Source organism: Haloarchaeobius amylolyticus, from assembly GCF_042678045.1.
GTDB classification, from domain to species: Archaea; Halobacteriota; Halobacteria; order Halobacteriales; family Natrialbaceae; genus Natrinema; species Natrinema amylolyticus_A.
The window spans coordinates 1-221,116 of the sequence record NZ_JBHUDI010000005.1 but is presented as its reverse complement, the minus strand read 5'-3'; the positions used below and the strand labels follow the sequence as shown (position 1 = coordinate 221,116).

Here is a 221,116-nt window from a genome sequence, read left to right as displayed (position 1 = left end):
GGCAAACGAAAGCACCGCGGCGTGAGTCGCCGCCTGCACGGTCTCCATCGCCTCGTCGTGCTCGACCGCCGTCGTTTCGAGTAACTCGTTGCCACGGGCCTCGAGCGTCGCGAGTACGCCGTCGGTCACCGGACCCGATCGATCGCGAACGACGGCGATCGAGCCGGGTGCCCGCTCGGGTGCAAACAGCGGGTGGAGGCTGGCCCGTTCGACGTCCGGCGCATGGCGATCCATTGCTTCGAGCGCGGGTCCCATCACGCCCGAGACGTCGACGATCGCTCGCTCGGCCCGCGTGGCCTGGGCGGCGATCGCCTCGGCCACGTGGGTCATCGGCACCGCGAGACAGACGACGTCGTAGGTCGTCTCCCCCTCGAGATCGGCGACAGTGCCGTCGACGGCGTCCGCCGCCGCAGCTGCGGCGTCGCCGTCGATATCGGCGAACGCGACTCGGGCGTCGACGGCGTCGCCGAACCACGTTCCCATCGACCCTGCGCCGACGATCAGTACGTCCATTGCTCGCCCCTACCTGCCGACATTGCAAAAGCCGTTCGATCGATACACACGCTCGTACGAGCACACTATCTGCCGTTGGCGCGTGCAGTACCGATTCCCGTTGCGTTGACGGAACGTCAGAATATACAAGGTATTTGAACCGAGACTGAACGTATGGACCCCGGCCAGTTACTATCCGTGTTGCTCATCGCGGGGGCCGGCTGTATCGTTCTCACGACCTACCCGTATCTGGCGACCGGGATCGCGTACCGCGACCGCGATAACGGACTGTCGTATATCCTGTTTCTCATGGGTGTTGCGGTCTGGAACGGGCTGTTCGCTGCGCAGGCGCTCGACCCACGGCCGATCGTCAAAGGATTTTTCTTCAGCATCGCGACGTTAGGTGCCGTCCTGGCCGGGCTGGGCTGGCTGCTGTTTGCCAGTACGGCGAGCAGCACGCCGTTGCTGGGCCGTCGGCGACTCGTCTATCACGCTGTTGCCCTCCTCGCCGGAATCGACATTACGCTCGCGATCACCACGCCGACACACTCGCTGTACTGGACTGCGACGTCCGAGTCGTCTGTCGCGCTTGCCTTTGCGAGTCTCGAGCCAAACGTCGGCTACTGGCTGCATACGTTCTTTCTCACCGGCCTGTTCGGGGCCGGCGCGACCCTGTTTGCCGTCGCGTGGCGGAACGGAACCGACGTCGCATACACGCGCCTCTATACTGTTGCTGGGTTCGCGACGGCCGCAGCGATCCTCGCCAGCACCCTTTTGCTTCCCGGAACCACGTCGATCGCGCCGCTGGCTGCCGGCAGTCTGACGACGATCGGCTGGATACAGGCCCAGCAGAAACGCTATCTCCGGCTCCCGCGGCCGTATCGGTGGTTGAGTAACTTGCTGCGGTGACGGCTCCGCCACCACACCCTAACAGTGACAGCCAACAGTCTACTGTAGGGGCAGGTCCAAACTGCGCCCATGACACACATTGGGATCGTCGGGGCGGGCGTCGGCGCAGCAGCCGCGACGTACGCTCTCGAGGAGACGCGCGACGACGTGACTGTGACGGTATTCGAGAAATCCGGCGGCCTCTGTGGACGGGCTGCGACCAGACGCCGCGACGAGCTCGTCTACGACTACGGCGCGAACTACGTCAAATCCGACGACGAGGGCGTCGTCGAGTTGCTGACGGAGACGCTCGATACCGAGGGGCTGGTCGATATCACTGACCCTGTATGGACGTTCGACCACACAGGCGACGTATCGCCAGGCGACGGCCGTGACGAGCACAAGTGGACCTACCGACAGGGGCTGACCCAGATCGCAAAGCGACTCTTCGCGCGCACCGACGCGACCGTCCACCGACAGACACGCGCCGAGACGATTATCCGAACCGAGGACGAGACGTGGCGACTCGAGGACGCCGCTGGAACCCAGTGGGGTCCCTTCGACGCCCTGCTGTTGAACCCGCCGGCACCACAAACTGCCGATCTGCTGCGAACGGCCGACTGGGAGAGCGACATCCGTGACGACCTCCTCTCGGCCGTCGACACCGTTCCCTATCGGACGGTCTGGACCGGCATCTTTCACTACCCGTTCGAACTCGAGCAACCCTACTACGCGCTCGTCAACGCGGACAAAGCACACGAGGTGGGCTGGGTCGGCCGCGAGGAGTGCAAACCCGGCCACGTCCCCGACGGTGAGTCGCTGCTGGTCGTCCAGGCCAACCACGAGTGGTCGGTCGACCACTACGACGAGCCACCGGCCGAGTCCCTCGAGAAACTCGCGGCGCTGACAGCCGACCTCGTCGGCGACGAGCGCCTGCGCGAGCCCGACTGGACGGATCACCAGGGCTGGCGGTACGCGCTCCCGGAGGACGGCGTCTCCCGCGACCCTCTCGAGCGCGCCGAACGCGCAGGGCTGTACTGTCTCGGCGACTGGGTCGCCGGCGAGGGTCGTATCCACGCCGCGCTCCGAAACGGCCTCGCGGTGGGCGAGCGGGTCGCCGACACTAACTGATGGTGTAGGGTGTTATAGAACGGCACTTATACCCACTTCAAGGATATTTTGATAATCACTTTCGATTGTGATCTGCTGGTCGAAGTAGAAGATACTCGCCCCCCTCAACAGTAATGTGAAAGTCGCTGTAGACGAATTTGACTGATCCATTCTGCCGTGACTCACACAGCTCATCCAACATATCTGGATCGATCGTTTCATATAGTGGAATTAACTCCCAAGGCTCACATTCCATTAGTGAGCTTACAGCATGGATTGCTGCCATACTCACAGATTCATCCTCCGGAATTTCGTATTCCACCAATAACTGTTGTTCCGTATTCTCGGGCACCATTATGGGGTTCAGTGGCTGTAACCGGATAAATACCGAGTTTGAAAGTGTAACGACGCACTGGATGATATAGTAGCCACTGAAAGTCAGTGCACACCTGATCGCACGATGGCCCTGCGTCGGTGTGTAACTCGTTTCAGTCGTTACTATCGCACACGCCAGTTCTCCATAGAAACTGGTGTAATAAACACGGTGGGACGGCTCTCTGACACCCTCAGTAGCTAGAGCGCGGCGGCCGCCTCGTCGATCACTTCGGTGTCGACGAAGACGACCACGTGATCGCCGGCCTCGACGACAGTCTCGCCTCGCGGCGTGATCAGCTCCCCGTCGCGGGTGATCGCCCCGATAACGATTCTGTCAGGCAGGTCGGCCATCGCCTCCTCGATCCGTGTCTCGAAGAGGATGCTGTCCGAATCGACCTCGATTTCGAGAACCTCGGCGCGGTCGGACTCGAGCATGGCGACGTTTTCCGTTCGGCGGGCGCGGGTAAAGCGGGTGATCTCCTCGGCGGTCACGAGACGCGGGTTGACGCCGACGTCGAGCCCGACCGTCTCGAAGAGGTCGACGTACTCGCTGGCCTCGACGACGCCGATGGTTCGCTCGACGCCGATCCGTCTCGCGAGCAGCGAGACCAGCAGGTTCCGCTCGTCGCTCTCGAGAGCGGCGACGACCAGATCGGACTCGTCGACGTGCTCACGGACGAGAAAGTCGATATCGGTCGCGTCGCTTTGCAAGACCAGTGTCCCGGGCAGGTTCTCTGCCAGTTCCCGTGCCCGTCCGGGGTCTTGCTCGATAAGTCGCGTGTCGAACCCCTCGGCGTCGAAGAGCCGGGCCGTCTGATAGCCGATATCGCCGCCACCGACGATGACGATCTCGTCGACATCCTCGAGAGAGGGTTCCGGCGTCACGGTATCCGCGAACGATCGGACGCTCTCCGCGGAGCCGATGACGACGACGGCGTCGTCGGCCCTGATGACCGTGTCACCGGCCGGAACGACGATGTCGTTGCCACGCAAGAGTGCGGCGAACGTCAGCGACTCGTAGCGGTCGGCCGCCGAGACCGTCTCGCCGGCGATGGGACTGTCCGCGAGTACCTCGAACTCGGCCATGCGGACGAGCCCGTCGGCGAAGGTTTCGGCGTCGTGAGCTCCCGGCAGACTGGCGATCCGGACGATCGTCTCGGCGGTCTGGAGGTTCGTTCCCACCATGAAATCGACGCCGAACGCACCAGCAGACTGCTCCCACGTCCGCAACAGGTTCGTCTGCTTGACCCGGGCGATCGTGAACGGATCGCCGACGGCCTTCGTCGCTCCACAGATGACGATGTTCGTCTCGTCGATGTCGGTGCTCGCGATGACCATGTCTGCGTTCTCGATGCCGGCCTCCTCGAGCGTCTCGAGGGCGGTCCCGTCACCCTGGACGGCCAGCACGTCGTGGGAGTAGGTGATCGATTCGACCCGATCGGGATCCGTGTCGACGACGACGACGTGGTGGTCGTCGTCGAGGCTGGCAGCGATGTTCGAGCCGACCTGTCCAGCACCAACGACGATTACGCGCATCGGCGGCTCACCCGCGACGATCGCGGACCCGAAACGGCGTGGCTCCGGCTCATATGTGCGCTATCGGGCGCCAGCCAGTAAGTCGGTTGGCCCTGCGTTCGAACCGTGAACGGATGCCGGCGTGCCGAGAGACGTCAGGGCATCTCGTGAATCGTCAGCTCGACGTCGCGGGGCTGTCCCTCGATGTCCGCGACCAACCGCTCGACGACGGTCTCGGCCTCGTCGAGCAGCTTTGGCTCGACCCTGTCGACGACCCAGTCCAGCGAGACGAACCGCGGCAGCGCGATCGCGTTCGTATCCGCCGAGTAGGGGTTGTAGACGGCATCGAAATAGATCCGACTGGCCGTCGGGGCGTCCGCCGGTGCTGACTCCGGCTCCGGTTCGACGCGCCACTCGCCGCGGGCATCGATGTCGTTGACCAGCCGCCACTCGAGCGAGTTCGGCGGGGTAATGTCGATCACCTTCGAGCGAGCGGTGTAGCTGAGCTTCCACCACGTCAGCGTGAGGTCGTATACCGAGCCGACGCCCCCGTCGCCGTGGATCCGGACCTCTTTCAGGTGGTCCGTGTACCGCGGATAGTCGGCGAACGAGCGCACGTGCGGGAACACCTCCTCTGGCGGTCGGTGGGCGAGCGTACTGAGGAGAATCCTGTCCACACCGCTTATATGAGCCGTTCAACCGTAAGGATTGCTATGGGTTCGATCGAGTGCCGCTCGTGCTATCGGCTCCCTCAGTCGCTCGCAGCCGACCGCACGCTTTGTTCGTCGTCTCGAAGCGCCTCGATCCGGTCCCCGATCGGTGGATGATGGGTCGCGAGGCTGTAGAGCAGTCCCGCCTCGAGGCGAACGTCGTTCGCGTCGGCCAGCGTCTCGAGGGCATCGACCATCGCCTCGCGACCGGCCGTGCTCGCCGCGTAGGTGTCCGCACGGAACTCCTGCCAGCGTGCGAGCCCGCCCAGCAAGAAGACGCGATACAGCACGTAGATACCGATAAGCGGAACGAAGTAGCCGACGACGCCGAACGTCGCCGCCAACCGGCTGAACCCGGCCTGCTGGGCGACGAGCGCCCAGGCACCAAAGACGGCAACGGTGAGCATACCGCGCTGCCAGAGGTGACGGCCCGCGACGTGGCCAAACTCGTGGGCGAGGATCGCCCGGAGTTCGTCGTCGTCGCACTCATCGAGGAGGTAGTCAGTCAGGAAGACGTATCGCAGCCCGGGGAGGGTGCCAGCGACGAGTGCGGTCGCAGTTTTGGTCGACTTTCCCTCGAGCAGGTAGATCCTGTGGGGGCTGTAGCCCGCCGCGTCACAGAGGCGCTCGACGCGCTCGCGGCGTTGCCCCTCGAGTGAGTCGTGCGTCCGCGTAAGGACGAGCAGATACGGCGAGAGGCCGAAGCTGACGAAGACGAGGACGCCGAGTGCGGCGACGAGGACGAGCCGCGAGACGCTAACGGTCGAGACGAGCGCGATGAATCCGCCGATTCCGAGCACCGCCGTGCCGACCGCGATCGTCAGGGTGGCGACCACTCGGCTGACGCGTCGCCACGTCGATGTCGTCGTCTCCCGGAGCGACCGAACCGTGGGGTACGTGCCAAGTGCCATCGACACGAGCGGGACGGCGACGATGCCCAACGTGACCAGGACGATCACCGCGAACTCGAGGACCGCGATCCCGAACAGGTCGGGTCCTGCCGCCGCGACGCGAGCAGTCGCTCGGTCTATCAGTCCGAAGGCGTATCCACCAAGCAGTGCGAGGGCCGGCAGTCCGAACCCGACCGCCTGCTGGATGCGGTTGAGGCGGTGCAGGCGGTCTTCGATCGGTGCGTCCATCGCCTCGACGCGCCGAGCGTACGCTCGAAGTCCGAGGAACGGCCCGACCGCGAGGGCGAGCACGAACGCAGCGACGGCGAGCATAGCCCGTGGGACGATAGCACTACCCAAAGTTATGCATCGCTTTCGACGCGAAACAACTTGAAACGGGTACGATCCTGCACGCAGTGTCCCAGCAGACGGCAGGCCCCGAGGCGACGCCTACCGAACCGAGTATACGGACTGCTGTCATACGGTCTGCTGTAACGATGTACCGGTGCAACCGCAGTACGGGTCGCGGTTGCACCGGAAATGACGTACAGTAGTCAGTATCAGTCAATGTCGCCGCGACCGCGAGCCGTCACTGCACACCCGATCGCACGACGGGAGCGCGATTCGACGACGACCGTCGTGAGCGGTCACCGCGGTGCGCTGTACGCGACCGCCATGCCGTTCCACCGCCGACGGCAAGCAGGTTCGAACGGGATCGTACTGTATGAATCCGCTCGCAGTTTGTTACGGTTCAGGTAGTTCAAGTATACTCCTCTGTTATAGCCGAGTATGCGTATCGCAATTCTCGCCCACGAAAAATTCCCTGACCGAGCCAAAACCGCCCTCGGTATCCTCCGCTATGCCGACCACGATGTCGTCTCGGTTCTCGATCGAACGGCCGACGGACACCGTGTCTCCGACTTCGTCCCCGACGTACAGGATGCACCGATCGTCTCCGAAATGGCTGCCATAGAGCCCGACGACGTCGATGCTCTGGTGATCGGCATCGCACCGATCGGCGGCGGCTTCGACGAGAGCTGGCGCGAGGACGTTCGGACGGCACTCGAGTACGGCTGCGACGTGATCTCGGGGCTGCATTACTTCCTCGAAGACGACGAGGAGTTTGCCCGACTGGCGGCCGAAAACGGCTGTGACATCTGGGACGTTCGCAACCCGCCCGAAGACCTCACTGTCGCCGAGGGCGTAGCCGACGAGGTCGACGCCGAGGTGATCCTCACCGTCGGTACCGACTGCTCGACCGGCAAGATGACGACGACGATGGAACTCGCCCGCGATGCCCGCGCGGCCGGCCACGACGCCGCCGTGATCCCGACCGGCCAGACGGGGATCATGATCGAGGGCTGGGGGAACCCGATCGATCGCGTCGTCAGCGACTTCACCGCGGGTGCGGTCGAGGAGATGATCACAGAGAAAGGCGACGAACACGACTATCTGTTCGTCGAGGGCCAGGGCAGCATCGTCCACCCGGCGTACTCGGCGGTTACGCTCGGCATCCTCCACGGGTCGATGGCCGACAATCTCGTGCTCTGTCACAACGCCGGCCAGGAGGCGATCCACGGCTACGAGTCGTTCGCGCTGCCGTCGATTCCGACGTACGTCGATCTCTACGAGAACGTCGCCGCTCCGGTCGCGGACAGCGAAATCGTCGCCGGTGCGCTGAACACGTCCGCCCTTGAGGACGACGAGGCGGCCCGCGACGCTGTCGACGAGTACGCCGATCGGCTCGATGCGCCCGCGACCGACGTGATCCGCTTTGGAACCGACGCTCTCCTCGACGAACTCCTATGAGCCTCGAGACCGCGTCCGAACGGCGCTCGCTGCCGCTCGAGTACCCGTTCGGCATCGCTCGCGGCACGACGACCGAATCCGAGGCCGTGTTCGTCCGAATCGAGGACGACGAGGGCAGAGTCGGTCTCGGCGCTGGCACACCGTCGGCACACTACGGCGAGACCACAGCAACCGTCGCAGCCGTCCTGCCCGACCTGCTGTCGGTCGTCGAGGATATCGGTGATCCCCACCAGCTCGAGCGGATCGAACGCCGCATGCGCGAGACGGTCCGCAAGAACCCGGCCGCCCGGACTGCAGTTAGCATCGCGCTTCACGATCTCGTTGCCAAACGACTCGAAATCCCGCTCTACCGGTACTGGGGGCTCGATCCCGACGAGACACTCGAGACGTCCTACACCATCGGGCTCGACGATACGGAGACGATGCGCGAGAAGACGGAGACGGCCGTCGAGCGCGGGTACACCACGCTGAAGGTCAAACTGGGGACCGATCGCGACCTCGAGATCGTCGAGACGATCCGGTCGGTCGCCCCCGACGTTCGGCTGTTCGTCGACGCGAACGAGGCCTGGACGCCTCGCGAGGCCGTCGCCAAGATCGAGCGGTTAGCGGACTACGACCTGGCGTTCGTCGAACAGCCCGTTCCTGCCGAAAATCCGGAGGGCCTGCAGTTCGTCTCCGAACGGTCACCGCTGCCGATCGCCGCCGACGAATCCTGTGTCACGCTCGCGGACATCCCGCGGATCGCAGACCGGTGTGACATCGCGAACCTGAAACTGATGAAATGTGGCGGCCTGCTGGAAGCCAAACGGATGATCCACGCCGCCCGCGCCCACGGCCTCGAGGTGATGTGTGGCTGTATGACCGAATCGAACGCCTCGATCGCGGCGGCCTGTCACCTCGCGCCGCTGCTCGACTACGCCGACCTCGACGGCCCGCTGCTGTTAGCCGACGATCCCGCCGACGGCGTCCCGATGCCCGACGGCCGGATCGACCTGGCCAGCCTCGAGCGTCCCGGGACTGGTGCCGTCCTCGAGTCCGTGTTCGACTGATCGGTTCGCATCGAAACCGGCAGCGTCCCACTCACAGTGACTGTCAGTACGACCGGTAACGGGGTTTCATACCGGTCGTCGGTGTGGAACCGGCCGGTATGGACGACAGTGATACCGATCTAGCCGTCTCCCGTCGGACACTATTGTACGCGTCGGCCGGGACGGCGTCGCTTTCTGCCGTCGGCAGCGTGCGAGCCGACGACAGCGGTGGTGACGGGATCGATGAGGGCATTCCGTGGCTCGACCGGAACTGTCCGGAGGCGACCGTCGAGCCCGGAATGGAGCCGTGCGAGGGAGCGAGTACGGAAGGCTGTTCGGACGACCATCCGGCGACGATCGCGCTTCGATCGGCGGTCGAGGAGTCCCTCGAGACACAGTTTCCTGACGTCGATGCGCTGATCGACGCGGGGTTCAAGCCGTACTTCGACACGCTCGAGGTCGGGGACGACAGCTGGTCACACTGGCTCAATCCGGAGTTCATCGGCGACGACGGGCTCGTGGACCCCGAACGACCCGAATCGGTTCTCGTCGACAACGACTCGTGGCGATCGATGGGCGTCATGTTCATCGCGACGCGCGGCGGAGAGCCGGTCGCGCCGCCGGCAGTGTACGGAGCGGACGATACCGAGAGCCAGTGTTCGCCCTGGCACGTTCACACCGGCCTTCCCGGGCGGTTCGCGTGGTGGTTTTATAAGCAGACGTACGATCACGACGCGGCCGACGATCTCGAGTTTCCCTGTCGAACCCCCTGTATGCTCCACGTCTGGACCGTCGACCACCCCGAGGCGGTCTACGCACACGACGCACCGCCACAGGAGGACCGCGAGTTATCGCCTGCCAGCGCCCCCGGTTTCGAGACCGACGCGGTCCCCGGCGAGGACGAACTCGAGTGGGACGTGCTGCCGAACAGTCTCGTCCCCGAACGGCGTCCCGACGAGAGCGCTCCGTTCGGACTCGATGATATCGACCTCGGGCTGTAACCGGATGCCGTTCGTACGGTCTGCTGTCCCGATGTCTCGGTGTGACCGCAGGATGGATCACGGTCCCGTGGACACTGGTTGACAGGAGTCACTATCAGTCGGCGATCGCTTCACTCGCGTCGGACTCCACCGTTGCCTCCTTGATCCAGAGGTCGCCGAACAGGTCGTCCTGCTCGAGCGTCACGCGCCCCCGATGGGCCAGAAAGAGCAATGCGAGATACGTCATCACGCGCGAGCCGCCGACCGCATCGATTTCGGCGTACAGCACCTCGTCGCGGCCCCGCTCGTAGTGGCTCTCGAGTTCGGCCCCGACGTCGTCGATGACCGCTTCGATGTCTTCCTCGTGGGTCGTGTGAGTGACGTCGTCGCTGGTCGGCTCGTCGTCGACTCGGAAGTCGTCGCCCGAGTGGTAGTTCAACTCCTGTACGCCGCGATCGTAGCCGCGGGGCGAGTCGCTCGTGTCGTAACTGCGGGATTCTTTCCACCAGCTGTCGCGTTCCGCAGTCCGGAGTTCGCGCACGAGTTCGTCCAGCGTCTCCGGCTTGCCGCGGGCGTGCTTGCGCTCGAGGCGCCGTTCCATCTCGTCCTCGAGACTCTCGACGGGATCGAACCCCGGCGGGTGGCGCTGGTCGCCCTCGGCGTCCATCGGCTCGTCGTCGGCGAAGGGTGCTTCCCACGGCGGGAGGTCTTCCTCGTCGGGCTCGTCGGCCGCGAACAACTCGTCGCTTTTCATCCGCAGGAGGACGCTCGCGTAGAACAGCGCCCGCCCCGAGGTCCGCAGGTCGACCTCGTCGATCGCCTCGAGGAACTTGTCCGTGACGCGAACGACGTCGATGTCCCACGGGTCGATCTCGCCGTCTTCTGCGAGTTGAACGAGCAGTTCGACCGGCTCGACGGTCTCCTCGTCCTCGTCGGCTTCGTCCGACTCGTCGTCGGTGAACTCGAGGACCGCGTCGTCCGTACCGTCCGCGTCGGATCGCGGCGACTCGCCGGGGCGGTCACGCTCCTCGTGACCCGTGATGTTCAGCGGAATCTCGTCGTCAGTCATCGGCCGGCACCTCGCCGCTGCTCAGGTCGATGCCGGTCACCGCACTGACGTTGTCCTGTTGCATCGTCACGCCGATCGCCCGCTCGGAGCGGTCGAGCATCGCAGAGCGATGAGAGACGACGACGAACTGGGCCTTCTCGGAGAGTTCGTCGACCATCTCGCCGATCCGCTCGGCGTTGACGGCGTCGAGGAAGGCGTCGACCTCGTCTAACGCGTAGAACGGGGCCGGGTTGTGCCGCTGAATCGCGAAGATGAACGCCAGCGCCGTCAGCGACTTCTCGCCGCCCGACATGGCATCCAGCCGCTGAATCGGCTTGTCGCCCGGCTGGGCCTTCATCGTCAGGCCGCCGTCGAACGGGTCGTCCTCGTTCTCGAGGTGCAACGTCCCCGTCCCTTCCGAAAGCTTCTCGAAGATCTCCGTGAAGTGGGCAGCGATCGCGTCGTAGGCGTCCATGAACGTTTGTTTCTTCTGGGTTTCGTACTGTTCGATCCGATCGCGAATGCCCTCTGCCTCTTCGACTAACGTCGCTTTTCCGTCCTCGAGTTCCTCGAGATCCTCGCGAACCTCGTCGTACTCGTCGATCGCGAGCATGTTGACCGGTTCCATCGCCTCCATGTCCGCGGTCAGGAGCTCGATCATCTCGAGGACGGTGTCGTGATCGGGCACGCCTTCGGGATCGTAGTCGCCGACCTCCGACTCGAGCGATTCGATCTCCCACTCGAGGTCGCTCGCGCGCTCACGGGCGTCCTCGAGTTTGCTCTCGACGGCGTTGACCCGGTCTTGCTGCTGGTCGCGGTTCGTCCGGGCCGTCGATAACTCCTCTTTGAGGTCGCTGCGCTCGGCTTTCAGCTCCGTGAGCTCGTCCTCGAGTTCCGCGACGGCCTCGCGTTTCTCGTCGAGTTCGTCGCGTTTCCCGTCGATTTTCGCCTCGTACTCCTCGATCCGATCTTCGTGCTCGGCTTTGCGATTCTGTGCGGCCTCGATGTCGTCGTGGAGGTCCTCGATGGCGTCTTCGGCGTACTCCTTCTCGAGGGAGCGTTCGTTGAGATCGCCGTCGATGTCCTGGATTCGGTCCTCGCGCTCGTCGATCTCGGCCTCGAGCGCCTCGATCTGGTCGGTCAACTCGGGAATCTTCGAATCAGCGAGCTCGGTCTCGAGGTCGTCGATCTCGACCTCGAGGTCGTCGACCGTCGCCGTCTTCGCCTCGATCTCGTCGGCGATCTCGTTCATCCGCTCGTCGACGGATTCGCGTTCCTCGCGGAGGTCCTCGAGGTCAGCTTCGAGGTCTTCGATCTCGGTCTCGATGCGCTCGCGTTTCTCGTCGAGTCCCTCGAGTTCGGCCTCGATCGATCGAACTTCGTCGGCCGCGTCGCTCTTGCGGTCGCGGGCGTCGTCGAGTCGCCCTTCGACGCCGCGGATCTCCTCGCGGAGCGAGTCGCGTTCCTCCTGCAGTTCGGTGATCTGTTTGGCGACGCGCTCGAGTTGGCCCTCGCCGCCGCCGGTAAAGGAGTACCTCGAGCCGCCGCCGGAGCCGCCGGTCATCGCGCCGCTCTTTTCGACCAGGTCGCCATCGAGCGTGACCATCCGATAGTCGCCCATGTACGAGCGGGCGGTCTCGATGTCCTCGACGACCAGCGTATCGCCGAGGACGTAGGAGAAGACGCCCGCGTATTCGCTGTCGAAATCGACCAGGTTGTACGCGAAGTCGACGACGCCCGGATCGCTCGGCGCAGTTGGAAGCCGGCGCTGGCTCATGTCCGTCAGCGGCAGGAAGGTCGCCCGACCCGCGTTGCGCGACTTGAGGTGTTCGATACACTGCTGGCCGACGACGTCGTCGTCGACGACGACGTCGGTCAGCCGGCCGCCGGCCGCGGTTTCGCAGGCGGTCGCGTACTCGCCGGGGACGGTCCCCAGCTGTGCGACCGCGCCGTGGACACCGTTGATCCCCGAGTTGAGGATCGTCGTCACTGCGCGGCCAAAGGAAGAATCACCGCTCTGGCCGGCATTGGCCTCGAGTTCGGCGTACTCCTGTTGTTTAGCCTGGATCTCGTCGTCGAGGTCGTCGAGGTCCGACTGCAGCCGGCGCTTCTCGGCTTTCAGATCGTCGACGACCTCGGCGATATTTTGGCGGTTCCGTTCGGCCTTCTCGAGTTCCCGCTCGAGGTCGCTTCGCTCGCTTTCGATCTCGGGGAGTTGTTCGCGTTTCGATTCGATCGTGTTTTCTTTCTCGCTGATGGCGTTCGAGCGTCGCCGGGCCTCGTCGAGTAAGCGATCCTGTTCGCGCTGCAGGTCGTTTTTCTCGGTCTTGGCCGCCTCGAGCTCGTCTTTGCGCTCGGCGAGGTCGGCCTTGAGCTCGTCGAACTGGGTGTCGACGGCTTCGATCTCGGCCTCGAGCTCGTCGCGTTCGGCCTCGCGCTCCTGAATCTCGCTTTTGATCGAGGCTTTCTCGAGTTTGTGCTCGCGGATCTCCGCTTCGAGGTCGTCGATCGTCTCCTGTTTGCGATCGATCTGGACGAAGGCGTCGCGGCGCGTCGATTCGGCGTCCTCGATCGCCTCCTCGCTGGCCTCGATCTTGTCCTCGAGCCGCGAGATGTCGCCTTTGAGCTCCTCGATCTCGCTTTTGATCCGGAGCTGTTCGTCCTCGCCTTTGCGTTCGATTTCGGCATTGAGGTCCTCGAGGTCTTCCTCTAGACGGACGACCTTGCCTTCGCGTTCGTCGAGTTCGCGCTGCAGGTCGCGGAGTTCGTCCGCGAGGTCGTCGACCTCGGCTTCGACCGACGCGAGTTCGTCGCGTTTCTCCTCGAGTTCGCTGGCTTTCTTGTAGCCCTCGTACTCCTCTTTTTCGCGGCGGAGCCGGCGGTAGCGCATCGCTTCCCGGCGTTCGTCTGCGAGTTGGTCGAGCCGGTCGCGTTTCTCTTCGATGCGGAGTTCGGCCTCGTCGATCCGTTCCTGGACCGTCTCGAGTTCGCCGAAGGCGTCCTCCTTTTTCGCGTCGAACTCCGCGACGCCCGCGATCTCGTCGATGATCTCCCGGCGGGCGTGGGGCGTCATGTTGATGATCTCGGTGACGTCGCCCTGCATGACGACGTTGTAGCCCTCGGGAGTGATACCGGCCTGAGCGAGCAGGTCCTGGATGTCCGAGAGGTTGACCGAGCGGTCGTTGAGATAGTAGTAGGAGTAGTAGTTGTCCTCGGTTTCCTTGACGCGCCGTCGGATGCGAATCTCGTCGACGTCGCCGACGTCCTCGCTGCCCGCGGCGTTGACGACCTGCGAGCGCTCCAAGGTGCCGTCCGAGTTGTCGAGGACGACCTCGACGGTGGCCTCGCGGGGGCCACTGGACGTATCGCCGTCCTCGTGGCCGGGATTGTAGATGAGGTCGGTCAGCTTCTCGGCGCGGATCCCGCGGGTCCGGGCCAGTCCGAGCGCAAAGAGGACGGCGTCGATGATGTTCGACTTGCCCGAGCCGTTCGGGCCGGTCACCACCGTAAAATCCTCGTAAAACGGGATCTTGGTCTTCCTCCCAAAACTCTTGAAATCGTCGAGGATGATCGCCTTGATGTACATTCTCCTTGCGCGGCCTCCGTGTCGTCGAATGCCGTCGGTCGTGGGCGCCCGTCATGGCTCCGCGCCTCGTCCCACGGCGTCGTCTGCAGTTATGCTACGATAATGTCGTCGCTACCTGAGTCTTCCGTTTCGTCACTGGAGGTGTCCGCTTCTCCCTCAGCGTCGGCCGCGGCTTCGGCGACGTCATCGGGCTCGGCTTCGGGGGTCTCGTCCCCACTGGCCGACTCTGTGTTCCGTCGCTCGGGGACGCGCGTCGGTGTGTCGGCATCGAGTTCGGCCTCGAGGACGCGGATCCGTTCTTTCGCCTCGATCAGTTCCTCCGTCAGGCCTGTTACCGTCGACTCGAGTTCCGCAACCGTCGATTCGAGTTGCTCGACACGGTTGTTCGACATATCAGCTAGGGGTCCGTCCGGCCACATAAACGTACGTCAGACACTGCTGTGATATCTTACAGGTGTGGTGGTCGGCGAGGGCCGAGGCGCTCGAGACGGAGGCGTCCTCGGGAACGCACAATCGGTCGGGTCACTGTGTGGCGTCCTCCGCAGCGGGGAGTGTAAACGAGAACGTCGACCCGGCACCGGGCTCCGACTCGACCCAGATCTCGCCGTCGTGGCGCTCGACGATCCGCTGACAGAGTGCGAGTCCGATGCCGGTGCCGGCGTGTTCCTCGCGACTGTGGAGGCGCTGGAAGACATCGAACACGCGGTCTTGCTCGTCAGGCTCGATCCCGATGCCCTCGTCGTAAATCGAGATTTTCCACTCCCGGCCGCGGCGTTCGGCGTCGACGGAGATCCGCGGTGGATCGTCGCCGCTGTACTTGATCGCGTTGCTCAGGAGGTTCTGGAACACCTGCCGTAACTGGTCCGCATCGCCCTCGATGCGGGGGAGGTCACCGGCGGCGATTTCGGCGTTCGTCTCCTCGATCCGGAACTGCAGGTCCGAGAGGACGCTCTCGAGGGCCGACTCGAGGTCGACGGGTTCGAACGGGTCGCCCTGCGTCTCGACGCGCGAATATTCCAGGAGCCCCTCGATCATGTCCTGCATCCGTTCGGCACCGTCGACGGCGAACGCGAGGAACTCCTCGCCGTCCGCGTCGAGTTCGTCAGCATAGCGGCTCTCGATGAGCTGGAGGTAACTCGAAATCATCCGCAACGGTTCTTGCAGGTCGTGGGAGGCGGCGTAGGCGAACTGTTCGAGCCGTTCGTTCGACTCCTCGAGTCGCGCGATCGTCACCTCGAGTTTCCGCTGGTACTCCTTCCGTTCGGTGATGTCGTGAGCCATCGTCACCCCGCCGAAGATGTCGCCCCGGCTGTCGGTGATCGGCACCGCATAGACCACCCACTCCCGGCCGGCGTACTCGAGTTCGACCGATCGTTCCTCGCCCGCGAGGGCGGCCCGAAGCGCCGGCTCGAGCGTGTCACTCTCCTCCTCGGGCCAGACGTCGTCGAAGTATCGCCCCTCGGCGTCCGCCGGATCGAGCGGGATCCTGTCGAATCCCTGTCCCGACACCAGCGTGTACTCGAGGTCGTGATCGAACAGGGTGACGACGCCGTTCGGGAAGTTCTCTGCGAGGGTGCGGTAGCGCTGTTCGGACTCCTCGAGTTCTCGTTCGCGTTTCTTTCGTTCCGTGATATCCCGATCCGAAACGACGATCGAGACGACGTCGCCGTCGTCGTTCGTGACGGGTCTGAAGACGCCCTTTAACGTGTACCACTCGCCGTCCGGTCGCGTGAGATCCACCTCGAAATTGACGTATTCGCCGGTAGCCGCGCGCTCGGTCCATTCCCTGACTTTAGACTGGATGTCGGTTGGTACGGGGTGTGCGTTCGTCGCGGATCGTGATCCATCGGCTCGCTCACCGTCGCCCCCCTCGCCCCACCACGGTGTCTCCCAGAACGGGTCGCCGGTCACGTCAGCGAGGTCGGCGTCGATGTAGTCCATCGCCGTTCCGTTGATGTCGAGGACCGTTCCGTCCGGCTCGAGCAGGCCGACGAGGATGTTCGGATCCTCGAAGATCGCCTCGAAGCGTCGCTCGGTGCGCTCGAGTTCCTGCTCGCGCTCCCGGCGCTCGGTCACGTCCCGGAAGTAGACCGAGATGCCGCTCTCGGAGGGATAGAGGTTCGCCTCGACCCAGAAGTCGAGCGTGTCGTAGTAGAGTTCGTAGCTGGTCGATTGCTGCGTTTCCAGCGCCGTGTGGAAGGCGTCCCGGACCTCGTCGAAGCCCCTGATATCCGGAAACACGTCCCAGAGCGTCTCGCCGAGCAGCTCCGCCTCGGAGTGCTCGAGGAGTTCCTCGGCGTGCTCGTTGACGTGGGTAAACCGGAACTCGTCGTCGACCGCGTAGAAGGCGTCGGAGATCCGGCCGAAGATGCGCTCGAGTTCGGTCTCGAGTTCCTGCTCGCGCTTCCAGCGCTCGGTCATGTCGCGGGTCACCTTCAGGTATCCCCGATGGGTGCCGTCGTCGTCCAGCACGGGCGTGATCGTGACGTTCGCCCAGAACTGGGTGCCGTCCTTGCGGACGCGCCACCCCTCGTCCTCGGTGGAGCCGGTGTCGAGTGCCTGCTCGAGATTCCGTTCGGGAACACCCGCCGCTCGGTCTTCGTCGGTGTAAAACGTCGAGAAGTGCTCGCCGATGATCTCCTCCCGGTCGTAGCCCTTGAGGGTCCGTGCGCCCTTGTTCCAGCTGACGACGCGGCCGGCCGGGTCCAGCCGGAAGATCGCGTACTCCTCGACGGCGTCGACCAGCGACTGAAACGCTTCCCTGTTCTCCTGGAGGGACGCTTCGGATTGCTTCTGATCGGAGATGTCGTAGTAGAAGTCGACCCGACCGCCGGCGAACGTCCCCGAGTCGATCGGCTTGCTCTGGTATCTGAGCCACCGGTCGTCACGGTCGTCCCCATCACCGGTGACGCGACACTCGAGCCGACCGATGGCCCGATCGTCGTCGTACGCGGTGCGGACGGTCTCGGCGAACGCGTCCGGCTCCGCGACCTGTGGTGTGATGATGTCGTCGACGACCGTATGGCCGTTCCGTCCGACGAGGGTCGCGCGATCGACGTCGAAGTAGTGGCCGATCGTCTCGTCGGCCCACGCAATGTCGTACCCTTCGTCGAGGACGACGACGCCGATGTCGGCGGTGTCGATGATGCTCCTGAGCGATTCGTGCGACGCTGTCGCCTCGAGTGGCTCCCCGCGGTGTCGCGTCTCGGGGCGAGTTCGGGCGATACCGATGGTTCCCTGCAACTCGCCGTCCGCGAGCAACGGGTTGACCTGGAGTTCGGCGGGGACCGCGTCGCCGTCGGCCGTGCGGACGGTGAGGTCGACGGTCACAGCGTCGTCGTTGCGTGTGTCGATCCGACGCTCGAGGGCGCGTTCGATCCGTTCGACGTCGGCGTTGTCGAGGACGAGCGAGACGTGTTCGCCGCGCAGCCCGTCGCACGTGTAGCCGGTAATCTCGACGAAAGCGTCGTTGATCGCGATGAACCGGCCGTCAGCGTCGAGCTGGAAGAGCAAGTCGTCGATCGCGTCGACGAGCGCCCGGTACCGATCGAGCGCGACGTCGTCGGCATCCGTCCAGAACATGCTGTTGCCGGCGTCCGCTCGAGAACTCATACTGGGTGCTAGCTACCGGGCCGGAAAAGCTTCGTGCCGGTCAGCGCAGCCGTGGTGGGTCACGTGCCCGGCGCTCGAACGCCACGAGGTGTTCTCGATGGCCGCGTCCACGGCCACTACACCACCAGCGACACGATTGTCTCCACTGTTCCGACGGACGACCGTCGCGGGCTCACCAGTCAGTCGCCGCTGGTGTCCGCCCCGCTCGAGGACACTGCCGACGAGGTGATCGAGGCGGTATTGCTCGGCCGGTCCCGCGTCACGGAGACGACGGAACGGATCGACATCGGCATTCCCGACCTACGCTGTGATTCGGATCTCGGCACGTCTCTCGACGGCAACGACCTGTTGTTTAATGGTGTCATGAATCATACCCTCGCGTGACAATGTCAGGGAACACGAGTCCGAGTCTCGAGGACATCGACGAAATCGTCCACGAACCGAGGCAGGAGTTCGTCGAATCGACAAATGTCGCCGACTTCATGGAGACGTACGGGATCGACGACTACGAGGAACTCATCGAGCGGACGACGACCGAACTCGAGGGCGAACCCGACAGCGGCCTCGAGTGGTTCTGGGACGAACTGGTCGACTACCTTGGAATCGAGTTCTACGAGGACTACGACGAGATCCGAGACGACAGCGAGGGGCCACAGTTTACCGACTGGTATCCCGGCGGCGAACTCAACGTCGCCCACAACGTGGTCGACCGCCACGCTGCCGTCGGCGAGGAACGGCGAAACACCGTCGCAACGATCTGGGAAGGCGAGGACGGCGAGGTCCGGGAGGTCACGTACCACGAACTCCATCGTCAGGCCAATCAGGTCGCGAACGCGCTCGAGGAACGCGGCATCGGGACCGGCGACACCGTCGGCCTCTACATGCCGATGGTCCCCGAAGTCGTCTCGATCCTCTATGGCTGTTTCAAGGCCGGCGCGATCGCCGTCCCGATCTTTTCGGGGTTCGGCGTCGACGCGGCCGCGACACGAATCGCGGATTCCGAGTGCTCCGTGCTGTTTACCGGCGACGGCTTCTACCGCCGCGGCGATCCTGTCTTCCTCAAGTCCACCGCCGACGAGGCGATCGCGGAAGCCGGCCACGTCGAGTCGACGATCGTGTTCGATCGACTCGGCTCGAGCGAGGCGCGTAACGAACACGAAATCCCGTGGACCGACGACCGCGACGAGTGGTGGGCCGACGCCGTCGAGATCCAGGACGACGACTACGAGACGAAGTCGCTCCCGAGCGATCAGGAGTCGATGCTGCTGTATTCCTCGGGGACGACGGGGAAACCGAAGGGGATCGTCCACACCCACGCTGGCGTGCAGGTCCAGTGTCCCAAGGAAGTCTATTTCGGGATGGATCTCAAACCCGCCGACCGCTTCTTCTGGGTCTCCGACATCGGCTGGATGATGGGGCCGTGGACGCTAATCGGGACGCACACTTTCGGCGGCACCGTCTTCATGTACGAAGGCGCGCCCGACTACCCCGAGCCCGACCGCTTCTGGGAGATGATCGACCGCCACAAACTCACCCAATTCGGCATCTCTCCGACCGCGATCCGTGCGCTGCGCAAGCATGGGGACGAGTGGCTCGAGGGGCACGACCTTTCATCGCTCCGAATCCTGGGGTCGACGGGCGAGCCGTGGGACCCCGAATCCTGGCAGTGGTTCTACGAGCACGTCGGCGGCGGCGAGTGCCCGATCATCAACATCTCCGGGGGCACCGAGATCTGTGGCTGTTTCCTGATGCCGATGCCGAGCGAACCGCTCAAACCCTGTACGCTCGGTGGTCCGGGGCTGGGGATGGACATCGATATCGTCGACAGTGCGGGCAACTCCGTCAAAGAAGCCAACGAACGCGGCTACCTCGTCGCGCGCGATTCCTGTCCCTCGATGACCAAGTCGCTGTGGTCGGGCGACGACCGCTATCTCGAGGAGTACTGGTCGACGTTCGAGGACATGTGGGATCACGGCGACTGGGCCCAGAAAGACGAAGACGGCTTCTGGTTCCTCCACGGCCGCGCCGACGACGCACTGAACGTGGCCGGGCGGAAGGTCGGCCCCGCCGAAGTCGAAGGCGCGCTCATCGATCACGTGGCTGTCAACCAGGCCGCCGCGATCGGCGCGCCCGACGAAACGACCGGCACCGCCGTCGTCACCTACGTCGTCCTCGAGGACGAGTACGAGGAAACCGACGAGTTACGCGACGAACTACGCGCACAGGTCGGCGAGGAGCTTGGTAAACCGTTCCGCCCCCGTGAGGTGCTGTTCGTCGACGCGTTCCCCAAAACGCAGTCGGGGAAGATCATCCGCCGGGCGATCCAGGCAACCTACACCGGCGAGGACTTAGGCGACATGAGCAGCATCGAGAACCCCGAAGCGCTCGAGGAACTCGAGGACGCGAGGTAGCGCCACCGACGACTCGAGACGGCACGACGAGGACGCTCTCCGGGTGGGCCACACGTTCCCATTCCGAGACCGATCTCGAGTCATTCAAAGCTCTGCTCGAGCACCTAGAGATATGACTGACGACGAATCACGCGATCACGTCGTGCCCGGCAGCGAAGAGGAGTTGTCGACGGCGGACGTTCGCGGCTACGACTTCCGCGGCGAGTTCGACTTTCGGGAACTGATCGACTCCTATGAGACGACCGGCTTCCAGGCGACCCAGCTCGCAGAAGCGATCGACATCGCAGAGCGGATGCAAGACGAAGACGCGACGATCTATCTGACCTGTACGTCGAACATTATTTCCTCGGGGCTGCGCGAGGTCGTTGCCGCGCTCGTCCGCGAGGGGTACGTCGACGTGCTGATCACGACCTCTGGCTCGCTTACCGAGGACGTCATCAAGACGGCCAAGCCGTTCAAGATGGGCAAATGGGATGTCGACGAGGCTGAACTCCGCGAGCGCGGGATCAATCGTCTTGGCAATATCTTCGTTCCCTCCGATCGGTACGTCTGGCTCGAGGAGTACCTCTATGACTTCTTCGACGACTTCTTCGCGGAGAAGAAGATCCGGACGCCGACGGCGTTCGCCCGCGAACTCGGCGAGACGCTCGAGGACGAAGACTCGGTGCTGAAACAGGCCGCCGACAACGACGTGCCGGTGTACTGTCCGGCGCTGACCGACGCCGAGGTCGGGAACTTCCTGTACTACTACCGGCAGGGGTACGACTCGGAGGTCGGCATCGAAATCTTGGACGACTACGATTCCCTGATCGAAGACGGCATGTTGGCCGACACAACGGGTCTCATCGCGGTCGGCGGCGGCGTGCCGAAACACCACGCGATTATGACGAACCTCTTCCGTGGCGGCGCCGACTACGTCGTCTACATCTCGACCGGCATGGAGGGCGACGGCTCGTTGTCGGGCGCGCCGCCGAACGAAGCCGTCTCGTGGGGCAAAATCAAAGAAGCCGAAAAGAACTACACCCAGATCGAGGCGGAGGCGACGCTCGTCTTCCCGCTGCTCGTCGCGGGCGCGTTCGACCTCTAATACACCGATACGTATTGCCGGCCGACGGCCCGACGTGACGGAGCTGACGACGGTGGGCCGTGCAAGCGGGCGAGCCCGTCCCGTTACGTTTTACCCCACCCAGCCCGAATCGAGGTCCAATGACTGCCCAGACCGTCCAGCAGGGCGACCTCGTGACCGTCATCGGGCTCGAGGTCCACGTTCAGCTGGAGACCGACACGAAGATCTTCTGTGGGTGTTCGACCGAACAGACCGACGAGCCAAACGAGAACGTCTGCCCGGTCTGTCTCGGCCTGCCGGGAGCGCTGCCGGTCCTCAACGAGGCTGCCGTCGAGGCCGCCGTCAAGATCGGCAAGGCGATCGACGCCGACATCCCCGAGGAGACCCGCTTCCACCGGAAGAACTACTACTACCCCGACCTGCCCAAGAACTTCCAGATCACCCAGTACGACGAGCCGATCTGTGCCGACGGCGAACTCGAGGTGTCCGTCGAGGGCCAACGGCGCACGATCGCGATCGAGCGTGCCCACTTGGAGGAGGACCCGGGCAGTCTGCAGCACGTCGGCGGCGGTGGCGGTATCGATTCGGCCGAGTACACCCTCGTCGACTACAACCGCGCGGGCACGCCACTGATGGAGATCGTCACGGCCCCCGACTTCCGCAGCCCCAGCGAAGTGCGAGCCTTCCTCGCGGAACTCGAGGAAGTACTCGAGTACCTGGGCGTCTTCGACGCCGAACGCGACGGCAGCCTGCGGATCGACGCTAACCTCTCGATCATCCCAGAGGAGGAGATCGACGGCGACGGCATCGACGAGATCGGCGAGGAGGCGCTGGCCGCGGCGAACCGCACGGAGGTCAAGAACATCTCGAGTCACAAGGGCGCAGAGAAGGCCCTGGCATACGAGGAGACGCGCCAGAAGAACGCCATCCAGCGCGGCCGCGCGGTCGAACAGGAGACCCGCCACTGGGACGAGTCCCGCGGGATCACGGTCTCGATGCGCTCGAAAGAAGAGGAGAAAGACTACCGCTACTTCGAGGAGGCAGACCTGCCGCCATTGCGCGTCTCGGGCTGGAAAGACGAGATCGACATCCCGGAACTGCCCTCGGCCCGCCGCGAGCGGTTCCAGGCGGAGTACGGCCTGAACGAGGAGGCCGCCTCGAAGCTTACCTCCACCAAGCAAGTCGCCGACTTCTACGAGAACGTCGCCGGCGAGTTCGACCCCGACCTCGCCGCCACGTGGGTCGCGGACAACCTGCTGGGCGAGCTCAACTACCGCGACATCGAGATTACCGAGATCGAGGGCCGGCTCGAGGAAGTCACCCGCCTCGTCGAACTCGTCGCCGAGGACGAGATCACGGCGAAAAACGCCCGCGAGACCGTCCTACGATCGATGCTCGACGACGGCCGCACGCCGGACGAGGTCGTCGCCGAAGAGGGGCTCGGCAAGACCGGCGAGGACGAGGTCCAGCAGGCCGTCGTCGAGGCGATCGACGAGAATCCCGACGCCGTCGTCGACTACGAGTCTGGCGACGACGGCGCGATCAACTTCCTCGTGGGTCAGGTCATGCAAAAGACCGGTGGCAGCGCCGATCCGGGCGACGTCAACCAGCTCCTGCGGGCCGAACTCGAGGGGTAGTCACTCGAACCGGTTCTGTAGCGTCTCGAGATCCTCCCTGGCGTGTCCACAGAGGACCTGCGCGTCGTGGCGGCGCTCGAGGTCCTTGACCGTTCGAAGACTCTCATACCAGTCGCGGTTGCTCCAGAGCAATCCTCCGCCCATCGGGTGGCCCTGCTCGTAGTTCTCGCGGGTGTAGGCCTGATCGCCCGCGAGGATCACCGTGCCGATGTCGTCGAGGTCGAGTCGCACGCCGAGCAAGCCGGGCGTGTGACCGGGAAAGTGATGCAACTCGAGGCCGTCGACGAGCTGTCGGCGGTGGCGGTGGACAATTTTCCAGTTCAGGTCGCGGTCGAAGTCGCCGGCGAGGTAGGCCACGTCACCCGCGTCGGTCTTCGCGCTGTAGTAGGCGTGCTTGAGTTCCGCTTCGTGGACGACGATTGGCGTGTCGGTGCCCTCGAACGCGTAGAGGCCGCCGGCGTGGTCGAGGTGCAGATGGCTCTGGATCACGATGTCGATGTCGTCGACCGCGTAGCCGGCGTCGGCCAGATCGTCCTCGAGCGGCCGGAGGCCGGTGTGTTCGAAGGCCGCGTAGAGGTCGGCGGGCCAGTGGCCGTTGGCGGCGTCGGGATGGGAGCCGGTATCCCAGAGGATCGTCGCCTCGGGGTGGTCGATGACGACGTTGTAGACCGGCGCGTCGTCCATGACCGTCTCGGGATTTGGCTCGTCGGCCGTTCCGAGGACGGCTCCCTCGACGATGTTGTTGCGGTCGGCGGTGATCGTCCCGCGATCGATCGGCGTGAGTGTCGCATCGACCATACTCACATCACGAGCGGTACGCGCTTATGAGTGCGGAAATATCGATGGCGTCGTTGGCCGCTCGGAGTGGCCCTGTCGCGTCTCCCGTTTCGGTTTCGCTGCCATTGCCTGCCGTGACGCTTCCTGCCGTCAGGCCGTCGTGTTCACATGGTCAGAGCTTCGACGATCGTGCTCGTCGTCGGTGTTGGATTACTGCTCGTCCCGATTCCGCCCGTGGTGACGATCCTCGGGGCTATCGTGATTCTCCTCGGGGCCACGCTCAGAATCCTGACCGATCACTGATTTACTCACAGCCGTTGCTGGGATTGCGGGCGACCGGTTCGCACACGTTGCATCGTTAGGTCCACGGTTTTATTGACTGTCGTTCAATCAGTACGTATGGCTGCATCCCCGCATGTTCTCGTCGCCGGCGGCGGCCTCGCCGGACTCGTCGCTGCCCGGCACCTCGCCGGCGGTGGTATCGATGTCACGTTGCTCGAGCGCCACGACACGGTCGGCGGCCGCGTCCGCACCGTCGAGCGCGACGGCTACCGGTTCGATCGCGGTTTTCAGGTGCTGTTTACGGCCTATCCCGCAGTGCAACGGGAACTCGATCTCGAGGCGCTCGACCTCCGCCGGTTTGCCCCCGGTGCTACTATCGCGGGCCCCGATGGCCGCACGACGCTCGCGGACCCGCTTCGGGAGCCCGGCACGATCCCGGCGACGCTGTCCAATCCAGTCGTTTCCGTCGGTGACGCACTCCGAGTCGCCCGACTCTGGTGGGACCTCCGCCGAACCGACCCGAACGCACTGCTCGAGGCGGGACCCGACGAGACGATTCGAGCGTACCTCGACGAACGCGGGTTCTCCGATCCATTCGTCGAGGAGTTCGTCGCACCCTTCTACGGCGGGATCACGCTCGATCGCTCGCTATCGACCTCGAGACGCATCTTCGAGTACACGTTCCGAACCCTCGCGGCGGGCGAGATCGCCGTCCCGGCTGCGGGAATGGGTGCGATCCCGGCCCAGCTCGCCGATCGCGTCCGCGAGGTCGGCGCCACTATCGAGACGGACGTCACCGTCGAATCAGTCGTCGCAAGCGACGGGGACTCGAGCAGCCCCGTCACGGTCGAGACCGACGGTGGGGCTCTCGAGACCGATGCGGTCGTCGTCGCAACCGATCCACCGACTGCTCGCGAGTTGACCGGTGTCGATGCGATCCCCACGGAGGCACGCGGCTGTGTCACCCAGTATTACGCGCTGCCGCCCAGTGCCGACCTCGAGACCGACCGGCGACTGCTGTTGAACGCGACCGAGCGGGGACCCAATCACGTCGTCCCACACAGCGCGGTCGCGCCGATGTACGCCCCCGACGGGACGACGCTCATCAGCGCGACCTATCTCGGTGGCGAGGGCCACGGGCCCCGCAAGGGAAGCGACGGCGAACTCGCCGACCTGACGCGACGGACGCTCGAGTCGTGGTATCCCTCCCAGGAGTTCGACGGGCTCGAGGCCCTCCATACCGAGCGCGTTCCCGTCGCCCAGTTCGCACAGCCGCCGGGCTTTCGCGAGCGGCTGCCCGACGTTCGCGATCCGGACGGGCCGGTCTATCTGGCGGGCGATTACATGCGCTGGTCGTCCATTCAGGGCGCGATGGAAAGCGGCCGGCAGGCGGCAAAGGCGGTTATCGACGATCTCTCGCGATCCCGCGGCCGGTGACGGCTGTCTCACTAACCGTTAAGTCAATGGTCGCCGTTGCTTCGGCCTGATTTCTCGCATGAAGCTGCTCGTACTCGGCGATCTCCACCTCGGCGAGGATGGGTATACAGCCCGTCCACATCCGTCGTGGGAGCGGTTCGACGCCGTCCTCATCGTCGGCGACGTCGCACACTCCCGCGTGAGCGTTACCGACGGGGAACTGCGTCGGGAAGAACTGGTCGGCCTCGAGGAAGCGAAAACGTTCGTCGAGCAGTTAGACGACCTCGAGGTCCCGGTTCTGGCGGTTCCCGGCAACCACGATCACCACTGCCACGATGCTATCGTCAGCGAGGCAACGCGGGCACGGGATTTGCATCGGTCGACGGCTGATCTCGGACCGGCCCACGCGTTCGGCGTCGGGAGCGAACTGCTCGACGACGGTCCGGAAGTCCGATACGATCCCGACGACATGACCGGGATCAACGAGCCTGACGCGTGGCTCGCGCGGACGCTCGAGCGCGCCGCAGGTGGCGAGTCGGATGCCATCGCTACGTTGCGCGATCGACTCGAGAACTTCGACCAGCAGTTCAGTACCTACACGGAGCGATATGACGTACTAACGGACCTTGCGACAGCGAATCATCACGACGCCGAAACGATCGCGCTCACCCACGTGCCGCCGTTCGACACCACACTGGACCGTATCGACGACGCGGTCCCTCGGATCGGCGGCCGCCACTGGGGTTCGATCGCGCTCACGAACCTCCTGACGGAGTACGACGTTTCGTTCGTCGCGTGCGGACACATCCACGAGGGCGAGGGCGTCGACACAGTCGCTGGCACGCCCTGTCTCAACGCAGGCTACCGCAGCGCCTACGCGGTGACGCTCGCAGACGGCGATGTCTCGATCACCGACGCCGAGCCGCCGGTCGAGTGACGGGTCAGACGGTCTGCTGTCACGAGCCCTCGGCGCGATCACAGGATAGTCCGCGGTCGCGTCGACACTGACTGACAGGAGTGCGTCTTACAGCAGTTTCCGGAGCTCTCCCAACGGCGGAAACCACAGCGTCTCGCCGCTCGAGTCGTCCCGGACCGCGGGATGGAACTCGTCGGCGTTCCGAACGAGCGGCGTCTGAAAGTCGTGGCCAGCCATCCGATTGACGGTCGAACCGGCGGCCAGCCGGGTAAACGCCGGCAGGACGAGTACGTCCGCGCCGTCGTAGACATCGGGACCGTAGAGGAGACACGGCCGTTTTCGGCCCTCGATCGCCAGCGCCGGATGGTCGTGGCCGACGATATATCGGTCGGCCGCCGTTTCGGGGCGCTCGTGGCCGTGACAGACCACCGTCTCGCCGTCAGCCAGTTCGTACTCGTGCGCCGTCTCACCGTCGAAGGCCCTCTCGAGCAACGTGTCGTGGTTCCCCGGCGTGACGACCAGCTCGGCTCCGGCCGCGTCGACGGTCGCGATCAGTCGCTCGAGATCGTGCTCGACGCCACGTGGGAGTTGTGAAAACGAGTGCAACAGGTCGCCCGCGACGACGACCGTGCTCGGGTCGGTCGCCGCGAGGACGCTCTCGAGTCGCCCGCGGACGTCGGCACCGTCGTCGATCGGGGCGTCGACGCTCGAGGCGGCCGCTTTGCCGAGGTGGACGTCAGCGAGGACGAGCGTCTCGGCTGCGGTGACGAAGACGGCGCGGTCATGGACGGCAAACGGGACGTCGATTTCGACGCCGCTGTCAGTCATCGCCCGTCTTGGAGCGGGCTGCACTCGCCGCCGCCGTGCTGTCGCCCGGCCCCTCCGTGCCGAGGGCGTCCGCGAGGTCGTACTCCGTGCCGGTCAGGATGTAGAGGACTTCCTCGAGGGGATCGAAGACTTCCGGGAGCAGCCGGACGACGAGGTACGTAATGCCGAGCAGGGCGACGATCGACAGCGCCTGGGCGATGAAGTTGTGGGCGACGAGATAGGAGGTCCGATCGGCGGGTGCGCCCATGAGCTCCGTGACCACGTAGACGAAGACGTCCTGCTGGAACCAACCCCACGGCGAGGCCAGCCCGATGAAGACGTTCCGGACGAGATTCAGAAACCAGATGACGCCGATCGAGAGCAGGAAGGGTGTGACCTTCCGCTTGAGCGGCGCGTCGACCGCCGCGATGAGCCCGCCGAAGATCGCCATACTACCGATGCCGGTACAGGACATGACGATGTAGGTCGTCCGGCCGGTCACCGTCTCGTTGGGATCGAAGGCGAACTTGCTCATGTAACCGTTGCTCCCTTCGACGATGCCGGGGCTGTAGCCGAACAGCTCCATCCCGAAATGCGTCTGGGCGGCCGTCGTCTCGATCAGCCAGGTACGAACGAGAGGAACCGTCTCCGCGGGCAAATATATCAGGCCCATGAATGCGACGGCGTTCGACAGCACGAGCAAGGATTCTCGACCCTGGACGAGCAGGTATCCGGCATAGACAGACAGCGGCAGCGCCGCAAGCGTCAGCAACGTCTGGATCGGGCTCTTGACCTCGAGGTAGTAGTGAGGGACCATCGTCAGCCAGAAAACGCCGAAGACGACCCAGGCGCCTGCGGCGAGATAGCGTGCGGGATCGACGAGCTCGCGCCATTCGAGGACCATCGCCACGACGAACGCGGCGATCGCGGTCCAGGCGAGGAGGTCCCCAAGCGGAAGCGAACCGATACTCGTCGCAGTCGCCGTGGGTAGGGCCGGCATGCTCACGTCAATCCGACGGTCTCTCCAGCTATCAACTTGACGCCTCGGCACGGCCGGTCGATCCAGCGGGTCGAACGCGGCAAGCCGGCCGACCGCGTCCCTTTTTGCTGCGCACCGAAATATAGCGGTATGGTCGACGTCCTCGATAACAAGCGGGCCGCGACGCGGTTCCGGATTCTCGTCCAGATCGCCGAGCGCCAGCCCGCGGTCAGTCAGGGTGAGATCGCCGAGGAAGTCGGCGTGACGAGCCAGGCCGTCAGCGAATACATCCGCGAACTCGTCGAGGAAGGGCTCGTCGAGAAGGAGGGGCGCTCGCGCTACCGCGTCACCCGCGAAGGAGTCGACTGGCTCTTTCGCGCAGCCGACGACGTCCGCCGGTTCGCCGACCACGTCACCGGTGACGTTCTCGGCGCGATGAGCGAGGACGCCTATATCGCTACCCACGACATCGAGGAAGGAGAGACGGTCTCGCTGACGGTCGAGGACGGCCTCCTCCACGCCACACCGGGGGACAAGGGCCCCGCGACCGGAATCGCAACCAGCGATGCCGAGGCCGGCACCGATGTCGGCGTTACCAGCTTCGAGGGCGTCATGGAACTCGAGCCCGGCTCCGTCACCGTCTTGCAGGTCCCGTCTATCCGTACCGGCGGGAGCCGCGCGATCGACGACGAGACCGTCACCGAGGCCTGTGATGACGCCGATCTCGTCGTCGCCACTGGCGTCGAGGCCGTCGTCGCCTGCCGGCAGGCCGGCACCGAACCCGCAGTCACGTTCGCCGTCGGCGACGTCGCGGCCGACGCCGCGAGCCACGGCCTCGCAGTCACTGCCGTCGCGACGACCGACGCCGTCGGCCGCGTTACTGACGCGCTCCGGGACGCCGACGTGTCCTACGAGGTCCTCGAGGGTTGACTGATCGATTTCGATCCAGTCGTCGAGCCCCACCCTACCAACGCCTTCAGACATCGTTCCTTTTGCAGTGGCGCCGCTCCCTCCGCTAGGGTCATATGGAACCGGTAGAGACGTATCGAGTGCTGGCCAGTGCCGATCGCCAGTACCTGCTGTACGAACTCCGCGAGCGAAGTGGCGAGAGTACCATCACTGCCCTCGCACGACGGGTCGCCGTCCGGCGACATCGGACGACACGCGAGAACCTCTCCGGGGCGGAGATCGATCGGGCTCGCATCCGACTGGTCCACATCCATCTGCCGAAATTACGCGACCGAGATCTCATCGACGTCGACTGGAGCGACGGGACAGTCACGTTCACCGATGACCCGGCCGTCGAAACGCTGTTCGAAGCCACCGCGGAGCTCGACGACTGGCCACCGGAGCCACACCTGTCGACTCCCTCCTAATGAACGACGATCGCGACAGCAACCGAACGCGACGAGTTAGCCGATGTACCGCAGGTCGTCGTCGGTCGGCACGTCCATGCTCTGTTGTTGTTCCATCTCCTGAATCTTCCCGATGACGTCCTCCATCTCATCAGCACGCTCGTCCAGGGACTCGTAGTCGAGGTCGAAGCCGAGTACTTCCTCGAGCACCTCGAGTACCGACCGGGCACTCTTGGGATCGACGAGGTAGCCGCTCGTCTCGCCCATCAGACAGGCCGCCTCGAAGCCACGGCGCTCACCGAGCCCCAGCAAGAGTCCGGAGACGCCGACGATGCCGCCAGCAGGTTCGTCCTCGCGGAACTCGACGCCCGCGTCCTCGAGTCCCTCGAGCAGCGACTCGTCGCTGACGGCCCCGACGACGGCGTACTCGTCGATGAGTTCGCCGGTCGGCACGCCGCCGAGTGCGTACACCTCGGTCGCGCCGAACTCCTCGGCGATGTCGAGGAAGGCGTCGGTCAACGTGTAGTGACCGGCATTGCTCTGGGCCTGGTGGTCACCGGTCAACAGCAGGAGATCACGTCCTTCGGGAACGTCGACGGCGTAGAGTTCCGCACAGGTTAGTTCAGAGACACCGTCCTCGACGCTTACCTGCGGTGGGAACTCACGGGAGTAGACCCGTCGAACGAGCGTACTCTCGCCCTCGAGTTCCTCGAGCAGGTGTTCGACGGCGAGGGTGCCGACGTGTCCGACGCCCGGCAACCCCTCGACGAGGACGGGGTCGTCCAGTTCGACCTCGGCGACTGCGTCGATCTCGAGTTCGTCCATACCGTATCAGCGATAGCGACGTTTAAGAGCGCGTCGGTACTCGCCGTGGGGATCGTCAGGATCGAACGGTGCTGGCGCGCTGTTTTCGGCGTCGGCACCGCACTCGGGGCAGCTCTCAGAAAGGGTATACACCGGGCGGTCGTGGACCGCACGCCACGCCGAACACACCCGGATATCCGATTTCATTACTCGTCGTCGGTCCGTCGCTCGCGGTGGTACTCGCCGCTGCCGCCGTGGCCTTCGATCGCGGCGATCGCGCGGTCGGCGCTGTCCTCGAGTTGGGACTCGGCGGTCTTGTAATTTGGTGCCTGCACCTCGATGCGGTACTCGGGCGCGCCGACGTAGCTCACTTCGAGGTCGACTTCATCGGGCACCTCACCATTACCTTCGGCCGCCTCGAGGGCCTCACGGATGCCGTCGACGCCGCTTGGCGACGGGTTCTGTAAATCGACGTAGCCGGTGACGTTGACGTAGGGCACCGAGACGTTCTCGCGGGCCGTCTCGACGATCGCGTCGATCTCGTCGTCGGCGAGATCGGTGTTCTCGAGGGCTTCCTCGCCGTGGATCGCGGCCTGCTTGAAGCCGTCGTAGAGACTCCCGTGGGCGCCGATCAGTTCGTTGGCGATCGCGGTGTAGTCCTCGTCGCCGATCTCGTCGCCGAAGGCCAGTTCCATCCAGTTGTCGGCCTTCTGCTCGTTTTTCCACTCCTGGATCTTATCCGAGCGCTGGTGGTCGTTGACGTCTTTCAACGAGAGATCGATCTGCTGAGACCCCTCGTCGACGTCTAAGACCTTGCAGACGACGATCTGGCCCTCGCGGACGTGGTCGCGGACGTTCTTGATCCATCCGCTAGCGACCTCGGAGATGTGGATGAGGCCGCGCTTGTCCTCGTACTCCTCGAGATCGACGAAGACGCCGAAGTCCTCGATCTCGTCGATCTTGCCGACGACGAGCTCGCCGGGGTCGGGCCAGCCGCTGTATTTCATCGTGACTCGACTGTTTCTACGATCTCGTGTTCGATCTCGGCTTTGCCACCGGTCGGTCGCGCGAGCGTCGTGCCACAGACGGCACAGGCGACCTCGGAGGAGGCTTTGCCGAAGACTGTCTGTTCGTTCTCGCAGTCACCGCATCGAACGCTGTAGAAATTTCCTGCCATCGTAATCACTCCTGGAACTCGAGTCGGCCGGCGCGCCATCCCTCGCGGAGGTGGGCCTTGCCACATTCGCTGCACCGGTACTTGAGGTCGGTTTTCTTGGTCGGCTTCTCGCCACCGGGCACCTTCGAGAAGCGACCGGAGTTACCGATCGACGCGCTGTTGCGCCGGGTACGGCGAGCGTCCCATTTCATGCCCGAGGAGCGGCCGGTGCGGGACTTTTCGACTTCGTGTTCGTGGTGTTCGTTGCAGTGCGGACAGTACGTATTGAATCGGCGTGGCATCTGCATGGTTATCTCACTTGCTGTGGCCTATGGCAGCGCTGTTTAAAAACCGTTTGATAGCGGCCGGCCCCCTCGCGTATGAGGGAGATGGAGACAGCAGCCTCCGAAGCGTTTAATCCGTTCTCCTGTGAAGCAAAGCGCATGAAACAACTCATCATCCACGGCGATCCCGGCATTCGAAACGGGGCCATCATCCGATACGGGGAGTCGGAAGTGGTCTGTTTCGGGATCAACAGAAACGGCGAGTACCACGGTCCCGACCGCGTCCAGCTCTGGTGTACCGTCGGCGAGGAAGCCGAGTACGAAGATTACGAGAAGCGAAACTACACGCCGCATTTCCTCGAGGTCGACCGCGTCGACGCCGAGGACGTCGAAGTCGTCCGCGAAAAAGCGGATCTCGCGATTTGATCGCGATCTGATCGGGACTGATCGCGACCGCCGCCCGGCAGTGTCCGAGCTATTTCTGACAGGTCGAACGATCTGTATTTGAGTTGTTATTTCTGTCCGACGACCGGAAGATGGAAATTCAAGCCGTCGACAGTGATCGGTACGCTCGAGGCCGAACACGACGATGAGTAACTCCCTGTCAGAGGCTGTCCGGATGCGAATTCGCGCGCTGTGGTCGACGACACGGTTCGGGCAGTTCGTCGGCGTCGGTGCCGTCGGGGCGGCCGTCGACAACGTGGTTCTCGTATTGCTCGTCGAGGCGACGGTTCTCGGCCCGGTCGTTGCGAAGGTACTCTCCTGGGAACTCGGCATCGCAGTGATCTTCGCGATCAACGAACGGTGGACGTTCGCGGACTACGGGAAGAGTGGACTCCGGCCACTAGGAAAGCGGTTCCTGCGCTCGAACGTGGTTCGACTCGGCGGGTTTCTCGTGACGCTGGTCGTGCTGGCAATCCTGGTTCGCCGGTTCGACATCTGGTACGTGGCGGCAAACGTGGTCGGAATCGGTGTCGGCTTCTTCGTCAATTACACATGTGAGAGTCTCTACACGTGGCAAGTTCATCAAGAGTAGCGGTAGAAACCCGCATACGGCAGCCGAATCACAACCCTTAACTAGTCCACTCGGGTATGAACAGGTAGCGGGATGGGATAGCCAGGAGATTCCGGCGGGCTCATAACCCGCAGATCGGTAGTTCAAATCTACCTCCCGCTATACTTCTGACGCGAGCAAGTCCGCGAGCGTCGAGTATAGCACGGTGGTAGTTTGAACCGGACAGCGCTCGAGCGAACGAGAGTGCTGGTGTGGTTCAAATCTACCTTCCGCTCCGTTTTAGCGCGAACTAACTCGTAAGCGCCAACCATAGCACGACAGCGGTTCGAATCGGACGGTACCTTCACACAGTGAGGGTGACGGGTGTTGTTCAAACTGACCGTCCGCTACGTCTCGGCTCGAGGATTCGATTTCCGTCGAGTAACAGCTACGTCGCGTCGGAAAGCTGTGTATTATCTGGACTACTGTCAGTCAGTGCTGGCGCACCCGCACGGCGGGGTGTGGGTGCGCCGGGAAACAGTGACAGCAGACCGTATCAGTCGACGATTTCGATAACTGTGTGGTCGACGAGTCCACAAGCAACAGCATCCGAGCGGGTGATCCCCGCCGCAAGCGTGTACGTGTCAGGGTCGACCGGCCGCCACTCGTCCTCGCTGAGCTGGAGTCGCTGGTGCCACTGCCGCGTGAAGCGTTTGACCTCGCGTCGAGCGAACGAAAACGCGGCGGGCCGGTCCGGCACTGGCCGCGGTACCTGCGACGCCTCACGAAAACCGTCGACGGTCCAGTACCAGTAGTTTGGCGAGTCAGTCCGAACCCGGATCGGGATCGGCAGCCGGTTGCGGAACGTGATCGTGACGTCGACCCGCTCGCCGGGTTCGTATCGGTGCTTGTCGGTCGCCACGCTGACCTCGATCGCCCACTGGCGAATCGTTGGCGGTATGACCGCATGACTGAACGCTTGCCAGTCGATCGTCCGCGTGCGCGTACGCTCGGCTGCGTTCTCGCGTGGGCGATGATCAGTCATTTGTCAGTCGATCCCACGCTTTCTGTGGCGGCGTCGGTGTCAGTATCGTCTACGAACCGGTCATCGAATCGGTGGCAGGCGATCGGATGGGTGGCCGGTCCCGGTTCCAGGGCCGGTTCGGTCGTCTCACAGGGCGTCTCGAACGCCGACGCGAGCAGTTTCCGTGCGCTCGAGAGATCGCCAGCCGCGACAGTCTCGAGCGCGTCTTCGAGGTCGGCGTCCGCGTCCGGATCGGAGAGCCGTCGCGGGATGTCGTGGGCGTCCCGGATCGCTGCCGGATCGACGGCGACCGCGCGATCGTCAGCATGCGGGAGCAGTGCCTCGAGCCCCGCGTCGGCATCGATTTCGCTGAGCCGGGTTCGCAACGACAACACGGCACGGAACTCGTCGACAGCGAGGTCGTACTCGGCTGGCGGAATCACGTTCGGACAGCGCGGGTGAAACCGACAGCCGGCGGGGATGTCGATCGGCGAGGGGACGGTCCCCTCGAGGACGATTCGGTCGCCGTCCCAGCAGGGGTCGGGTTCGGGGATCGCAGACAGCAGCGCCTCGGTGTAGGGATGGGACGGCTCGGCGAACACCTCGGCGGTCGTCCCCGTTTCGACGAGCCGTCCCAGATACATGACGGCCACACGGTCGGCGAGGTGCTCGACGACCGAGAGGTCGTGGGTGATCAGCAGGTAGGCGAGGCCGAATCGATCCTGCAGGTCGGACAACAGATTGAGGATTTCGGCCTGGACCGAGACGTCAAGCGCCGATACCGGCTCGTCACAGACGATCAGGTCGGGTTCGACAGCGAGCGCGCGGGCGATGCCGACCCGCTGGCGCTGCCCACCGGAGAGTTCGTGTGGGTACCGGGTCGCGTGGTGTGCGTGCAGGTCGACCGTCTCGAGTAATTCACGAACGCGTTCGGTACGGCGATCCGCTGGAACGATGTCGTGAACCGAGAGGGCTTCACCGATGCTCTCGGCGACGGTCAACTGCGGATTCAGGCTCGCGAGCGGGTCCTGGAAGACGTACTGGATCTCGCTTCGCAGCTCCCGGAGTTCGGCTCGGTCGCACACGGTCAGCTCGGTCCCGCGGTAGGTGACCGAGCCGGCTGTCGGCTCGCGTAATCCGACGAGCGTGCGGCCGAGCGTCGTCTTCCCACAGCCGCTCTCGCCGACCAGGCCGACCGTTTCGCCGGCGCGGATCTCGAGGTCGACGCCGTCGACCGCCCGCACCGTCTCGCCGCGTCCGAGTAGCCGGTCGAGGACCCCGTCGGCGGTGGTGTAGTGTGTCGCGAGGCCCTCGGCACGCAACAGCGGCTCGTGGCCGTTCCCCTCTGTCATTGCGGATCACCCTGGTGTGTTCGTTCCTGACCGTCTTCGCCCGCCTCGTCCCGTACCTGTATCTCGTAGTCCAGGCCGGTCTCGAGGTCGCCGGTATATTCGAGACAGGCGGCGACGTGGGCATCCGGGTCGCCGTTAGCCGGGGAACCCGACGCCGGCTCGACCAGCGGTGGACGCCGTCTGCTACAGCAGCCCTCCGCGTAGGGACAGCGCGGGTGGAACCGACAGCCCGTCGGCGGAGCTACGAGGTCGGGAGCCGTTCCCGGAATCGTCGGCAGGCGCTCGCGGTCGTCGCCGAGCCGGGGCGTCGCGACCAACAGCCCGACCGTGTAGGGGTGTTTGGGGTCGTAATAGAGGTCCTCGACTGGCGCACGCTCGACGATCTCGCCGGCGTACTGGACGAGCACCCGATCACAGAGGTCGGCGACGACGCCGAGGTCGTGGGTGACGAGCTGGATCGCCGTCTCTGACTCGGCTGCGAGCTCCGCGAGAACCTCGAGAATCCCGGCCTGGACCGTCACGTCGAGTCCGGTCGTCGGTTCGTCGCAGATGAGCAGGGCGGGATCGCAGGCCAGCGCCATCGCGATGACGGCCCGCTGTTGCATCCCGCCGGAGAGTTCGTGGGGATAGTCCGTGTACCGTGTGGCCGGCTTCGAGATGCCGACGCGATCGAGGAGCGCGATCGTCCGGTCGCGCGCTTCGCCGTCGGAGACGTCCTCGTGGGCGCGGATCGTCTCGGCGATCTGTTCGCCGATGGTGTAGACGGGATTGAGCGCCGCGCCGGCGTCCTGAAAGACCATCCCGATCTCGTTGCCCCGGATCGCCCGGAGGTCGTCGCTCGAGAGTTCGAGAATGTCCCGGCCGCGAAATCGGATCTTACCACCGACGATCTCGCCGGTTCCGTCGAGCAGGCGGAGCAACGCACGGCTCGCAGCGCTTTTGCCGGCCCCGCTCTCGCCGACGAGGCCGACGGTTTCGCCGGCTCGGATCTCGTAGCTGATCCCGTCGACTGCCCGGACCACGCCGTCCTCGGTGTAGTACTGGACGACTAGGTCTTCGACCTCGAGCAGCGCCATCAGCGCAGCCACCTCCGATCGTCGCCGACGTCGCGGTCGGGCTCGAGCGCGTCGTTGATGCCGTCGCCGACGAGGTTGATCGCCAGCACGAACAGGAAGATCGCGAGGCCGGGGAAGACGGTGATGTGCCAGTCGCCCCGGAGCAGCGAGCTGCGGCCCTGTGCGAGCATCGCACCCCATTCGGCACTGCCGGGCTCGAGGCCGAGGCCGAGAAAGCCAAGCGCCGCTGCGGTGAGGACGACCGTTCCGACGTTGAGCGTCGCCTGGACGACGACGGGTGCGACGGCGTTCGGGACGACGTGCCGACGGATGATCGTCCGATCGGGGACGCCGAGTGCCCGCGCGGCCGTGACGTACTCGCGTTCGCGGACCGAGAGGACTTCGCCGCGCAACAGCCGGGCGTAGCCGATCCAGCCGGTGACGGCGAGTGCCACCACCACCGTCCAGTAGCCGCTTCCGAGGATCGGCACCGGCTCGAGAATCGGGACGATCGCGATCGCGAGCACCAGAAACGGGAAGGCATAGAGCACGTCGACCAACCGCATGATCGCCTCGTCGATCCAGCCGCCGAAATAGCCGGCGATCGCCCCGAGCGGAACGCCGACACAGAGCGCCAGTGCGACGGCGACGAGTCCGATACTCAGCGTGTACCGGCCGCCGACGAGCACCCGGGAAAACTGGTCGCGGCCCGCCCAGTCGGTTCCGAAGGGATGTGCCCACGAGGGCGGGACGTTCGGCGGCCCGACGAACGTCGCGGTCGGATCGTAGGGTGCCAGCGAGAACGGCTGAAGCGTGATCGTCACTTCGGCCGTCGAAACCTCGATCGGCCGGGCGAAGACCGCAAGGAGTGCCATGACGACGATCACCGCCAGTCCGGCCATCGCCGACCGGTTCCGACGGAACCGTCGCCACGCGTTCTCGAGGCGGCGTCCCGACCGGGCGAGATTCGGCGCCGATGTCGTCTCGGCCCCTGCGGTCGTCGTCGGGGAGACACCGGGCGCCGTCATCGTCGTACCGTCGGCGTCGTCGCCGTTCGCGTCGCCGTCCTGTCGGTCTCCAACGGCGTTGTCGAAGCCGACGATACGAATCCGGCCGCGATCGGTGGTGGGCTGTCGGTCGCTCATTTGTCAGTATCGAATGCGTGGATCGAGGATCGCGTAGACGATGTCGACGAGCAGATTTGCAAGGACGATCGCGACCCCGATGACGAGGACGATCGCCTGAATGACGGCGTAGTCTCGCTGGAGGATCGATCGGACCAGCAGCCGCCCCATGCCCGGCCAGGAAAAGATCCCCTCGACGACGACGGCACCGTCGACGAGGAACGCGAGCTGGAGGCCGGCGACGGTGACGACCGGCAGCACGGAGTTTCGCAGGACGTGTTTCAGGATCACCGTCCGTTCCGGGAGCCCCTTCGCGCGCGCGGTCGTGACGTAGGCCGCGTCGAGTTCCCGTCGCATCGACGACCGGAGCAGGCGCATGACGAGCGCTGCCGAAGCCGTCCCCAGTGTGAGTGTCGGCAACACGATGAACTTCACCGTTGCGAGGCTCACGAGTGGCGCATCCGGTGGGATAACCCGAAACCAGCCGAGTCGAACGCTAAAGACGAACAGCAGGATCAGGCCGAGCCAGAAATTCGGCGTCGCGATCCCGGCGAGTGCTGCGAGCCGTCCAAGGTCGTCGGCCGGCTCACCCGCTTTGATGGCGGCAACGATCCCCGCTGGAATCCCGATCGCGAGCGCGAGCAGCCACGCCGCCCCGCCGAGTGCGAGCGTCGCCGGGAGCCGGCTGCCGATCGTCGCGACCACGTCGCGACCGGTGACCGGCGACGTGCCGAACTCGAGGGTAGCCATGTCCCGCAGCCACAGCAGGTACTGTTTCCACACCGGCTGGTCGAGGTGATACTCGGCCCGGATCGCCGCCTCGGTCGCGGGGCTGACGTCTCGAAAGCCGACGATCGCGTCGACCGCGTCACCCGGCAACAGGTGGACGAACGAGAACGTCAGTGCAGTGACGCCGAACAGGACCGGCACCGTGACCGCCAGTCGTCGACACACGTATCGTCCAAGCGACATCGGAGTCAGCTCGAGCGAACGTATTCGTTTGCGATCTCCTCTTGAAACGATTCGCCCGCGTACTCTTCCAGCAGCGGCGAGATCGGCGTATACGCAATCTGGCCACGGCCATGGTAGACGGTCTCGAGGATTTGCTCGCGTGGGAGCAACATGTTACAGCCGCGACGAACCGACGGTTCGGTAAACGGCGGCAGGTAGCAGGGATAGAGGACCATATCGAAGCCACCGCTGACGTGGCGGCCGACGCCGTAGCTGCTGGTCGCCTCGAAACTGGCAAGATTTGCCGACGGCACGCCGTAACTGAAGTCGATGTCGCCGGCCTCGAGTGCACCCTGTCGGGACGACTTTTCGGTGATGATCTCGAGCGTGACGGTTTCGATCGGTGGCGTTGCGGGGACCGTGTCGCACCCGTCGAACCAGTGGTCGTCGAACCGGCGCAGTCGCCAGTGATCGCCGGGTTCGTGCTCGGTGAACCGATACGGACCGGTCCCGATCGGCTCCGTCTGGAGGTCGTGGTCGCCGTCGATCGAGGCCATCGGGACGATCGACACGTTAAACAGCGCCGTCTCGAAAGGGCCGTATTCCCGCCAGCAACTGATATCGATCGTGTGATCGTCGACGACCGTACTGCTTTCGTACCAGTCGTAGACGTCGCTCTCCCGGGTCGTGCCCTCGTAGCGTTCGAACGAGCCCTTGACGTGGTCGGCGGTGAACTCCTCGCCGTTGTGGAACTGGACACCCTCGCGGAGGGCGAACCGATAGGTCGTCTCGTCGAGTTGCATCCAGTCGGTCGCGAGCATCGGCCGGACCTCGCCGTCGAAGTCGACGCCGACGAGTTGCTCGTAGAGTAGCGCCGTCGCCTGACTCGAGACGGTACCGTTTATTTCGACAGGGTCGTAGTTCGTGACGTCGCTGCTGAGATCGCCGACGAACTCGGTTCCCTCCTCGAGATCGGTGTAGACGCCGGCCCAGGGTGCGTACACTCCGTAGTACGATCCCGGACTGAGCGGATACGTCCGCCAATCGGTGACGACGTCGTCGTTCCAGACGTGGGCCACCTCACGAAAGCGAACGAACGATATCGGGGAGTCGGCGACCAATTTTTCCTGGAGCGCCCGATAGAGCTCGACGCGTTCGTCGTGATCAGTTTCGGTGAGCCCGGTGTCGATGTACTCGTCGACGGTTTCGTTTTCGTAGTGGCCGACGTTGAGCCCGTTTGGCGACGTATTGTCCGAGTGAAACAGCATGGTGACGTAGTTGCTGGGGTCCCACCCGCCGGTCCAGCTCGCGACGAAGATGGCGTTTTCGTCCGTGTCGGCCGCAGCAAGCATCGTATCGAGGTGCGTTCCGAAGTCCCGCGATTCGATCGAAACGTCGAAAAATCCGGTGTCGTTGAGTTCGTCCTGCAGGAGTTGTGCCAGCCGGTTTCGTTCTTCGTCCTGGGTGATGGCGATCGTCGTCTCGAACGGCGGGTCGATGTCCGCCGCTGTAAATCCCTCCTCGATCAGTTCCTCGGCCGGACCGTCGACCGTGACGCTGTCGAAGCTGAGACAGCCCGCCAATCCTGCAGCCCCGACAGCCCCCGCACGCGTCAGGAGCGAACGCCGTCGCAACCGACCGCGTTCACCCGGGCCGACACTATTCCCTGCCATACTCGTGCGATTCAGATCCTGCTCTCATATTCCTTGTGTTGGGTCGACAGCGGTCGGCTGAAGATGGGCCAGGCACCTGGTCACACAGATAGCAGTCACACCTCTCGACTATGTGTGATACCACTGGGTGTCAGTCAACTCCGGCCCGACAGCGAACCGCCGTATCGATCGCCGGCATCCAGTGAGAACCGGCAGTACGAGGCAGCGGCGGGTTCGACGGTCGCTTAGTGGTCGCCGTGCTCGTCGACGATGACGACCTCGCCGTCGACGACGTCGACGTTGATCAGCGTCTTGACGTCGTAGCCGGCGTCGTCGACCTTGTTCTCGCCGCCGACCTTCTTGATGACGGCGACCGTGTCGATGACCTCCGCACCGATGTCGTCCAGTGCCGCCAGGACCGCCGCGAGCGTCCCGCCCGTCGAGAGCACGTCGTCGAGGACGAGCACGCGCTCGCCCTCGCGGACGTCGTTGATGTACATCTCGTTTTCCGAGTAGCCGGTCTGCTGGGAGATCGATACCTCGTCTTCGAGGCCGTACTCACGCTTCCGGATGACCGTCAGCGGGATGTCGGTCATCAGCGAGACGGCCGTCGAGATGTGAATGCCCATCGCCGCGGGCGTGACGATCCGGTCGACGTTCTCGAGCTCGGCCTTTCGGATGATCCCGATGACGATCTCACGCAACAGGCCCGGCTCGAGCTTTGGGAGCCCGTCGCTGATCGGATGCACGAAGTAATGATAGCCGTTCTTCTCGATGATCGGGGCCTCGAGGAGGGACTGCTTGAGCTGATCCATGTCGTCGGTCGGACGGTCGGAGAGTAAAAGTTGACGATCCGGCCGCGTGAGCCCTCGAGCGGCGGGCTATGTTGGCTGGCCACACGATCGAGACGCCGTGGCGATCGACTCGGACACCGCAGTCTCACTTGCTATAGCTGAGTTCCGGCGGCTGGTCGCCGTGGCCCAGCCGCATGGTCCGCTCGTAGTAGATGTGTGCGATCGCGGTAACCGTGAACGTGCCTGCAACGACTGCCATCCAGGTCAGGTTCGATAACTGCGTCAGCGGATAGATCTCCAGCCAGAGCGCGGCGACCAGTGCACAGCTGACCGCCCCCAACGAGAGGTACAGTTCCCGCCATGCGAACTCCCGGCCAGGGACGATCTCGAGGTAGACACTGATGTCTCGGGTCCGGTCGGTCGATTCAATGAGACCGCGATCGGAATCGAATCGAAGAATGCCGGCCGAATTCATCTTCGGGAGGTGGGTCTGCTGAAGCGTCGTATAGACCCGCTTTCGCTGTTCGGGCGTGACGCCCTCGAGTGTCGTATCGTACTCCCAGGCGGCGACTTGCTGGGCGAGGTCACCGAGTTCGACCGGCCGGTCGTCCTGTTTGAGATACTGCACGACGTAGCGCCGTCGCTGGTTCCGAAGGACTTCGAAAATCTCGCCTTTCGTCAGCGGCTCGTCGGCTGCGTCGTGGTCGTCATCGTCCGGCGTCGAGGCGTCGTCGGTGCGGAGTTGTTGTTGTTGTGCCACGTCCGTCACCTCGCGTTGCCGGACGACCCCGGTATATCGCTCCCCTTCTGATCAGATCGAATACTCATTAGTTCGAACGAATGAATCCCACCCATATAATTGTCTTGACGGGCTTGTCGGACAGGGTGGTGTCACGAGTTCGCGGGCCGGCTACACGGCGAGGCGAATTTGTGATACGCTAGACAAAAATCCGCTTTTGATCTCAGTTGGCCGTCGACCCGACGCCGAGCACCGCCGCGATCGAGTCGGCGATCTCGCCGCCCAGTTCGATCTTCGTCCCCTCGTAGCGAGCGGCATCGTCCGCGTGAACCAGCAGGGCACGCGTCGTCTCCGCGCCCATCACACTCGCATCGTTGGCGACGACGAACGCGAGATCGGCCCGTTCGAGCGTCTTTCTGGCCTGCTCGATCATCGCCCCCTCGTCACCGGAGGTTTCGGTCTTGAAGCCGATGATCGGCAGCTCGGGATACTCGGCGCGGATCTCGTCGATGAGCTTCGGCGTCGGCTCGAGCTCGAGCGTGAGATTCTGCCCGGAACGGAGCTTCTCGTCGCTCGCCTCGACGGTGTAATCGCTGATCGCAGCCACGGAGACGAGCGCGTCGGCGTCATTGCAGGCCTCGCGCGTGGCCGCGAGCATCTCGGCGGCGCTTTCGACCTCCCGCACCGTGGCGTAGGGCACGTCGGGACCGTCGTGGACGAGCGTCACGTCCGCACCGCGGACGTAGCAGGCCTTCGCGACGGCCCGCCCCATCTTCCCCGACGACCGGTTCGTGACGATCCGGACGGGATCGATCGTCTCGCTGGTCGCCCCGCTGGTCACGACGACGTGCTCGCCTGCAAGCGGTCGGTCGCCGGCCGCGCGGGCCACGTCACAGACGATCGCCTCTTCGCTTGCGATCTTGGCCTTGCCTTCCTCGATGCGCGGGTCGACGAAGTCGACGCCCCACTCCGCGACGGTGTCGATCGCCTCGAGCACGCCGGGGTGGTCGTACATCGGTTCGTGCATCGCGGGTGCGATGACGACCGGCGTGTCGGCACCGAGTGCGGTCGTGGCACAGGTCGTCACGGGCGTGTCGTCGACGGCCCCGGCGATCTTGCCGACAGTGTTGGCCGTCGCCGGCGCGATGAGCAAGACGTCGGCCCAGCCGTCGTACCCACAGAGCTCGACGTGTTCGACGCTCCCCGTGATCTCGGTGACCACGTCGTTGTCGGTGGCGAACTCGACGGCCCAGGGGTGGATGATCCCCTGTGCACTGCCAGTCATCACCCCGCGAACTGCGGCACCCTGGCGTCGCAACTCGTGGGCGAGTTCGACCGTCTTGACGGCCGCGATCGACCCCGTCACCCCGAGCGCGACGTTGACTCCCTCGAGCATTCGGCTGCTAGTCTTGCTCGGGGTGTGTTAAGCGTAGCGAGGCGTCGCCGCGTTGGGTGGCGATGGCTACCCGTCTTCGACGAGGTCGATCCGCTCGGCCAGCCACTCGAGGGCCGCGTCGACGGTTGCGGGATCGGTGCCGGTTACCTTCAGCCGATTTCGTCGCTCCGTAGCCGGATAGCTGCCGATCGTCACGTCGAAGTGCTCGCGAACGCCATCGATGGCCTCGGCCATCGTCCCCTCCGGCTGGGGCGTGTACGCGACCCGCGAGATCGTCTCGCCATCGAACTCCGCGGCGACCTGCTCGAACAACGCCTGCATCTCCGCGGGCACGCCCGGGAACGCGTAGACGCTCTCGAGTACACAACCCGGACAGAGCCCTTCGGGATTGCGGAGGGGGCGGCTCCCAGCGGGCAGCGCCGCCCAGGCGTCGACGTCGAACTCGAGGTCCGCAGCCGTGACCGTCTCGGGGTCGCGATCCCGGTAGTTTGCGACGGTCTCGACGACGTCCTGACGGATGGTCTCGTCGACGACCAGCTCGCGGTCGAACGCGTCCGCGAGCGCGTCGGCGGTGACGTCGTCGTGGGTGCCGCCGAGGCCGCCGGTCACGATCACGGCATCGACGTCGGCCGTCCACTCGCCGATCGTCGCCGCGATCCGGTCGCGGTCGTCCGGGATCGTCAGGATTCGGTCGACGGTCGCGCCGCTGTCGGTCAGCCGGGTCGCGAGCCACTGCGCGTTCGTGTTCGCGATGTCTCCGGCAAGTACTTCGCTGCCGACGGTGAGGATGGCGACCTCCATCGGTCAAATCGACGCGAGCAGCAAGCAAAAGGGTACGGTCGCGTCGCTTCGCTGACTCAGTCCTGCTCGACGCTCGGGTGCATCGTCGGCTCCTCGTCGAGTGGGTCCTCGAAGGCCTCGAGCATGCGCGTTCGGGCCAGTTCGTCGCGTTTGCGCCGTTCCGCGTCGTCGATCTCTTCACAGCCCGGCGGCACCTCGCGGCCGCGGCCGGTGAAGTAGCCCTCGGGGACGACCCAGTCGTGATAGAAGTTCGCATCCGAGTCGTGGATCACGGCGAGCCCGACCTTCGCGCCGTGACCGGCTGCGACGATCGCCTGGTGAGGCTCGTCCGCGAGTCGGCCCGCGGCGTAGACGCCGTCGACAGCCGTCCGGCCGGCCTCGTCAGTGTCGACGAAGTATTTGCTCCCGCGCTGGATGCGCCCCACGTCCAGCGGCACGAGGTACTCGCTGTCCGACCACGAGGCTGCGATGATCCGACGGGCCTCGATCGGCTCGCCGCCCTCCGTCTCGAGGACGAACCCCTGTTCGAGATCCCCTTTAGCGACCGGTTCGACGCGCGTCACACGTCCGAGTTCGAACTCGGCACCTGCGTTCCGGGCCTGCTCGCGGCTCAGTTGGAGATACCGGCGGGCATCGACGCCGTCGGGAAAGCCGGGGTAGTTCTCGAGGCTAGCGTTTCTCGCGAGGATCGATTCGCCCCCGTCAATGACGAGGGTGTCCAGTCCCGCGCGGGCGGTGAAGATCGATGCGGCGAGGCCAGCGGTGCCGCCGCCGACGATACAGACATCTCGCATGGCCATCGGTTGATCGCGACGCGTATAGAAGGGTTTCTATCGTGTGCTCACGTCACAGGGGGCGTCTCGAGTGTGAGTTCGTAAGAGTCTTGATTGTCAGTGTCTCTCGAGGGATAGAAACCGAATACCATTACATTAGACCGAATGTGTGATCGCTACCAGTTATATTTAAGCTGCAGGATATGGTGGCAGATAGCATGGCTCAGTCGACGGACGTCTCGTCCCGTCCGCTTCAGGCGCGAAAGCGGGCGGTAATCAAGACGCTGGGCTACCGGCTCTTGATGATCGCAATCACGATCGTCGTCGCCTGGGTCGTCATCGGTGACGTGCGGGCCGCGATCGATATTGGGCTCGTGGCCAACGTGGTCAAGACCGGCACCTATTATGCCTACGAACGCCTCTGGGATCGCATTTCGTGGGGCGTGTTCGCGTGATTGGCCTCGAGCGCAGCGACAACGACGATGGCGATGTCGGATGGGGGGCAGCCGCTCATACCACCGGCTGTTCGGTAGTCTTACGTGTTTTGCAGGGCACGCGTTCGGAGCTAGTCGTCGAAGCGATGGAGGTATAGTACCAACTGAGCCGATTTCCACACCGATCGCATCGCCCGCGGTGCTCGCTCATTTCGTCACTCCGAACCGCGCTCTCGTCGGTCGATCGGGTGTGCAGTGACGGTCAGTGGTTACGATAGCTGCTCGTCGATGTCGTGACGAACACGTGAGAGAGCGCTACGAAGCAACGTACTACCGATCGATAGTAACGTACTACCAGGGATGCTGTCGGACGCCACCGTGATAGTTGCCGGTGTCAACTACGTGTTTCACCGTGAACGCGCGTGGTCTCGATAGGCGTTGGTCACCATTACCACCTTCTGCTGTGGACTCAACAGTCGACGTACTTATTATGATGAACCATGTTACCGTGCCACATGAATGGCGTCCTGAACGAAACGACGAACAAGATCCACAGACACGAGTCCGGTCGTTCCGATTTCCAGACGACCTGTGGGGCGACCGCCCACGTTGCTCACGACCACCTTCGCCTGATCTCCATCGAGCGAGCGGTCACCGAGGCGGACGTGACCAAATGCGGCCGCTGTTTTGCCGACGGCAGCGGCTACTGATACTGTCGGACAGAACTATTCCCCCGTGTTATCCGGCACACGTGTAACTCGTCGTGCAGGTTCGCCGGGGCACAGTGACAACCGACAGTATCACAACACCCGTAGTTCCGTCGTCCAGAACGAGCGGACGGCGTCGGCAAGCGCCGGCTCCGGGTCGCCGGTCGCGTCGACGGCGGCTGTCGCGGTCGGCTCGAGTCCCGATTCGTCGACCAGGGTATCGAGGATCCCGCGCTGGCCCACGAGAACGAGCGGTATCTCGGCGCGTTCGCCGCCGGCTTCGTACGCCGACAGCGCTTCGCGGCAGCGCTCGAGATGAGCGTCGATCTGATCGTCACGAATCCGCTCGAACCGGGCCTGTGAAAAGCCGCCTTTCGAGTGGTTCCCTTTGACATCGCTTTCGAAGCCGCGGTAGTCGATCCGGTCGTCGCCCTCGTAGACCCCAAGGGCGAACAGGTCGGTCCGGACCAGCGCGACCGCGTGACGGCCGGTCGGCAGGAACCAGTCGCGCTCGATGGTAAACCGGTCGCGCCAGGTCGCGTCGATGTCAGGGATGATCGGCGGCTCGAGCGTCACCGCGAGTAGACCGGCATCGTCGACACAGCAGAGACACGGCGCGGCCTCGTCGATGAGTGCGACCCGATCGCCGAGGACGTCCGTGAGGTCGTCGCGGACGGTGTCGGGTATCCTGTCGTCGACGCCGAGGGTCAGCGCCCCCTCGGGTCCCGTCCGAAACGATGCCAGCCGGTCGAGGACCGCCTCGAGCCGGGCGCCGCGGAGCTGCTCGCGGCGTCGGACGTCGAGTCCCGTTTCGTCGTCTTCGAGGCGCTCGAGTTCGCCCTCGAGTTGGGCGATGCGGTCCTCGAGCCGGTTGTTGCGCTCTTCGACCTCCTGCCGGGCGGTGGCAGCGTCGGCCCGGCGTTCGGCCTCGGCCTCGTAGCGCTTTCGCAACCGCTCGGTTTCCGCCTCGAGCTCGTCGATGCGCTGCTTGAGCGACGCGCGGCCGAGCAACTCGTCGAGCATGCGGCCGAAATCGGGAAGCGAGACTACTTTTAGGTTCCGGCAGGGAACGGTTCGTCGTCGAACGGGACCGCGCCGTCGGCCTGACAGCCGCCAGCGAACGAGAGCAACTGGCGAGCGCGTTCGCGCCGTGCCAGAAACACCTCACGGAGCGACGGTGGGTTCCGAACATCGGTTTCCTCGAGCATCGATTCGGGGAGTGCAAGCGTGTTCGTCGGGACGTCGTCGGCTCCGTGAACCGGGAAATGACGCGTCTCGAGTTTCATCACCAGCGGGGTATCGAGTCGCTCGAGGCCGTCGCCGGTCGCGTAGAGTTCCTCGTTGAGTTGCTCGTGTTGCTCGCTGTGCATGAGTGCGTGCTCACTGTCGGTCGGCGTCACGTAGAGACGGCCGAGATAGTAGCTTCGCGAGAACACTTCGAACATGCTAACTAGTGACAAGGGATGGAGCGGGATAACTGTTTTCGGACACGTTTACAATGACGTGCTATCAGCGGGGTTTCCGACCGGTAGATCCGGCTTCTCACAGGATAGCACGTCTTGATCGTGCGAACTGGAACGCAACGGTGTGAACAGTCAGCCACTTACCGACGGCTCGAGGCCACGCGGCCGTCAACCGAACGAGGTCGATTACCGAACGTCAGTCCGTTGTGAACGCTCAAAACGGATCTCAGCGGTCGAACAATGCGAGTAAACGGTTCGAACGAAGGTCTGTCTTTTTAGGATATTCGGATCAATAACACGATCGATGAGAACCACGCGGTCTGTCGTCCTTCTGGTGACCCTCGCTATTATCGGCCTCACGGTCGCGCCGGTTACGAGCGGTGTCGTCGCGAGCACGTTCGCTGCGACCGATTCTGAAGGGTCCCAATCGGCCTCGACGAACGCATCCGTCGGCACGACGATGCAAGCGAGCGCAGCCGACGCGAGTAACGCGATCGAGTCCGAGCTCTTCGAGACGGCCTACGAGCGGGCCGACAACGAGACCAGGGCAACACTCGTCAGCGATCGCACGGCCGAACTCGAAGCGAAGGTCGCCGCTCTCGAGAACGAACGCGCGCAACTCGAAGCGAACCGTGATCAGCTCTCGAGAGGGGCCTATCGGTCACAGCTCTCCAGACTGACGGTGCAACTTGCCGGCCTCGAGCGATCGATCGACCGGACCGAGCGCCGTGCCGAGGAGGTCAACGTTGCCGAAGACAGGCTCGCAAGCCTCCATCAGGACGTGACTGCGATCCGGCAGAACACCTCGACACAGGCCGGGCCCGGCGTCGCGGCAGTCGCCCGCGGCGTGGCCGGCAAGGGTCCAGACGCCACGGGGCCGCCGACCGATAGCGGCCTCGACACCACACAGTCGCCCGGAGACGGACCGGACGACCGCCCGTCGAAGGCGGATTCGACTGACCAGCGATCAGACCGTTCCGGCGATACGCAATCGGCAGAGACGCCAGCCGACCGGTCAAGTGAGAACACGGACGATGGCGCGTCCACCGAGAACTCGAACGATGACGCGTCTACCGAGAACTCGAACGATGACGCGTCTACCGGATCTGGGCCCCCACAGGGAGCTAATGCCGACAAGTGAGCAGCGGTACCGTGTGCCATATCACCGCGCCAGCGCTCGTCTGTCGAGCAGACACGCTTTTCAGCGGCAATCACTAAGGCTCGCGTAATGGACTCCGCCGCGCTGTTGGATTTACTCGGGAACGAAAACCGAAGACGAATCCTTCGGTTGCTCGCCCGCAAACCGTGTTACGTCACCGAAATCTCTGATTATCTCGGCGTGAGTCCCAAGGCAGTCATCGAACACCTGCGCAAACTCGAGGAAGCCGGTCTCGTCGAGAGCCGCGTCGACGACCAGCGGCGCAAGTACTTTCACATCGCTCGCAACGTCAGACTCGAGGTGACCGTCTCTCCTTACGGCTTCGCGAGCAAGAGCGCCTATCCAGCTAACAACAGCTTCGATATCACGGCCTGCCGGCACCTCTCGCTCGACGTCGCGTGGGACGAGACGGACGATCTCGACGACCTGCTCGCTGTCCTCGAGGAGTTAGAACAGCTCGAAAACGAACTCTCGCTGGCCCAGCGCTGGGTCCAGGGACGACTCTCCGACGTGCTCGATCACATCTCCGAGACCGTCGGAGCTGGCTCGGAAAGCCGGATCTACGCCGATCTGCTCGCGAGTATTCGGACGGAGCCCAAATCGGTCGGCGAACTCAGCGACGATCTCGGCGCGCCGCGCGAGGTCGTCGCCGACTTACTCGAGGTGATGGCCGACAACGGTGTCGTTCGCCGGACCGAACAGGGCTGGGAGTTGACGACGAACGGGTACAACAGCGAGTGACGTGTGGGGTCGGTTTCGGCCCCAATCACTCGAGATCGCGGCCCAACCCGTCACGCAGGTCGCGACCGAAGTAGTAGCCGCCGACCGCGGCGAGGACCCCAACGGTCGCGCCGATGGCGACGAGCGTCTGGCCGGAGCCGGCCACGGCGAGGATCGCATTATTGAGGACTGCTGCAATAGCCCCGACGGAGACGCCAGCGGCCGTCATCTCGAGATAGCGCCGCTTCGACGCGACCAGCCCGATAAAAAAGGCGGTGAGGAACGTGCCGATCACGCGCCCGGCGATCGGAAGCACAGTTGCGCCGGCCAGTAATCCGGCACCGAGCAGTGCCACGAGTGCGACGTACGCCTTCGGCGAGAAGTAGCGTCCGAGCGAGAGCCGTGATGTCAGCGGCGAGAGCCACGAGCGTGACGAGCCAGTGTCCGAGGGGCCAGCGGGTTCGTGTTCGGCGTCCGGCTCGCGGTCGAACCCGGCGAGCGAATCCAGGCCAGTGTCGTCGCTCGATGCACCCCGGGACTCGGACGACCCGTCACCGACGTCGATATCCGACTCCGAGAGCAGGCGATCCGTTTCCTCGAGGAGGTCGTCAGTGGCGGTCTCCCGCCGACTCTCGGTCACCTCGTCCGAGCGGTCGCTCATGGCTGGACGGAGGGCGGCCGACGTGATGGGCCTTTCCCCCTTCGAGCGCTGTCACGCTCGATCGATCACAGCAGCACCGGTCGAAAATCAGTACTGGAGACCGTTAGCGGACCGAATCGAGCAGCAGTTTCTGCTCGACACGTTTGACTTCGTGTTGGACGTCGCGGACGGCGTCGATGTTCGCGGAGATGGAGCTAATCCCCTCGTTGACGAGGAACTGAACCATCTCGGGTTTGGAGCCGGCCTGGCCGCAGATACTCGTGTCGATGTCGTGTTCGCGGCAGGTCTCGATGACGTCGGCGATCAGGCGCAACACGGCAGGGTGGAGTTCATCGAAGCGGTCGGCGACGTTCTCGTTGTTCCGGTCGACCGCGAGCGTATACTGGGTCAGGTCGTTGGTCCCGAAGGAGGCAAAGTCGATCCCCGCCTCGGCCATCTCCTCGACGGACAGCGCCGAGGCAGGCGTCTCGATCATCGCGCCCCACTTGCGCTTCTCGGGATCGATGCCGGCCTCTTTCATGCACGCTTTGGCCTGATAGACGTCTTCGGCGTCGTTAACCAGCGGGAACATGATCTCGACGTTGTCGTAGCCCATCTCGTAGAGCCGGCGGAACGCCTCGAGTTCGTGGGCGAAGACGTCGGTGCGGTCGAGCGAGCGGCGGATGCCCCGGTAGCCCAGCATCGGGTTGTGCTCGTCGGGCTCGTCGTCGCCGCCCTCGAGCTGGCGGAACTCGTCGGTCGGCGCGTCGAGCGTGCGCACACGGACGGGCCGCGGGTAGAACTCGTCGGCGACGCCGCGGATGCCGTCGATGAGCTCCGTGATGTAGGCGTCCGTGCCGTTTTCCGCGATGAACTTCTCGGGGGTCTGGTTCAACGAGAGGATCATGTGCTCCGTTCGGAGCAGGCCGACGCCGTCGGCACCCGTCGCGGCCGCGCGTTCGGCGGCTTCGGGAATCGAGACGTTGACCTTGACCTCGGTCGCGGTCATCGGTTTGACCGGCGACTGCGGGCGGACCTCCTCGACCGGCTCGGTCTCCTCGTCGGGCTCGACCGTCGAGCCCTCGAGGACGGCACCCTTGTCGCCGTCGAGTGTGACGACCTGACCGTCCTCTAACGTCGTCGTCGCGTTGGTCGTCCCAACGATGGCAGGGACGCCCAGTTCACGGGAAACGATGGCAGCGTGGCTGGTCATTCCACCCTCGTCGGTGATGATGCCCGAGGCGCGTTTCATCGCAGGCACCATGTCGGGCATCGTCATTTCGGTGACGATGACGTCGCCCTCGCCGACCTTCGCGAGGTCGTCGAGCTTGGTGACGATCCGGGCGGGACCGCTGACGGTCCCGGGACTCGAGCCGAGCCCGTCGACGAGCACCTCGTCGGAGCCGCTGGCGTCACCGACCTCGGTGTCGCCGGCCTCGGCGGCCTGGACGCTACCGCTGCCGTCGGTCACGCCTTTCGAGGCGTCGGTCGCCGCGGCATCGGTGTCGCTCTCATCGATCGTCGTGATCGGCCGCGACTGGAGCATGTAAACCTCTCCGCCGACGATCGCCCACTCGACGTCCTGTGGCTCGCCGTAGTGGTCCTCGACGCGCTCGCCGAGGTCCATGAGTTCGTCGATCTCGTCGTCGTCGAGGACCCGTGCCGTTCGCTTGTCCTCGGGGACCTCGCGCTCGACGGTCTGGCCGGTCTCCTCGTCTTTCTCGTGCATCACCTTCTTCTCGGCGACGGTGACGTCCATCGACCGGTCCGAGCGATCGATAATGTAGTTGTCCGGCGAGACGGCACCGGAGACGACGGCTTCGCCGAGCCCCCACGCGGCTTCGATGATCATCGTCGGATCGCCGGTCGAAGGGTGGCTCGTGAACATCACGCCCGACTTCTCGGCGTCGACCATCTGTTGGACGACGACCGCGATGTTGACCACGGAGTGGTCGAAGCCCTGCTCCTGGCGGTAGTAGATCGCCCGCTGGGTGAACAGCGACGCCCAGCACTCGCGAACGCGCTTCAGGAGCTCGTCTTCGGTGACGTTGAGGAACGTCTCCTGCTGGCCCGCGAACGAGGCATCCGGCAGGTCTTCGGCCGTCGCCGAGGAACGAACGGCGACGAACGCCTCGCCGTTGCCGACCTCGCGGTAGCTCTCGAGGATCTCCTCGCGAAGCTCGTCGGGGAACGGCGTCTCGAGGATGAGTTCCTGTGCGCGGTCCGCAGCGTCGGCCAGCGCGGCCGAGTCATCGACGTCGACGTCGACGGCTGCGAACAGTTCCTCGTCGATCTCGGCTTCTTCGATAAACGAACGATATGTCCCGGCGGTTACGACGAATCCCGGTGGAACGGGTAACCCCGCGCCTGTGAGCTCGCCCAGGGAGGCACCTTTGCCGCCGACCTTCTCGAGGTCGTCGGCACCGATCTCGTCCAGCCAGAGTACAGCCATCTCTAGTGAGATGGTCACTCGACCCAATAAAGAAGGTTGCGAACAACAGCTCCCAGTCGAAACTGAGATGTGAATCCATCACTTCCGCGTTTGGCCGCCGAGCGGGGCCAGAACTACCGTTTTCGAAATTTCATAGTAGATATCATTATCCATAGTGAGTATACACGTTCGATAACTATCATTCCTCTGTGCATCCGAACTGCGCTCAGGCCTCGAGAATGTCGTCCTCGTCGTCGTCGGGAACGGCGAGCGAGCCGTCGAGGACGGTCACCCCACGGCCGCCGACCTGCACCCCGCCGTCGAGGCGAACGCGGACCGTCCCCGGCCGATCGACGTAGTGGCCCTGCTCGAGTCGGAGCTCGTCGGGCAGGTCGCCGTCGAACGCGCCGAACCGATCGAGGTACGCGCTGACGGCCCCGCTTGCGGTGCCGGTGACGGGATCTTCTGGGACGCCGGCTCCCGGCGCGAACATCCGGCCGTGCAGCGTCGACTCGGCTTCGAGCGCGTCGAACGTAAAGAGGTAGATCCCGGTCGCATCGACCGTGTCGGTCAGCGCCTCGAGTGCGGCCATATCCGGTTCGGCGCTACCGACGTCCGAGAGATACGTGATCGGGACGATCAGGAAGGGGAGGCCAGTCGAGGCCACCGCCAGCGGGAGGTCGGCGCTCGCGCCCTCGAGTGCGGCCCGGCCGACACCCAGCGCGTCGGCGACGCGGTCGTAGCCGACGTCGACCTCGCGGATCGTCGGCTCGTCCTGGGTCATCCAAACTGTCCCGTCGGGGTCGATCTCGATCTCGAGGACGCCGACGTTCGTCTCGAGGGTCGTCATCCCGGGCTCGAGTCCCTCGTCGCGACGGTGTGCGAAGGCTCCGATCGTCGCGTGCCCGCAGAGGTCGACCTCCTGGGTGGGCGTGAAGTAGCGGATTCGGTAGTCGACGTCCGTACTCGAGCGGAGAAACGCCGTCTCGCTGACGGCCATTTCCGCGGCGATCGCCTGCATCTGCTCTGCCGAGAGCCCGTCGGCGTCCGGCACGACGCCAGCCGGGTTCCCTGTCAACGGTTCGTCAGTAAACGCATCGACCTGCACGACTCGAGTCGTCTCCATACGACGTGGCTCGGTCGACTGGCGTATGAATCCTCGGGCCAGCGTCCGGCCCAATGTGATACGCTGGCTACCGATCGGCGATCCAGTCCGCGAGATCGGCGACGACCTGCTCGGCGACGTTGTTCCGAGCGGCGTAGGCGAACTCTACCGACGGCCCCTCACCCGGCATGAACAGGTGATCGAGGGCGTCGTACGTCTCGAACGTCGTTCCGGATCGCCCCTCGAGTTCGGTTTGCCAGTGGTCGAGGTCGTCGGTCGTGGTTACCTGAAAGTCGCGTTCACCCTGCAGGAAGTACGTCGGTACGTCGCTCCCCGCCGCGGTCGCGAGATGATCGTACGCCGCGAGGCTGTCCCAGAACGCCCCGGGTTTCCCGAGCAGTTCCTCGCTCGCGTCGTACTCCCCCGCTCGAACCTGCTCGATCTCGTCGGCCCACCGGTCGGCGATCGTCGCCAGATCGTCCCACGTCTGGCTGCCGACCGACACCTTGTACTCCAGTTGCTCGAGCGTCAGGTCGTGATACGGGCGCGCCGGCGCAGCCAGACCGGCGACGCCAGCGAGGTTGCCGTCCCGGGCGGCGATCCGCGGTGTCGCGCGTCCGCCGAGGCCGTGCCCGACGACGACGATCCGATCAGCGTCGACGCCTTCGACGGCCCGGAGCCGCTCGACGGCGACTAGCGCATCGTCGACGGTGACCCGATCGAGAGTATACGATTCCGGCTGGACCTCGCAGGACGGGATGCGCTTGTCGTAGCGAAGCGTCGCGACGCCCTTCGTTGCGAGCCCCTCCCCCAGATCCGTGAACGGCTTCGTGCCACCACGATCGGTGTCTTTCGTCCCCGGCCCGACGTCGTGGACGAGGACGACGCCGGGGGCGTCCCCCGAGTTCCCGTCCGGCGTCGTGATGGTCCCCGGTAGCGAACAGTCCGCGACCGAGAGCGTCACGTCCTGTGTGGCGATCGCGTCCGGATCGACGTACGACGGTCGCTCGTACTCGTCCGTGATTCCGCAGTCGACGAGTCGCGACTCCTCGTCGACGATGATACGACAGTCGTGGTCGCCGCGGTCGAACGCTAGCGTCAGGTCGACTGCCGTGAAGCCGTTTTTCGTGGTCGTGCTCGTATCGACGACCTCGTCGAACGAACCGCTGACCGCGCCGTATCCCATCCAGAGGCGCTCGAGTCGGGCCGGATCGCCACGTCTGTCGCGTTCCCGCTCGACGAATCGGTTGTTTGCCTGCTCGAATTCCTCGCTTGCGAGGTCGTCGACCAGTGCCGTCGCGACGTCCGTGGGGGTGTTCGAGCCATCGTCGCTCGTCTGCTCGGCGAGCAGATCAGTACAGCCGGCCGCTGCCGACGCTGTCGCCGTCAATACTGCTGCGAGTACGGTCCGCCGTCGGGGTGCCATCGTTGTCGGACCGTCCACAGTATATCGGATAAAGACGAGGTCGATTCTCTGTGACTGTATTCGATTTTGATATGCGAAGGGAGCGCCGTTCGCAAGCGGGGCCAGTTCATACAGACTCCTGTCAGTGGGTACCGGCGCACCCGCACCCCGTCATGCGGGTGCGCCAAGAACTAGTGACACCAGACCGTATCAGTCGTCGCTCGCTTCCTCGAGCGCGTCGCTACCCTCGTGGTCGGCCATCGGCGGCAGGTCGCCGGCAGCGTGGGTGCCGACGGGTGGCCGATTGACCTCGGCTGCGGGCGAAGTCTGGAGGTCGGTTCCCTCGTCCTCCTCGAGTGATTTCATTTTTCCGTCAGCGCGCGCGTCCTGGTCGATCCGCATCGAGCAGAACTCGGCTCCACACATCGAACAGAAGCGGGCTTGCTTGTAGTTGTCGCCGGGCAGGGTCTGGTCGTGGAACGACTGGGCACGGTCGGGATCGAGCGCGAGGTCGAACTGTTCGTGCCAGTCGAACGCGTAGCGGGCCTCCGAGAGGGCGTCGTCCCAGTCGCGTGCGCCGGGGCGTTCGGTCCCCACGTCGGCGGCGTGGGCGGCGATCCGGTAGGCTGCGAGCCCGGCGCGAACGTCGTCTTCCTCGGGAAGCCCGAGGTGTTCCTTCGGGGTAACGTAACACAACATTGCGGCACCGGCCTGGGCCGCCATCGCGGCCCCGATGGCACTCGTAATGTGATCGTAGCCCGGCGCGACGTCGGTCACCAGCGGCCCGAGGACGTAGAAGGGTGCGCCATCACAGACTTCTTGCTGGCGCTCGACGTTCTCGGCGACCTTGTGCATCGGGACGTGGCCCGGCCCCTCGACCATCACCTGGACGCCGTGGTCCCAGCCGACCTGCGTGAGTTCACCCAGCGTGTCGAGTTCGGCGTACTGGGCCTCGTCGCAGGCGTCGGCCAGACAGCCCGGCCGGAGGCTGTCGCCGAGGCTGAACGTCACGTCGTGTTCGGCGAAGATCTCACAGATTTCGGGGAAGACCTGATAGAGCGGGTTCTGTTCGCCGTGTGCTTCCATCCACGAAGCCATGATCGAGCCACCCCGCGAGACGATCCCCGTCTTCCGGCCGTCGGTCAGCGGCAGGTGTTCCGCGAGAATGCCGGCGTGGATCGTCATGTAGTCGACGCCCTGTTCGGCCTGCTTTTCGATGATCTCGAGCAGCAGGTCTTTGGTAATCGCTTCGGGACTGCCCGCCCGCTTGACCGCTTCGTACAGCGGCACCGTGCCAAGCGGCACCGGCGAGTGTGCGATGTGGGCCTCGCGGATCTCGTCTAAGTCGCTACCCGTTCCGAGGTCCATCACCGTATCCGCGCCGTAGTGGACCGCGGTGTGGAGTTTCTCGAGTTCGGTCTCGAGATCGCTGGTCGTCTCGCTGTTGCCGATGTTGGCGTTGACTTTCGTCGCGAACTCGCGACCGATGATCATCGGATCGAGCGCGTCGTGGTGGCGGTTCGCCGGGATCACGGCCTGTCCGTCGGCGATCTGCTCGCGGACGAGTTCGGGATCACGGTTCTCTCGCTCGGCGACACGTTCCATTTCGGGCGTGACCGTCCCCTCGCGGGCGGCCTGAAGCTGTGTCTGCGCCATCGATAACTAGGTTGTATTATCGAGTTATAAATAACTATCTACGACTGTGATACGGACTGCTGTCAGTCAGTTCCGGCACACCCGCGACCCGTCCTGCGGGTGCGCCGGTAAATCGCTACAGCAGACCGTATGAGTAGTGCGATCAGTCGCTGCTGCCGGCCGGAACCTGTTCCAGCCAACTTAAGGGGGCCGCGCTCGAGACACCCGATAGGTGGCCATCAGATGTCCGACCTACCGGACGATTTCGACTGTACGATAACCAACTGGGAGTACATTTACGGCCTGTGCCGGGACGTGGCCGACGACGTCCGCGACGACGAGTTCGAACCGGACGTCGTCGTCGCGCTGGCCCGGGGCGGCTGGTTCGCGGGCCGGTGTCTCTGTGACTTCCTCGGCCTGGACGACCTGACGAGCCTGAAGATGGAACACTACGTCGGCACCGCCGAGAAGGCCGACGAGCCGACCGTCCGCTATCCGATGCCGGAAGGCAGTGTCGAAGACAAAGACGTGCTCATCATCGACGACATCGCCGATACCGGCGGCTCGATCAGCCGTGCCTACGAGTACGTCGAGGACCGCAACGCCGACGAGGTCCGCACTGCGACGCTGCAACTGCTCGGCACCAGCGAGTTCCAGCCCGACTACGTCGGCGAACAACTCGAGGCGTGGACCTGGGTCGTCTACCCGTGGAACTTCATCGAGGACATGATCGATCTGGTCTCGAGCGCCATGGAAAAGGCCGCCCGGGAGACGTTCACGATCGAGGAGATCCGTCACTTCCTCACCGAACATCACGGCATCGAGCGCATCGAGATGGAGATCGCTCAGCCCGATCGGCTCCCCGAAGTCCTCGCCGAGATGGAACGCCGCGAGGTCCTCGAGTCGGTCAGCGACACCGAGTGGACGCTCGTCGACTAACCGGGCTGTGTCTCACGTTCGGTGACCCACAGGACGCAGGTGAGCTGGCACTGCCCATCCGCGACGGACCCGGAACTTTAGGAGGGTGGTCCGCCCACGTCTCTGCATGACCATCGGCGTCATCGGTGGCAGCGGTATCTACGACGCACTGCCACTCGAGAACGTACGAACCGAATCGATTTCGACACCCTACGGCGAGCCAAGCGACGCGGTCACGATCGGCGAACTCGCCGGCCGGGAGGTTGCGTTTCTACCGCGCCACGGCGAAGACCACCGGCATCCGCCAACCGACGCGTCCTATCGGGCGAACATCTACGCGCTCAAATCGGTCGGCGTCGATCGGGTGATCTCGACGAACGCGGTCGGGAGCCTCCGCGAGGACTTGCCGCCCCGGACGCTGGTCGTCCCCGACCAGCTCTTCGACCGGACCAAACACCGCTCGCCGACGTTCTTCGGCGACGGGATGGTCGTTCACATGGGATTTGCCGACCCCTACTGTCCGGCACTGGCCGCTCATCTGGCCGACTCGGCCCGCGAGGCGACCGACGACGAGACGAAGACCGAGGAAGGCGGCACCTACGTCTGCATCGAGGGCCCGCAGTTCTCGACGAAGGCCGAAAGCGAGTTCTACCGCGATCAGGGGTGGGACATCATCGGTATGACCGCCATCCCCGAGGCCAAACTCGCCCGCGAGGCCGAACTGAGTTACGCCACCGTCGCCGGCATCACCGATTACGACGTCTGGAAAGAAGATAGCGAGGTCTCCCTCGAGGAGGTCCGCGAAAACGCCGCGGCGAACCGGAAGTCGATCAACGCGGTCGTCGAACACGCGATCCGAACGATGCCCGATGACTTCGAGAGCGAGGCTTGGACTGCTCTCGAGGGGACGATCAACACGCCACCGGAGGCGATTCCCGAGGAAACCAGAGAACGTGTCGAGCTGCTGGCTGGCGAGTACCTCGAGTAAACCGGCCGGTCACGACCGACCCGAGTCGAACGTCGTCCGACGATAGATGTGGGTTTCTCATACAATCGCGATCAGGGCGAGACTCGGGAAAACTGACGGAGAGAACTAAGGAAATCGATCGTGTGGATTGCCGCGTGAAATCCCAAGAACTCGTCCATATCCACGCGCTACTGCTCGAACTTCGGATGTTTCTCGAGCGGGACGGAGCCGCGCCCGCGGGCGCGTTCGACGCCTACGAGGCCCAACCCGTTCGACCGACGCATATCCATCGGCCAAAGACCGCACACGAACGCGCTATCGGCCTGCTACTGGATGGCCTCGATCAGTCCGTCCGAACACACCCGCCGCCGGATCAGGCGCCGATTTCGTAACGCCGGGCCGGTGCGCGCTGGTTCGATCAGTATCGCCGGCCCGTCCAGGCCAAGCGCATCGTGATAAACCGGCTTCTCTCGCGCTCTGTAACGGATGGGCAAGGATTACCCAGTTCGGGAACGTGTGGCACGTATGGACGAACCACACGACTTCGACGACATCCTCGTCCCGACCGACGGCAGCAAAGCCGCCCGCAACGGAGCTGCACAGGCTATCAAGTTCGCACAACGAAACGACGCGACCCTGCACGTCCTGTACGCGATGGACATGGGCGATGCCGACTACGTCGCGGTGCCGAGCGATATCAGACAGACGCGGAATCGCTTAGAGAAGAAGGGCCAGCAGTTCGTCTCGGAGATCGAAGACCTCGCCGACGACGCCGGCGTCTCCTGTGTCACCGCCATCAAGTCGAACACGCCCGTCGAGGCCATCACCGAGTACGTCGACGAACACGATATCGACCTCGTCGTCATGGGGAAACGCGGGCGCTCCGATCCGGACAAACCGCTTTTGGGCTCGATCACCAATCGGGTCGTCGGCTCGCTCGACGTCCCCGTGTTCACCGCCTGACGGTCGTCATCCCAGCGCCGTATCTGTCGACTGGACATCGACAGCGACGGTGCTGTCTGGCGTCGGTCAGGAGAGACGGCCGTCGGCCGGCCGCTCCGCGTTGTGCTCGCCCCACGTGTCGATCGCGGCCACGATCCGATCGGCAACAGCGTCGGGCTTCCACCGGTCGGTATCGACCTCGAGGTCGGCGTCGGGCGTCTCGAACTCGCGATAGACGACGTGGACGCCCTGCTCGTCGATCGGGTCCCGCCGGGTGCGGTTGCGTTCGAGACAGGTCTCGAGGCTCGCGGTCACGTGAACGAACCGCACGTCGCCGAGGGCGCGAAACTTCGTTTGCCACCGCCGACGGTAGAAGGTGCCGTCGACCAGCGTGACCCCGGTCGCGGGGGCCGCGCTGACCTGCTCGGCCAGCTGCTCGTAGGTTCGACTCGAGAAGTCGTCGGAGTGAAAGAGTCTCACCGGCACGTCTCGCGCATCGAGCCGGCGACGAACGCGGGTCGCGATGGTTGTCTTCCCGGCACCCGGCGGCCCACAGATGACGACGATCACGACCGTCGGTAGCTGCCGGAGCGATACCAATGGCACGGGTCGTCGCTCGTCGGTCTGGGGCCCCGTGCGACGCGTCGACAGCGATCAGACCCTACCACACGAACTCCGCACAGTCAGTGCCGGCGCACCCGCGACCCGTCGTGCGAGTGCGTCGGGAAACAGTGACAGGAGCCCGTCTCAGTCGAGTTCCTCGTCGCGGTCCGATTGCCGGAGAATGAACGGCCCCATCGCGAGCGTCCGCTTTGCGACAGTCGCGATCCGGAGGACGTAGACGATGAAGATGACGAACGGGGAGATCCCGACGACGAAGCCCGCACTGGTCACCCAGACGAGGTTGTCGATCCCGAGCGTCGTCCCGGGGAGCACGCTGGCGTTGACGTACATCAGCATCCCCCCCATCACCGTCAGCGCCGGTATCGCAACGTACAGCAGTGCCCGGGAGAGGTTGATCAGCTCCCACTGGAAGTACAGCGTCTTGAAGTGCTCGCGAGCGGGACCGAAGAACTTGAGCAGAGTAATCATCTCGTCGATTTCTTCGTTCGCGTCGTCGGACAGTTCGTCGCGGTGGCCGGCACGAAGCTTGCGCGCGTCGTATATTTTCCGGGAGTAGTTGAAGTTCAGCGCGTTCCAGATCACCTCGAAGGTCCCGAACTGGGCGCCCTCGAGGTTTCGGTTGACAGATCGTGCGTTTTCGGTGAGCTCGTCGACGTAGGTGTTGACCTTCGCCTCGAGGTCGTCGCTGTGGCCGGAATCAGCCGCGATCATCGACTCGAATTCGTTCGCTTCTTCCTGGATCCCGGCGACGAGTTCGTAGAGGAACGCGGCCGGTTCGGGTGGCGTGACGTCCATCGTGAGTTCGTCCTCGATGTCGTACCGGAAGTCCATCGCCTCCTGCATCCGCTCGCGCTGGTCGCCGACGGCGCCGAGTTCCTGGGAGAGTACCAGCTGGTTGATCGTGACGACGATCGACGTCCCCGTGATGATCGCGCCGATAAAGGCCGAGAATATCCAGAAGGTGCCGTTGTTAGTCGCGACGATCGCACGGAGCGCCGGGAGACCGATTCGACTCAGCCCGACGAGGACGCCGTACACGATCGCGAGGACGGTCGCCGTGAACAGCCAGCGGTTTAGTCGCAGTAAGACGTACAATCGCGGTCCCGCCAGTCTACCCCCGCTTCCGTCAGTATCCGAATCGAGAGAGTCCATCCGGCGACCGAAACCGACCACGACGGCGGACAAAAGCGTCGGGCCGGGAGACGACGGGTCGTTGACCGGCCTCCGGTCGGCGACCGCGTTCACGGCGGCTGTTTGCCGATCGCAACCGTCGACGAGAATGTTCGAACTCGGAACAGCTACCCGACGGACGATTACCGGTCCTCACCGGCAGTTACGTCGAATGGGCCCTCTTCGGCGCCTTTCTGGGGAACCATTGGACCGACCGACGCAGTTCGGCGCGTGATGGTCGCGGTCCGGAGGATGTAGGATGCGAGGAGCGCGAGCGGTAAGAGGACGACGAGAAACAGCACGCTCACGACGGACGGCAGCAGGGCGGCGCTGACGCTCGGCCCAGCGAAGTCGGCGTACAGTAACCCGATGAGGATCGCAGAGAGGATCGATGGCACACCGCAGTAGACCGTGAGCTGCGAGAAGCGAGTGAGCTCCTGCTGCAGATAGGTCGTTTTGAACTGCTCTCGAGCCACGTGAAACAGTTTCAGGGAGTCGATCAACTCGTCGAGTCGCTCGGTCGCGGCCGGCGACAGCGAGTCGGCGTACTCGCCGCGCAGGTGGGTTCCGACGTACAGATGCCAGGACTCGTCGTACGTGATCGCTGCCGAAACAGCGGTGAACGTATCGGATCCTGATTTCCCTATGAGGTCGTCGGTTCGCTCTGTCCGCTCTATGACGCCGTTCGTGTACCGAATGACTATCTCGGAGAACTCGTCGTCGCGATCCTCGACCGTATCGGCGAGTGCGGTGGCGTCATCATGAATCGATTCGAGGATCAGCCCGAGGACTCGCGTGGGCGACGCCGGGCTCGCGGGAACGGCCGCGTCGTCCGCGACGGTCTGACGGAACTCGATGACGTCCTCGAGTCGGTCGCGGGCTCTGCCTGCTGCGCTGAACTCCTGGGAGAGGATGAGCTGGTTGACAGAGACCACGAGCGTCACGAGCGAGAACGTTCCCGCGATCATGCCGCTGGCTACGCTCGTCACGGCACCCGGATTGACAAAGGTAATGACGCCAAGTTCGTACAATGCGGCGACCACCGCGAAGACGACGATCAGGATGGTGGCGGTGACGGATAATCGATTTCCGTCGACCAGCACCCACTCCCGGAACCGCGTCAACACCCCATCATGGGTACCGATGTCGGCCCCGTAGGACTCGAGCGTCTCGTCGGTTTCGGCGGATCCCATAGCCACACGTACCACCGACCCGACAATAAGGGCCTGCGTTGCACACCGCCACATGCCGGTACTGAACCGGGACAGGTACGGCTCTCGAGCGAACCGTGCCGAATCGGACGAACCAAACACGGCCACCGGCGGACGAGAACAGCCGCTTCAAGGCCTACACTGAAATGCATCCGTGGTGTCGATCCGACACATGTACGGTGACGGAACCAACTCGCGGACGAGCGCTCGACAGCGATGAGCCGACCGGAGTCGACGAGTCGACGGCGGGTACTCGCAACGCTGGGGACGGGTATCGCGGCCGCAGCCGCCGGCTGTCTCGGCAGCAACAGTCTCGGCGGACAGCCGATCTACGAGGAGGGCACCGTGAGTGGTATCAATGCCAGCAACGTCTCCAACCGGTCGGCAGCGCAAATGTCCGCGGCAGCAGCACTCGCCCAGCAACAACCCAGCGACTCGGTGACACCACTCGATCCGCTCTCGCTGCGCAGCCACGAGTTCGTCGTCGAGAGTGGCTATCTCGGCTCGACGATCCAGGGGACCGTCGAAAACACAGGCTCCAACCGGATTCAGGCCGTCGAAGTACGGACGCGCGTCTACGACGACGACGGGACCATGCTCGGCCGATATTTCGCCAGCACCGGCGACCTCAACGCCGGCTCGACCTGGGAGTTTCAGGTGATCGTCCTCGAGTCACCGTCGGTCGTCGCCAGCTACGACATCGCCGTTCTCGGCACCCCGTCGTGACGGCGAGATCGTCCTCGGTCGTGCTCGAACGGCCGGTGGCCGTGCCATCGGTCCGCGAGACGCACTCGAGTGCGTGTGACTGGCGGTCGACCGCACCCAGCTACACCCGGTGGTGGACCGAGGCTACTCGAGGATGGTTTCGTGCAGTTCGTCGTCGACACCGTCGTAGACCGCTGTCTCGGGGACGGCGAGTGTGTACGCTGGCCGCCCCTTCCCCGTCGGCGACGTCTTCGACGGGTCAACCTCGGCGACGAGGTCTTCATCCTCGAGTCGGTACAGCGAGCGGATGACGTCGGCTTCGGAGATCGTGCCGATGACCTCCGTGTCGACGTCTGTGAGGTGATCCTGACAGCGTTTCCGAAGGTCGTGTGTCTGGACCGGCGTTTCGTCCTGACGGGCGAGTTCGGCGACGGTGAGCAGGACCGCCTGATTGGTCAGTGAGATCGACTCGAACGGTGACTCGTCGCTCATATGAGATAGTTCTTCATGGCCAGTGGTAACTGTTGCCCCAAATCCCAGCAAGAGAGGTGCGGGCTCCGGACGAGTCGAGCGACAGGAATATCAGTAGGACAGTCCGGTCGAATACTGTGACAGCCTCGGGGAGCGCACGGTTCGCCGGTTATCGGTCAGTAACGGCAGGTAATAGAGAACGCAGACTCAGGCTTGTTCGTCGTCCTGTAACTCCGCGAGTTCGGCCTCGACCGCTTCCTGATCCTCGTTCTCGAGGTCCGTGAGTTCCTCCTCGTCGACCTCGCTCGCGGCGTCGGCTGCTGGCTCGGATTCTCCCTCGCCGACCTCGGATTTGAGCGTCTCGAGTTCGGCTTCGACGCCGCTGTCGGTCGACAGCTGCTCGAGTTCACGGTCGATCGTGTCCTTGTCGGAGATAACGTCCTCGAACGCGCCGGACTCGTGGAGTTCGTCGAGGGCGGCGGCGCGGGCCTCCATGTCCTCGGTCTGTTCCTCGGCGCGTTCGATGGCGCGGCCGACGTCCTCGAACTCCTCGCCGGTAGACGTCATCGCCTCCGAAACCGTCGAACTGGCCTTTGCGGCCTCGTGGCGGGCTTTCATCGTCTCCTTTTTCGTGCGGAACTCCTCGATGCGCCGCTGCAGTTCGTCTTTCTGTTCGACCAGTCGGTCTTGCTGGCCCTGCAGATCCGATATCTGGCGCTCGAGATCCTCGATCTGGTTCATCTTCGTCTTTTTCTTCTCGAGGGCGCGGCGCGCCAGATCCTCGCGGTTTTGCTGAACCGCCGTCCGGGCCTGTTCGTTGTGTTTCTCGACGTTGTCCTCGAGCCGGCGTTTCTGCATCTCGAGGCGCTTTTTCTGCGTGGTGAGATCGGCGATGCCGCGTTTGACCTGCTGGAGCTGGTCGCGCATCTGTTCGTAGGAGTAGTCCAGCGTTTCGGTCGGATCCTCGGCCCGGTTGAGCACCGAGTTGAGTTTCGACCGGATGACGTAGGAAGCCCGAGAGAGGATGCCCATACTCGCACCATATCGCTCCTGACCCTTAAAAATGTCACTTCGGGAATATTCCATGTCGACCCGGCCGTCCCGGCGCGCCGGGTTGATTACCGAGCGTCGTGATGGCCCACCCATGACAGATGTAGTGCTTCCCGGCGGTCGTGACACGCGAGGAACGCTCGTGGAACCGGACGGCGATCCGCATGCGGTCGTCGTCGCCTGCCCGCCCCATCCACAACACGGCGGCTCGAGAAGCGATCGGCGACTCGTCGCCGTCAGTGACGCCCTTCGTGACGTCGGTATCACCAGCTTGCGCTTCGATTACGGCCCGTGGGACGAGGGATACGGCGAGCGAGAAGACGTCCGCAACGCCGTCCGGTGGGCTCGCGACGAGTTCGACGGCTGCCCGGTCGGCGTCTTCGGCTACAGCTTCGGCGCAACGCTGGCGGTACTCGCGTCGGCCGACGTCGATCCCGACGCGGTCGCCGTCCTCGCGCCGACGGCACGCCTGGCCGACGATCTCGACGCGCTCGAGGCCCTGGACGCGCTCGAAGCTCCCTTCCACGTTCTGTACGGCGAGCGTGATACGACCGTCGACTGGGAGCCGATCGTCGAGCGCGCGCGAGGTCGTGGCGACGAGACGACCGCCCTGTCGGCCGACCACTTCTTCGTCGGCGCGGCCGACGACATCGCGAGCACCGTCCGGGCGTTTTTCGAACGAACGTTGCTCGAGTCGGCTGTAGACGACTAAGACAGCCGTAAACGATCACCACGCGTATTTGTCGGTCTCGAGGTGACGGGTCGGAAACAGAAAAAGATGTCAGACAAAAATTACAGCGATTGGTACGCATCAAACTGCTGTACTGAAACCTGGGAAGACTCCATAAAGAATATTATAATCAATGTTCGATGGCGAGGTATATGGAAGTCCCACTGTTGGTGACCGATTTCCTCGACCGAGCGCGCAAGTACTATGGCGACGAAGAAGCGATCGTCGCGACGACGGGCGAGCGGTTCACGTACGAGGAGTTCGGCGACCGTGCCGACCGACTCTCGACGGTCCTGCAAGACCGTGGCATCGAGAAGGGAGACCGCGTGGCCGTCCTCGACCCCAACACGCACTACCAGCTCGAGTCCGCCTACGGGATCATGCAGCTCGGCGCCGTCCACACGCCGCTGAACTATCGGCTGACCCCCGAGGACTACGAGTATCTCCTCTCCGACTCCGGCACGAAAGCGATCATCGCCGACTACGAGTACGCCGACAAGATCGAAGCAATCCGTGACGAGGTCCCGACGGAGATCTTCATCACGAACGACGCCGACGAAGTCGAGGGCGACTGGGAGGATTTCGACGACCTCATCGCGGACGTCGAGCCCGACTACGAGCGCCCCGAGATGAGCGAAGACGACGTCATCACGATCAACTACACCTCCGGGACGACCGGCGACCCGAAAGGCGTCATGCGGACCCACCGCACCGAGTCGCTGCACGCCCAGCTCGTGACGATCCACCACGAGATCACCGACGACGACGTCTACCTGTGGACGCTGCCGATGTTCCACGTCAACGGCTGGGGACACATCTACGCCATCACGGGCATGGGCGCGAAACACGTCTGCACCCGTGGCGTCGACGCCGAGGAGATCTTCCAGCAGATCAACGACGAGGACGTCTCGTTCCTCTGCTGTGCGCCGACGGTGCTCAGCATGCTCGACGAGTACTACGAGGAGAACGACGTCTCCACCGAGGGCGACAACCCGATGCGCGTCACCGCCGCCGGTGCCGCGCCACCGGAAAGCGTCATCCGAACCGTCGAAGAGACGTTCGGCTGGCACTTCCGCCAGCTCTACGGTGCGACCGAGACCGGCCCGCTCATCGGTACCTCCGCGACCCGTCGCCTGATCGACGAGGACAGCGAGGAGCGCTTCGCGCTGAAAAAGCGCCAGGGGATCGCCCCGCTGGCCACCGAAATCGAAGTCGTCGACGACGACGGCAACGAGGTCCCGTGGGACGACGAGTCGATCGGCGAGATCCTCGTCCGCGGCAACCAGGTCATGGAAGGCTACTGGGAGAAGCCCGAGGAGACCGACGAAGCGTTCAACGACAAGCGTGAGGGCTGGTTCCACACCGGTGACCTCGCCGTCGTCAACGAGAAGGGCATGCTCTCGATCCAGGACCGCGAGAAGGACATCATCATCTCCGGCGGGGAGAACATCTCGAGCATCGAACTCGAGGACACGCTGTTCGACCACGAGGCAGTCGCCGACGTGGCCGTGATCCCCTCGCCCAGCGAGAAGTGGGGCGAGACGCCGAAGGCGTTCGTCGTGCCGTCGAACGACGACCCACAGAACCCGCCGGTCTCCGAAGACGAGCTGACGGAGTTCACGCGCGAGCGACTCGCCGGCTACAAGGTCGTCCACCGCGTCGAGTTCGTCAACTCGCTCCCGAAGACGGCGACGGGCAAGATCCAGAAATACGAGCTGCAGGAACAGGAGTGGGACGAAGAAGAGTCGATGGTCGGTCAGGGATAACGGCGACCAGCGCTCTCTGACGGTGCGGACGGCCCCTGATTGGGTCACGACGACATCGTGGCCCGCCGTGGCCGTCCCTGATGATTCGTTCTTTTCTCTCTTTGACTGACCGCGAGCCGACGGCACGTCACGATGATCGATCAGCTGTGTGACCGACCAGCGGCTCGAGCACTCGGCCCCGCCGGTCCCAGTCTCAGTCCCGACCGTGCCGAGTCAGGCATTTCGGCAGGCCGATCAGCTCGACCGGCTCCGAATTGTCGGGCGAGTAGACGACCATCTGGCCTTTCTCCATGTACGGCACCTTCGACTCGAGGTTGCTCGGGATGTTCACGCTCTTGATGGCGTCCTCGTCGCCGAGGTTCAGGACGATAGTGGTGTTGATTTGCTTGAAAACGGCGTCGTGGATGTCCTGAGGGTCCTGCGTGATCAAGAAGAGGCCGAGCCGCTCCTTGCGGCCCTGTTTGGCGGCTTCGGTAAACTTGGTGATAACTTTCCCGGCCTGCACGCTGTCGGCGTCGGTCAGGAAGTTGTGGGCCTCGTCCATGCCCAGCACGAGCGGCGTTTCCTTGATCCGGTCGTAGGTCGGATCGTTCGAGAGCTTCTGGTCGATCAGCAGCGACGAGACCGCGAGGACGATGGTTTCGGTCGCTCGCGTGTCGTTGATGTGGTAGGTCGGCACCACGGTGAGCCCGCCGGGGCGGACGAACTCGTGGACCAAGTCGGTGATCGGGCGTGCGTCCTGATCGAAGACGTGGCCGAAGCCGAGCACGCGCCGGCGCACGGCGTCGAAGGTCGCCTCGTGGACGCGGCCGGACTCGTCGAGTTCCTCGCGCAGTGCGGGATCGTCGAGGAACGTCGTAAATTCCTCGTAGGTGCCGTCCGCGCCGTACTGCTGTCTGAATCGCGGGAGGAGCACGCTGACGAGCGCGCCGTACTGGTTGTCGTTCAATCCGCTCCCCGCGACCAGCCACGGATTGTCGTGGACCATCGAGAAGGGGATCGTGAACTCGACCTGCTTCGCACGATGGTGGCCCGCAGCGTACGACGCCGACCCCACTTTCGGGACGAAGGCAGTCGTATCGGAGACGCCGCCGTAGGCGATGCCCTCGCGCTCGAGGCGGCGCGCGAAGTCGCCGTCCAACTCGGGGTTGTCGTCGTGCATCTGGGCGTACTCGTCCTGCGGGTCGAACTGGACGACGGCAGGGGAGACCGTGCGGTCGTCGGCCATCGGATACGTGCGGTCGTCGGCGAGATACTGTCGCAGGATGTTCTTCGCGCCATGAGTCTTCCCCGAGCCCGTCCCACCGGCGATCAGCGTGTGTCGGAAAACGAGCGGATCACCCGCCTCGTAGTCGTCTTTCAGCCGGTAATCGATCGTCGGTGGGGTGGCCGCCGTCCGGACTTTCTCACCGCCGACCGAGAGATGGCCCAGAAAGACGCCGTCGTCGGGCATCTTCAGCCCAGTCTTGATCTCCTCGGTGTCGTCAGCCTGCCGGATCACCGTCTGGGGTTTCGGCACGCGGTCGGTCATCCGGCGTTTGAGTTCGCCGTCATCGTCATACAGGACGGCGACCGGTTCCAGCGAGGCGACGAACTTGTAGTCTGACTCGTCGATCCCGTCGGAACGCATCGCCCGCCGGGCATGGATCTCCGTCGCGTCGTCAGCGTGGTACTGCTGGGCGTACTCGAGTCCCGTAATCCGACAGAACAGCGTCTCGCCGTCGGGGTAGGGCGCGAGCAGGTAGCTCCCGATGCGGATCGACGAGCGATTGCCGCGGGTAATGTAGGCCTGCAGTGTCGTGTCATCGCCGTCCTCGGCGACGCGCAGCCCCTGAGAGACGCAGATCGCCCCGATGCCGACGTCGTCGCCGCTGGGCTCGACTGGCGTCGGCTCGAAGTCGTCGGTCACGCCGTCGGTCGTCGAACTCGCGGTTGCCGACTCGTCGGCCCCTGCCGTTGCCGTCGACGAGTCGGCCGCGGCCCCCTCGTCAGCATCGGCGTCGGCGTCGAAATCGCCGAAGTCTCCCAGATCAGTCATATAGGGTTCATCCGGCCCATCCCTAAAACGCGTTTCCCTCCAGCCGGGCGGACTGTTTATCGATGCCGACTGTTTCGATTGAGCCACAGCACGCCCGCAACGACCGAAAGTGCAACCAGCGCGATCCAGGTCGTAAAGCCCGGAATCGGAAGCTCACCGCCACGGTCGGCCGTCCCGCCGTCGTCACTCGAGTCGTTCGCCCCCGATCCCGTCTCCTCGAGCGCCAGCGTGTCGGGATCGGGGTGGTCGAAGGCCGCGAGCGACTCGGTGCCGCCGTCGATCGAGACGGTCGCGGACTCGTCGACGACGGCGATCGGCCAGTCCCCGGTGAGCGCCACGTCGGTCTCGTCGAACGAGATCGTCGTCGTGCCGGCCGGCGCGTCCGGGGCCACCTGCACGGTCAGCGTCGCGATCGTTCCGGTGCCGGCCGTTCCCCCGGCCGCCGGCTCGCGGCGCTGCTCGATGACCGCCGTCCCCTGTTCGTTGGCGATCGCCGTCCTCGTGTGGACCTCGGTCTCGTTGCCCTCGAGCCACGGGCCCCGTTCGACGTCGGTCACCGCGAGGTAGTCGGGGTGGTACTGGGCGACCAGCGACACGTTGGTGACGCCCTCGCCGCCGTGGCCGCCCTGACTCTGGAGCGTGACATCGATCTCGAGCGTCTCACCGGGCGTCGCTTCGATCGTCGTCCGATCTGGCGAGAGGATCGCGACCTGGTCGATCGCGACGGCCGTCCCCGCGATGCCAGCCAGCGACAGTGCGAGCAGGACAGCAGTGCCGACCACGGCGACGATCCTGATGGCGTCGCTCGCCACGCTATCGCGACCGGTGTCTGCGCGTGGCACCGTCATTTCTGTGCTGTGTGTACGGGATCATCGAGAACACTCTTGCCGTTTCCGGCGCGGCGACCCAGAGAGACGATCGATGGGACGAACGTGCTATCGGTGTGAGAAAGCGATCGGCTCGGACGCTGGTGGCGACTACTGAACGATCGGGATGCTCTCGTCGTCTCGCGTGATCAGCTTCGAGTCGGGGTCGTAGCTGACGACGCCGACGTCGGCCATCGCAGGGAGATGTGAGTGGTGTAGTGCGATCGCCGCGCGCTCGACGTCGCAAAACGGCCCGCCGACGTGTGCACCGAGGTGCGTCGCGAGTTGCTCGAGCGAGAGTGGGCGGTCGGTCTCTTCGAGCACGGAGAGGATACACATCCGGATCGGATCGACGAGCGCCTCGAGCAGGGTTTCGGCGTGCTCGTCTTCACAGAGTTCGAGGAGAGATGCGATGGCTGCGGGCTGGACTGGCGGGTCGTCGACGAGCGCGACGCCGGCCTCGGCCCAGTCGACGAGTCCGGCGTCTTCGAGTCGTGGCAGATGATTGTGGGCGAGGCTGATCCGCACCTCGTGTCGCGCCTGCCCGGTCGGGAGATCCGATTCCATCCGGTCGACCAGTGCCGTCGTCAGTTCCGCCGGCGGAAGTCGTGTGTCTCTGCGCCCGAGAACCTCGAGAACGCGAAGTCGGTGCGGGCTGCGAAGGACCTCGTAACATTCTGCTGGGACATCGATGAGCGGTCCGGGGGCGTCGTCGCCGATGTGAGCGTCCGAACTCATTGTCCATAGTAACCCATGCAATGGACATAAGACCAGTTCCAAAACGATTTGGGTCGTGAATGAGTTGTTACTGCTGAATCCACTGGGTAATCCGTTGAACCGCCTGCGAACGGCAGATAGTGGAAATTCCCTCTGGAAATAGCTACTGTCATCGTTCGAGACCAGTCCGAATTACTGGGCAGTGAACAGCAGTAGCATCTTCGTCACTGATCGATTAAAATCGAGTGCCAACAGGTTTCATCGTCTCGGAGTCGTTTCACCGTCTCGTAGTACCTGTTTACGACCGCTCGTGAGACGAATATGGCGGTCCGACACGTATTTCGCTCAGACGAGTCGTCACAGGTCGGCGGGATCGTTCCGCGATCCGAACGAGACGCTCGGTCGTCAGCACTGACCGGTCGTCCCGTCTCGCATCGACCGAACGCGTCGTCTCGTGTTCGTGAGCGCTGTATTTTTGCGTCCGCGAGACGTATCATCATCCATGCTTCAGGTACGCGGTCGTGCTGGCGGGACGGAACTCACCGGCACACTGTACGAACGGGGAGAACGAGCCCCCTCGTTCCGCGGCGCACCGGACGAAGACGCCGCGTACGTCTGGGTTTGTGACGAGTTCTACGAGGTCGACAGCGGCGGCACGACCCAGCTCGTCGACGGCCGCGAGGTCAACCTCGCCTTCGAGTCACCGATGCCGCGGGGCTTCGACACCCGCGAACAGGCCCTCGAGGGCGCCAAAGAACACGTCCGGACCCAGTTCGCCCGTATCGGGGTCGATCCCGAGGACGTCGACCTCGAGGTCGAGAAAAACGACACTGCGTGACCGGCGTCGGGGCGACCGACCTGGTCAGTAGGGCTGTTCGTCCCACCGGTGGTCGTCGTAGGTCCGGTCCTGAACGGTGTCGAACTGCGTCTCGAGCGTTTCGCGAAGTGAGGCCTTCTCAGCGTTACTGATCCGGGCGAGTTCGTCGGCTTTTTCGACGATCGTCGGCGGCCCGTGGGCGACGGCGACGTCCTGTAATACCTGCATCGTCAGTCGCTCGCGCATGTCCGGGTCCGTCGTGAACGCGTAGGGGGCCTCGATCCGATACAGCAGATCGTCGCGCGGATCGTAGACGACGAAGAAGGTCACTTCGTAGGCATCGCGCTCGAGGCGTCGGTCGACGCCGAGTGCGTCGCCCTCGGCCGACAGCGGTCGGTCGACGCCGCCGCGCGAGCGGAACCAGTTCGTATAGGTCAGCGCCGCGGTGTCCCGCTCCCAGCGCTCGCCGTCGACGTCGTCGACGTACTCGCCGCGCTCGAGCAGCCGGGTAAACAGCGCCGAATCGTCTGCCCACGGGACGCTGACGTCGATCTCCCGGTTCGATTTCAGCGTTCGCGTGACGACGCGCGTCGCGGGGTTTTTGACGAAGCCGACGAGCGGCACGTCTCGGTCGACGAACGTCTCGACCAGCCGAACGTAGTTCTCGAGGACGGTCGTCGGCCGCGGGTCGTCGAGCAGGAAGTCGGCCAGATCGGGGTGCTGGTCAGCCCAGCGCAGCAGGCCACGGGGATACAGCGGGCCGTCGAGGACGAGTAGATCAGAAACGTCTTCGGCGTGATCACGGGCGTGGGTGCTCTCGGCGAGGTACAGCGCCAGCGCGTGGACGACGCCCTCGGCAAAGCGCGGCAGCGGCGGGATCTTGACCGCACGGCTCCGGCTGTAGCCCTCGTCGAACTTGCCCCACGTCTCGTCGACGGTCATCGTCTCGTCGTTCGAGTGGACCGTCATCACTGTCGTTCGTGACCGGTGGAGGTCGAGATCGCTCGGCGTCGCGCTCATCGCCGCCTGTGCGATGTCGATGACGAGCCCGTTTTTGAACGTCGTCGGGTTGATCGTCCCCGCGTCGAGGCCGTGCTCGGTCGGAAACTCGCGGTCGCGTAACGCGACCGCCTCACAGTCGACCAGCCGCCGCGCCTGCTCGTCGAACGGCTCGAGGACCCGCCGTCCGTCGTCGAGCAAGGGATCGAGGAATTCCTCCCAGACGGTCTCGGCGAAGGCGCGGCGGTCGCGCTCGTCGGTCCCGTGGTCGATCCGCCTCGCGAGCCGCGCGATACCGTCGAAGTGGACCGGATCGAGCGTCATGACAGAGGGCTCCCGTCCAACCCGCAAAAAGCCAGTGGTCGTGAACGAAGCAAATGTTGACTCGAGTGTGTGTAAATTACTATCAGAAAACGTATGTATGGACGCCTCGAGACTGGTGATATCTGGATGTCCGAGCGAGAATCGGCGACCGTTACCTCCGACGAGCGCGCGATCAACTGGCGACAGAACGGGACCGGGGTCACCATCTACGAAGAGGGGAACCCCGACGCCTGGATCCGGGCTGACTTCGAGGCCGGCGTACCGCCGGAACACCGACTGTTCATGATCTGTGACGAGTGCGGGGCCGTCTTCGCACAGCGGAGCACGCCCGGTAACGCGACCGTCTGTGGCGACTGCGGGACGACCTTCGATCACCGTCACGACGACTGACCGCGCGACACTGGCTGGTCGAGTCGGCTCGTTCACACGACACAGTCAGGCTCTGGGCCCAGCCGCTCGAATCAGCCCACAGAACATAACTTACCACTGATATTTTGGCGGTGAGATGTCCCTGCGGCCGGCCGACACTGACGAAGACAACGACAGGTAGTTAGGACGCGCCGGTTTCCCGTCTCGTATGGAAGCTGCGCTGATCGTCCTCGACGGCTGGGGACTCGGTGACGGCGGCAGGGACGCGGTCGACGCGGCCGAAACGCCGGTCTTCGACCGCCTGGCAGAATCGGGCGCGTACGGGCGGCTCGAGGTCGCCGGTCGACGTGTCGGTCTCCCCGAGGGACAGATGGGCAACAGCGAGGTCGGCCACCTGAACATCGGTGCCGGCCGCGTCGTCTATCAGGAGTACACCCGGATCTCGGACTCCATCGCGGACGGTTCGTTCCGGGAGAACGACGCGATCAACCGGGCGTTCGATCAGGCTCGCGAAAACGGCGGCCGAGTTCACTTCCTCGGGCTCGTCAGCGACGGCGGCGTCCACTCCGATCAGGAACACCTCCACGCGCTGATCGAGCTGGCGGCCGACCGTGACGTCGAGGCCGTCACCCACGTGATCACCGACGGCCGGGATACCTCGCCGACCGGCGGCCGGGAGTACCTCGGGACGCTCGAGGACGTGATCGCCGAGCACGGCACCGGCGACGTGGCGACGGTTTCGGGGCGCTACTACGCGATGGACCGCGATCAGAACTGGGAGCGGACGAAGCGGGCCTACGATGCGATCGTCAACCGCGAGGCCGAGTGGACCGCCGACTCGGCCGTCGACGCGGTCGAGGAATCATACGACCGCGGCGAGACCGACGAGTTCGTCGAGCCGACGCTCGTTACGGAGCAGCCGGCGCTCGAGGATGGCGACGCGGTCGTCTGGTTCAACTTCCGCTCCGACCGGGCGCGACAGCTGACGCGGATGCTCGCGGACATCCGGCCGGAGGACTGGGCCGACGAGTGTGCGACCAGTCCGCCGGATGCCGAGGTCGTGATGATGACCCAGTACGACAAGACGTTCGACCTCCCCGTTGCCTATCCGCCGAACCAGCCCGAGCAGGTGCTCGGTGAAGTACTGGCCGACGCCGGGAAGACGCAGTTGCGGATCGCCGAATCCGAGAAGTACGCCCACGTCACCTACTTCTTAAACGGCGGCCGCGAGGTCGAGTTCGACGGCGAGATCCGGAAGATCGTCGAGAGCCCCGACGTGCCGACCTACGACCTCCAACCCGAAATGAGCGCGCCCGAGGTGACCGACACCGCGATCGACACGATCGACTCTGACGATCCAGACGTCCTCGTGCTCAACTACGCCAACCCGGACATGGTCGGCCACACCGGCGACTACGAAGCCGCGATCGAGGCCGTCGAAGCCGTCGACGAACAGTTGGGCCGGCTCGTCGACCGGCTCGAGGCCGCCGGCGCACACGTCCTCGTCACCGCTGACCACGGCAACGCCGACGACATGGGGACCGAGGACGACCCGCATACGGCACACACGTACAACGAGGTGCCGCTGATCTATCTTGCCCCTGATGGCACCGACGGGAGCCGAACCGTCCGCGAGGGCGGCACGCTCGCCGATATCGCGCCGACGATGCTCGAGGCGATCGACCTCGACCAGCCGCCCGAGATGACCGGCGAGTCGCTGCTCGAGTGAGCGCGGTACGCCGTACCTTCCGATAGTAGCCACTGACAGTCAGTGCACACCTGATCGCACGACCGCTGTGCGATCAGTGTGTAAATCGTTTCAGTTGTTACGATAGACCGTCAGTCGTCATTTCTGTCCGTGCCTCGTCCGCGGCTACGGCCCGGCTGCTCGGCAGGACGAGCCGAACGGTCGGCTGTGTCACCGGTTTCGCCGCGGCCACTCTCCGGATGTTCGGTCGGACGGCCGGGGCCGCCGTTCTCCGGTGGCTCGTACACGTAGAGGCAGTCGTTGCTGTAGGAGCGGCCGAACTGATCGGCGTCCTCACAGCAGAGCACGCGGCCGTCGTCCATCACGAGCACGTTGTCGACATTGATCAGCGCGTCGTCCGCGACGTCAGCCGGATCACTCGCGTCCGGCCCGACGATGACCGGCTCGAGCGTCGAGACGTTGAAATCCGACTCGAGTTCCGCCCGGTAGACGACGCCGCCGTCGACCCGCTCGAGCTGGATATCGCCGACGCCGTCGTAGCCTGCTTCGGTGGACATGTCGTCGTTGAGTTCGGAGATGGCGAAGTAGACGTAATCGCCCGGCTCGGCTCCGTCGACGCTGTCGACGCCTTCGGCTTTGTTGAACTCGATGGTCGCGCCGATCTCTTTGGCGGCCGCGCGCGTCTCGAGGAACGGCACGCGACGCAGCTCTGGATCGACGCCGTCTGGACCGTTGGCCTCGTACTGGTCGGCCCAGCGGACGATCTCCTCGTCGATGATGTAGTCCTGATTGCCGTTTTCGACGACCTCCATGTCGGCTTCCTCGAGAGCGGTTTCGAGGTCCGTCTCCCAGTCGGTCTCGGCGTGGGTCTCGAGGTAGTCGACCTGGGTGACGTCGTCGTAGTCAGCGATCCACGCTTCGACCTCGCGGTTCGTGGCGTGGCCGAGTTCCAGCCACTCGAGCTCGAGGTCGACAACGGCCGGCGGAAGTTCGCGGGCGGCTTCCTCGTTGGTCACTGTCGGGGCATAGAGAGTACCGGCGATGTCCATCGGGTCGTCGTAGCTGTCGATTGGCTCGTCAGCAACGAACTTGTATATCCCCTTGCTGTCGCCGTCAGAGCAGCCGTAGACCGTCTTTCTGTCGGACTGGATGTCCGGCGCCTCCCAGGCGGCCCGTCCCATCACGTAGTACTTGACGGGCTGTGGCGTGTCGGCCGTCGGCTCGCGGACGTCGACGTGGTAGCCGTAGCGGTAAGGGTTGGGGTAGACGTCGCCGATCGGCTCGAGCGTGTTCCCGTCGGCGTTCTGGTCGACGGGGGCCGCACCGAGATAGTACGCGAGGAACTCGACACCTGTCAGTGACCAGTAGCCCTGGACGCCCCAGGCCTCCTCGCCGTAGTAGTCATCGACAGCGCTCTGGATCGCCGAGGGGTTCGGTCGGTTCCAGAACTCGTGAGCGCCGCGACGTCCCTTGCCCGTCCCTGCCTCGACGATGTCGCCGACGGTCGCGGCCAGCGAGACACGCGGGTGTGCGTAGTTCTCCTCGGAGGAGAGCATCGTGTTCCACGGACTCAGATCGCCGTAACAGTTGATGCGCGTGCCGCCGAGCTCGCGCATCGGCTCGGTGTTGGCGAGATTGATCGCGTTCTCGAGGTCGGCCTCCCACTCGCCATCGGCGGTCCGGCTGATCGGGATCCGGGTGACGTTGCCAGGGCTGTTCTCCCAGTTCGTAAACAGGTATCCCTCGGTGCCGTCCTCGTTCGTGGCGACGAACTCGTTACAGTCGGGGTTGTACGCGGCGTCGCCGTACTGCGTGCCGGCGAACGCGTCGGTCGTGATGTTCTCGCCGTCGGGAGTCTGGACGACGCCGAGTTCCTCGGTGCCGCCGTTGATCTCCTCGTGAGCCCGTGCGAGGAACGTGTACTCGCTGTCCGCACCACGGACGATCCCTCGCTCCGCGTTCGTCTGGGGCGTCGACAGCTCGTCGAAGTCGTCGTTGCTCCCGTCGAACTCGAACTTGAAGCCGCTGAAATAGCCGATTCCGGCCTCGTCGTACGGCGCGGGGTTGTCGCGGCTCGGATGCTGGAGGCTGTAGAGCAACTCACCGTTGTCGAACACGAACGGCCCGGTGACCTCCGCGCCGAGCGCGGTCGACGAGAACCGCTTGAGGTCCCCCTTCACGTGGGGGGCCAGCGGCGTGTCGGGATCGTCCGGATCGTCGGCGCTCGCGACGCCAGCGACGCTCGCGCCCAGTGCTGCGGCGACCGAGGCTTCCATCAGGTTCCGTCGAGTGAACTCGACCATCAGTTCGGTACCCGTCCAGTGCGTTATAGAATTTTTATATGTTTGATATGTACGCCAGGGGTGACAAACGAACCGAACGGACCGCTATGTAGGTCTTCGTTCCGACCATACCTGCCTTGTCACTGGCTGCCGACAAGTACCTGTGCGCTCGAGACGAACCCGGAAAAGAGCAGCTCGTCAGTTACAGCCCCGTGAGAGCGGCGTCGGCTACTCGAGTCCCTGTTCGGCGGCGTTCGCGCGGATCTCCTGGGCGCGCTGGCGGACGGACGCGACGTAGCGCTCGATCTTCGGGGGTGTTTTCCCGTAAAACGACGCCACCCAATTGACGTCCGTCCCCGGCATCGTGAGAAAGTACGCCGCGAGCGTATCCCGTCCCGCCTGAATGACCTCCGGCGGAACGCCCCGATCGCCGGTACCCACCTCCTGAAAGCCGTTCGTATCGAAGTAGACGTCGGCGTAGAGCGTCGCCATCTCCGGATCCTCGAACGTAATCGACGTATGCTGCGGGGCGTCGAACCGGTACTGCGGTGTCTCGGTGTCCGGCGGCGTAACCTCGAGAATTCGGACGTCCAGTATGTAGTCTTTGTAGACCGATTCGGCATCGTCGCTCCGTGGCTGCGGCGTTGATTCGGACATAGGTGGTCGACGTCGCTCGGCAGCGGTTCGGACGGCAGTCCGTCGCGCGTACCGTCGCGTCGTGACCCAAGTGCCGAGAGCCGTGCGTATGAGCGTTGCTAGTAGCAGTCCCAACGGTCACGAAGCGCTCACGAGCGATATAGAGGGCACCCTACTCGACCCGACGGGCGCTCGAGCACCGCCCAGTGGGGCGATCACAACGCCATCGCCGCGAGAGTCTGCCATCTTTACACGTCTGCGCGAGAAGGGCGAACCATGGAAGCGGAAGCCGCCGAGAAAGCCGAGACGCGAGAGACAACCGCTCGACGAGGCGAGCGCAACCGAACGTGTCGGCAGGGATCGACGGTCGGTCGCCGACCAGCGACCCGGTTATGATCGAGATCGCGGGGCTGCTCGCCCTCGCTGCCGTCGGAACGGGCGTACTCTGGTACGGCAGTGCCAGACTCGAGGAGGCGGCAAACGATCTCGCGGCCGCCTACGGGCTGCCGGCGGTCGTTCAGGGGGCCGTCATCGCCGCCGTCGGTTCGAGCATGCCCGAACTGGTGAGCGTATTGCTGGCGACGCTGCTCCACGGCGAGTTCGAACTCGGCGTCGGGTCGATCGTCGGCTCGGCAGTGTTCAATCTGCTGGCGATTCCCGGACTCGCCGTGGTGGTCGGCGGCGGCATCGACACGTCGCGCGAACTGGTTTACAAGGAGTCGCTGTTTTACATGCTCGCGGTCGCATCACTTTTGTTGACGTTCTCGCTTGCGGTCATCTACAACCCGGCTACCGAAGCCGACGGCCTCATACGGGGCACAGTATCGCGGCCGCTCGCGCTGTTCCCCGTCGCGCTGTACGGCCTCTACATCTTCACCCAGTATCTCGACGCCGCCGACGAGGGGGCGTCCGCGGATACGTCGGTCGATATGCTCCCGACCTGGGTGCAGTTCGGTGTCGGACTGGTGGCGATCGTCATCGGCGTCGAAGCGCTGGTGCGGTCGGCGATCGGCCTCGGCGAAGCGTTCGGGACTCCCTCGTTTCTCTGGGGGATGACCGTCGTGGCCGCCGGCTCGAGCCTGCCCGATACGTTCGTCAGTCTCGCGGCCGCACAGGCGGATCGGCCGACGGTCACGCTGGCGAACGTCCTCGGGAGTAACACTTTCGATCTGCTCGTCGCCGTCCCGGTCGGCGTCCTCGTGGCGGGCTCGCTGACGGTCAACTTTGCCCACATCGTCCCGATGATGAGTTTTCTGGTTCTCGCAACGATCGTCTTCTTCGGTATTTCCCGAACCGAAATGCGCCTCTCGAAGCGCGAGGCGTGGCTGCTGTTGGGGCTCTATGGCGCGTTCGTCGGCTGGTTGCTCCTCGAGAGCCTTCGCATCGTTACCGTTCTCGAGTTCTAACCGCCGACACGTAGTACTCGGTAATATCTGCCCGCATCTCGGTTGTATTCCGGTGCCAAGGGAAACGCGAGGGGTTTTAGATGGGATGGCTGCAACGACTCGGGTATGAGTGACGATTCCGATTCGGACGGCCATCGCTTCGCGACGAAAAGCATCCACGCCGGGCAGAAGCCGGACCCGGCGACGGGTTCCCGCGCACCGCCGCTGTACCAGACCACCTCGTACGTCTTCGACGACGCCGAGCACGCCGCGGAGATGTTCGCACTCGAGGACGAGCCCGCCGCGTACGCCACCGCCTACGATGGCAAGAATATCTACAGCCGGATCCAGAACCCGACGACGATGACCCTCGAGAACCGCATTGCGGCACTCGAGGGGGGTATCGGCGCGATCACGACCTCGAGCGGCATGGCGGCGCTGGACCTCGCGACCTTCCTGCTCGCCGAACAGGGCGATAACATTGTCAGTGCGTCAGCCCTGTACGGCGGTACGTACACCTACCTCACCCACACCGTTGCCCGCCGGGGCGTCGAGACGACGTTCGTCGACACGCTGGATTACGAGGCCTACGAGGAGGCCATCGACGAGGACACTGCCTTCGTTCATCTCGAGACGATCGGCAACCCCGCCCTCGTGACGCCGGACATCGAGCGGATCGCCGATATCGCTCACGACCACGAGGTCCCGCTGCTCGTCGACAACACGTTCGCGACGCCGTACCTCTGCAACCCCTTCGACCACGGTGCGGACCTCATTTGGCACTCTACGACCAAGTGGATACACGGGAGCGGCACCACCATCGGCGGGGCGCTCGTCGACAGCGGAAATACCCCCTGGGACGAGTGGGACTACCCCGAGATCGGTGGCGACAACCCTGCCTATCACGGCGTGAACTTCGCCGAACGGTTCGGCGACGCGGCGTTCACCTACGCCGCCCGTGCCCGCGGTCTGCGGGACATCGGCAACCACCAGTCGCCGTTCGACGCCTGGGTCACGCTCCAGAAACTCGAGACGCTCCCGCTTCGGATGGAGCGCCACTCCGAGAACGCGCAAGCGGTCGCCGAGTATCTCGAGGACCACCCCAAGGTGTCTTGGGTCAACTACCCCGGCCTCGAGAGCCACGAGACCCACGAAAACGCCACGGAGTACCTCGACGGCGGCTACGGCGGCATGATCACGTTCGGCCTTGAGGGCGGCTACGAGTCGGCTCGAACGGTCTCGGAGGAGGTCGAACTCGCGAGCCTGCTCGCGAACGTCGGCGATGCAAAGACACTGATCATCCATCCCGCGAGTACGACCCACCAGCAGCTCACCGAAGAGGAGAAGCTGGCAAGCGGCGTCACCGACGACCTCGTGCGCCTCTCGGTCGGCATCGAGGACGTCGACGACGTGATCGCGGATCTGGATCAGGCGATCGAACAGGCGTAGGGAGTCATCAGCGAGTGCGGCGGTCGGACGCAGCGTCGATGTCGCTGTCATGGCCGTTGTCCTCGTCGGCTGCCTCGCTGTCAGCGTCGGTCCCAACGATGGGCAAGCCGGAGCCACGGCCGCCGTCCGTTCCGAGGAGGCGAGCGAATCGACGACGGTCTGCAGTTTTCCGATCGAGAGTCATGCCGTCGAGCGATGCCGGATCAATGGGAAGTACCCTAGATTCGTTTCGGGCACAAACGCGACGTTTCTCGGTGAAACGTTCCAGTATCAACCGCCAAACGGCCATGATTCGGTCGCCGCCGACGCGGCGAGTCAGCTACTCCAAAACACCCTTTTTCGTCACGCCCCTCTGGACGACCGATGACCGATCTTCCGGCCCCCGTTGACCGCGCACTCGAGGCCCACGACGCGTTCGATCGCACCGACGACGGCTACGACCTCACGACCACCGTCTTCGAGACGACCGTCACGGCCGAGGACGCCGAGGGAAAGCGCGACGGTCGCTTCCACGTTACCGTCTTCCTCCCGACGCTCGACGCCGCCGTCAGCGGCGAGACCGTCGCCGACGTCGTCGAAGACGGCTGGTTCGAAACACTCGAGCGCCGTCTCGAGGACGTTTTCACCGTCGCCCACACGGACACCCACGACGAACCGGTCGTCGAACGCGACGCCGACGAAGTCCGGGTTCACCTCGAGTACACTGCCTGGGACGCAAGCGAAGGCGTCGAGGACGCCAAAGCCCTTATCGAGTTCGTCGAAGGCACCTACGCACAAGGGATCATCCCCGGCTACGAGTATCAGGGCGAGGCGGCGACGCTGCTCGAGAACGCCCAGCAGCGGGGGCAGCAGGCCGCGGACGACAACGGGAGCAGCGGCGGCATGCCACTATAGCGGGCTGGCGATCGTTTCCAGATCTGATCTCTTTGGCCGGGGAGCGTGGCTCGAGCGACAGCGAGAGCCACGCTCCCCGGGGAAGGGCAGGTACTCTCCCTGTTACTGACCGCGAGCGACCGAAGGGAGCGAGCGGGCCGACGACTGACCCAGAAGCCGCGCTTTGCGCGGCTGGCGGGGAAAGAGGAGTGCTTTTCATCGAAATTTTACCGAGGGACGCGGCGGCGTGCGGCAGCTTCGCTGCCGTCGCCGTCGTAGACCGCAGAGTGAAATTTCGTTCCTTAGTCCATCGCGATGTACGTCTGCGTATCCTCGATCCCCTCGATAGCTTGAATGTGCGTCGCAGCGATCTCCTTGACCGCGGCCGGCGTCTCGACCTGCGCTTTCGCGATGAGGTCGACGTCGCCGGCGACGATGTGGGCCGATTGTACGCCCTCGATCGATTCGATGCTGTCTTTGAGTCGATCCGCCTCGCCCGTGTTCGCCTTGATCATGACGAATGCAGTGACCATTAGTTTGCACCTCCAGTATCGCTGTCCGCATCACGATCCGTCGAGACTGAACTCGAGCCCGATCCCGCGTTCGCGGCCGCCTCCATCGGCGTTTCGCCGACCAGCAGCTGGCGGACATCGTTCAAGACGTCGAACTCCGCGAGGACGACGAGCCGGTCGCCAGCCTCGAGCGAGAGGTCTTCGGTCGGAATCTCGAGTGGCTGAGTGTCCTTGCCGAACGCGAGGACGGTCGCGTCGGCGGGCAAGTGCAGTTCGCTAATTGTGTACCCGTTGACGGGTGCCGCGTCGGTGATCGTGAGTTCGACGACCTGCAGGCTCGGGGCGATGTCGGCGATGGCCCGGATCGTTCCGCCCAGCAGAGCGTTTTTTGCGCCGATCGCGCCCAGTCGCTCGGGGTAGATGACCTCGTCGACCTGATTGGCGTACTTGCGGTAGATCCCCTCGCGGTAGGCCTCGTCGATCCGCATGACGGTGCGACAGTCGTGGTGGTTCCCGATCATACAGGCGGTGAAGTTGACGTTGAGATCGCGGGTCAGCGCACCGAGGGCGTCGGCGTCCGCAACGCCGGCCTCCTCGAGGACGGGTTCGCGGGAGCCGTCGCCCTCGATGACGGGAAAGTCCTGATTGCGAGCGCGTCTGATCGTCGGTTCGTCGCGTTCGACCAGCGTTATCTCGTGGCCTTCATCGCGGAGGACGCGCGCCGTCCGCAGCCCGACCCGTCCGGCCCCGATAATGACGAACTGCATAGACAGGGATACGCCCGCCCCTGTGAATAAGCTTGCCCCCGACTAGCATGGGGCATGACGGGACAGAAGCTGCAGCATGGAAAACACGCGACGAGACCAGCACGACGACGGTGGCCGTGACCCCCGTGGCCGAGCAGTCAGCCCATCGCGATGTAGGTCTTCGTATCGGTGACGCCGCCGAGTTGCTGCATCCGCGAAGAGGCCGTCTGGAGCACGTCGTAGACCTCTGGGGCGTCGATCTCCGCGATGATGTCGTAGTTGCCCGCTACGATGTGGGCATCGGAGACCGTCTCGAGCCCGGCGATCTCGGCGAGCAGGCCCTCGGATTTCCCGGCAGCGGTCTTCACCATAATGAACGCGTGGACCATCGCCAGTGTGGTACGCTGTGGCACGACTAAAGCCTTTGCCCAGGGTCCGATCGCAAGCAGTGTCGAGCCGGTATCAGTGAGATTCGTCGACAGCCGCGGCGAGCGCGTCGGTCACTGCCTCGCGGACCGCCTCGGGCGACTGCGTCGCGTCGACGCGGACGAAGCGGTCGGGATCGCGCTCGAGGAGGCGCTCGTAATTGTCCCGAACCGACGCGAGGTACTCGGCGCGCTCGAACTTGTTCGTCGTCCCCGCGCGGGCCGCAGCGGTTTCGGGATCGAGATCGAGGTAGATCGTCAGGTCGGGCTCGATCGAGAACGGCCGGTGGATGTCGACGACGTACTCGAGAGGGTCCGCGAGGCCGTGGCCGTCGGCCGCCTCGAGAGTCGCACCCTGGTAGGCAAAGCGCGAGTCGGAGTAGCGATCGGAGATCACGAGGCCGCCACGCTCGAGGGCGGGTTCGATCACCCGCGAGAGGTGGTCGGCGTGGTCGGCGGTGTAGAGAAAGAGTTCCGCCAGTGGATCGGCATCGTCATCCTCGATCGACCGGTAGACGGCGTCGCCGTACCAGGAGTTCGTCGGCTCTCGCGTGAACACGGCGTCGGGATAGCGCTCCTGTAAGGCCTCCCAGACCGTCGTCTTGCCGCTGCCATCCAACCCCTCGAGCGTGACGAGCATGGTCGCACCTCGTCGTGAGTGCTACTAGAACCTGTCGAGAGACGTGGATCGGGGGCTCGAGGCCAAGTTACAGCGCGAGGCCGTCGTCGACGCGCACGACCTCGCCGTTGACGTACGACGCGGCGTCGCTGGCCAGAAACGCGATCACGTCAGCGATTTCCGCGGGTGTGGCGACGCGACCGCTTGCGGTATCCGTCTCGACGGTCGACTCGTGGCCCCGCGTCTCCGCGAGCAGGTCGGTGTCGGTGTAGCCGGGTGCGACAGCGTTGACGCGGATGCCCTTGCCGCCGAGTTCGCGGGCTGCCGCACGCGTGAGGCCAAGGACGCCGGCCTTGCTCGCGGCGTAGTTGGCTTGCCCGGCCCAGCCGCGCTGAGCGGCGACGCTGGCGACGTTGACGATGCGACCGCCCCCGTCGTCGTGGCCCAACATACGTCTGGCCGCTTCCCGCGTGCAGTAGAACGTCCCTGTGAGGTTAACGTCGATGACCCGCTGCCACTGCTCGGGAGACAGCCGAACCAACAGCCCATTAGCCACCGTTCCGGCGTTGTTCACCAGCACCGTCGGGGACCCATACCGCTCGGCGATGGTCTCGAACGTTGCCGCTACCGCGTCGGAGTCGGCGACGTCGAACCGCTCGACAGTCGTCTCGGCAGGATATGACGCCAGCACCGCCGCCGTCTCGTCGGCGGCTGCGTCGTCCTCGTGATAGGTCGCGACGACGGTCGCCCCGCGCTCGGCCAGTCGCGTCGCCACCGCGCGACCGATACCGCGTGTCCCGCCGGTGACGACTGCAACCTCTCCGTCGAAGTCGATCACGCGAACACCTCCCGAGCGTCCGCGGGCGTCTCGAGCGCCCAGCACTCGGCTTCAGGCGCGATACGCTCGACGAGCCCCGCCAGCACGCCCGCTGGGGGGAACGCGACGAACCGCTCGATCCCCTGTTCGCGAAGCGTTTCGACGACGCGCACCCAGTCGACCGGCGACGTGATCTGTGTCGTCAGATCCCGCCGCGCGACGGCTGGATCGGTATAGCGTTCGCCGGTCACGTCAGAGACGACAGGCAGTTCGGCCTCACGCAGCGTCACCTCCGCCATCGCCGTTTCGACGCAGTCGACGGCCGACTCCATCACGGGCGAGTGAAACGCCGCCCCGACATCGAGTTCGCGAAACCTGGCGGACGTCCGCTCCTCGAGTCGCTCCTGTACGTCCGCGACACCCTCAGCTGTGCCACTGATGACGGTCTGTTTCGGCGCGTTGTACAGGGCGACGCCGACGTCATCCCGTGTGGAACAGGCCTCGGCGACCTCGTCCGGATCTGCCAGCAATACCGCCACCATCGTTCCCGGGCCGTCGGCGGCTGCCGCTCGTTCCATGCACTTCCCTCGCCGGTAGGTGAGGGCGGCCGTGGTCGCGGGATCCATCGCATCCGCGGCCGCCAGTGCGGTGAAGTGCCCGAGGCTGTGGCCGGCGACGGCCGCCGGATCGACGTCGAACCGAGCCGTCACGCCCTCGTAGATCGCGATTCCCGTGGCCAGCAACAGCGGCTGGGTGTTGCTCGGGCGCTGGATCACGTCCGCGGTCCCGTCGAAGCACAACCCCGGGAGGTCGATCTCGAGGGCGTCGTCGAGGCGATCGAACACCGCGCGCGTCTCGGGCCAGTCGTCGTAGAACGCCCGTCCCATCCCGACGGTCTGGCTCCCCTGGCCGGGGAAGAGAAACGCCGTCCCGTCGAGCGTCGTGGGGGGCTCGTCAGTAGCCATGTTGATGCTGTGAGTCAGACCACCCGCTTAGTCGTGTCGAGTCGCTACAACGGTAACCGAGCCGACAGCATAGCCCGCAGTCTGATCGTGGCTCAGGCTAACGTCGATGTCGGCTGTCGCGAGCGAACTGCCGCGTTCCTCGAGCGTCGCGGCGAGCGCATCGGCCGCAACGGGAGCCAGCGAGAGATGAGGACCGTCAGCCCGGCGGTCAATTTCGATTGTGGCGGAGGGCACGCCGGGAGACGAGCCAGCGAGTGTCTTCAGGAACGCCTCCTTGGCCGCCCAGCGGGCGGCGTAATGTTGTGGCGGATCGCTCTGCGCCTCGCAGTAGGCCTGTTCGGCTGGCGTAAAGACGCGGTCGCGAAACGAGTCACCGAACTCCGCGAGCAGGTCGGCGAGACGGGAAATAGAGACGATGTCGACACCGTGCGTGACGACGGGATCGGAGTCGTGGGGGACTTCGTCGTCGGCCATCGTTACGGGCGCTCGAACACGAGTACGCCGTTCGTCCCGCCGAAGCCGGCCGACGTACTCACAGCGACGTCGACGGCCGTCTCGTATGGGTCGGTGACGATCGGCAGGTCACAGGCCGGATCGGGCGTCTCGTAGTTCGCCGTCGGCGGGATCGTCCCCTCGGCGATGGTCCGTGCGACGACGGCGGCCTCGATCGCACCGGCAGCACCCAGCGCGTGCCCGAGGTGGCCCTTGATACTCGTCGTCGGCGGAATCCCGGTCTCGCCGAACACCGTCGCGAGCGCGTCGGCTTCACGAGCGTCGCCGACGGGCGTGCTCGTCGCGTGAGCGTTGACGTGATCGACGGCTGCCGGCTCCCTGTCGGCGTCGGACAGCGCCTGCTCGAGACAGCGCCGAAGCCCGTCGCCCGATTCGGCCGGCCGCGTGGGGTGGTGGGCGTCGGCGGTCCGGCCGGCCCCGGTGATCGCGGCGTACGGCGTCGCCCCGCGCTCGCGGGCGTGGTCGCGTGCCTCGAGGATGACGATACCGCAGCCCTCCGAGAGAACGAGTCCGTCCCGATCGTCGTCGAAGGGGCGACTCGCCGCCGCGGGGTCGTCAGCGCGGGTGCTGAGCGCCCGCATCGAATCGAAGCTACCGACGCCCAGCGGCGAGATCGCGGCATCGGTGCCGCCGGCGACGACAACGTCGGCCCGGCCGTGACGGATGTCGTCGGCCGCGGCCGCGATGGCGTGCGTGCCCGCCGAACACGCCGTTCCCGGCGCGCGGTTCGGTCCCTTCGCGCCGATCGTCATGCTGACGTGTCCGGCTGCGAGGTTCGTCAGTGCACTCACGAGAAACGACGGCGAGGGGCGCTCGCCCGCCGCGGCTTCGATTTCGGACAGGCCGGCCAGTCCGGAGCCGATGCTGGTCCCCACTCGTTCGGCGTTCCAGTCGGGGCTGGCGGCGTCGAACCCGGCATCCGCGAGCGCCTCGGCGGTTGCGGCGACGGCGAACTGGGCGTATCGCCCCATCGTCCGGTCGTCGACACGATCGTCGGGTGCAACGGCCGCCGGATCCGGCCCCACCTCACAGGCGATCGACGCCCGCAGCCCCGCCGCGTCGGGGTCGAAGCGCGTGATCGGCCCCGCGCCGCTCGCACCCTCGAGCAACCCGTCCCAGGTCCGGTCGACGCTCTCGCCGAGCGGCGTTACCAGGCCGAGGCCGGTCACGACCACGTCGCGGCTCATCTCAGGCGCGCTCGTCGACGTACGCCGTCAGGTCACCAACCGTCTCGAGGTCTTCCAAGTCCTCGTCGGGGACGTGGACGTCTAGCTCTGCCTCGATGGCCTCCGCGATTTCGACCAGATCGAGCGAGTCGGCGTCGAGCGTCTCCCCGTCGAACGGCGTTCCGTCGTCGAACGCGTCCGAATCGACGCGCAGTCGGTCGGCAACGATCCCTTCGACACGGTCAGGTACACCCTCCGTAGCTGTCATGTGCTGTCGTTCCGCGAGCGCCGTCAAAACCGTCCCGGTTCTCGTCGGGATCCGATTACGGCTCGAGGACGACCGTGCCAACGGTCTCGCGGTCGGCGAGCGCGTCGTGGGCCTCGTTGGCATCCGTCAGCGGCAGCGTCCGGTCGACGACGACGTCGACCCGTCCCGTCGCGACGGAGTCGAGCAGCGACGGCACCGCACCGAGGACGCGCTCGGGGACGTGTTCGATGGCGTGCTCGAGGTGGTAGCCGCGGACGGACTGGTTCGCAAAGAACAGTCGTGGGGTCGCCACGGTCGGCACCGACCCGCTTGCCATGCCGAACGAGACGATGCGACCGACCGGCGCGAGCGCGTCCACGCTGGCGGCGAAGGCGTCGCCACCGACGCCGTCGACGACGAGGTCGACGCCGTACCCGTCCGTCCGCTCGTGGATGGCGTCCGCGACGTCAGTGTCCGTGTAGTCGATGGTGTGGTCGGCCCCGAGGTCGCGAGCCAGGTCGCGTTTCGCCGCGGTGCTCGCGGTGGCGAAGACGGTCGCTTCGGCTGCGGCCGCCAGTTGAACGGCGAGCGAGCCGACCCCGCCCGCCCCGGCGTGGATCAGCACCCGGTCGTCGGCCGACAGGTCGCCCCACTCGTGGAGAACGTTGTGGGCGGTCAGTCCCTGAACCGGGAGCGCCGTCGCATCGGCCCACGGGATCGAGTCGGGAATCCGGAAGGTCCGATCGATCGGTGCCGTCGCGACTGCCGCGTAGCCGCCGGTCGACGACAGCGCAGCGACGTGGTCGCCGACCACGAGGTCGCTCGTCGACGGCGCGGCCGTGACGGTGCCGGCGACGGCCAGCCCCGGGACGAACGGCGGCGACGGACTGTCCGGGTAGGCCCCGCGGCGTTGCTCGATGTCGGCGAAGTTGACGCCGGCGGCCGCGACGTCGATGGCGACTTCGTCCGCACCCGGCGTAGGCGCGTCCCGGTCGGTGACCGTCAGGACATCGCTGTCGCCGTACTCAGATACTTCGACGGCTCGCATGGTCAGCCCTCGGCCCCCGGGTCGGCGGCTCCGTCGGACAGTTGCTGCAGTCGGTTGCGACGCTGCTGGGCGACGAACGCCACGAGGTCGCCGCTGTCGGGGCCGGGCAGGCGACGCCACCCCATCCGCTCGACGACGACGTCGACCGGCTCGGCGAGGCCCATGACAGTCTCCTCGACGAGCGAGCGCTCGACCGCGCCACTGTCGAGGAGGGCTGCGAGTCTGTCCATCCCGTATCCGACGTGGCGGCCCTCGTCACGGCGGATGCCGCCGAACCCCTCGACCAGCCCCGGAAGCGACGGGCCCTCGGTCTCCGGGCCGAACGTCGATTCGACGGCGTGGAAGCCGGTTTGACCGAAGACGCCCTCGACCGTCAGGTGATAGTGACAGTATGCTCGTGCCCGGTTTTCGGGCGTATCCGCCTCGAGCAGGCGATTCATCGCCGTTTCGGTCCGATCGAAGATTTCCTCGTAGGCGTCGGTGAACCACCGGTCGGCCGTCGGCGGGGTCGGCTCGAGGCCGCGCGCCTCCGTGGCGGGCCTGACGGCCTCGGCCCAGTAACGCTCGAAGAAGGCGGCGTGTCTGGCCTCGTCGTAGAGGTGGCTCGCGACGAATCGCTGATCGCTGTCGTCGTCGACGACCGCAGCGACCGGCACCAGATCCTCGGTGACGTGTTCCTCGCCCGCGCCGAACATGGCGAGCGTCGCGCGTAGCTGCGTAAACGCGCTCCGGCTGAGGTCGGTGAGCGTCTCCCGGTCGGCCGTCAGGTCGATCGCGTACGGATCCCAGTGGCGCTCGACGGCCTGCCTGAAGTATCGCTCCGTCGTCTCCCGTGTGTCCGGCGGCATGTCAGCCTTGTTTGATGAACCCGAAAATAAGACTGCCCATCCCGGCTGGTGGTGGCGGGTCGGCGAGTCGACCCGATTCGCCACTGGCTGCATACGTAGCCGTTCACCTATTTATCGGTGCAGGATCATATTCCACGTATGAAGATCCTCGTCGCCGGCGGCACCGGCTTTATCGGCACGAACCTGTGTGTAGAACTGGCCGAGCGCGGCCACGAGGTAACAGCACTGTCACGTTCTCCGGACGACGGCACTCTCCCCCAAGGCGTCGAGACGGCGATCGGCGACGTCAGCGCCTACAACTCGATCGTCGAGACAGTGGCGGACCACGACGCCGTCGTCAACCTCGTCTCGCTATCGCCGCTGTTCCAGCCACCCGCCGGAACGAGCCACGAGGAGGTCCATCTGGGGGGGACCGAGAACCTCGTCCGTGCCGCCGAGGACGGCGACGTCGACCGATTCCTCCAGCTGAGCGCGCTTGGAGCCGATCCGACCGGCGACACCGCCTACATCCGTGCCAAGGGACAGGCAGAGCGGGCCGTCCGAGATTCCAGCCTCGAGTGGACGATCGTCCGGCCGTCGGTCGTCTTCGGCGACGGCGGCGAGTTCGTCGACTTCACGAAGACCCTGACGACGCCATACGTGACGGGATTGCCGGGGGGTGGAAAAACCCGGTTCCAGCCAATCTGGGTCGGCGATCTCGTGCCGATGCTAGCCGATGCGCTCGAGGACGACACCCACGTCGGCGAGACCTACGAGATCGGCGGGCCACAGGTCCTCACGCTCGCCGATGTGACGGAACTGGCCTACGAAGCCGAGGGGAAAGACGTCACGATCGTCCCGATCCCGATGGGGCTAGCCAGAGTCGGGCTCTCGGCGGCCGGCCCGCTGCCGTTCGTGCCGTTCGGCCCGGATCAGGCCCGTTCGCTCGCGTTCGACAACACCGTTGCCGACAACGACGTGACTTCCTTCGGCCGCGATCCGGCGGAGTTGACGACGCTGGGTTCGTATCTCGACCTCGAGGGGGCGCCACGAGGGGCGAAACCGGCCGGAATGGCGTGATGGCGTCGTCGACGGTATATAAAACACTTCACACCGCCAACAGAAACGATGACGTTTCCGCCCGTGTTTCGGGAGTACGTCCCCTCGTTCGTTCTATTTAGTGTGATAGTGAAACATTCGAGAAAGTCAGCTTAGCACAAGGTTTATATCCTCTATTGCACTGGTACCAATCCAACGGAGCCCCCTTACAAACAATGAAGCTGGCGATGATCGGATTCGGACAGGCCGGTGGCAAAATCGTCGATCGATTCCTCGAATACGACGATCGGACGAACAGCGGAATCGTCCGCGCGGCGATCGCCGTCAACTCCGCGAAAGCGGACCTCATCGGTCTCGACAACATTCCCCAGGAGAATCGCGTACTCATCGGCCAAGCCCGTGTAAAGGGCCATGGCGTGGGTGCTGACAACGAACTCGGCGCGGAAGTCGCCGAGGAGGACATCGACGAGGTTCAAAACGCCATCGACCAGATCCCCACCCACGAGGTCGACGCGTTCCTGATCGTCGCCGGTATGGGCGGCGGCACCGGTTCCGGTGGCGCGCCCGTCCTCGCGAAACACCTCAAGCGGATCTACACGATCCCCGTCTACGGACTCGGCGTTCTCCCAGGCACGGACGAAGGTGGGATCTACACGCTCAACGCGGCGCGGTCCTTCCAGACGTTCGTCCGCGAAGTCGACAACCTGCTGGTCTTCGACAACGACTCCTGGCGACAGACCGGCGAGTCCGTCGAGGGGGGCTACGAACAGATCAACGAAGAGATCGTCCGTCGCTTCGGCATCCTCTTCGGTGCTGGTGAGGTCGGCGATGGACAGGAGGTCGCGGAAAGCGTCGTCGACTCCTCGGAGATCATCAACACGCTCTCGGGCGGCGGCGTCTCGACCGTCGGCTTCGCGAGCGAGGAAGTCGAACTGAACACCGGCGGTGGGCTCCTCTCTCGGTTTACCGGCGACGATGGTGGCGACGACGGGCTGGACGCCGCCAACACCACGAACCGCATCACGAGCCTCGTCCGCAAGGCCGCGCTCGGCCGACTCACGCTCCCCTGTGAGATCGAAGGCACCGAGCGCGCCCTGCTCGTCCTCTCCGGCCCCTCGGAGTACCTCAATCGGAAAGGCATCGAACGCGGCCGCAAGTGGCTCGAGGAGGAAACCGGCAGCATGGAAGTTCGCGGTGGCGACTTCCCACGAGAGGAACCCGAAGTCTCCGCGGCGATTCTGCTCTCGGGCGTGACGAACGTCCCGCGGATCAAGCGCCTCCAGCAGGTCGCCATCGAGGCACAGGACAACATCGACGACATCCAGGCCGAAAGCGAGGAGAACCTAGAGGAACTCGTCGAGGACGACGAGGACGAGCTCGAACCGCTGTTCTAGACCGTTTTTCCGTTCTGCGGTCGCCGGTCCGAGCGGCCGCACTCGTGTCGGGGGCCACAGGAGCGAGCCGACCCGTGCGATCGGCCGAGAAGAATCGGTCTCGGACTCCGACGCGCTTTTGAGCGCGCCCGAACTACACCACTCAGACTCAGATGCGCGTCGTGGTCCCGTTCGCCGCCGAGACGCCGAAGACTCGCCTCGAGTCCGTGCTCTCCCCAGCCGAGCGGGCGGCCTTCGCTCGTGCCATGCTCGCGGACGTCCTGCGAGCGATCGTCGAGGTGGGCCACGAGCCGACGGTCGTCTCGACGGCCCCGCTCGAGCTCGCCGCGCTCGACCTTTCGGACGAGGTCACCACGGCAGCGACGGTCACGGTCGACGACCGGCCGTTGACGGACGCAGTCAATGCGCAACTGCCGTGGGCAGGCGGCGACAAAGCGGACTTCACTGACGCCGCCGCCGTCGCCGTCATCATGGCTGACCTCGCGCTAGCGACCCCCGACGCCCTCGAGCGACTCCTGACTGCCGATGCCGACATAGCGATCGCGCCGGGTCGGGCCGGCGGCACGAACGCGCTCGTCGTTCGCGATCCCGCGTTTACCGTCGACTATCACGGCGCCTCCTATCTCGATCACTGCGAGATCGGCCGCGAGGTCGGGGCCAGCCTCGAGACGGTCGACTCGTTCCGGCTGGGAACGGACATCGACGAACCCGACGATCTCGTCGAGGTGCTCGTTCACGGACGCAAGCACGATCGCGCAGCCGCGTACCTCCGGGAGTTGGGATTCGAACTCGACGAGCGCGACGGCCGGGTCGGCGTCGTTCGCGACGAGGCGTCGGTAGCGGAGACGCGATAACGGTCGACCCGAACACCGCGAAGCCAAGCGCTTATAATCCGAGCGACGACACAGGGAGGTAATGTTCCCCGGGGCGAGCGAGTACGGCGTCGAGATCACGGTCGACGAGCGAGCAGTCGAGGAGCTGCTCGCGGTCAGCCCGACCGACGTCGACGCGCCGTCGGAACTGACCTTCGCACGGAACGTCTTCGTGCCGCTGACGACAGCCTGTCGCTACACCTGCACGTACTGTACCTACTTCGACCCGCCGGGACAGGCCTCCGTGCTCTCGCTCGAGGAGGTCCGCGAGATCTGCCGGCGCGGCGCGGACGCGGGCTGTACGGAGGCGCTGTTCACCTTCGGCGACGACCCCGACGATCGCTACACCGAGATTCACGCCCAGCTCGCGGAGTGGGGCTACGACTCGATTCACGAGTACCTGCGTGCGGCCTGTGAGGTCGCCCTCGAGGAGGGCTTGCTTCCCCACGCGAATCCAGGCGACCAGACGCGCACGCAGATGGAAACCGTCGCGGACGTCAACGCCAGCATGGGCGTGATGCTCGAGACGACCGCCGAAGTCGGGGCCCACGCCGGGCCGCGGCGCAAGGTGCCCGGGCAGCGACTGCGGACCATCCGGAACGCGGGCGAACTCGACGTCGCGTTCACGACCGGGATTCTGGTGGGGATCGGCGAGACCTGGCGCGACCGCGCCGAGAGTCTGCTCGCGATCCGCGAGTTACACGACCGCTACGATCACATCCAGGAGGTGATCGTCCAGCCCGTCGTGGACAACGAGCGCTGGACCGACGGCTCTCCCGACCTCGCGACGATGCGCCGGGCGACGGCGATGGCCCGCGCGGCCCTCCCCGAAGAAATCTCAGTACAGGTCCCGCCGAACCTCGCGCCCGCGAACGATCTGGTCGACTGTGGCGTCGACGATCTGGGTGGCGTCTCGCCGGTCACCGACGACCACATCAATCCCGATTATAAGTGGCCCGCGCTGCGCGAACTCGAGGCGATCGCCGATTCCGCGGGGCTACCGCTTGGCGAACGGCTGCCAGTCTACGAGCGATTCCTCCCGGCCGACCTGCGACCGGACGGGTTCGACGAACGGGTCGCCGACGGTGCGGACGGCGGTCGGGAATGGCTCTCGGCGGCGATCCGGGACGCGCTCACGGCTGACGGTCCGGCCGGCAAGCGGTATCGGTCGGTGCTTCGAGACGAGACGGCAGCGACGGTGGAGTAGCCAGGGGGTCAGCGACCGGTCGTTCCCTCGAGAGGCTCCGACGATGCCCGACGGCCGGTCAGGAACCGATATCGTGATACGCAGATATCAGCTCTCGACACGTCATCTTCGAGTGGGATAAGGTTTTACCGCGTGCCAACGGACGACGATATAATGGAACAGCGTCCGATGAATGGTCTGAGTGGATCAATGACGTACGAGATCGTGAGTGCGATTTCGGATAGGGAAGGGTGTGATATCGCCGACCTCCCACCCCTCTATGAAACCATCGACCCCGACGCACTCGATACTCTCACGTCACACGACGTGTGCATCGAGTTCTCGTATGCGGGACGCGAGGTGATCGTCGAAAACGGTGCGGTGCGTATCGATCCGGAGCCGTCTTCGCTCGATTGAGCGACCCACCGCGGACAAGGACCTACCGATGGCCGATTCACTGCTCTAGAAGAACGCCTCGTGGACCGCGAGCCCGTCACTCTCGAGCACCGGCCCGTCCACAGTCGTCTCGGCGTCGGCCCGCTCGACGACCTCCTCGCAGGGAATCTCGATCACGTCGTCGTCTCGAACCGCCGCAAGCGACTCGACGGAAACGCTGTAGACGACCCGGTCGAGACCCGCATAGACGATCGCACTCGCACACATCGGACACGGTTCAGTGCTGGTGTACATCGTACACGATGCGCGCTCGGCCGGCTCGAGTTCCGTCGCGGCCCACCGAGCCAGTTTGAACTCCGGGTGGGCGGCGATGTCGCCATCGGTCACCGTCGTGTTCTCGGCCGTTCGAACGACGGTGTCGTCGACGACGAGCAACGAGCCAAACGGCGTGTTCCCGTGGTCGACCGCCGACCGTGAGAGGTCGATCGCGCGTCGGACGAAGGATTCGTCAGTGGTCATCATCCAGTTTTCCAGCGCCGACCATGAAACCCTTCCTCCCGCTGGGGGTTCGGGTCGCTCTGCTCGCACAGACGACCAGCACGATGAGACTCCGGTCGTCAGTCATCTTTCGGACCCACGATAAGCTCTGGTTGGCCACGCCGAACCCACACCCAGGACTGGGCTGATCCGTCGTATCGGCCGCCAGCGACCCACGGCGTTTAACGGACTGCTGTCACGGCGTTCGCAAAGGACATTAATTGTTACCACACCACAGAGTCTGGATCAGTCCCGGACAGTGACGCGGACGATCCAGTGGTCGAATGCCCCGATTAGGCTGTAACGATCCTCACCCTCTATTTTTCCGCCAATCGATCGATTCGACGCAGCCGGACGTACCTGGAGGAGTAATACCATGACACCATCCGGCGCAGAGCGTACTGACGAATCGCCCACCGAATCGGAAGCCGAGTGGCTCGACGCACAGCGGCGACCGCTACTGAAAACGCTGGGTGTGGGGGCGGTACTCTCGCTGAGCAGTGGCCTTGCAACTGCCCGCAGTAACGATGCGTCCGACGCAGCAGCCGCCGACGGGACCGAGCCAAACGGCACGGCGATCGACCCGTATTACGGCCTGGCGATACCCGACGCCGATGCCGTTTCCGGCGACCAGTCCCCGGACCACGAGGTCGAACTCCACACCGACGAGCCGGACGACCCGGAGAACCCGGATCGTCCCCCGTTCTTTCACTTCGAACCGACCGGCATTCACGTCGACACCGGCGACGTCGTGCAGTTCACTGTCGACTCGCCCGATCATACGATTACGGCATACCATCCCGCACAGGGTTTCCAGCAACGAGTGCCCGACGGCGTCCCACCGTTCTCGTCACCGGTGCTCTCCCTCGGTGGCGCGTGGCTCTACGAGTTCACCGAAGCGGGGCTCTACGACGTGTACTGTGGCCCTCATCACGTGCTGGGAATGGTCATGCGAATCGTCGTCGGCGACCTCGAGTCGGACGACGTCCCGGCCTACGAGGACACGTTCGAGGGGAGTGACGACCCGCCGTTGCTGCCCCCGTTTAGCAAGGCGTTTCTCGAGCACGAACTCAACGCGACGAACGAAGCAAACGAGGGCTGTGAGTGGTCGTGGCTGACCCCACAGGAAATCCTCGACGCGCCGTCGCTCGACCCAGCGACGATTCAAGAACGGAGCGAAGTCCCGTTCGGCGACGTGCTCGCCGACATCGATCGCTTCGCTGACGGCGTTTCTGGACATGACGACGCCGACGAAGCAGGACCGACCGTCCAGGTCCGGGACCACCCCGAGTACGGTGCCGTGCTGGTCGGCCCGGACGAGATGACGCTGTACATGTTCGATCAGGACACGCAGGGCGAACCAACAAGCGCCTGCGACGAGACGTGTGCCGATGCCTGGCTGCCGCTCATCGACGGTGATCCAGTCGCCGCCGACGAGGTGCGAGCCGACCTCGAACCGTTCGAGCGAGCGTCCGGTGAACCGCAGGTGATGGCGAACGGCTGGCCGCTATACGGCTTCGCACAGGACGACGAACCGGGCGATGCTCGAGGGCAGGGAGTCAACGACGCGTGGTGGGTTCTCGACCCCGATGGGGAACCGATCCGGTCGCGACCGGACGAGTAGGGTGTGGACGGACTCCTTTCTTTCTCGAACGGCAATCAGCGTGCGTATCCGTCACCTTCGGGTGGCATGTGTGAGCGCGCGACTCGATCAGTCATCGGCAGGAGCCGCTCGTGTCTCGCGTTCTTGTCGCGTCAGCAGCGGCGTTCCGTCCGCCTTCGGCCCGAGTTGCGGGCCAAAGGGCGGATCGTCGGGATCGATGACCCGTCGCGTCTCGTAGTCGGTCGAGCGTTCGACGGGAACGCGTCCGATCGAAGAGATCATCTCGACGTAATCCGCGAACGACCGGAATTCGCCGTAGCCGCCGCCGGCGCGCTTGGTAATCTCCTCGGAGAGGATCGTCCCCATGTAGTCGTCGGCACCACAGTTGAGCAGTTTCAATCCTTGCTCGTCGCCGTACTTGACCCACGAGGACTGGATGTGGTCGATGTTGTCGAGGAAGAGTCTCGAGACGGCGATCAGCAATTCGTCCTCGTCGGTGCTCGCCCCACCCGACACGATGTCGTGTTCGAACAGCGGCGTGTTCTGGTAGATGAAAGAGAGGGGAACGAACTCGGTGATCGCGCCTGTCCGATCCTGTAGTTCGCGGACGCGTTGCAGGTGCATCGCACGATGGGCCTCGTTCTCGACGTGGCCGTACATGATCGTCGCCGTCATGTCGAGCCCGACGGACGCGGCGGCCTCCATGGCCTCGAGCCACCCCTCCGTACTGATCTTGCCCGGGCAGATCACCTCGCGGACCTCCTCGACGAGGATCTCGGCGGCGGTCCCGGGAACCGTATCGAGTCCCGCGTCTTTCAGTCGCCGGTAGACCTCCTCGTAGTCCCAGTCTGTCCCCCGGCGGGCGTGATAGACCTCCTCAGGGGTCATCGAATGGACGTGGACATCGCCGACGCTCATCGCCGAAATTTGGTCCGTGTAGGTGCCGGGGTTGGTCTCGTACGCTTCGGGTGGCTTGTAGTTGATCTCTTTCGGGTTCGGATGGGCCTCGAGAATCTCTCGGTGCTCGTCGTCGAGCGCGAACGCAGGATGGAGACCGGAGACCGAGGTCACTTCGTAAATGCCGCGGTCGACGGCATCGGCGACGATTTCGCGTGACTCCGCTGGCGTTTTCGTAAAGCCCGCGGTCTCGAGGTCGGTCTCGCGTTCGAACGTGTGGGCGGCGTCTTTGAAATTACAGAACAGACAGCCCACGTTACAGGCCGTGGTAACGTTGTTGTTCAGATTCGCGATGAAGGTGACCTCCTCGCCGACCTGCTCCGCGCGCCGGCGGTCGGCCGCCTCGAGGACGCGCTCCTTTCGCCGGCGATCGATCCCGTGGGTGTCAGTCCCCGTCGTAAGTAATTCGATCGCGTCGTCGACCGTGAGTCGGTCGCCATCGCGTGCCTTCGCCAGCGCGTTCTCGAAAGACTGGTCGGTCTCGGGAACGTGTTCGAACTCGAGGTCGGCCTCGGTAACCGGTCGCTCCATCGAAATACCCATGCTCGTACAGTGAGAAAAGGGTGATGGATCCGGTATCCTGTCCGTTCCGGGGGTCCACGTGTTGATTCCCCGTCAACGGCTGTGGCGGTTACTGGCCCGATACTGAAACCTTCTTACGGTCCGGCCACGGCAACTGGGGTATGAACTGCGGCGACGGACACGTGCTGGGGTGTCTCGAATGACGAGCGTCAAAGAGTTCCGTATCGAGGAGGAAGCGACCGACGACGACCTCGGTCGGGGATCGTTCGTGTTCACCGACGACTACTCGGTGTTCGACTGGGGGAAGATGCCCGACCAGATCCCACAGAAGGGTGCAACCCTCTGTACGATGGGCGCGTTCAACTTCGAACTGCTCGAGTCCGAAGGCGTCCCGACCCACTACCGCGGCGTGGTCGAGAACGGCGATGTCATCCCGCTCGAGGACGCCTCGCATCCGCCCTGGGAGATGGCTATCGACCTGACGCAGGTGCCCGACCTTCCCCACGAGGGACGCGAATACGACTACGACCACTACCACGAGGCAGCCGGCGAGAACTACCTGATTCCCCTCGAGATCGTCTTCCGCAACCGGGTGCCCGTCGGCTCGAGTCTGCGCCGTCGGACCGATCCCGCCGACCACGACCTCGACTTCGAGACCTGGCCCGACGAGGTCGTCGACCTCGAGGAGCCGATCGTCGAGTTCTCCACGAAATACGAGGAGGGCGACCGCTACCTCGATCACGCGGAGGCCGACGCCATTGCCGGCGTGGCCGCCATCGACGACCTCGAGGCCGTCGCCCGCGAGGTCAACCGGATCATTACGGAACAGGCTGATTCCGCGGGTCTAGTCCACGAGGACGGCAAGATCGAGTGCCTCTACTATCAGGGCGAGATCCGCGTTGCCGACGTCGTCGGCACCTTCGACGAGAACCGCTTTAGCTACGAGGGCACTCAGCTCTCGAAGGAAGTCCTGCGCCAGTACCACAAGCGCACCCAGCCCGACTGGGTCGAAGCCGTCGACACCGCCAAAGCCGAGGCAAAGCGGGAAGACATCGCCGACTGGAAATCCCTCTGCGAGGAAGAGCCCGAGTCCCTCGAGGATGAAGTCCTCGAGACCGCCCGCGACATGTACTGTGCGGGGGCCAACGCCTACACTGGCCGGGAGTTCTTCGAGGCGCCGCCGCTCTCGAGCGCGATCGGCGCGGTCCAGCGTCTCTGACGACCGGATTCTGTTCCGAACGCCCGTTGGCGAACGCGGCGCTTGCGGGGACTCAGACGGTCTACTGTACCGATGTCCCGGTGCAACTGCGACTGTCCTGCGGGTGCACCGAGAATGCCGTACAGCAGACCGTATCACACCCAGCCGTCGGGAAGCCGCTCTCGATTGGCATCTAACAGCTCGAGCAGCGGCTTGACCTCCTCGAACTTCGACCCTCTTTTTATCCGGTTCCGTTCCGGATTCCAGTCGATAACGTCGTGATCCGATAACTTCGGCAGATGGGCGTGTTTCACCTCCGCGAGCAGGAGCTTCGTTTCTCCCTCGCTCATATTCAGCTCGCTCGTGTGGATCGCGGGCGTTTCCAGTAGCTCGAGGAGGAGCCGCCGGCGTTGAATATGACCGATCGCCCAGAGATATCGGTCGAACTTGATCATCGTCCAGCGTACGTATGTCAACGTGAACCAAGTGGCTGCGCCACGCAGTGGCAGGCGCGAATACGGTGGTGGTGGCTGCCGTCCTCGAGTCCGGGTGTTCGCCCCGCGCTTCGTGGCGACGATATTTGATCGCTCGAGTCCAACATCGACTATGGACGTCACAGTGTACGGGCCGCTCCGAAGCGCGACCGGCGAGAAGACGATCACCCTCGAGTTTACGGGAACGACCGTTTCGGATGCGATAGCCGAGTTCACCGCCGCATATCCGCGGGCGACCCCGTATCTCTACGACGGCGACGAGGTTCGCTCGAGCGTTCGAGTGACGGTCAACGGCGAACGTGCGCCGCTCGAGGCTCCGGTGTCGAACGACGCCGAACTGACGCTGATGCCGGCCGTGCAAGGTGGCTCGACCGACGGGTGAGCCGGCTTAGACGGATCCTGTCCGTCATTTTCGGCGCAACCGCGTGTCTTGGGTTGCACCGGGACATCGGTACAGCAGACCGTCTCAGAGGTCGTACTGCTCGCGCACCAGATGGTCGATGCCGCGCTCCTCGAGCACGTCCAACGGTGCGAGCATGTCGAGTTGCACGACGCCGGGGAGGCGGCCGATCTGGACGCCGCCGGTGAACGTACACCGCGAGCGGACCTCGCCTTCGCTCATGTCGAGCAGGTCGGTGGCGCGGTCGAAGGCGTTCTGTGTGGCGTCGTTGACCGTCGCGCCGGAGCCGATCACCTGGATCGGTCCCATGTCCGCTTCCACGTCGACGCCGTGTTCCGCACCGAGTTCGCGGCCGGCGTCGCGTTCGTCGTCGCTGTAGGGTTTGCTGATAAAGGGCAGGTCCTCCTCGGGGGGCAGGAGGATCGGCCCGTCGAGGTCGAGGCCGTCGATAACCTCGACGTCTATTCGCACGGTACCGCTGACGTCGGTCGTGTGCAGTGAGAGTTCGCCGTCGCCCTGATTCGCGTGCAGGTCGCCGACGTAGATGCCGGCCCCGTCGATCTTGACGGGACAGATGAGCGTCGCACCCGGCCGGACCTGTGGGATGTCCATGTGGCCGTCGGTGCGGTCCTCGAGGTCGGCTTCGTCCGCGAGGCCGTAGTCGTGCTCGGCACCGATGAGGAACTGGCCGAAGTCACCCGCGTTGTGCGAGTCAGGCAGCGTGACTGGCGGCGTTGTCCCGATGTTTCCGATAAAGGGGCGCAGTCGACCCAGCGTGCCGGGCATTTCGCCGGGCTCGTACAGCAGGATGGGGTGCTGACGGGAGTTCTCGGGGATGTCCATCACCTCGGCGGCGTCTTCGGCGAGTTCGTGGGCACCATCCTCGTCGAGCGTGATCCCGACGGTGTGGTCGTCGTCGAAGGCGACGGTGTAGCCGTACTCGAAGCCGAACGACGAGGCGTTCGCACCACATTCGGCGCACTTGATCGCGTCCTCGCCGGTTCCCTCGACGACCGACTCGGGCCACTCGGTGCCACACTCCGGACAGCGGTGGTCGACGAACGGGTCGTCGCCGAAGGCATCCTCCCGTTCAGCCATCGAGCCCGTACTCGTGGCCATGCTCGTGACCGACATGTCCCGAATGTGGATCGCGACGGCGTCACCGACCGATGCCCCCTCGACGCGGACCGGACGGGTGACCTCGTGGCCCCCGTGGAACTCCGGTGTGATCATCGGCCCCCAGCAGCCCGGCGGCGTATACGTCTCGATCGTGCCACCGTCCGCGACGGTTCCGGCCCACTCCTGATCCGGTCCGACGAGACCGAGCGTGTACTGATCGACGTAGACCTCCTGTTGGACTTCTTGCTGTGCCATACCATTCCAGGGTACGGCAGTACCGGCGATAAGACTGCCGCCCGCGGTCTCGCTGTCCGACAAAGCGAGACGGGAACTGACGGCCCAGCTCGGTGACGGCCACGACCCGCTGGTCGAGGGTGTGGCGACCGGTCGAGAGAACTGATAACGGAACCAGCAACCGTGAGATACAGTCTCGACCCGGCAGACTCGGCGTGGCGGATACCGCCGCAAGAGAGTCGTTCAAGTGGACATCATGCCACGTGGTAACTGATGACTGAATCGGCGACCGAAGACGCACCCGACTGTCGACAGTGTGGCGAGCCCGTAGAATCGACGTCAGAACACCGCGTCGTGACGACCGTCGAAGCAGGGACGACCGTCTACGACTACTTCTGTAGCGACGATTGCCTCGAGCGCTGGACGACGTCGATCGACCCCTGATCGTCGACTCGAAAAACCGAACGAGATCTGTGATCGACGCAGCGATTACTGGTCCTGTGCGACCGCGCTGCCGATCCCGTCGACCGGCCGGTCCGGCGTGAATTCATCGAGTTCGTCGGGCAGGCCGAGCTGGTACTTGGTGCCGTTCTCGCGGACCGAGGTTCGGCCGCGGTGGACCGACACGTCGCCGTTCAAGTGGAGCTGGACGGCCTCGAGCAAGGCGTCGGCCTCCAGTGGCTGGCCACGGCGTTTCATCTCGTCTAAATCGGCGTCGTCGGGGACATCGAACGCGCGCTGGGTAATGATCGGTCCCTGATCGAGGTCGGTCGTGACGTAGTGGGCAGTGACGCCAGCGACCCGCACGCCTTCTTCGATCGCCTGCCGATAGGCCTCCGCGCCGGGGAACGCCGGCAGCAAGGAGGGATGGACGTTGATGATGCGGTCCTCGTAGCGAAAGACCACGTTGGGGCTGAGAATGCGCATATACCGCGCGAGGACGATCAGGTCGACGTCGTACTCGGCCAGCAGTTCGAGGAGGCGCTCTTCGTTTTGCTGGCCACCGTCATCACCGATGTCGTGGAAGGGCACGTCGTAGTGTTCGGCCAGCGGCTGGAGATCGTCGTGGTTGCCGATGACCACGCCGATGTCCGCGCCGAGCTCGTCGTTGGCCCAGGCCTCGAACAGCGCCTCGAGACAGTGGCTCTCTTTCGTGACGAGGACGGCGATCTGCTGGTGCTCGCGGTCGGCGGGGAACCGTACCTGGACGTCCAGGCCGAGGTCGTCGCCGAGCTCGTGGAGATCCGATCGAAGCGTCTCCTCGGTACAGACCATCTCAGACGTGTCGACAGCCAGATACATCCGGAAGACGCCGTCACGAACCGCCTGATCGAGATCTTCGATGTTGATCCCGCGCTCGAACAGGAGGCTCGTCACGCGGGCGATGAGCCCGGTGTCGTCGTCTCCGATCACCGTAATTTCGGTTACGTCAGTCGTCAACGCTGCCACCTCCGCTCGAGCGATTCTCGGTTCATCACGACGGATCACAGTCCACGAGTGGCTAAAAGTCCTGCTTTCCGTGGAGACGAGTGAGAATCGCCCGCATTATCTCGGACGACCAGTGCCATCCCGGACGGCAAACTCCCAACCTACTGCTGGCGCTCGCTTCGATCGCGAACACCGTCGGACGGGCGTCAATGGTGGAGACCGATCGTCGGCTGGGCGCCAGTAATGCAGTGGGTACCGACATCGGCACGCGGACACCAGTATCCACGAACGTGCATTACGGAGCCAAGGCGAAAGCGTTTTTGAGCACGGTTACGGGGTATCAGGTAATGACCGCCTACACCGCGACGGTGACGGTTCGACTCAAGCGTGGCGTGCTGGATCCCGAGGCCGAGACGACCAAGCAGGCCTTAGAGCGGCTTGGCTTCGAACTCGAGGCGCTGCGCTCGGCCGACCGCTTCGAGGTCGACCTCGAGGCCGACTCCGCGGACGACGCGCGCGAGCGCGCCGACGAGATGGCAGAACGGCTGCTGGCGAACCCGACCATCCACGACTACGACGTGGAGGTCGACGAGCGGTAGATGACCGTCGCAATCATTCGCTTCGGCGGCTCGAACTGCGACCGCGACGCCGAACGCGCCCTCGAGCACCTCGACGTCGACGCCGAAATCGTCTGGCACGAAGATGGCCTCCCCGAGGACACGACGGGGATCATGCTCCCCGGTGGGTTCTCGTACGGTGACTACCTCCGTGCCGGCGCGATGGCGGCCCGCGCGCCGATCATGGAGGAGGTCCGCGAGGCTGCCGCCGACGGCGTGCCCGTCCTCGGCGTCTGCAACGGCGCCCAGATCGGCTGCGAGTCCGGTCTCACCGACGGCGCCTTTACAACCAACGAGAGCGCCCGCTTCCAGTGTGAGCCGGTCTACGTGCGCGTCGAGCGCGACGACACGCCCTGGACGCGCGCCTACGACGAGGGCGACGTCCTCGAGATTCCGATCGCTCACGCCGAGGGTCGCTACGAGATCAGCGACGACCGACTGGCCGACCTCGAGGACGAGGACCGCGTGCTCTTCCGGTACTGTGACGAGAACGGCGAGACGGGGCCGGAGGCGAACCCGAACGGCTCGAAACACGACATCGCCGGGATCCTCGGCGAGCGCGACTCCGTCGCGGTGTTGATGCCCCACCCCGAACGCGTGACCCTGCCCGACGTCGGCTCGACAGACGGCCAGGGCGTTCTCCGCGGCTTCGAGTCGGCGTAACGCAGTAACCGCTGTAACAGCGTTTTTCCTGCCCGCTGCCGAGCGAGACGACCACTGGCAAGTCGGCTCGCAGCGACGCTAGCGGCCCCACTCGTAGACCCACCAGCTCGCGCCGAGGAGCATGAGCCCCGCGCCGAACGCGGAGGTTGCCGGCTCGGGAACGACGAACAGGATGAAACCGACGAGGATCAACAGTGTGGGCTCGAGTTCGTTGACGTAGTTCCACAGCGACGGGCGTGCCATAGCAATCAGTAACCGACCGGGCAGGAAGTACGTGGCCCCGTCGGCTGCCGTCTGCCTTATCGGGTCAGCGGCTGGTTGAAGCTCCGTTCACGCTCCATGACTGTCTCCCAGGTCAGTTCACACTCACAGGACACCTGCTCGAAGACCGATGGGTCCTGACGCAGGTCGAAGTCCTTGATCGCTTTCTGGACGAGGTCGTCGCACTCCCCGCAGTTGTGCGGCCCCCGATCGGAGCCGTGGCCGACCGGGTCCGAGACAACGATGGCGTCGACGTCCGCCGTTTTCTCGAGGACGTGAGCGACCGACCAGAGCCACGGCGGCCGGTAGCCGTCGTTGAAGTAGAGTTCGTCGACCATCGTGTAGCGCTGGACGTTACACGGGTTCATCGAGACGGTGTGACAGCCATCGACGTCGGCACAGCGCTCGATCGACGAGATCATGTCGTCGACGGCCTCCGATTCCGTGAGGAACGGCGGTTTCATCAGCAGATAGGCCTTGATCCCTGCCTCGGCGTCGTCACCCGCCGCATCGTCGGCGGCCGCGGCCTCGGCACAGGCGTCCTCGAAGTCCGCGAAGTCGAAGTACTTGTTCACGCAGTCGTGGCGTACCCGATCGGTCGCCGTCTCGAGGCCGATCGCGACGTCGGTGTCGAGCCCGTGTTGGGTGAAGTCGGCGATCTTCTCGCGGTCGACAAAGTCGGGCAGCGACTCGACGACCATGCGGTCGCGGTCGGCGAAGGTGTCGGCGATCGCACGACGGCTCTCCGCGCCGACCTCGCGCTCGTCCAAGAAGGAGCCGGAGGTGTAGATCTTGATGAGGTCGGCGCGTTCGTCGCCGTCGTCGGACTGTGTCCGACTGCTCGGTGAGCTTAGCTCACCGGCGTTTTCCTGTTCGTGCTCGAGACAGACGTCGATCTGGTTCATCAGCGCCTCGTGGGAGACGCTGCCGCCGTCGACGCTTTCGGCGACGTAGCCACACATCGTACAGCCGCCGGCGCGGGCCCACCGGCAGCCGCCGGTGTTGAGAATGATCGTCAGACTCGTCTTGACGCCGTCGGGGGTGTTGTCCTCGTCGAGCCAGACGCGGGTCGGCTCGTGGGGATCGTAGCTGGCCTCCTTTCGCGAGCGGATCTCGCGCATGACCTTGTTGTGGGCGTCCATGCCCTTGCCCTGCTCGTAGACGTCGGGCGTGGGTTTGCTCATTAGGAGACGCAAGCGGGCCAGCGCGTAAAGCGCCTTCGTCTCCCCTCGTGTCGACGCACAGGCGACGACGCGTCTCGTCGGCGGCTCGACGCTGGCGGGTCGAAAACCGTCACGTCTTACGTCCGACGGCCCAACTGGCGGGCAATGCGCGAGTGCTTCGAAATCCGGGACACCGACGCCGGCGGCCGTATCGGTGAACTCTCCGTTCCCCGTGCCGACGTCACCGTCGAAACTCCGGCGTTGTTGCCGGTGATCAATCCCAATCTGGACACGATCAGCCCCCGCCGACTCGCCGACGAGTTCGGTGCCGAGATTCTCATTACGAACTCCTATATTATCCACGGCGACGACGACCTCCGCGAACGCGCCCTCGCGGACGGCCTCCACGATATGCTCGACTTCCCGGGCGCGATCATGACCGACTCCGGCTCCTTCCAGCTCTCCGAATACGGCGAGATCTCCGTCACGACCGAGGAGATCCTCGCCTTCCAGCACGAGATCGGCTCCGACATCGCGACACCCGTCGACATTCCGACCCCGCCGGACGTGCCCCGCGAGCAAGCCGAACGGGAACTCGAGACGACCCAGGAGCGACTCGAGATCGCCGAAGACGTCGACACGGGCGAGATGCTCGTCAGCGCGCCCGTCCAGGGCTCGACGTACCCGGACCTGCGCGAGAGGGCGGGTCGGCACGCCGAGGGGACCGACCTCGACGTCTTCCCGGTCGGCGCGGTCGTCCCGCTGATGAACGACTACCGCTACGACGACATGATCGACGCCGTCGCCGCCGCCAAACGCGGCCTGGGAGCCGACGCGCCCGTCCACCTCTTCGGTGCCGGCCACCCCATGATGTTCGCGCTCGCGGTCGCGATGGGCTGTGACCTGTTCGATTCAGCGGCCTACGCGCTCTACGCCCGCGACGACCGCTATCTGACGGTCCGGGGCACCCGGGCACTCGAGGACATCGACTACTTCCCCTGTTCGTGTGCCGTCTGTACCGACCACTCGCCCGACGAACTCCGCGCGCTCCCCGACGACGAACGCGAGTCGGAGCTGGCCGCCCACAACCTCCACGTCACGTTCGCCGAGATCCGGCGGATCAAGCAGGCGATCCGCGCCGGCAACCTCATCGAGCTCGTCGAACAGCGCGCTCGCGCACACCCGACGATGCTCGACGGCTATCGGACCCTGCTCGATCACGCCGCGCAACTCGAGCGGTCGGACCCCGTCTCGAAGGGATCGTTCTTCTACACGTCCCACGAGAGCGCACGCCGGCCAGAAGTCGTGCGCCACCACGAGCGTCTCGAGCGGCTGTCGGTACCGGACTCCCTGCTGCTGACTGAGGGGGACGCGCCGCGTGGCGACGAGTACGACGAGTCCTGGCGCGTCGAACCGCCCTTCGGCCCGTTCCCGCGGGCGCTCTCGAAGAGCTATCCGCTGACCGCCGAAGTTCCCGACCGAACGGACCGGGCCGCCCTCGCGGCCGCGGCCGACGGTGTCGCGCGGCTCGTGAACGTGAACCCGAACGCGGAGATTACGCTCGCCCACGACGGGTGGCCTGCGGCTGTCCTCGAGCGTGTCCCGGACGACGTGGCGCTCGTCGATCTCACCGCGGCGTAGTGCAACCCAGCGTCCCGGACCGGAACACCGAATAGCGAGGCGCCGACCGGTTGGGGTATGCTCGGACCAGGCCCAGCAACGCTCGCCGTCGGCGCGTTCATCACCATTCTGGTTGGCTCGTGGCTGTTCACCCGCGTCCGCGGTGGCTCAGCCGAGGAGGGACGGTCCCGGAAACGTCACCGAGAGGCCCAGCAACGCGAGCCGCCGGTCGACATCGGCGACGTCGAGACGGTCGCGATCCGCGAGTTCACCGATCACCACTCCGGCGAGCGCCGAGCGGTCGGCAAGATCGAGGGGTTCGTCGTCTTCGTCGAGGACGTTCCCACCGACTGTGAAGTGACGGACGTGATCCGAATCAAGATCCTCTCGTTCAATCGCGGCCACACGTCCGCGACGGCGACCTATCTCGAGTCGGCATAGCGACTATCAGCGCCGTTGACAGTCGGTTCGAGGAATAGACCAGACGATATATCTCCCGTGGAGGCGAACGGACGACCGTGATCGACCGCTCTCTTAGCACCGTCTTTTTGGGTCTTCTCCTCGTCGTTGCGCTCGGTGCTGTCGGGCTGTTCGTCGTCGACGTGGGATCGACGTCTCCCGATCCCGTCGCCTTCGACGATACGGTGACCGTCGGACTCACACTCGAGTCCGAGTACGCACTCTCCGACGAGGTCGACCTCCCGCGCGCACAGGTATTCTACTCACAGTACCAGTACGTCGTCGGCTACTACGGCGTCGAGACGTTCGTAGACCAGCAACGCCAACCCGCACACGAACAGCGCTTTGGCTATCCGCTGACGGTCTACGTCTCCGACTACAGCGAGACTGGTGTCGAACTCAACGAGAACGGCTACCCGGTTACCGAGTCATCACCGGGGTGGACCGACGCCGAAACGGCGTCGTTCGTCGTCGGCAGTGACGCACAAACCCCAGCCGGCAACACCGTGGTCCCCTTCGCCGACCGCGAAGATGCACAGGCGTTTGCCGACGAGTACGGCGGGACCATCCATGGCTGGGAGTCGGTCCTCGGGCAATCGTTCGACCGCGACGACGCAGCAGTCGCCCGTGACCGCGTGACCGACCGTCAGCGACAGGCGGACGCACGGGTCGACAACACGTCTGCACACCTCGAGCGGCCGACCTCGGTGGTCGTCGGCGAGGATACGGACTCCGTTCAGGACGCGATCGATCAGGCACCGGCGAACACGACGGTCGTCGTTCCCGAGGGAACGTACGAGGAGAAACTCGAGATCGATCGGCCGATCACGCTGGCCGGTGAGGGGAACGCGACGCTTCGCGGTAACGGGAACGGCTCTGTCGTCACGGTTACCAGCGAGCGGGTCGCGGTCCGCGGGCTCGACATCACTGGCGTCGGCAACGTGACGCGAGAGGGCGGCGACCTGCCCGTCGACATCGACGAGGGAGCGTGGGACGCGTCCTTCCTGCGGTACTACGCCGGAACCGACGCCGGGATCTCGGCGTATAACGCCGACGGCCTCCGCGTCGAGAACGTCAGTATCGACACGCCGGCAAGCGGCGTCATCGTCTACCAGAGTGACGACGCCGTCATCCGAAACGTGACGGTGTCGGCGCCGGACGACCCGATGTCGGGTCTCGCCGGCGTCCTGTTGTTCCAGTCGCCGAGCGTCGTCGAGGACTCGACGTTCACGGGTGGCCGAAACGGCGTCTACCTGTATCGCTCGCCGGAGACGATCGTCCGCTCGAACACGATCGAGGGCAACTTCCTCGGCACCCACCTGATGTATACCGGCGACAGCCTCCTCGCGGACAACGACCTCCGCGGACAGGCGGACACGGGCATCGTCATCATGACTGGACCGGAACGCAACGCCGTCGTCGGTAACACGGTCCGTGACGCGGCAGACGCCCTCAGCCCGGGCGGCTCGGCGAACTACGTCGCGCACAACATCGCCGAAGGCAACGACCTCGGACTCCGCATCGCCTCGACGTCGTCGATCTACGAGCACAACGTCATCGTCGGGAACGACCTGGGTGCGGAGGCAAGCGCCATGTTACCGACGAACCGCGTCGTTGGCAACGACTTCGTCGGTAACGACGAACACGCCACCGCGATGTCCGGCCCGCTGCGGATCTGGAGCCACGGCGGCGATGGCAACTACTGGCAGGGGGGCGCTGGCATCGCCAACGGCGACCAGTCGGACCTGTCGTACTCGCCGACCGATCCCCTCGACAAACGACTCCACCGCACCGACGGGACGCCGACACTCACCCGGGCACCCGCACTCAAGGCCCTCGCCGGGCTCGAGGGGTCGGTCCCCGGCATGCGAACCGGGAGCGTCGTCGATCGGGCACCGAGTTGCGAACCGAACAATCCCGAACTGCTCTCCCAGACCGAATGGGACGACGAAGCCTGGACCTGCTACGAACTGACGCGGACGACGAGCAATGACTGATATGACACCAATTCTCGAGGCGACTGGTATCGACCACGACTACGGGACGGTCTCGGTCCTTCGAGACGTCTCTGTGAGTATTGAACGCGGCCGAGTGACGGCCCTGATCGGCCCGAACGGAGCCGGCAAGTCGACGCTGATTCGCGATCTCGCCGGCCTCCACGAGCCGACGGCCGGGGAGGTGACATACAACGGCCCCGACACCGCACGTGAGATCGGCTATCTCCCCCAGCATCCGGCGTTCCGACCCGGATTTACCGCACTGGAAACGCTTCGCTTCTACGCGTCACTCGTCGGCGGCGACGAGACGGACGCGATGGCACAGCTCGAACGGGTCGGGCTCGAGGACGCAGCCAGCCGACCGGTCGAGGCGCTTTCCGGTGGGATGACCCGATTGCTCGGCATCGCACAGGCGACGATCGGCGATCCACCGATCGTCATCCTGGACGAGCCGGGCAGTGGGCTCGATCCGAGCATGGGACTGCACGTCTTCGACGTCGCCGCCGACCTCGCCGACGAGGGGATCGCGGTTCTGTTGAGCTCCCACGATCTGGAGCTCGTCGAACAGGTCGCCGACGACCTGTTGATACTCGCTGACGGCCGCATCGCCGAACAAGGACCGATCGCCGACGTTCGGGCTCGAGTGGGCGGGGACACCCTGCGACGTGTGTACGAGCACGCCGTGGGTGGCCACCGCGATACCGTGCAGGTCGTGGGTGATCACGCATGAGCGACGATGCGATCCGTCCGGGCGATACCGCCGGCGGAGGAACCCGCTCCGATCGGTCACGGACGACCGCACCCGGATCGAAACACGTCCTCGAGACGATCATCGGACGGGAACTCCGGACGATCGTGCGGACGCGGACGTTTTTCATTCTCGCGCTCGCATTCGCCGCCGTCGTCCTGGGGATCACCTGGGTCAGCGGGAGCGTCCGCGCCGGCTACGTCCCGACGCTGGTCGATCTGCTCACCCCACTCGAGTTGCTCGTCCCGGTCGTCGCCATCGCCTTTGGCTATCGCGCGATCCTCGGCGATGCAGAGCGTGGCGAACTCGACGTTTTGAAGACCTATCCCGTCTCGAGCCGCGAGATCGTCGCCGGCGTCTACGTCGGGAGAGCGATCGGCCTGCTGACTGCGATCGTGGCGCCGCTCGTCATCACCGCGATGACCGTCGTCGTCGCCAAAGAGGAGGGTCGGACCCTCTATGCATCTCATTCGGGTGTCGACTCACCGATCCTGTTCGGACGGTTCGTCGTCCTGACGATCCTCTTTGCGCTGACGGTCCTCGCGATCGCGATCGCCATCTCGGCCGTGGTCAGCGGGACGCGCAGTGCGATCGCGCTGTCAGTCGTCGCGCTCGTCGTCTTGCTCGTCGGGCTGGACCTGGCGCTCGTCTACGGGTTTTCGGCCGGGACGATCGGCGACGGGAGCCTCGTGTACGCGCTCGCGATCAGTCCGCTGAGTGCATACCGGGGGCTCGTCTTCGAGAGCGCGATCGTCGTGGCGGCGGGGACTGGTCCGGCAGCCGCCTCGCCGGTTGCAAGTCTGGTGAGCTTCGCCGTCTGGACGGCCGCGTCGCTGGGGACCGCGACGTGGGTCCTGAACCGGTAGCCGGCAATACTGTTCGGACTGACGGTCTCGGAGACGACATCAAAAAAGAGATGAATCGATCGGTGGCGCTTTCCGCGGCCGATCAGCGTGCTCGAGGGGCCGTGCTCACATCGCCCTCAGCGAGCTGACCAGCTCCTGCGAGACGTCGTCGTGTTCGTAGACATCACCGCCGTATTCGGACTGGAACTCGTCGGCCTCGTCGGCGTCGCTGAACCCGATGATCGACTGTCCCATCGCACCCTCGACGTCGCTGTCTGCGACCATCGTTAGTTCCGTGACGTCGCCGAAGGCCTCGGCCTCGAGATGTCGGGAGATCGTTGCAGGGTCGCTGCTTTCGTCGACCTCGTAGTCGACCGTCGAGTAGTCCGTCAGGTAGCTGACCTGCGGTTCGCTTTCGGACTCGTGTTCGAAGGTGAACGTGTACGTACAGAGCGAACTGCAGAACTGTGCCGGGCGGTCCTCCTCGAGCACTGCTGTCGGATCCTCGTAGTGGGATTGGCCGGCGGGTCCGAGATAGTTCCCGATGATCATCCCACACTGATCGCACTCTTTCCCTTCGTCGATGGTGATAGGATCGGGGACCGACTCGGACCCGTCACCGTTTCCGCCCCCACCGGAACAGCCGGCAAGCGCTGCGATGGAGGCGGCCCCGACGCCGCCCAAGACCGTTCGACGGGTGATACGTCGGTCATCATCCGGACCAACAGTTGGCACGTCCATACGAGACGTTAGCTAGCGGCCGATAAACAAGATGTGGTCCAATTCCCGAAATAACAGTCGCTGGCGACGATAGTCCCGGCCGACGGCAGTCGCTGGCGACGATAGGCGTCGCCGTGCGCTGATCGCGTCATCCAGCCGTTCGTTCCTGTACAGCTACGACCGTCTGTGGACCGTCCCAGAAACCAGCCAAAAGAAAGATTCAGTCGATATAACCGGTCAGTGGTCTACGCTCGTCGGCCGAGCACGAGCGCCGTCAGCAGTGCCGCAAGCGACGCGAGTGCGGCTCCGATCCCGAAGCCGGGAACGCTATCCGAGTCCTCGTCGTCGTTACCGTCTTCGGACGTGTTTTCCGCATCTTCGGTCTCGAGGAACTCACTCATTGCGTCGGTATCGGCCTGTGGGAGGTCGTCGTCCCACTCGCCGGCTTCGTGGACGGTCGTCTCGGTGCCGACCACGTCGAGGTGTTCGAGATCCGCCTTCGTCGCCGACGCGGTGTCGATCCCGTCCATGTCGTCGACGTAGACGTACATCGACGCGGTCTCGTCGTGCTGTTCGGTCGCGACGCCGCTGATCGACATGCTGTCCGTGAGCGTGTCGGTGATCTTGCTCATGTCTTCGAACCGCGCACCGGCTTCGACGCGCACCGTGCCGTCTTCGAGCCCGGCGTCGATGCGAGCGACCTCGAGTTCGGACTCGTCCAGCGCCGACACGAACTCCTCCGTTTCCGGCGACATCGTCGACGACTCACTGCTCTGGATCGATTCCGCCCAGCTGTTGATCGCCTGGCCGGCCAGATCCTCCGCTTCGAGTTCGAACTTGCCGTCCATCGAGAGTTCGTCACCGTCGGTGTCGGCCGTCAGCTCGAACGTGACGTCGTGTGGCGCATCCATGTCGCGGGACTCGAGTTCGTCGATGTAGGCGTCCCAGTTTTTCGTATCGCCCGTGACTGTCGCGTCGAACGTGATTTCGTCGGACGATTGCTCGGCCGAGCCGTCCCAGGAGACCGTCGACTCGAGGTTCGCCGCCTGCTGGGCCTCGATAGCCGCCCGTGCGTTCTCGAGTTGCTCCTCGGGGAGCTGTCCGGTCGTATCGGTGGCTTCCATCAGATCGAACATCGCGAACGTCAGCTCGTCGTAGTTCGCGATCGCAACGTCCCACTCGGCGTCCATCGAGTTGTCACTCACGTCGAGCATGAACTCGATTTGCTCGAGTTCGACGTCGGTGACGCTGGCCGCGATCTCGCGTGCTTCCGAGCGGGTCAGGTCGGTCGATCGATCGGCCGTCAGCTGGTCCGTCAGCTGCTGTTCGATGCCGTCGTCGATACCGGTGTACGTAACGCTGTATGAGATGTCAACTTGGGACTGCCCGTCCGCTCCCTCTTGAAAGTCGTAGTTCGTGATCTCGATCTCGCTGGTTCCGCCCAGCGACGTGGCGAGCGTTCCGTACTGTTCCTGAAGCGTCTGTCTGGCCTGTTCGCGCGTCTCCCACTGACTGGCCGTCCATTGCGTAAGGGTCTGTTCCTGAGTGACGTCGACCGTGTACCCGTTGCTTGTCTCCGTCAGGGAGGCATCGACGTACATGTCCGACCCACTACCCGCGCTGTCCATCTCGGCGGTCACGTCGCCGCTCGTCTCGAACCGATCCGCCGTTACGGACACCTCACCGCTCGTACTGCCCGTCCCGGCGCTCGTACTCTGGCTGTCGAACGTTCCGGACGTGCTCGCGTCGAATTCGTTGGTGTCCTCGGAGACTTCACCGGAGACGTCGGCATCGAAGCTCTCGAGGTCGTCAGGTCGCTCCATGACCATGGAGCCGCTTCCGGAGAGCCCCTGTTGGTCTAACATCGCCGAGAAGTTCGCCGACTCGAGTTCCTCGTCCGGGTCGTCGATGTCGTCCACAACGAGCATGTGAACCAGCCCTTCACTGACGTCCATGCCCATATCGAGCTTGTCCACGTCTGAGTCGTCCTCGTAGTGGAGGACCGCACTCTCGTTGTCACCGAGATAGATATCGTCGGCCGGGCCGAGTTCTGACTCGGCCTGTGTGACCGAGTCGTACGATTCCATCTCCGGAGAAGGCTCGGTTGCTTCGGCGGTCGTCGTCGCGCCGCCGAACACGACCGGTAGTCCGAGCGTCGCTACGCCAATGACTGCAACCATGAACACGGCCAGAAACGCTCTGAGACCGTCGTTCGATCGCAGGTACGCTATCGATTTCGATACTGAAGGCATCGTGATATATTCCCAACTGAAACATGATAAAGGTTGATTTTTTAAAATGTATTGGGCTATGTTCTGGTTAATACTATCCAGTAATACAGAGGGACTACTCGAGGCAACCGGCAGCTCGCTGGCTCGCGTCCGGTCACGGACGATCGACAACCTCTTTCGCCCGCCCCGGCCATATCGAGTATGACCGACTATTTCGAAGTGCACGAGCGCGACGGGGCCGCGCGCGTGGGCGAACTCCGCCTCTCCTCGCCGCGGTCGACGCCCGCACTCGTCGACGACGTCCTCGAGGACGCGGGCTCGCTCTGGAGCCAGTCCCGCGAGGTCCCCGACGGAGACGAGTCGACGCTCACCGTCCTCCCCCACCGGGCGTTCCCCGGCGGGACCGCCACAGAGGTCCAGGAATCCTTTGCCGTCGACTCTCCCGACGTCGACTATCCGAGCGTCGCCGTCGTCTCGAGCGAGCACGTCGATGACCACGGTACGGACGCCTACGCCCTCTCGAACGTCCAGTCGGTGATGGGCCACGGGGCGGCGCTGGTCGAGGCCGTCGTCGACGTTCGCGAGGCGATCCCGGCCGACACCGCGTTGCTGTTCTCCGGGGTCGCGACGCCGCGAAACGTCGCGCTGCTGGCCTACGCCGGCGTCGATCTCTTCGACGCGACTGCGGCGGTCGTCAAGGGCACGGAGGGGCGATACCTCACGACCGACGAGGCGTACTTCCTGGAGGATCTCGACGAACTGCCATGCTCGTGTCCGGCCTGCCAGCAGCCCCGCGAGGAGTTCACTCGCGAGGACTGTGCCGAACACAACCGACACGCCCTCGCATCGGAACTGGCGATCGTCCGCCGGCGGATCCGCGACGGCCGGCTTCGCGACTATCTCGAGGGCCAGGCCCGCCACGACCAGTGGCTCACTGCCGCCATGCGCGAACTCGATTCGCAGTGGGGGTATCTCGAGGAGCGCACGCCCATCCTTCGAGACGCCCAGATCAACGCAGCGACCGAGGACACACTCCGACGGGTGGAGATCCAGCGCTTCGCCGACCGGGTGACGACGCGGTACCGCAACCGCTTCGACAACCCGCTCGTGCTCGTCCCCTGTTCGGCCACCAAGCCCTACAGCGAATCCCAGAGCCACCGCCAGTTCCACGACGTCATCCAGTGGCGTGGCCACCTCGTTTCGATGACCAGTCCCATCGGCGTCGTCCCGCAGGAACTCGAGACGACCTACCCCGCCCAGCACTACGACACCGTCGTCACGGGCCGCTGGTCGGAAGACGAGAAGGAGTTCGTGGCCGAAGTCCTCCAGCGGTACCTCGAGCGCAACGACTATCCGAAGATCGTCGCCCACGTCCCCGACGAGGGGTATCGAGACATCGTCGAGCGCGTCGAGAAGCGACTCGACCTCGGGATCACCTACACCGTCGCCGAGCACCCGACCGACGAGCAGTCGCTTGCGAACCTCGCCGAGGCGCTGTCGGGCGAACTCAAATACTCCAAACGCGAGCGCGAGCACAACACCGTTCGTGCCATCGCGGACTACCTGCTGGGCGATGGCGCTGGCGACGACCTTTTCGCGGACATTCAGACCACGGGTCGGTACCCCAAGATCCAGGTCCGCGACAGCGAAGACACCCAGCTCGCGACGATGGTGCCCCAGTACGGGACGCTGTCGTTTACGCTCGCGGGAGCGAAGCGATGGGTCGACAGCAACGCACCGACGAAACGCGTCGAGATCGACGGCTTCGTCCCCCACGGCAGCGTACTCGCGCCGGGGGTCGTCGACGCCGACGAGGACATCCGCGTCGGCGACGAGGTGATCGTCGAGGGGCCGAAGGCGTTCGCCATCGGTCGCGCCGAGATGTTCGGCCGCGAGATGGCCGAGAGCACGCGCGGGATCGCCTGCGAGATCCGCCACGTCGAGGAGACGTAAGCGGCTGCGGACGCACGGTATCCGAACCGCGTTGTCCGGCCAGTATCAGCGGCCAGGACACGACTTGAGCAGGTGCTCGTGGTAGACGGCGGCCGGAACCCGCGCTCCACAGAGGTCACACTCACGATCATCGTGATCGTCGGTCATGGCTCGAGGTATCACGGCCCGTTGGGATAATCGTCGTGGTTCGCCGACCGAGCTCGATTCCCGCGAATCGGCCTGCTACCGCCGTTCGTCCAGGTTTCGGACCGGTCTCCCCTTGGAACATACTGTCAAATCGCAGAATTGTATTATATACGCATACGACGTATAAAATGGTGGTGAACAACAATGAGCAGTGAAACAGCAGACACCACGTATGCCGAGGGCTACTCTCTCGAGAACGACTGGCGGCCCCTCGCGATTGCAGGCGGGATCGTCGGATTGGTCGGCATCCTCGCGATGGCCGCTCCGGTCGTCACCGGGCTTTCGGTATCGGTCGCACTCGGGGCACTCCTCGTCGTCGGCGGGATCGTCCACGGCGTCCACGCGTTCACGGCACGCGGCTGGCGCGGTTCGATCTGGCAGGTAGCGCTTGCGATCGTCTCGGCACTCGCGGGGCTGGCCGTGCTCGCAGCGCCCGCCGTCGCGCTCGTCACCCTGACGGTGGCGCTCGTGGCGTACCTGTTCGTCGATGGCATCGTCGAACTGGGGATGGCGCTGTGGATGGGCGCGGCCCCGGGACGGACGTCGATCGCCGTCAGCGGCGTCATCTCGCTGCTCCTCGCCGGCCTCCTCTGGGCCGGCTTCCCGGCCACGGCAGCCTGGGCGATCGGCCTACTCGTGGGCGTGAGCCTCCTCGTGACCGGTCTCTCGATGGTCTCCGTTGCGATGGCGTCCCGGCCGATCGAGGACGTGACCCCGCCCGCGACCGAACCGCGTGGTGCGGCATAATCGTCCACCAGTTTTGATCCATTTTGAAGCGAACTCGAGCGAGCTAGCGACCGCGCCGCCGCTACTCGCCGAACACTGATTCGAAAAACTTCCGCTCGGCCGTCCGGAGGTGCTGGTTGAACGTCGCCGGTGCGATACCCAATCGGTCGGCGATCTCCTCACCGGTGCTCTCGCGGGGCCAGTCGAAGTAGCCCCCGAAGTAGGCCGTCTCGAGGGCGGCCCGCTGTTTCTCGGTGAGTTCGTCCTCGAGGACCGACGTCACGCCGGTCTCACCGCGCTCGCTTCGTTCGACTGTCCGCTGGGCCAGGTAGGTAATGTCGTCGCGCTGGGCGCGGATGAGCTCGATCATCTGGCGGGTGTCCCGACCACGCGGGAGTTCGACGACGAAGCGGTACTCCCCGTCGTCGATCGTCGCCGAGGCAACGCGACCGCCGTGGGTCGCGATCGTCTCGAACAGGGAGACGGCCGTCGGTGCGACGAGTTCGAACTCGAATTCGTCACGTTTGGCCGAGAGGACTCGAACGTCGCTGATGCCGTCGGTTCGGTCGACGGCCTCGACGAACGCGTCCTGAGAGACATCCCGTGCCGAGCCGTACGCCAGGAGCGTCTCGTCACCGCTCACCAGTTGCTCGATCGTGATCGTACACGCTTCGGCGGCCGAGAGTTCGATCAGGGGTTCGGCCAGTTCCTCGACGCGGAACTCGAGTTCGATGACGGCGTCGCTGACCAGGGCATCCCGGCGTTCGATCGCGGTGATCGCGTGGGCGATGACGTCGCCGGTTCGGGCAAGGACGGCGGTTTCGGGGCCTTCGAACGCTCGCGGTGACGACGAGTAGACGCCTAAGACGCCGTAGACGAGATCCTCGTGTATAATCGGAATCGCCGCTGACGATCGATACCCGCGGGCATGTGCCTGCTCTCGCCATGGTTCGAATTGGGGGTCCGTCCGGGCATCGTTCATTACCTGCACCTGGCCAGTCCGAATCGCCGTGCCTGCCGGCCCCTGACCGCTCTTCTCGTCTTCGTCGACGGTGACTTCGATTTCGTCGAGGTATCCCTCTTCGACGCCGGCCGCCGCTTTCGGGATGACACGGTCACTGCCCGGATTGACCTCACCGATCCACGCGAACCGATAGGCGTCGGACCCGGTGAGCCGGTCACAGACCTGCTGTTCGAGTTCCGCACGCGTCTCGGTCGTGATCACCGCGTGAGTGATGTCGTGGCCGATCCGGTTGAGCCGATTGAGCGCCTCGAGTTGCTCGCGCTGCTGCTGGCGTTCCCGCTGTTGGCGGGCCCGCTCGATCGCGTGGTGGATCGTCCGGACCAGGAGTTCGCTCGTCACCTCGTCTTTGACGAGAAAGTCCTGGGCACCACGCTGGATCGCCTTGACGCCGACCTGCTGGTCGCGGAGGCCGGTGAGGACGACGATCGGCGTCTCCGACGTTTCGTGGACCGTCTCGAGCGTCGACAACCCTTCGCTGTCGGGGAGGTTGAGATCGAGGAGGATGACGTCGATGTGCTCGGACGAGATCGTCTCGAGACCCTCCTCGAGGCGCATCTCGCGGGTGATTTCGGGCGTCTGGCCTGCTGTTTCAGTTCGACTGATTCGCCTTGTGAGCTCTTCGGCCCCGTGGAGCATCTCCTCTATGAGGCGAGCGTCGCCGGGGTTGTCCTCGATCAAGAGGATATGAAGCGTCTCGTCGGACCTTGCGTTCGCTTCCTCGATCGTTTGGGTGTTCGGCTCGCTCATGAACGATCGACCTCCGGTGGCAGCCGGACGACCGAGAACCAGAACTTCTCGAAGGCGCGGACCGTCTCGATGAACTCGTCGGGATCGACCGGTTTCGTCAGGTACGCGTTGGCGTGGAGTTCGTAGGACCTGGCGATATCCTCTTCCGCGCTGGAACTCGTCAGGACGATCACCGGGATCGAACGCAGCGCCGGATCATTTTTGAGTTCCTCGAGGATATCCTCGCCGTCTTTCCCCGGGAGATTGAGATCCAGCAAAATGAGATCCGGACGCGGTGCATCGGCGTATTCGCCTTCCTGTGAGAGAAACGAAAGTGCCTCGTTGCCGTCAGAAACGACGTGCAGGTCGTTTTCGATCCGTCCCTGCTTGAACGCCTCTCTGGTCAGGCGAACGTCGCCGGGATTGTCTTCGACCAACAGGATCTGTGCCGGCTCTGCCTGAAACGTGTGTGAGTCACTCATCGGTTAACGGTCTCCGTCCGCAACTGCGCTGGCAGCGCCGGTCGGTACTGGGTGCGCCCTCGTCGTTCGTCTCAGACACCGTCGAAAGCGTCCTGAACACGTCGCTCAGGCAGAGTCGGCGTCGACACTTGCCGTACCGCCGTCCTGTCCAATCAGTCGCGTATGAGCTAACCCAGTTCATAGTGATCTATCGTTTATTGCGGATATCCGTCGGACTCCGTTACCGACGGTCGTCCGCGCGTCCTCGAGTATCGCCCGAACCAGCCTCGGCTACCGGCTGCCCGCAGCGACGAGTAGCTGCTGATCGCGTCGCGCTCGCCGGTTTGCGAGCGCGGAACGTCGTCATCAGTCATCGTGTGTCCCATACGTTGGACGAAGTCCGGTAGTATACAAGCCAGAACGTCCGCAGACGGTGTAAACCTGGCGCTGAAATGATCGTTATTCCAACACTCATATCGAACTGGTAGTCTGTTTGGCCGAACAGCCGATCGGAGACGGGACGATCAGCGAACCGAACGGACAGTACCCCGGACACGTGAATTCGAGGCCAGTCAGAACGGATTCGATATATCACTATAGGATTTAGTGTAGGGGATGGGATTCCCGGCTGTGAAGGCTCGATCCAGTTCGGCAAACTGAACGCGACAGCACGGACCGACGGTAATCTAGGCAGGATCAGCCACTGCAGGCGATCAGCTCTAGCACTCGAGGAGACAGTATCGGAACCGCAAGCCGCGGCCACGGATCTGAAAGCGCGATCCCCTGACGACTGTGCCACGATACCTCGAATTCGTCGGCGTTCCAGCGACTATCGACGCGACGAATCTACATATCCAGGACCGGCGATATTGCGATGCAATTGACAGCTACTCTACTCGGCGGCTGCTGGCGAACACGACCGCTGGGCAGCCGAAACCAGGGTGGACGGCTGATATAATACCGTGCGCGAGACGATCAGTAACCTCAGCCACCCTCGAGCGCGCCACTGATACTGCCGGACAGAACGACGTGAAGATCGGTCGCTTTGCTGCGGCCGTCTCCAGCGGTGACGGCCGGATCCGAGCGAGCGATTTTCGAATCGTTCCGTCCGACAGTACACGAATCCCGGATAGCGTGTCTGAGCGGCCAGCGTGAGCCACCCGCTACTGTACGATAAATCAGATACCACGATATTAAATCGTGCTCGAGCCCGGATACAGCGAACCCGCCAGCGACTGGGAGGGGGTGCTAGCGAGTGATTTCCGGACGTGACAGTCATCCATACTGTTCGAAACGGTTTGCTCTCGAGGACAATGACGTACTTCGCTGCAGCGGCGGACGGACCAGTGCTGATACGAATCGCATACTAATACCGTCGGTTCGCGCGGTCGTTGCCATGAGCGTGTATCCGACCGACTCGTTCGAAAACGAGCTCCAGCGGCGCATCTACGAGTACGTCGAGCGAAACGGGGCCGTCACACCGGCCGAGTTGGCGCGAGCGATCACAGTCGACGGCGGTCGCGCTGACTCGAAGCCGGCTCGGTCGCGGGCCTATACCGAGTCGGTACCACCCACGCAGGAGGAGTTGCAGTCGTGTCTCGAAACACTGCAGGCCGAGGGCTACCTGACCGATGTCGACGGGAAGTTTCGAATCGCACTCTCTGCAACGACGGCCGATCTCGAGTGCGACGACGGGGTCGTCGTCATCCGGCCGGCGCGCGAGGAAGACCGAGCCGGCGTCGTCGAGACGATGCGGACGGTAGCCGAGGAGGAAACGTACGTCGTCGCCGAGAACGTCGCGACGGAAATCGATCGCGAATCGGCGCTCGTCCGGGCCAACGAGGCGCGTTCGCGGATCGTCTTCGTGGCGATCCTCGAGCCAGAACCGGAGCCGGACGAAGAAGCGGATACCGAATCGGCGGACGAACGCACCGAGCCGTCGGGAACGGACGGTGACGTCGTCGGCTGGCTCCACATCGACGCGCCGGCACACCCAGCATTGCGTCACACGGCTGAACTCACCGTCGGGATCGATCCCCAGTATCGGCGACAGGGCATCGGCTCGTCGCTGCTCGAGTACGGCCTCGAGTGGGCCAGCGATGCCGGCTATCAGAAGCTCTATCAGAACGTACCCGCGACCAACGACGACGCACTCACGTTCCTCGACGCACACGGCTGGCAACGGGACGGCGAACACGAAGGACAGTACTGTCTCGACGGTGAGCTCGTCGACGAGATCATGCTGGCGACGTGGCCCGACACCGAGTAAGCGTCCCGCCGGAGTCGCGCGATGAGGGAACAGTTTCTTGCCAGGCGCTCGCATAGCACGTCACATGCAAGAGATTTCCCTCGGCGTTCCGGAACCGATCCTCGAGCGACTGCCCGACGACGACGAGAGCGCGGCGGCAGACATGCAGAAGGCCGTCGCAGGCTGGGAAGACCGACTCAACCGAGCGCTCGAGGACGCCGACGACGAGCGCGAAGCCGCCGCCCGCGTGCTCGAGGCGATCGACCGATTCGAGGAGCGCTACGAGACCTACGACGAACTGGTACCGGAGCTCCGAGCGTGGGGACAGTCGCCGATCTACGCGATCGCGTGGCGGACGCTGTACGCCGACGTGATCGCACAGCTCCACGAACACGACGAACTCGCCGACCACCTCGACCGGGAGCGAAACGCCCGGCTGGTGGCGGATGGCATTCGGTTGCAAGATCTCTGACGAGCAGCGTCTCCGATCGGGGCTGCCGGACAGACATACCAGCTTCGAAAGTAGTCCTATATAAGGCTATTTTTGACTTTGGCTGTCTGTATCCTGGTTCCGCCCTCATTATACTATAGAAATAAAATGAATCTGTCAGCAACAGTTTTGTAGTCAGACGCGAGAATAAGCCGTGTGGCGACGACCGATCGACCAACGCCGGACGGAGCTGACGCGATCGATCTGACGACCCGCGTTCGCCGTCGGATCTTGCCGGTACTCCATCGGCTCAAAGCACCCCTCGGCGGCTACGCCATCTGCAGACAGCATCCCGCAGAGTACGTCGGCACCCTCAAGCGCACGCTCGAGACGGTCCGATCGCTGCTCGAGGACCTGGCCTTCGAGTTGGAGCCGATCGCATCGCTGAAGATCCACGACGACGGTCGGCGCTCGGCGGGGAGCTGGGTCCGCCGCGAGTCCCCGCTTTCGAGATGGCAACTCCACGTCACGCTGTTTCGAACGGGTGCGGGTGCCGTCGAGGTGTTCGCCCATCGCGAACACTCGTGGCTCCGCCATCCGTACAAACACTACACACAGGATGGGTGGGACAGCCAGGGTGGCGTCGACCGGATGCGATCGATACTCTCGGCGCACGGTGTCCCGTTCTGGATCGAGTAGCGGCGACTGATCGCTCGCACCACATCGTGTGTATTCATCCCAAGCGTTGAAATTCCAGGCCAGCCTACCAGCGGTATGGAGTTCGCTGTATCTCGGACAGGGACGACGCTCGTGACGCTTCACGGCGGATCAGACACGACCGCCTGCGACGACGCGACGTCGACACTTGCCGACACTCTCGAGACCCTCGCGGCCGAGGGGACGATCACCGACTGGAACGTGACTGATGCCGACGTCTACGAACACCCGACGGCGCCGTTCGATCCGTACACGATCACCCTCGAGTTTACCGTGACGGTCACTGTCGAGGCCGACGATACCGACGAGGCGACCGCGATCGGCGCGAGCGTGATCGACGACGCGCTCGCGGCCGCTGGCGTCGAGTCGGTCGCGTACACGACGTCGCCAGCAGCCACGGCTGCCTGAACGGGCAGTGACCGACGCCCGGACTTATGTCGTCCGACGACAACTGTTCTGTATGGACATCGACCTCCGATTTTTCGCCACGTTCCGGGAGGCCGTCGGGGAAAAAGAACAAACGCGCACGATCGACGACGATGCGACCGTCGGTGACGTCCTCACCGCACTCGAGACCGAGTACGACGGACTCGAGGGACAGCTCCTCGCGGACGGAGAGATCCGCCCACAGCTGAGCGTGTTGAAAAACGGCCGCAACGTGGTCCACATGGCAGGGGCCGAGACGGATCTCGACGCGGGTGACGTCGTGTCGGTGTTTCCGCCGGTCGCTGGCGGATAGCGCCGAACCGGCGTTTCTGATACGGTCTACTCTACTGTCCCTGTTTTCCGGCGCACCCGCAACCTGTCCATGTGGGTGCGCCGGAAATGACTGACAGAGTCCGTACGACACGGACGGTGAGAACGGACCGTGATCGGCTCGCCCGACGGCGATTTCGAGAACGCTTTACGCGTCGCTGGACTCGAACAGAACGTGACGAAACTCGACGGGAGCGACGCTGATCGGTGCCACGATGAGCGCGTCGAGGCCCCGGCGGACGAGTCGGCCGACGAACTGCACACGTCGGAGACGGACGGGCGGACGATCACGTTCGATCGCGAGGGGATTCGCACCGGCTTTCTCACCTGTCTGCCGGTCGCGGTCGGCGTCGGCGGTTACGGGGTCGCGTTCGGCATGCTTGCCCGCCAGGCAGGGCTGAGCGTTGCCGAGGCGACACTGATGAGTGCAACCGTCATCGCGGGGGCCGCCCAGATCGTCGCCGTCGAACTCTGGGCGGAGCCGCTGCCGGTCGCGACGATCGTCATCACGACGCTGGCGATCAACCTGCGCTACTCGTTGATGGGAGCGGCGCTGGGGCCGTGGTTCGAACGGCTCTCGCCGCGCCAGAGCTACGGGAGCCTGCTGGTAATGGCCGACGAAAACTGGGCGTTGACCATGCGGGAACTCAAATCCGGCAGCGGCCGAGGCGCGTTCCTGCTGGGAACGGGCATCGCGGTCTGGTGTTTCTGGGTCGGCGCGACGATCATCGGGGCGACCGCCGGCGGCGTGATCGGCGATCCGGCCCGGTACGGGATCGACTTCGTCCTCGCGGCGGTCTTCGTGGCGCTCGCGGTCGATCTCTGGGAGGGACGGACGACGCTCCTCCCCTGGCTCGTCGCGCTCGTGACCGCCGTCGTCGCCGCGAACGTCGTCCCGGGCCAGTGGTACATCCTGCTCGGTGGGCTCGCAGCCGCAACCGTCGAGGTGATCCGGTATGACGAGTGAGGGTGCGCTCGCGCTCGACCCGCTCGTCGTCGGCGTCATCCTCGCGATGACGCTCGTGACCGCGCTGACGAAAGTCGGCGGCTTCTGGCTGCTGCGCCGGATCGAGGTGAGCGAGCGACTCGAGGCCGGGCTCTCGATCCTGCCGGGTGCGATCGTGGTCGCGATTCTGGGACCGGAACTGGCAGCCGGTGGGCCAGCCGAGTGGGGTGCGGCCGCCGTCGTGGTGGTTGTCATGTGGCGCACGGAGAACATCCTGCTGGCGCTGTGTGGTGGCATCGGCACGGTGATCCTGTTTCGAGCGATGGGCTGACCGCCATCCAGACGGGACGACGACTACAATCGACTGATCGGCGCCCAACAATATATCCGTCCAGCAGTCGAATCCGATGTATGGGAATCCGTCTCGAGCGGTCCTTTCGCGGCATCTCCGAACGGCTCGTGGTTCGATACCTGACGAAACTCGGTGGCGAGCAGGTCGCCGACGACACCGTCGAAGGTGACGGCTGGACGGCGACGTTCTCCTCCGAGACGGTCGGGGTCGGCCCCTCGCTCCAGTTGACCGAGGTGACGGTCGTCTTCGAGGGCGACGAGGACGTCGTCGAACCGCTCGTCGAGCAGTTCGCCCAGAAGGCGATGCGTGCAGGTGGATAAATGGCGGGTGAACCGATCGAGGGGCAGGTACTCCTGCTGACCGCTGCCAAGGCGAGCGTGCCGCCGACCCGGCTCCCGGATCTGGTCGAGCGTGCGCAAACGGTGCTCGGACCGGAGCTCGAGCGATACCGCCGGGAGTACGAACGACTCCACGCGGGGACCGATCTCGAGGTGTTTCTCGTCGATAGCGGCCACTGGGACGAGCTCGGCGTGGAGCTCGACGTGACCGGCCGCGAGCTGTCAGCGATCCGTCGCGCACACGAAGAACAGCTGTTGCGGATCGGTCGGCGGACAGATCGCGGGGCCGAGTTCGAGACGGCCCTCGAGATCCGTGAGCCGGTCGTCATCGGGACCGACGTGACGGGAGCTGGCGCGGACATGTGAGACAGCCGCGTCGGAAATACTGTCTGACAAACGCTACCGGAGATAGCAGCTGTGTGTGACAACGCCAGCAGTGCCGCTCGCGGTGGATGGCAACTATAAAGATAGTGTTTCACCTTTGGCAAGCTACTGAGACGATGGCCATCGAACAGGAGACCGAAATGACCGACGCGGAGATCGACGACTTCCTCAGTCGGCACGAGACGGGGGTGCTGTCGCTTGCGCGCGGGAACAAACCATATGCGATTCCGATCTCGTACGGCTACGACGACGACGAGCGGGCGTTCTATATGCGGCTGGTGTCGACGCCCGAGAGCGAAAAGCGCCAGTTCCTCGAGTCCTCGCCACAGGGGCGCCTCGTCGTCTACGACGAGGCGGACTCGTCCTATCGGAGCGTCATCGCGACAGGCACCCTCGAGAGCATCGACCCGGCGGCGCTCACACCCGAGGAGATCGCCCAGTACGGCGAGGCGAAGCGACCGCTGTTCGAGCTCTGGGCCGAAGGGAAAGAAGACCTCCGTATCGAACTCTATCGTCTCGAGCCGGCGACGCTCAACGGCCGGCTGACCGAAATCGATCGCGAGACGTAGCCGGATACAGAGCTAAGGAGAGTCGTACGGTCTCGTACGGGCTGCTGTACCGACGTTCTGGCACACCCGAGGTGGATCGTGGATCTCGACAGTGACAGCAGCTCGGGTCAGTTTTCAGTCGGTTGTTCCGCCACGAAGTCGGATGGCGACACCGACGCTGCACAGACGGGACAGCCGTGTGTCAGCGTGGCTTCGCGCATCGATTCATTGACTTCGATCTCCTGCCCACACTCGGGGCACGTGAATTCGTATCTACTCATGGCGGAGCGGGTCGGGTGGCATTCTTGCACGTCACCCTCACGTTTGTACGCTATAGCTGCACGTCCCGTATATATATCGTTGCGGTTCGGTGCCGTTACCCTGTAGGTTCCGACACGTTCTTAGGGCTCGACTGGTACTCGGCCAGAGATCGACTGAGACGCCTACTCGTGATCGAGGATCGCGTCCAGGAGCTTCGTCTGCGCTGCGGCGAGGTGTTCGGTCAGCGTCGTACCGGTAATCCCGAGCTCGTCGGCGACCTCGCCGGCGTTGGCCTGCTTTGGGTGTTCGAAATAGCCCATCCGGTGGGCCGTCTCGAGGACCTCCGCCTGTCGGTCGGTGAGCGTGTTCCGGTCGACGAAGACGAGGTTTTGCTCGGTGTGGTCCTGTTGGGACTGGAGCAGCCGCTGGACGTCGAGCGTCGCCTCGCGCTCGCGCAACGCGCCGATGACCGCCTGCAGTTGCTCCATGCCCGGCGCGTGAAAGGTCAGGTACAGCGACGCACCGTGTGCGCGGACGTCGACGAGGGGACAGTCGAACCGCTCGATGCACGCACACGGACAGTCGCCGTCGAGGTCGCGCTCGAAGCGATAGACGGTGCTCGAGCCGTACGAGAAGATCGCCGAGAGATCGGCGTCGACGTCGAACTCGTCGGGTTCGGTTTCCGCCTCGAGCATGAACTCCACGGTCACGCGATCGGGTGCCGAGGGGTTGGTGCTCTTCGAGACGGAGTGGACGCGGCCGCTCGTCTCGGCTGCCGCCTGAGCGACGACGCAGTCCGGCTCCTCGAGTTTCACCTCCGCGCGAATCCCCGATGCCATTACTTGTCCGTAGGACGCAGGCATCCTAAAGCCTGCGTCCGCAAGCCTCCATCGTCCGTCGACGGACGACGACTCCGACCCGTATATAAAGCACCCTGTATTTATTGGGACTCATTTGGAGAGGGTGTGGTTGCTACTACAGGATGTAACAGATGTCCGCTACGAACCCTGAGGCCCGACGAGGCTGGCAACGTGACGAACCCGTCGACCCGCAGGCCGTGCTCGCCGCGCTCGACGACGACGCTTGCCGGGCGATTCTCGAGGCGACAGCTGAAACCGCACTGACAGCGACGGAACTCTCCGACCAGTGTGACATTCCGATGTCGACAGCCTACCGGAAAGTCGAGATGCTGACCGAGGCCGACCTGGTCGCAGAACAGGTCCGAATCAATACCTCGGGCAAGCACGCGACCGAGTACCGCAAGAACTTCGACGACGTGCTCGTCTCCGTCGCCGACGGGAGCGTCGAAGTCGAACTGACGAAGCCGGACGACGAGACCGACTCGGCCGCCACCTACGCCGTCGCCGACGACTGATCGTCCCTACGGAGCAGGGCTGTCGCGGACACGGTCCATCTCACACCGTAGCGGACACACGGTCGAACGGCTCAATGCGATCGCTTCTGGTTCTTCTGGTTGTGATTTCGATCGGATCACCGCGAGCGTGCGGGACGGCAGCGAGCGCGATCAGTCGTCGCTCGAGACCGCCGCGCCGCCGTCGCCGCTGACGCCCGTGCCCGGACCGACCTCGATGTCGAGTTCGTCGAGTTTCTCGTCCGGGACGACGCCGTCGACCCAGCCGCGGTGTTCGTAGTACTCTTCTTTCATCTCCTCGAGTTCGCAGTATTCGCCTTCACTCGCGCCCTGGCCGAGGATGCCGTCCTCGAGGAAGCGCTCGGGCAGCGAGTCGTCGCTGCCGTCGAACCCGTTCAGGTTGTTGTAGTAGCGCTCGAGGGTGTATACCCGTTCGCCAGCTTTCAACAGCTCGTCCTCGGTGACATCGCGGCCGGTCATCCCGTTGTACTGGGTGACGTACTCCTCGATGCCCTCGGCGAAGGCGTTGAACTTGCAGATGTCGAAGGAGTCGCTGATGGCGTGGAGGTCCTGGAACTGGGCGGTGAGTTCGCCCTTGCCCTCCCACTCGTAGGGATCGACTTTCTCGGGGATACCCAGGATCTCCGCAGCGGGGGTGTAGCCCCGCAGGTGACAGGCCCCGCGGTTCGAGGTGGCGTAGCCGATGCCCATCCCCTTCATACAGCGCGGGTCGTAGGCCGCGATCGTCTGGCCTTTGACCGCCAGCGAGTTGTCGTGGGCCTCCTTGCGGTCGGCGACCCGGCGTGGGCCTTCGGCCAGCAGGTCCGCGAGGTCGTCCTCGCGGCGGGCGATCCGCTCGATCAGGTCGATCATCGTCTCGGTGTCGCCCCACTCGAGTTCGCCCTCGTCGAGCTTGCCTTCCTCGGACATCTCCATGGCCATCGCCATCATGTTGCCCGTCTCGATGGTGTCGACGCCCATGTCGTTACAGCGGTCGATCATGAGGGCGATGGCGTCCCGTTCGGTGTTCCCGGAGTTCGGGCCGAGCGCGTAGGCCGACTCGTACTCGTAGGACTCCATCCGGACGTTCATCTCCTCGCCTTTGTGCATCGTCTGGACTTCGACTTCCTTCTTGCAGGCGACCGGACAGGAGTGACAGGTCGGTTCGTTGACGAGGATGTTCTCGCGGACGTTTTCGCCGGAGACGCGTTCCGCGTCGATGTCGACGTCCTCGGCCTCGCGCATGCTCTTCGTCGAGGTGTACCGGCCGTTCTTGGTCGGCAGGCCGTCCATCTCCTCGCCGATGTTCATCAGGACGTTCGTCCCGTACATCGAGAGGCCGCCCTCGTTGGGCGCGGTGACCTCCGATTCCTGGATGGCCTGCATCGCCTGCTGGTGGCCCTCCTTGAAGGTTTCCGGGTCGGCCGGCTGTGGCATCTTCGTCGAGGACTTGACGACGACCGCTTTGAGGTTCTTCGATCCCATGACACAGCCCGTCCCGCCCCGTCCCGAGGCGCGGTCATCCTCGTTGATGATACAGGCGTACTTGATCTCGTTTTCCCCACCGGGGCCGATCGCCATGATCGAGAGGTTCTTGCCGTAGGAACCGTCGACTTCCTCCTCGATCGTCTCGCGGGTTTCGTGGACGCCGTTCCCCCAGAGGTGGGACGCGTCCCGGAGTTCGACTTCGCCGTCCTCGATGACGGCGTAGACCGGATCATCGGCCTGGCCCTCGAAGAGGAGGCCGTCGAAGCCGGCCCACTTGAGCCGCGCGCCGGACCAGCCACCGTGGTGGCTGTCGGTAACGGTGCCGGTCAGTGGCGATTTCGTACAGACGGCGATCCGGCCGCTCATGGTTACCTGCGTCCCCGACAGTGGCCCGTTCATGAACGCGAGCAAGTTGTCGGGGCCGAGCGGATCGACGTCCGGTCCCTGATCGAAGACGTACTTTACCCCAAGCCCCCGCGCACCGATATACTTCTTCGCGTCCTCGTCGTCGATCGACTCGTAGGCGACGTCCCCATCCGAGAGATCGATGCGGGCGACTCTATCTTGAAATCCGCCGAGTTCAGTCATGGTAAGCGCTCACCGTTATCTACGACCTCCAGCATGTTAGGCGTTCTCAACCTCTCGAAACCAATTTCGGTTACGAGTTTCGAGCTCCCGACACCAGAACGATCGCTTGAAGAGCGTACAACGAAATTTGTCGATGGGGCTTGGCGCCGCTGGCAAATGCTGCAGCAACGTAACCAGCAGCGATCACATCACTACCGGAGCACGATCAGCGGTGACGGCTCCACTGGAGCGCAATCGGTGTGACAGTGTTCCCCGGCGCCGATACGGCCGGCCACCTCGGGTCACAACAGCAGCGCGACCACCGCGAGGATGATGAAGATCAACACGAAGATCCGTGCGATCTCCATCGAGATCCCGGCAACGCCACGCGCACCGACTGCAGCGGCGATGATCGCGAGGACGAAAAAGACGAGCGCCCAGTAGAGGAATCCACCACCGGCCTGCAGCGGCGTTGCGAACGTGAGCATACAGCTGTCTCCCACGACGAGCTACATAAACGTCGGCGACCGTCCACGGCTCTTTTCGTGGCTAAGCCCAGACTACCGTTTCGAGCCACGACAGTCTCGAACCCGTGTGAACTCCCAACACCTCGACTGAGACGGACTCCTGTCAGTCAGGTCCGGCGCACCCGCACCCCGTCCTGCGGATGCGCCGGGACATCGGGACAGCAGACCGTATGACGAGTTGAACCGAGATCCACCCGCGGATTCGATCAATCAGCGCAGGCGTGGAACGCCACTATACGTCGCCGAAGAACGCCCGACATAGCTTCGCCTCCGCCGTCCGCAGGTGTTCGTGGAACGTCGGTCGGGAGACGCCCATCGACTGGGCGAGTTCTTCACCGGTCGTCGGCCGGGGCCACTCGAAGTAGCCGCCGAGGTAGGCTCGCTGTAACGCGCCGAACTGACGGTCGGTCAGCGCCTCCTCGAGCTCGGCCGCGAACTCCTCGCGGGTTTCGCCCTCGCGCTCGCGTTGCTGGAACGAGACGATATCGGTTCCCGAATAGCGGTCCTCGACGGCTTCGACGACCGCACGGACGTTCGCCGAGCGGGGAATCTCGAGGGTGAGCCGCGCCCGGCCGGCCTCGCTGTCGATCGCCTGGGTGCGGACGCCGCGCTCAGAGAGCCAGCCGACGAGGTCGTCCGTGCCGGTCAGTTCGATCAGAACCTCCTCGTCGCGCTCGACGACGACGCGACAGTCGACGTCCTGCAGTTCCGTAGTGGCCGCAGCGAGTTCGTCCGCGCTCGCACCCGTGGCGGTAAACAGCGACGCCGTCTCGTCGCCGGTGCGGTGGACCGACCGGCGGTACTCGAGCCGGCAGTCGGCGTCGGCCGAGAGGGCGACCGGAGCCAGAGAGCGATCCGTCACGTCGAGTTCGACGGCGACGACGGCGTCGGTCGTCAGTACGCGACTGGTCTCGCGTGCGTTGACCCCGCTCGCGACCGCACGCGCGAGCGCAGAGAGGATGATCGCTTCGCGGTCGTCGACGGCGCGCGTCCGCTCCGTTCGGACGGTTAACACGCCGTACTCGATCTCGTTGTACGACAGCGGGAACGCGGCGCGGGTCGTTCCGTCGAGGGTCTCGACTGCGGGCTCGCCGGTCGCGAGCGTCTCCGCGGCGGGATGGTCGTCGTCCGTTCCGAGTCGGTCGCGCTCGGGGGAAGCTCCCGCGCTCGAGCGGACGTCGATCGTGTCGGTCGCCGGGTTTCGCTCGCCGATCCAGGCACCGCTGTAGGCGTCCTCGGCAGCGATCCGGGCACAGACTTCGGCCTCGAGTTCGGAGCGGTCGGTCGAGCCGGCGACGACGTCGGTGACGTCCTGAATCAGTCCCTCGACGCGATCGAGGATGTACTCGAGTTCCTCGGTCCGTCGCTCGAGTTCGAGTTCGGCCTCCTTGCGCGCAGTGATGTCGTTCTGGAAGCCGACGTAGTGGGTCACGCGGCCGTCCTCGTCGCGCACCGGAGCGATCGTCACCTCGTTCCAGAACTCGGTGCCGTCCTTGCGGTAGTTTTTGAGTTCGACGGTGACCGGCCGATCCTCGTCGATGGCCGCCGCCATCTCGGCGATCGCATCCTCGTCGGAGTCGTCGCCCTGCAGGAACCGGCAATTCCGCCCGACGACCTCGTCGTACTCGTAGCCGGTAATCTCCTCGTAGGCATCGTTGACGTAGACCAGCGGGTTGTCCTCGCGGTCGGGATCGGAGATGGTGATCCCAACGGGGGCTTCCTCGAGTGCGCGGTCTTTCACCAGCCGATCGCTCGTCCCCGGCAGCGCGCTGTCCGATTCGTCGGCAGCGTCGCCGTGGACAGGGAACGCACCGCGATCGAACGTGATCGTTGCCCCATCGGCACCGCGGTGGACACGTGCACCGCCGTGGTCACCGTCGAGGTCGATCCGTCGAGCAGTACCGACCGTCGTCTCGTCGATCGCCGTCGCGAGTCGGTTCCACCGCGCCCCGAGTGCGGTCGCCGCGTCGCGGTCGGCATCACCGATTTCGAAGGCATCACGGGCAGCCGGATTCGCGTACGTGATCGTCCCATCAGCGACCGCCACCACCGGATCGACCACGTGCTCGAGCGCACGCGCCGCTCCGGCGGCGTCACCGAGGCCACCGCCGCGATCCGCGTCGACATCGTCCATGGTTCTTTCTAGGTGATGCTGCCTAAGAATCGTTGTGATCGGATGATGGCACAGCGGACCATCGGCGAGCCTAGAATGTTATATTGTACCACGTTATACAATACCACATGTCGGTACATCGTTCACCGTTCGAGAAACTCCGAGAAAAGTTCGAAGAGTCGGAGCTACGGTGTCCATCCTGTGGCTACCTCGACACCGATGGTGGGTGGCGCGTGACCACCTCGGGCGGACGGGTCCGCTACCAGTTCGTCTGTCCGGCCTGCGACGCCGTCGAGACGCGCGAGCTTCGACTCGAGTAGTTGACCGGCGTCGGTCGCTGTCGGCTCGACGGCACTCCCGGAACAACAGATGGTTTCGGTGGAGAGTGGCGAGTAATCGTCTGGTTTGAACCCGGCGGATCGCCTGCCATCACGAGGTTCCTGACTGGAACTCGGACGTAAACATCACATTTGATACAACGGTCGTTTTCGCGTGGGTAATACCGTAACAGTCGGCTCATTTTAGCCTGACAACCGCCGTCGTTCGATCCGTATGGATTCACGACCGCAGACACTTGGTGTCGCGTTCGTCGCGCTGCTCGTCATGCTCGCGGGGGGTCCCGCCCTCGTCGGTGGAGCGACGACAGCCGCGGACGACGACGCCGGAGACATGAGCGAGACGAGCGCGACGTTGCAGAACGTCCAGGTAGACACACTGGAACTCGAAAACGTCACGATCGAGAACGCGACGATCGAGGAGTTCACCGCCGAGCAACTTGATATCGAGAACGTCGACGAGGAACTCGAGGACCAACTGAACGAGACCGCGGACGCGGACAACCAGTCCGCAGGCGAGAGTTCCGAGGTGATGATTTCGGACGTCACCTTCGAGTCACTCGCGCTCGAGAACGTCTCGATTGAGGACCTCGACGGTGCCAACGAGAGCATGGCGGCCACTACGACCGACGACGAGTCCGACGCCAACGAGACCGATACCAACGAAACCGACGACGAAAACCAAACTGACGGCGAGTCCACGTCGGAGCTCCAGGAAGTCGTCGACGAGAACGCCAGTACCGTGGCGGTACAAGATCTGACGATCGAATCGATGACCACCGAACAGCTGACGATCGAAGACCTGTCCTCCGAAGAGGCCGACGAAGGTGGCGGAATTCTCTCCGGAATCTCCGATTTCATCGGCGGTCTGTTCGGCGGTGACGATGGTGACGGCGACAACGAGACCCAGACCAACGACACCACGACCGACGGGAACGAAAGCGTCCAGGAGATCGAATCGCTGACCATCGAACAATTCGACGTCGACGAGACCACGATCGAATCCATGACCGTCGGCAGTCTCGAGAGCCAACAGGAAGATACCGAGGCGGACAACGAGACTGCAAACGAGACGGCCGACAACGAAACGGCCGATAATGAAACGGCCGACGACGAAGCCGCTGATAACGAGACAGTTGACAATGAAACGGTCGACAACGAGACGGTCGACAACGAGACGGCTGACAACGAAACGGCTGACAACGAAACGGCCGACGGCGAACCCACTGCGGACGACACCGAAATGACGACAGGTGAGACAGTCTCGTCGGTCTCTGCAGGGGCGATGACGATCGAAGAAAGCGCCGTCGACACCCTCACGCTCGGCGAAACGACGGGACTTACGGACGCACTTCAGCAGTCAGCCGACGGCGAAGCAAACGAGACAGACACTACGAACGAGACCGAGAACGAAACTGAGAACGAAACTGAGTGACGATCGAAGCGGCGTCACTGGCTCGGACCAGTCGAGCGCCGTGTTTGGCACCAGTTCACTATTTTTCGGCCGGACCACACGGCGGTTCGACCAGCCGATAGTAGGAGACGGCAAGCACCGTCCGTCCGTCCTGAATCTCGCCGGCGGCCACCGCGTCGGTCAGGTTCGCAAACGACAGTTCCGTCGGACGGATGCTCTCGTTGTGGTCGAGTCGCTGCTCGGCGGTCGGCCGACAGCCGTCGGCGACGAAAAAATGCAAGCGCGTATCCGCGATCCCGTTTGCGGGTTCGACCGATACCAGCGGCTCGAGTCGCTCGGCCTCGTAGCCGGTCTCCTCGGCGAGCTCGCGATGGGCCGCAGCTTCGAGGTCGTCGTCGTCGGGTTCAACGCCGCCGACGGGGAGTCCACGACTGATCCGTGAGACGGCCTGTCGCCACTCCTCGATACAGACGACGTCACCGTCGGGTGTAAACGGGAGGACGCAGACGCTTGGCGACTCGGAGAGGTAATCGAACTCGGTTTCCGTGCCATCGGGAAGTTGAACGGACTCGTTAACGACGTCGAAACCGGGACAGGAGTAGGCTACTCGGCGATCGCGCGTTTCCCAGGCCAGTGGATCGGTTGGCATAGCGGCCGATACGGCGGTGATCGTCAAAAACGCCGCGTCACATCCGTGCGGACACGCGCTATCGATCAGGAGTTACTATCGCCGGCCGCTGTCTGTTGACGGCAGTCCTACGGAACGCATTCTTCGATCGGGAACCTGGCGTACCCGCTCTATAACAAAACCACAGAGCGGTGAACGTCGTCACTCAGAGGGTGATCCATGGATCAACTAACTGGGTTCCAACGTGACTTGCTGTACGTAATCGCAGGCAAAGACCGACCGTCCGGACAGGAGATTCTCGACGACATCAACGACTACATCGATCAGCCGGTCACACACGGGCGGCTGTATCCGAATCTCGACACGCTCGTCGACAAAGAGCTCGTCGAGAAAGGTGAACTCGACCGCCGGACGAACTACTACGCGCTGACGCCGAAAGGCAGACGCGAGCTCCAGCGCCGCCAGAAGTGGGTCGATCAGTACGTCGACGTCTGACTTCTGGCACCATCCTTTCGCGCCCGAGTCACCGTCAGCGCCTCGCTTCCCGTCGCCCCGTTCCCAGCCCCCCTCCGCGACCGTCGTTACCGGGCGTCGTCGAGATCGACGACCGTCTCGAGGTCCACACTTAGCCAGGCGTTCAACTTCTCCGACGTGGACCCGTCATGTGGCACGAGCGTGCAGCGATCGTCATCGGCTTCGTATCGAACGACGATGGCATCGAACAGTACCGCGTCCTCGGGGTCGGCCTCGTCGGTGACAGGCGCATACTCGTGGGCAGTACCCTCGTCGGTCCCGTCAGCAGAGCCATTCATGGGAGTTCAGGCGAGCGTCGTCGCCACCAGTGACTATGCCCAGACGGTACAAAACGGCTACTAGTTCCGGTATAGAGCGCTCGGGTTCTCTGTGTATTGCTCCGAAATCGATTCGAGGGGGCCCGATGACGGTCGTGGCATCGCTCGTGGCTGTCGACCCGCAGTAACAACCGAAACGAGTTACACACCGATCACACAGGCCGCGGTTCTCGCTCACGTCGTCGCTCCGACCCGCAGCGCTCCCGTCTGACGATCGGGTGTACAGTGACGTTCAGTGGCTACCAGAGTCACCGCCGAAGCTAACCTGTGCGAGATCCGCCTCGAGGTCGTCGACGTGGTCGTTGAACGTGGCGACGAACGCGGGGACGTCGTCAGCGAGCCGGCGGACCTCGGTAGCTGCCGGCGGGCCGTACTGTGAGAGGAGGTAGGTGCCGTCGGAGCCGCCGACACGCAGATACGAGGCCACGTCACCGTCCCATTTCAGCTCCCAGCGGGTGCCCGCGATCGTCGTCGCGTAGGTGCCGTACTCGCCGTCGTAGCGGTGCAGTTGAGCCGCCATCGCGTCGCCGACCTCGCGGATGCGGTCGACGATCCGATCCCGTTCGGCGACTAGCTCTGCCGTCGACTCGATCGGTGGAAATTCGTCGGGCACGTCCGCGAACAGCCCGTCGAACGAGCGGACGAACTCGTTGTACGCCGCGACGAACGCCCCGTAGTCGGCCATCGCCGTCTCGAGCGCCTCGGGTTCGGGCGGCTGCTTGCTCGAGACGACGTACGTCTCCGAGCCCGAGTTGGGATCGAATCGAAGATACTGGATGTCGCCGGCTTCGTATTTGATCGTCCAGCTACCGCCGTCGGTATCGAACGTCTCCTGGCCGTAGTCGCCACCCTGCAACACGGCGAGTTCACGTGCGATCTCGCCGGCGTGGGCCCGCACACGAGCCGCGAGTTCGTCACGTCGCTCGGCGATTTCGCCCATCCGATCGACATCCGCCTCGAGTCCCTCGGTCATTGTTCGAGGGATGGGATGAGGGCCGGTAACGGTTACGACCTGTGCCAGAGCGTGGGGACTACTAGCCGGACAGGAGTTGGCTATCGGTTCTGCGACAACTCTCAGTCGGCGCGGTGTGCGGACTCGGACCCCTTCGATCGCCAAGCGAGAGGGTTACTCGCTCTCGTTGTCGGTGGCGTTGGTTTCGTTCTCGCTCTCGTTGGTTTCGTTGGTCTCGTTCATTCCAGTCTCGTTGGTTTCGTTCATTCCGGTCTCGTTCTCGTCCTCGGTCTCGTTCTCGTCCTCGGTACCGCCATTGCCGCCATTACCTTCCGGACCACCACAGCCAGCGACCAGGGCGGTCGAGGCAGCAGCTCCTGTGAGCATCAGTACTCGCCGGCGAGTAGACGACTGCTGGTCAGTCATACGAGAGTGGAGACACTTTCCGAGAGCATAAGCCGTCAGCCGTCATCTGCGTGGTCGCTATCCCGCGCTCTCGGCCAGGCACCAGATTCAGGTCGACTGAGATGAGCGCCAGATCACGGGAGGTGTAGGCATCACACACAAGATCACGGGAGGTGAACGACGTGGTGCCCATGACCTCGATCCCCGACGACTTCCATGATCTGTTCGAGAAGAAAACGTTTGCCCACGTCGCGACGCTGACCCCCGAGGGACTCCCACACGTTACACCCGTGTGGATCGATTACGAGGCTGACGGCGACCGCCTACTCGTCAATACCGAGCGCAATCGGCAAAAAGCACAGAACGCAGCGCGTACTCCCGACGTCGGCGTCAGTATGACCGATCCCGACGACCCCTACCGGCACCTCTCGGTGATCGGCGAAGTCGAGGACGTGACGACCGACGGCGCTCGAGCACACATCGACGACCTCGCCCAGCGATATCTGGACGTCGACGAGTATCCGAACCCGATCGAATCCGAACGAGTAATCTTGCGGATTCGACCGGATCGGGTCATGTAAGCGCCGTCCGATCGATTCTCTCGCCAACAGCAAGTAGTGACCACGCCGCTCGCCGTCGTTGATCGGTGGGAGAAACGGCCGGCGCAGGTTCGAACCTCGGTCTAGTTCGAATCTGCTTGGTTTCATTCCCCCGCATCGCAGACCGTTCGCTGTCGCTCACGGTTTTGCGATGCGGGAAAAGTGGGCCGGCGCAGATTCGAACTGCGGTTACGGCCACCCGAAGGCCGAAGGATACCAAGCTACCCCACCGGCCCGCATTCGAACGGAGTGGGTCCGATCCTTTAACCCTTCCGAATGCGGTCGTCGAATCACCAGCAGGGCCGTTGATACCCGCTAAAACTGCTCGTAGCCGTCCGTATCCAGATAGTGATGCGCGACGGTGATCGCCTGATCGGCGTGGAGCAACTGCGGGCCGAGCCGGAGTCGCTGATCGGTGTATTCCTCGAGCAAGTCCGTCTCAGTCGCGGTGAAATCGTGGTGGTCCGACAGCACGAAGGTCGCATCCGCGAGCGCGTCAGGGCCGATGTCGACCACCGCCGTGCCGTCCTCGTGGAGTTGGACGACCGGTCCCTCGTCGGCAACCGCTGCGAGCGTCTCCTCGAAGCCGCGGCGATACAGTTCGACGCCCGGACTGGGCTCTGCGGGCAGTGCCCCGATGGCCTCGTCGCGGTGCTCGAGGGCCTTCCGAACTAATGCGGCAGTACTGCGCTCGTCGGGGTTGAGCCGCTGGAGATCGCGTCCGTCGAAGGTAATGGTGAGTTCGTCCTGCGCGATCAGGTGAACGCGGACGTCCTCGCGGATGCCGTGGGAGGTGACGAACGCGGCGGTAATCGACCGGCAAAGTGCGTCGAGGCGGCCGGCCCCGCCCGCGAGATCGTCGAGCGAGAAGTCGGGCGTCGTCGGCACGTCGTGGCCGATGAGTACGAACTGGCGCATACCGAAGCGACGCCGGCCGATGGGATAGCCCCCACGATTTGGCGGTCAGGACTCGATCCCGAGCCGGCGCTCGAGCGGAGCCGAGAGCAGCCCGAGCCCCGGCATCCCGTCGCGATACCAGACGAGGGCGGCGATCGCAAAGAGGGCGAACTGCACCCACTCGTAGGGCCCCAGCGCGTAGTAGTGGAGGATCGCATCGAGGATGCCGGCGACGGGGTCCTCGGGCGGTTGCTCGAGCACCGGCCAGAGGAGATACGCGGCGTGTGCGAACTCCCCCGAGAGGACCGCCGGCGGGATATCGGCCAGCAGGTGCGAACAGTAGCCGATGAGAAAGCCAATCCCGATCGCGCGATCCTCGAGTCGATCCGCAACGAGCAGGACGGCGGGCACGAGGCAGGCGACGACGAAAAGCGAGTGGGCGAGCGTTCGGCCGCCGGGGAGGACCCCGAAATTCCACGCGAGAGGCTTGTCGATCAGGTCCGGCGTCTGCGAGCCGACGGCGAGTGCGATTGCCGGCCAGGCACGCGGCGGGCGGCCGAACCGGCGGTGTGTGACGACGGTATAGAACAGGTAGGCGACGGCGAGGTGTCCCCAGGGCCACATCGCACGGCCGTTCACCGGACGTGGCCATAGCTGCTTCGACTCGGACTGCCGATCGGAACTGGCGACCGGCACAGCCGTACGGTGACGTGCTCGAAGCCGAATTCGAACGGTTCAGAGCCATCGACCCCGAAACTGGCCCGGAACCGGCGGCCTCAGGGAGTCATTGAGGCTGCATAGGCATGGCCAACCGTTACTCCCATCTCCGGTATGGAGTACATACATGGCGAAATCAAAGTCGTCGCAGTCCGGCGGTGCGCAGCAGTTGCTCGCAGTGCTCGCGGGTCGTTCCTGTCCCGACTGCCCCGACGGCGAACTCGAACGGGCCACGTACAAGGACAAGCAAGCGGTGGTCTGTGACTGCTGTGGAACGCCGCGAGCGCAGGTCTGGTCGGCCTCGCTCGAATGAGCAGTCCCGTCGAACTGGTGTTTCGAAGGCAAAGAACAGACGAAGCGAAAGCGCGACCGCAACCGTTCGTGCCGGCGATTACCGCGATCGGGAGCCCGTATAGTCGTGACCGACGACGAGAGCGAGCGCGTGCACCGCCAGCAGGGCGAGGAGCAGCGAGAGTCGCCCCATCGAATCGATCCCGGCCAGGATAACGGGCACGTAGGCGACCGGCAACAGGGTGCCGAGCCAGAAGCCGACAGCGGTAACGGAGTGGTTCAGGTGCATAGACACTAGTGCATCGACTCGAGGTCGACGAAGTCGCCTTCGTGGGCCGAGATCCAGGCGGTCAGCAGCTCCGTCTCGCTGGCCTCGAGTGGAAAGATCGCACACTCGTCGGGCGCATCGTCGTTTTCGACCACCACGTGGTCGAGTTCGAACGTCGGTTCCGTGCTGTCAGGGTGGGAGGGTTCGGCGTCGGTCATGCGACATCAGGTGGGCACTCGCACCGGCTAGGATCGCTACATCCATGCACATTGTTATCACGTGTTTACTGAGAGGGACCCGATAGTAGCATTTGCTTCTAGATCGAGCTATCGCTCGAGAAAGAACGTGACGTGCCCTGATATGTACGTTCAGGCTATACTCCGAAACGACTACGCTGCAGCTACCGTAATACCTTGTTTCGGTCGGTAGCCCAGGCCTGCGAGTCACCGAGTACGACTGGCACCGTGTTTCGAGACGCCTACCGTGACGGCCACGCATCGAGCGTGAGTTCCTCGGTGCGCAGCCGTCCGTTCCGCAGGAGTCGAACCGAGACCGTGTCGCCGGGGCTGGTTTCGAGCGCGAGATACGTCGAGAGGGCGTGTCGGTCGGGGATCGGGTTCCCGTCGAGTTCGCGGATGACGTCACCGCCGACGGGAATTCGTTCGCCGCGTCGCTCGATGGTCCGCGGGGCCGGCTCGAGAACGCCGTCGGCGGCCGCCCCGTCGACGATGGCGGTGACCATGACGCCGCCTGCCGTAGAGAGGTCGTTGGCCTCGGCGACGAGACGGTCGACCGTTCGAAGGCCGATACCCAGATACGAGTGTTCGTACGTTCCGTCCTCGATGAGCGCCGGCACGACGCGTTCGGTGAGCGCCGCGGAGATAGCGAAGCCGATGTTGTCGCCGCCGGCGGAATTGACGACCCCGACGACCTCCCCGTCGAGGTCGACGAGGGGACCACCGCTGTTCCCGGGGTTGACGGCAGCGTCAGTCTGGATGATGTTCGGATACGAGAACGGCTGCTGGGGATGATCGAGCGTCCGATTGACGCCGCTTATGATCCCTGCCGACATCGACCCGTTGAGCCCGTAGGGATTCCCGACGGCAACGACCTGCTGGCCGACGACCGGGCGCTCGTCGGCCATCGGAAGCGGCGCTACCCCATCGGGGACGTGGTCGACTTCGAGGACGGCCAGATCGCTCTGGACGTCGCGACCGACGAGCGTAGTGCTCGTCCAGTCGCCATTAGTATACTGAAGATCGGCCGCCTCACCGTCGGCGATGACGTGGTCGTTGGTGACGACGTGGCGGTCGTCGTAGAGAAAGCCCGATCCCTGCCCGCGACCCTTGGAGCCGGTGTTCGGGTTCTCGACGCCGAAGACGCGAACCTGCGTGACCGAGTCGATGACCGCATTGTAGATGTCCGTGAACGTCGATCCGTCTGCGAGGTCGCCCCGACTGATACTGGCCGAGGAGTTTCCCTCGATCGACTGTTTGGCGCGGGGCTCGGCACAGCCAGCGACGGCACCGACGAGTCCGGCACTCGCAGCCGCGAGAAAGGACCGACGATCCGGTCGGAAATCGCTCATGACTGGAGGCTAGGACCCGACCCATTTGAATCATCTGGCTGTGGCTTGCACCAGCAAGCACGGACTTGCCAGACGAGCGAACGGGACGGTCGATACTCACTGAAATCGAGACTCACGCCGTCGCTTCGAAGGGAAAACGTGTTACCCGCGCCGCCCCACTCCCGAGACATGATCACGGACGACGCCCGCGCGCTGCTTGCGACGGGTCCCATCTGCGATTCTTGCCTCGGCCGGCCCTTCGCCGATCGGAGTTTCGGACTGACCAACGCCGAGCGCGGCCGGGCACTGCGCACGACGGTCGCGCTAGCCGACGACGAGGACTTCGAGCCGACCGACCCCGCGGACTGCTGGGTCTGCGAGGGCTACTGTGGTACCTTCGACGCCATCGCCGAAACGATCGTCGACGCCCTCGCAGACGTCGACTTCGCGACCTACCAGGTTGGGACACGCGTCCCGCCGCTGGTCGAGGAGAACGAACGCCTGTTCCGGGAGGACGCCGACCTCGAGCCCGACGTCGGCGAGTCCATGAAACGCGAAGTGAACCGCGAAGTCGGTCGGCGCGTCGGCGCGATGACCGACACCGACGTCGACTTCGACCGGCCCGACGTGCTGGCAATCGTCGATCTCGAGGGGTTCGATCCGCTCGAAGCCATCGAGTCGGGCACCGTCACGAGCCATGCGGTCGACGTTCAGATCAACCCCGCGTTCGTCTACGGTCGCTATCGCAAACTCGAGCGTGACATCCCCCAGACCGAGTGGCCCTGCCGGGAGTGTGGCGGCAGCGGCGTCCAGCTGGGAGACGACGGCGAAGTAGACTGCGAGTACTGCGGTGGCTCCGGTTACATGTACGACACGAGCGTCGAACAGGTCGTCCGGCCCCACGTCGTCGACGCGATGGACGGCGACGAGGGCACCTTCCACGGTGCGGGCCGCGAAGACGTCGACGCCCGCATGCTCGAGGACGGCCGGCCCTTCGTCCTCGAGGTGAAACGACCCCGCGTCCGCGACCCCGATGTCGAGGCACTCGAGCGCGAGATCAACGACGCCGCCGAGGGGAGTGTCGAAGTCGAGGGTCTGCGGCTCGCGACATACGAGATGGTCGAGCGCGTCAAAGAACACGACGCGAGCAAACACTACCGGGCCGACGTCGCGTTCGAAGAGCCGGTCGAGGAAGACGCCTTCGACACCGCAATCGCGGAACTCGAGGGGACGACCGTCGACCAGTACACGCCCGAGCGGGTCGATCATCGGCGGGCAGGCCTGACCCGCGAGCGGACGGTCTACGAAATCGACGGCGACCTGCGATCACCGACCGAAGCCGAGGTGCGTCTCCACGGCGAGGGTGGCCTCTACGTCAAAGAGCTGATTAGCAGCGACAACGGTCGGACCGAGCCCAGCCTGGCGGGGCTGCTCGAGACTGATGCCGAAGTGACTGCGCTCGACGTGACCGGCGTCGAAGGGGAAACCGAGCCGTTCGAACTCGAGGAGTACTTCGTAGACGAGCCGCGATCGGCGTCCGACGACGAACTCGCGGAGACGGCCGACTGACCACGAGTCATACGCTCTGCTGTAACGAGTTCCCGGAGCACCCGCGACCACACTGCGGGTGCACCAGAACTGACCGACAGGAGGCCGTATCACAACGGCTTTTGTATACGCAGTCGACCCTCGTGGTATGCCATTCGGCGTCGACGAGGCCGGCAAGGGCCCCGCGCTGGGATCGATGTTCGCCGCGGCCGTCTATCTCGAGGACGCTAGCGACCTCCCTGACGGTATCAGGGACTCGAAACGACTCACCCCTGAGCGTCGCGAGGAACTGGCAGCGATCCTGTGGGACGACGATCGGATCTCCGTTGGCGTCGCCGAGATCACGCCGGCGCGGATCGACGACCCCGAGACGGACATGAACTCGCTGGCGGTCGCAGCCCACGCCGAGGCGATCGAGGACGCTGTTGGGGACCGCGACGGTGCCGCGAGCGACCCGATTGCGGGGCTCTGCGACGCCTGCGACACCGATGCCGACCGGTTCGCCCGCCGGGTCAGCGAGGCCTGCTCGCTCGAGCGACTCACCGTCGACGCCCGCCACGGGGCCGACGACGACTCGCCGCTGGTCGGTGCAGCCAGCATCGTTGCCAAGGTCGAACGCGACGCCCACGTCGCCGCGCTGGCCGACGAGTACGGGCCGGTCGGCAGCGGCTACCCGGGAGATTCGACGACTCGTGAGTTCCTCACATCGTACGTCGACACCCACGGCGAGCTCCCGCCGTTCGCCCGCGAGTCGTGGTCGACCTGTGAGACGGTCCTCGCCGAGGCCGAACAGACGGGACTCGAGCAGTTTTGAATGCGGCTTCGAACGCTTGGAGCCGCTGGTGCGGCGGGGCTCGCGACGTTTCTCCTGGTCTTCGTTATCGTGTCGGAAGCACTGTTGCCGTACATCGAGTTCTCGGTGCTCGTCGGAGTTCCGGCGGGGCTGGTCGCTGGTGCCCTGATCGCAACCGTCGTTCTCGTGCAATCCAGCCAGGATGACGGTCGAACGCGTCGGCCGCTCGCGCTGGCACTCGGGACGTTCGGTGTCACCTTCCTCGTCGGCTTCGTCGTCGCGCTCGGGGGACTCCAGGCTGGTGTAGCCATTTCGATCGCAGGTGCGGCCGTCCTCGGGATTCTCTCCGGACTCGTGGCCGCTGTTCGTGCTCGCCGTGAGCCCCCATAGTTATGATTGTCACCGACAACTGTCATGGCAGTGACTGGACGACTTCGGTCGTGGATCGATCGCCACCGGCTGGCGAGTTTCCTGCTCGTCACGTACGCGTTCACGTGGACGATTCAGGCGGCGCTCGCGGCAACGGGCATGGAAGCCTCTTGGACGCTGTCGATCCTGATCGGCCTGGGTGCCTTCGGTCCACCGGTCGGCGCAGCGACCGTCATCGCCGCCAGTGGCGGCGATCTCCGGACGTGGCTCTCGCAGGTATTCAAATGGCGGATCGGGCTCCGATGGTGGGCGATCGCGATCGGCCTTCCGCTGCTGGTACTCGCCGTAGGGGGCTCCCTGTTCGCGCTGGCCGGCGGGCCGATCGATCTCGAGGCGCTGCCGTTTCCGGGTATCTACCTCTTCGCGATGGCCTGGGGCGTGCTGTGGGGCGGCGGACAGGAGGAACTCGGCTGGCGAGGGTTCATGCTGCCACTGTTGCAGGATCGCTACAGCGCGCTCGTCTCGAGTCTGCTCGTCGGCGTCGCGTGGGCGGGCTGGCACCTGCCGCTGTTTCTCAATGCGAACACGACGCACGGCGCGTGGTCGCTTTCCCAGCAGGGAATCTGGCTGGTGACGATCCTGACCGGCTCGATCCTCTGGACCTGGATGTACAACAGCACCGGCGGGAGCGTGCTGGCCGTGGCGGTATTTCACGCCGGTATCAACGCGATGGGTATCTACCATCCCGCCGACATGGCAGCGCTGGCGCCCGGCGGCGTCCCGGATCCCTGGCTGAACTTCCTCGCGGAGATCACGGGGGCGATCCCACTGGTCGCCGCCGCCCTCGTCGTGACGGGCGTCTACGGTGCCGACCGGCTCACCGATCGTGAGGTCCCCGGTTCCGACATCGTCGGACTCGAGTAATTCGAAGCGGAGTTGTCTCGAGCGGTGGGGCAGTAACCGGCCACTCGGCGACTCGGCGCCGACGAACGCCGACCCGAATCGATCAGGTCGCGGACCAGACGGCATAGATGTAACTGCCGAGGCCGAGCACCACGAGGACTGACGAGAGTAGATCGATGGCAGCCATTCCCGTAAGAACGCTCCCGAACGCGAGGAGTCCACCGGCGACGAGACACACCGCAGCCACGGTTTGTGCCGAGCGCCAGTTCGTCGCTCCGTCGTACAACATCGTCCCGACAGCGATCGCGATGACGCCGAAGCCGACTTCGGCGACGGCGGCCGCCAGCGGATCGTTCGCGATCGTCGCATAGACCAACACGGCGAAATACCCGAGAATCAGGGCACTGATCGCTCGAGAGCGGGCCGTCGACCCGGCACTCAGATCCATGACTCGACCAACCCGCTCACCGGCCTTATACTGTCGGTCAACACGGATTACACATCGATCGAGTGTTCACGGACTGTTGTCGACAGTATTAGCGTTCGAGGGTCTCGGCCCACTCGAGGCCGATCCCCTCGTGGACGACGAACTCGAGGGCATTGATGAGGTAGTGGGCGACGACGACGACCAGCAAGCTCCCGGTGAGGATAAAGACGGCCGCGAGGACGAATCCGAGGAGGCCGGTGACCACGACACCGACAGAGCCCTGCATCCCGTGGCCGAGGGCAAACGCCACGGACGACCCGACCGCGAGCAGCCATGGCGAGAGGCCAAAGCCGGCAGCGGGGACGCCGATCAGCGCCGCACGGAAAAGAAACTCCTCGAAGACGGCGATGATCGGCAACACGCCCAGCAACAACACGAGCCAGCCGCCGACCGAATCTGGCGCGAGCAGTTCCCGGAGCGTCTCGTCGTGGTCGAAGCCGAGGCGGGTTGCGGTTGCTGCGGCGAGTTCGTTTACAACGTACACACTGATTCCGGCGACCGTCCCCACCATCACCCCTCTTTCGAGATACGCAGCTGAAAACTCGATTCCGAGCGCTGCAGCCGGGATCGCCGTGTAGACCGCCGCACCGAGCAACAGCAGCGCGAACAGTCCCTGTGAGAAGGCCACGTTCGCGAGCAGGGCTCCGGTCGATAACGACGCCGGGTCGATCGATCGATCGGCGGGATCAAACCGGGCATCGGACGACGTGGCAACATTCTGTGGCTGGCTCGGGTCGCGCGCTCCATCGTCGATATCGGATGGAGATCGATCGTCGGCAGCGGGCCGCTCGTCGTCGATCGGCTCCGGCGCGGGCGCGTTCACGGTCGCGCGGGAGGGTGACGACTCGTCGGGGGCACGAGCGTTCCAGTCTGAGTCGTGATCCATCGCGTCGAATCGCTCGTCGACGCCGTCACTGGTGTCGGACTCACCGTCGTCAAACGCGGACTGGGTCAGATAAGATAAAACGAGCAGGGAGACGAGGACGACGCCCGTCAGCCCGACGAACGTCTCCCACTGGGGCATTTACTGCGGGCTCGGGTTCGAGCCGCTGGCGGAGCCGACGGTGCTCTGATCGAACGCCGTGCCAGTGATCGACTTGAGGCGGTCGACCAGCGAGTCCTTCTTGGGTTCGCCCATCAGGGCGACGTCCAGGACTTCGCTGATGTTCGAACAGGGGATGATCTCGACCATTTCCTCGTATTCCTCTTCGATCATCACGTCCTGCTCGTTGGCCTTCGGGATGATGACCTTGTCACAGCCGGCCTTCGCGGCGGCCTCGATCTTGTGGGTGACCCCACCGACCGGGAGCACGTCGCCACGCACCGACAGCGAGCCAGTCATCGCGATCGACTGATCGACCGGGATGTTCTCGAGTGCGCTGATGACGGCGGTCGCCACCGTGATGGAGGCCGAATCGCCGTCGACGCCCTGCTGGCCGGCCTGGACGAACTGGATGTGGATGTCCTTCTCCGAGAGATCGACGTCGGAGAACTTCTTGATGATCGCGGAGACGTTCTGGACCGACTCCTCGGCCATCTCCTGGAGTTTGCCGGTGGCGATCACCTGCCCGCCACCCTGGGCGGGTGCGATTTCGGCCATAACCGGGAGCATGATACCCGAGTCCTCGCCCATGACGGCGAGGCCGTTGACACGGCCCTCGACGCCGTTTTCGGTGACCTGCAGTTCGTAGTCCTTGCGGCGCTCGATGTAGTCGTCGGCGAGCTGTTGCTCGATCGACCGGGAGCGCTGCTTGGCCTGCAGGACATCCTCGCGGGTCGTGTAGTCGCGATCCTCGGCGCGGGCGATGTCGCCAGCGACGCGGACCAGGCCACCGAGGCTCCGGAAGTGTAGCGTCAGGTGGTTCTTCCGGCCCGAACGACGCTTGGCCTCGAGGATGAGTTCCTCGACGGCGTCGTCGGTGAAGTGGGGCAGGCGGCCGTCGCGTTCGACCTCCTGAGCGACGAAGCGGGCGTACTTGCGCCGCATCTCGGGGGTGTCCTCGATGGTATCGTCCATGTAGACCTCGTACCCGTAGCCCTTGATCCGGTTGCGGAGCGCAGGGTGCATGTTCTCCATCGCATCGAGGTTCCCCGCAGCGACCATGATGAAGTCACAGGGGACGGGTTCGGTCTGGACCATCGCACCCGAGGAGCGCTCGGACTGGCCCGTGATGGCGAACTCGCCTTCCTGGATCGCCGTCATCAGCTTCTGCTGAGTCCGGATATCGAGCGTGTTGATCTCGTCGACGAACAGCACGCCCTTGTTCGATTTGTGGATCGCGCCGGGTTCGACGCGGTCGTGGCTCGGGGTCTCCATGCCGCCGGACTGGAAGGGGTCGTGGCGGACGTCGCCCAGCAGCGCACCGGCGTGGGCACCGGTCGCGTCCTCGAAGGGAGCGACGCGCTGATCGCCGTTGTTGACGATCATGTTGGGGACCATCGCGTCGGTCCCGCGAGAGGTGTACCGGAAGATCAGCCAGATGATCCCTGCCGCGAGGATGCCAAGCAGCGGGCTGGCAGCGCTCAGGATCGCATAGCCGATGACCACCGCGATGATGATCCACATCAGGATCGAGCGCATCTGGTTGCGCTTGCGGGCTTCCTCCTTGTGGGCGTCGATGATCTGTTCGCCCTTTCCGGCGGGGACGGTCCGGACCTTCGGCTCGTTCCCGTCGTCGGGATTGTGGTAGACGAGGACGTCCTGGAGGTCCTCTTTCGGCAGCAGTTGGCTCATCGCCTTCGCCAGCATCGACTTGCCGGTCCCCGGCGAGCCGATCATCATGACGTGTCGGCGCTGTTTTGCCGCCTTGATGATGATGTCTCGTGCTTCGTCCTGACCAATGACCTGATCGACGAGTCGATCGGGGACTTCGATGTCCTCCGTCGAGTCGATCTTGAGACCGCCCAGCAGGTCGTCCTCGGCGATCTCCTCGTCGACCTCGACGCCGGGATCGACCTCGACCGTACTGCCGAGGTCTTCGACGGTCTCGATCTCGTCGTCCTCGTCGGACGCCGGCTCGAACTCGTCGGTTGGATCGTCGACGTCGGTACCACGGTCGCCGTCGTCCTCGAGCGGCGACCGTTCTCCCTGACGCTCGGGCTGGTCCTCGTCGGGACCAGTCGGCGCGTCTTCAGGAGGGTCGTCAACGTTCGTATCGTTACTCATAGAACTCTGTTCGGTACCTGTGTCGAAGGGATTGGCACTGATATACTTTCTCCATACGGAGGATGGTGTCAGTTGTTGATACCGGGAGGCACAGCGGTCGACGGGGCGAATTACTCGAAGTCGGGGGCGACTTTCGTACGAATATAAACTGGCACGAATATATCGTTGTGGGACTGGTCCACAGCCGACCATGTCGTGACAGGTGAGCCCGGACGTGCGAAGGTGGCTCTCACGCAGATCGGAATTCGCGGGTAACTCGCCACGCTTAAGCGTGCTGATAGAGCAGTATCCGGCATGACTCGGGGGTTCTACATCGGCCGCTTCCAGCCGTTCCACAACGGCCACTTGAGCATGGTCGAGCAGATCGCTGACGACGTCGACGAACTCGTTCTCGGGATCGGGAGCGCCGACGACTCCCACACGACCAGAAACCCGTTTACCGCCGGTGAACGGATCATGATGATTACGAAGTCGCTGGTCGACTACGACCTCGTGACTTACGCCGTCCCGATCGAAGACTTAGAGCGCAACTCGGTGTGGGTCAGTCACGTCCAGAGCATGAGTCCAGACTTCGACGTCGCCTACTCGAACAACCCGCTTGTCATCCAGCTCTTTCGGGAGGCCGGCATCGAGGTCCGCCAGTCGCCGATGTTCAACCGCGAGGTCCTCGAGGGGTCGGAGGTTCGCGAGCGGATGATCTCCGGCGGCGACTGGGAGTCGCTCGTCCCCGAAGCCGTCGTCGAGGTCGTCGAGGAGATGAACGGCATCGAGCGCCTCCAGATGGTCAGCGACACGGACTCGAACGCGAACGAGGACTGATTTGGGTCGTCGGACGGAGAGATAACAATGATTACGCTTGCCTCCGACTTCGGCACGCCGTATCCGGCAGCGATGAAAGGCGTCCTGTTGCAGCGAACGGACGCCAGACTGGTCGACATCGCACACGACTTCCCCCGACAGGACGTCCGCACGGCCGCGTTCTGGCTCCGAGAAGTACTGCCCTACTTTCCACCCGCAACCCATCTCGTCGTCGTCGACCCTGGCGTCGGAACCGACCGCGACGCACTGGTCGTCCGTGCCGGCGATCACACTCTCGTCGGGCCGGACAACGGCGTCCTGTTGCCTGCAGCGCGGCGGCTCGCGGGCAACGCGGATCGGGCCGAGCCCGCTCTGATCGACGAGGAGTCCCTCGATCCCGTCGAGCCGACGATCGACCAGTCCGAATCCGATACACACGGACAGCACCCCTCAGGGGGCCGGAGCAAGACGTTCCACGGACGGGACGTCTTCGCGCCGGCCGCCGCGGCGGTCCACGAGGCAGGCGTCGAGGCTCTCGAATCCCTCGAGTGGCTCACACCGACGACGCCCGCTGTCGACCTCGTGTTGCCGAGTCCGACGCTCGAGGACGAGCGGGCGATCGGCGAGGTGCTGGTGGTCGACGGCTTCGGGAACGTCATCACGAACGTGCCGGGGTCGATTCTCGACGACCTGATGCGGGTCCGAGCCAACGGCGAGACCGTCCCGGTCGGCGAGACGTTCGCGGCCGTTCCGGTCGGCGAGCGACTGGCGACCGTCGGCAGCCACGGCTACGTGGAACTCGACGTCAATCAGGGTCGTGGTGACGAGGCCTTCGGCCTCGAGCCCGGCGATCGGGTCGTCCTCAAACCCGTTCCGGACAGCGACGACTGACGCGACCGAGCCACCACTGGTTGCGGTTACCGCCCCATCAGTTGCCGTTCGAGGTGGCGGACCGGTGTGCCGGATCGATAACCAGCTCTCCGTCGGCGTGGATCGTGACGCCACACTGCGCAAAGGCAAAGGAGACGGAACCGGCCCGCGGCTCGTCGCGCTGCCAGTGGCCGACCAGCGAGTTCAGCGCGTCGGGCTCGATGTACTCCGAGAGCGTCTCGAGGTCCGTGGGATCGACCGCGAGCACTGACGAGAGCGTCAGGAGCAGGGCCGTACTCACCGGCTCGCACGAGTTACCGTCATACCACGTGTGGTAGGTTCCACGGTCATCGTCGTAGTAGACCGTTCGCCCGCTCGTCTCGTCGACCGACGTCAGGGTGTCTCGTGGAGCGGCTTCAGGCATAATGTACCCGAATACATATTGTTAGCACTTAACACTGTTGGTCGATCGAAAAAACCCGCTGGCCGGGCGTTATAAATGGGTGAAAACGGGAGTCGCGACAGCGACGTTACTCGGCGGCGATGACGTCGTCGATGCGGACGATCATCGTGGCGGCTTCGGTCGCGCTCTCGACGGCTTCGCGCTTGACGTCGGCGGGGTCGACGACGCCGTACTCGAAGGGATCGGCGATCGTGACCTCGTCACCGTCGGTGATCAGGCCGGCTCGACCCTCGGACTCGTGGGCGGCACGAAGGTCCACGAGCGCGTCGATGGGGTCACGGCCGGTGTTGGCGGCGAGCGTCCGGGGGACGACGTCGAGCGCATCGGCGAAGGCCGTCACGGCGAGTTGCTTGCGGCCCTCGATGCCGGCGGCTTCCTGGCGAATCTTGTCCGCGATCGCGATTTCAGTCGCGCCCGCGCCGGGGACGACTTCGCCCGACTCGAGTGCGGTCGCGACGACATCGAGTGCGTCACCGATGGCGCGCTCGAGTTCGTCGACGACGTGTTCGGTGCCGCCGCGGACGAAGACGGTGACCGTCTCGGCGGCCGCGCCGCCCTCGACGAACGCGAGGTCGTCGTCGCCGAAGTTCTCGGTGTGGATCCGGTCGGCAGAGCCGAAGTCTGCCTCCTCGAGATCGTCGAGTGCACCGACGCGGCGAGCGCCGGTCGCGGAGGCGACCTGCCGGGCGTCACTGTCGCCAAGCCCCTCGAAGACGAGGATTCCCTCGTTGGCGAGCGCGGTCGCGACGCGGTCGTTGACGTCTTCGGTGGTGAAGACGACGTCGGCCCCGCTGTCGGCGATAGTCTCGGCGTAGCCCTCGAGTTCGCCTTCCTCGGCGTCGATGGCGGCGTTAAGCTGGTCGATCGAGTCGATGGCGTACTCCGCGTCGACGTCGCCGGTCCGGACGTCGAGTTCGACGTCCAGGATGGCGATCGACGCGTCCTCGACCGTGCTTGGCATGCCGTCGTGAGCGGGTTCCTCGTCGACGATGATCCCGGGGACGAGTTCGGTCGCGTTCGAGGAGGCTCCGATCTGGGTGTGGACGGTGACGTTGTCCCGCTGGACGCCGTCGTCGGTATCGACGTGGCGGATCGCCTCGACGACCGTCTCGGCCAGCGAGGCGGCGGTGAGCCCACCGGTTCCCTTGCCGGTCATGCTCGACTCGGCGACCTGCTGGAGCACCTCGTCGTCGACGTCGGCCTCGCCGACCTCCTCGGCGATGGCTTCGAGGGCGATCTCGGCGGCCTCGTGATAGCCCTCGACGATAGTCGTCGCGTGGACGTCCTGCTCGATGAGGTCCTCGGCCTCGCCGAGCAGGTTGCCGGCGAGGACGGCCGCGGTCGTCGTGCCGTCACCGACCTCCTCCTCCTGGGAGTCGGCGACCTCAACGATCATCTGGGCCGCGGGGTGTTCGATATCCATCTCGTTGAGAATGGTCGCGCCGTCGTTCGTGATGACGACGTCCCCGCCGGAGTCGACGAGCATCTTGTCCATGCCGCGGGGGCCGAGTGTGGTGCGTACCGACTCGGCCACGGCCTTGCCGGCCATGATGTTCGACGATTGGGCGTCGCGGCCCTGCGTTCGCTGACTGTCCTCGCTCAGAATGAACATAGGCTGTCCGCCCATGCGTCGCTGTTGTGCCATCGTTGATCCTCACTAACCATGTCGTCAGCACTTCTATATAATTCTTTCCCTCGAACCACCGTTCCGTCTTGCGATTGTGCGTGTGAACCAGCCACAGGACCGAACGGCAGCGGGCCGGTAGCACAATATAGGTCGACTCAGAACACCTCAGTGGGAATGCTGGAGCTGGAACACGGGTTTCGTGTGGTGGACCTCTCGACGCGATTGCCACCCACCGATGGGGGGAAAGGCGCCCAGGGACAGACGATCACGGCGGACCGACTCGAGCGAGAGTTGCACCAGGCCGGAATCACCAGGGCAGTCGTCTTCCCGCCGTCGACACCGGAGACGAGCTACGTCGCGCCGAACAACGGCGTCGCCAGACGCAGCGTCGACCGGCCGTTCGTTGCCTTCGCGCGCATCAACGGCACCCAGACGCCGGGGCGGAACGCGACCGGCCGGCTTCGAAACGCCGTCAGCCGCCGTGAAAAGCATCACACCTCACCGAGTGACATCGAGAAATACGCGTACGACGATCGCTTTCACGGCTTCGTCCTCGACCCCGCCGTCGACGACTACCCCGACGACGACGTCCTCGCGGCCCTCGAGGACGTCGACCTGCCCGTTATCGTCCGCGGCGGCACCGAGGCCCCGCCCGACACGCTCGCCGAAACCCTCCTCGAGCGCTCGTTTCCCGTCGTCGTTGGCCACTTCGGCGGCCATCCGCTGAATCGCTCGCTCATGAACCGGATGATCGAGTTGCTCGACGAGTACGACGACTGCTACCTCGAGACGAGTTTCGTCCGCTACCGCGAGCAACTCGAGCGGGCGCTACTCGAGCATCCGGATCGCGTCTTCTTCGGCAGCGGTGCGCCCGCCTGTCATCCCAACGTCGCGGTCATGGAGATTCTCACCCTCGACGTCTCCGAAGACCTGCTGCGCCGGGCGTTCTCGAAGAACGCCTGCCGCGTGATCGACGCGCTCGCGCCGACCGCGGGCACCTGACCGGGGAGGCCTACGCTCGCTCGGCGACCACTACCCGCAGGTCGTTCAGGTTCGTCCCGGTTGGCCCCGTCAGAACGAGAGACCCGCGGGACTCGAGGTACGGATACACGTCGTTGTCCGCGAGGGCGTTGCGCGCCGCGTCGACGTCTTCGACGGTCGTCCCGTCGACGAGCGCGCCGGCCGCATCGGTCGCGCCGTCGATCCCGTCGGTGTCGACCGCAGCGACCGTTATTCCGGCCTCGCCTCGGATTTCGTCCCCGTTCGCGAGTTCGAGCGCCGCACTCGTCGCGAACTCCTGGTTCGGACCGCCCGTCCCATCGCCGCGAACCGTTACCGTCGTCTCACCGCCCGAAAGGAGCACGGCCGGCGGTTCGACCGGGGTGCCCGTCGCTCGTACCTCCTCTGCGATCGCGACGTGGGTCGTTGCCGCCTCGCGGGCCTCCCCGCGAACGCGCGAGGAAAGCACCAGTGGCTCGTAACCCCGATCGGCCGCCGTTTCGCGAGCTGCCTCGAGGACGGTCATCCCGTCGGCGACGACGTGATTCGCGACGCGCTCGAACGCGGTATCGTCGGGGCCCGGCGTCTCGGCGACCTCGCCGGCCGCGCCGCGCTCAAGGCGGTCGACGACGACTTCGGGCGGATCAATTTCGTATCGCTTGAGGACTGCGAGCGCGTCGTCGAACGTCGACGCGTCGGGGGCGACGGGGCCGCTCGCGATGACGCTCAGATCGTTCCCGACGACGTCGCTCAAGATCAGTGAAACGATCGTCGCGGGGGCGGCGCGACGGGCCAGCCGCCCTCCTTTCAGCGCCGAGAGGTGCTTGCGGACCGCGTTGATCTCGTGGATGTCGGCCCCGCTCGCGAGTAACGCGTCGGTCGTCGACTGGAGAGCTGCCAGCGAGATATCTCCGGCAGGTGCGGGCATAAGCGCGCTGCCGCCGCCAGTGATCGTCGCCAAAACGAGCGTGTCCTCGTCAGCTGCATCTGCCGCCTCGAGCAGGTCGCGCGTCCCGTCGACGCCGCGCTCGCTCGGGACAGGGTGATCGCCCTCGCGAACCCTCACGCGCGCCGTGTCGACAGGGTCGTCCGTGACGACTACGCCGCCGTCGATCCGATCGCCCAGAAGGGCCTCGAGCGCGGCGGCGACGTGGGCCGCGGCGTTGCCGCCACCGAGGACGACGACCTCGTCGTACGCGTCGAGGTCGTACGAGTCATCTGCGACATGAAGGGTCTCCCCCTCGAGCGCGACGACGTCACGAACGACCCGCCGCGGATGGCCAGCGTCGATACCAGCCTCGAGACAGGCGAGCGCGACGTCGCGGGACGGGGTCGACGCGAGGCGATCCCGATCGTCGATCACGCCAACTCACCCGCGACTGTCGCCGATAGCTTCGAATCCGTCACTCGCGGATCAGCGGTAACACGCGTCATGGCCGAACTGTCGGTCGGGACCCGCTAAAGGTGTCCGGTAACGTGAGCCCCCTGACCCGGCGTTGTAGGGCGCGACGTGCGTGTCACGAGTCGGTCCTGCCGGCAATGTTTCGAGTGACGGGCCAACCGCTTTTCGCGTTCCAGTTGACGGTCCGTTCATGATCGAGACCGACCGCGATCTGTTCATCCGCGAACTGCGAGAGCTGTACCACATCGAACGCGAACTCGAAGAACTGCAGTCGGGACTGGCCGACGCCGCGACCGACGAGGACTTTTTCATGGCCCACAGCGAGCGGACGACCGACCAGCTGGCCCGGCTCGAGCCGATCTTCGACGCGATCGAGGCTGAGTCCGCGCCGGTCGAGAACCCGACACTCGAGGGGCTGCGAACCGACCGCGAGGAGCTCGTCGCCGACCTGCAGGATCCCATCCTGGGCGATCTCGTCGAGACGGAACTGGGCAGAGGGATCGAACGCCTCGAACTCACGAAACTCGAGACGCTACTGACCCTGGCCGACCGGATGGATCTGCCCACCGTGATCGTCGACCCGCTCCGTCAAACGAAGATAGAGGCGGAGAACGGACTCGAGCGGATCCGAGAACTTCCGGTCTGAGCGCCCGTAGACCGGTGTGAGTCCCTGCGACCGGAGGTCGTCGGTATCGGATCGGCACTCGAGGGGGTCGACTCTCGTATCAGTTTTAGTGTTATTCAGAATTACTTTATAGAATAGCTGACTACAGAGGGAGCGAATGCACTCGAGACGCGACGTACTTCGAACGGGGGCAGGAGTTGCAGGGACTGGACTGCTGACGGCACTTGCCGGCTGTAGCGAGGTTCCGGTTGTGGGGAGTTTCTTCGGGTTCGACTATACTGAGTGGGTCTACGACCCCAACGCGCTGGATTCGGACTCGGTGATGGTCGTCCTGATGAACGTGGAGACGATCCTCGACGCGGACGACGTCCCGGACAAGGGGGACCTGCGCGACCAGGTCACCAACAATTACAGCGGCGAACTCATGGCCGACGACGTCGAGTACTCACTCAGCGTCGGAAACGCCGAGATACTCACCGGGTCGTTCGATGTCCAGGAGATCGTCGACGGAATGCGATTCGACGGGGACGGAAGTCACGGCGACTTCGATCTCTACACGGACGACGACGAGGAGGGTGCGGTGATCGCAACCGACGGGGAGTTCCTCGTCAGAGCGAGTGCGTTCGAGGCCGACACCGCCCGCGAGGAGATCGAACTCCTGATCGACACCTACAACGGTGATGCGGACAGGTTCGCCGACGTGAACGACGACTTCGATCAGGTACAGGGCGAAGTGGACACGGACGACTTCGTATTCATCACGGGGCAAACCGAATCCGCGACTGAAGACGCCGCCGACGATACGGTGGTTACGACCGCGATCACCGCGGAGATCGACGGCGAAGACACGAACGGAACGTACCTCCTGCTGTACGCGAGCGAGGACGGAATCGATCTCGACGAGGCCGAATCCGACATCGAGAGCGAACTCTCGGAGGAGGCAGAGCTGAACGACGTCTCGCAGGACGGCCGTCTGGTGACTGCCGAATTTACGACCCCGACTGAAGACTTCTAGCTCGCGTCTCCGGTCGGCCCGTACTCTCGAACGGTCGCCTCGACCGTCGGACCGCGTCGAGCCCTGTGTGTATCGTCCGCGACGATCACACGCCGGACTACTAGACATCTCGACAGCTTCCGGGCGAGCGGGCGCGAGCGCGCCTACTCGTCGCCGTTCGTGATTGTCGTGTGAGCGCCGATCAGCGCCCCGGCGAGGTCGAGATCTTCGATCCGGGTACCCTGATCGATGATCGAGCGGCGAATATCGCCGTTACAGACTGTCGCATTCGGGAAGATGACGGTGTGCTCGAGGTCGGTTCCCTCGAGCGTGACGTCCTCCATGACGTGGACGTTCTCGCCGATCGTGGCGTCTTCCAGCGTCGCCGAGTCGGCGACCAGCGAGTCACCATCGAGGTGCCAGGCGACGGCGTCGAGGTAGCTCTCGGGGGTGCCGATGTCGAACCACGCGCCCTCGAAGGTGTAGGCGTAGGTGGCCTCGCGGTTCTGGAGCCACTGGACGAACCAGCCCGGCTCGTCGGGGTTGTTGCCGTCCTCGAGGTAGGTCGGGAGCAGATCCAGCGATTCGCGGGGAAACGCATAGCAGGCGATCGAGACGAGCGTACTCTTGGGATCGTCGGGTTTCTCCTGGAAGTCGACGACGCGGTCGCCCTCGAGTTCGACGAGGCCGTAGGATTTGGCCTTCTCGCGGGAGCCGACGTCGTAGGCGGCGAGCGTGGGTGCGTCGTGAGACTGGAAGTAATCGAGGAAGTCGGACACGGCGAAGCTGATCAGGTTGTCGCCGGCGATGACCAGCAGGTCGTCGTCGACGTTTTCGCGGTCGATCAGCTGGGCGAGCGCGCCGACGACGCCGAACTTGTCGTCTTCCTCGGTCGTCTCCTCGACCGAGAGGCAGGGTTTGTCGAACTCGCTGTCTGCGAGGTGGGCCTCGAAGTCGGGAGCGAACCGCTCGTTGGTGCTGACGTAGACCTCGTCGATCCGGTCGTCAGCCTCGAGTTCCGCGAAGATGCGGTCGATGACGGTCGACTCGCCGATTGGGAGGAACATCTTGGGCCGATGTTTGGTAATCGGCCACATTCGCGTCGCGTACCCGCCTGCAAGGACGACTGCCTTCATAGGCCGATGTTCACCTGCGGGGTCCAAGTCACTTGCCCTTTCCCGAATGACAGAGCCTAACACGCTCGAAATCCCCCAGCAGTAGGAGAGAGTATCCACGATGGACACGAGCGACCGGCTCGACGAGCGGTGTCAAATAGTATAAACCCACGAGTCTCCTGAACGGACGTATGCGCGAGGCCGACGAAACGACGCGACAGCAACTCGCCGACGCACTGCGTGCCGAGCCGGCGACGCCGAGCGAGCTGGCTACTCAGCTCGATCTGACGCCACACGCGGTGGTCCGCCACGTCGAGCACGTCTCCCGTTCGGTCGACGGAACCGACGAGCAGCTGCTCGTCGCACCGCCGACGTGTCGCGACTGCGGGTTCGACGACTACGACGACCTGCTGAACCTCCCCTCGCGGTGTCCCGAGTGTAAAAGCGAGTCCATCGACGAGCCGACGTTCACGATCGAATAGCGAGACCTGACGGTCAGCGAGAACGAACTGTCAATATTCCATGGTAGTTGTCAACTGGATCCGATACTAATATTTATGCTGCAGGCGAGAACCCGATACGAACCCTCGAGCGAGCGGCAGCATCACGGCTTGTCGAGGCGGCTTTCGGCCCGTTTCGGTCGCAGCCGCTCGAGGACGATGGACCACACATGACTTCCAGATCCCACTCGGAGCGTGACTGCGTCGAGGTCGTGCAGACGATACTCGACTGGCTCGACGACGCCGACGAGCCGGACGCAGCGGCTGAAACGCTCGACGACGTGTTCTCCCTGCTTGCCGACCAGCGTCGCCGGCTGCTGCTGTCGGTCATGCGAAACTACGGCGAGGAGGTGACGCTGCCGGACGCAGCCGAGGAAGTCGCGGCCCGCGAAACGGGTCACACCGTGCGAAACATCTCTGCCGAACGCGTCACCGAGGTCTATCTCTCACTCTACCACGATCACCTGCCACGGCTGGTCGACGCCGGCCTCCTCGAGTACGATCAGGAACGGGATCTGGTCGCGCCGGTTGCCGTCTAGAACTCGACGTTCGAACGCGAGGCGCGATCGGTGTCGTCGCGTTCGATCGGACCGAGCCCGACGAACGCGTAGTCGTCGTCAGTCAGGTAGACGTCGCCATTCTCGACGGTGACCTCGAGGTCGGTGAGGTAGGCCCCTTCACAGGGCCCATACGTACAGCGACCGGAGTCAGCCGCGAAGTAGGCGCCGTGATTCGCACAGATGATCTCGCCGTCCCGCATCGGCGCGCCTGCTCCCTTGTCCAGTTTGATGTGCGTGAGATGCTGGCAGTAATTCAACCAGCAGGACACCGCGTCCTCGACCACGGCGGTCGTGTCGCCGCCGTCGGTCGCCACAGCCTCGCTCCTGACGAGAATCGCCTCCTGTATCGCCTCCGACTCGTCGGCCACACGAAAGCAAACCGTCGAGTCGGCGGGTACGTCCGAGAGCGCCGTGATCCGTCCTGCGTCCATCACTGCGTCCATTACTGGTCGACGGGCCTGAACGTTACGCCATCAGGCGAGCACATGTCTGACGGAGATTTAAACCCCTCTCCGACCAACGCGGCCTATGGACTCCCTTCTCATTTACGGCTCCTACGGCTATACGGGGCGGCTGATCGCACGCGAGGCGGTCGCACGAGGGGGCTCGCCCGTCGTCGCCGGCCGCGACGGCCGCGCAGTCGCACGCCAGGCCGACGCCCTCGGCGTCGAAGGCCGCGTCGTCGACCTCGAGTCGAGCACCCTCGCGTCCCACCTCGAGCGCTTCGACGCCGTGGTGAACTGCGCGGGGCCGTTCGCCGACACCGCCGAGCCGCTGGTCACAGCCTGTCTCGAGACGGGCACGGACTATCTGGACATCACCGGCGAGTTCCCCGTCTTCGAGTGTCTCCGCCAGCGCGATGACGCGGCCCGCGAGGCGGGGATCACGCTCCTGCCCGGCGTCGGCTTCGACGTCGTGCCGTCGGACTGTCTGGCGGCCTTTCTCGCCGCACAACTCCCCGACGGCGACGCGCTTCGACTGGGGATCAAAAGCGGCGGCGGGCTCTCGCGGGGCACCGCCCGGACGCTCGTCGAACACCTCGGCAGCGGCGGTGTCGTCCGCCGGAACGGCCGGCTCATCCAGGTGCCCGCCGCCTTCCGAACGCGCGAGATCGACTTCGGTGACGGCCCCGAACACGCCGTCACGATCCCCTGGGGTGACGTCGTCACCGCAGCCCACAGCACCGGCATCGAGTCGATCGAGGTCTACGCTGCCGCACCGTCGTGGGCCACGAAGGGACTGGCGGCCGTCGATTCGCTGGGGTGGTTGCTCGAGCGCGACCCCGTCGAGACGCTGTTGAAGCGACTCGTCGACACCCGCCTCGACGGTCCGGACGAAACGCAGCTGGCGACCGGCAGCGCCGTCGTCTGGGGCGAGGTCACCGACGAGGAGACCGGCCGGCGGGCGCGAGCGCGGCTGCGGACGCCCAACCCCTACGCGCTGACCGCCGAGTCGGCGGTGGCGGCCGCCGAGCGGATCCTCGAGGGCCGAAACCGCGTCCCGAACGGGTTCCAGACGCCCGCGAGCGCGTTCGGGAGCGAGTTCGCACTCGAGCTCTCGGGGACGGAACGGGAGCTGGTAGCAGCCCCCGACGACTCGATCGAGCCGACGCGGACGCTCGTCGAGTCCGAGTGAGGCCCTCCTGGATACGCGTGACTAGTCGTAACACGTTCGTTCGACCCGCTCGTCGTAGCGCCGCGAGAGTCGTTCCGTGACGGGGCCGCCGCCGATCTCGTGGCCGTCCAGGGTCGCGATCGGCCGCAGTTCCCAGGTTCGATTCGTCAGAAACGCTTCGTCGGCCGCGAGAACGTCTGCTGGCTCGTACGTTCCTTCAGCGACTGCGATCCCGGTCTCATCAGCGAGCTCGAGGACGAGCTGCCGAGTGATCCCCGGCAGCACGGGGCCGTCGGTCGTCGGCGTATAGAGGTCGCCGTCGCGGACGAACCACAGGTTGCTCGTCGCCCCTTCCGCGATATGGCCCTCGAGATCGCACATGAGCGCTTCGTCCGCGTCAGCACTGAGTTCCGTGCGTGCGAGGATTCCGTTCAGGTAGTTGTGGGTCTTGGCTGCGGCTGGAATCGCCTCGTCGGGAATCCGGCGTGTCGCGACCGTCTCGACCGTCGCTGGCTCGTCCCAGACGGACTCGCCCGCAAGTCCGCCGCGGGGCAACGGTTTCGCGTAGACGACGACCGTCGGCTCGACTTCGGACTGGGGCGTGAGTTTGCCCGGTTGGACGCCGCGCGTGATCGAGAGGCGGACGTAGGCGTCCGCGAGGTCGTTCGCTGCCAGCGTCTCGTCGATCCGGCTCCGGAGTTCGGCCGCAGTGAGTCCGTGCTCGAGCGAGAGAGCCTCACAGGTACCCTCGAGGCGCTCGACGTGGGACTCCCACGCGAAGATGGTCCCGCCGTAGGCCCGCAACGTCTCGAAGGCTGCGTCGCCGTAGCGAAAGCCCCGGTCGTCGACGCTGACGGAGGCCTCGCCGGCAGGGACGAGTTCGCCGTCGACGTGATAGCGCAGTCCTTCACCCATCGTGAGCCTCCGCGTTCTGGTCGACCGTTGTGGCGAACCGACAGAAGTTGGCGATCAGTCGTTTGCCGAGCGCAAGCGAAATGTCTTCGCTAGCGCCGTCGTCCGAACCGGCCGCCGCGTCCGGCTGTGCTCGCGTGAGGATGCTTTCGGGATGAAACTGCACGCCGAGGTGGGGCTTCTCGCGGTGGCGAACCGCCATCAGAACGCCGCGCTCGTCGGCGGTTCGGGCGGTTTCTTCGAGCGCGGCCGGGAGATCCCCGCGCTCGACCGCAAGCGAATGGTAGCGCCCAACCTGGAACGTCGACGGGAGCCCTGCAAAGAGCCCCTCGCCATCGTGACTGATCGTCGACGGCTTGCCGTGGACGACCTCGGGGGCATGAACGACCGGCGCGCCTTCGGCTGCACACAGCGCCTGATGGCCGAGACAGACCCCGAGGATGGGATAATCGGTCTCGGCGAACAGTGGAACCGAGATACCGGCCTCTTCGGGGGTTCCCGGCCCCGGCGAGACGATGATTCCCGTCGGCTCGAGGGCGCGAACGCCCGCGAGGCCAATCTCGTCGTTGCGCCGGACGACGACCTCGTCGGCGACCTCACCCACATACTGGACGAGGTTGTACGCGAACGAATCGTAGTTGTCGACGACGAGGATACGGGTGTTAGTCACTGCAATCACCGCCGTCGGTCGGATCTTGCGGAATGTCGGTCTCCGCTTTGAGCCCCAGTTCGGCCCGCTCACCGAGTGCCTCGTCGACCGCGGTGATGAGCGCGCGGGCCTTGGCGAGCGTCTCGTCGTACTCGCTGGCCGGGTCGGAGTCGTGGACGATACCCGCGCCGACCCGCAGATGGTACTCGTCGGCATGGCGAACCAGCGTCCGGATGACGATATTGAGAGTGGCCCGGCCGTCGAAGCCGAAGATGCCGGCGCTGCCCGTGTAGGGGCCGCGCCGGGTCGCCTCGAGTTCGTCGATGATCGCCATCGTCCGCGGCTTGGGTGCACCGGTGATCGTCCCGCCGGGGAAGACCGCCGCGATGGCGTCGGACAGCGTCGCATCCGGTGGCAGTCGGCCCGTAACGTTCGACACGAGGTGCATCACTGCCGAGTAGCGGTCGATCCGGCGGTACTCGGAGACGTCGACGGAGCCGTATTCACAGATCTTCCCGAGGTCGTTGCGCTCTAAGTCGACTAACATCGCGTGCTCGGCGCGTTCCTTCTCGTCGGCCAGCAGGTCGGCCTCGAAGGCGGCGTCTTCATCTGGTGTTTCACCACGCGGTCGCGTCCCCGCGATCGGTTCCGTTCGGACGAACGCGCCGTCGCGCTCAAGCAGGAGTTCCGGACTGGCACTCACCAGCTCGGCCGCCCGGAACTCGAGCAGACAGGAGTAGGGTGCCGGATTGACCCGCCGCAGGGCGTCGTAGGCCGCGACGGGGTGGACCGCAGCGGGTGCGACCAGTCGCTGGGAGATGTTGGCCTGAAAGGTGTCGCCGTCGCGGACGTAGTCTTTGACCCGACGCACGCGGTCGGCGAACGCCTCCCGGCCACAGTCGCTCTCGAAGGTCGCGTTGGACCGCGAGACCGGCGGCGCACCGAGTTCCGGGTCGCCCTCGTGAACGGCGTCGGCGAGTTCGAGCGCCCGCTCGCGGCCACGTTCGTAGGCCGCCTCGAGGGCAGCGTCTTCGGGGTCGGTTGCGTCGCCGTCAACTCTCGGGCAGGCCGTGATCCGCAGTGTTATGTCGTCCTCGGTCGGTGCTTCCCAGGCCGCGAGACAGTCGTAGACCGCGACCTCGAGGCGGGGCAGTCCCCGGTCGTCGACGGCAGCGTCAGGCAGGGACTCGAGTTCGCGGGCCACGTCGTAGGAGAGCCAGCCGACGGCGCCACACGGATAGGGGACGTCACAATCCCCCCGAACGAGTCGGTCGCCCGCGAGCAGGCCCTCGAGTGCGGCCAGCGTCGGCGACTCGTCGTCACGATCACGGGAGACCGCATCGGGGCCGACAGTGAGCCGCTCGATGGGATCGACGCCGAAGTAGCCCCAACCGGGCTGGCCGCCGGTCGTCTCGAGGAACGCGCCGCCGTCGCCGTCGCGTGCGCGCTGATAGGCGAGAAACGGATCGGTGACGGTCACGCGGGCTTCGACAGGAACGCGGTGGCCGATCGGCACCGGCGATTCGGCGCGGTCCGCAGCCGCTCCACCGCGGCCACACGCGGCGGCGCGAAACGAGTCGAACGTCGTCACGACGCGCGGATCGCTCATGTCGAGCGGGAGGAGAGCGATGGGTAATCCTCTTGCGATTGCAGGGCTGCTATCGGCGACAGAGCAGAGAAGGGCGGTCAGTGATGGACAGTGAGACTGTGACGTGGGACGGGATTCAACGGGTGGTTGACGATTCGTTACCGGACTTCGGCGCGGTCGATCCAGCCCTGGATCCGTTTCTCGGAGATATCGGTCTGGTCGGCGAGCTCGGCGGCGTCCGACGCGGCGAGTTCGGCGACGGTTTCGACGCCAGCACCGGCGAGGCGGTCGGCATAGGCCGGGCCGATCCCTTTGATCTCGGTGACCGATTCCGGTTCGGCTTCCTCGATATCCGGTTCGGGCTCGAGCTCGGGTTCGCCGTCCGGTTCCGGCTTCGGTTCGGGTTCGGGTTCTGCTCCCGGCTCTTCCTCGATATCGGGTTCAGCCTCGGTGTCCGGTTCGGATTCTGCTTCCGACTCTACCTCGACAGCCGGTTCAGCTTCGATGTCCGGTTCGGCTTCCGCCTCGATGTCTCGCTCGGCGTCAGTCTCGTCGGTCGTCTCGGGTTCTGTCGCCGTCTCGGAATCGGTGACGTCCGATTCCGATTCCGCGGCGACGTCTGCGTCGGTCGCCTCTGCAGGCACTTCGTCTGCCGTGTCAGTGGCAGCCGACTGTGGCGGTTCGGCACGCACGTCCTCCGTCCGGTCTCGAGCCGCGGCGGTCTCGGTTCCGTCGTCGGCCGTCCCTTCTCGTTCGACCGTTACGCCGACCTCTCGAGAGCGACTCCGCTCCGAGTCCGCCCCGTCGAACCCCAACAGGGACTTCAGCTTCTGGAGGAGTGCCATTATATCGACGTAGTCGGTTCCGACACTTAAATTCGCCTGATACTGTCAGCAGTACAGTCGTGTCCGCCGCCCGCTTACAGTCGCGAGCGGAGCGAATCGTTCATCACATCGACAGGTGCGTCCCGACCGGTCCAGATCTCGAACGCTTCGACGCCCTGATACAGCAACATCCACGCACCGTCGACGGTCGTTGCGCCAACGTCAGCTGCATCGCGCAGCAGTCGCGTCTCGAGCGGGCTATAGACCGCGTCGAGGACGGCCAGATCTCCATGGAGTGCGTCGGCCGGGACCGGCGTCGCGTCGGACTCCATGCCGACGCTGGTGGCGTTGACCAGCACGTCGGCGTCGGCGAGCAGTCGTTCGAGGTCCCCGAGTCCGTGGCCGGTCGCACGCGGCACCTCGTCGGCAAGGTCGTGTGCTTTCGACTCGGTCCGGTTGGCGATCGCAACGCGTGCACCGGCGTCGGCGAGCCCGAACGCGACCGCCCGGCCGGCACCGCCGGCACCGACGACGACCGCCCGCGCACCGTCGACCGTGACGTCGTGGTCGCGCAGCGCGCGCAACGCGCCGACGGCGTCGGTGTTGTACCCCGTCGGGGGTCCCGAGCCAGAGAAGTCGATCGTGTTGACCGCGCCGATCCGGGCCGCGAGATCCTCGGGCGCGACGATCTCGAGGGCGTCCTGTTTGAAGGGGATCGTCACGTTCAACCCGGCGATCCCCAGCGCGTCGGCGCCGTCGATCGCGGCTTCGATATCGTCTTCGTCGGGCTCGAAGGTCACGTAGCGCGCTTCGAGTCCGAGTTCGTCGTAGGCGGCCTCGTGCATCGGCGGCGACAGCGAGTGGCCGACCGGATTGCCGAGGAGACCGTATACGTCCATAGCCATCTCTCGATTTGTCAGTGGGAGTGGCGGGACTATAATCGGTCTGGCTTACCGTCAGTGTCGGCGCACCTGCGACCCGTCCTGCGAGTGCGCCGGGACAGCGGGACAGCAGACCGTATGCCTCGCACGGCCCGTTTCGCGTGGCTTTTACCCCCATCACGAGTAGCCGCCCTCATGCTCTCCGGAACCCCGCTCGATCTTCTCTTGCTCGCGGGCGGGATCGTCGCACTCTATGGCGGTGCCGAGTTGCTGGTCGCGGGTGCGGGACGACTGGCACTCGGGATCGGACTCCGGGCCGCGACCGTCGGTGTGACGGTGATCGCGTTCGCGACGACCGCGCCCGAACTGTTCGTCTCGGCGATCGGTGCCTTGCGTGTCTCGAGCGACATCGGACTCGGCACGATCGTCGGCTCGAACATCGCGAACATCGGACTGGTGCTCGGCGTCGCCACGCTCATCAAGCCGTTGCAGATCAGCGACCGGGTGGTCCGCCGGCACGTCCCCGTCATGGTGCTCGCGACGGTCTTGCTGGTCGCACTCGGCGCGAACGGACAGCTTGGCCGCCTCGAGGGTGCGCTGTTGCTGCTCGTGCTCGCAGGGTTTACCGCGGGCATTCTGCACTACGCCAACGCGGAGTCCGCCCCGATGGTCGACGAGCCCGACGCGGACGCGGCGTCAGGGGTGTCGGAACGGGACGTCGCCCTCGTCGTCGGTGGGCTGGTCGCGCTCGTGATCGGGTCGCGGTGGCTCGTCGCCGGCGGGACGGGACTGCTGTCGACGCTCGGCGTCTCGGATCTCGTTATCGGGCTGACGGTGCTCGCACTCGGAACGTCGCTACCGGAACTTGCAGCCTCTGTCGTGGGTGCGATCCGTGGCCACGCCTCCTTCGCCGTCGGAAACGTCGTCGGATCGAACATCTACAATATCCTCGCGGTACTGGGAGTCGTGGCCCTGATCACCCCGATCGAGGTCGCTCCGACGACGCTGCGGTTCGAACTCCCGTTTCTGGTCGCCTTTACCCTCCTGCTGGTCGGGCTACTGATCTATCGACAACAGTTCACCCGGATCGACGGCGTGATTCTCGTCGGTGGCTACGTCGGCTTTATCGCTCTTCTCGCTCCGTGACCGACGAGTTCGTCGAGGCAGTCGGCACCGATCGCGACGACGATCGACCGGCAGGCGGTCGTGCCAGCGTCCAGAGAAGGCGGTCGTCGTTCGTCGCCGACGATCCCGCGGTCGATGCGGTCGCGGTCTCCAGTGGTGTCTCGCTTGCGGTCTGTTCGTCCGCCGGCGTTGCATCGGCCGTCGGTCGATCCGAAACGCGAGTTCCGTCGGCCGCTCCGTCCCGATCGGAACGGCGTCGCACGAGCACGGCAACCGCTGCGAGCGGGCCGTCGGTCAGCCAGTCGGCCTGCCACTGTGGGGCGTCAGTCGCAAGCGCGGCCTCTCTTGCCTCCGCGTCGTATTCCACGAGGCCCGCCGCCGACAGCGCCGGGAGATGCTGGTGAACGAGCGACGCCTCGACGGCGACACTCGCCGATTCCGTGGCATCGATCACCCGCGTCCCGTCGTCGGCCGATTGCGCGGCGACAGTCGCGGCGAGATCGGCGACGGAGACGGCCCCGCGCCGTCTCGCGAGGGCCTTACAGACGGTTCGACGGCGCGGGTTGCGAAGCGCCTCGAGCGTTCGGTTCAGCGTCCTCTCGTCGGCGGGAAACGCGTCGCCGGTCGGGTCGGCGAGGACCGATCGGACCCACTCGGCCTCGAGAATCGGGTGCTCGGTCGGCGCGACGGTCGTGGCGTCGCCGTCGGCGTCGGTGGTCACCAGCCCGGCGTCGGCCAGCCGCGGGACGTGGGCGTGGACGAGCGTGACGTGAACCTGATCCACCAGCTCGCCGGTGACGTCCGCGGTGTCCTGTTCTACCCTCGCAACTGCCCTCGTCAGTGCCTCGATCGATAGCCGTTCCGACGGGGCGTCCGTCGCGGCCGACTGCTCGTGCTCGAGCAGTGCTGCGAGCAGATACCGCCTGCGCGGTTCGGCGAGAACGTCCAACGCGGTTGTCAGTTCGGTGGACGGGAGTGAACTCATTGCAGGATAAAGCAAGTGAACGGGGGAAAAGGGTCTACCTGCGTGCTCTGGTATCGACACGCGTCCGATCGGCCATCCGTTACTCGGCCTCGCCGAAATATGCCGAGAGCAGCTTCGCCTGTGCGACTCTCAGATGCTGGTGGAACGTCTGGCGAGCGATCCCCAGCCGATCGGCGATCTCGCCCGCGTCGCTGTCCCGGGTCGGCCACTCGAAGTAGCCGCCGTGGTAGGCCGCCTCGAGCGCAGTGCGCTGTTTGTCGGTCAGCAGCGACTCGACGGTGCGCCGGAAGTCACCGTGTGTTTCGACGGGCCGCTCGACGGTCCGTTTCGAGCGGAGCTTGCTGTCGGGATAGGCCGCCAGAATCGTGTCGACGAACTCGGATAACGCCACGTCGGAGCTAAGATGAATCGTCAGCTCCGCGACGCCATCACGAACGGTTTTCGACTGCAGCCGCGCGCCGTAGCCCGCGACGGCCTCGGCGATCGTCGCGTTGTGAACAACACACTCCCAGTAGCTCTCGTCGTCGTCGGCGTCGATAAGTCGGTGATCCGTAATCGCCTCGTCGTCGCGAACGGCCTCACGAACGCGGCTCGGGTCGGCGTTGGACACGGTCACGTAATAGACGAACACCTGGCCGGTCAGCGGCAAGACGTGATCGACCGAGAGCTCACAGTCGAGGTAGTCTGAGAGCCGAATGCAGGCGTCGCCCCGATCGGTCGACTCGAACTCGAGTTCGACGACAGTATCCTGATAGAGCAGCCGGCGGACCGCCATCGTGTTGATCGCGTGGCCGATCGTGCCACCGAACTCCCGGAGCACCTCCCGCTCCCGATCGGGAAAGGCCGACGGCTCGTCCGTGCCGATCACGAGCGCTCCGAGCGGTTGCTCGCTCGCGGTGATGGGGACGACGGCGACCGCGCCGTGGTCGTGCTCGCGAGCGTGGCGACGCCACTCGTCGTGGGGATGGTCGCGAAGGTCCCGATACCGCTGGACGGTCTGCGTCTCGAGCGCCGGCTCACCGTCGGCGTCGGCCGGTGGGTCGACGAACGACGCACACTTCTCTGCACCGGTCGCGTCGATGCCGGCCCAGGAGGTCGGCTCCCACGAATATCCCTCGCCCGTTGCAACGCCACTGGCCCGGCCGATGACGCCGAACCGGTAGGCGTCGGCGGCCGCGAACTTCTCGACGATCACGGTCTCGATCTCCTCGCGGGAATCGGCCGTGACTATCGTCTCGTCGATCGTCCGAATCACCGCGTTGAGGCGCTCGAGGCGCTCGAGTTCGCGTTCGCGAGCCCTGCGGTCGCTGATGTCGCGGCCGACGCCGGTAAAGCCGAGCACGTCGCCGTCATCGACGATCCGGGCGCTGTTGAACTCGTAGGGGATCCGCCGTCCATCTTTGGTGAGCACTCGGCCTTCGGCGGTAACGCGTGCGCCCTCCTCGAGAATGCGGTCGATCGCCTCGGCGATGTGGTCGCGGTCCTCGGGGGCGATGAACGTGAGCGGGTCGACGCCCTCGAGTTCGGCTGCGTCGTAGCCCGACACACGCTCGAACTGCTCGTTCCACTCGATCAGCGACCCCTCGGTGTCGAAGGCATAGAGGATGTCCGGCTGTGCCTCGAGAATGCTCTCCGTAAAGGCCGTTTCCGAACGGAGCCGTTGTGCGCGCTCGTGATCGTCGGTGCGGTCGCGGACGACCCAGACGTACCCCGTCAGGTCGGCCGTGGCGTCGACGGGAACGCCGACCGCGCCATCCGCATGGATCGTCGCGACGGTTTCACGGACCCACAACCGGCTGTCGTCGCCGCCGAGTCGCCACCCGTCGGCTTCGACCGTTCCCTCGGCTCGTGCGTGCTCGAGCAGTCGGTCCGGGCGGCCGTCGTCGCGAGCGTCCGCCGGAAAGATGGTCCGATAGTGGTTGCCGACGATCGTCTCCGCGTCGTAGCCCGTCAGCCGGCGCGCACCCGCGTTCCACACGGAGACGCAGCCGTCGGCATCGAACAGCGCGATGGCACAGTCGCTGGTGAGCGCGCTCAACTCGCCGAGCTCGAGGTCGAAATCGGACCCTGGATTCCCGGACACGAGAGCGTGGTTCGGCTCGGTCGGTGGCTCCTCGGACATTGTCGGTGTGTCTACAGATTAGAAATGGGATGTGCTAGCACGAAAAACCACGGGTGGCTATCGCCGCCGGTCGAAAACCGGCGACGTTAACGCCCGCAAACCACGAGCACGGGTATGACCACGCTCGCGATCGTCGAAAGCCACGCCGACCGCGCTTCGGAGCACATCTGTGATCGACTCCGCGAGCGCGCCGACTGGACCCAGCGAACCGACGACAGCCGGCCGGCAGCCGACGGCGGCGGCACCTACTACCAGACCGACGGAGCCGTCCTGCGGTCGTTCGACACGTTGCACATCGACCTCGAGCGGCCCGCCGACGCCTTCGACTGCGATCCCGATCTGCTCGTCTTCGCCTCGCGACACTCGGGGGATACCGGCCCGCTGCTGACCGGCCACTTCACGGGCAACTTCGGCCCGGCCGAATTCGGCGGCGAGCCCGACGCGCTGGCAGACGCCGCGCCGAACGCCTTAGCCGAGTTGCTCGCGGCCTTCGAGGAGTACGCACCCGCCGAGTACGACGTGGGCATGGAGTGTACCCACCACGGCCCCTCCGAGGTGGGCTGTCCGTCGCTCTTTGCGGAACTGGGCAGCGACGACGAACAGTGGGACGACCCCGCCGGTGCCGACGCCGTCGCCCGCGCTATCCTTGCACTTCGGGACGTCGAGCCCCACCGAGAACGACTCGAGAGCGAAGCTCTCGCGAGCCGTCGGAATCGCGAGACGATTCCGAGACGCCAAATCGTCGGCTTCGGCGGCAACCACTACGCTCCCCGGTTCGGACGGGTCGTCCGCGAGACGTCGTGGGCGGTCGGCCACGTCGCCGCCGACTGGGCGCTCGAGGCGATGGGCCACCCCACGGCTCACCGGGACGCCCTCGAGCGCGCGTTCGACGCCAGCGACGCCGAGATCGCGCTGCTCGATGGCGACTGGCCGGTGCTCGAGGAGACGCTCGAGGAGCTGGACTACCGAGTCGTGAGCGAGACGTGGCTCCGCGAGGTCGACGACCGGTCGCTCACACTCGTCGACGCGGTCGAGGCCGAACTGGGGGCCGTCGACGACGGGATCCGCTTCGGTGACCGGTCCGCCGAGTCGATCACCGTCGTCGACCTGCCGGCCGACCTCGTCAGCGCCGCCCAGGGGATCGATCCCGATCGCGTCCGTGAACTCGTCGCAGCGAACACGGTCGCCTTCGCCACCGAAAACGGCGGGAGCCGCGTCGGTTCGCGGGTAGCGATCCCCGTTGGCGACGCTGCAAGCGAAGACGGCGAGGACTCGAGCGGGCCCAGAGACGCTATTATCGACGGGCTGGCCGACGTCCTCGCGGAGAAATACGACGCCGTGTGGCTCGAGGACGACGCCGTCGTCGCCGAGGAGACGGCCTTCGATCCGGAGCTGGCACGCGAAGCCGGCGTTCCCGAAGGGCCGAAGTTCGGTGCGCTCGCCGACGGCGAGCCCGTGACTGTCGACGGGGAAACGATCAGTCCCGAGAGAGTTCGCACCGAGCGAACGCGTTGGTTTCGAATCTGACTAAATCGACGGCCGACAGTAATACGTTATTACTCGCTCACTGACGGTGGATTCGGCGTTCACGTACTAGTAACCGTAAGAGAGTACTACCACGTCAGACAGGCGGCTGACGTGTAGGGGAAAGGTAATTATGCTCCATCTTTTAGACAGGGGCAAGAATGGACTCTCTCATCGACGACGCAATCGACGAGGCCGAGGACGGGGCGGCCACGGTCCCCGACGACGCGCCCCAGGACGGGCAGGCGTCCGGTGGCGGGTCATCGGACGGCCGACAGACCGGGACGATGACCGACGACGAACTGGAGGACGTTCTCCAGGATCTCCAGACCGACATCACGGTCGTCGGCTGTGGTGGCGCCGGCGGGAACACGATCAACCGCATGCACGAGGAGGGCATCCACGGTGCAAAACTCGTCGCCGCCAACACCGACGTCCAGCACTTAGTCGAGATCGACGCCGACACGAAAATCCTGATGGGCGAGGAGAAGACCGGCGGCCGCGGGGCCGGCTCGCTTCCCCAGGTCGGCGAGGAGGCCGCCCTCGAGAGCCAGCAGGATATCTACGACGCCATCGACGGCTCCGACATGGTCTTCGTCACGGCCGGCCTCGGCGGCGGGACCGGCACCGGCTCCGCCCCAGTCGTCGCCAAGGCCGCCCGCGAGGCCGGCGCGCTGACGATCTCGATCGTCACGACACCTTTTACCGCCGAGGGCGAGGTTCGACGAACGAACGCGGAGGCCGGCCTCGAGCGCCTGCGTGACGTCTCCGACACCGTCATCGTCGTCCCCAACGACCGCCTGCTCGATTCGGTGGGCAAACTCCCCGTCCGACAGGCGTTCAAAGTCAGCGACGAGGTCCTGATGCGCAGCGTCAAGGGCATCACGGAACTGATCACGAAACCCGGCCTCGTCAACCTGGACTTCGCCGACGTTCGCACCGTCATGGAACGCGGCGGCGTCGCTATGATCGGGCTCGGTGAATCCGACTCCGAAGCCAAAGCCGAGGACTCGGTCAAGACCGCGCTGCGCTCGCCGCTCCTTGACGTCGACATCTCCGGTGCGAGTTCCGCACTCGTCAACGTCACCGGCGGCAACGACATGGCCATCGAGGAAGCCGAAGGCGTCGTCGAGGAGATCTACGACCGGATCGATCCCGACGCACGCATCATCTGGGGGACCTCGATCGACGAGAGCCTCGAGGGCAGTATGCGGACGATGATCGTCGTCACGGGCGTCGAGTCGCCACAGATCTACGGCCGGCCGGACGGCGAGGCTGCCGTCCAGCCCGAACCCGCAGGCGGTGACGACATCGACTTCGTCGAATAACGCGTCTCGAGTACGCCGCGTCGGCGATTCGAGTCCAGGTGTCTCTCTGAGCTATTCCGTCGCCCAGTTCCCACGTTCCGATACGTATTGCTGTCAGTCAGCACTGGGACCCAGTAACAACAGTCCGACTCATCGGACTCCTATCAGTCATTTCTGGCACACCCGCAGGACGGATCGCGGGTGCGCCGGTAAACAGTGCAGACCGACTCAGTCGTCGGCGACTGCGCCGTCGCGTCCGCCGCTGGCCTCGAGTTCGCCCTCGATACTCGGCGGATACTTGCCGCGATCGAGTTTCAGGTCCGACTGCGGCCGTGCCATGCAGGTCAGCGCGTAGCGTTCGGCCTCTTCCTCTGTCAGGCCACGGGCCGCGGGCTGAGTGACCTCCCCTTCGACGATTTCGGCAGAACACGCCAGACACATCCCCACCCGGCAGGAGTACTCCTGGGCGATCCCCTCCTCGAGACATCGGCTGAGGATCGTCTCCTTGTCGGTGCAGGTGATCGTCTCACCCGTCCCGACGAACTCGACCGTATACTCAGTCATACGGTCCGGTACGGCGGACCTCACTAAAACTCTTTATTTCATTGCAGGAGATCGAACCGGCCTGTTCTGATCGCCACCGGATCGAGCAGAAACCGCAGCCAGCCGCTTGATAAAACGTTTTCTTACCGCGGCCTCCACAGTGTTGGTATGAGTACGCAGGAGCAGTCGGCCGCCACGACGCCGAAGACGCAGTCGCCGGACGTGGTCGTCGTCGGTGCCGGAACGGCAGGGTGCTACGCCGCAGCGACCATCGCGCAGGAGGGGTACGACGTCGTCGTCCTCGAGCGAAAATCCGAATCCGAAGCGGGCCACATCGCCTGCGGCGACGCGCTGAAGGGTGCCGACAGTTTCCCCGAGGCGATCCCGAAGTCGAAACTCGAGCCCGCGTTCACCAACACGGGCGTCGACCACGGCCGCTTCGAGATCCCCCAGGAGGATACCGTTCTCGAGATCCCGATCCCCGGCGAACTGGCGGTCATCGACCGCTGGGAGTACGGCCGGCGGATCATCGACGGGGCCGACGAGGTCGGTGTCGAGTTCCACTACGACACCGTCGTCAAAAACGTCATCCAGGCCGACGACGGCCGCGTTACCGGCGTCGAGGCGATCCGCACGGGCGAACCCATCACGTACGAGGCTGACATCGTCATCGACGCCGCAGGCTCACTGTCCGTCCTCCAGGATCACGTCGACTTTTCGACCTCCGCGTTCGATACGAACGTCAACTACACGCACTTCTGTTCTGCCTACCGCGAGATCGTCCACGTCGACGAACCGGTCGAGTGGGACGACGCGCTCGTCTTCAAGCCGACCGAACGCGCCGCGGGCTATCTCTGGTACTTCCCGCGCACGGAGACGGAGATCAACGCCGGCCTGGGCTTCCAGATGACCGAAGAGCCGATGAAACTCGTCGACGACCTCAAACGCGACCTCGAGACCCGCCCCGAGTTCCGGAATGCCGAAGTCGAGGACAAACTCGGCGCAGCCCTCCCCACCCGGCGACCCTACGATTCCGCAGTGCATCCGGGCTACATGGCCATCGGCGACGCCGCCGGCCACGTCAACCCCACCACCGGCGGCGGCATCGCCGGGGCCGCCTACGGCGGCAAGTACGCCGGCGAAACCGCGATTGAGGCGCTCGAGACCGGCGACGTCAGCGAGAAGGCCCTCTGGGAGTACAACGAGCGCGTCATGGACCACTTCGGCGCACGGTATGCCGCTCTGGACGTCTACAACATCCTCTCGACGGCCGTCGACGTCGACGACCTGATGGGCCTGCTCGCCGCGATGCCCGGCGAGAAACTCGCGGAGGCGCTGTATTCGGGTAGTACGAGTATCGGCCCGAAACTCGCCGCGGAGAGTCTGCTCAACAGCCGCGGCCACTGGGGGACGATCTGGACGCTCTTCCAGACCAAACGCCGGGCCGACGACCTGCTCGAACTCTACGAGGGGTATCCCCACCACCCCGCCGCCCTCGAGCACTGGCAGCAACGCCGTGACGACCTCATGGAACAGGTCTACGAGACGACCGGGGCGGAACCCAAATACTAAGAACGACCTTTTTTGTCCGGGTCCTCGCGCGGCCATTGGCCGCGCTCGAACCCGGGCAAAAAATCTCGACGAAAAAAGGCCGCTCGCTCGCTCGTCGGGTTCGCTCGCGGTCAGTATCTGGGTCTGGGTAACCGCCTGCCCTCCCCCGGTTCGGACGGCTCTCGCGTTGCTCGAGCCGTCCTCCCGGCCACCGCTCGCTCGAGACGACCACGTTCGAGTAACTCGTCAGTACTGATCAGTGAGTTATAAATTCCTGTGGAAATACCCCTACTCGGTTAGGGAATTTCGCTTTTCCGATGCGTCAAGTACCGGATTGTATGGCACAAAGCCACACGCGCCGACGCGCACTGTCACTGATCGGAACTGTGGGCGGGATCGCCCTCGCTGGCTGTATGGGCGGGAGTGGAGACAGCGACGAGATGAGCGATGGCGGCGCAGAAAACGAAACGAGTGACGACGGCGCAACCGACGAAACCATGGCGAACGTCCGCGTCGCCCACCTCTCACCGGACGCACCGAACGTCGACGTCTACGTCGACGGCGACACGGTCCTCGAGGACGTTCCCTACCGGGCCGTCAGCGACTATCTCGAGCTCGCGCCGGACACCTACACGGTGACGATCACGGCCGCGGGCGATCCCGACACGGTCGCCTTTGAGGACGACCTCGAGATCCCCGAGGGCGAGTACACCATCGCGGCGCTTGGCGAACTGAGCGAGACGAACCAGCCCTTTGCACCGACCCTTCTCGAGGACGACGTCAGCGATCCGGGTGACAACGCACGTGTCCGTCTCGTGCACGCCTCGCCGGACGCCCCTGCGGTCGACGTCACGGTCGGCGACGGCGAGACGGTGCTGTTCGAGGGCGCGGCCTTCGGCGACGCGGCGACGACCGAAGTCCCCGGTGGCGACTACACGCTCGAGGTCCGACCAGCGACTGAGACCAACGACGGCGACGTGGTCGCGACCTTCGACATCGCACCCGAGACCGGCAGCGTCTACACTGCCTTCGCGGTCGGCTACCTCGAACCCAAATCGGCCCCCGCCGACGCGCCGTTCGATCTCGAGGTCGTGATGGACGCCTGATCGGCAGTCGATTGTGACCTGTCAACGCGAGGGGATCACAGAGTCAAACCGCTCAGGTGCGCTCTTTGACGGCAGTTCTGAGCCGATCGATCCGCGTTTCGGTGTCTGGGTGTGTCCCGAAGATTCCTCGAGCGACGACTCGCCGGGCCCGGTCGAAAAAGCGGTGCTCCTCCCACGGCGGCGGGACGATCGAGAACGCCATTGTGGAACGGTGGTCGCGCAGATCCGTCGCGGGTCGCCGTTCGAGGTCGGCGTCGAGCGTCTCGAGGGCACTCGCGAGGGCGGCCGGATCACCAGTGATCGCGACGGCACCATCGTCGGCGACGTACTCCCGAAAGCTCGAAACGAAGGCGACACACCACCGGCTCACCGCGTACGTGACGGCCGCGGGAATCGCGAGGACCGGGTTCGCAACGTGGCGAGCGACCGTCGCGGTCGCGCTTGCCGCGGGGAGGGCGAGAAACGTCATGACGGCCGCATCCCGGTTCACGATGTGTGCGAGTTCGTGTGCGAGCACCGCCTCGAGTTCGCGGTCGTCGAGGGTCTCGAGGAGTCCCCGGGAGACCACGACCGTCGATGTCGCGGGTCGATAGCCGACTGTGATGGCCCTCGGGGTGGCACTCGAGCCGATGCGAACCGTGGGCGGGGGAACGTCGGCCTGGGCCGCAAGCCGGCTGACCGTTGCTCGAAGCATCGTCAGATCGCGGTCGGCCGCCCCCGCTCGGGGCTCGAGTCGCTCGCCGTGCTCGAGGTCGCGAAGCACTGCGCTCTCGCCGGTGCATTCGTCCTGGATCGTGGTGCCGACGTGCAGCCCAACGATACAGAGGCTGCCGGCCGCCGCCAGTCCCGGGAGGTGATAGACGATCGGAACGAGCGTCGCGACAACGAAGACGAGACCGAGGACGACGATTCCTACGAGTGTGACGGCGAGATAGCCGTGCACCGGTCGATCCGTCAACTCGCCGATCCCCTCGAACACTCGGCGCAGTTCGGTCCGGATCCCGACGGGTTCGTCGGCTCCCGTGTCCGCGGTCACATCCGCCGAATATCCGGAACGCTCCGCCTCATCCGCGTTCGACCAGTCGACCGCCGCATAGAGGAGCCAGCCGACGAAAACGGCAGCGACGAGAATCCCACAGACGAGTATCGCCGCGCTGACCGACCCTCCCAGGACCGAGACGAGCAGGTAGCCGGTCGCGACCAGCGACGACAGAATCACCAGTAGGTACGTTACTGCGACGACTTCGACCGCCGTCTCCGTGGGAGTGGGTTCTCTCCGTACCACGCGAACGGCACAGCCTGCCGCGACTGCCAGCACACCGTAGGCGACTGCGGTGGGAACGACGGCGAGCGACGTGCTCCTGAGTGTGATCGTGAAAACGCCATAGGGAATGCTCATCGCCAGCCCCGACGCGAGACCGATCAACACGACCTCGACGGCGACGAGGAGTCCCATCGCGAGCGCAAGCAACACCACCGAGACCGCCATGCGTCCCCAGAGGGCAGCCCGCACGCGGGTTATCCCCACGACTGGTCCACCTCGAGCAGTCGATGATGGTCCCGCCAGTCCACGTCGGCGGACTCGTCGCAGTCTGCTGATCGACCGACCATCGTGTCACGTGGTTCGGTTCGACGATGATTACTGTTCGGATTTTCTATATTAGTCCGTCCGCTGGCCCAGCCGCTCGACCGTCCCGGCCAGCACGTCGACCCCGTGGCCGATGCTCGCTTCGTCGACGTCGAACGTCGCCGTGTGATGGCCGCCGGGATGGTCGGTGCCGACGCCGACGTAACAGGCGCTGCCGCCGCGTTCCTGGACCGCCCGCATCAGATAGGTCGCGTCCTCGCTGCCGCCGAGTTCGTCGCGCTCGAGGACGCGCTCGACGCCCACCGTCTCGCCGGCCACGTCGGCGATGATCGAAACGAGATCGTCGTCGCTCGTCGCGCTGGGAGCCTCCGCGCCGATCTCGATCGAGACCTCGCAGTCGTGCATCTCGGCGGCGCTCCGGAGCACCTGTTCGGCCCGGTGTTTCATGTACTCCATCAACTCGGTCGTTTCGCCGCGCACTTCGGCGACGATCCGGGCCTCGTCAGGAATGACGTTGGCGGCGCTGCCCCCCTCGACGACGCCCGCGTTGACCCGCGTCGTGCCGTCGTTGTGCCGCGGGATGCCGTAGAGGTTCTGGACGGCCGTCGCCATCGCCTGGACGGCGTTGCGCCCCTGTTCGGGATGGCCGCCGGCGTGGGCCGATTCGCCGGTGAACTCGGCCTCGAGATGGCTCACCGCGAGAAAGCCGTCGATCCCCGCGACGATCTCGCCGGTCGGATGGTCGAGCCCGATGTGGGTCGCGAGCAGGTAGTCGACGTCCCGAATGTGCTCGCTTTCGGCCATCGACTTGCCGCCGCCGACGACCTCCTCGGCGGGCTGGAAGAAGACCTTCAGAGTGCCCGTGAAATCGCTCTCTGCAATCCGCTCGAGCACGCCGATCCCGATCGTCGCGTGGGCGTCGTGCCCGCAGGCGTGCATCGCGCCCTCGTGTTCGGAGCGAAAGTCCTTCGCGGCGGGCACGTGAGCGGGATCGTCGGACTCCGGTCGCGGAAGCCCGTCGATATCGACGCGCAATCCGACGGTCGGCCCCTCGCCACGCTCGATGACGGCGACGGAACCCGTGTAGCCGCCCTCGAGTCGCTCAAGCGTGGCGTTGTCGACATCCGTTTCCCGGGCCTGTTCGTACCAGTGGGTCAGTTCCGCATCGTCGGGGACAGCCAGCCGGTGGTCGCCAGCGATCGCTTCAGGTCCAACGTAGAGCTCAGCGAGGTCGTCACCGAGTCGCGACTCGAGTTCGTCGACGATCCGTGCAGTCGTGTAGAATTCGCGCCAGGCGGGTTCGGGTTTTCGATGGAAGTCTCGCCGGAGTGAGACGAGGTCGTCCGCGGTCATGTCACTCCCTCCGCGAGACTGATAAAAAGCTCTGACGGCGGGTTCGCTCGACGCGGTGTAAAAAGTCCTCAGTTGCCGCGGCCAGCGCCGTGGATCTGCTCGACTTCGGCCTCGATATGGACCGAGTCCGGAAAGTTCTGCGAGGCGATGTTGCGCGCGAGGTTGTCGTGACCGTGAATCTCGAGTTCGCGGGTGAAGACGGTGTAATCCCACGAGGAGAACTGCCGGTCGTCGTCAGCGTGCAACCGACAGCGCTGTGGAACTGAGAGTCGCTCCGGCGGATGAGAGTGGGGGCCTTTCAGTGCCGCTCCCTTTCGTTCGGCGGTGGTTTTGATGTCCTCGACGATACCATCGAGTGCGGCGCGGTCGCCGCTTTGGAGCGTCAGACGGGTGACGAAGGTCATGGCTGGTGCTGTCGCATATGTCGACGCTGGGTGCGTAAAAGCTTGCTGAGACGCGTCGAGACAGATCACGCGCGGTGATACTGCCGAACAGCAGTCAGTGAGACGTCGCTCGCGAAAACCTGCCGCCGACGGCGGTGACGGCCGAGTCCAAGCGAGCGAACGTCAAATAGTGCTGTCCGACAGTATGAACGACTGCGGTCGATCGGCCGATGATGGCGTGCAAATCGGGGCCGCAATCAGTATACGCTGGACGAACAGTCCGATATTCTCTTAACGTCGCACCTGTTAGCCTCCTTAATGGCAGTCGAAGCTACGAGCGCAGGCGCGATCCTCTTCCGCGATACGCGGGGCCGGCGCGAGTATCTTCTACTCAAGAGCCGCCCAGGCGATTGGGAGTTTCCCAAGGGCGGTGTCGAAGGAGATGAAGAGCTACAGCAGACGGCGATCCGCGAAGTAAAGGAAGAGGCAGGTATCGAACAGTTCCGACTCCTCGACGGCTTTCGCGAGGACTACGACTACGTCTTCGAGGCAAACGGCAAGACGATTCACAAGACCGTTCACCTCTTTATCGCGAAGTCGTTCGAGGCCAGTGCGGAACTATCGAACGAACACCGCGACCTCCAGTGGCGCGATTACGAACAGGCGATCAATACCGTCACACAAGACGGGCCACGGGAAATCTTAGAGGAGGCCCACGAGTTCTTGGACGAACGCGAGGACGAGGACGAAGAGTAGGCAGCGACGGGCCACACCGCGAGACGACATCGGACGAGTCGATGTCCTAATCGTCGCTGCCGTCCGCAGTTGCAACCGTACCGGACCATCGATAGTACCACTGCTGATCAGCCACATTACTGACTCGTACGGGACTCGCTGTCGCTCCGTAGTCTCCTCTCATCGAAAGTGTTTCCTATCATCAATTAGTCCACTGGTTGTGAACAAAACATGTTAGAAGATGGACTCTCGTACCCGGTTCGGGGCGACTGGGTCGGACGGATACTGATCGGTGGCGGACTCGCGTTCCTCTCAGCGTTGCTGCTTCCCGCGATTCTCTTGACCGGCTACTGGGTTCGGGTGCTCGAGAGGACGGTTGCGGGCGACGAGAACCCACCGGAGTTCACAGAGTGGGGCGACCTCTTCGTAAAGGGTCTGGCCGGGACGGCCATCGGACTGGCATATGCGATCGTGCCGACGGTCATCTATTCGGTGGTCGTCTTCGGCTTGATCGGCGTTGGAGTGGGACTTGGCGGTGACGGTGGTGGGCTGATCGCCGGTATCGGGCTCATGACAGTCTTTGCAAGCATTCCGCTGATGCTGATCATCTACTACATCGTTCCCGCGGGGCTGACCAACTACGCCCGCGAAGGGTCGATCAGCGCAGCGTTCGACATGAGCGCGATCAAGCCCGTCCTGTTGAGCACCGAATATCTGTTGGCAGCGCTCTTTCCGATGGCCGTGGCCGTCGTGCTCATGATCGTCAACTCGGCTCTGATACTTACCGTCGTCGGCGCGTTACTCGTGCCGTTCGTTGGGTTCTATGCGAACGTTGCGATCTTCCGTATGTTCGGCCATGCGTTTGCGACTGCCACCACGACCGGAACGTCGCGGTCGACCTCGACACCCACTACGTTCTGAGGCCGGATCGACGGCGTTCGAACGCCGCTTCCGGTTTCGTTAGTGACTCGATCCCAACAGCGACGCGTCGAAACCGAAACGAGCGCACCGTAGCACACATGTCGGTCGTGACCCTATCGCGGACAGTGCAGCGCGACCCCGGACACGAATTCGGATTCGAGCTACGAACCTGTCGGTGGGCCGAACTGGCGTGGCCGCCAGCAGCCGCGACCAGCGACGACACCGTGACGGTCGTCGCCCGCCAACTCGGCACCAAACGCCGCCGCTGGGACACCATCGTGCTCGAGTGCGACCCCGACGCCCTCCGTCGCCGCGCCCGGTTCGGTCCCGACCGTCTCGACGGCGATCTGCTTCACATCGTCCACAACGCCCCCGATGAGTGGACCTACTACCGCGACGCCCTCCCACATCCCGGCTACCCGTGGCGATACGTCCGCGAGGCGATCCACCGCGCCGCCGACCGCGGGATTATAGAGACACGAAAGAACGGCAATCGCATCGAGATCCGCCGGAAATGGGCCTATCCCGACTGGCTCGAGCGAATCATCGCGATCGAGAACAAACCGGACTTAGACGCCAGCGCCGCCCGCGCGCTCGGCGCGCAACTCGAGTACGACGTCGCCATGGGGCTGGCCGACGAGGTCTGGGTCGCGACCCGACAGACCGGCAACGCCGTCGAACCCGCGCTCTTCGAGGATCTGCCGGTCGAAGCGGGCATCCTCACGCTCGAGCCCGACGCGTTGGCCGCTGACGTCGCCTGGTATCCCCGGTCGCTGGCGGTCGACGAGCCAGGGACGCGGATCCTCGAGCGCCCCGTGGGCGACGGTCACGACGCGTCAGCGGCCCGATTCGAGTTCATCGACCCCGAGACGAAGGCCGACACACGGCTTGCGATCGCCGAACGCGCCTACGAACGTGGCTGGCGCTCCTTCGTCGACACCATGCGTCCCGACTGTCGACAGTTCCAGTTGCGCGCTCGAGACGGCCAGCAGGCGCTGCCCTACTGTGCTGCCACGGACCGCTGCCAGACGGCTGCGGAGTGTGCCGGCTCCTGTCCCCACTTCGAACCCGAGCCACCAGCCTGGCGGACCCGCGACTGGCCGATCGAGGGCGGGCCCGGAAAGCGGCTCCAACACCTGCTCGACGAGCGCCGTCGGCGACGGCGGCCGGGACTGTAGTACGGTCGACAGTCACCGCAGCGGGAACGGATTAGTCGGAGACGGCGACCTCGAGGTCGTCGCGTTCGACGGCCAGCCGGAACGTGGGAACGGTGCGATACTCGACCTCGACGACGCCCTTCCGGCGCAGGCTCTGGAGCCCCGAGCGGACGTCCTCAGCGTCGGGGTCGATGTCGTACTCGTCTCGGAGCTTGTGGAGCACCGAGACGACGCTCTCGGATCGTTCGTCGGGGGCGGCCAGCACTGCGACGATCCGGGCCTGTAGCTCGGGGACGCGGATTTTGGAGGGGGCTCCGTCGGCGTCGGGATCGCTCTCGATACCCGGCTCGACGTCGACCAACTCCGCCGCCTCGGCAGTCGCCCGGATCAGGCTATTGTCATCACGGAAGTAGTAGTCGCCGAGTTCGTTCTCGAGATACTGGTGGACCTCGCTGCCGCTTTCCATCCCCCACCGATCCTGGAGTTCGGCGTTTTTCGTCGGCTGTAGCTCCACTACGTCCGCCAACCGGTCTTTGGCCTCCTCCGAGAGCGTCATCGTCGAACCGTATGGGGAACCGCTACTTTTGCGTTGCGTCCTCGCACGTCTGTCAATCGTCTCCGAAGACCGGGACCGGGGCCGTCGTCTCGAGCGTCTCCTCGACCTGCGTATAGACCAAAATTGCGCCGAACACGGCGAGAACGGCACCGAAAACGAACGGGACCTGAAAGCCATACCCGACCAGCGCGCCCGACGAGAACGGCCCGGCGGCAATCCCGTAGCCAAAGGCCATCGTGAGTACCGACAACTTCGAGCCGGATTCGCCCGCGCCGGCAAGATCGCCAGCCAGCGCCAGCGACGGGGCGAAGACCATCGCGGCGGCGACGCCCTGGAACAGCCGCGCGACGAACATCAGTACCGACGAGAGAATGAACCCCTGGACGAGCGTCGTCGGGATCAACAACACCATCCCAGTGACGATGAACGGCCGGCGGCCGTATCGATCGCAGGCCCGCCCGATCGGCGTCTGGAGGGCCACCTGCGCGAGGATAAACGCCGCGAACTGCAGGCCGAACCAGGTCGCACCCTGCTCGAGGCGGGCGTTGACCTGCGGCTGGATGGTCGCAAAGAGCGCGATCCCCGTGGCCATGAAAAACGACGCGAGGCCGAGCGTGAAGATGGGATCGAGCAGGTTCGAGCCCGTTCGATCGCGGATCGGGATCGAGAGGTCCGCCCCGGCGTTCGCCACCGTCGACTCGGGATCGGAGACGAGTGCCGTCACCATCACGTAGCTGATCGACGCCGTGATCGTAGCAATATAGAACGCGGCGTCGAACCCGTTGACCACCACCCCGCCGGGGAGCGCGTAGGGACCGAGGTTGACGACGGCACCGGCAACCGCCGGCCCGGCACCGAAGCCGACCAACCGGAAGGTGTTGTAGACGCCCATGTTCCCGCCGCGATCGCCGCTCGAGGCGAGTTCGTTGACGAGCGCGACCGACGCCGGAATGATGAACGCGACGCTGACGCCCTGTAGGCCACGGATGATCAGCAGGGAGACGTACGTCTCCGCGACGACGTAAGCGACGTTCGTCAGCGCGAGGCCGGCGAGCCCGACCAGAATGAAGGGTTTGCGCCGGCCGAGCCGATCCGAGAGCCGCCCGGTCACCGGCTGAACGCTGCTGTTGAGAAAGCCAAACAGCGAGAGGATCAGCCCAATGATCATCGACTCCTCGAGGCCGAACGACGTCCCGCCGACGACGCCGCTTGTCACGTACAGTGGAATGACGATGATCAGAAACGAGTTCCCGATCCCGTCCGCCATCCGGGCACCCGCCAGCGCGAGCACCCGTCGATCCACAGCAAACGGCGCGATAACCCGCTCGACGACACTCCGCATGGCTTCTAGCTGTGTGGCCCCGCCCGATTACAGTTTCGACGAATCAGAGCGATTCCGATGACAGTACGGGCAACCGTCGCAGAAGTACATGCCACCGGACCGCGTTCTTCTCGCCATGCCAGCAGTCAAACTCAGCCGCATCCAAACCACCCTCGCGGACCTCGAGTACCCGATCACGACCGACCGCGCAGCCGCCGAACTCGAAGAGACCACACTCCTCCTGGCCGACGGCGAGCGAAACCTGGGCGCGCTCATCGAACGCAGTGGCAGCGACCGCTTCGAGTCGGCCGCAGACCTCGAGTCGGAGCTCCACAACGTCCTTCCACGCGAGGCCGTCGGCGAGCCGTATCAATCGGAAGGAGAAGGATAACTGCCGCGCGGCGGGCGTTGAGCCGAGCCCGATCAGCAGCCCTAAACGCGTGCCTTAAGTCACTCGACGCTCGTAGCCCGGACAACGATGGAATTCTGCGACGAATGCGGTTCGATGATGAAAGCCGACGACGGCATCTGGGAGTGTGGCAGCTGTGGCTTTACGAAGCCGAAAGGCGACGCCGCCCAGTACACCGTCACCGACGATCAGGAAGCCAGTGAGATCATCGAGTCCTCCGGCGAGACCTCACTGCCCGAAACCGACGCGATCTGTCCGGAGTGTGGCAACGACCGTGCCCACTGGTATATGCAACAAATTCGGGCGGCTGACGAATCGGAAACCCGGTTCTTCATCTGTACCGAATGTGAGCACAAGTGGCGCGAGGACGACAACTAACAACCTTTTACCCTGCAGTCTATCGCGAGCGAGGCGCTATGTGCCTCGCTCGCGGTCGGTACTTGGGTAGCCGCCTACCCTCCCCCGAGTCGCGGACTCCTCGCAGTGCTCGGAGTCCGCTCCCGGCCACCGGTCAGTGATTCTGTTGCTGAAGCGGGACCACGACCGGCTAGTGTAAATCTCTGAGAGCACCAGAACTGAGCAAAGAGAAACCGCAAGCGACCGCACTACTCGTTGCGCGCGATCGTCAGATAGCCGGTGTGACCGACAGGTGCCGTCGACGGCCGCGAGCCACGATCGTCGAACTGCATCTCACGCTGGATCGTCTCACGCGTGGTCACGTCCGAGAGACCGACCTCGTGGGCCGCCTCGACGACCTCGCGGGTCGATTCGATAAACGGGCTGTAGACCGCGACGAAGCCGCCGTCGACGAGCAGGTCTGGTGCGTGCGCGACCATCGTCGCCGCGTCGCCCGTATCGAGCGTCATGACGTCGAACGACGCGGGCTCGAGATCATCGATCTGGTCAGTCACGTCACCGGTTCGGACGTCGACAGCGTCGGAAACGCCGCCCAAGGCCATGTTCTCGCGGGCGACGTCGGCGAAGTCGGCGTCTCGCTCATAGGTCACTACCTCGGCGCCGGCACGGGCCATCATCGCCGCGAGCACGCCCGTTCCGGTGCCGGCATCAAGGACCCGATCGCCGCCTGCGATGCCCGTCTCGCCGATCACCAGTCCGATGTCGCGGGGGACCATCGGCGCGCCCGTCCGCTCGAAGTGATGGAAGAGATCCGGGCCGCGCAGTCGGCGCACCTGGAACTCGTCGCCCAGATGTGTCTCGACGGTGTCGCCCGACTCGACGTCCTCGGGAACCTCGAGCACGCCCAGATCGGTCCCCATCTCGTCGCCGGGTTCGACGAGGAACTCGCGGTCGCCGCGGACGAGCAAGACCGGCATGCGGTCGCTGCCGGTTTCGGCGTCTTCGTCGGCCACGTCGCCGTCACCGCTCACGCGGGTCACTCGAGGGATTCGACCGCTGCGGCGAGGTCGCCGTCGGTCGCTTCGAGGGCCTCGCGGGCCTCGTCCTCGCCCACGTCGGCTCGCATGGCGACGAGTTCGACGTCGTCATCGGGGATCGACGAGCCAGCGTCGTCGTCAGCCTCGCCACTGCCGGCCGAGCCGGCCTCGACTTTCTCGGGTGAACCGATGACCTGGTAGGTCTCCTGCCCGCGGGCGTCCATCTTGGTGACTTCGGCGTCGTTGAACACGAGGTCGTGCTCTGCGGTGCGGATGATGACCTCTTCGGCGTCGATGTCCTCGACATCGATACCCATCTGTTTCATCATCTGTTCCATCTTGCGCGGATTGAGTCCGCCGCCGCCTCCTCCAAACATACTCGCCACGTCGCCGTGAGCGACCTTTTACTTTGTCGTTCGAGGATCGCTGCCCAGGCTGCCGCGCCGATCGACTGGCTCGAGACGGGTCGGTAAGCGACGGGTTCAACCGACCCGCTGCGTGAGAGCCAGCTATGGCCGACGACATCACCGCCTTGCTCGAGGCGCTCGAGCTGAAAGACGAGTTGCGGACCGGATGGGTCCTCCGCGGGATCGACACGCCGGAGTCGGTGGCGGCCCACACGTGGGGTGTGGCGACGCTGTGCCTGCTGTATGCCGATCAAGCCGAGGCGGACATCGACCGCGATCGGGCGGTCGCGATGGCGCTGGTCCACGACCTCGCAGAAGCGCGCACGGGTGATATCCCGACCCGTGCGGACGACGAGCACCAAGTGGCGGCCGCCGAGGGGAAGGCAGTTCGCGAGCGAGCGGCGATCAGCGATTTGCTCGAGCCGTTCGACGACCGCGATGTACAGTCGCTCTGGGAGGCGTACGAGGCTCGCGAGACGCCCACCGCACAGTTCGTCAAGGACATGGATCTGATCGACAACTGCCTGCAAGCGCTCAAATACGAGCGCGACGATCGATACGACGACACCGACGAGAACGACGCCTTCTCGCAGTACGAGAACCTAGACGAGTTCTTCGCGACGGCTGCGCCGCGACTCCAGACGACGATCGGCGAGACGCTATTCGCCGAGGTCAAATCGCGATACGAACGAGAGATCGGACGAGACTGCCAACTATAGCTGGCGGATACTGACTTCGATATTATTCGTTTGCGGGCGCGCCTTCGCGTACGTTCACGGCCATTCCCGTCTCGAAGTCCCGGATCGCCCCGGCGTCGAGTTGTGCCGTCCCGACCGCGAGCAACTCGCCGCGCTCGTGGACGACGAGCACCTCGTCGCCCGGCCGAATCTCGTCGCCGACCTCACAGACGAACTTCGCGAAGACGTTCTTCTCGTCGCGGACGAACGGTTCGCTCTCGTCGTCGACGACGACGCGGTAGGCGGGATGAGAGAGGGCGGCCTCGAGCCGTCGACCGCCCTCGAGACCGAGCGTAAACCGGCCGTCGGTGCCAAAGGAGACGATCCGCCCACATTCGGCGTGGACCTGCTGTGGCCGTCCCGAGGTGGTTCGTTTGATCGTCAGTGATTCGTCGGGTGGAAACAGCGCCGTGCCTGCACCCGCGCCGAACTGGTAGTCGGCGATGGTCCGAAGCTGCGTGAGACCCGCACTCCCGTCTGCTGGCTCGCTCATTGTCCGGGCTTTGGCCCGCCGGATCGAAAGCCCTTCGACCTGCCGGCGAGGGTACCGCTCGCGTGGGTGACGGTCGTCCGTCATACTGTCGGACAGCAGTCAGTGCGCAGTCGCTCGCGAAAACCGGCCGTCTCCGGCGGTGACGGCCACGTCCGGGCGAGCGATCGTCAAACAGTCCCGTCCGACAGTATCAGCCGTGTGTGCCGGCCGGAACCCGGCCTGTGGGGCAAATCGGTCGATCTGGTCGCTGGGAGCCGGAACGGAGTGAGAGGGAGAGTATTATAGTCATTGGATCTAGTACTATCGGCAGGACATGGACGTCACGCAAATCGGCCTCGGGGCCACCCTGCTCGTCATCGGGACCCTGACGCTGGTCGGACCTGCCACACTCGTCACCGGACCGGTCACGTACCTCGTGACCGGTGCGACGTTGTTCGTCACGGCGTATGCGCTGCTGATTGGGCTCTGGCAGCGTCGACACCCGAACTAGTTCGCCTCGAGTCGCGCGGTTTTCTTCCCCGACTCGAGCGAGTTCACGACACGTCATACGGTCTCCTGGAACGGGTTCCCCGGTGCGACCGCAGGAGGGCTCGCGGTCGCGCTGGCACCCACTGACAGGAGTCCGTATCAGAGCAAGAATGTCTCGTGGCGTTCCTCCAGGTCGAGGAACGAATCGGCTGCGTCGATGAGTTCTTCGGCCGTCGAGGATTCGAAAGCCATCACTTCGACGCGGACGCCCTCGTGGCGCAGGTGCGAACAGAGCCGTGAGAAGTCGCCGTCACCGGTACAGAGGACGATCGTGTCGACGTGGTTGGCCAGCGTCACCGCGTCGAGGCTCATGCCGACGTCCCAGTCTGCCTTCTTGGTGCCGTCGGCGAACGTCTTGATGTCCTTGATCTTCGGCTCGAAGCCGATGTCGACCAGCGCCTCGAAGAAACTCTCCTCCTCGGGGGCTTCTGCGCGGATGACGTAGGCGATCGCACGCGTCAGCTGGCGGTCCTGGACGGCCTTCTCGAGCAGGGCAGAATAATCGATATTGCGGCTATGGAGGCTCTGTGCAGTATGATAGAGGTTCTGGGCGTCGACGAGCACGGCGACGCGCTGACCGGGATGAATTTCCGTCACGTATCGATCTATCGCGTGCGAGCGTAAAAAATCGCGTCGGTCGCTCGCGACCGGTAACGGCTGTCCGGTTAGCGCCGGAGTTTCTCGATGCGTTTTTCGGTCGGCGGGTGCGTCGCGAACAGCTTCTGGAGGAGCGAGCGGTCAGCGTTGAAGATGCACAGCGCGCTCACGCTGTCGTCGAGCTGGGATTCGCGACCCTGCGACCCTTTCGAGATCTTCTCGAGAGCGCGAGCGAGCGGGTCGCCGCTGCCGATGTACTGGCGGGCGTCGTCGTCGGCGACGAACTCGCGGTACCGGGAGATCGCGAGCACGAAGACCATCACGAGCATCTGGGCGAGATTCGAGATGATCATGCCGACGAAGATGCTGCCGATGTTGCGGTCGTCGCCCATCATGTAGACCATGTAGGCGACCCAGCCGACCATCATCCCGATCGACTGGCCGAGCACCATCGTGATGACGTCGCGGTTCTTGATGTGAGCGAGTTCGTGAGCGATCACGCCCTCGAGTTCGTCGCGCTGGAGCAGCCGGATGAGTTCCGTCGAGACGACGACGTAGCCCTTGCCCTTCCGGCCGGTCGCGAAGGCGTTGGGGACGCCCATCTCCATGACCATCAGTTTCGGTTTGTCGATGCCCATGTCCTGGGACAGCGACTCGGTCATCCGGTGGATGTCCTGATACTGGCCGTCCTCGGGCATCGGCTCGGCCCGTCTGGTCGCCGACCACGTTCCGATCTTGTACTGGATAGCCGGCAAGACGAGCAGGCCGAGTGCGACCAGCGGCCACGCGCCGAACCCGAACATCGCCAGGCCGAAGGCCCCAACGAGCATGTAGAAGGCAAACAGGATCGAACCGACGATCGCCATTCGCACTTTCAATCCAAAGTCCGTCATAGGAACCTGTACGTAGTGAGACGGGATAAATTACGTGAAGAGGATTGTTGCTTCCTAACATAGCTCAATCGGGTGTCGAGCGAAGACAGGAAAAAATAAGACAGAGTAGCGCAACGGAACTGATATGCGCCACGTCGCTCATCCGACCGTCGGTCCCGTCGTGAGCGGCGTCTGCCCTCGTTCTAAGCGTAAACGTGCGTGAGTGTGCTCGCGGCGGGCGTGGCATCCCCGTCTCGGGTACGATTCGACCGCGCACGACCGACTACTGACCACCCACCGACCGGAACCGATACACCCTACCGGTTGGGGGCCGAGACACGACCCAACGACACCACATGACAGCACTCGACCTTTCGGGCGTCTACCCCGCAATGTGTACGCCCTTCGACGAAGACGAACGAATCGACTACGAAACACTGCAGGCCGACGCACAGCGGCTCGAGGCCGCGGGCGTCGACGGGCTCGTGCCCGTCGGCTCGACCGGGGAATCGGCGACGCTGACCCACGACGAACACGTCCGCGTCGTCGAGGCGGTCATCGAGGCCGTCGACGACGTGCCCGTCATCGCGGGCACCGGTTCGAACAACACCCGCGAGGCGCTCGAACTCTCCGAACGCGCCGCCGATGCCGGCGCGGACGGCCTCCTGCTGATTTCACCGTACTACAACAAGCCCGAACAGCGCGGGCTGATCGAACACTACCGGACGATCGCGGACGCAGTCGACCTGCCACAGATCGTCTATAACGTCCCCTCGCGGACGGGCCGCAACATCGAACCCGACACGGCCGTCGAGCTCGCGAGCCACGAGAACATCGCGGGCTTCAAGGCCGCCAGCGGCGACCTGGGCCAGATCGGCGAGATCGCAGAACGGACGACCGACGAGGACTTCGCGGTGCTTTCGGGCGACGATGCACTGACGCTGCCGACCATCTCGGTGGGCGGCACCGGGACGATCAGCGTCGCGGCGAACATCGAACCCGAGCGGACCTGTGCGATGGTTGGTGCGGCACTCGACGGCGACTACGAGCGCGCCCGGGAGCTCCATCACGAACTCGGACCGCTGTTTCGCGAACTCTTCATCGAGACCAACCCGATTCCGGTCAAAGAAGCCATGCAGATCCGCGGCTACGGCCCCGCTCGCATGCGCTCGCCCCTGACCCGGCTGGCCGACGAGTACCGCGCAGACCTCGAGGCCGTGCTCGACGACTTAGAGCGCGACTCGACCGAGGTCGCGGACGTAGACGCGGCGGAGGGTGATCGATGACGGTCCGGCTCGGCGTCACCGGCGCGACGGGCCGGATGGGCCGGGAAGTAATTGCCGCCGCGACGGGCCGCGAGGACTGCGAGATCGTCTTCGCCGTCAACCGCGAGCTGGACGGAGAGACGGTCGAGGACGTCGATATCGAACCCGCAGCCGACTTCGACGCGCTGGTCGCCGAGCGCGAGCCCACCGTCGTCATCGACTTCACCGGCCCCGAGTCGGCCGTCGAGTACGCCGAGACCTGTGCCGACGCCGACGTTGCGTTCGTCACCGGCACGACCGGCTTCGACGACGCAGGACGAGCGGCACTCGAGACAGCAAGCGAGGACATCCCCGTCCTCCACGCGCCGAACTTCGCGCGCGGCGTGCAGGCGCTGGTCAACGTCGTCGGCGAGGCAGTAAAGAACCTGCCGGGCTACGACGTCGAACTCGTCGAGACCCACCACAACGGCAAGCGCGACGCGCCGAGTGGGACCGCAAACCGCCTACTCGAGGAGATCGAGGCAAACGGCGACTTCACTGAGCGAACGCACGGTCGCGAAGGCGATGCGCCGCGCGAAGTCGGCGAGATCGGTGTCCACGCGCTGCGCGCGGGCGATATTACGGGTGAACACGAGATCATCCTGGCGGGCAACCACGAGGAGGTCCGGCTGACCCACCGCGCCGAGGATCGCGGCGTCTTCGCCGCTGGCGCGGTCGACGCGGCGGTCTGGATCGCAGGACGGAAGGCAGGCAGCTACGACTTTGCGGACGTGATCAGCGAATGAGCGCACTCGAGACCGAAATCGACGAGCTGTGGGAGCGCAAGCAAAACGACGAGATCGACGCCGAAACCGCCGGCGAAGACGCGTACGCGACCCTGGATGCCTTCCTCGACGCGCTCGAGGACGGCGAGATTCGCGCCGCCGAGAAGTCCGGCGGCGAGTGGGAAGCAAACGAGTGGGTCAAGCAGGGCATCCTGCTCAACTTCGGCCTGCGCGCAACCGAGCCCCGCGAATACGGCGGCGTCACGTACAACGACGTCCTGCCGCTCGCGGACTCGAGTGAGTACGGCGATCGCGGCAGCCGCAACACGCCCGACGGCACCGTCGTCCGCCGCGGTGCGAACATCGGCTCCGACTGTATCCTGATGAGCCCCGCGTTCGTCAACATCGGCGCCCGCGTCGGCGACGGCACCCTCGTCGACTCCTGTGACACCGTCGGCTCCTGTGCTCAGATCGGCGACAACGTCAAACTCGGCGCGAACACCCTCATCGGTGGCGTGCTCGAGCCGGTCGAGGACGCACCGGTCATCGTCGAGGACAACGTGTCGCTGGGCGCTGGCTGTCGGGTCACCAGCGGCTTCGTCGTCGGTGAGAACAGCGTCGTCGGCGAGAACACGCTGTTGACCCCGCGCATCCCAGTCTACGACCTCGTCGAGGAAGAAGTGCTGTACGGCGAACTACCCGCCGACCGCCGTGCCTTCACCCGCTTCGTCGAGTCCTCGGTCAGCGACCACGACCTCTTCGACGGCGGCGCGTACAAGCCAGCCGTCGTCGCGACCGATCTGGAAACGGAGACCCTCGAGGCGACCGAACGCGAAGACGCACTGCGCGAGTAGGCGGTTCCAGCCGAAAGCGAGGTGTCGTGACCGCAGCCCTGAATATCGTTTTTAAACGGCGGACTACCACGATCTGTCGCTGTCACGGTTAGATGGTGGTATCGCCGCTGCTATTCGACCTGCATATCACCGATCATCGTCGTCGGGTGGACCTGACAGATGTACGTGACCATCTCGCTGCTAGCCTCGAACTCGAGCCACTGGTCTTCGGGTTCGGTGACGACCTCCGTCTGAAGATCGTCGATGACCTCGTCGTTTTCGTCACGGATTTCGATGTTGTGCTCGGCACCGTCGCCGGTCGTCCAGCCGATCTCGTAGGTTTCGCCCTCCTGGAGGATGAGTGTCGGGTTCTCCGCGTCCGCGATCGAGTCGGGTGCGATGCCGAGCCAGCCCGCCGTCTGCCCGTCGAACTCGATCTGCGTGCCGGGGTCGATCTCGACGCCGTCACCGCCGCCATTCCCCCCGTTTCCACCGTTCCCGCCGTTCCCGCCGCCACCGCAGCCGGCGACGAACGCTGTCGACGTCGCGGCACCTGTCAGCTTGAGCATCCGTCGTCGGGATACACGTCCATCTCGTGTCACTGGGCTAACTTGGGATCCAATAGCAATAGTGTACTACCCGTATAATGCATGGTTCCTAAATCGGATCAGCGCGCCCCATGACATGACACACCACATCATCAGTCATAGACGTGGAATGTTGTCCGTGAGGAAATCTGGTAATCTATCCCGATATGATAGAATGCTCGACAGTACAGTCACGGAGCGATAGTAGCAACTGAAACGATTCAGGGTGCAACCAGCACCGGAGGAAGGCTTCTCTGTCACTCCCGGCAGGGGCTGTCGCAGTGGTTCCAGTCGCTCGAGTCGCTCACGTCACAAAACGGGCGAGCACGAACCCAAACCCTTGAATCCTCACGGTGAGTTAGACGTGATAATGACTGACGCTGCGGATTCATCGTCCGTCCGCCGCCTCTCCGAGTGGGACGCGGCCGAACTACAGACGCTCGTCGACGGCTACGGCTCGCCGCTGTACGTCCTCGACCTCGAGCGCGTCCGCCAGAACTACCGGCGGCTCGCGGCCGCCTTTCCCGACGCCGACGTTCTGTATGCGGTGAAAGCGAACGCGCTTGGTGACGTGCTCGCGGCCCTACATGAGGAAGGGGCTGGCCTCGAGTGTGCCTCCGCCGGTGAGGTCAAGCGAGCGCTCGAGGCGGGCGCGTCCGGCTCCGAGGTCCACTACACGGCCGTGAACCCACCGGCCCGCGACCTCGACTGGGTCGTCGACGCCTGGGACGAGCACCCGGAGTTGACGATCACTGCCGGCTCCGAAGACACGATCGACCGACTGGCCGACCGGGGCTACGACGGCCGGCTCTGTCTGCGGGTCAACCCCGGTATCGGTGCTGGCCACCACGAGAAGGTACAGACCGGCGCGGCGGCGAAGTTCGGCGTCCCCGCAGAGCGCGCCGTCGACGTGCTCGCAGACGCCGCCGGTCGCGGCTTCGACGTCGTCGGGATCCACTCCCACGTCGGCTCGGGCGTCTCGAGCGACCAACTCGACGATCACCGGGAGTTCGTCGCGCGGATGGGTGATCTCGCACGGAAAGTGAGTCACGTTGTCGGCGACCTCGAGTTCGTCGACGTCGGCGGCGGCTTCGGCGTGCCCTATCGTGAGGACGAAGAACCGCTAGACCTCGCATCGGTCGCGGCGGCGACGCGAGACGCGCTGGGCGAGGTCGACGCACGGCTGGCGATCGAGCCCGGCCGCTACTTCGTCGCGGATGCGGGCGTGTTGCTGACCGACGTGAACACCGTCAAGACGGCCCGCGACACGACCGTCGTTGGCGTCGACGCAGGGATGACGACGCTGATCCGGCCGGCGATGTACGACGCGTACCATCCGATCCGGAACCTGACGGCCGACACGGCCGCCGACGAGCGCGAGACGGTTCCGCAGACCGTCGCCGGCCCGATCTGCGAGAGCGGCGACGTTTTCTGTGCGGACCGCGAACTCCCGACAACCGAACGCGGCGACGTCCTCGCGATCGGCAACGCGGGGGCCTACGGCTACGAGATGGCGAACCAGTACAACTCCCGACCCCGGCCCGCATCGATCGTCCTCGAGGACGGCGACGCACGTCTCGCCCGTCGTCGCGAGACGGTCGACGACGTGACCCGAGTCGAACGCGAGACGCACAGCGTCTCGGAAACGGCGAGCGGTTCACCGCGAGAGCGCGAGACGCACAGCGGCTCGGATGCGGATCGAAAGACCGACGACCACCCAGCGGCGAGCGATACCGACAACGAACGAGTACGATAGCACGATGACTGTTCCATTCCAGAAGTACCACGGCACCGGCAACGACTTTTTGATCATCCACGCGAACGAACACGTCCCCAATCGGGGCGCACTCGCCAAACGCGAGTGCGACCGGACCGACGGCGTCGGTGCCGACGGAATCCTTTTCCTCGCGCTCGAGGAGGGGTTCAACCCACCACGCGTCGTCATGACGCTGTTCCAGCCCGACGGCAAAACGGCCGAGATGTGTGGCAACGGTGCCCGCTGTGCTGCCGAGTGGGCGATGGAGCGAACCGGGACCGACAGCGTCATGATCGACACCCAGGCGGGCACACTGCGGGCCGACCGCGACGGCGAGAACGTCGTCGTGGAGATGACCGACCTCACGTTCGATCCCGACGAAGTGCCGGTCGACGCCGACGAGCCGGTTCTCGAGGAAGAGATCGAGGGCCTCGAGGTCTCGGTCGTCAACACCGGCGTCCCCCACGCGGTGAGTTTCGTCGACGACGTCGACGAGGTCGATCTCGAGGCCGTCGCGCCGCCGGTACGTCACGCCGACGTCTTCCCGGAGGGTACGAACGTCACGATCGCCAGCCCCGACGGCGAGGGTGGGTTCGACCAGCGCACCTACGAACGCGGCGTCGAGGGCGAAACCGACTCCTGTGGCACCGGCGCGGTCGCCATCGCCGTCGTGGCGCGCCGACTCGGCCTCACCGACGCCGATCCGGTCGACGTCCACCCGCCGGGCGGCGACCTGCAGGTGAGCTTCAACGAGCGCGGCCGGCCGACGCTCGCCGGACCGGTCGAACACGAGTTCGACGGCGAGGTGACTCTCAAGTCGCCGGTCGAGTCGTGACGGGCGACGACGCACCCAGCGACGTGTTCGACCCGATCGCGTTTCTCGAGACCGCCGTCCAGCACGCGTCTCACGAGGACGTCGGGCCGATGCGCGAGTACCTCTGTGAGACGCTCGAGGCCCACGGCGTCGCCCCCCGCGTCGACGACGCCGGGAACGTGCTGGCGAGTCGCGGCCCGCCGGTGGCCGACGCCGAGACGCACGTCGTGTTGAACACTCACATCGACACGGTGTCGCCACACGTGCCCTTCGAGCGCGACGGGGACGCTCCCGAAGCGGATGGGAGCGACGTGATCCGGGGCCGCGGCTCCTGCGACGCGAAAGGGCCGCTCGCGGCCCTGCTCGCTGCCTTTTTCGCGGTCGAGCCGACCGACGGCCGCGTCACGCTCGCAGTCACACCCGACGAGGAAGTGCTCTCGACGGGGGCCTACGCGCTGGTCTCTGGCGACGACGCGCCCACGCGGGACGCGGACGCCGTGATCGTCGGCGAACCCACCGACCTCGACGTCTGTACGGCTGCGAAAGGTCGGTTCCAGGGAACGATTCACCTCTCGGGGGCCAACGCCCACGCCGCCGAACCCGACACCGGCGTCAATGCGGTCGCAGCCCTCGAGGACGTTCTCGCGGCGATCCGAACCTTCGGCGAGCGCGACGATGCATCGCCGGTCCACCCGCAACTCGGCGCGGCGACGCTGACCCCGACCGTCGTCGAGGGCGGCGAAGCCACGAATCAGGTGCCGGCCGACTGCGCGCTGACCGTCGACCGGCGGAGCGTCCCGCCCGAAACCGCCGACGAGTTCCACGAGGCGCTGACGGCCCACCTGCGGCGTGCGATTCCCGACGACGTGGGTCTCGAGTTCCACTTTACCGACCGGCCGACGCCGTTTCTCGAGGCCTGGGACACCGACCCTGACGCGGCGGTCGTTCGGACGCTCGCGAACGCGGCCGGCGGCGACGTGCGCCCGTTCACCGCGGCCACAGAGGCCTCGTATTTTGCGGCGGACGCTCCGACGGTCGTCTTCGGCCCCGGCGTCCTCGCCGACGACGAGGGCGCGGTCGCCCACGCCCCGCGGGAGTACGTGCAGGTCGCGGCCATCCGCGAGGCGGCGGGGGCGCTCGAGGAGACGCTTGCGGCGTTGCTCGCGTAACCGGAGCAGAGGGACGGTCCCTCCGGCATCCGATCGCAACCTGTTACTCTCCGAGACGTACCGCTCACGTTTCACACCGAACGGTTTTGTCAATGGAACTCCAACTTAGTGTGAGTGAATGCCATGCAAAAGAACGTCGGCGGGATCGACCGTACCGGACGGCTCGTCATTGGCGCGATCGCTGTGCTTGCCGGCATCGCCGCGCTGATCGGCTACTGGGCCGTCGGCATCGTGACCGCGGTCATCGCGCTCGTCATCGGCGCGATCTTGCTGGTGACCGGGACGACCCAGAAGTGTCCGATCAACGACGCCGCTGGTGTCGATACGCGGAAGTGACCGCACCGACCGCGGGGAGAATTACGCGGACATCAGCGCGATCGCGAGCACGCTCAGCGCGATGGCAGCAATCTTGCGCGGCGTGACGGTCTCCTCGAAGGCGACGATGCCGACCATCGAACTGACGACGATGAACAGGCCATAGATCGGCACGACGATACTCACCGGGCCGAGCGCGAGCGCCCGGTAGTAGGTCAACAGCCCGATCGTCAGCAGGACGCCCATCGCGAGGATGTAGGGGGTGCGCGGATGCCAGAGGTACGGCCGGATCGACAGCCCGCGAGCGCGGATCACGAGCCCGACCGTGAAAAACATCACCGAGTTCGAGAGGAACACCGCCAGCGTGCTCGGCAACTCGAGCATCGCGATCGAGAGCAAGGGCGCGACCAGGCTGTAGGACAGGAAGGCGAAGATCGACAGCCAAATGTACCGGCGCATCACGCCTCACCCCCCGCAGCAAGATAGATTGCGGCTGCTGCGACGACGATACCGGCCGCGCGGGTCGCGGTCAGGTCCTCCCCGAGAAAGACGATCCCGATGATCGAACTCCCGACGATAAAGAGCCCGTAGATCGGCACGACGACACTGACCGGCCCGCGCTCGAGCGCCTGGTAGTACGCGAGGATGCCGGCGGAGAGAAACAGGCCGGCGACGTAGACGATCCCCGCCGAGGGGGTCGTCACAGCCGCGAGGCTGCCGGTCCCCGTGACGACGAGCACGACCGCCGTCAGGCAGAGGAAGATCGTCGTCGAGAGGAAGAGTGCGACCGCTGGTGGCACGTCCGTCGTCACGACGCTCGTCAGCGGTGCCATCAGGCCGTAGGTGACGAGGGCGACGATCACCCAGAGAAGATACTCCATACACACCCTCGAATGAGGGTCCCCAATACTGTCACGGTCCCGGAACCGGATTCCGGAACTGGTGAGCTGCGGTCGGTCGTCGACACCGACCGAACACGCGCTCGCGGTTACTCGAGGTCGTCGACCAGTTCGCTCGCGACGCCGGTGTAGCCCGCGGGCGTCAGTGCGTGGAGTTCCTCGCGGACGTCCTCGTCGACATCGAGGTCGTCGAACATGTCGCGGAAGTCCTCGATGGTGACGTCCTTGCCGCGAGTAACGGCCTTGACGCGCTCGTAGGCGTCGGCCTGGCCCTCGCGCCGGAGGATCGTCTGGACGGCCTCGCCGATGATCTCGGGCGTGGCCCCGAGTTCGTCGCGCATCACGTGTTCGTTCGGGACGACCTTCGAGAGGCCGGCGGCGGTCTTGCCGTAGCCGATCAGACAGTGGGCGAAGGCCCCGCCGATGTTGCGCTTGACGGTCGAATCGGAGAGGTCGCGCTGGAGCCGAGAGGTGGTGACGTAGTCCGCGAGGAAAGTCAGATCCGAGTTCGCCTTCGAGAGGTTGCCCTCGCTGTTCTCGAAGTCGATCGGGTTGACCTTGTGTGGCATCGTCGACGAGCCGGTCTCGCCCTCGACGGCCTCCTGGCCGAGGTAGCGGTCGGAGACGTAGAGCCACATGTCCAGATCGAGGTCGAGCAGGACGTCGTTGGCTCCGCGGAACGCGTCGAAGACCGCCGCGAGGTCGTCACAGGGGTTGACCTGCGTCGTGAGTTCCTCGAACTCGAGGCCCAGATCCGTGACGAAGTCCCGGGCGAAGGCCTGCCAGTCGACGTCGGGGTAGGCGGCGACGTGAGCCGCGTAGGTGCCCGACGCGCCGCCGAGTTTACCACTCAGTTCGTCGGTCGCCTGCCGAATGCGGCCCGTGGCGCGGCCGAGCCGCGCGGCGTAGACGGCCATTTCCTTGCCGAAGGTCGTCGGCGTCGCGGGCTGGCCGTGGGTGCGCGCGAGCATCGGGAGGTCACGGTACTCGCGGGCCATCTCGGCGAGCGTGTCCTGAACGTCGTACAGCTCGGGGAGGAGTACCTCGTCGACGGCGTCGCGGACGAGCAGCCGGTGGGCGAGGTTGTTCACGTCCTCGCTGGTCAGCCCGAAGTGGATCCAGGCCGAGGCGTCGCTGTCCTCGGGCAGCCGATGGCGGACGAAGTACTCGACGGCCTTGACGTCGTGGTTCGTCGCCTCGAAGTCGGCGTGTCCCTCCGTCTCGAGTTTCTTGATCAACCGGGCGTCCTCCTCGGCGAAGTGGCTGTAGAGCCCGCGGAGGTGCTCGCGGTCCTCCAGGTCGAGGTCCAGCGGCGTCGCCTCGCAGTCGGCCAGCGCGATCAAGTACTCGACTTCGACGCGGACGCGGGCGCGCATGAGCGCGGCCTCGCTCGCGTACGGCGACAGCGGTGCAGTCCGGCTACCGTATCGGCCGTCCAGCGGCGAGACGGCATACAGGGCGTCGGTCTCTGTCATAGTGGCCGTTCGTCCAGCCCGTTGCAAAAGCGTATCGAAACCCGTGGCCGTCCGGTCCCACGAGCGTGCATACCTCTGCCGATCGGTGGCGAAATACAGTCGGAATGATACACGTATATGTATATGTTGGCGCTCGAGACCGCAACCACTTTCCCGCTTGCGAGCGCGGGTTCGATCATGACGCGAATCGCCGGGATGGCCGGCAACCGAGGGCGCAACCTGTTGAACATCGCCGACCGCAAGCCGGGCGGCGCCGAGTTCGCCGTAATTCTGACGAACACCGAGGACGCACCGGTGCTCGAGGCCGCAGCCGAACGCGGGATTCCCACCGAAGTCGTCCCACTCGAGGACGGGATGAGCCGCCGCGAGCACGAGGAGGCCGTGCTCGAGGCACTCGAGGACTACGAGTTCGACCTCGTCTGTCTGGACGGCTACATGCGGATCCTCTCGGATACGTTCCTCTCCGAGGCACCCACGACGCTGAACGTCCACCCCGCCTTGCTGCCGTCGTTCCCCGGCATGGACGCCTGGGGCGACGCGCTCGAGGCTGGCGTGTCGGTGACCGGCTGTACGGTCCACGTCGTCACCGACGCGACCGACGAGGACGGCGAGGTACTCGAGGACGAGGTCGATATGGGTCCGATCGTCACCCAGGAGCCGATCCCCGTCTACGAGGGCGACGACGAGGACACCCTGAAAGAGCGCGTCCTCTACGAGGGCGAGTTCCGCGCGTATCCCCGCGCCGTGAAGTGGGTCGCCGAAGACGCACTCGAGATCGATCTCGAGGCCGGTGAGGTCACGGTCGACGCCGACGTGGCGAGTACTGACAGTGAGGATCACGATGGGCTGCCCGCCCGGCGGCTGGTCTCCGACGACCGCGCGGACACGCTGCGCTACGGCGAGAACCCCCACCAGGACGCCGCCGTCTACGCCGACTATACCTGCGACGAGGCGAGCGTCGTCCACGCCGACCAGCTGAACGAGGGCGCGAAGGGGCTGTCCTACAACAACTACAACGACGCCGACGGTGCGCTCAACCTAATCAAGGAGTTCGACGAGCCCGCGGCGGCGGTCATCAAACACACCAACCCCGCAGGCTGTGCAACCGCCGACTCGCTGGCCGAGGCCTACGAGAAAGCCCTCTCGACGGACCCGATGAGCGCCTTCGGCGGCATCGTCGCGCTCAATCGCGAGTGCGATGCCGAAACGGCCGAACAGATCATCGACTCGTTCAAAGAAGTCGTCGTCGCCCCCGGCTACACCGACGACGCGCTCGAGACCCTCTGCGAGAAAGACAACCTCCGCGTCCTCGACGTCGGCGAGCTCGGCGAGCAGACCGAGCGCTTCACCGAAAAAGATCTCGTCGGCGGTCGACTGGTCCAGGAACGGGACCTGCAGTCGATCTCGGTCGACGACCTCGAGGTCGTCACCGAGCGCGAGCCGACCGAGGCGGAACTCGAGTCGATGGTCTTCGCGTGGCAGACGCTCAAGCACGTGAAATCGAACGGGATCCTCTTCGCAGACGGCACCGAGACGGTCGGCGTCGGAATGGGACAGGTCTCCCGCGTCGACGCGGTCCGGCTGGCAGCGATGAAAGCCGACGAGCATGCGGAAGGCAAAGACGCCGAGGGTGCGGTCATGGCCTCGGACGCGTTCTTCCCGTTCCCGGACGGCATCGAGGAAGCCGCAAAGGCGGGTATCGAGGCAGTCGTTCAGCCCGGCGGCTCGGTCAACGACGAGGACGTGATCGAGGCTGCAGACGAACACGACATGGCGATGGCGTTTACGGGACAGCGCTCGTTCAAGCACGATTAGTGCCGTAACCGGGCACACGGCCCGTGGGCGGACGGATCGGGCGAGCGGTTTTGCTCGAGGTTTGTCGAGACGTGGGTCGCAAGCGACGTGAGCAACTATTTTCGTCAGTGCGGACGGGGGCTTACGAGCCTGCTGTTGCAGCGGTGTCGTACTTAGCCGTGACGTGCCAATCCCGATGGACGATGACGACCGTTAACTCGCAGACAGCGAATAAACTGAGCATCGTCTCGACGCTGATCGACAGCGCGCTGGCATTTCGGCGTGGGCGACCAAAGAGCGGTCTCCTGTTGCTGGGCGCGGCCGCGCTCTCGTCTCGCATTCCCGGCCTCGGGACAGCAGTGTCGGTGTTCCTCCGGCTCGTCCGGCGGCTCCGATAGACACCGCATGGTCGACGTCACTGGCCACTTCGGAATGGCACTGCTGTTTGCTGCTCCGGCGTGGCTCGTCTGGGACCAGCGGGGTGCACTGGGATTTACCGGATTCGCGCTGGTAACCGCGATGCTCCCGGACACCGATCTCGTCCTTCAGCACGTCCTCCCGATTACCCACCACGGCATCACCCACACTCTGCTGTTCGTGTCGGTGATAAGCGTCCTCGTCGGTGCGGGTGCCGCGAAGTGGCTCACCGGCTGGTTCAACGCCAACCGCCTGATTCGAAGCACCACGATCTCGGACGAGACCGTCTTGGTCTTTGCAACCGTCGGATTGGTCCTCGGCGGAACCAGTCACATCTTCGCGGACCTCCTCTCTGCCCCCGACATCGCCGCCCCGCTCGAGCCGTTCTGGCCGCTGTACGCGAAACCGGTGATCATCGACGTGATCTACTACAATTCGCCGGTCTGGAATTTCGGGCTGTTCGCCGTTGCGATCGCGCTCCACGTGCTGCTCGCCTGGCACGAACGCGTCCCGTTCGAGAACCGCTACCGGATCGGTACCTAACGGGGCTCGACTCCGCTCCGCTACTCCACCTGCGCGTCCGTGATCCGCAACCGCCTGCGCGTCCCGTCCCACTCAGTCTCATACTCGAGGTCGATCCGTCGATCCATGTGCGGCCCGTCCACGACCAGCGTCTCAGAACCACCTTTTTCCGCCTCGGGTCACCCGCGGTGACCACTCGGCGCAAAAATCTGGACCAAAAACACCGGAAGAGTTGCGCTCTTCTGAGCCCTCGTTCACGAGGAATGCCGCTCGTTCACGCGGTTCACTCGTGGTAGACGGTAGACAATCGTTTATTCCAACTGCGCGTCCGTGATCCGCAACCGCCCGCGCGTCCCATCCCACTCCGTCTCGTACTCGAGGTCGATCCGCCGATCCATGTGCGGCCCGTTCACGACCAGCGTCTCGAATTCGCCACCCTCACCCAGAATGTGGACGCCGTACTCTTCGTTGAGCGCCTCGAGTTCTTCGAGTGCCTCCCGGTCGAGCGTTCGGCCGAGCCACGACTCGTCGAGGCCGTGGGCTGCGACCTGAATGATCACGATTTCGAAGCCCGCCTCGAGCATCGCGTCGGCAAGCTCACGGGGGTCTTCCTGCCACAGCGGGGCGAACAGGTCACAGTCCAGTCGGTCGCACATCCCCTGAATGCGGTTCGTCTGGTACTCGCTCTCGACGGCCCCGGCCGTGACGCCGACGATGCCGCCCGGAAGTTCGCGATCGAGTTCCTCGAGGGCTGCTTCGAGGGGCTCGAGTTCGTCATCGCCCTGTGCGCTCGAGTCGGTCGCCGCGTCGGCTCCGAAGTCGTCGGGTTCGACGTCGACGAGTTCGATGCCGATGCTTTCAGCCGCCAGCGCGGCCAGTTCGGTTGCAGGGACGTGATACATATACGAGTCGCCTGCAGGGTGGACGGTGACGAGCCGTTCGACCGGCAAACCACGCTCGAGGGCCCGATACAGCGCCCACGCGGAGTCCTTGCCACCCGAGAAGAGACTCACCCACGCACCGTCTGCGTCGCTCATAGTCTGTAATCGGCGAGGACGGGTAAAGGGATACCGAGTCCGAGCCGGGTTACCGATCTCGCTCCCGGTCGCGGGACGAATCGGGATCGGCGGTCGCACCGCCGTCAGTGCGTTCGGGATCCGCCTGTCCCGCGAACGGCTCGGCAGCAGGACCGGTCGCCGCATCGGCCCCGCCATCGGCATCGGTCCGGTCGTCAGTCGCATCGCTCAGCGACGATGCCACCCGCGCGCCGACGAGGCTGACGACGATCGCCGAGACGACGAACAGCGCGAGCCGTTCGCCGGCCACCATCACGAACCGTTCGTTCGAGAGGATGCCGAGTTCAGCCGCCGGAACGACGACCGGCTCGATCACGCCCTGTTGCTCGAGGAAGTACGCGGAGAAGCCACGAATCACTAGCCCGACGGCGACGACGATAAACGGCAGGTTGAGGAACGACCGCCGGACCGGATCCTCACCGATCACCTCGTCGAGCAGCCGGCCGGCACTGGCGGTCAACGCGGCCATCGCCAGCCAGGGGACGCTATCGAAAGCGAACCGCGTCGCTGGAAGCACCACACCGGGCGTGGTACCGAGGTTCGAGACGCCAAGCGCCCCCATAAACAGCCCGACGAAGGTCAGTCCGGCCGCGACGACGTAGGTGACGACCGACACCTGACCGGAGTACAACGATTCCCGCGTCTGATGGGCGAATCGGGCCAGCAGTTCGTCGATATTGAACCCCTTGTAGAGCAAGAAGAGGCCGATGACGGTCGTGATCGCCGCAGCGCCCTCCGCGGGACCGACAGTGGTCGCAAGGAGCGGAAAGACGAGCATCGTCAGCCCGATCGGGACGAGAACGGTCTGACGGAGTTCCTCGTCGGCGAGGAACTGTTTGAGCAGGTAGTACGTCGATTCGATGTCCCGGGCCTGTCGGACGACGACTCGATCGACCGAGTCGACCCGGACACGGCTCTCGACGATCGGGATCAGCCGCTCGTCTTCGGCGCTGTCAGTCACCACGACCGCCGACTCCGGATCGTAGTCGGCGATGAGGTCGTCGAGTTGCGCGGCGACCGCCCGATCCGCCGACACCATCGAGTCGTGGTCTCCCGAGACGACCGCGACGACGACCTCCTCGTTCTCGTCGCGCAAGTTCTGGGCAACCCGCAGGGACTCGAGCAAGGTATTGACGCCCGAATCCTCCGGATCCGCGAGGCCGACGTCGGTCACGAGCGCACGGACTGCCTCCCAGCCGACGACGGGCGAGCGAAGCCCGGTCTTGCGGCCCACGTCGTCAGTCCGGTCGAGGCAGACGACCAGCGTTGTCACGGTAGGCGATGCATTCCGTGCAACGATAAAACCACTTACTCGTTCGAGCCCCACTGTTGCGGGATCACACCCTGACAGCCGCCTCGAGCGTGCCCACCCGCAGTTAGCTGCGCAGCCGGAACCCACGTCCGTCGCCGAGGCCGGCGAGACCGGCGCCGAAGGCATACGCGACGCGCTGGGCTCCTGTGCCGACGCGGGCCATCAACGGCCGCTCGGGCTCGAACTCCTCGACGGTCACCTCGTCAGTGTCGAGTCGGTCGGCCAGTTCGTCCTCGATCTCTCGACGGGTGCCCAGATGATCGACGAGTTCCATGTCGTACGCCTCCTCACCGAGGTAGATCCGGGCCTCGGTGTCGCGGACGAACTCCGGTTCCAGGTCGCGGCCGTCGCTGACCCGCTCGACGAAGGTATCGTAGTAGTCGTCGATCAACCCCTGAAGGTACTCGCGTTCGTCGTCGTCCATCTCCTTGAGCGCCGTGCCGGCGTCTTTGTACTCGCCGGCGGCGAACCGTTCGTAGGAGAGGCCGACCTTCTCGGCGAGATCGCTGGCGTTGATCCGCGAGCCGATGACGCCGATCGAGCCGACGATCGAGCCCTCGCGAGCCCAGAGTTCGTCACAGCCACTGGCGATCCAGTAGCCGCCACTGGCACAGACGTCGGTCGCGTAGGCCACTGTCGGGCCGTCGAAGCGCTGGGCCGCGAGGCGGATATCATCGCTCGGGACGACCTCGCCACCGGGGGTGTTCAGCTTCAACAACAGCGCCTGGACGTTGTCGTCGTCGTTCGCGCGGTCGATCTGCTCGACGATATCGTCGGCCGGCGTCGCACCCGGCGTCGTCGGCAGCGGGCCACCTCCGCCGTCACGGCTGATCGGTCCCTCGACGGCGACCTCGGCGACGTCGTAGTCCGGAAACAGCGAGCCGGCAGCGTTGCCCGCGAGCCGGACGCCGACGAGCGCGACGGCGAGCGCGAGTATCACACCCAGCAACTCGGTCAGCGTCTCCGGAAAGAGAACGAACAGGGCGACGCCGATGATCGCGAACGCGAGGCCGCCACCGACGACGACCGCGAGTCGACCGATACCCTCACTACTGACCACAGCAGTCACCTCGAGTCATATACCGATAGCTGGGTGCGGTTCCCGTTAAGGGTTGGCGATTAGCAGAGCGCGGGCAGGAGATCGGCTACGAATCAGACGGCTGGCCGCCGTCGGTCTGAGCCGATCGCGTCGACTCCTCGTCCGTCCCCGGCTTCGTCTCCGTCGGTTCGACGCCGTCCTCGGTCGACGTGGGCTCGAGACTGGTATCGGTTTGATCCGGCACGCCGCTGTCGGACCGCCCGCCGAGCCACGCTCGCACGAGGTTGACGCCGTCCTGGAAGAACGGCACCGGATCGTCGGGAACCGCGTAATCGAATCGCGGATGCGACACCAGCGACGTCGCGACCTCGCGGGCAGCCGCACCGAGCGACGGTCGCTCGACGAGGGGGTACTCCTCGGTCGCGACGCTGTGGAGATAACTGAGTTCCCCCCGCAGGAGGTGGCCGCCCACTCCGACCTCGTAAGTCGGCTCCGACGTGATCGGCTCGTCGATCGCCTGCTGCCAGTAGTAGTAGGGGAAATCCGCACCGACGCGGACCGAAAACGGCAACGACGACCAAAAGCGCGGATTGATCTCCATCAGCTTGAACTCGCCGTCGGCGGGATCGCGCAGGAACTCGACCATCGCGAGTCCGTGCCACTCGAGTTCGTCGAGCAGCGCCCGGCCGGCGGCCTCGAGTTCGGGAATGTGGACCGACTCGCGGTAGGCACTGGGGCCGCCGCAGTACTTCCAACCGCGGCGCTGGCAGTGCTGGAAGGTCGCGACCGGATCGCCGTGCTCGTAGAGTGCGAAAAAGCCGAACTCCCGCGAGTCGGGGATCCGCTCCTGGACGAGCGGGACGTGACCACGTCGCTCGAGTTCGGCCTCCGGGTCCGGCCGTGTGCCCGGTCGCTGGTATTCCGTCGAGCCGATCTCCGCATCGTCGAATCGTGCGCCGAGATAGGCAGGGGCTGCAACGGTGTACCGTGGTTTGACGATCGTCTCTCGATCCCAGTCGTCCCACTGGTCGAGGAGCGCAGTCTCAGGAGCACCGACCCCGGCCGTGTCGGCGGCTGCGAAGAGTTCGACGCGGTCCTGAACGCGTCGGAGCGTCTCGAAGTCCGGCCACGGGGTCGCGATCACGTCTGCAAACGCGTCCTTGCGGTCGGCGAGCACGTAGATGTCCTCCTCGCGGACGGGGATGATCGTCTCGATATCGGGCCGCTCGGCCAGCGAAAGCAAGGCATCGCCGTACGCAGAGAGATCCGCCGCCGGGTCCGGTAGTCCGACGAACTCGTCGCGATAGGCAGACGTGGCCGCCGGCGTCGAGCGCGACTCCGAGCCAACAATCGTGCGGACGCCGCGTGGCCGAAGCGAGCGGAGACACGCGACGGTGCTCGGCGCGTCGATCCCCGGCACGACCACGCCCGCGTCGTCCCTGTGTCGTTGCATGAGCCATGGCTGGTGATCCCGTTCTATTGTTATAGATTCGATACAGAATCCCATCGCGGTCTACACGGCATTCACTACGGCCACGCAGTCGTAGGAAGTGACTACCGCTGCTCGAGCGTCGACTCCGTTCGGTCATTCACGTCCGTCCCGACTCACAGCGACGCCGATCATAGGGGCAACCGTGGGGGTCGTCGGTTCGACCGCCAGCCCTGTCGGCGTAAGCACCCACTACAGCGTCGGCTCGACCGTAGCCATCGATGTGTCCGGCGGAGTCACTCTGCGGCTGGCGTCGGCCACCAGTCGATGCGTCGAATGGCACCGGACGGCCGGCGACTCGGCTGTCGGAGACAGCTTGTCAGTACCGACGAAAACAGCTACGCACCCGCGCTCAAACCCCGAATATCGGGAGAAAATCGCGGTAGACGGGATCGACCTAGAGCAGCCCCGTCTTCTGGAGCTTCATCAGGTCCTCGGTGTCGAGGGTCTCGCCTTCCTTGAACTTCTGATAGATCTCTTCGGCCTCTTCTTTGGCCTCCTCTTTCTTCTTGTCGCGCTCGGACTTGCGCTCTTCTTCCTCTTTCTTGTCCAGTTCGCGCAGGCGCTTCTGGACGCGGACGAAGTCCTCGTGGTGACGGTCGGCGGCCTCCTGGGCCTCGACGAACTTCTCGTGCATCTCGTCGGCCTCGTCACGGATGTCGTCGGCCTCGCGGTAGGCCTCGATCATCTGGTTGTGATGTTCCTGGGCCTTGTCCGCCAGCTCCGTCACCTTCTGGTGGTGCTGGGAGGCTTCCGATCGGACTTCTTCAGCTTCCTCGACGAGCTCCTCGAGATCCTCGTTCTGGTCGAGCTTCTGCTTGCGCTCTTCGTACTCCTCGCGCTTGGACTCGATCTTCTCGATGAGCTCTTTCTCGTCTTCGCTCGAGAGAACCTCGGTCTGCTGTTTGAACTCGAGTTGCTCGATCTCCTCTTCGAGCTCCTCGAGATCCTTGCCCTCGTCGAGCTCCATGTCCGACTTGAGCTGCTCGACTTTGTCGAACAGCTCGTTGGCTTCCGCGTTGAGCTCGTTGCGCTTTTCTTTGTGTTCCTGGACCTGCTCGTTGAGCTCGTCCCGCTTTTCGCGGTGTTCCTGGGCCTCGTCGACCTTCTCACGCGTCTTGGCGTTCAGGTCGTCGCGCTTGGATGCGCGCTCGGACGCCATCTGATTCAGGTCGTTTCGCCGGTCTCGCAGTTGACCGGCCATTTTGATGAGCTGTCCTTTCGATTTGTTTTCTAGGTCGTCCTCTGTCAGTTCGATGTTTTTCGATTCGTCTACCATGTTAGTCAAACCTCTGTGCCATACCCGCACCGGGGAGCCAGTCGAACGGCCGAGTGAGTTCGCCGACGGCTCGGCGAGTAACTCACTGGATATCGGTTGACTGGACGGAGCGACTGCTCACGATCTGCGAAACCTCGGTGAATAAGATTTCCTGTCATCGATCGTCGAGCGATACGCGCCCCGGTGGCGTTCTGGTGACAGACAGTACTGTCGCCTATAATTTAAATGTACCGGTCGGATACCCCCTGAAAACCGTTAGCAGGGGCTTCGTTCGCCCATGTTGGGCCATACCACGGCCTGTGAGCGGCTTATAAATAAAACCGGTTACGGGGGAGTCGATCGACACTCCTCGTCGCGAATCCGTACGGTACTCGAGCGGTGCAGCTCTAGAAGAGATTCTCGAGTCGGTCGTCGGCGAACATCTCCGCGTGGTCTTCCGATTTCGTCTCCTGAGCCTGTGTTGCTTCCCGGGCACGGTCCATGAACGCCTCGATCCGGTCGGACCGTTCTGCACCGCCGAGCAAGACCAGCGCGCCGAGACGATCGCTGTCCAGCGGAAAGTCGCCGCCGCGGACCTGCATGCTGCCGGTCTCGTCTTCGAGCCAGTGACGGGCCTTCTCGACACCCTTTCGCGGGATCGCATCGGGCTGGCCCGCGATGACGAGCAGTGCCGCCTCCGCAGTCGTCGCATCGGGCAGGCTCGTCCCCGTCAGCAGTGCTTGCCGGGAGACGCTCATCGCTGTTCTGATGTTCTCGGCGCTGTCCTCGCTCGCGACTTCGGTCGCGTAGCCGAGTGCCGCGACGCCGCCCGCACGCAGCGTGTTGATGACTTCGCTCGAGTCGACGACACTCTCGCCGACCCCTTCGACGGCCTCGCCGGCGGCAAACAGCAGACCGACCCGCCGTGCGATCCGGTCGTTGATCGTCTCGAAGGCCCCTTCGACGCTTTCGCCCTGTTCGTGCCAGGCGTCGTTGTCGATCAGCAACGTTGCGTCGGCTTCCCGCAGCAGCGTTTTCAACGAGCGGCCGGCGTTGGCCTGATAGAGCGCCCCTTCGTTGCGCCCTGGCAGGACGCCGAGCGCGTAGACCGGGACGTCGTAGACCTGCTGGAGATGGTGGACGAGCACGGGTGCGCCGCCGCTGCCGGTGCCGCCGCCGAGGCCGGCGACCACGAAGATCGCCTCGGCGCTCGAGGTGACACGGCCGTCGAGCGAGCCGAGTACCTGCTGGATGTCCGACTGCATGACTTCGGTGCCGAGTTCGTTGTCGCCGCCGACGCCGTGGCCGTTGACGCGGTCGGCACCGATCAGTTGCGTGTCGACGAACTCGAGCGACTGGAGGTCCGGCTCGGCGGTGTTGATCGCAAGCGCACCCTGAACGGCTCCAAATCCCATGTCCGCATCGAACCGGGCGAGCCGTTCGGTGATCTTCCCACCGGCCTGACCGACTCCGATCAGGGCAACTTTCATACCACACCCATGCGCGAGCGTCCTGTTTAACGTTCCGGTGAATTGATATGCTCGTCGAGGTCGGTGGGATCGAACCGCGGTCTCGCGCAAGACCGCCAGAGGTCACAATACCTTTCTGCTGTATCCCCGTCCGTTCGGATATGTTCTACGAACAGCGGATGACCGTTCCCGACTCGCCCGCCGAATTACGGGCCGAGTACGAGGACGACCTCGCAACGATCGTCGACCAGCACGGCCCTGCGGCCGTCGCGGCCGACACCGACCTCGACGAAGACACGCTCGAGGCGCTCGTCGCCGGCGACTCGCCCGATCTGACGCTCGAGGAAGCCGCCGAGATTCAGGCACTCGCCGACGGCGAACCGGACCCGGAGACGATCGTGACGATAGCCCTCGAGCATCTCCTGTTGGGGATGTCGACGGCGGTCCTCGACGTCGAGGCACTCGAGAGCTACATCGACCTCGACCTCGATGCGAAGGAGATTCAACAGAAGATCGAGGGTCGAGCGCCGATGTCGTTCGACGAGTTCGTCCACGTCCAGTACGTGATCGCGGACGGTGCGCCGTAAACACGGCCGAGTTCACAGCAGAGCGCGCCACCCACTATCTCGAGGAGTGTTGCCACGCCCCGTTGTTTATCCCACTCGGTGACGTGTGGCCCGTATGTCGAACTCGGAGCGCAGCGAGAATCGGCAACGGGAAACCAACGCGATTCTCGAGCGCAAACCCGGCACCGAAGCCGTCACCGATCTCGAGGACCGATATCGGGTCGTGGGTGCCGCCGATCGGGAGACGTACGCGAACTGGCTGACGCCGATCGAAGAGCACTACGTCTGTCACCGCAACGAGACGCTCGATCCCGAGGCCGCCGACTGGGAGGTCGACCTCGCCGGCGCGGTCGCCCGGGAGGGCACGCTGGGGATGGACGACCTCCGCGAGGACTACCCGACGGTCGCGGTCGCACACACGATGGAGTGTGCGGGTAACGGCCGCGGCTACTTCGACCCCGAAACGGGCAGCGTGCAGTGGGAGTACGGTGCCGTCAGCACCGCGATCTGGACCGGCACACCGCTGACGTCGATCCTGGCCGACCACGGCGCGACGACCGACGAGGGGATGTGGCTCACCGCGGTCGGCGACGATCTCCCCGAAGTCGAGGACGAGAACGACCGGTTCGCTCGCTCGATCCCGATGACCAAGGTCCTCGAGGACTGTATCCTCGCCTACGAGGTAAACGGCGAGCCGTTGCCCCCCGAGCACGGCCATCCGGTTCGGTTGCTTGTCCCCGGCTGGTACGGCGTCAACAGCGTCAAGTGGCTCACCGAGTTGCACGTCGGGGAGACGATGGTCCACGGACCGGAGTGGGCCGACCGCGGCGGCGAGGACTTCACCCAGTGGCAGCAGTCGTCCTATCGCATCCACCCCGAGGGCGTCGAACCCGACTCGAACGCGACGGTCTCGACGTTCGACACCTGGGACCAGCTCGAGTCCGACGAGATCGACCACCCCTACACCTTCGACGAGAACGTCAAATCCACGATCGGCCACCCAGATGACGGCGCGACCGTCTCCCCGGACGCGGACGGCACACTCGAGGTCGTCGGCGTCGCCTGGGCCGGCGACGACGAGGTGACGGGGGTCGAAGTCTCGACCGACGGCGGCGACAGCTGGCAGGATGCGATGTTCTTCGGACCGAACTACGACTGTGCGTGGCGGCTGTTTCGCTACGCCTGGGAGCCCTCGCCCGGCACGTACACGCTCGCCTCGCGCGCGACCGACGAACGCGACCGCCACCAGCCGGCACGGATCGCCGGGCCGGACGAAGACGGCGACGACTACCCGTGGAACGAGGGCGGCTACGCCGAGAACGCGTGGCGCCCGCACGCGCTCGAGATCACCGTCGAGTGAGACGATCCGTCTGCGCGCTGCGTCCGGCCGCGAGCGGTGAACCTATGCCGACCCGGCCACGAGGTTGCGTATGCGCGTTGCCATTCTCGGCTGTGGGTACGTCGGCCTCGAACTGGGCCGACAGCTCGCGGCACGAGACCACGACCCGATCGGCGTGCGCCGATCGGACGAAGGCGTTGCACGGATCGAAGACGCTGGCTTCGAGGCCGTCCAGGCGGACGTGACCGATCGCGAGGCGCTGACGGCCGTCCCGGACGTCGACGCGATCGTCTTCGCCGCCAGCAGCGGCGGCCGAGGTGCCGAGGCCGCCCGCGAGGTGTACGTCGAGGGGTTGCAAACGGCGGTCGAGAGCTTCGGCGAGCGCGAGCACGCGCCCGACCGGCTCGTCTACACCTCCTCGACGGGCGTCCACGGCGACCACGACGGCGACTGGGTCGACGAGACGACGCCACTCGAGCCCACGACCGACAAGACGGCAGTGCTCGCCGAGGCCGAACGGATCGCGCTCGAAGAACCCCCCGAGTACGGGTTCGAGGGAACCGTCGCCCGCTTTGCCGGACTCTACGGTCCCGGCCGGTACCGGCTGAAGCGCTATCTCGAGGGGCCGGTGACGGCAGGCTATCTGAACATGGTCCACCGGGACGACGCTGCCGGTGCGGTCCGCTACCTGCTCTGTGGGGACGATGCACGTGGCGAGGTCGTGCAGGTGGTCGACGACGAGCCCGCCGCGAAGTGGGACTTCGCGGACTGGCTGGCCGAGGAGTGTGGCGTCGCGCAGCCGCCAAAGCAGACGAAAGCCGAGCGGCTCGCGGACGACGATCTCTCGGACGCCGCCCGGCGACGGATCTTGACGAGCAAGCGCTGTTCGAACGAGAAACTGCGAGCCCTGGGCTACGAGCTCGCCTATCCCACCTTCCGCGAGGGGTATCACGACGCGATCGAGCGCTATCGGACCGACGCCACCGCTGACCGCTAACCGCCGAGCGCGGAGAAATCGGGGGAACACTCTTGGTGGTTCGATTTGACATGCCGATATGAGCGTTGGGACCGCCCCGACAGCCACACCGTTCGTCGGGGCGACACCGCTGGTATCCGAGTCAGTCGGTGACTCGATCCGCTCGCTCGAGCCGCTCGTGCTGTCGTTGCTCGTTCTCATCGTCGTCGCGCTCGTCCTCGCTCTCTGGTGGGTGATTCGGTGGTTTCGACGACCGCCTGGGGTCCGGTTCCAGCGCATGCTGGCCGACTACGACGAAGTGACCGTATTGATGCACCCTAATCCCGATCCCGACGCCATGTCGTGTGCGATGGGCGTCGACCGGATCGCCGAGTCGGTCGACACGGCGACGACGCTACAGTACGCAGGCGAAATCCGCCACCAGGAGAACCGTGCGTTCCGGACCGTCCTCGGGCTCGATCTCGAGCCCATCGAGACGACCTCACAGCTCGCGTCGGACGCGGTGGTACTGGTCGATCACAACACGCCGCGGGGCTTTAGCGGGGCACAGTCCATCGAGCCGGTCGCTGTCGTCGATCACCACCCTGGGAACGGGACCGGCACGAAGTTCACCGACGTTCGAACAGGGTACGGTGCGGCGTCGACGATCTTCGTCGAGTACCTGAACGAGATCGGCGCGTCGATAACCGAGACGACCGACTCGAGCGAGGTCACGGTGTCGCCGGAGCTCGCAACGGGGCTGCTCTACGGGATTCAATCCGATACGAATCACCTGACGAACGGCTGCTCACGGGCGGAGTTCGACGCCGCTGCGGCTCTGTTCCCGGCGATCGACGAGGACCTCCTCGATCGGATCGCCAATCCGCAGGTCAGCGACGACGTGTTACAGGTCAAGGCGACGGCGATCACCGAAAAGCGAGTCGAAGGACCCTTCGCCGTCTGTGACGTCGGCGAGATCAGTAACGTCGACGCGATCCCACAGGCCGCGGACGAGCTCATGCACCTCGAGGGCGTCACGGCGGTCGTCGTCTACGGCGAACACGACGGGACGTTACATCTCTCCGGCCGGTCACGCGACGATCGGGTTCACATGGGAGAGACACTGCGCCACGCCATCAGCGACATTCCAATGGCCAGTGCGGGCGGTCACGCGCGGATGGGCGGTGGCCAGCTCTCGGTCGATCACATGAACGGGATCGGCCCTTCCGATGGGATCAGCCACGAAGAGTTCGAAGAACGGCTGTTTTCGGCGCTGGCCGGCGAGCGATAGCCCTCGTGAATATTACCGGATCTCCTTCCACTCGGACGCACAGTCAGGACAGATGCGGACCGTCTTGATCTCGTTCGGGTCGTTTTCGGTTTTGAGCGGCTTCTCGCAGTCGCCACAGACGAGCCGATCGTAGGTGTCTTTCTCGAGGTCGCCCTCACGAAGTGCCTTCCTGACTGATTTCATATGTGGACTGTAAGCAGGACGGGTAGAAAAAGACCGGTGCTTTTTCCGGTCTCGAGTCGACCGACGGCGACGAGCCGTGGGACGCGATCGGAGCCACACACGCTCTTCGAGCCGTCTATCTGGCCGGAGTCGTGGCCGTTTTACCGGTCCGCGCGAACAACCCATCGATGGAGTACCGTCAGGAGCTGATCGCGACGCTCCACGCGTTCGGGGAGGGCAGCGGCAGCGGCAGCAACCTCGCCCGTGATGCTGCCGCCGCGGTCGCCGAGACGGCCGTCGTCGTTCCGATGACCGCCCGCGAGTACGAGAGCCCTGCCGCCGAACGCGTCCTCGAGGAACTCGAGGGACTCGAGCCCGCGCCGGCGGCGGTCTTCGTTCCCGTCCGCGCCGCGCAAGCGCAGATTGGGCCGTTTCGAGACTGGCTCACCACGTTTTCGCTGCCGACACAGGTCCTCTGGTGTAACGCACCCGGCGTGGATACGTTACTCGCCGAGGCAGGCCTGGCCGGTGACCGGGGGAAAGGCCGAGACGTCTGGCTCGCGCTCGGACCTGCCGCCGCGGCCGCCGACACCGTCGTCGTCCACGACGCCGATGCCCGCAGCTACGAGGGCGCACACGTCCATCGCCTGCTCGCACCGCTAACGATGGATTTCGACTTCGCGAAGGGCTACTATGCCCGCGTCGAAGGTGGCCGGCTCTACGGACGGCTCTTTCGACTGTTCTACGAACCGCTGCTTCGAGCGCTCGCGGACGCCCACGATGCCCCCATCGTCGACTATCTCGGGGCGTTTCGGTACGCGCTGGCCGGCGAATTCGCCGCGACCGCTGATCTCGCTCGCCGGCTGCAGACGCCCCGGACGTGGGGGCTCGAGGTCGGGACGCTCGGCGACGCATACGACCTCGCCGGCTTCGACGGGACGGCACAGGTCGACTTGGGCCGCCACGAACACGATCACCGCGCGGTCGCCGGCGAAAGCGGGCTCGAAGGTATGAGCCGCGAGGTGGCCGCCGCGCTCCTGTGTGTGCTCGAAGATCACGGCGCTATCCCCGACTACGAGACACTCCCCGAGCGCTATCGGAGCGCCGGCGGGGCGCTCATCGATCAGTACCGCGCCGACGCAGCGTTCAACGGACTCGAGTACGACCCCGCGAACGAACGGGGGCAGGTGGCGAAGTACGCCGAGTCGATCACGCCACCGGGTCCTGACACGCGTCTGCCACGGTGGACCGACGCGCCGTTCGAGCCGGCCGACGTACTTGTGGCGGCCCAACCGTGGCGGGACCAGCGCATCGGCTGGCGCTCACAAGACTAATCCCATCACCCGCCGTTGGACCGGGTATGGACGCGACCGCCGACGAACTGGCCGGCGTGGTCGACCTCTTCGGCGGGTTGACCCGCCCGGAGCTCGAGCGGGCGCTCGCCGAGGCTGCCTACCGCGCCGACGGGCAGGCCGTCGACGACGCGGCCCTCGAGGCGACGATCGACGAGGCCCTCGAGTCGTTCGCGCTCGTTCGATACGACCCAGCCAACGAGGGCGATGGGACGACGACCGCAAACAGCGAGGCGCTACTGGTCCCCGGACCGACGGCGTTCCCGACGGTCCCGGACCACGCCGAAGACGTCCCACACATTCTCGACGTCGACCGCCGACACCCCGATCGCGAGGCACTGGGCGAGGCGACCCGCGAGCGGTTCACCGACGCCGTCGCCGAGGCCGTCACGGCCGACGAGACGGACCGACTGCGGACCCTACTCGACATCAGCTACGATCTCGAAGCGTGGGCCCCGATCGATCTCGCGGACGAACGGCAGCGACTGGAGGACGCACTCGAGGAATGACGACCCGACTCAGCCTCGAGCCGGTCGCGGCGTACGATCCCACCGAGATCGACGACCAGGAGTACGACGCGGCCGTCCTCGCACCGATCGTCGACCGCGACGGCGAGGATCACCTGCTGTTTACCCGGCGGGCCGACCACCTCGGCGAGCACCCCGGCCAGATGAGTTTTCCCGGTGGCGGGGCCGAACCGGAAGACGAAACGATCCTCGAGACTGCACTCCGGGAGGCAAACGAGGAGATCGGCCTCGATCCCAGCGAGGCCGAGGTCGTCGGCCAACTCGACGACATTCGGACGGTCACGGAGTACGCCGTCACGCCCTTCGTCGCTCACGTCCCTGACCGCGAGTACGTCCGCGACGACAACGAGGTCGCCGAGATCGTCGTCCTCCCGCTGTCAGGGCTGCTCGATCCCGACAACTACGAATACGAACGCCGTTCGCACCCCTACTACGGCGACATCGTCATCCACTACTTTCACGTCGACGGTTACACCGTCTGGGGCGCGACCGGCCGGATTCTGGTGCAACTGCTCGAGTTGGCGACGGCCTTTGAAGCGCCCGAGAAAGTCGACCGCTCGAGCGTCTGATACGGACCCCTGTCAGTCAGATCACTCGTCTCGGACCGACTCGAGGCGCATCAGTGGATAGCCGTCTTCCATTGCCATGCGGGTGACGATCTCACAGCCCTCGTAGTCGACGACGATCTCGACCTCGAGAAAGCGGCCGGTGAGTTCGGTGTACTCGGCCGTCGACTCGGCGAGTTCGGCCTCGAGTTCGTCGGTCAGCACGTCGACGGTCACCGCGGAGCAGTGGGGCTGGTTTTCGATCGATTCTTCCATTGCGGACTCGAGGCTTGCGGCGCTGTCCGGTGAGACGGGCGTACCGGCGAACTGGTGGTACAGCGAACCGAACTTGATGCCAGCCTCGAAGCAGGCGACTTCCGCGTCCGTGGGTGCTGTGTCTGTAGGCATGTGCAGGCTCTCGCGTTCGGTCGGGAAGGGGATTGCGATGCGAGCGACGCTATCCGATTCCCGACGAGGGGCGTATGACACTATCGACCGCGCTGGGGTCGAACCGCATGGTACTTATCGACGCTGGCCCTCACACCGAACGAATGGCACAGTCAGTCCTGCTCACGGGGGCTGCGGGGCGGGTCGGAACGGCCATCCTCGGCGGCCTCGCAGACGACTACGAGTGGCGGTTGCTGGATCGCGATCCGCCGACAGGCGATCAGCCGGGTGAGTTCGTCGTCGCAGATATTACCGACGACGAGGCCGTCCGAGAGGCAATGGAGGGCATCGATGTCGTGATCCACCTCGCAGGCGACCCGCGACCGGAAGCGCCGTGGAACAGCGTCCTGACAAACAACATCGACGGCACCCAGACGGTCTTCGAGGCCGCCGTCGATGCTGGTGTCGAGAAGGTCGCGTTCGCCTCGTCGAACCACGCCGTCGGCAACTACGAGACCGACGAGCGTACGCCCGAAATGTATCGGACCCACGACGAGTATCGCCTGGATGGCACCGAACTCCCTCGGCCGAGCAACCTCTATGGCGTCTCGAAAGCTGCCGGCGAAACCCTCGGACGCTACTACCACGACGAACACGACCTCTCAGTCGTCTGCGTCCGCATCGGCAATCTCACCGAAGGACACCCGCCGATCGATTACGAGCGCGGACAGGCGATGTGGCTCTCCTACCCGGACTGTGCACACCTGTTCGACCGCTGTATTCAAGCCGACTACGACTACGAAATCGTCTACGGCATCTCCGACAACGACCGCAAGTACTACTCGATAGAGCGCGCCCGCGAGGTCCTCGATTACGACCCACAGGACAACTCTGCCCACTACGACGGCGAGGAACGAGTCCTCGAGCCCGACGCCTGAACGGAGTCGACCCTCGACCTGCTTTCGTCGACTCGATCAGAACAGCCCTTCAACGTCGTTCTCGCGAGCCTGTCGCCGGCCGACGTGTTCGGTGAGCCGCTGGAAGACGATCCCCCGATGCTCGTCCTCGCGAACGAAATCGAACAACAACGTGATGAACTGACTGTCGTCCGCGCCGGCCTCGAGATCCCGCCGCGCGTACGCTCGTGCCTGCTCGATCGGCTCCAACTCGTAGCCGAACTCCTCGGCGAGGACGACCGCCGCGATCGCCGTCGGCCCGACGTCGAGGTCCGACAGCGTCGGAGCCGTCCCCTCGTGTTCGAGTCTCACTGGCGGCTTCCGCTCGACGAGTTCGGGATCGGCCGCGACCTCCTCGAGGAACGACCGAACGGGCCCGAGCTGGACCTCGCGATAGGTCGCGGGCAGTGCCGCGAGATACTCGCCAGCGCTCTCGGCCAGTCCGACAGCACCCGCCCAGTTGTGCTCGCGGGCGTGGAACACCGCACCGCTGTACTGGATAAGGCCATGCAGCAGGCGTTCATCGTCGCTGCCGGCCTCGAGGTCGAGCCAGCGGTCCTCCCAGGCGTCGTGGGCAGCATGGTAGTAGCCGTCGTTGAAGATCGCGATGCCGGCCCGGAGGTAATCGCGCATAGTCGTTATTGGGCCTCGAGACTCGAGAGCGTGACGAAAACGGCGGTCAGTGAGGTGAGCATACTCTCGTTTCGATCCGGCAGCGGACGATCGTCGTCTCGTACACAGTCCGTATCCGACCGCATACCGCCAGTGAAAGCCCGCTCCTCGCGTGTGATCGGTCGCTCACGCAATTGTGGTCTTCGACGCTGGGCGAACCCGCGATCGCTCAGCCGTCGAACCCCGACTCGAATCGGAACGTGCCATTACGCTGGACGACCGTTCCGTCGATCTCGAGCCGCGACTCTTCGCTGACATCGGTGATCAGGTCGACGTGGATCGCCGACTCGTTGCCGGACTCGCCCTCTGGAAGGCAAGCGTCGTAGGCCCGGCCGAGTGCGAGGTGGACGGTGTCGCCCATCTTTTCGTCGAAGAGGATATTGTCCGTATACCGATCGATCCCGCGGTTCATCCCGATCCCGAGCTCGCCGAATCTGCGCGCGCCGTCATCGGTCTCGAGGATGTCGCCGATCACGGCCGCCCCCTGGTCGGCATCGTAGTCGACGACCTCGCCCTCTGCGAACTCGAGGCGGACGTTCCGGACGGACTCGCCCCGCAGCGTCATCGGCACGTCGAAAGTCACCGTCCCCTCGGTCGCGACGGGTGCCGTGAATACCTCGCCGCTTGGCAAATTATGCGAATCGTACGCGACCGAAGCAGCGCTGTTGACTGCCGTGCGTCCGTCGATGTCCATGGTCAGATCGGTACCTGCCGAGACGAGACGTACCTCGCTGCCGTCATCGAGGAGCGTCTTGAGTTGGGCCATCTCCTCGGCCAGTGACTCCCAGTCCCGAAGGATCGCATCGTAGGCGAAGCCCCGGTATTCCTCGTAGGCCATGTCCGCCTGCTGGGCGAGCGATCGTGTCGGGTGGACCGTCGACACCCAGCGGGTACCCAGTCGCGCCTCGCGAATCTCACGTCTGGCATCGTTGTACGCCCGTCGTTGCTCGCCGGGAACGTCGGCCGTCGCACTCGTGTTCCGTCCGCCGCCCAGCGAGAGGTAGACGTCCGCGTGCTCGAGTAACGCGAGTTCGTGAGTCGGATTCGCGTCGAAGTCGCCGTCGTGAGCACGGAGATACGCTCGTGTGATCTCGCCCGAACTGTAGGTCGCGAGCAGGTTCGCTCCACGGGTACCGAGTTCCTCTGCGACGGCGACCGCCAGCTCGTGGGCGTCCGGACCGACCGACAGGACGACGTCGTCGCCCGCTTCGACGCGAGCGCTCCAGTCGACCAGCACCGCGGCATGTTCGCGTACGCGTTCGTCCATAGGTATGGCTCTCGAGGGAGCTACTAAACGCTCCCCGTTCGATCCACCGCAATCACGACAACCAGCGATTCAAACAGAGTGAGCGTCGTCAGCGACCAGCCCCTCGCGCGAGCGCACGATCGAGACGATCGCGTAGACGACCGGCGTATCGAGGAGGGCGATCACGAATTTTAGCAGGTATTGGCCTACCATCAACGAGAACACGATATCAGGCTGGAGCACCGTACCGACGCCGAGGACCGCCGGTGCGATAGCGAACGCAACCGAGACGAAAATGACGGTATCGATCGCCTGGCTGCTCGCCGTCGAGGCGATGTTGCGAAGCCAGAGCTTCTCGGAACCGGTGTACTCTCGAATGCGGTGGAAGACTATCACGTCCCAGTTCTGGCTGACGATGTATGCGAGCAGACTCCCGAGGACGATGTTCGTCGACGCGCCGAGAACCGTCTCGAACTGTCCAGCAGTGTTCGGGTCGGCCGCTGGCGCAGCGATCGTCGACCAGACGAGCCCAAGGACGACGAAATTCAGGACGAATCCCACGTTGACGACGATCTGCCCCGCGCGCCGGCCGTATAGCTCAGTGTAGCAGTCACTGGCAAGGAAGGTCAATGCATATGCGAGTGCCGCTCCGGGCAACGCGAGTTGGGCACCCGTCACTGGTAATGATACGGGAAGTTCGAACGCAAGTACCTTCGATGCGGTCACCTGCGCAGTCACGAGCGCCGTGACGAAGAGTCCGACCAGGGCCACCTGCGCGACCGTCGGCGCTCTCTGGGTCCGTGTCTGAGTCATACCGGTGCTATCCAGTGAGCCCACCTAAGCGGTGCCATTCCGAAGCGTTTCGGCAACGACCGGCTCAAGTGACGGGCCGAGTTCCGCTCGAATCACTCGTGACCGACTCGAGACCGTTTCTGAACGATCACTTGATTCGTTCACGGACGGAACCGACTGAACTGGCCTCTGCTCGCTGGTTTTCGTCTCCAAACGACTTCTCGCTTCCAGCAGTATAACGGGTTCCGAGCCGTCTCAGGTGATCGATAAGTCGTTTCTCGAGTGACGATTGTATTGAAGAGTGAGAACAGTTGAATCCGCTGTTCATTCGATACTCTCCCCATGATCGTTGGATACAGGTCGCCATTATTTTTGTTTCGACATATAGACTATAACATAACTGTTATACGTATCGGGGGACTCTCTTGGATTGCAATGGCGAAAGGAAACGTTGATTTCTTCAACGACACAGGCGGCTACGGTTTCATTTCGACGGACGACGCGGACGATGACGTTTTCTTCCACATGGAAGACGTTGGCGGTCCGGACCTCGAAGAAGGCACAGACATCGAATTCGACATCGAACAGGCCCCCAAGGGCCCCCGCGCCACCAACGTCACCCGCCTGTAACACGGCTTTTCACGTTCGGTAACGGGTTTTCACAGTCGACTATCTTTCTTCAGCATCCTACTTGACGGCCAGCGGTCGCTGTCAGGAGTTGTTACTACTATAGTGTCAACTGAAACAAATTATACACTGGCGCGGGCCGTCGTGCGCTCGAGTGTACAATGGTTCGGTGATAGTAACCACTAAACCATGTTACTATAGGTCACGACACACAGATCGGGTGAGATGCCGTTCGTGTGTTGAAAGTGGACTGTTTGTCACCGAATATAGTCTTCCCACCCCGTCATTATAATATGCTGATAATATGTAGAGTACCTGGGTAGGTTTAATACATTGTTACTGGCTGAAACAGGGGTGATGGATACGATTGTTATAGTTAGCTCCGCTAAACGTGTGCGGAACAGTTGATACGAAATCGATAACAAATAGCCGGGTTCCCGTTCGTCCACTCGAATATACAATGGACGATCTGACAGGGTTTCAACGGGACCTGCTATATGTGATCGCAGGGGCCGATCAGCCGTCTGGTCAAGACGTAAAGAACGAGATCGAGACATACTACAATAGTGAGATTAATCACGGTCGACTGTATCCGAATCTCGACACGCTCGTCAACAAAGAGCTCGTCGAGAAAGGACAGCTCGATCGCCGGACCAATTACTACGAGATCAGCGATCGCGGGCGGCAAGCAATCGAGGAACGTCGACAGTGGGAACAACAATATCTCAACGACTGATAGTGTCGCCATCCCTGTAACAGGCTCTCGCCTGCATCGAGCATCACGTGCAGCTCGCACTCGATTTGCTCGTGCTAAACGCGGATCATGCCAGTGGAGATTTGACGGTGAATGTTTGTCGTGTGCCGCTCGAGATAGCGGCTCGTGATTCTCTATCTGCTGTGACGACGATCGTGGTGGAACTTTGATGTGGATAGTATCGACAATGAGTATCGTCCAGTTCCGACATGAAAATGGTGGCCACACAGCAACCGCTGCGTGAAATAGTATGAGTGGAGGCGGCGAATCGACGTTCCCAGAGGGTCGCCCACTCCAGTAGTTGCCGATACGTAGGCGAGCTTATCTTCCGT

General features: G+C 64.7%; 235 protein-coding genes, 2 tRNA genes and 1 pseudogene (1 of these 238 cut by a window edge). 112 read left to right on the top strand and 126 right to left on the bottom strand.

Annotation, left to right across the window (positions count from 1 at the left end; translation table 11 throughout):
* Positions 1–513 carry the 5' portion of a prephenate dehydrogenase/arogenate dehydrogenase family protein gene (locus tag ACFR99_RS09935; RefSeq protein ID WP_390286833.1) on the bottom strand. The gene continues 255 nt to the left of window position 1, outside the view, so the window shows 513 of its 768 coding nt (coding positions 1–513); it begins with the start codon at positions 511–513; its stop codon lies off the left edge, out of view.
* 153 nt (positions 514–666) lie between these two features.
* Here ACFR99_RS09935 and ACFR99_RS09930 point away from each other — a divergent pair, with 153 nt between their 5' ends.
* Entirely contained in the window at positions 667–1,401 is a 735-nt protein-coding gene (locus ACFR99_RS09930) for a histidine kinase N-terminal 7TM domain-containing protein (RefSeq protein WP_390286831.1), read from the top strand.
* A 69-nt stretch (positions 1,402–1,470) separates the two neighbouring features.
* Positions 1,471–2,511 (top strand): NAD(P)/FAD-dependent oxidoreductase, encoded by a 1,041-nt coding sequence (locus tag ACFR99_RS09925; RefSeq protein WP_390286829.1) that lies wholly within the window; start codon positions 1,471–1,473, stop codon positions 2,509–2,511.
* 55 nt (positions 2,512–2,566) lie between these two features.
* Here ACFR99_RS09925 and ACFR99_RS09920 read toward each other — a convergent pair whose 3' ends face one another.
* From ACFR99_RS09920 to ACFR99_RS09905, 4 genes are all read right to left on the bottom strand, one after another.
* The gene (locus ACFR99_RS09920; protein ID WP_390286827.1) at positions 2,567–2,845 is read right to left on the bottom strand and encodes a HalOD1 output domain-containing protein; all 279 of its coding nucleotides are present in this window, start codon (positions 2,843–2,845) and stop codon (positions 2,567–2,569) included.
* Between the two features lie 218 nt (positions 2,846–3,063).
* A complete protein-coding gene (gene trkA / locus ACFR99_RS09915) occupies positions 3,064–4,401 on the bottom strand; it encodes a Trk system potassium transporter TrkA (RefSeq protein ID WP_390286825.1) in 1,338 nt (445 codons plus the stop codon).
* 134 nt (positions 4,402–4,535) lie between these two features.
* The gene (locus ACFR99_RS09910; RefSeq protein ID WP_390286823.1) at positions 4,536–5,057 is read right to left on the bottom strand and encodes an SRPBCC family protein; all 522 of its coding nucleotides are present in this window, start codon (positions 5,055–5,057) and stop codon (positions 4,536–4,538) included.
* Positions 5,058–5,131: 74 nt separating this feature from the next.
* Positions 5,132–6,313: a M48 family metalloprotease gene (locus ACFR99_RS09905; RefSeq protein ID WP_390286821.1), complete on the bottom strand. Its 1,182-nt coding sequence runs from the start codon at positions 6,311–6,313 to the stop codon at positions 5,132–5,134.
* Between the two features lie 456 nt (positions 6,314–6,769).
* Between ACFR99_RS09905 and ACFR99_RS09900 the strand changes: the two genes are divergently transcribed.
* The 3 genes from ACFR99_RS09900 to ACFR99_RS09890 all read left to right on the top strand — a co-directional run bounded on the left by ACFR99_RS09900 (position 6,770) and on the right by ACFR99_RS09890 (position 9,818).
* Positions 6,770–7,789 (top strand): DUF1611 domain-containing protein, encoded by a 1,020-nt coding sequence (locus ACFR99_RS09900; RefSeq protein WP_390286819.1) that lies wholly within the window; start codon positions 6,770–6,772, stop codon positions 7,787–7,789.
* Complete coding sequence (locus ACFR99_RS09895; RefSeq protein WP_390286817.1) at positions 7,786–8,838, top strand: dipeptide epimerase; 1,053 nt, start codon at positions 7,786–7,788, stop codon at positions 8,836–8,838. Before ACFR99_RS09900 ends, ACFR99_RS09895 begins: the two co-directional genes overlap by 4 nt.
* 98 nt (positions 8,839–8,936) lie before the next feature.
* Positions 8,937–9,818: a hypothetical protein gene (locus ACFR99_RS09890; RefSeq protein WP_390286815.1), complete on the top strand. Its 882-nt coding sequence runs from the start codon at positions 8,937–8,939 to the stop codon at positions 9,816–9,818.
* A 94-nt stretch (positions 9,819–9,912) separates the two neighbouring features.
* On the opposite strand, the gene ACFR99_RS09885 is transcribed toward ACFR99_RS09890, so the two are convergent.
* The 4 genes from ACFR99_RS09885 to ACFR99_RS09870 form a co-directional block, all read right to left on the bottom strand.
* Positions 9,913–10,866: a segregation/condensation protein A gene (locus tag ACFR99_RS09885; RefSeq protein WP_390286813.1), complete on the bottom strand. Its 954-nt coding sequence runs from the start codon at positions 10,864–10,866 to the stop codon at positions 9,913–9,915.
* Positions 10,859–14,431, bottom strand: a complete 3,573-nt coding sequence (smc, locus tag ACFR99_RS09880) for a chromosome segregation protein SMC (protein WP_390286811.1) — start codon at positions 14,429–14,431, stop codon at positions 10,859–10,861. Before smc ends, ACFR99_RS09885 begins: the two co-directional genes overlap by 8 nt.
* Before the next feature lie 89 nt (positions 14,432–14,520).
* Positions 14,521–14,823 (bottom strand): DUF7518 family protein, encoded by a 303-nt coding sequence (locus ACFR99_RS09875; RefSeq protein ID WP_390286809.1) that lies wholly within the window; start codon positions 14,821–14,823, stop codon positions 14,521–14,523.
* A 130-nt stretch (positions 14,824–14,953) separates the two neighbouring features.
* Positions 14,954–18,043, bottom strand: coding sequence for a PAS domain-containing sensor histidine kinase (locus ACFR99_RS09870; RefSeq protein ID WP_390286807.1), 3,090 nt, complete (start codon positions 18,041–18,043; stop codon positions 14,954–14,956).
* A gap of 63 nt (positions 18,044–18,106) precedes the next feature.
* On the opposite strand from ACFR99_RS09870, the gene ACFR99_RS09865 reads away from it, so the two are divergent.
* The 4 genes from ACFR99_RS09865 to gatB all read left to right on the top strand — a co-directional run bounded on the left by ACFR99_RS09865 (position 18,107) and on the right by gatB (position 23,157).
* A complete protein-coding gene (locus tag ACFR99_RS09865) occupies positions 18,107–18,427 on the top strand; it encodes a hypothetical protein (RefSeq protein ID WP_390286805.1) in 321 nt (106 codons plus the stop codon).
* Positions 18,428–18,429: 2 nt separating this feature from the next.
* Positions 18,430–20,454 (top strand): AMP-binding protein, encoded by a 2,025-nt coding sequence (locus ACFR99_RS09860; protein ID WP_390286803.1) that lies wholly within the window; start codon positions 18,430–18,432, stop codon positions 20,452–20,454.
* Positions 20,455–20,566: 112 nt separating this feature from the next.
* Positions 20,567–21,541 carry a deoxyhypusine synthase gene (locus tag ACFR99_RS09855; protein ID WP_390286801.1) on the top strand — a complete coding sequence of 325 codons (975 nt, stop codon included), beginning with the start codon at positions 20,567–20,569 and terminating at the stop codon, positions 21,539–21,541.
* 119 nt (positions 21,542–21,660) lie between these two features.
* Positions 21,661–23,157, top strand: coding sequence for an Asp-tRNA(Asn)/Glu-tRNA(Gln) amidotransferase subunit GatB (gatB, locus tag ACFR99_RS09850; RefSeq protein ID WP_390286799.1), 1,497 nt, complete (start codon positions 21,661–21,663; stop codon positions 23,155–23,157).
* On the opposite strand, the gene ACFR99_RS09845 is transcribed toward gatB, so the two are convergent.
* The gene (locus ACFR99_RS09845) at positions 23,158–23,955 is read right to left on the bottom strand and encodes an N-acyl homoserine lactonase family protein (protein WP_390286797.1); all 798 of its coding nucleotides are present in this window, start codon (positions 23,953–23,955) and stop codon (positions 23,158–23,160) included.
* Between the two features lie 147 nt (positions 23,956–24,102).
* On the opposite strand from ACFR99_RS09845, the gene ACFR99_RS09840 reads away from it, so the two are divergent.
* From ACFR99_RS09840 to ACFR99_RS09830, 3 genes are all read left to right on the top strand, one after another.
* Positions 24,103–24,237 (top strand): transporter, encoded by a 135-nt coding sequence (locus ACFR99_RS09840; protein WP_390286795.1) that lies wholly within the window; start codon positions 24,103–24,105, stop codon positions 24,235–24,237.
* Positions 24,238–24,333: 96 nt separating this feature from the next.
* Positions 24,334–25,653, top strand: a complete 1,320-nt coding sequence (locus tag ACFR99_RS09835; RefSeq protein WP_390286793.1) for an NAD(P)/FAD-dependent oxidoreductase — start codon at positions 24,334–24,336, stop codon at positions 25,651–25,653.
* 58 nt (positions 25,654–25,711) lie between these two features.
* Entirely contained in the window at positions 25,712–26,569 is an 858-nt protein-coding gene (locus ACFR99_RS09830) for a metallophosphoesterase family protein (RefSeq protein WP_390286791.1), read from the top strand.
* A gap of 87 nt (positions 26,570–26,656) precedes the next feature.
* On the opposite strand, the gene ACFR99_RS09825 is transcribed toward ACFR99_RS09830, so the two are convergent.
* Positions 26,657–27,376 (bottom strand): metallophosphoesterase, encoded by a 720-nt coding sequence (locus ACFR99_RS09825; protein ID WP_390286789.1) that lies wholly within the window; start codon positions 27,374–27,376, stop codon positions 26,657–26,659.
* A complete protein-coding gene (artA, locus tag ACFR99_RS09820) occupies positions 27,369–28,355 on the bottom strand; it encodes an archaeosortase A (protein WP_390286787.1) in 987 nt (328 codons plus the stop codon). Before artA ends, ACFR99_RS09825 begins: the two co-directional genes overlap by 8 nt.
* Positions 28,356–28,484: 129 nt before the next feature.
* Here artA and ACFR99_RS09815 point away from each other — a divergent pair, with 129 nt between their 5' ends.
* Together ACFR99_RS09815 and ACFR99_RS09810 are read left to right on the top strand one after the other, a co-directional pair.
* Entirely contained in the window at positions 28,485–29,264 is a 780-nt protein-coding gene (locus ACFR99_RS09815; protein WP_390286785.1) for a DUF7839 domain-containing protein, read from the top strand.
* A 95-nt stretch (positions 29,265–29,359) separates the two neighbouring features.
* Positions 29,360–29,710 (top strand): DUF7344 domain-containing protein, encoded by a 351-nt coding sequence (locus ACFR99_RS09810; RefSeq protein WP_390286783.1) that lies wholly within the window; start codon positions 29,360–29,362, stop codon positions 29,708–29,710.
* A 36-nt stretch (positions 29,711–29,746) separates the two neighbouring features.
* On the opposite strand, the gene ACFR99_RS09805 is transcribed toward ACFR99_RS09810, so the two are convergent.
* Genes ACFR99_RS09805 through ACFR99_RS09785 form a run of 5 tightly spaced genes read right to left on the bottom strand, consistent with a single transcriptional unit; the run spans position 29,747 to position 31,957 of the window.
* A complete protein-coding gene (locus ACFR99_RS09805) occupies positions 29,747–30,514 on the bottom strand; it encodes a proteasome assembly chaperone family protein (RefSeq protein ID WP_390286781.1) in 768 nt (255 codons plus the stop codon).
* Between the two features lie 6 nt (positions 30,515–30,520).
* Complete coding sequence (locus tag ACFR99_RS09800; RefSeq protein WP_390286779.1) at positions 30,521–30,700, bottom strand: RNA-protein complex protein Nop10; 180 nt, start codon at positions 30,698–30,700, stop codon at positions 30,521–30,523.
* Complete coding sequence (locus ACFR99_RS09795) at positions 30,700–31,500, bottom strand: translation initiation factor IF-2 subunit alpha (protein ID WP_390286777.1); 801 nt, start codon at positions 31,498–31,500, stop codon at positions 30,700–30,702. Before ACFR99_RS09795 ends, ACFR99_RS09800 begins: the two co-directional genes overlap by 1 nt.
* Positions 31,497–31,670, bottom strand: coding sequence for a 30S ribosomal protein S27e (locus ACFR99_RS09790; RefSeq protein WP_390286775.1), 174 nt, complete (start codon positions 31,668–31,670; stop codon positions 31,497–31,499). Before ACFR99_RS09790 ends, ACFR99_RS09795 begins: the two co-directional genes overlap by 4 nt.
* 5 nt (positions 31,671–31,675) lie before the next feature.
* Positions 31,676–31,957 carry a 50S ribosomal protein L44e gene (locus ACFR99_RS09785; RefSeq protein ID WP_008009492.1) on the bottom strand — a complete coding sequence of 94 codons (282 nt, stop codon included), beginning with the start codon at positions 31,955–31,957 and terminating at the stop codon, positions 31,676–31,678.
* 135 nt (positions 31,958–32,092) lie between these two features.
* Between ACFR99_RS09785 and ACFR99_RS09780 the strand changes: the two genes are divergently transcribed.
* From ACFR99_RS09780 to ACFR99_RS09770, 3 genes are all read left to right on the top strand, one after another.
* Positions 32,093–32,359 carry an HAH_0734 family protein gene (locus tag ACFR99_RS09780; protein ID WP_390286773.1) on the top strand — a complete coding sequence of 89 codons (267 nt, stop codon included), beginning with the start codon at positions 32,093–32,095 and terminating at the stop codon, positions 32,357–32,359.
* A 163-nt stretch (positions 32,360–32,522) separates the two neighbouring features.
* The gene (locus ACFR99_RS09775) at positions 32,523–32,969 is read left to right on the top strand and encodes a GtrA family protein (RefSeq protein WP_390286771.1); all 447 of its coding nucleotides are present in this window, start codon (positions 32,523–32,525) and stop codon (positions 32,967–32,969) included.
* Between the two features lie 66 nt (positions 32,970–33,035).
* Positions 33,036–33,110 (top strand) — tRNA-Met (locus ACFR99_RS09770).
* A 373-nt stretch (positions 33,111–33,483) separates the two neighbouring features.
* On the opposite strand, the gene ACFR99_RS09765 is transcribed toward ACFR99_RS09770, so the two are convergent.
* The 11 genes from ACFR99_RS09765 to ACFR99_RS09715 all read right to left on the bottom strand — a co-directional run bounded on the left by ACFR99_RS09765 (position 33,484) and on the right by ACFR99_RS09715 (position 44,609).
* Complete coding sequence (locus ACFR99_RS09765) at positions 33,484–33,972, bottom strand: hypothetical protein (protein WP_390286769.1); 489 nt, start codon at positions 33,970–33,972, stop codon at positions 33,484–33,486.
* Positions 33,969–35,303, bottom strand: coding sequence for an ABC transporter ATP-binding protein (locus ACFR99_RS09760; protein WP_390286767.1), 1,335 nt, complete (start codon positions 35,301–35,303; stop codon positions 33,969–33,971). The genes ACFR99_RS09765 and ACFR99_RS09760 overlap by 4 nt, the downstream gene beginning before the upstream one ends.
* Complete coding sequence (locus ACFR99_RS09755; protein ID WP_390287366.1) at positions 35,300–36,379, bottom strand: ABC transporter ATP-binding protein; 1,080 nt, start codon at positions 36,377–36,379, stop codon at positions 35,300–35,302. Before ACFR99_RS09755 ends, ACFR99_RS09760 begins: the two co-directional genes overlap by 4 nt.
* Positions 36,379–37,503, bottom strand: coding sequence for an ABC transporter permease (locus ACFR99_RS09750; RefSeq protein WP_390286765.1), 1,125 nt, complete (start codon positions 37,501–37,503; stop codon positions 36,379–36,381). Before ACFR99_RS09750 ends, ACFR99_RS09755 begins: the two co-directional genes overlap by 1 nt.
* A gap of 3 nt (positions 37,504–37,506) precedes the next feature.
* Positions 37,507–38,454: an ABC transporter permease gene (locus ACFR99_RS09745; RefSeq protein ID WP_390286763.1), complete on the bottom strand. Its 948-nt coding sequence runs from the start codon at positions 38,452–38,454 to the stop codon at positions 37,507–37,509.
* A gap of 5 nt (positions 38,455–38,459) precedes the next feature.
* The gene (locus tag ACFR99_RS09740; RefSeq protein ID WP_390286761.1) at positions 38,460–40,106 is read right to left on the bottom strand and encodes an ABC transporter substrate-binding protein; all 1,647 of its coding nucleotides are present in this window, start codon (positions 40,104–40,106) and stop codon (positions 38,460–38,462) included.
* A 224-nt stretch (positions 40,107–40,330) separates the two neighbouring features.
* On the bottom strand, positions 40,331–40,900 hold the full coding sequence (gene hpt, locus ACFR99_RS09735; RefSeq protein WP_390286759.1) for a hypoxanthine/guanine phosphoribosyltransferase: 570 nt from the start codon (positions 40,898–40,900) through the stop codon (positions 40,331–40,333).
* A 124-nt stretch (positions 40,901–41,024) separates the two neighbouring features.
* On the bottom strand, positions 41,025–41,648 hold the full coding sequence (locus ACFR99_RS09730) for a DUF7344 domain-containing protein (RefSeq protein ID WP_390286757.1): 624 nt from the start codon (positions 41,646–41,648) through the stop codon (positions 41,025–41,027).
* Between the two features lie 193 nt (positions 41,649–41,841).
* Entirely contained in the window at positions 41,842–43,014 is a 1,173-nt protein-coding gene (gene coaBC / locus ACFR99_RS09725) for a bifunctional phosphopantothenoylcysteine decarboxylase/phosphopantothenate--cysteine ligase CoaBC (protein WP_390286755.1), read from the bottom strand.
* Positions 43,015–43,080: 66 nt separating this feature from the next.
* Positions 43,081–43,815 (bottom strand): competence/damage-inducible protein A, encoded by a 735-nt coding sequence (locus ACFR99_RS09720; RefSeq protein WP_390286753.1) that lies wholly within the window; start codon positions 43,813–43,815, stop codon positions 43,081–43,083.
* 56 nt (positions 43,816–43,871) lie between these two features.
* Entirely contained in the window at positions 43,872–44,609 is a 738-nt protein-coding gene (locus ACFR99_RS09715) for an NAD(P)/FAD-dependent oxidoreductase (RefSeq protein WP_390286751.1), read from the bottom strand.
* A gap of 197 nt (positions 44,610–44,806) precedes the next feature.
* On the opposite strand from ACFR99_RS09715, the gene ACFR99_RS09710 reads away from it, so the two are divergent.
* The gene (locus ACFR99_RS09710) at positions 44,807–45,043 is read left to right on the top strand and encodes a DUF2061 domain-containing protein (protein WP_390286749.1); all 237 of its coding nucleotides are present in this window, start codon (positions 44,807–44,809) and stop codon (positions 45,041–45,043) included.
* A 494-nt stretch (positions 45,044–45,537) separates the two neighbouring features.
* Complete coding sequence (locus ACFR99_RS09705) at positions 45,538–45,732, top strand: hypothetical protein (RefSeq protein ID WP_390286747.1); 195 nt, start codon at positions 45,538–45,540, stop codon at positions 45,730–45,732.
* 90 nt (positions 45,733–45,822) lie between these two features.
* On the opposite strand, the gene ACFR99_RS09700 is transcribed toward ACFR99_RS09705, so the two are convergent.
* Positions 45,823–46,752: a Vms1/Ankzf1 family peptidyl-tRNA hydrolase gene (locus ACFR99_RS09700; protein WP_390286745.1), complete on the bottom strand. Its 930-nt coding sequence runs from the start codon at positions 46,750–46,752 to the stop codon at positions 45,823–45,825.
* A 29-nt stretch (positions 46,753–46,781) separates the two neighbouring features.
* The gene (locus ACFR99_RS09695; protein ID WP_390286743.1) at positions 46,782–47,174 is read right to left on the bottom strand and encodes a DUF5802 family protein; all 393 of its coding nucleotides are present in this window, start codon (positions 47,172–47,174) and stop codon (positions 46,782–46,784) included.
* Between the two features lie 322 nt (positions 47,175–47,496).
* Here ACFR99_RS09695 and ACFR99_RS09690 point away from each other — a divergent pair, with 322 nt between their 5' ends.
* Positions 47,497–48,333 carry a hypothetical protein gene (locus ACFR99_RS09690; RefSeq protein ID WP_390286741.1) on the top strand — a complete coding sequence of 279 codons (837 nt, stop codon included), beginning with the start codon at positions 47,497–47,499 and terminating at the stop codon, positions 48,331–48,333.
* An 87-nt stretch (positions 48,334–48,420) separates the two neighbouring features.
* Positions 48,421–49,092, top strand: coding sequence for a metalloregulator ArsR/SmtB family transcription factor (locus ACFR99_RS09685; protein WP_390286739.1), 672 nt, complete (start codon positions 48,421–48,423; stop codon positions 49,090–49,092).
* Positions 49,093–49,117: 25 nt separating this feature from the next.
* Here the strand turns inward: ACFR99_RS09685 and ACFR99_RS09680 are convergent, their stop codons facing one another.
* The 5 genes from ACFR99_RS09680 to thiC form a co-directional block, all read right to left on the bottom strand.
* The gene (locus tag ACFR99_RS09680; protein ID WP_390286737.1) at positions 49,118–49,732 is read right to left on the bottom strand and encodes a DUF456 domain-containing protein; all 615 of its coding nucleotides are present in this window, start codon (positions 49,730–49,732) and stop codon (positions 49,118–49,120) included.
* A gap of 103 nt (positions 49,733–49,835) precedes the next feature.
* On the bottom strand, positions 49,836–52,163 hold the full coding sequence (gene ppsA / locus ACFR99_RS09675) for a phosphoenolpyruvate synthase (protein WP_390286735.1): 2,328 nt from the start codon (positions 52,161–52,163) through the stop codon (positions 49,836–49,838).
* Positions 52,164–52,368: 205 nt separating this feature from the next.
* Positions 52,369–53,268 (bottom strand): PhzF family phenazine biosynthesis protein, encoded by a 900-nt coding sequence (locus tag ACFR99_RS09670; protein ID WP_390286733.1) that lies wholly within the window; start codon positions 53,266–53,268, stop codon positions 52,369–52,371.
* Positions 53,269–53,335: 67 nt separating this feature from the next.
* On the bottom strand, positions 53,336–54,673 hold the full coding sequence (locus ACFR99_RS09665) for an alpha/beta hydrolase (RefSeq protein WP_390286731.1): 1,338 nt from the start codon (positions 54,671–54,673) through the stop codon (positions 53,336–53,338).
* A gap of 189 nt (positions 54,674–54,862) precedes the next feature.
* The gene (gene thiC, locus ACFR99_RS09660) at positions 54,863–56,308 is read right to left on the bottom strand and encodes a phosphomethylpyrimidine synthase ThiC (protein WP_390286729.1); all 1,446 of its coding nucleotides are present in this window, start codon (positions 56,306–56,308) and stop codon (positions 54,863–54,865) included.
* A gap of 222 nt (positions 56,309–56,530) precedes the next feature.
* Here thiC and ACFR99_RS09655 point away from each other — a divergent pair, with 222 nt between their 5' ends.
* The 4 genes from ACFR99_RS09655 (at position 56,531) to ACFR99_RS09640 (ending at position 59,135) form a co-directional block, all read left to right on the top strand.
* Entirely contained in the window at positions 56,531–57,226 is a 696-nt protein-coding gene (locus ACFR99_RS09655) for a phosphoribosyltransferase (RefSeq protein WP_390286727.1), read from the top strand.
* A 106-nt stretch (positions 57,227–57,332) separates the two neighbouring features.
* Entirely contained in the window at positions 57,333–58,193 is an 861-nt protein-coding gene (mtnP, locus tag ACFR99_RS09650) for an S-methyl-5'-thioadenosine phosphorylase (protein ID WP_390286725.1), read from the top strand.
* Between the two features lie 134 nt (positions 58,194–58,327).
* Positions 58,328–58,564 carry a UPF0058 family protein gene (locus ACFR99_RS09645; protein WP_390286723.1) on the top strand — a complete coding sequence of 79 codons (237 nt, stop codon included), beginning with the start codon at positions 58,328–58,330 and terminating at the stop codon, positions 58,562–58,564.
* A gap of 133 nt (positions 58,565–58,697) precedes the next feature.
* Positions 58,698–59,135 carry a universal stress protein gene (locus tag ACFR99_RS09640; RefSeq protein ID WP_390286721.1) on the top strand — a complete coding sequence of 146 codons (438 nt, stop codon included), beginning with the start codon at positions 58,698–58,700 and terminating at the stop codon, positions 59,133–59,135.
* A gap of 66 nt (positions 59,136–59,201) precedes the next feature.
* On the opposite strand, the gene ACFR99_RS09635 is transcribed toward ACFR99_RS09640, so the two are convergent.
* From ACFR99_RS09635 to ACFR99_RS09625, 3 genes are all read right to left on the bottom strand, one after another.
* Entirely contained in the window at positions 59,202–59,684 is a 483-nt protein-coding gene (locus ACFR99_RS09635; RefSeq protein ID WP_390287364.1) for an ATP-binding protein, read from the bottom strand.
* 177 nt (positions 59,685–59,861) lie between these two features.
* On the bottom strand, positions 59,862–60,890 hold the full coding sequence (locus tag ACFR99_RS09630; protein WP_390286719.1) for a DUF7972 family membrane protein: 1,029 nt from the start codon (positions 60,888–60,890) through the stop codon (positions 59,862–59,864).
* Positions 60,891–61,051: 161 nt separating this feature from the next.
* Positions 61,052–62,101: a DUF7972 family membrane protein gene (locus ACFR99_RS09625; protein WP_390286717.1), complete on the bottom strand. Its 1,050-nt coding sequence runs from the start codon at positions 62,099–62,101 to the stop codon at positions 61,052–61,054.
* Between the two features lie 234 nt (positions 62,102–62,335).
* Between ACFR99_RS09625 and ACFR99_RS09620 the strand changes: the two genes are divergently transcribed.
* Positions 62,336–62,845 (top strand): FxLYD domain-containing protein, encoded by a 510-nt coding sequence (locus ACFR99_RS09620; RefSeq protein WP_390286715.1) that lies wholly within the window; start codon positions 62,336–62,338, stop codon positions 62,843–62,845.
* 123 nt (positions 62,846–62,968) lie between these two features.
* Here ACFR99_RS09620 and ACFR99_RS09615 read toward each other — a convergent pair whose 3' ends face one another.
* Both ACFR99_RS09615 and ACFR99_RS09610 read right to left on the bottom strand, forming a co-directional pair.
* Complete coding sequence (locus ACFR99_RS09615) at positions 62,969–63,316, bottom strand: hypothetical protein (protein ID WP_390286713.1); 348 nt, start codon at positions 63,314–63,316, stop codon at positions 62,969–62,971.
* A 186-nt stretch (positions 63,317–63,502) separates the two neighbouring features.
* Entirely contained in the window at positions 63,503–64,327 is an 825-nt protein-coding gene (locus ACFR99_RS09610) for a PspA/IM30 family protein (protein WP_390286711.1), read from the bottom strand.
* Between the two features lie 112 nt (positions 64,328–64,439).
* Here ACFR99_RS09610 and ACFR99_RS09605 point away from each other — a divergent pair, with 112 nt between their 5' ends.
* Entirely contained in the window at positions 64,440–65,057 is a 618-nt protein-coding gene (locus ACFR99_RS09605) for an alpha/beta hydrolase (RefSeq protein WP_390286709.1), read from the top strand.
* 170 nt (positions 65,058–65,227) lie between these two features.
* The gene (locus ACFR99_RS09600; protein WP_390286707.1) at positions 65,228–66,841 is read left to right on the top strand and encodes a long-chain-fatty-acid--CoA ligase; all 1,614 of its coding nucleotides are present in this window, start codon (positions 65,228–65,230) and stop codon (positions 66,839–66,841) included.
* A gap of 193 nt (positions 66,842–67,034) precedes the next feature.
* Here ACFR99_RS09600 and ACFR99_RS09595 read toward each other — a convergent pair whose 3' ends face one another.
* The 3 genes from ACFR99_RS09595 to ACFR99_RS09585 all read right to left on the bottom strand — a co-directional run bounded on the left by ACFR99_RS09595 (position 67,035) and on the right by ACFR99_RS09585 (position 70,483).
* Positions 67,035–68,879: an ATP-binding protein gene (locus ACFR99_RS09595; RefSeq protein ID WP_390286705.1), complete on the bottom strand. Its 1,845-nt coding sequence runs from the start codon at positions 68,877–68,879 to the stop codon at positions 67,035–67,037.
* 56 nt (positions 68,880–68,935) lie between these two features.
* Positions 68,936–69,727, bottom strand: a complete 792-nt coding sequence (locus ACFR99_RS09590) for a cohesin domain-containing protein (RefSeq protein ID WP_390286703.1) — start codon at positions 69,725–69,727, stop codon at positions 68,936–68,938.
* Between the two features lie 129 nt (positions 69,728–69,856).
* On the bottom strand, positions 69,857–70,483 hold the full coding sequence (locus ACFR99_RS09585) for a DUF7344 domain-containing protein (protein WP_390286701.1): 627 nt from the start codon (positions 70,481–70,483) through the stop codon (positions 69,857–69,859).
* Between the two features lie 481 nt (positions 70,484–70,964).
* Here ACFR99_RS09585 and ACFR99_RS09580 point away from each other — a divergent pair, with 481 nt between their 5' ends.
* On the top strand, positions 70,965–71,300 hold the full coding sequence (locus ACFR99_RS09580; protein ID WP_390286699.1) for a DUF7113 family protein: 336 nt from the start codon (positions 70,965–70,967) through the stop codon (positions 71,298–71,300).
* Between the two features lie 24 nt (positions 71,301–71,324).
* Here the strand turns inward: ACFR99_RS09580 and ACFR99_RS09575 are convergent, their stop codons facing one another.
* Positions 71,325–72,602, bottom strand: coding sequence for a DNA double-strand break repair nuclease NurA (locus ACFR99_RS09575; RefSeq protein ID WP_390286697.1), 1,278 nt, complete (start codon positions 72,600–72,602; stop codon positions 71,325–71,327).
* A 126-nt stretch (positions 72,603–72,728) separates the two neighbouring features.
* On the opposite strand from ACFR99_RS09575, the gene ACFR99_RS09570 reads away from it, so the two are divergent.
* Entirely contained in the window at positions 72,729–72,992 is a 264-nt protein-coding gene (locus ACFR99_RS09570) for a hypothetical protein (protein WP_390286695.1), read from the top strand.
* A gap of 187 nt (positions 72,993–73,179) precedes the next feature.
* On the top strand, positions 73,180–74,700 hold the full coding sequence (gene gpmI / locus ACFR99_RS09565; protein WP_390286693.1) for a 2,3-bisphosphoglycerate-independent phosphoglycerate mutase: 1,521 nt from the start codon (positions 73,180–73,182) through the stop codon (positions 74,698–74,700).
* Between the two features lie 110 nt (positions 74,701–74,810).
* Here the strand turns inward: gpmI and ACFR99_RS09560 are convergent, their stop codons facing one another.
* Positions 74,811–76,982 (bottom strand): alkaline phosphatase PhoX, encoded by a 2,172-nt coding sequence (locus ACFR99_RS09560; protein ID WP_390286691.1) that lies wholly within the window; start codon positions 76,980–76,982, stop codon positions 74,811–74,813.
* A 207-nt stretch (positions 76,983–77,189) separates the two neighbouring features.
* Positions 77,190–77,618, bottom strand: coding sequence for a hypothetical protein (locus tag ACFR99_RS09555; protein ID WP_390286689.1), 429 nt, complete (start codon positions 77,616–77,618; stop codon positions 77,190–77,192).
* A 371-nt stretch (positions 77,619–77,989) separates the two neighbouring features.
* Here ACFR99_RS09555 and ACFR99_RS09550 point away from each other — a divergent pair, with 371 nt between their 5' ends.
* Positions 77,990–79,003 carry a sodium:calcium antiporter gene (locus tag ACFR99_RS09550; protein WP_390287362.1) on the top strand — a complete coding sequence of 338 codons (1,014 nt, stop codon included), beginning with the start codon at positions 77,990–77,992 and terminating at the stop codon, positions 79,001–79,003.
* Between the two features lie 105 nt (positions 79,004–79,108).
* Positions 79,109–80,431 (top strand): O-acetylhomoserine aminocarboxypropyltransferase/cysteine synthase family protein, encoded by a 1,323-nt coding sequence (locus tag ACFR99_RS09545; protein ID WP_390286687.1) that lies wholly within the window; start codon positions 79,109–79,111, stop codon positions 80,429–80,431.
* 7 nt (positions 80,432–80,438) lie between these two features.
* On the opposite strand, the gene ACFR99_RS09540 is transcribed toward ACFR99_RS09545, so the two are convergent.
* On the bottom strand, positions 80,439–80,615 hold the full coding sequence (locus ACFR99_RS09540; RefSeq protein WP_390286685.1) for a hypothetical protein: 177 nt from the start codon (positions 80,613–80,615) through the stop codon (positions 80,439–80,441).
* 179 nt (positions 80,616–80,794) lie between these two features.
* Between ACFR99_RS09540 and ACFR99_RS09535 the strand changes: the two genes are divergently transcribed.
* The gene (locus ACFR99_RS09535) at positions 80,795–81,325 is read left to right on the top strand and encodes a DUF5813 family protein (protein WP_390286683.1); all 531 of its coding nucleotides are present in this window, start codon (positions 80,795–80,797) and stop codon (positions 81,323–81,325) included.
* 281 nt (positions 81,326–81,606) lie between these two features.
* Here the strand turns inward: ACFR99_RS09535 and ACFR99_RS09530 are convergent, their stop codons facing one another.
* From ACFR99_RS09530 to ACFR99_RS09480, 11 genes are all read right to left on the bottom strand, one after another.
* Entirely contained in the window at positions 81,607–81,837 is a 231-nt protein-coding gene (locus tag ACFR99_RS09530; RefSeq protein ID WP_390286681.1) for an Lrp/AsnC family transcriptional regulator, read from the bottom strand.
* Positions 81,837–82,583 carry a potassium channel family protein gene (locus ACFR99_RS09525; RefSeq protein ID WP_390286679.1) on the bottom strand — a complete coding sequence of 249 codons (747 nt, stop codon included), beginning with the start codon at positions 82,581–82,583 and terminating at the stop codon, positions 81,837–81,839. The genes ACFR99_RS09530 and ACFR99_RS09525 overlap by 1 nt, the downstream gene beginning before the upstream one ends.
* 137 nt (positions 82,584–82,720) lie before the next feature.
* Positions 82,721–82,951 carry an Lrp/AsnC ligand binding domain-containing protein gene (locus ACFR99_RS09520; RefSeq protein WP_390287359.1) on the bottom strand — a complete coding sequence of 77 codons (231 nt, stop codon included), beginning with the start codon at positions 82,949–82,951 and terminating at the stop codon, positions 82,721–82,723.
* A 73-nt stretch (positions 82,952–83,024) separates the two neighbouring features.
* Positions 83,025–83,627, bottom strand: a complete 603-nt coding sequence (tmk, locus tag ACFR99_RS09515; RefSeq protein ID WP_390286677.1) for a dTMP kinase — start codon at positions 83,625–83,627, stop codon at positions 83,025–83,027.
* 67 nt (positions 83,628–83,694) lie between these two features.
* On the bottom strand, positions 83,695–84,444 hold the full coding sequence (fabG, locus tag ACFR99_RS09510; protein ID WP_390286675.1) for a 3-oxoacyl-ACP reductase FabG: 750 nt from the start codon (positions 84,442–84,444) through the stop codon (positions 83,695–83,697).
* The gene (locus ACFR99_RS09505; protein ID WP_390286673.1) at positions 84,441–85,388 is read right to left on the bottom strand and encodes an ACP S-malonyltransferase; all 948 of its coding nucleotides are present in this window, start codon (positions 85,386–85,388) and stop codon (positions 84,441–84,443) included. Before ACFR99_RS09505 ends, fabG begins: the two co-directional genes overlap by 4 nt.
* Before the next feature lie 27 nt (positions 85,389–85,415).
* Positions 85,416–85,862: a holo-ACP synthase gene (locus ACFR99_RS09500; RefSeq protein WP_390286671.1), complete on the bottom strand. Its 447-nt coding sequence runs from the start codon at positions 85,860–85,862 to the stop codon at positions 85,416–85,418.
* Positions 85,863–85,864: 2 nt separating this feature from the next.
* Complete coding sequence (locus tag ACFR99_RS09495) at positions 85,865–87,088, bottom strand: beta-ketoacyl-[acyl-carrier-protein] synthase family protein (RefSeq protein WP_390286669.1); 1,224 nt, start codon at positions 87,086–87,088, stop codon at positions 85,865–85,867.
* A gap of 1 nt (position 87,089) precedes the next feature.
* Positions 87,090–87,335, bottom strand: coding sequence for an acyl carrier protein (locus ACFR99_RS09490; protein WP_390286667.1), 246 nt, complete (start codon positions 87,333–87,335; stop codon positions 87,090–87,092).
* 55 nt (positions 87,336–87,390) lie between these two features.
* A complete protein-coding gene (locus tag ACFR99_RS09485) occupies positions 87,391–88,362 on the bottom strand; it encodes a quinone oxidoreductase family protein (RefSeq protein ID WP_390286665.1) in 972 nt (323 codons plus the stop codon).
* Positions 88,363–88,364: 2 nt separating this feature from the next.
* Positions 88,365–89,210 (bottom strand): ferritin family protein, encoded by an 846-nt coding sequence (locus tag ACFR99_RS09480; protein WP_390286663.1) that lies wholly within the window; start codon positions 89,208–89,210, stop codon positions 88,365–88,367.
* 138 nt (positions 89,211–89,348) lie between these two features.
* Between ACFR99_RS09480 and ACFR99_RS09475 the strand changes: the two genes are divergently transcribed.
* The 5 genes from ACFR99_RS09475 to ACFR99_RS09455 all read left to right on the top strand — a co-directional run bounded on the left by ACFR99_RS09475 (position 89,349) and on the right by ACFR99_RS09455 (position 94,117).
* The gene (locus tag ACFR99_RS09475) at positions 89,349–90,269 is read left to right on the top strand and encodes a complex I NDUFA9 subunit family protein (protein WP_390286661.1); all 921 of its coding nucleotides are present in this window, start codon (positions 89,349–89,351) and stop codon (positions 90,267–90,269) included.
* Between the two features lie 194 nt (positions 90,270–90,463).
* Positions 90,464–91,642 (top strand): tubulin/FtsZ family protein, encoded by a 1,179-nt coding sequence (locus ACFR99_RS09470; protein WP_390286659.1) that lies wholly within the window; start codon positions 90,464–90,466, stop codon positions 91,640–91,642.
* 152 nt (positions 91,643–91,794) lie between these two features.
* Positions 91,795–92,496 carry a 2-phospho-L-lactate guanylyltransferase gene (gene cofC, locus ACFR99_RS09465; RefSeq protein WP_390286657.1) on the top strand — a complete coding sequence of 234 codons (702 nt, stop codon included), beginning with the start codon at positions 91,795–91,797 and terminating at the stop codon, positions 92,494–92,496.
* A 61-nt stretch (positions 92,497–92,557) separates the two neighbouring features.
* Positions 92,558–93,721 carry a 7,8-didemethyl-8-hydroxy-5-deazariboflavin synthase subunit CofG gene (cofG, locus tag ACFR99_RS09460; RefSeq protein ID WP_390286655.1) on the top strand — a complete coding sequence of 388 codons (1,164 nt, stop codon included), beginning with the start codon at positions 92,558–92,560 and terminating at the stop codon, positions 93,719–93,721.
* 153 nt (positions 93,722–93,874) lie between these two features.
* Positions 93,875–94,117 carry a HalOD1 output domain-containing protein gene (locus tag ACFR99_RS09455; protein WP_390286653.1) on the top strand — a complete coding sequence of 81 codons (243 nt, stop codon included), beginning with the start codon at positions 93,875–93,877 and terminating at the stop codon, positions 94,115–94,117.
* Positions 94,118–94,162: 45 nt separating this feature from the next.
* On the opposite strand, the gene ACFR99_RS09450 is transcribed toward ACFR99_RS09455, so the two are convergent.
* Positions 94,163–94,615: a nucleoside deaminase gene (locus ACFR99_RS09450; RefSeq protein WP_390286651.1), complete on the bottom strand. Its 453-nt coding sequence runs from the start codon at positions 94,613–94,615 to the stop codon at positions 94,163–94,165.
* A 394-nt stretch (positions 94,616–95,009) separates the two neighbouring features.
* Here ACFR99_RS09450 and ACFR99_RS09445 point away from each other — a divergent pair, with 394 nt between their 5' ends.
* A complete protein-coding gene (locus ACFR99_RS09445) occupies positions 95,010–96,257 on the top strand; it encodes a plastocyanin/azurin family copper-binding protein (protein WP_390286649.1) in 1,248 nt (415 codons plus the stop codon).
* Between the two features lie 87 nt (positions 96,258–96,344).
* On the opposite strand, the gene cofH is transcribed toward ACFR99_RS09445, so the two are convergent.
* A complete protein-coding gene (gene cofH / locus ACFR99_RS09440; protein WP_390286647.1) occupies positions 96,345–97,724 on the bottom strand; it encodes a 7,8-didemethyl-8-hydroxy-5-deazariboflavin synthase subunit CofH in 1,380 nt (459 codons plus the stop codon).
* A 190-nt stretch (positions 97,725–97,914) separates the two neighbouring features.
* On the opposite strand from cofH, the gene ACFR99_RS09435 reads away from it, so the two are divergent.
* The gene (locus ACFR99_RS09435; protein ID WP_390286645.1) at positions 97,915–98,934 is read left to right on the top strand and encodes a phosphoribosylaminoimidazolesuccinocarboxamide synthase; all 1,020 of its coding nucleotides are present in this window, start codon (positions 97,915–97,917) and stop codon (positions 98,932–98,934) included.
* Between the two features lie 134 nt (positions 98,935–99,068).
* Here the strand turns inward: ACFR99_RS09435 and ACFR99_RS09430 are convergent, their stop codons facing one another.
* Positions 99,069–99,368: a transcriptional regulator gene (locus ACFR99_RS09430; protein WP_390286643.1), complete on the bottom strand. Its 300-nt coding sequence runs from the start codon at positions 99,366–99,368 to the stop codon at positions 99,069–99,071.
* A 151-nt stretch (positions 99,369–99,519) separates the two neighbouring features.
* On the opposite strand from ACFR99_RS09430, the gene ACFR99_RS09425 reads away from it, so the two are divergent.
* On the top strand, positions 99,520–99,789 hold the full coding sequence (locus tag ACFR99_RS09425) for a MoaD/ThiS family protein (protein ID WP_390286641.1): 270 nt from the start codon (positions 99,520–99,522) through the stop codon (positions 99,787–99,789).
* Positions 99,790–99,873: 84 nt separating this feature from the next.
* Here ACFR99_RS09425 and ACFR99_RS09420 read toward each other — a convergent pair whose 3' ends face one another.
* Positions 99,874–101,181, bottom strand: a complete 1,308-nt coding sequence (locus tag ACFR99_RS09420; protein WP_390286639.1) for an acetamidase/formamidase family protein — start codon at positions 101,179–101,181, stop codon at positions 99,874–99,876.
* A gap of 252 nt (positions 101,182–101,433) precedes the next feature.
* Between ACFR99_RS09420 and ACFR99_RS09415 the strand changes: the two genes are divergently transcribed.
* Positions 101,434–101,604, top strand: coding sequence for a DUF7576 family protein (locus tag ACFR99_RS09415; protein WP_390286637.1), 171 nt, complete (start codon positions 101,434–101,436; stop codon positions 101,602–101,604).
* A 45-nt stretch (positions 101,605–101,649) separates the two neighbouring features.
* On the opposite strand, the gene ACFR99_RS09410 is transcribed toward ACFR99_RS09415, so the two are convergent.
* On the bottom strand, positions 101,650–102,609 hold the full coding sequence (locus ACFR99_RS09410; protein ID WP_390286635.1) for a formyltetrahydrofolate deformylase: 960 nt from the start codon (positions 102,607–102,609) through the stop codon (positions 101,650–101,652).
* A gap of 326 nt (positions 102,610–102,935) precedes the next feature.
* On the opposite strand from ACFR99_RS09410, the gene purS reads away from it, so the two are divergent.
* Together purS and purQ are read left to right on the top strand one after the other, a co-directional pair.
* On the top strand, positions 102,936–103,187 hold the full coding sequence (purS, locus tag ACFR99_RS09405; protein ID WP_390286633.1) for a phosphoribosylformylglycinamidine synthase subunit PurS: 252 nt from the start codon (positions 102,936–102,938) through the stop codon (positions 103,185–103,187).
* Positions 103,188–103,868 (top strand): phosphoribosylformylglycinamidine synthase I, encoded by a 681-nt coding sequence (gene purQ / locus ACFR99_RS09400; protein WP_390286631.1) that lies wholly within the window; start codon positions 103,188–103,190, stop codon positions 103,866–103,868.
* Positions 103,869–103,946: 78 nt separating this feature from the next.
* On the opposite strand, the gene ACFR99_RS09395 is transcribed toward purQ, so the two are convergent.
* Together ACFR99_RS09395 and ACFR99_RS09390 are read right to left on the bottom strand one after the other, a co-directional pair.
* The gene (locus tag ACFR99_RS09395) at positions 103,947–104,111 is read right to left on the bottom strand and encodes a hypothetical protein (RefSeq protein WP_390286629.1); all 165 of its coding nucleotides are present in this window, start codon (positions 104,109–104,111) and stop codon (positions 103,947–103,949) included.
* A gap of 56 nt (positions 104,112–104,167) precedes the next feature.
* Positions 104,168–105,313, bottom strand: a complete 1,146-nt coding sequence (locus tag ACFR99_RS09390; protein WP_390286627.1) for an archaeosine biosynthesis radical SAM protein RaSEA — start codon at positions 105,311–105,313, stop codon at positions 104,168–104,170.
* A gap of 144 nt (positions 105,314–105,457) precedes the next feature.
* Here ACFR99_RS09390 and tgtA point away from each other — a divergent pair, with 144 nt between their 5' ends.
* The 5 genes from tgtA (at position 105,458) to ACFR99_RS09365 (ending at position 110,982) form a co-directional block, all read left to right on the top strand.
* Positions 105,458–106,933 (top strand): tRNA guanosine(15) transglycosylase TgtA, encoded by a 1,476-nt coding sequence (gene tgtA, locus ACFR99_RS09385; RefSeq protein WP_390286625.1) that lies wholly within the window; start codon positions 105,458–105,460, stop codon positions 106,931–106,933.
* A gap of 57 nt (positions 106,934–106,990) precedes the next feature.
* Positions 106,991–107,353: a TRAM domain-containing protein gene (locus ACFR99_RS09380; RefSeq protein ID WP_390286623.1), complete on the top strand. Its 363-nt coding sequence runs from the start codon at positions 106,991–106,993 to the stop codon at positions 107,351–107,353.
* 77 nt (positions 107,354–107,430) lie between these two features.
* Entirely contained in the window at positions 107,431–109,368 is a 1,938-nt protein-coding gene (locus ACFR99_RS09375; RefSeq protein ID WP_390286621.1) for a NosD domain-containing protein, read from the top strand.
* Entirely contained in the window at positions 109,361–110,098 is a 738-nt protein-coding gene (locus tag ACFR99_RS09370; protein WP_390286619.1) for an ABC transporter ATP-binding protein, read from the top strand. The genes ACFR99_RS09375 and ACFR99_RS09370 overlap by 8 nt, the downstream gene beginning before the upstream one ends.
* Entirely contained in the window at positions 110,095–110,982 is an 888-nt protein-coding gene (locus ACFR99_RS09365) for an ABC transporter permease (RefSeq protein ID WP_390286617.1), read from the top strand. Before ACFR99_RS09370 ends, ACFR99_RS09365 begins: the two co-directional genes overlap by 4 nt.
* A gap of 105 nt (positions 110,983–111,087) precedes the next feature.
* Here ACFR99_RS09365 and ACFR99_RS09360 read toward each other — a convergent pair whose 3' ends face one another.
* Together ACFR99_RS09360 and ACFR99_RS09355 are read right to left on the bottom strand one after the other, a co-directional pair.
* Positions 111,088–111,702, bottom strand: a complete 615-nt coding sequence (locus tag ACFR99_RS09360; protein ID WP_390286615.1) for a nitrous oxide reductase accessory protein NosL — start codon at positions 111,700–111,702, stop codon at positions 111,088–111,090.
* Between the two features lie 224 nt (positions 111,703–111,926).
* Positions 111,927–113,933 carry a hypothetical protein gene (locus ACFR99_RS09355; RefSeq protein WP_390286613.1) on the bottom strand — a complete coding sequence of 669 codons (2,007 nt, stop codon included), beginning with the start codon at positions 113,931–113,933 and terminating at the stop codon, positions 111,927–111,929.
* 180 nt (positions 113,934–114,113) lie between these two features.
* Here ACFR99_RS09355 and arcS point away from each other — a divergent pair, with 180 nt between their 5' ends.
* Positions 114,114–115,865, top strand: a complete 1,752-nt coding sequence (arcS, locus tag ACFR99_RS09350; RefSeq protein ID WP_390286611.1) for an archaeosine synthase subunit alpha — start codon at positions 114,114–114,116, stop codon at positions 115,863–115,865.
* Between the two features lie 330 nt (positions 115,866–116,195).
* Positions 116,196–116,798: an HdeD family acid-resistance protein gene (locus ACFR99_RS09345; protein WP_390286610.1), complete on the top strand. Its 603-nt coding sequence runs from the start codon at positions 116,196–116,198 to the stop codon at positions 116,796–116,798.
* Positions 116,799–116,859: 61 nt separating this feature from the next.
* Here the strand turns inward: ACFR99_RS09345 and ACFR99_RS09340 are convergent, their stop codons facing one another.
* Entirely contained in the window at positions 116,860–118,548 is a 1,689-nt protein-coding gene (locus ACFR99_RS09340; protein ID WP_390286608.1) for a bacterio-opsin activator domain-containing protein, read from the bottom strand.
* Positions 118,545–119,009, bottom strand: coding sequence for a response regulator (locus ACFR99_RS09335; protein WP_390286606.1), 465 nt, complete (start codon positions 119,007–119,009; stop codon positions 118,545–118,547). Before ACFR99_RS09335 ends, ACFR99_RS09340 begins: the two co-directional genes overlap by 4 nt.
* Positions 119,010–120,384: 1,375 nt before the next feature.
* Here ACFR99_RS09335 and ACFR99_RS09330 point away from each other — a divergent pair.
* From ACFR99_RS09330 to ACFR99_RS09285, 10 genes are all read left to right on the top strand, one after another.
* Complete coding sequence (locus tag ACFR99_RS09330; RefSeq protein WP_390286604.1) at positions 120,385–121,257, top strand: GNAT family N-acetyltransferase; 873 nt, start codon at positions 120,385–120,387, stop codon at positions 121,255–121,257.
* Positions 121,258–121,321: 64 nt separating this feature from the next.
* Positions 121,322–121,708: a hypothetical protein gene (locus ACFR99_RS09325; protein WP_390286602.1), complete on the top strand. Its 387-nt coding sequence runs from the start codon at positions 121,322–121,324 to the stop codon at positions 121,706–121,708.
* Positions 121,709–121,882: 174 nt separating this feature from the next.
* Entirely contained in the window at positions 121,883–122,365 is a 483-nt protein-coding gene (locus tag ACFR99_RS09320) for a hypothetical protein (protein WP_390286600.1), read from the top strand.
* A gap of 75 nt (positions 122,366–122,440) precedes the next feature.
* Positions 122,441–122,791: a hypothetical protein gene (locus ACFR99_RS09315; protein WP_390286598.1), complete on the top strand. Its 351-nt coding sequence runs from the start codon at positions 122,441–122,443 to the stop codon at positions 122,789–122,791.
* Positions 122,792–122,843: 52 nt separating this feature from the next.
* Positions 122,844–123,122: a ubiquitin-like small modifier protein 1 gene (locus tag ACFR99_RS09310; protein WP_390286596.1), complete on the top strand. Its 279-nt coding sequence runs from the start codon at positions 122,844–122,846 to the stop codon at positions 123,120–123,122.
* 273 nt (positions 123,123–123,395) lie between these two features.
* Positions 123,396–124,106 (top strand): AzlC family ABC transporter permease, encoded by a 711-nt coding sequence (locus tag ACFR99_RS09305; protein ID WP_390287356.1) that lies wholly within the window; start codon positions 123,396–123,398, stop codon positions 124,104–124,106.
* Positions 124,096–124,416, top strand: a complete 321-nt coding sequence (locus ACFR99_RS09300; protein ID WP_390286594.1) for an AzlD family protein — start codon at positions 124,096–124,098, stop codon at positions 124,414–124,416. The genes ACFR99_RS09305 and ACFR99_RS09300 overlap by 11 nt, the downstream gene beginning before the upstream one ends.
* 80 nt (positions 124,417–124,496) lie before the next feature.
* Positions 124,497–124,757 (top strand): MoaD-like domain-containing protein, encoded by a 261-nt coding sequence (locus ACFR99_RS09295; RefSeq protein WP_390286592.1) that lies wholly within the window; start codon positions 124,497–124,499, stop codon positions 124,755–124,757.
* Entirely contained in the window at positions 124,758–125,141 is a 384-nt protein-coding gene (locus tag ACFR99_RS09290; protein WP_390286590.1) for a DUF8048 family protein, read from the top strand.
* A 134-nt stretch (positions 125,142–125,275) separates the two neighbouring features.
* Positions 125,276–125,728, top strand: coding sequence for a pyridoxamine 5'-phosphate oxidase family protein (locus ACFR99_RS09285; RefSeq protein ID WP_390286588.1), 453 nt, complete (start codon positions 125,276–125,278; stop codon positions 125,726–125,728).
* A 107-nt stretch (positions 125,729–125,835) separates the two neighbouring features.
* Here the strand turns inward: ACFR99_RS09285 and ACFR99_RS09280 are convergent, their stop codons facing one another.
* Together ACFR99_RS09280 and ACFR99_RS09275 are read right to left on the bottom strand one after the other, a co-directional pair.
* A complete protein-coding gene (locus ACFR99_RS09280; RefSeq protein WP_390286587.1) occupies positions 125,836–125,988 on the bottom strand; it encodes a DUF7560 family zinc ribbon protein in 153 nt (50 codons plus the stop codon).
* Between the two features lie 162 nt (positions 125,989–126,150).
* Complete coding sequence (locus ACFR99_RS09275; protein WP_390286585.1) at positions 126,151–126,807, bottom strand: helix-turn-helix domain-containing protein; 657 nt, start codon at positions 126,805–126,807, stop codon at positions 126,151–126,153.
* Between the two features lie 152 nt (positions 126,808–126,959).
* Here ACFR99_RS09275 and ACFR99_RS09270 point away from each other — a divergent pair, with 152 nt between their 5' ends.
* Complete coding sequence (locus ACFR99_RS09270; RefSeq protein ID WP_390286583.1) at positions 126,960–127,343, top strand: helix-turn-helix domain-containing protein; 384 nt, start codon at positions 126,960–126,962, stop codon at positions 127,341–127,343.
* A 150-nt stretch (positions 127,344–127,493) separates the two neighbouring features.
* Here the strand turns inward: ACFR99_RS09270 and ACFR99_RS09265 are convergent, their stop codons facing one another.
* From ACFR99_RS09265 to ACFR99_RS09255, 3 genes are all read right to left on the bottom strand, one after another.
* Positions 127,494–129,416, bottom strand: a complete 1,923-nt coding sequence (locus ACFR99_RS09265) for an aldehyde ferredoxin oxidoreductase family protein (protein WP_390286581.1) — start codon at positions 129,414–129,416, stop codon at positions 127,494–127,496.
* A gap of 281 nt (positions 129,417–129,697) precedes the next feature.
* Positions 129,698–129,883 (bottom strand): DUF1328 family protein, encoded by a 186-nt coding sequence (locus ACFR99_RS09260; protein ID WP_390286579.1) that lies wholly within the window; start codon positions 129,881–129,883, stop codon positions 129,698–129,700.
* A 271-nt stretch (positions 129,884–130,154) separates the two neighbouring features.
* Positions 130,155–132,056, bottom strand: coding sequence for a bacterio-opsin activator domain-containing protein (locus tag ACFR99_RS09255; RefSeq protein ID WP_390286577.1), 1,902 nt, complete (start codon positions 132,054–132,056; stop codon positions 130,155–130,157).
* A gap of 107 nt (positions 132,057–132,163) precedes the next feature.
* Here ACFR99_RS09255 and ACFR99_RS09250 point away from each other — a divergent pair, with 107 nt between their 5' ends.
* Positions 132,164–132,355, top strand: coding sequence for an HVO_0649 family zinc finger protein (locus ACFR99_RS09250; protein WP_390286575.1), 192 nt, complete (start codon positions 132,164–132,166; stop codon positions 132,353–132,355).
* A 232-nt stretch (positions 132,356–132,587) separates the two neighbouring features.
* Positions 132,588–133,805, top strand: coding sequence for a midas domain-containing protein (locus ACFR99_RS09245; RefSeq protein ID WP_390286574.1), 1,218 nt, complete (start codon positions 132,588–132,590; stop codon positions 133,803–133,805).
* Positions 133,806–133,863: 58 nt separating this feature from the next.
* Here ACFR99_RS09245 and ACFR99_RS09240 read toward each other — a convergent pair whose 3' ends face one another.
* The gene (locus ACFR99_RS09240) at positions 133,864–134,433 is read right to left on the bottom strand and encodes an NUDIX hydrolase (RefSeq protein WP_390286573.1); all 570 of its coding nucleotides are present in this window, start codon (positions 134,431–134,433) and stop codon (positions 133,864–133,866) included.
* 198 nt (positions 134,434–134,631) lie between these two features.
* On the opposite strand from ACFR99_RS09240, the gene ACFR99_RS09235 reads away from it, so the two are divergent.
* Entirely contained in the window at positions 134,632–134,907 is a 276-nt protein-coding gene (locus ACFR99_RS09235; RefSeq protein ID WP_390286572.1) for a PadR family transcriptional regulator, read from the top strand.
* Positions 134,908–134,993: 86 nt separating this feature from the next.
* Here ACFR99_RS09235 and ACFR99_RS09230 read toward each other — a convergent pair whose 3' ends face one another.
* From ACFR99_RS09230 to ACFR99_RS09220, 3 genes are all read right to left on the bottom strand, one after another.
* A complete protein-coding gene (locus ACFR99_RS09230) occupies positions 134,994–135,224 on the bottom strand; it encodes a DUF7511 domain-containing protein (RefSeq protein ID WP_390286571.1) in 231 nt (76 codons plus the stop codon).
* Between the two features lie 271 nt (positions 135,225–135,495).
* The gene (locus tag ACFR99_RS09225) at positions 135,496–136,236 is read right to left on the bottom strand and encodes a hypothetical protein (RefSeq protein ID WP_390286570.1); all 741 of its coding nucleotides are present in this window, start codon (positions 136,234–136,236) and stop codon (positions 135,496–135,498) included.
* A gap of 153 nt (positions 136,237–136,389) precedes the next feature.
* A complete protein-coding gene (locus ACFR99_RS09220) occupies positions 136,390–136,641 on the bottom strand; it encodes a hypothetical protein (protein WP_390286569.1) in 252 nt (83 codons plus the stop codon).
* Between the two features lie 170 nt (positions 136,642–136,811).
* Between ACFR99_RS09220 and ACFR99_RS09215 the strand changes: the two genes are divergently transcribed.
* Positions 136,812–137,201 (top strand): PPOX class F420-dependent oxidoreductase, encoded by a 390-nt coding sequence (locus ACFR99_RS09215; RefSeq protein ID WP_390286568.1) that lies wholly within the window; start codon positions 136,812–136,814, stop codon positions 137,199–137,201.
* A gap of 181 nt (positions 137,202–137,382) precedes the next feature.
* On the opposite strand, the gene ACFR99_RS09210 is transcribed toward ACFR99_RS09215, so the two are convergent.
* The 3 genes from ACFR99_RS09210 to ACFR99_RS09200 all read right to left on the bottom strand — a co-directional run bounded on the left by ACFR99_RS09210 (position 137,383) and on the right by ACFR99_RS09200 (position 138,740).
* A tRNA-Pro gene (locus ACFR99_RS09210) sits at positions 137,383–137,455 on the bottom strand.
* Positions 137,456–137,534: 79 nt separating this feature from the next.
* On the bottom strand, positions 137,535–138,137 hold the full coding sequence (trmY, locus tag ACFR99_RS09205; protein ID WP_390286567.1) for a tRNA (pseudouridine(54)-N(1))-methyltransferase TrmY: 603 nt from the start codon (positions 138,135–138,137) through the stop codon (positions 137,535–137,537).
* Between the two features lie 45 nt (positions 138,138–138,182).
* Entirely contained in the window at positions 138,183–138,740 is a 558-nt protein-coding gene (locus ACFR99_RS09200) for a metal-dependent hydrolase (protein WP_390286566.1), read from the bottom strand.
* A 220-nt stretch (positions 138,741–138,960) separates the two neighbouring features.
* Here ACFR99_RS09200 and ACFR99_RS09195 point away from each other — a divergent pair, with 220 nt between their 5' ends.
* Positions 138,961–139,146 carry an HVO_A0556 family zinc finger protein gene (locus ACFR99_RS09195; protein ID WP_390286565.1) on the top strand — a complete coding sequence of 62 codons (186 nt, stop codon included), beginning with the start codon at positions 138,961–138,963 and terminating at the stop codon, positions 139,144–139,146.
* A gap of 78 nt (positions 139,147–139,224) precedes the next feature.
* Here the strand turns inward: ACFR99_RS09195 and ACFR99_RS09190 are convergent, their stop codons facing one another.
* The 3 genes from ACFR99_RS09190 to ACFR99_RS09180 all read right to left on the bottom strand — a co-directional run bounded on the left by ACFR99_RS09190 (position 139,225) and on the right by ACFR99_RS09180 (position 140,980).
* Complete coding sequence (locus tag ACFR99_RS09190) at positions 139,225–139,413, bottom strand: DUF8028 family protein (protein ID WP_390286564.1); 189 nt, start codon at positions 139,411–139,413, stop codon at positions 139,225–139,227.
* 5 nt (positions 139,414–139,418) lie between these two features.
* On the bottom strand, positions 139,419–139,610 hold the full coding sequence (locus ACFR99_RS09185) for a DUF7511 domain-containing protein (RefSeq protein WP_390286563.1): 192 nt from the start codon (positions 139,608–139,610) through the stop codon (positions 139,419–139,421).
* Between the two features lie 260 nt (positions 139,611–139,870).
* On the bottom strand, positions 139,871–140,980 hold the full coding sequence (locus ACFR99_RS09180) for a S1C family serine protease (protein WP_390286561.1): 1,110 nt from the start codon (positions 140,978–140,980) through the stop codon (positions 139,871–139,873).
* 168 nt (positions 140,981–141,148) lie between these two features.
* Here ACFR99_RS09180 and ACFR99_RS09175 point away from each other — a divergent pair, with 168 nt between their 5' ends.
* From ACFR99_RS09175 to ACFR99_RS09160, 4 genes are all read left to right on the top strand, one after another.
* Positions 141,149–142,528: a tRNA pseudouridine(54/55) synthase Pus10 gene (locus tag ACFR99_RS09175; RefSeq protein ID WP_390286559.1), complete on the top strand. Its 1,380-nt coding sequence runs from the start codon at positions 141,149–141,151 to the stop codon at positions 142,526–142,528.
* A 127-nt stretch (positions 142,529–142,655) separates the two neighbouring features.
* A complete protein-coding gene (gene rnhB / locus ACFR99_RS09170) occupies positions 142,656–143,321 on the top strand; it encodes a ribonuclease HII (protein WP_390286557.1) in 666 nt (221 codons plus the stop codon).
* On the top strand, positions 143,322–143,690 hold the full coding sequence (locus ACFR99_RS09165) for a DUF8147 domain-containing protein (protein WP_390286555.1): 369 nt from the start codon (positions 143,322–143,324) through the stop codon (positions 143,688–143,690).
* 30 nt (positions 143,691–143,720) lie between these two features.
* The gene (locus ACFR99_RS09160; RefSeq protein WP_390286553.1) at positions 143,721–144,593 is read left to right on the top strand and encodes a CPBP family intramembrane glutamic endopeptidase; all 873 of its coding nucleotides are present in this window, start codon (positions 143,721–143,723) and stop codon (positions 144,591–144,593) included.
* Between the two features lie 82 nt (positions 144,594–144,675).
* Here the strand turns inward: ACFR99_RS09160 and ACFR99_RS09155 are convergent, their stop codons facing one another.
* From ACFR99_RS09155 to lonB, 3 genes are all read right to left on the bottom strand, one after another.
* Positions 144,676–145,020, bottom strand: a complete 345-nt coding sequence (locus tag ACFR99_RS09155; protein WP_390286551.1) for a hypothetical protein — start codon at positions 145,018–145,020, stop codon at positions 144,676–144,678.
* A gap of 88 nt (positions 145,021–145,108) precedes the next feature.
* Positions 145,109–146,083, bottom strand: a complete 975-nt coding sequence (locus ACFR99_RS09150; protein ID WP_390286549.1) for a CPBP family intramembrane glutamic endopeptidase — start codon at positions 146,081–146,083, stop codon at positions 145,109–145,111.
* Complete coding sequence (lonB, locus tag ACFR99_RS09145) at positions 146,084–148,225, bottom strand: ATP-dependent protease LonB (RefSeq protein ID WP_390286547.1); 2,142 nt, start codon at positions 148,223–148,225, stop codon at positions 146,084–146,086. It abuts the gene before it with no gap.
* Between the two features lie 294 nt (positions 148,226–148,519).
* Here lonB and ACFR99_RS09140 point away from each other — a divergent pair, with 294 nt between their 5' ends.
* Entirely contained in the window at positions 148,520–149,044 is a 525-nt protein-coding gene (locus ACFR99_RS09140; protein ID WP_390286545.1) for a nicotinamide-nucleotide adenylyltransferase, read from the top strand.
* A gap of 27 nt (positions 149,045–149,071) precedes the next feature.
* Positions 149,072–149,914, top strand: a complete 843-nt coding sequence (locus tag ACFR99_RS09135; RefSeq protein ID WP_390286543.1) for an SAM hydrolase/SAM-dependent halogenase family protein — start codon at positions 149,072–149,074, stop codon at positions 149,912–149,914.
* A gap of 37 nt (positions 149,915–149,951) precedes the next feature.
* Here the strand turns inward: ACFR99_RS09135 and ACFR99_RS09130 are convergent, their stop codons facing one another.
* Positions 149,952–150,317 carry a HalOD1 output domain-containing protein gene (locus tag ACFR99_RS09130; protein ID WP_390286541.1) on the bottom strand — a complete coding sequence of 122 codons (366 nt, stop codon included), beginning with the start codon at positions 150,315–150,317 and terminating at the stop codon, positions 149,952–149,954.
* Between the two features lie 106 nt (positions 150,318–150,423).
* Complete coding sequence (gene thsA / locus ACFR99_RS09125; protein WP_390287352.1) at positions 150,424–151,968, bottom strand: thermosome subunit alpha; 1,545 nt, start codon at positions 151,966–151,968, stop codon at positions 150,424–150,426.
* Between the two features lie 189 nt (positions 151,969–152,157).
* Between thsA and ACFR99_RS09120 the strand changes: the two genes are divergently transcribed.
* The gene (locus tag ACFR99_RS09120; RefSeq protein ID WP_390287350.1) at positions 152,158–152,985 is read left to right on the top strand and encodes an amidohydrolase family protein; all 828 of its coding nucleotides are present in this window, start codon (positions 152,158–152,160) and stop codon (positions 152,983–152,985) included.
* A gap of 10 nt (positions 152,986–152,995) precedes the next feature.
* On the opposite strand, the gene ACFR99_RS09115 is transcribed toward ACFR99_RS09120, so the two are convergent.
* The gene (locus ACFR99_RS09115) at positions 152,996–154,345 is read right to left on the bottom strand and encodes a glycerate kinase type-2 family protein (RefSeq protein WP_390286539.1); all 1,350 of its coding nucleotides are present in this window, start codon (positions 154,343–154,345) and stop codon (positions 152,996–152,998) included.
* A gap of 229 nt (positions 154,346–154,574) precedes the next feature.
* Here ACFR99_RS09115 and ACFR99_RS09110 point away from each other — a divergent pair, with 229 nt between their 5' ends.
* Positions 154,575–155,030 (top strand): DUF892 family protein, encoded by a 456-nt coding sequence (locus ACFR99_RS09110; RefSeq protein WP_390286537.1) that lies wholly within the window; start codon positions 154,575–154,577, stop codon positions 155,028–155,030.
* A 136-nt stretch (positions 155,031–155,166) separates the two neighbouring features.
* Positions 155,167–156,024, top strand: a complete 858-nt coding sequence (locus ACFR99_RS09105) for a hypothetical protein (protein ID WP_390286535.1) — start codon at positions 155,167–155,169, stop codon at positions 156,022–156,024.
* Between the two features lie 143 nt (positions 156,025–156,167).
* On the opposite strand, the gene ACFR99_RS09100 is transcribed toward ACFR99_RS09105, so the two are convergent.
* Positions 156,168–157,139: a sugar phosphate nucleotidyltransferase gene (locus ACFR99_RS09100; RefSeq protein WP_390286533.1), complete on the bottom strand. Its 972-nt coding sequence runs from the start codon at positions 157,137–157,139 to the stop codon at positions 156,168–156,170.
* Positions 157,140–157,309: 170 nt separating this feature from the next.
* Between ACFR99_RS09100 and ACFR99_RS09095 the strand changes: the two genes are divergently transcribed.
* Both ACFR99_RS09095 and ACFR99_RS09090 read left to right on the top strand, forming a co-directional pair.
* Positions 157,310–157,600 (top strand): transcriptional regulator, encoded by a 291-nt coding sequence (locus ACFR99_RS09095; RefSeq protein WP_390286531.1) that lies wholly within the window; start codon positions 157,310–157,312, stop codon positions 157,598–157,600.
* 188 nt (positions 157,601–157,788) lie between these two features.
* The gene (locus ACFR99_RS09090; protein WP_390286529.1) at positions 157,789–158,157 is read left to right on the top strand and encodes a DUF7344 domain-containing protein; all 369 of its coding nucleotides are present in this window, start codon (positions 157,789–157,791) and stop codon (positions 158,155–158,157) included.
* Here ACFR99_RS09090 and ACFR99_RS09085 read toward each other — a convergent pair.
* Positions 158,154–158,609 (bottom strand): Rieske (2Fe-2S) protein, encoded by a 456-nt coding sequence (locus tag ACFR99_RS09085; protein WP_390286527.1) that lies wholly within the window; start codon positions 158,607–158,609, stop codon positions 158,154–158,156. The genes ACFR99_RS09090 and ACFR99_RS09085 overlap by 4 nt on opposite strands.
* 97 nt (positions 158,610–158,706) lie before the next feature.
* Between ACFR99_RS09085 and ACFR99_RS09080 the strand changes: the two genes are divergently transcribed.
* The gene (locus tag ACFR99_RS09080; protein WP_390286525.1) at positions 158,707–159,813 is read left to right on the top strand and encodes a saccharopine dehydrogenase family protein; all 1,107 of its coding nucleotides are present in this window, start codon (positions 158,707–158,709) and stop codon (positions 159,811–159,813) included.
* A gap of 21 nt (positions 159,814–159,834) precedes the next feature.
* Here ACFR99_RS09080 and ACFR99_RS09075 read toward each other — a convergent pair whose 3' ends face one another.
* The 5 genes from ACFR99_RS09075 to ACFR99_RS09055 form a co-directional block, all read right to left on the bottom strand.
* A complete protein-coding gene (locus ACFR99_RS09075) occupies positions 159,835–160,707 on the bottom strand; it encodes an aminotransferase class IV (RefSeq protein WP_390286524.1) in 873 nt (290 codons plus the stop codon).
* Positions 160,700–161,380, bottom strand: coding sequence for an anthranilate synthase component II (locus tag ACFR99_RS09070; RefSeq protein WP_390287348.1), 681 nt, complete (start codon positions 161,378–161,380; stop codon positions 160,700–160,702). Before ACFR99_RS09070 ends, ACFR99_RS09075 begins: the two co-directional genes overlap by 8 nt.
* Positions 161,367–162,962: an aminodeoxychorismate synthase, component I gene (pabB, locus tag ACFR99_RS09065; protein ID WP_390286522.1), complete on the bottom strand. Its 1,596-nt coding sequence runs from the start codon at positions 162,960–162,962 to the stop codon at positions 161,367–161,369. Before pabB ends, ACFR99_RS09070 begins: the two co-directional genes overlap by 14 nt.
* Positions 162,963–163,099: 137 nt before the next feature.
* Complete coding sequence (locus ACFR99_RS09060) at positions 163,100–163,786, bottom strand: DUF4332 domain-containing protein (RefSeq protein WP_390286520.1); 687 nt, start codon at positions 163,784–163,786, stop codon at positions 163,100–163,102.
* A 74-nt stretch (positions 163,787–163,860) separates the two neighbouring features.
* The gene (locus ACFR99_RS09055; protein WP_390286518.1) at positions 163,861–164,664 is read right to left on the bottom strand and encodes a shikimate dehydrogenase; all 804 of its coding nucleotides are present in this window, start codon (positions 164,662–164,664) and stop codon (positions 163,861–163,863) included.
* Positions 164,665–164,841: 177 nt separating this feature from the next.
* On the opposite strand from ACFR99_RS09055, the gene ACFR99_RS09050 reads away from it, so the two are divergent.
* Positions 164,842–165,792, top strand: coding sequence for a calcium/sodium antiporter (locus ACFR99_RS09050; protein ID WP_390286516.1), 951 nt, complete (start codon positions 164,842–164,844; stop codon positions 165,790–165,792).
* Here ACFR99_RS09050 and ACFR99_RS09045 read toward each other — a convergent pair.
* On the bottom strand, positions 165,770–166,756 hold the full coding sequence (locus tag ACFR99_RS09045; protein WP_390286514.1) for a DUF7344 domain-containing protein: 987 nt from the start codon (positions 166,754–166,756) through the stop codon (positions 165,770–165,772). The two genes, ACFR99_RS09050 and ACFR99_RS09045, sit on opposite strands and share 23 nt — an antisense overlap.
* Positions 166,757–166,835: 79 nt before the next feature.
* Positions 166,836–168,878, bottom strand: a complete 2,043-nt coding sequence (locus ACFR99_RS09040; protein ID WP_390286512.1) for a bacterio-opsin activator domain-containing protein — start codon at positions 168,876–168,878, stop codon at positions 166,836–166,838.
* 114 nt (positions 168,879–168,992) lie between these two features.
* Here ACFR99_RS09040 and ACFR99_RS09035 point away from each other — a divergent pair, with 114 nt between their 5' ends.
* Entirely contained in the window at positions 168,993–170,405 is a 1,413-nt protein-coding gene (locus tag ACFR99_RS09035) for a D-aminoacyl-tRNA deacylase (protein WP_390286510.1), read from the top strand.
* Between the two features lie 158 nt (positions 170,406–170,563).
* Positions 170,564–171,730, top strand: coding sequence for a cell division protein FtsZ (gene ftsZ, locus ACFR99_RS09030; protein ID WP_390286508.1), 1,167 nt, complete (start codon positions 170,564–170,566; stop codon positions 171,728–171,730).
* Positions 171,731–171,937: 207 nt separating this feature from the next.
* Here the strand turns inward: ftsZ and ACFR99_RS09025 are convergent, their stop codons facing one another.
* Positions 171,938–172,273, bottom strand: coding sequence for a 2Fe-2S iron-sulfur cluster-binding protein (locus ACFR99_RS09025; RefSeq protein ID WP_390286506.1), 336 nt, complete (start codon positions 172,271–172,273; stop codon positions 171,938–171,940).
* Between the two features lie 147 nt (positions 172,274–172,420).
* Between ACFR99_RS09025 and ACFR99_RS09020 the strand changes: the two genes are divergently transcribed.
* Together ACFR99_RS09020 and ACFR99_RS09015 are read left to right on the top strand one after the other, a co-directional pair.
* Positions 172,421–173,824: a geranylgeranyl reductase family protein gene (locus ACFR99_RS09020; RefSeq protein ID WP_390286504.1), complete on the top strand. Its 1,404-nt coding sequence runs from the start codon at positions 172,421–172,423 to the stop codon at positions 173,822–173,824.
* 317 nt (positions 173,825–174,141) lie between these two features.
* Positions 174,142–174,909: a DUF4397 domain-containing protein gene (locus ACFR99_RS09015; protein ID WP_390286502.1), complete on the top strand. Its 768-nt coding sequence runs from the start codon at positions 174,142–174,144 to the stop codon at positions 174,907–174,909.
* Between the two features lie 52 nt (positions 174,910–174,961).
* Here the strand turns inward: ACFR99_RS09015 and ACFR99_RS09010 are convergent, their stop codons facing one another.
* The 3 genes from ACFR99_RS09010 to ACFR99_RS09000 all read right to left on the bottom strand — a co-directional run bounded on the left by ACFR99_RS09010 (position 174,962) and on the right by ACFR99_RS09000 (position 178,254).
* The gene (locus tag ACFR99_RS09010) at positions 174,962–176,437 is read right to left on the bottom strand and encodes a M48 family metallopeptidase (RefSeq protein WP_390286500.1); all 1,476 of its coding nucleotides are present in this window, start codon (positions 176,435–176,437) and stop codon (positions 174,962–174,964) included.
* Positions 176,438–176,569: 132 nt separating this feature from the next.
* On the bottom strand, positions 176,570–177,850 hold the full coding sequence (locus ACFR99_RS09005; protein WP_390286498.1) for an amidohydrolase: 1,281 nt from the start codon (positions 177,848–177,850) through the stop codon (positions 176,570–176,572).
* A gap of 68 nt (positions 177,851–177,918) precedes the next feature.
* On the bottom strand, positions 177,919–178,254 hold the full coding sequence (locus ACFR99_RS09000) for a 30S ribosomal protein S10 (protein ID WP_373616013.1): 336 nt from the start codon (positions 178,252–178,254) through the stop codon (positions 177,919–177,921).
* 297 nt (positions 178,255–178,551) lie between these two features.
* On the opposite strand from ACFR99_RS09000, the gene ACFR99_RS08995 reads away from it, so the two are divergent.
* From ACFR99_RS08995 to ACFR99_RS08985, 3 genes are all read left to right on the top strand, one after another.
* Positions 178,552–178,989 (top strand): bis(5'-nucleosyl)-tetraphosphatase, encoded by a 438-nt coding sequence (locus ACFR99_RS08995; protein ID WP_390286496.1) that lies wholly within the window; start codon positions 178,552–178,554, stop codon positions 178,987–178,989.
* Positions 178,990–179,199: 210 nt separating this feature from the next.
* Positions 179,200–179,889, top strand: coding sequence for a DUF4013 domain-containing protein (locus ACFR99_RS08990; RefSeq protein WP_390286494.1), 690 nt, complete (start codon positions 179,200–179,202; stop codon positions 179,887–179,889).
* Positions 179,890–179,987: 98 nt separating this feature from the next.
* A complete protein-coding gene (locus ACFR99_RS08985) occupies positions 179,988–181,067 on the top strand; it encodes a DUF5787 family protein (protein ID WP_390286492.1) in 1,080 nt (359 codons plus the stop codon).
* A gap of 31 nt (positions 181,068–181,098) precedes the next feature.
* On the opposite strand, the gene ACFR99_RS08980 is transcribed toward ACFR99_RS08985, so the two are convergent.
* Together ACFR99_RS08980 and ACFR99_RS08975 are read right to left on the bottom strand one after the other, a co-directional pair.
* A complete protein-coding gene (locus ACFR99_RS08980; protein ID WP_390286490.1) occupies positions 181,099–181,602 on the bottom strand; it encodes a DUF5797 family protein in 504 nt (167 codons plus the stop codon).
* Positions 181,603–181,654: 52 nt separating this feature from the next.
* Positions 181,655–182,944, bottom strand: coding sequence for an MFS transporter (locus ACFR99_RS08975; RefSeq protein ID WP_390286488.1), 1,290 nt, complete (start codon positions 182,942–182,944; stop codon positions 181,655–181,657).
* Between the two features lie 115 nt (positions 182,945–183,059).
* Between ACFR99_RS08975 and ACFR99_RS08970 the strand changes: the two genes are divergently transcribed.
* Together ACFR99_RS08970 and ACFR99_RS08965 are read left to right on the top strand one after the other, a co-directional pair.
* Positions 183,060–183,314 carry a DUF5789 family protein gene (locus tag ACFR99_RS08970; RefSeq protein WP_390286486.1) on the top strand — a complete coding sequence of 85 codons (255 nt, stop codon included), beginning with the start codon at positions 183,060–183,062 and terminating at the stop codon, positions 183,312–183,314.
* A gap of 87 nt (positions 183,315–183,401) precedes the next feature.
* Positions 183,402–183,710 (top strand): transcription factor S, encoded by a 309-nt coding sequence (locus ACFR99_RS08965; RefSeq protein WP_390286484.1) that lies wholly within the window; start codon positions 183,402–183,404, stop codon positions 183,708–183,710.
* A gap of 227 nt (positions 183,711–183,937) precedes the next feature.
* On the opposite strand, the gene ACFR99_RS08960 is transcribed toward ACFR99_RS08965, so the two are convergent.
* Both ACFR99_RS08960 and ACFR99_RS08955 read right to left on the bottom strand, forming a co-directional pair.
* Entirely contained in the window at positions 183,938–184,729 is a 792-nt protein-coding gene (locus ACFR99_RS08960) for a methyltransferase domain-containing protein (RefSeq protein ID WP_390286482.1), read from the bottom strand.
* Positions 184,726–185,103: a nascent polypeptide-associated complex protein gene (locus ACFR99_RS08955; protein ID WP_390286480.1), complete on the bottom strand. Its 378-nt coding sequence runs from the start codon at positions 185,101–185,103 to the stop codon at positions 184,726–184,728. The genes ACFR99_RS08960 and ACFR99_RS08955 overlap by 4 nt, the downstream gene beginning before the upstream one ends.
* 134 nt (positions 185,104–185,237) lie before the next feature.
* Here ACFR99_RS08955 and ACFR99_RS08950 point away from each other — a divergent pair, with 134 nt between their 5' ends.
* Complete coding sequence (locus ACFR99_RS08950) at positions 185,238–185,852, top strand: HD domain-containing protein (RefSeq protein ID WP_390286478.1); 615 nt, start codon at positions 185,238–185,240, stop codon at positions 185,850–185,852.
* Positions 185,853–185,874: 22 nt separating this feature from the next.
* Here ACFR99_RS08950 and ACFR99_RS08945 read toward each other — a convergent pair whose 3' ends face one another.
* The gene (locus ACFR99_RS08945; RefSeq protein WP_390286476.1) at positions 185,875–186,363 is read right to left on the bottom strand and encodes a PUA domain-containing protein; all 489 of its coding nucleotides are present in this window, start codon (positions 186,361–186,363) and stop codon (positions 185,875–185,877) included.
* A gap of 313 nt (positions 186,364–186,676) precedes the next feature.
* Between ACFR99_RS08945 and ACFR99_RS08940 the strand changes: the two genes are divergently transcribed.
* Positions 186,677–186,853, top strand: a complete 177-nt coding sequence (locus tag ACFR99_RS08940; protein ID WP_390286474.1) for a hypothetical protein — start codon at positions 186,677–186,679, stop codon at positions 186,851–186,853.
* A 137-nt stretch (positions 186,854–186,990) separates the two neighbouring features.
* On the opposite strand, the gene ACFR99_RS08935 is transcribed toward ACFR99_RS08940, so the two are convergent.
* Together ACFR99_RS08935 and ACFR99_RS08930 are read right to left on the bottom strand one after the other, a co-directional pair.
* Positions 186,991–187,488 carry a LabA-like NYN domain-containing protein gene (locus ACFR99_RS08935; protein ID WP_390286472.1) on the bottom strand — a complete coding sequence of 166 codons (498 nt, stop codon included), beginning with the start codon at positions 187,486–187,488 and terminating at the stop codon, positions 186,991–186,993.
* A 68-nt stretch (positions 187,489–187,556) separates the two neighbouring features.
* On the bottom strand, positions 187,557–188,381 hold the full coding sequence (locus ACFR99_RS08930) for a M48 family metallopeptidase (protein ID WP_390286470.1): 825 nt from the start codon (positions 188,379–188,381) through the stop codon (positions 187,557–187,559).
* A 335-nt stretch (positions 188,382–188,716) separates the two neighbouring features.
* Between ACFR99_RS08930 and dapA the strand changes: the two genes are divergently transcribed.
* Genes dapA through ACFR99_RS08915 form a run of 3 tightly spaced genes read left to right on the top strand, consistent with a single transcriptional unit; the run spans position 188,717 to position 191,243 of the window.
* Positions 188,717–189,646 (top strand): 4-hydroxy-tetrahydrodipicolinate synthase, encoded by a 930-nt coding sequence (gene dapA / locus ACFR99_RS08925; RefSeq protein WP_390286469.1) that lies wholly within the window; start codon positions 188,717–188,719, stop codon positions 189,644–189,646.
* Positions 189,643–190,410 carry a 4-hydroxy-tetrahydrodipicolinate reductase gene (gene dapB / locus ACFR99_RS08920; protein ID WP_390286467.1) on the top strand — a complete coding sequence of 256 codons (768 nt, stop codon included), beginning with the start codon at positions 189,643–189,645 and terminating at the stop codon, positions 190,408–190,410. Before dapA ends, dapB begins: the two co-directional genes overlap by 4 nt.
* Positions 190,407–191,243 (top strand): 2,3,4,5-tetrahydropyridine-2,6-dicarboxylate N-succinyltransferase, encoded by an 837-nt coding sequence (locus ACFR99_RS08915; RefSeq protein WP_390286465.1) that lies wholly within the window; start codon positions 190,407–190,409, stop codon positions 191,241–191,243. The genes dapB and ACFR99_RS08915 overlap by 4 nt, the downstream gene beginning before the upstream one ends.
* A gap of 110 nt (positions 191,244–191,353) precedes the next feature.
* On the opposite strand, the gene ACFR99_RS08910 is transcribed toward ACFR99_RS08915, so the two are convergent.
* A complete protein-coding gene (locus ACFR99_RS08910) occupies positions 191,354–191,791 on the bottom strand; it encodes a PKD domain-containing protein (RefSeq protein ID WP_390286463.1) in 438 nt (145 codons plus the stop codon).
* 388 nt (positions 191,792–192,179) lie between these two features.
* Between ACFR99_RS08910 and lysA the strand changes: the two genes are divergently transcribed.
* From lysA to ACFR99_RS08890, 4 genes are all read left to right on the top strand, one after another.
* Positions 192,180–193,565 carry a diaminopimelate decarboxylase gene (gene lysA, locus ACFR99_RS08905; protein ID WP_390286461.1) on the top strand — a complete coding sequence of 462 codons (1,386 nt, stop codon included), beginning with the start codon at positions 192,180–192,182 and terminating at the stop codon, positions 193,563–193,565.
* A 4-nt stretch (positions 193,566–193,569) separates the two neighbouring features.
* Positions 193,570–194,400, top strand: coding sequence for a diaminopimelate epimerase (gene dapF / locus ACFR99_RS08900; protein ID WP_390286459.1), 831 nt, complete (start codon positions 193,570–193,572; stop codon positions 194,398–194,400).
* On the top strand, positions 194,397–195,548 hold the full coding sequence (locus ACFR99_RS08895) for a M20 family metallopeptidase (protein WP_390286457.1): 1,152 nt from the start codon (positions 194,397–194,399) through the stop codon (positions 195,546–195,548). Before dapF ends, ACFR99_RS08895 begins: the two co-directional genes overlap by 4 nt.
* Positions 195,549–195,671: 123 nt before the next feature.
* Positions 195,672–195,884 carry a YgaP family membrane protein gene (locus ACFR99_RS08890; RefSeq protein ID WP_390287345.1) on the top strand — a complete coding sequence of 71 codons (213 nt, stop codon included), beginning with the start codon at positions 195,672–195,674 and terminating at the stop codon, positions 195,882–195,884.
* Positions 195,885–195,905: 21 nt separating this feature from the next.
* Here ACFR99_RS08890 and ACFR99_RS08885 read toward each other — a convergent pair whose 3' ends face one another.
* The 3 genes from ACFR99_RS08885 to purB all read right to left on the bottom strand — a co-directional run bounded on the left by ACFR99_RS08885 (position 195,906) and on the right by purB (position 198,237).
* Positions 195,906–196,322 carry an EamA family transporter gene (locus tag ACFR99_RS08885; RefSeq protein ID WP_390286455.1) on the bottom strand — a complete coding sequence of 139 codons (417 nt, stop codon included), beginning with the start codon at positions 196,320–196,322 and terminating at the stop codon, positions 195,906–195,908.
* A complete protein-coding gene (locus tag ACFR99_RS08880; RefSeq protein WP_390286453.1) occupies positions 196,322–196,744 on the bottom strand; it encodes an EamA family transporter in 423 nt (140 codons plus the stop codon). The genes ACFR99_RS08885 and ACFR99_RS08880 overlap by 1 nt, the downstream gene beginning before the upstream one ends.
* Positions 196,745–196,851: 107 nt before the next feature.
* The gene (purB, locus tag ACFR99_RS08875) at positions 196,852–198,237 is read right to left on the bottom strand and encodes an adenylosuccinate lyase (RefSeq protein WP_390286451.1); all 1,386 of its coding nucleotides are present in this window, start codon (positions 198,235–198,237) and stop codon (positions 196,852–196,854) included.
* A gap of 177 nt (positions 198,238–198,414) precedes the next feature.
* On the opposite strand from purB, the gene purH reads away from it, so the two are divergent.
* The 3 genes from purH to ACFR99_RS08860 all read left to right on the top strand — a co-directional run bounded on the left by purH (position 198,415) and on the right by ACFR99_RS08860 (position 200,991).
* Positions 198,415–200,052 (top strand): bifunctional phosphoribosylaminoimidazolecarboxamide formyltransferase/IMP cyclohydrolase, encoded by a 1,638-nt coding sequence (purH, locus tag ACFR99_RS08870; RefSeq protein ID WP_390286449.1) that lies wholly within the window; start codon positions 198,415–198,417, stop codon positions 200,050–200,052.
* Between the two features lie 182 nt (positions 200,053–200,234).
* Positions 200,235–200,429, top strand: a complete 195-nt coding sequence (locus tag ACFR99_RS08865; protein ID WP_390286447.1) for a hypothetical protein — start codon at positions 200,235–200,237, stop codon at positions 200,427–200,429.
* Between the two features lie 7 nt (positions 200,430–200,436).
* Positions 200,437–200,991 (top strand): metal-dependent hydrolase, encoded by a 555-nt coding sequence (locus ACFR99_RS08860; RefSeq protein WP_390286445.1) that lies wholly within the window; start codon positions 200,437–200,439, stop codon positions 200,989–200,991.
* A gap of 20 nt (positions 200,992–201,011) precedes the next feature.
* Here ACFR99_RS08860 and ACFR99_RS08855 read toward each other — a convergent pair.
* The 7 genes and pseudogenes from ACFR99_RS08855 to ACFR99_RS08825 form a co-directional block, all read right to left on the bottom strand.
* Positions 201,012–201,140, bottom strand: a pseudogene (locus ACFR99_RS08855) (diphthine--ammonia ligase); the annotation flags it as partial.
* 141 nt (positions 201,141–201,281) lie between these two features.
* The gene (locus tag ACFR99_RS08850) at positions 201,282–202,007 is read right to left on the bottom strand and encodes a diphthine--ammonia ligase (protein WP_390286443.1); all 726 of its coding nucleotides are present in this window, start codon (positions 202,005–202,007) and stop codon (positions 201,282–201,284) included.
* Between the two features lie 49 nt (positions 202,008–202,056).
* The gene (locus tag ACFR99_RS08845) at positions 202,057–203,319 is read right to left on the bottom strand and encodes a DUF373 family protein (protein ID WP_390286441.1); all 1,263 of its coding nucleotides are present in this window, start codon (positions 203,317–203,319) and stop codon (positions 202,057–202,059) included.
* A gap of 103 nt (positions 203,320–203,422) precedes the next feature.
* Positions 203,423–204,418 (bottom strand): signal peptide peptidase SppA, encoded by a 996-nt coding sequence (sppA, locus tag ACFR99_RS08840; protein WP_390286439.1) that lies wholly within the window; start codon positions 204,416–204,418, stop codon positions 203,423–203,425.
* A gap of 85 nt (positions 204,419–204,503) precedes the next feature.
* Complete coding sequence (locus ACFR99_RS08835; protein ID WP_390286437.1) at positions 204,504–205,850, bottom strand: carboxylate--amine ligase; 1,347 nt, start codon at positions 205,848–205,850, stop codon at positions 204,504–204,506.
* A gap of 433 nt (positions 205,851–206,283) precedes the next feature.
* The gene (locus ACFR99_RS08830) at positions 206,284–207,165 is read right to left on the bottom strand and encodes a coiled-coil protein (RefSeq protein WP_390286435.1); all 882 of its coding nucleotides are present in this window, start codon (positions 207,163–207,165) and stop codon (positions 206,284–206,286) included.
* Positions 207,166–207,551: 386 nt separating this feature from the next.
* Entirely contained in the window at positions 207,552–208,634 is a 1,083-nt protein-coding gene (locus ACFR99_RS08825) for a tubulin/FtsZ family protein (protein WP_390286433.1), read from the bottom strand.
* Positions 208,635–208,774: 140 nt separating this feature from the next.
* On the opposite strand from ACFR99_RS08825, the gene ACFR99_RS08820 reads away from it, so the two are divergent.
* From ACFR99_RS08820 to ACFR99_RS08805, 4 genes are all read left to right on the top strand, one after another.
* Positions 208,775–209,200, top strand: coding sequence for a DUF5791 family protein (locus tag ACFR99_RS08820; protein WP_390286431.1), 426 nt, complete (start codon positions 208,775–208,777; stop codon positions 209,198–209,200).
* A 94-nt stretch (positions 209,201–209,294) separates the two neighbouring features.
* Positions 209,295–210,539, top strand: a complete 1,245-nt coding sequence (locus ACFR99_RS08815) for a sulfite oxidase (protein WP_390286429.1) — start codon at positions 209,295–209,297, stop codon at positions 210,537–210,539.
* 70 nt (positions 210,540–210,609) lie between these two features.
* Complete coding sequence (locus tag ACFR99_RS08810) at positions 210,610–211,515, top strand: SDR family oxidoreductase (RefSeq protein ID WP_390286427.1); 906 nt, start codon at positions 210,610–210,612, stop codon at positions 211,513–211,515.
* 58 nt (positions 211,516–211,573) lie between these two features.
* Positions 211,574–212,764, top strand: coding sequence for a DHH family phosphoesterase (locus ACFR99_RS08805; RefSeq protein ID WP_390286425.1), 1,191 nt, complete (start codon positions 211,574–211,576; stop codon positions 212,762–212,764).
* A 12-nt stretch (positions 212,765–212,776) separates the two neighbouring features.
* Here ACFR99_RS08805 and ACFR99_RS08800 read toward each other — a convergent pair whose 3' ends face one another.
* Positions 212,777–212,947 carry an HVO_0758 family zinc finger protein gene (locus ACFR99_RS08800; RefSeq protein ID WP_390286423.1) on the bottom strand — a complete coding sequence of 57 codons (171 nt, stop codon included), beginning with the start codon at positions 212,945–212,947 and terminating at the stop codon, positions 212,777–212,779.
* Positions 212,948–213,114: 167 nt separating this feature from the next.
* Here ACFR99_RS08800 and ACFR99_RS08795 point away from each other — a divergent pair, with 167 nt between their 5' ends.
* From ACFR99_RS08795 to ACFR99_RS08785, 3 genes are read left to right on the top strand one after another with little or no spacing between them, the layout of a single operon-like run.
* Complete coding sequence (locus ACFR99_RS08795; protein ID WP_390286421.1) at positions 213,115–214,260, top strand: glycosyltransferase family protein; 1,146 nt, start codon at positions 213,115–213,117, stop codon at positions 214,258–214,260.
* Positions 214,261–214,286: 26 nt separating this feature from the next.
* Complete coding sequence (locus tag ACFR99_RS08790) at positions 214,287–214,787, top strand: DUF7109 family protein (RefSeq protein ID WP_390286419.1); 501 nt, start codon at positions 214,287–214,289, stop codon at positions 214,785–214,787.
* Positions 214,784–215,374 (top strand): NUDIX hydrolase, encoded by a 591-nt coding sequence (locus tag ACFR99_RS08785; RefSeq protein WP_390286417.1) that lies wholly within the window; start codon positions 214,784–214,786, stop codon positions 215,372–215,374. Before ACFR99_RS08790 ends, ACFR99_RS08785 begins: the two co-directional genes overlap by 4 nt.
* A 21-nt stretch (positions 215,375–215,395) precedes the next feature.
* On the opposite strand, the gene ACFR99_RS08780 is transcribed toward ACFR99_RS08785, so the two are convergent.
* Positions 215,396–215,758 (bottom strand): dihydroneopterin aldolase family protein, encoded by a 363-nt coding sequence (locus tag ACFR99_RS08780; RefSeq protein ID WP_390286415.1) that lies wholly within the window; start codon positions 215,756–215,758, stop codon positions 215,396–215,398.
* 143 nt (positions 215,759–215,901) lie between these two features.
* Here ACFR99_RS08780 and azf point away from each other — a divergent pair, with 143 nt between their 5' ends.
* Positions 215,902–216,675 carry an NAD-dependent glucose-6-phosphate dehydrogenase Azf gene (azf, locus tag ACFR99_RS08775; RefSeq protein ID WP_390287343.1) on the top strand — a complete coding sequence of 258 codons (774 nt, stop codon included), beginning with the start codon at positions 215,902–215,904 and terminating at the stop codon, positions 216,673–216,675.
* A gap of 36 nt (positions 216,676–216,711) precedes the next feature.
* Here azf and ACFR99_RS08770 read toward each other — a convergent pair whose 3' ends face one another.
* The 3 genes from ACFR99_RS08770 to ACFR99_RS08760 form a co-directional block, all read right to left on the bottom strand.
* On the bottom strand, positions 216,712–217,326 hold the full coding sequence (locus tag ACFR99_RS08770) for a DUF309 domain-containing protein (protein WP_390286413.1): 615 nt from the start codon (positions 217,324–217,326) through the stop codon (positions 216,712–216,714).
* A 208-nt stretch (positions 217,327–217,534) separates the two neighbouring features.
* Complete coding sequence (locus ACFR99_RS08765) at positions 217,535–218,632, bottom strand: aminopeptidase (RefSeq protein WP_390286411.1); 1,098 nt, start codon at positions 218,630–218,632, stop codon at positions 217,535–217,537.
* Positions 218,633–218,701: 69 nt separating this feature from the next.
* Positions 218,702–219,424, bottom strand: a complete 723-nt coding sequence (locus ACFR99_RS08760) for a queuosine precursor transporter (protein ID WP_390286409.1) — start codon at positions 219,422–219,424, stop codon at positions 218,702–218,704.
* A gap of 414 nt (positions 219,425–219,838) precedes the next feature.
* On the opposite strand from ACFR99_RS08760, the gene ACFR99_RS08755 reads away from it, so the two are divergent.
* Both ACFR99_RS08755 and ACFR99_RS08750 read left to right on the top strand, forming a co-directional pair.
* The gene (locus ACFR99_RS08755) at positions 219,839–220,033 is read left to right on the top strand and encodes a cold-shock protein (protein ID WP_006087767.1); all 195 of its coding nucleotides are present in this window, start codon (positions 219,839–219,841) and stop codon (positions 220,031–220,033) included.
* A 457-nt stretch (positions 220,034–220,490) separates the two neighbouring features.
* Positions 220,491–220,766, top strand: coding sequence for a PadR family transcriptional regulator (locus tag ACFR99_RS08750; RefSeq protein WP_390286407.1), 276 nt, complete (start codon positions 220,491–220,493; stop codon positions 220,764–220,766).
* Positions 220,767–221,116 lie beyond the last annotated feature (350 nt).

Bases quoted from the DNA above. Each gene is read 5' to 3' on its own strand.
- ACFR99_RS09930 (WP_390286831.1), top strand. From the start codon at position 667: ATGGACCCCGGCCAGTTACTATCCGTGTTGCTCATCGCGGGGGCCGGC.
- ACFR99_RS09925 (WP_390286829.1), top strand. From the start codon at position 1,471: ATGACACACATTGGGATCGTCGGGGCGGGCGTCGGCGCAGCAGCCGCG.
- ACFR99_RS09920 (WP_390286827.1), bottom strand. From the start codon at position 2,845: ATGGTGCCCGAGAATACGGAACAACAGTTATTGGTGGAATACGAAATT.
- trkA (WP_390286825.1), bottom strand. From the start codon at position 4,401: ATGCGCGTAATCGTCGTTGGTGCTGGACAGGTCGGCTCGAACATCGCT.
- ACFR99_RS09905 (WP_390286821.1), bottom strand. From the start codon at position 6,313: ATGCTCGCCGTCGCTGCGTTCGTGCTCGCCCTCGCGGTCGGGCCGTTC.
- ACFR99_RS09900 (WP_390286819.1), top strand. From the start codon at position 6,770: ATGCGTATCGCAATTCTCGCCCACGAAAAATTCCCTGACCGAGCCAAA.
- ACFR99_RS09895 (WP_390286817.1), top strand. From the start codon at position 7,786: ATGAGCCTCGAGACCGCGTCCGAACGGCGCTCGCTGCCGCTCGAGTAC.
- ACFR99_RS09890 (WP_390286815.1), top strand. From the start codon at position 8,937: ATGGACGACAGTGATACCGATCTAGCCGTCTCCCGTCGGACACTATTG.
- ACFR99_RS09885 (WP_390286813.1), bottom strand. From the start codon at position 10,866: ATGACTGACGACGAGATTCCGCTGAACATCACGGGTCACGAGGAGCGT.
- smc (WP_390286811.1), bottom strand. From the start codon at position 14,431: ATGTACATCAAGGCGATCATCCTCGACGATTTCAAGAGTTTTGGGAGG.
- ACFR99_RS09875 (WP_390286809.1), bottom strand. From the start codon at position 14,823: ATGTCGAACAACCGTGTCGAGCAACTCGAATCGACGGTTGCGGAACTC.
- ACFR99_RS09870 (WP_390286807.1), bottom strand. From the start codon at position 18,043: ATGAGTTCTCGAGCGGACGCCGGCAACAGCATGTTCTGGACGGATGCC.
- ACFR99_RS09860 (WP_390286803.1), top strand. From the start codon at position 18,430: ATGTCAGGGAACACGAGTCCGAGTCTCGAGGACATCGACGAAATCGTC.
- ACFR99_RS09855 (WP_390286801.1), top strand. From the start codon at position 20,567: ATGACTGACGACGAATCACGCGATCACGTCGTGCCCGGCAGCGAAGAG.
- gatB (WP_390286799.1), top strand. From the start codon at position 21,661: ATGACTGCCCAGACCGTCCAGCAGGGCGACCTCGTGACCGTCATCGGG.
- ACFR99_RS09845 (WP_390286797.1), bottom strand. From the start codon at position 23,955: ATGGTCGATGCGACACTCACGCCGATCGATCGCGGGACGATCACCGCC.
- ACFR99_RS09840 (WP_390286795.1), top strand. From the start codon at position 24,103: ATGGTCAGAGCTTCGACGATCGTGCTCGTCGTCGGTGTTGGATTACTG.
- ACFR99_RS09835 (WP_390286793.1), top strand. From the start codon at position 24,334: ATGGCTGCATCCCCGCATGTTCTCGTCGCCGGCGGCGGCCTCGCCGGA.
- ACFR99_RS09830 (WP_390286791.1), top strand. From the start codon at position 25,712: ATGAAGCTGCTCGTACTCGGCGATCTCCACCTCGGCGAGGATGGGTAT.
- ACFR99_RS09825 (WP_390286789.1), bottom strand. From the start codon at position 27,376: ATGACTGACAGCGGCGTCGAAATCGACGTCCCGTTTGCCGTCCATGAC.
- artA (WP_390286787.1), bottom strand. From the start codon at position 28,355: ATGCCGGCCCTACCCACGGCGACTGCGACGAGTATCGGTTCGCTTCCG.
- ACFR99_RS09815 (WP_390286785.1), top strand. From the start codon at position 28,485: ATGGTCGACGTCCTCGATAACAAGCGGGCCGCGACGCGGTTCCGGATT.
- ACFR99_RS09810 (WP_390286783.1), top strand. From the start codon at position 29,360: ATGGAACCGGTAGAGACGTATCGAGTGCTGGCCAGTGCCGATCGCCAG.
- ACFR99_RS09805 (WP_390286781.1), bottom strand. From the start codon at position 30,514: ATGGACGAACTCGAGATCGACGCAGTCGCCGAGGTCGAACTGGACGAC.
- ACFR99_RS09800 (WP_390286779.1), bottom strand. From the start codon at position 30,700: ATGAAATCGGATATCCGGGTGTGTTCGGCGTGGCGTGCGGTCCACGAC.
- ACFR99_RS09795 (WP_390286777.1), bottom strand. From the start codon at position 31,500: ATGAAATACAGCGGCTGGCCCGACCCCGGCGAGCTCGTCGTCGGCAAG.
- ACFR99_RS09790 (WP_390286775.1), bottom strand. From the start codon at position 31,670: ATGGCAGGAAATTTCTACAGCGTTCGATGCGGTGACTGCGAGAACGAA.
- ACFR99_RS09785 (WP_008009492.1), bottom strand. From the start codon at position 31,957: ATGCAGATGCCACGCCGATTCAATACGTACTGTCCGCACTGCAACGAA.
- ACFR99_RS09780 (WP_390286773.1), top strand. From the start codon at position 32,093: ATGAAACAACTCATCATCCACGGCGATCCCGGCATTCGAAACGGGGCC.
- ACFR99_RS09775 (WP_390286771.1), top strand. From the start codon at position 32,523: ATGAGTAACTCCCTGTCAGAGGCTGTCCGGATGCGAATTCGCGCGCTG.
- ACFR99_RS09765 (WP_390286769.1), bottom strand. From the start codon at position 33,972: ATGACTGATCATCGCCCACGCGAGAACGCAGCCGAGCGTACGCGCACG.
- ACFR99_RS09760 (WP_390286767.1), bottom strand. From the start codon at position 35,303: ATGACAGAGGGGAACGGCCACGAGCCGCTGTTGCGTGCCGAGGGCCTC.
- ACFR99_RS09755 (WP_390287366.1), bottom strand. From the start codon at position 36,379: ATGGCGCTGCTCGAGGTCGAAGACCTAGTCGTCCAGTACTACACCGAG.
- ACFR99_RS09750 (WP_390286765.1), bottom strand. From the start codon at position 37,503: ATGAGCGACCGACAGCCCACCACCGATCGCGGCCGGATTCGTATCGTC.
- ACFR99_RS09745 (WP_390286763.1), bottom strand. From the start codon at position 38,454: ATGTCGCTTGGACGATACGTGTGTCGACGACTGGCGGTCACGGTGCCG.
- ACFR99_RS09740 (WP_390286761.1), bottom strand. From the start codon at position 40,106: ATGGCAGGGAATAGTGTCGGCCCGGGTGAACGCGGTCGGTTGCGACGG.
- hpt (WP_390286759.1), bottom strand. From the start codon at position 40,900: ATGGATCAGCTCAAGCAGTCCCTCCTCGAGGCCCCGATCATCGAGAAG.
- coaBC (WP_390286755.1), bottom strand. From the start codon at position 43,014: ATGCTCGAGGGAGTCAACGTCGCGCTCGGGGTGACGGGGTCGATCGCG.
- ACFR99_RS09720 (WP_390286753.1), bottom strand. From the start codon at position 43,815: ATGGAGGTCGCCATCCTCACCGTCGGCAGCGAAGTACTTGCCGGAGAC.
- ACFR99_RS09715 (WP_390286751.1), bottom strand. From the start codon at position 44,609: ATGCGAGATGTCTGTATCGTCGGCGGCGGCACCGCTGGCCTCGCCGCA.
- ACFR99_RS09710 (WP_390286749.1), top strand. From the start codon at position 44,807: ATGGCTCAGTCGACGGACGTCTCGTCCCGTCCGCTTCAGGCGCGAAAG.
- ACFR99_RS09705 (WP_390286747.1), top strand. From the start codon at position 45,538: ATGAATGGCGTCCTGAACGAAACGACGAACAAGATCCACAGACACGAG.
- ACFR99_RS09700 (WP_390286745.1), bottom strand. From the start codon at position 46,752: ATGCTCGACGAGTTGCTCGGCCGCGCGTCGCTCAAGCAGCGCATCGAC.
- ACFR99_RS09695 (WP_390286743.1), bottom strand. From the start codon at position 47,174: ATGTTCGAAGTGTTCTCGCGAAGCTACTATCTCGGCCGTCTCTACGTG.
- ACFR99_RS09690 (WP_390286741.1), top strand. From the start codon at position 47,497: ATGAGAACCACGCGGTCTGTCGTCCTTCTGGTGACCCTCGCTATTATC.
- ACFR99_RS09685 (WP_390286739.1), top strand. From the start codon at position 48,421: ATGGACTCCGCCGCGCTGTTGGATTTACTCGGGAACGAAAACCGAAGA.
- ACFR99_RS09680 (WP_390286737.1), bottom strand. From the start codon at position 49,732: ATGAGCGACCGCTCGGACGAGGTGACCGAGAGTCGGCGGGAGACCGCC.
- ppsA (WP_390286735.1), bottom strand. From the start codon at position 52,163: ATGGCTGTACTCTGGCTGGACGAGATCGGTGCCGACGACCTCGAGAAG.
- ACFR99_RS09670 (WP_390286733.1), bottom strand. From the start codon at position 53,268: ATGGAGACGACTCGAGTCGTGCAGGTCGATGCGTTTACTGACGAACCG.
- ACFR99_RS09665 (WP_390286731.1), bottom strand. From the start codon at position 54,673: ATGGCACCCCGACGGCGGACCGTACTCGCAGCAGTATTGACGGCGACA.
- thiC (WP_390286729.1), bottom strand. From the start codon at position 56,308: ATGGCGCAGACACAGCTTCAGGCCGCCCGCGAGGGGACGGTCACGCCC.
- ACFR99_RS09655 (WP_390286727.1), top strand. From the start codon at position 56,531: ATGTCCGACCTACCGGACGATTTCGACTGTACGATAACCAACTGGGAG.
- mtnP (WP_390286725.1), top strand. From the start codon at position 57,333: ATGACCATCGGCGTCATCGGTGGCAGCGGTATCTACGACGCACTGCCA.
- ACFR99_RS09640 (WP_390286721.1), top strand. From the start codon at position 58,698: ATGGACGAACCACACGACTTCGACGACATCCTCGTCCCGACCGACGGC.
- ACFR99_RS09630 (WP_390286719.1), bottom strand. From the start codon at position 60,890: ATGGACTCTCTCGATTCGGATACTGACGGAAGCGGGGGTAGACTGGCG.
- ACFR99_RS09625 (WP_390286717.1), bottom strand. From the start codon at position 62,101: ATGGGATCCGCCGAAACCGACGAGACGCTCGAGTCCTACGGGGCCGAC.
- ACFR99_RS09620 (WP_390286715.1), top strand. From the start codon at position 62,336: ATGAGCCGACCGGAGTCGACGAGTCGACGGCGGGTACTCGCAACGCTG.
- ACFR99_RS09615 (WP_390286713.1), bottom strand. From the start codon at position 63,316: ATGAGCGACGAGTCACCGTTCGAGTCGATCTCACTGACCAATCAGGCG.
- ACFR99_RS09610 (WP_390286711.1), bottom strand. From the start codon at position 64,327: ATGGGCATCCTCTCTCGGGCTTCCTACGTCATCCGGTCGAAACTCAAC.
- ACFR99_RS09605 (WP_390286709.1), top strand. From the start codon at position 64,440: ATGACAGATGTAGTGCTTCCCGGCGGTCGTGACACGCGAGGAACGCTC.
- ACFR99_RS09600 (WP_390286707.1), top strand. From the start codon at position 65,228: ATGGAAGTCCCACTGTTGGTGACCGATTTCCTCGACCGAGCGCGCAAG.
- ACFR99_RS09595 (WP_390286705.1), bottom strand. From the start codon at position 68,879: ATGACTGATCTGGGAGACTTCGGCGATTTCGACGCCGACGCCGATGCT.
- ACFR99_RS09590 (WP_390286703.1), bottom strand. From the start codon at position 69,727: ATGACGGTGCCACGCGCAGACACCGGTCGCGATAGCGTGGCGAGCGAC.
- ACFR99_RS09585 (WP_390286701.1), bottom strand. From the start codon at position 70,483: ATGAGTTCGGACGCTCACATCGGCGACGACGCCCCCGGACCGCTCATC.
- ACFR99_RS09580 (WP_390286699.1), top strand. From the start codon at position 70,965: ATGCTTCAGGTACGCGGTCGTGCTGGCGGGACGGAACTCACCGGCACA.
- ACFR99_RS09575 (WP_390286697.1), bottom strand. From the start codon at position 72,602: ATGACGCTCGATCCGGTCCACTTCGACGGTATCGCGCGGCTCGCGAGG.
- ACFR99_RS09570 (WP_390286695.1), top strand. From the start codon at position 72,729: ATGTCCGAGCGAGAATCGGCGACCGTTACCTCCGACGAGCGCGCGATC.
- gpmI (WP_390286693.1), top strand. From the start codon at position 73,180: ATGGAAGCTGCGCTGATCGTCCTCGACGGCTGGGGACTCGGTGACGGC.
- ACFR99_RS09560 (WP_390286691.1), bottom strand. From the start codon at position 76,982: ATGGTCGAGTTCACTCGACGGAACCTGATGGAAGCCTCGGTCGCCGCA.
- ACFR99_RS09555 (WP_390286689.1), bottom strand. From the start codon at position 77,618: ATGTCCGAATCAACGCCGCAGCCACGGAGCGACGATGCCGAATCGGTC.
- ACFR99_RS09550 (WP_390287362.1), top strand. From the start codon at position 77,990: ATGATCGAGATCGCGGGGCTGCTCGCCCTCGCTGCCGTCGGAACGGGC.
- ACFR99_RS09545 (WP_390286687.1), top strand. From the start codon at position 79,109: ATGAGTGACGATTCCGATTCGGACGGCCATCGCTTCGCGACGAAAAGC.
- ACFR99_RS09540 (WP_390286685.1), bottom strand. From the start codon at position 80,615: ATGACTCTCGATCGGAAAACTGCAGACCGTCGTCGATTCGCTCGCCTC.
- ACFR99_RS09535 (WP_390286683.1), top strand. From the start codon at position 80,795: ATGACCGATCTTCCGGCCCCCGTTGACCGCGCACTCGAGGCCCACGAC.
- ACFR99_RS09530 (WP_390286681.1), bottom strand. From the start codon at position 81,837: ATGGTCACTGCATTCGTCATGATCAAGGCGAACACGGGCGAGGCGGAT.
- ACFR99_RS09525 (WP_390286679.1), bottom strand. From the start codon at position 82,583: ATGCAGTTCGTCATTATCGGGGCCGGACGGGTCGGGCTGCGGACGGCG.
- ACFR99_RS09520 (WP_390287359.1), bottom strand. From the start codon at position 82,951: ATGGTCCACGCGTTCATTATGGTGAAGACCGCTGCCGGGAAATCCGAG.
- tmk (WP_390286677.1), bottom strand. From the start codon at position 83,627: ATGCTCGTCACGCTCGAGGGGTTGGATGGCAGCGGCAAGACGACGGTC.
- ACFR99_RS09505 (WP_390286673.1), bottom strand. From the start codon at position 85,388: ATGGCTACTGACGAGCCCCCCACGACGCTCGACGGGACGGCGTTTCTC.
- ACFR99_RS09500 (WP_390286671.1), bottom strand. From the start codon at position 85,862: ATGGCCGACGACGAAGTCCCCCACGACTCCGATCCCGTCGTCACGCAC.
- ACFR99_RS09495 (WP_390286669.1), bottom strand. From the start codon at position 87,088: ATGAGCCGCGACGTGGTCGTGACCGGCCTCGGCCTGGTAACGCCGCTC.
- ACFR99_RS09490 (WP_390286667.1), bottom strand. From the start codon at position 87,335: ATGACAGCTACGGAGGGTGTACCTGACCGTGTCGAAGGGATCGTTGCC.
- ACFR99_RS09485 (WP_390286665.1), bottom strand. From the start codon at position 88,362: ATGCGAGCCGTCGAAGTATCTGAGTACGGCGACAGCGATGTCCTGACG.
- ACFR99_RS09480 (WP_390286663.1), bottom strand. From the start codon at position 89,210: ATGCCGCCGGACACACGGGAGACGACGGAGCGATACTTCAGGCAGGCC.
- ACFR99_RS09475 (WP_390286661.1), top strand. From the start codon at position 89,349: ATGAAGATCCTCGTCGCCGGCGGCACCGGCTTTATCGGCACGAACCTG.
- ACFR99_RS09470 (WP_390286659.1), top strand. From the start codon at position 90,464: ATGAAGCTGGCGATGATCGGATTCGGACAGGCCGGTGGCAAAATCGTC.
- cofC (WP_390286657.1), top strand. From the start codon at position 91,795: ATGCGCGTCGTGGTCCCGTTCGCCGCCGAGACGCCGAAGACTCGCCTC.
- cofG (WP_390286655.1), top strand. From the start codon at position 92,558: ATGTTCCCCGGGGCGAGCGAGTACGGCGTCGAGATCACGGTCGACGAG.
- ACFR99_RS09455 (WP_390286653.1), top strand. From the start codon at position 93,875: ATGGAACAGCGTCCGATGAATGGTCTGAGTGGATCAATGACGTACGAG.
- ACFR99_RS09450 (WP_390286651.1), bottom strand. From the start codon at position 94,615: ATGACCACTGACGAATCCTTCGTCCGACGCGCGATCGACCTCTCACGG.
- ACFR99_RS09445 (WP_390286649.1), top strand. From the start codon at position 95,010: ATGACACCATCCGGCGCAGAGCGTACTGACGAATCGCCCACCGAATCG.
- cofH (WP_390286647.1), bottom strand. From the start codon at position 97,724: ATGGAGCGACCGGTTACCGAGGCCGACCTCGAGTTCGAACACGTTCCC.
- ACFR99_RS09435 (WP_390286645.1), top strand. From the start codon at position 97,915: ATGACGAGCGTCAAAGAGTTCCGTATCGAGGAGGAAGCGACCGACGAC.
- ACFR99_RS09430 (WP_390286643.1), bottom strand. From the start codon at position 99,368: ATGATCAAGTTCGACCGATATCTCTGGGCGATCGGTCATATTCAACGC.
- ACFR99_RS09425 (WP_390286641.1), top strand. From the start codon at position 99,520: ATGGACGTCACAGTGTACGGGCCGCTCCGAAGCGCGACCGGCGAGAAG.
- ACFR99_RS09420 (WP_390286639.1), bottom strand. From the start codon at position 101,181: ATGGCACAGCAAGAAGTCCAACAGGAGGTCTACGTCGATCAGTACACG.
- ACFR99_RS09415 (WP_390286637.1), top strand. From the start codon at position 101,434: ATGACTGAATCGGCGACCGAAGACGCACCCGACTGTCGACAGTGTGGC.
- purS (WP_390286633.1), top strand. From the start codon at position 102,936: ATGACCGCCTACACCGCGACGGTGACGGTTCGACTCAAGCGTGGCGTG.
- purQ (WP_390286631.1), top strand. From the start codon at position 103,188: ATGACCGTCGCAATCATTCGCTTCGGCGGCTCGAACTGCGACCGCGAC.
- ACFR99_RS09395 (WP_390286629.1), bottom strand. From the start codon at position 104,111: ATGGCACGCCCGTCGCTGTGGAACTACGTCAACGAACTCGAGCCCACA.
- ACFR99_RS09390 (WP_390286627.1), bottom strand. From the start codon at position 105,313: ATGAGCAAACCCACGCCCGACGTCTACGAGCAGGGCAAGGGCATGGAC.
- tgtA (WP_390286625.1), top strand. From the start codon at position 105,458: ATGCGCGAGTGCTTCGAAATCCGGGACACCGACGCCGGCGGCCGTATC.
- ACFR99_RS09380 (WP_390286623.1), top strand. From the start codon at position 106,991: ATGCTCGGACCAGGCCCAGCAACGCTCGCCGTCGGCGCGTTCATCACC.
- ACFR99_RS09370 (WP_390286619.1), top strand. From the start codon at position 109,361: ATGACTGATATGACACCAATTCTCGAGGCGACTGGTATCGACCACGAC.
- ACFR99_RS09365 (WP_390286617.1), top strand. From the start codon at position 110,095: ATGAGCGACGATGCGATCCGTCCGGGCGATACCGCCGGCGGAGGAACC.
- ACFR99_RS09360 (WP_390286615.1), bottom strand. From the start codon at position 111,702: ATGGACGTGCCAACTGTTGGTCCGGATGATGACCGACGTATCACCCGT.
- ACFR99_RS09355 (WP_390286613.1), bottom strand. From the start codon at position 113,933: ATGCCTTCAGTATCGAAATCGATAGCGTACCTGCGATCGAACGACGGT.
- arcS (WP_390286611.1), top strand. From the start codon at position 114,114: ATGACCGACTATTTCGAAGTGCACGAGCGCGACGGGGCCGCGCGCGTG.
- ACFR99_RS09345 (WP_390286610.1), top strand. From the start codon at position 116,196: ATGAGCAGTGAAACAGCAGACACCACGTATGCCGAGGGCTACTCTCTC.
- ACFR99_RS09340 (WP_390286608.1), bottom strand. From the start codon at position 118,548: ATGAGCGAGCCGAACACCCAAACGATCGAGGAAGCGAACGCAAGGTCC.
- ACFR99_RS09335 (WP_390286606.1), bottom strand. From the start codon at position 119,009: ATGAGTGACTCACACACGTTTCAGGCAGAGCCGGCACAGATCCTGTTG.
- ACFR99_RS09330 (WP_390286604.1), top strand. From the start codon at position 120,385: ATGAGCGTGTATCCGACCGACTCGTTCGAAAACGAGCTCCAGCGGCGC.
- ACFR99_RS09325 (WP_390286602.1), top strand. From the start codon at position 121,322: ATGCAAGAGATTTCCCTCGGCGTTCCGGAACCGATCCTCGAGCGACTG.
- ACFR99_RS09315 (WP_390286598.1), top strand. From the start codon at position 122,441: ATGGAGTTCGCTGTATCTCGGACAGGGACGACGCTCGTGACGCTTCAC.
- ACFR99_RS09310 (WP_390286596.1), top strand. From the start codon at position 122,844: ATGGACATCGACCTCCGATTTTTCGCCACGTTCCGGGAGGCCGTCGGG.
- ACFR99_RS09300 (WP_390286594.1), top strand. From the start codon at position 124,096: ATGACGAGTGAGGGTGCGCTCGCGCTCGACCCGCTCGTCGTCGGCGTC.
- ACFR99_RS09295 (WP_390286592.1), top strand. From the start codon at position 124,497: ATGGGAATCCGTCTCGAGCGGTCCTTTCGCGGCATCTCCGAACGGCTC.
- ACFR99_RS09290 (WP_390286590.1), top strand. From the start codon at position 124,758: ATGGCGGGTGAACCGATCGAGGGGCAGGTACTCCTGCTGACCGCTGCC.
- ACFR99_RS09285 (WP_390286588.1), top strand. From the start codon at position 125,276: ATGGCCATCGAACAGGAGACCGAAATGACCGACGCGGAGATCGACGAC.
- ACFR99_RS09280 (WP_390286587.1), bottom strand. From the start codon at position 125,988: ATGAGTAGATACGAATTCACGTGCCCCGAGTGTGGGCAGGAGATCGAA.
- ACFR99_RS09275 (WP_390286585.1), bottom strand. From the start codon at position 126,807: ATGGCATCGGGGATTCGCGCGGAGGTGAAACTCGAGGAGCCGGACTGC.
- ACFR99_RS09270 (WP_390286583.1), top strand. From the start codon at position 126,960: ATGTCCGCTACGAACCCTGAGGCCCGACGAGGCTGGCAACGTGACGAA.
- ACFR99_RS09265 (WP_390286581.1), bottom strand. From the start codon at position 129,416: ATGACTGAACTCGGCGGATTTCAAGATAGAGTCGCCCGCATCGATCTC.
- ACFR99_RS09260 (WP_390286579.1), bottom strand. From the start codon at position 129,883: ATGCTCACGTTCGCAACGCCGCTGCAGGCCGGTGGTGGATTCCTCTAC.
- ACFR99_RS09255 (WP_390286577.1), bottom strand. From the start codon at position 132,056: ATGGACGATGTCGACGCGGATCGCGGCGGTGGCCTCGGTGACGCCGCC.
- ACFR99_RS09250 (WP_390286575.1), top strand. From the start codon at position 132,164: ATGTCGGTACATCGTTCACCGTTCGAGAAACTCCGAGAAAAGTTCGAA.
- ACFR99_RS09245 (WP_390286574.1), top strand. From the start codon at position 132,588: ATGGATTCACGACCGCAGACACTTGGTGTCGCGTTCGTCGCGCTGCTC.
- ACFR99_RS09240 (WP_390286573.1), bottom strand. From the start codon at position 134,433: ATGCCAACCGATCCACTGGCCTGGGAAACGCGCGATCGCCGAGTAGCC.
- ACFR99_RS09235 (WP_390286572.1), top strand. From the start codon at position 134,632: ATGGATCAACTAACTGGGTTCCAACGTGACTTGCTGTACGTAATCGCA.
- ACFR99_RS09230 (WP_390286571.1), bottom strand. From the start codon at position 135,224: ATGAATGGCTCTGCTGACGGGACCGACGAGGGTACTGCCCACGAGTAT.
- ACFR99_RS09225 (WP_390286570.1), bottom strand. From the start codon at position 136,236: ATGACCGAGGGACTCGAGGCGGATGTCGATCGGATGGGCGAAATCGCC.
- ACFR99_RS09220 (WP_390286569.1), bottom strand. From the start codon at position 136,641: ATGACTGACCAGCAGTCGTCTACTCGCCGGCGAGTACTGATGCTCACA.
- ACFR99_RS09215 (WP_390286568.1), top strand. From the start codon at position 136,812: ATGACCTCGATCCCCGACGACTTCCATGATCTGTTCGAGAAGAAAACG.
- trmY (WP_390286567.1), bottom strand. From the start codon at position 138,137: ATGCGCCAGTTCGTACTCATCGGCCACGACGTGCCGACGACGCCCGAC.
- ACFR99_RS09200 (WP_390286566.1), bottom strand. From the start codon at position 138,740: ATGTGGCCCTGGGGACACCTCGCCGTCGCCTACCTGTTCTATACCGTC.
- ACFR99_RS09195 (WP_390286565.1), top strand. From the start codon at position 138,961: ATGGCGAAATCAAAGTCGTCGCAGTCCGGCGGTGCGCAGCAGTTGCTC.
- ACFR99_RS09190 (WP_390286564.1), bottom strand. From the start codon at position 139,413: ATGCACCTGAACCACTCCGTTACCGCTGTCGGCTTCTGGCTCGGCACC.
- ACFR99_RS09185 (WP_390286563.1), bottom strand. From the start codon at position 139,610: ATGACCGACGCCGAACCCTCCCACCCTGACAGCACGGAACCGACGTTC.
- ACFR99_RS09180 (WP_390286561.1), bottom strand. From the start codon at position 140,980: ATGAGCGATTTCCGACCGGATCGTCGGTCCTTTCTCGCGGCTGCGAGT.
- ACFR99_RS09175 (WP_390286559.1), top strand. From the start codon at position 141,149: ATGATCACGGACGACGCCCGCGCGCTGCTTGCGACGGGTCCCATCTGC.
- rnhB (WP_390286557.1), top strand. From the start codon at position 142,656: ATGCCATTCGGCGTCGACGAGGCCGGCAAGGGCCCCGCGCTGGGATCG.
- ACFR99_RS09165 (WP_390286555.1), top strand. From the start codon at position 143,322: ATGCGGCTTCGAACGCTTGGAGCCGCTGGTGCGGCGGGGCTCGCGACG.
- ACFR99_RS09155 (WP_390286551.1), bottom strand. From the start codon at position 145,020: ATGGATCTGAGTGCCGGGTCGACGGCCCGCTCTCGAGCGATCAGTGCC.
- ACFR99_RS09150 (WP_390286549.1), bottom strand. From the start codon at position 146,083: ATGCCCCAGTGGGAGACGTTCGTCGGGCTGACGGGCGTCGTCCTCGTC.
- lonB (WP_390286547.1), bottom strand. From the start codon at position 148,225: ATGAGTAACGATACGAACGTTGACGACCCTCCTGAAGACGCGCCGACT.
- ACFR99_RS09140 (WP_390286545.1), top strand. From the start codon at position 148,520: ATGACTCGGGGGTTCTACATCGGCCGCTTCCAGCCGTTCCACAACGGC.
- ACFR99_RS09135 (WP_390286543.1), top strand. From the start codon at position 149,072: ATGATTACGCTTGCCTCCGACTTCGGCACGCCGTATCCGGCAGCGATG.
- ACFR99_RS09130 (WP_390286541.1), bottom strand. From the start codon at position 150,317: ATGCCTGAAGCCGCTCCACGAGACACCCTGACGTCGGTCGACGAGACG.
- thsA (WP_390287352.1), bottom strand. From the start codon at position 151,968: ATGTTCATTCTGAGCGAGGACAGTCAGCGAACGCAGGGCCGCGACGCC.
- ACFR99_RS09120 (WP_390287350.1), top strand. From the start codon at position 152,158: ATGCTGGAGCTGGAACACGGGTTTCGTGTGGTGGACCTCTCGACGCGA.
- ACFR99_RS09110 (WP_390286537.1), top strand. From the start codon at position 154,575: ATGATCGAGACCGACCGCGATCTGTTCATCCGCGAACTGCGAGAGCTG.
- ACFR99_RS09105 (WP_390286535.1), top strand. From the start codon at position 155,167: ATGCACTCGAGACGCGACGTACTTCGAACGGGGGCAGGAGTTGCAGGG.
- ACFR99_RS09100 (WP_390286533.1), bottom strand. From the start codon at position 157,139: ATGAAGGCAGTCGTCCTTGCAGGCGGGTACGCGACGCGAATGTGGCCG.
- ACFR99_RS09095 (WP_390286531.1), top strand. From the start codon at position 157,310: ATGCGCGAGGCCGACGAAACGACGCGACAGCAACTCGCCGACGCACTG.
- ACFR99_RS09090 (WP_390286529.1), top strand. From the start codon at position 157,789: ATGACTTCCAGATCCCACTCGGAGCGTGACTGCGTCGAGGTCGTGCAG.
- ACFR99_RS09085 (WP_390286527.1), bottom strand. From the start codon at position 158,609: ATGGACGCAGGACGGATCACGGCGCTCTCGGACGTACCCGCCGACTCG.
- ACFR99_RS09080 (WP_390286525.1), top strand. From the start codon at position 158,707: ATGGACTCCCTTCTCATTTACGGCTCCTACGGCTATACGGGGCGGCTG.
- ACFR99_RS09075 (WP_390286524.1), bottom strand. From the start codon at position 160,707: ATGGGTGAAGGACTGCGCTATCACGTCGACGGCGAACTCGTCCCTGCC.
- pabB (WP_390286522.1), bottom strand. From the start codon at position 162,962: ATGAGCGATCCGCGCGTCGTGACGACGTTCGACTCGTTTCGCGCCGCC.
- ACFR99_RS09060 (WP_390286520.1), bottom strand. From the start codon at position 163,786: ATGGCACTCCTCCAGAAGCTGAAGTCCCTGTTGGGGTTCGACGGGGCG.
- ACFR99_RS09055 (WP_390286518.1), bottom strand. From the start codon at position 164,664: ATGGACGTATACGGTCTCCTCGGCAATCCGGTCGGCCACTCGCTGTCG.
- ACFR99_RS09050 (WP_390286516.1), top strand. From the start codon at position 164,842: ATGCTCTCCGGAACCCCGCTCGATCTTCTCTTGCTCGCGGGCGGGATC.
- ACFR99_RS09045 (WP_390286514.1), bottom strand. From the start codon at position 166,756: ATGAGTTCACTCCCGTCCACCGAACTGACAACCGCGTTGGACGTTCTC.
- ACFR99_RS09040 (WP_390286512.1), bottom strand. From the start codon at position 168,878: ATGTCCGAGGAGCCACCGACCGAGCCGAACCACGCTCTCGTGTCCGGG.
- ACFR99_RS09035 (WP_390286510.1), top strand. From the start codon at position 168,993: ATGACCACGCTCGCGATCGTCGAAAGCCACGCCGACCGCGCTTCGGAG.
- ftsZ (WP_390286508.1), top strand. From the start codon at position 170,564: ATGGACTCTCTCATCGACGACGCAATCGACGAGGCCGAGGACGGGGCG.
- ACFR99_RS09025 (WP_390286506.1), bottom strand. From the start codon at position 172,273: ATGACTGAGTATACGGTCGAGTTCGTCGGGACGGGTGAGACGATCACC.
- ACFR99_RS09020 (WP_390286504.1), top strand. From the start codon at position 172,421: ATGAGTACGCAGGAGCAGTCGGCCGCCACGACGCCGAAGACGCAGTCG.
- ACFR99_RS09015 (WP_390286502.1), top strand. From the start codon at position 174,142: ATGGCACAAAGCCACACGCGCCGACGCGCACTGTCACTGATCGGAACT.
- ACFR99_RS09005 (WP_390286498.1), bottom strand. From the start codon at position 177,850: ATGACCGCGGACGACCTCGTCTCACTCCGGCGAGACTTCCATCGAAAA.
- ACFR99_RS09000 (WP_373616013.1), bottom strand. From the start codon at position 178,254: ATGACCTTCGTCACCCGTCTGACGCTCCAAAGCGGCGACCGCGCCGCA.
- ACFR99_RS08995 (WP_390286496.1), top strand. From the start codon at position 178,552: ATGGCAGTCGAAGCTACGAGCGCAGGCGCGATCCTCTTCCGCGATACG.
- ACFR99_RS08990 (WP_390286494.1), top strand. From the start codon at position 179,200: ATGTTAGAAGATGGACTCTCGTACCCGGTTCGGGGCGACTGGGTCGGA.
- ACFR99_RS08985 (WP_390286492.1), top strand. From the start codon at position 179,988: ATGTCGGTCGTGACCCTATCGCGGACAGTGCAGCGCGACCCCGGACAC.
- ACFR99_RS08980 (WP_390286490.1), bottom strand. From the start codon at position 181,602: ATGACGCTCTCGGAGGAGGCCAAAGACCGGTTGGCGGACGTAGTGGAG.
- ACFR99_RS08975 (WP_390286488.1), bottom strand. From the start codon at position 182,944: ATGCGGAGTGTCGTCGAGCGGGTTATCGCGCCGTTTGCTGTGGATCGA.
- ACFR99_RS08970 (WP_390286486.1), top strand. From the start codon at position 183,060: ATGCCAGCAGTCAAACTCAGCCGCATCCAAACCACCCTCGCGGACCTC.
- ACFR99_RS08965 (WP_390286484.1), top strand. From the start codon at position 183,402: ATGGAATTCTGCGACGAATGCGGTTCGATGATGAAAGCCGACGACGGC.
- ACFR99_RS08955 (WP_390286480.1), bottom strand. From the start codon at position 185,103: ATGTTTGGAGGAGGCGGCGGCGGACTCAATCCGCGCAAGATGGAACAG.
- ACFR99_RS08950 (WP_390286478.1), top strand. From the start codon at position 185,238: ATGGCCGACGACATCACCGCCTTGCTCGAGGCGCTCGAGCTGAAAGAC.
- ACFR99_RS08945 (WP_390286476.1), bottom strand. From the start codon at position 186,363: ATGAGCGAGCCAGCAGACGGGAGTGCGGGTCTCACGCAGCTTCGGACC.
- ACFR99_RS08940 (WP_390286474.1), top strand. From the start codon at position 186,677: ATGGACGTCACGCAAATCGGCCTCGGGGCCACCCTGCTCGTCATCGGG.
- ACFR99_RS08930 (WP_390286470.1), bottom strand. From the start codon at position 188,381: ATGACGGACTTTGGATTGAAAGTGCGAATGGCGATCGTCGGTTCGATC.
- dapA (WP_390286469.1), top strand. From the start codon at position 188,717: ATGACAGCACTCGACCTTTCGGGCGTCTACCCCGCAATGTGTACGCCC.
- dapB (WP_390286467.1), top strand. From the start codon at position 189,643: ATGACGGTCCGGCTCGGCGTCACCGGCGCGACGGGCCGGATGGGCCGG.
- ACFR99_RS08915 (WP_390286465.1), top strand. From the start codon at position 190,407: ATGAGCGCACTCGAGACCGAAATCGACGAGCTGTGGGAGCGCAAGCAA.
- ACFR99_RS08910 (WP_390286463.1), bottom strand. From the start codon at position 191,791: ATGCTCAAGCTGACAGGTGCCGCGACGTCGACAGCGTTCGTCGCCGGC.
- lysA (WP_390286461.1), top strand. From the start codon at position 192,180: ATGACTGACGCTGCGGATTCATCGTCCGTCCGCCGCCTCTCCGAGTGG.
- dapF (WP_390286459.1), top strand. From the start codon at position 193,570: ATGACTGTTCCATTCCAGAAGTACCACGGCACCGGCAACGACTTTTTG.
- ACFR99_RS08890 (WP_390287345.1), top strand. From the start codon at position 195,672: ATGCAAAAGAACGTCGGCGGGATCGACCGTACCGGACGGCTCGTCATT.
- ACFR99_RS08885 (WP_390286455.1), bottom strand. From the start codon at position 196,322: ATGCGCCGGTACATTTGGCTGTCGATCTTCGCCTTCCTGTCCTACAGC.
- ACFR99_RS08880 (WP_390286453.1), bottom strand. From the start codon at position 196,744: ATGGAGTATCTTCTCTGGGTGATCGTCGCCCTCGTCACCTACGGCCTG.
- purB (WP_390286451.1), bottom strand. From the start codon at position 198,237: ATGACAGAGACCGACGCCCTGTATGCCGTCTCGCCGCTGGACGGCCGA.
- purH (WP_390286449.1), top strand. From the start codon at position 198,415: ATGACGCGAATCGCCGGGATGGCCGGCAACCGAGGGCGCAACCTGTTG.
- ACFR99_RS08865 (WP_390286447.1), top strand. From the start codon at position 200,235: ATGACGACCGTTAACTCGCAGACAGCGAATAAACTGAGCATCGTCTCG.
- ACFR99_RS08860 (WP_390286445.1), top strand. From the start codon at position 200,437: ATGGTCGACGTCACTGGCCACTTCGGAATGGCACTGCTGTTTGCTGCT.
- ACFR99_RS08850 (WP_390286443.1), bottom strand. From the start codon at position 202,007: ATGAGCGACGCAGACGGTGCGTGGGTGAGTCTCTTCTCGGGTGGCAAG.
- ACFR99_RS08835 (WP_390286437.1), bottom strand. From the start codon at position 205,850: ATGCAACGACACAGGGACGACGCGGGCGTGGTCGTGCCGGGGATCGAC.
- ACFR99_RS08830 (WP_390286435.1), bottom strand. From the start codon at position 207,165: ATGGTAGACGAATCGAAAAACATCGAACTGACAGAGGACGACCTAGAA.
- ACFR99_RS08825 (WP_390286433.1), bottom strand. From the start codon at position 208,634: ATGAAAGTTGCCCTGATCGGAGTCGGTCAGGCCGGTGGGAAGATCACC.
- ACFR99_RS08820 (WP_390286431.1), top strand. From the start codon at position 208,775: ATGTTCTACGAACAGCGGATGACCGTTCCCGACTCGCCCGCCGAATTA.
- ACFR99_RS08815 (WP_390286429.1), top strand. From the start codon at position 209,295: ATGTCGAACTCGGAGCGCAGCGAGAATCGGCAACGGGAAACCAACGCG.
- ACFR99_RS08810 (WP_390286427.1), top strand. From the start codon at position 210,610: ATGCGCGTTGCCATTCTCGGCTGTGGGTACGTCGGCCTCGAACTGGGC.
- ACFR99_RS08805 (WP_390286425.1), top strand. From the start codon at position 211,574: ATGAGCGTTGGGACCGCCCCGACAGCCACACCGTTCGTCGGGGCGACA.
- ACFR99_RS08800 (WP_390286423.1), bottom strand. From the start codon at position 212,947: ATGAAATCAGTCAGGAAGGCACTTCGTGAGGGCGACCTCGAGAAAGAC.
- ACFR99_RS08795 (WP_390286421.1), top strand. From the start codon at position 213,115: ATGGAGTACCGTCAGGAGCTGATCGCGACGCTCCACGCGTTCGGGGAG.
- ACFR99_RS08790 (WP_390286419.1), top strand. From the start codon at position 214,287: ATGGACGCGACCGCCGACGAACTGGCCGGCGTGGTCGACCTCTTCGGC.
- ACFR99_RS08785 (WP_390286417.1), top strand. From the start codon at position 214,784: ATGACGACCCGACTCAGCCTCGAGCCGGTCGCGGCGTACGATCCCACC.
- ACFR99_RS08780 (WP_390286415.1), bottom strand. From the start codon at position 215,758: ATGCCTACAGACACAGCACCCACGGACGCGGAAGTCGCCTGCTTCGAG.
- azf (WP_390287343.1), top strand. From the start codon at position 215,902: ATGGCACAGTCAGTCCTGCTCACGGGGGCTGCGGGGCGGGTCGGAACG.
- ACFR99_RS08770 (WP_390286413.1), bottom strand. From the start codon at position 217,326: ATGCGCGATTACCTCCGGGCCGGCATCGCGATCTTCAACGACGGCTAC.
- ACFR99_RS08765 (WP_390286411.1), bottom strand. From the start codon at position 218,632: ATGGACGAACGCGTACGCGAACATGCCGCGGTGCTGGTCGACTGGAGC.
- ACFR99_RS08760 (WP_390286409.1), bottom strand. From the start codon at position 219,424: ATGACTCAGACACGGACCCAGAGAGCGCCGACGGTCGCGCAGGTGGCC.
- ACFR99_RS08755 (WP_006087767.1), top strand. From the start codon at position 219,839: ATGGCGAAAGGAAACGTTGATTTCTTCAACGACACAGGCGGCTACGGT.
- ACFR99_RS08750 (WP_390286407.1), top strand. From the start codon at position 220,491: ATGGACGATCTGACAGGGTTTCAACGGGACCTGCTATATGTGATCGCA.